At 73.3% G+C, this 182,566-nt stretch carries 176 protein-coding genes, 2 tRNA genes, 4 pseudogenes and 2 riboswitches (1 of these 184 running past the window's edge); of the genes and pseudogenes, 99 read left to right on the forward strand and 83 right to left on the reverse strand.

Translation table 11 applies throughout. The features are described 5' to 3' along the window. The 4 genes from chrA to PATMI_RS28355 all read right to left on the reverse strand — a co-directional run. A protein-coding gene (chrA, locus tag PATMI_RS0107995; protein WP_026910516.1) for a chromate efflux transporter crosses the window boundary here: on the reverse strand, positions 1–144 show its start. The gene continues 1,083 nt to the left of window position 1, outside the view; only the first 144 of its 1,227 coding nucleotides appear in the window; the start codon lies at positions 142–144; its stop codon lies beyond the left edge, outside the window. A 57-nt stretch (positions 145–201) separates the two neighbouring features. After that, on the reverse strand, positions 202–1,146 hold the full coding sequence (locus PATMI_RS28350) for an alpha/beta fold hydrolase (RefSeq protein ID WP_051471200.1): 945 nt from the start codon (positions 1,144–1,146) through the stop codon (positions 202–204). A 97-nt stretch (positions 1,147–1,243) separates the two neighbouring features. Beyond that, positions 1,244–2,752 carry an MFS transporter gene (locus PATMI_RS0108005; protein ID WP_026910517.1) on the reverse strand — a complete coding sequence of 503 codons (1,509 nt, stop codon included), beginning with the start codon at positions 2,750–2,752 and terminating at the stop codon, positions 1,244–1,246. A gap of 304 nt (positions 2,753–3,056) precedes the next feature. Beyond that, complete coding sequence (locus tag PATMI_RS28355) at positions 3,057–4,142, reverse strand: phosphotransferase (protein WP_051471201.1); 1,086 nt, start codon at positions 4,140–4,142, stop codon at positions 3,057–3,059. 269 nt (positions 4,143–4,411) lie between these two features. Between PATMI_RS28355 and PATMI_RS0108015 the strand changes: the two genes are divergently transcribed. Further along, on the forward strand, positions 4,412–5,407 hold the full coding sequence (locus PATMI_RS0108015; RefSeq protein ID WP_026910518.1) for a hypothetical protein: 996 nt from the start codon (positions 4,412–4,414) through the stop codon (positions 5,405–5,407). A 106-nt stretch (positions 5,408–5,513) separates the two neighbouring features. On the opposite strand, the gene PATMI_RS28360 is transcribed toward PATMI_RS0108015, so the two are convergent. From PATMI_RS28360 to PATMI_RS38175, 4 genes are all read right to left on the reverse strand, one after another. Further along, positions 5,514–6,974, reverse strand: coding sequence for an NAD(P)/FAD-dependent oxidoreductase (locus PATMI_RS28360; protein WP_084269782.1), 1,461 nt, complete (start codon positions 6,972–6,974; stop codon positions 5,514–5,516). A gap of 105 nt (positions 6,975–7,079) precedes the next feature. Beyond that, positions 7,080–7,517: an ester cyclase gene (locus PATMI_RS0108025; RefSeq protein WP_026910519.1), complete on the reverse strand. Its 438-nt coding sequence runs from the start codon at positions 7,515–7,517 to the stop codon at positions 7,080–7,082. Between the two features lie 93 nt (positions 7,518–7,610). Beyond that, positions 7,611–8,414, reverse strand: coding sequence for a helix-turn-helix transcriptional regulator (locus PATMI_RS0108030; RefSeq protein ID WP_026910520.1), 804 nt, complete (start codon positions 8,412–8,414; stop codon positions 7,611–7,613). Continuing rightward, on the reverse strand, positions 8,411–9,562 hold the full coding sequence (locus tag PATMI_RS38175) for a response regulator transcription factor (protein ID WP_051471202.1): 1,152 nt from the start codon (positions 9,560–9,562) through the stop codon (positions 8,411–8,413). Before PATMI_RS38175 ends, PATMI_RS0108030 begins: the two co-directional genes overlap by 4 nt. A 166-nt stretch (positions 9,563–9,728) precedes the next feature. Between PATMI_RS38175 and PATMI_RS0108040 the strand changes: the two genes are divergently transcribed. The 3 genes from PATMI_RS0108040 (at position 9,729) to PATMI_RS34125 (ending at position 11,113) form a co-directional block, all read left to right on the forward strand. Further along, positions 9,729–9,986, forward strand: coding sequence for a hypothetical protein (locus tag PATMI_RS0108040; protein WP_026910521.1), 258 nt, complete (start codon positions 9,729–9,731; stop codon positions 9,984–9,986). A 196-nt stretch (positions 9,987–10,182) separates the two neighbouring features. After that, positions 10,183–10,506: a hypothetical protein gene (locus PATMI_RS0108045; protein ID WP_157260670.1), complete on the forward strand. Its 324-nt coding sequence runs from the start codon at positions 10,183–10,185 to the stop codon at positions 10,504–10,506. A gap of 142 nt (positions 10,507–10,648) precedes the next feature. Beyond that, positions 10,649–11,113: a PPOX class F420-dependent oxidoreductase gene (locus PATMI_RS34125; protein ID WP_051471203.1), complete on the forward strand. Its 465-nt coding sequence runs from the start codon at positions 10,649–10,651 to the stop codon at positions 11,111–11,113. An 88-nt stretch (positions 11,114–11,201) separates the two neighbouring features. Here the strand turns inward: PATMI_RS34125 and PATMI_RS0108055 are convergent, their stop codons facing one another. The 3 genes and pseudogenes from PATMI_RS0108055 to PATMI_RS0108065 all read right to left on the reverse strand — a co-directional run. Beyond that, positions 11,202–12,137, reverse strand: a complete 936-nt coding sequence (locus tag PATMI_RS0108055) for a glutathione S-transferase family protein (protein ID WP_051471204.1) — start codon at positions 12,135–12,137, stop codon at positions 11,202–11,204. A gap of 94 nt (positions 12,138–12,231) precedes the next feature. Continuing rightward, positions 12,232–12,504 (reverse strand): (4Fe-4S)-binding protein, encoded by a 273-nt coding sequence (locus tag PATMI_RS0108060; RefSeq protein WP_211241712.1) that lies wholly within the window; start codon positions 12,502–12,504, stop codon positions 12,232–12,234. Further along, positions 12,501–12,812 (reverse strand): annotated as a pseudogene (locus PATMI_RS0108065) (GNAT family N-acetyltransferase); the annotation flags it as partial. The gene PATMI_RS0108060 and the pseudogene PATMI_RS0108065, both read right to left, overlap by 4 nt. Positions 12,813–12,874: 62 nt before the next feature. Here PATMI_RS0108065 and PATMI_RS0108070 point away from each other — a divergent pair. After that, positions 12,875–13,369, forward strand: a complete 495-nt coding sequence (locus PATMI_RS0108070) for a MarR family winged helix-turn-helix transcriptional regulator (RefSeq protein ID WP_026910526.1) — start codon at positions 12,875–12,877, stop codon at positions 13,367–13,369. Between the two features lie 108 nt (positions 13,370–13,477). Beyond that, complete coding sequence (locus PATMI_RS0108075) at positions 13,478–14,524, forward strand: LLM class flavin-dependent oxidoreductase (RefSeq protein WP_026910527.1); 1,047 nt, start codon at positions 13,478–13,480, stop codon at positions 14,522–14,524. Between the two features lie 31 nt (positions 14,525–14,555). Here the strand turns inward: PATMI_RS0108075 and PATMI_RS0108080 are convergent, their stop codons facing one another. Both PATMI_RS0108080 and PATMI_RS37315 read right to left on the reverse strand, forming a co-directional pair. Next, positions 14,556–15,071 carry a nucleoside deaminase gene (locus tag PATMI_RS0108080; RefSeq protein WP_157260671.1) on the reverse strand — a complete coding sequence of 172 codons (516 nt, stop codon included), beginning with the start codon at positions 15,069–15,071 and terminating at the stop codon, positions 14,556–14,558. Then, positions 15,068–15,847, reverse strand: coding sequence for a DUF1295 domain-containing protein (locus PATMI_RS37315; protein WP_051471205.1), 780 nt, complete (start codon positions 15,845–15,847; stop codon positions 15,068–15,070). The genes PATMI_RS0108080 and PATMI_RS37315 overlap by 4 nt, the downstream gene beginning before the upstream one ends. A 129-nt stretch (positions 15,848–15,976) precedes the next feature. Between PATMI_RS37315 and PATMI_RS37320 the strand changes: the two genes are divergently transcribed. Then, the gene (locus PATMI_RS37320; protein ID WP_026910529.1) at positions 15,977–16,474 is read left to right on the forward strand and encodes a hypothetical protein; all 498 of its coding nucleotides are present in this window, start codon (positions 15,977–15,979) and stop codon (positions 16,472–16,474) included. 55 nt (positions 16,475–16,529) lie between these two features. Here the strand turns inward: PATMI_RS37320 and PATMI_RS38500 are convergent, their stop codons facing one another. After that, on the reverse strand, positions 16,530–16,655 hold the full coding sequence (locus PATMI_RS38500) for a hypothetical protein (protein WP_281171301.1): 126 nt from the start codon (positions 16,653–16,655) through the stop codon (positions 16,530–16,532). Here PATMI_RS38500 and PATMI_RS0108100 point away from each other — a divergent pair. Further along, positions 16,654–16,872 (forward strand): hypervirulence associated TUDOR domain-containing protein, encoded by a 219-nt coding sequence (locus tag PATMI_RS0108100; RefSeq protein ID WP_026910530.1) that lies wholly within the window; start codon positions 16,654–16,656, stop codon positions 16,870–16,872. The genes PATMI_RS38500 and PATMI_RS0108100 overlap by 2 nt on opposite strands. Positions 16,873–16,927: 55 nt before the next feature. On the opposite strand, the gene PATMI_RS28380 is transcribed toward PATMI_RS0108100, so the two are convergent. Genes PATMI_RS28380 through PATMI_RS28390 form a run of 3 tightly spaced genes read right to left on the reverse strand, consistent with a single transcriptional unit; the run spans position 16,928 to position 20,003 of the window. Continuing rightward, entirely contained in the window at positions 16,928–18,100 is a 1,173-nt protein-coding gene (locus PATMI_RS28380; RefSeq protein ID WP_051471206.1) for a glycosyltransferase, read from the reverse strand. Continuing rightward, positions 18,097–19,089, reverse strand: coding sequence for a glycosyltransferase family protein (locus PATMI_RS28385; protein WP_051471207.1), 993 nt, complete (start codon positions 19,087–19,089; stop codon positions 18,097–18,099). The genes PATMI_RS28380 and PATMI_RS28385 overlap by 4 nt, the downstream gene beginning before the upstream one ends. Continuing rightward, entirely contained in the window at positions 19,086–20,003 is a 918-nt protein-coding gene (locus tag PATMI_RS28390) for a WcbI family polysaccharide biosynthesis putative acetyltransferase (protein WP_051471208.1), read from the reverse strand. The genes PATMI_RS28385 and PATMI_RS28390 overlap by 4 nt, the downstream gene beginning before the upstream one ends. Positions 20,004–20,058: 55 nt before the next feature. Between PATMI_RS28390 and PATMI_RS28395 the strand changes: the two genes are divergently transcribed. Further along, positions 20,059–21,147, forward strand: coding sequence for a glycosyltransferase family 4 protein (locus PATMI_RS28395; RefSeq protein WP_036725486.1), 1,089 nt, complete (start codon positions 20,059–20,061; stop codon positions 21,145–21,147). A gap of 25 nt (positions 21,148–21,172) precedes the next feature. On the opposite strand, the gene PATMI_RS0108125 is transcribed toward PATMI_RS28395, so the two are convergent. Continuing rightward, on the reverse strand, positions 21,173–21,997 hold the full coding sequence (locus PATMI_RS0108125) for a hypothetical protein (RefSeq protein ID WP_026910531.1): 825 nt from the start codon (positions 21,995–21,997) through the stop codon (positions 21,173–21,175). Between the two features lie 291 nt (positions 21,998–22,288). On the opposite strand from PATMI_RS0108125, the gene PATMI_RS0108130 reads away from it, so the two are divergent. Continuing rightward, positions 22,289–23,335: an enolase-like domain-containing protein gene (locus PATMI_RS0108130; RefSeq protein WP_026910532.1), complete on the forward strand. Its 1,047-nt coding sequence runs from the start codon at positions 22,289–22,291 to the stop codon at positions 23,333–23,335. A 93-nt stretch (positions 23,336–23,428) separates the two neighbouring features. Here PATMI_RS0108130 and PATMI_RS0108135 read toward each other — a convergent pair whose 3' ends face one another. Further along, the gene (locus PATMI_RS0108135; RefSeq protein WP_026910533.1) at positions 23,429–24,100 is read right to left on the reverse strand and encodes a hypothetical protein; all 672 of its coding nucleotides are present in this window, start codon (positions 24,098–24,100) and stop codon (positions 23,429–23,431) included. 201 nt (positions 24,101–24,301) lie between these two features. Between PATMI_RS0108135 and PATMI_RS0108140 the strand changes: the two genes are divergently transcribed. The 6 genes from PATMI_RS0108140 (at position 24,302) to PATMI_RS0108165 (ending at position 29,207) form a co-directional block, all read left to right on the forward strand. Further along, positions 24,302–24,604 (forward strand): urease subunit gamma, encoded by a 303-nt coding sequence (locus tag PATMI_RS0108140; RefSeq protein WP_026910534.1) that lies wholly within the window; start codon positions 24,302–24,304, stop codon positions 24,602–24,604. Between the two features lie 9 nt (positions 24,605–24,613). Beyond that, complete coding sequence (locus PATMI_RS28400) at positions 24,614–25,027, forward strand: urease subunit beta (RefSeq protein WP_051471209.1); 414 nt, start codon at positions 24,614–24,616, stop codon at positions 25,025–25,027. Continuing rightward, positions 25,024–26,733, forward strand: coding sequence for an urease subunit alpha (ureC, locus tag PATMI_RS0108150; protein WP_026910535.1), 1,710 nt, complete (start codon positions 25,024–25,026; stop codon positions 26,731–26,733). Before PATMI_RS28400 ends, ureC begins: the two co-directional genes overlap by 4 nt. Before the next feature lie 32 nt (positions 26,734–26,765). Further along, positions 26,766–27,446, forward strand: coding sequence for an urease accessory protein UreF (locus tag PATMI_RS0108155; protein WP_026910536.1), 681 nt, complete (start codon positions 26,766–26,768; stop codon positions 27,444–27,446). Positions 27,447–27,463: 17 nt separating this feature from the next. Further along, positions 27,464–28,261 (forward strand): urease accessory protein UreG, encoded by a 798-nt coding sequence (gene ureG / locus PATMI_RS28405; RefSeq protein WP_084269785.1) that lies wholly within the window; start codon positions 27,464–27,466, stop codon positions 28,259–28,261. Between the two features lie 148 nt (positions 28,262–28,409). Beyond that, on the forward strand, positions 28,410–29,207 hold the full coding sequence (locus PATMI_RS0108165) for an urease accessory protein UreD (protein WP_026910537.1): 798 nt from the start codon (positions 28,410–28,412) through the stop codon (positions 29,205–29,207). A gap of 16 nt (positions 29,208–29,223) precedes the next feature. On the opposite strand, the gene PATMI_RS0108170 is transcribed toward PATMI_RS0108165, so the two are convergent. The 3 genes from PATMI_RS0108170 to PATMI_RS0108180 are packed head-to-tail and all read right to left on the reverse strand — an operon-like array spanning position 29,224 to position 31,910. Beyond that, positions 29,224–29,430 (reverse strand): hypothetical protein, encoded by a 207-nt coding sequence (locus PATMI_RS0108170; RefSeq protein ID WP_157260674.1) that lies wholly within the window; start codon positions 29,428–29,430, stop codon positions 29,224–29,226. A 47-nt stretch (positions 29,431–29,477) separates the two neighbouring features. Then, on the reverse strand, positions 29,478–30,863 hold the full coding sequence (locus PATMI_RS0108175) for an FAD-dependent oxidoreductase (RefSeq protein WP_026910539.1): 1,386 nt from the start codon (positions 30,861–30,863) through the stop codon (positions 29,478–29,480). A 57-nt stretch (positions 30,864–30,920) separates the two neighbouring features. Continuing rightward, positions 30,921–31,910: an NAD(P)H-dependent flavin oxidoreductase gene (locus PATMI_RS0108180; protein ID WP_026910540.1), complete on the reverse strand. Its 990-nt coding sequence runs from the start codon at positions 31,908–31,910 to the stop codon at positions 30,921–30,923. A gap of 240 nt (positions 31,911–32,150) precedes the next feature. On the opposite strand from PATMI_RS0108180, the gene PATMI_RS28410 reads away from it, so the two are divergent. The 9 genes from PATMI_RS28410 (at position 32,151) to PATMI_RS0108225 (ending at position 44,462) form a co-directional block, all read left to right on the forward strand. Next, entirely contained in the window at positions 32,151–34,382 is a 2,232-nt protein-coding gene (locus PATMI_RS28410; protein ID WP_084269786.1) for a molybdopterin-containing oxidoreductase family protein, read from the forward strand. Between the two features lie 141 nt (positions 34,383–34,523). Next, positions 34,524–35,381: an MlaE family ABC transporter permease gene (locus tag PATMI_RS28415; protein WP_084269787.1), complete on the forward strand. Its 858-nt coding sequence runs from the start codon at positions 34,524–34,526 to the stop codon at positions 35,379–35,381. A 10-nt stretch (positions 35,382–35,391) separates the two neighbouring features. Next, positions 35,392–36,273: an MlaE family ABC transporter permease gene (locus tag PATMI_RS0108195; RefSeq protein ID WP_084269788.1), complete on the forward strand. Its 882-nt coding sequence runs from the start codon at positions 35,392–35,394 to the stop codon at positions 36,271–36,273. A gap of 5 nt (positions 36,274–36,278) precedes the next feature. Continuing rightward, on the forward strand, positions 36,279–37,607 hold the full coding sequence (locus PATMI_RS28420) for an MlaD family protein (RefSeq protein WP_036725491.1): 1,329 nt from the start codon (positions 36,279–36,281) through the stop codon (positions 37,605–37,607). After that, on the forward strand, positions 37,604–39,073 hold the full coding sequence (locus tag PATMI_RS0108205) for an MlaD family protein (protein WP_026910542.1): 1,470 nt from the start codon (positions 37,604–37,606) through the stop codon (positions 39,071–39,073). The genes PATMI_RS28420 and PATMI_RS0108205 overlap by 4 nt, the downstream gene beginning before the upstream one ends. Continuing rightward, on the forward strand, positions 39,070–40,419 hold the full coding sequence (locus PATMI_RS0108210) for an MlaD family protein (RefSeq protein ID WP_084269789.1): 1,350 nt from the start codon (positions 39,070–39,072) through the stop codon (positions 40,417–40,419). Before PATMI_RS0108205 ends, PATMI_RS0108210 begins: the two co-directional genes overlap by 4 nt. Next, on the forward strand, positions 40,419–41,768 hold the full coding sequence (locus PATMI_RS0108215) for an MlaD family protein (RefSeq protein WP_026910544.1): 1,350 nt from the start codon (positions 40,419–40,421) through the stop codon (positions 41,766–41,768). Before PATMI_RS0108210 ends, PATMI_RS0108215 begins: the two co-directional genes overlap by 1 nt. Beyond that, entirely contained in the window at positions 41,765–43,078 is a 1,314-nt protein-coding gene (locus PATMI_RS0108220; protein WP_026910545.1) for an MlaD family protein, read from the forward strand. Before PATMI_RS0108215 ends, PATMI_RS0108220 begins: the two co-directional genes overlap by 4 nt. A 7-nt stretch (positions 43,079–43,085) precedes the next feature. Further along, positions 43,086–44,462, forward strand: a complete 1,377-nt coding sequence (locus PATMI_RS0108225) for an MlaD family protein (protein ID WP_026910546.1) — start codon at positions 43,086–43,088, stop codon at positions 44,460–44,462. Positions 44,463–44,573: 111 nt separating this feature from the next. Here PATMI_RS0108225 and PATMI_RS34130 read toward each other — a convergent pair whose 3' ends face one another. Further along, complete coding sequence (locus PATMI_RS34130; RefSeq protein WP_051471212.1) at positions 44,574–45,728, reverse strand: ABC transporter ATP-binding protein; 1,155 nt, start codon at positions 45,726–45,728, stop codon at positions 44,574–44,576. Positions 45,729–46,063: 335 nt separating this feature from the next. Between PATMI_RS34130 and PATMI_RS28430 the strand changes: the two are divergent. The 6 genes and pseudogenes from PATMI_RS28430 (at position 46,064) to PATMI_RS28440 (ending at position 52,360) form a co-directional block, all read left to right on the forward strand. Then, positions 46,064–47,715, forward strand: a pseudogene (locus PATMI_RS28430) (FAD-dependent oxidoreductase). Next, positions 47,712–48,851, forward strand: a complete 1,140-nt coding sequence (locus PATMI_RS0108240; RefSeq protein ID WP_245604134.1) for a CaiB/BaiF CoA transferase family protein — start codon at positions 47,712–47,714, stop codon at positions 48,849–48,851. Before PATMI_RS28430 ends, PATMI_RS0108240 begins: the two are co-directional and overlap by 4 nt. A 164-nt stretch (positions 48,852–49,015) precedes the next feature. Beyond that, a complete protein-coding gene (locus PATMI_RS34135; RefSeq protein ID WP_157260675.1) occupies positions 49,016–49,762 on the forward strand; it encodes a hypothetical protein in 747 nt (248 codons plus the stop codon). Between the two features lie 38 nt (positions 49,763–49,800). Next, positions 49,801–50,415: a cytochrome c oxidase subunit 3 gene (locus PATMI_RS0108250; RefSeq protein WP_051471213.1), complete on the forward strand. Its 615-nt coding sequence runs from the start codon at positions 49,801–49,803 to the stop codon at positions 50,413–50,415. Beyond that, a complete protein-coding gene (locus PATMI_RS0108255; protein WP_036725509.1) occupies positions 50,415–50,708 on the forward strand; it encodes a cytochrome C oxidase subunit IV family protein in 294 nt (97 codons plus the stop codon). Before PATMI_RS0108250 ends, PATMI_RS0108255 begins: the two co-directional genes overlap by 1 nt. 77 nt (positions 50,709–50,785) lie before the next feature. After that, positions 50,786–52,360: an MFS transporter gene (locus PATMI_RS28440; protein ID WP_084269790.1), complete on the forward strand. Its 1,575-nt coding sequence runs from the start codon at positions 50,786–50,788 to the stop codon at positions 52,358–52,360. A 58-nt stretch (positions 52,361–52,418) separates the two neighbouring features. Here the strand turns inward: PATMI_RS28440 and PATMI_RS0108265 are convergent, their stop codons facing one another. Further along, positions 52,419–52,892, reverse strand: coding sequence for a PaaI family thioesterase (locus PATMI_RS0108265; RefSeq protein ID WP_026910551.1), 474 nt, complete (start codon positions 52,890–52,892; stop codon positions 52,419–52,421). A gap of 255 nt (positions 52,893–53,147) precedes the next feature. On the opposite strand from PATMI_RS0108265, the gene PATMI_RS0108270 reads away from it, so the two are divergent. The 3 genes from PATMI_RS0108270 to PATMI_RS0108280 are packed head-to-tail and all read left to right on the forward strand — an operon-like array spanning position 53,148 to position 58,029. Then, a complete protein-coding gene (locus PATMI_RS0108270; RefSeq protein WP_026910552.1) occupies positions 53,148–54,713 on the forward strand; it encodes an aldehyde dehydrogenase family protein in 1,566 nt (521 codons plus the stop codon). Continuing rightward, complete coding sequence (locus PATMI_RS0108275) at positions 54,710–56,227, forward strand: CoA transferase (RefSeq protein ID WP_036725512.1); 1,518 nt, start codon at positions 54,710–54,712, stop codon at positions 56,225–56,227. The genes PATMI_RS0108270 and PATMI_RS0108275 overlap by 4 nt, the downstream gene beginning before the upstream one ends. Then, positions 56,224–58,029: an acyclic terpene utilization AtuA family protein gene (locus tag PATMI_RS0108280; protein WP_026910554.1), complete on the forward strand. Its 1,806-nt coding sequence runs from the start codon at positions 56,224–56,226 to the stop codon at positions 58,027–58,029. Before PATMI_RS0108275 ends, PATMI_RS0108280 begins: the two co-directional genes overlap by 4 nt. Before the next feature lie 31 nt (positions 58,030–58,060). Here PATMI_RS0108280 and PATMI_RS28445 read toward each other — a convergent pair whose 3' ends face one another. Continuing rightward, positions 58,061–59,401 (reverse strand): FAD/NAD(P)-binding protein, encoded by a 1,341-nt coding sequence (locus PATMI_RS28445; RefSeq protein WP_245604135.1) that lies wholly within the window; start codon positions 59,399–59,401, stop codon positions 58,061–58,063. 213 nt (positions 59,402–59,614) lie between these two features. Here PATMI_RS28445 and PATMI_RS35810 point away from each other — a divergent pair, with 213 nt between their 5' ends. Then, positions 59,615–59,950 (forward strand): ferredoxin family protein, encoded by a 336-nt coding sequence (locus PATMI_RS35810; RefSeq protein ID WP_026910555.1) that lies wholly within the window; start codon positions 59,615–59,617, stop codon positions 59,948–59,950. Here PATMI_RS35810 and PATMI_RS0108295 read toward each other — a convergent pair. Then, positions 59,863–60,453, reverse strand: coding sequence for a TetR/AcrR family transcriptional regulator (locus PATMI_RS0108295; RefSeq protein ID WP_026910556.1), 591 nt, complete (start codon positions 60,451–60,453; stop codon positions 59,863–59,865). The two genes, PATMI_RS35810 and PATMI_RS0108295, sit on opposite strands and share 88 nt — an antisense overlap. A gap of 191 nt (positions 60,454–60,644) precedes the next feature. Here PATMI_RS0108295 and PATMI_RS28450 point away from each other — a divergent pair, with 191 nt between their 5' ends. The 3 genes from PATMI_RS28450 (at position 60,645) to PATMI_RS0108310 (ending at position 62,007) form a co-directional block, all read left to right on the forward strand. Then, the gene (locus PATMI_RS28450) at positions 60,645–61,421 is read left to right on the forward strand and encodes an enoyl-CoA hydratase/isomerase family protein (protein ID WP_157260676.1); all 777 of its coding nucleotides are present in this window, start codon (positions 60,645–60,647) and stop codon (positions 61,419–61,421) included. A gap of 123 nt (positions 61,422–61,544) precedes the next feature. After that, entirely contained in the window at positions 61,545–61,826 is a 282-nt protein-coding gene (locus PATMI_RS0108305; RefSeq protein ID WP_245604319.1) for a phosphotransferase, read from the forward strand. Continuing rightward, positions 61,789–62,007, forward strand: a complete 219-nt coding sequence (locus PATMI_RS0108310; protein ID WP_026910558.1) for a hypothetical protein — start codon at positions 61,789–61,791, stop codon at positions 62,005–62,007. Before PATMI_RS0108305 ends, PATMI_RS0108310 begins: the two co-directional genes overlap by 38 nt. Before the next feature lie 19 nt (positions 62,008–62,026). On the opposite strand, the gene PATMI_RS0108315 is transcribed toward PATMI_RS0108310, so the two are convergent. The 4 genes from PATMI_RS0108315 to PATMI_RS0108330 form a co-directional block, all read right to left on the reverse strand. After that, positions 62,027–62,785: an SDR family NAD(P)-dependent oxidoreductase gene (locus PATMI_RS0108315; protein ID WP_026910559.1), complete on the reverse strand. Its 759-nt coding sequence runs from the start codon at positions 62,783–62,785 to the stop codon at positions 62,027–62,029. Beyond that, positions 62,782–63,990 (reverse strand): acyl-CoA dehydrogenase family protein, encoded by a 1,209-nt coding sequence (locus PATMI_RS0108320; RefSeq protein WP_026910560.1) that lies wholly within the window; start codon positions 63,988–63,990, stop codon positions 62,782–62,784. The genes PATMI_RS0108315 and PATMI_RS0108320 overlap by 4 nt, the downstream gene beginning before the upstream one ends. Before the next feature lie 109 nt (positions 63,991–64,099). Next, complete coding sequence (locus PATMI_RS0108325) at positions 64,100–65,029, reverse strand: helix-turn-helix transcriptional regulator (protein ID WP_026910561.1); 930 nt, start codon at positions 65,027–65,029, stop codon at positions 64,100–64,102. Between the two features lie 8 nt (positions 65,030–65,037). Next, positions 65,038–66,216 (reverse strand): cytochrome P450, encoded by a 1,179-nt coding sequence (locus tag PATMI_RS0108330; protein WP_026910562.1) that lies wholly within the window; start codon positions 66,214–66,216, stop codon positions 65,038–65,040. Between the two features lie 115 nt (positions 66,217–66,331). Between PATMI_RS0108330 and PATMI_RS28455 the strand changes: the two genes are divergently transcribed. The 5 genes from PATMI_RS28455 to PATMI_RS28470 all read left to right on the forward strand — a co-directional run bounded on the left by PATMI_RS28455 (position 66,332) and on the right by PATMI_RS28470 (position 71,608). After that, positions 66,332–67,120, forward strand: a complete 789-nt coding sequence (locus PATMI_RS28455; RefSeq protein ID WP_051471217.1) for an enoyl-CoA hydratase/isomerase family protein — start codon at positions 66,332–66,334, stop codon at positions 67,118–67,120. A gap of 33 nt (positions 67,121–67,153) precedes the next feature. Next, a complete protein-coding gene (locus PATMI_RS28460) occupies positions 67,154–68,386 on the forward strand; it encodes an aromatic ring-hydroxylating oxygenase subunit alpha (protein WP_051471218.1) in 1,233 nt (410 codons plus the stop codon). Positions 68,387–68,414: 28 nt separating this feature from the next. After that, complete coding sequence (locus tag PATMI_RS0108345; protein ID WP_026910563.1) at positions 68,415–69,923, forward strand: class I adenylate-forming enzyme family protein; 1,509 nt, start codon at positions 68,415–68,417, stop codon at positions 69,921–69,923. Next, positions 69,898–70,563: a TetR/AcrR family transcriptional regulator gene (locus PATMI_RS0108350; protein ID WP_051471219.1), complete on the forward strand. Its 666-nt coding sequence runs from the start codon at positions 69,898–69,900 to the stop codon at positions 70,561–70,563. The genes PATMI_RS0108345 and PATMI_RS0108350 overlap by 26 nt, the downstream gene beginning before the upstream one ends. Before the next feature lie 148 nt (positions 70,564–70,711). After that, positions 70,712–71,608 carry an alpha/beta fold hydrolase gene (locus tag PATMI_RS28470; RefSeq protein ID WP_169738339.1) on the forward strand — a complete coding sequence of 299 codons (897 nt, stop codon included), beginning with the start codon at positions 70,712–70,714 and terminating at the stop codon, positions 71,606–71,608. On the opposite strand, the gene PATMI_RS38180 is transcribed toward PATMI_RS28470, so the two are convergent. Then, the gene (locus PATMI_RS38180; RefSeq protein ID WP_051471220.1) at positions 71,571–71,861 is read right to left on the reverse strand and encodes a hypothetical protein; all 291 of its coding nucleotides are present in this window, start codon (positions 71,859–71,861) and stop codon (positions 71,571–71,573) included. The genes PATMI_RS28470 and PATMI_RS38180 overlap by 38 nt on opposite strands. Between PATMI_RS38180 and PATMI_RS38770 the strand changes: the two are divergent. The 9 genes and pseudogenes from PATMI_RS38770 to PATMI_RS0108395 all read left to right on the forward strand — a co-directional run. Further along, positions 71,797–71,931 (forward strand): annotated as a pseudogene (locus tag PATMI_RS38770) (wax ester/triacylglycerol synthase domain-containing protein); the annotation flags it as partial. The gene PATMI_RS38180 and the pseudogene PATMI_RS38770 overlap by 65 nt on opposite strands. 22 nt (positions 71,932–71,953) lie before the next feature. Then, positions 71,954–73,000: a wax ester/triacylglycerol synthase domain-containing protein gene (locus PATMI_RS28475; protein ID WP_051471221.1), complete on the forward strand. Its 1,047-nt coding sequence runs from the start codon at positions 71,954–71,956 to the stop codon at positions 72,998–73,000. A gap of 37 nt (positions 73,001–73,037) precedes the next feature. Beyond that, the gene (locus tag PATMI_RS0108365) at positions 73,038–74,189 is read left to right on the forward strand and encodes an acyl-CoA dehydrogenase family protein (RefSeq protein WP_026910566.1); all 1,152 of its coding nucleotides are present in this window, start codon (positions 73,038–73,040) and stop codon (positions 74,187–74,189) included. 29 nt (positions 74,190–74,218) lie between these two features. After that, positions 74,219–75,388 carry a thiolase family protein gene (locus tag PATMI_RS0108370; protein ID WP_026910567.1) on the forward strand — a complete coding sequence of 390 codons (1,170 nt, stop codon included), beginning with the start codon at positions 74,219–74,221 and terminating at the stop codon, positions 75,386–75,388. Between the two features lie 26 nt (positions 75,389–75,414). Next, positions 75,415–76,836, forward strand: coding sequence for an aldehyde dehydrogenase family protein (locus PATMI_RS0108375; protein WP_026910568.1), 1,422 nt, complete (start codon positions 75,415–75,417; stop codon positions 76,834–76,836). Positions 76,837–77,077: 241 nt separating this feature from the next. Then, positions 77,078–77,335 carry a 4Fe-4S dicluster domain-containing protein gene (locus PATMI_RS0108380; RefSeq protein WP_026910569.1) on the forward strand — a complete coding sequence of 86 codons (258 nt, stop codon included), beginning with the start codon at positions 77,078–77,080 and terminating at the stop codon, positions 77,333–77,335. 32 nt (positions 77,336–77,367) lie between these two features. Further along, positions 77,368–78,522 carry an ABC transporter ATP-binding protein gene (locus tag PATMI_RS0108385; protein WP_084269793.1) on the forward strand — a complete coding sequence of 385 codons (1,155 nt, stop codon included), beginning with the start codon at positions 77,368–77,370 and terminating at the stop codon, positions 78,520–78,522. After that, positions 78,408–79,823 (forward strand): molybdopterin molybdotransferase MoeA, encoded by a 1,416-nt coding sequence (locus tag PATMI_RS28480; RefSeq protein ID WP_281171302.1) that lies wholly within the window; start codon positions 78,408–78,410, stop codon positions 79,821–79,823. Before PATMI_RS0108385 ends, PATMI_RS28480 begins: the two co-directional genes overlap by 115 nt. 97 nt (positions 79,824–79,920) lie before the next feature. Then, positions 79,921–80,691 (forward strand): SDR family NAD(P)-dependent oxidoreductase, encoded by a 771-nt coding sequence (locus PATMI_RS0108395; protein ID WP_026910571.1) that lies wholly within the window; start codon positions 79,921–79,923, stop codon positions 80,689–80,691. A 95-nt stretch (positions 80,692–80,786) separates the two neighbouring features. On the opposite strand, the gene PATMI_RS0108400 is transcribed toward PATMI_RS0108395, so the two are convergent. After that, on the reverse strand, positions 80,787–82,427 hold the full coding sequence (locus PATMI_RS0108400; protein ID WP_169738340.1) for a GMC family oxidoreductase: 1,641 nt from the start codon (positions 82,425–82,427) through the stop codon (positions 80,787–80,789). A 374-nt stretch (positions 82,428–82,801) separates the two neighbouring features. Here PATMI_RS0108400 and PATMI_RS0108410 point away from each other — a divergent pair, with 374 nt between their 5' ends. Next, positions 82,802–83,272 (forward strand): hypothetical protein, encoded by a 471-nt coding sequence (locus tag PATMI_RS0108410; RefSeq protein ID WP_026910574.1) that lies wholly within the window; start codon positions 82,802–82,804, stop codon positions 83,270–83,272. 633 nt (positions 83,273–83,905) lie between these two features. On the opposite strand, the gene PATMI_RS0108415 is transcribed toward PATMI_RS0108410, so the two are convergent. The 6 genes from PATMI_RS0108415 to PATMI_RS0108445 all read right to left on the reverse strand — a co-directional run bounded on the left by PATMI_RS0108415 (position 83,906) and on the right by PATMI_RS0108445 (position 91,548). Next, entirely contained in the window at positions 83,906–85,303 is a 1,398-nt protein-coding gene (locus PATMI_RS0108415; RefSeq protein WP_026910575.1) for a wax ester/triacylglycerol synthase domain-containing protein, read from the reverse strand. A gap of 279 nt (positions 85,304–85,582) precedes the next feature. Next, on the reverse strand, positions 85,583–86,065 hold the full coding sequence (locus PATMI_RS0108420) for a MaoC family dehydratase (protein ID WP_036725529.1): 483 nt from the start codon (positions 86,063–86,065) through the stop codon (positions 85,583–85,585). 355 nt (positions 86,066–86,420) lie between these two features. After that, positions 86,421–87,245 (reverse strand): AMP-binding protein, encoded by an 825-nt coding sequence (locus tag PATMI_RS0108430; RefSeq protein ID WP_026910577.1) that lies wholly within the window; start codon positions 87,243–87,245, stop codon positions 86,421–86,423. 174 nt (positions 87,246–87,419) lie between these two features. Then, positions 87,420–88,946, reverse strand: a complete 1,527-nt coding sequence (locus PATMI_RS0108435; RefSeq protein ID WP_036725532.1) for a long-chain-fatty-acid--CoA ligase — start codon at positions 88,944–88,946, stop codon at positions 87,420–87,422. A gap of 111 nt (positions 88,947–89,057) precedes the next feature. Continuing rightward, positions 89,058–90,830 carry an FAD-dependent oxidoreductase gene (locus tag PATMI_RS28485; protein WP_051471223.1) on the reverse strand — a complete coding sequence of 591 codons (1,773 nt, stop codon included), beginning with the start codon at positions 90,828–90,830 and terminating at the stop codon, positions 89,058–89,060. Between the two features lie 118 nt (positions 90,831–90,948). Further along, on the reverse strand, positions 90,949–91,548 hold the full coding sequence (locus PATMI_RS0108445) for a TetR/AcrR family transcriptional regulator (protein WP_026910579.1): 600 nt from the start codon (positions 91,546–91,548) through the stop codon (positions 90,949–90,951). A 308-nt stretch (positions 91,549–91,856) separates the two neighbouring features. Here PATMI_RS0108445 and PATMI_RS0108450 point away from each other — a divergent pair, with 308 nt between their 5' ends. Further along, on the forward strand, positions 91,857–93,068 hold the full coding sequence (locus PATMI_RS0108450) for a PucR family transcriptional regulator (RefSeq protein ID WP_157260677.1): 1,212 nt from the start codon (positions 91,857–91,859) through the stop codon (positions 93,066–93,068). A gap of 51 nt (positions 93,069–93,119) precedes the next feature. On the opposite strand, the gene PATMI_RS0108455 is transcribed toward PATMI_RS0108450, so the two are convergent. Further along, entirely contained in the window at positions 93,120–93,704 is a 585-nt protein-coding gene (locus PATMI_RS0108455; RefSeq protein ID WP_026910581.1) for a TetR/AcrR family transcriptional regulator, read from the reverse strand. Between the two features lie 136 nt (positions 93,705–93,840). Between PATMI_RS0108455 and PATMI_RS0108460 the strand changes: the two genes are divergently transcribed. The 4 genes from PATMI_RS0108460 (at position 93,841) to PATMI_RS0108475 (ending at position 98,049) form a co-directional block, all read left to right on the forward strand. After that, complete coding sequence (locus PATMI_RS0108460; protein ID WP_026910582.1) at positions 93,841–94,161, forward strand: 2Fe-2S iron-sulfur cluster-binding protein; 321 nt, start codon at positions 93,841–93,843, stop codon at positions 94,159–94,161. Positions 94,162–94,222: 61 nt separating this feature from the next. After that, the gene (locus PATMI_RS0108465) at positions 94,223–95,608 is read left to right on the forward strand and encodes a cytochrome P450 (protein ID WP_036727372.1); all 1,386 of its coding nucleotides are present in this window, start codon (positions 94,223–94,225) and stop codon (positions 95,606–95,608) included. 31 nt (positions 95,609–95,639) lie between these two features. Beyond that, positions 95,640–96,881: an NAD(P)/FAD-dependent oxidoreductase gene (locus tag PATMI_RS0108470; protein ID WP_026910584.1), complete on the forward strand. Its 1,242-nt coding sequence runs from the start codon at positions 95,640–95,642 to the stop codon at positions 96,879–96,881. Positions 96,882–97,038: 157 nt separating this feature from the next. After that, positions 97,039–98,049: an NAD(P)H-dependent glycerol-3-phosphate dehydrogenase gene (locus PATMI_RS0108475; protein WP_026910585.1), complete on the forward strand. Its 1,011-nt coding sequence runs from the start codon at positions 97,039–97,041 to the stop codon at positions 98,047–98,049. A 431-nt stretch (positions 98,050–98,480) separates the two neighbouring features. Here the strand turns inward: PATMI_RS0108475 and PATMI_RS0108480 are convergent. Then, positions 98,481–98,553, reverse strand: a tRNA-Ala gene (locus tag PATMI_RS0108480). 166 nt (positions 98,554–98,719) lie between these two features. Between PATMI_RS0108480 and PATMI_RS34145 the strand changes: the two genes are divergently transcribed. From PATMI_RS34145 to PATMI_RS0108510, 6 genes are all read left to right on the forward strand, one after another. Further along, positions 98,720–100,594 carry a GGDEF domain-containing protein gene (locus tag PATMI_RS34145; protein WP_051471224.1) on the forward strand — a complete coding sequence of 625 codons (1,875 nt, stop codon included), beginning with the start codon at positions 98,720–98,722 and terminating at the stop codon, positions 100,592–100,594. A gap of 10 nt (positions 100,595–100,604) precedes the next feature. After that, positions 100,605–101,498 (forward strand): hypothetical protein, encoded by an 894-nt coding sequence (locus PATMI_RS38505; RefSeq protein ID WP_051471225.1) that lies wholly within the window; start codon positions 100,605–100,607, stop codon positions 101,496–101,498. Positions 101,499–101,632: 134 nt separating this feature from the next. Beyond that, entirely contained in the window at positions 101,633–103,009 is a 1,377-nt protein-coding gene (locus PATMI_RS28500) for a patatin-like phospholipase family protein (protein WP_245604137.1), read from the forward strand. Positions 103,010–103,156: 147 nt separating this feature from the next. After that, positions 103,157–103,990, forward strand: coding sequence for a hypothetical protein (locus tag PATMI_RS37325; protein ID WP_026910586.1), 834 nt, complete (start codon positions 103,157–103,159; stop codon positions 103,988–103,990). A 137-nt stretch (positions 103,991–104,127) separates the two neighbouring features. Next, positions 104,128–104,625: an RNA polymerase sigma factor gene (locus PATMI_RS37330; protein ID WP_026910587.1), complete on the forward strand. Its 498-nt coding sequence runs from the start codon at positions 104,128–104,130 to the stop codon at positions 104,623–104,625. Positions 104,626–104,674: 49 nt separating this feature from the next. Next, complete coding sequence (locus PATMI_RS0108510) at positions 104,675–105,346, forward strand: methylated-DNA--[protein]-cysteine S-methyltransferase (RefSeq protein WP_084269799.1); 672 nt, start codon at positions 104,675–104,677, stop codon at positions 105,344–105,346. Between the two features lie 25 nt (positions 105,347–105,371). Here the strand turns inward: PATMI_RS0108510 and PATMI_RS34155 are convergent, their stop codons facing one another. Continuing rightward, positions 105,372–106,358: a TIGR03557 family F420-dependent LLM class oxidoreductase gene (locus PATMI_RS34155; RefSeq protein WP_051471227.1), complete on the reverse strand. Its 987-nt coding sequence runs from the start codon at positions 106,356–106,358 to the stop codon at positions 105,372–105,374. Between the two features lie 115 nt (positions 106,359–106,473). Further along, complete coding sequence (locus PATMI_RS0108520) at positions 106,474–107,649, reverse strand: alpha-hydroxy-acid oxidizing protein (RefSeq protein ID WP_026910589.1); 1,176 nt, start codon at positions 107,647–107,649, stop codon at positions 106,474–106,476. Between the two features lie 80 nt (positions 107,650–107,729). On the opposite strand from PATMI_RS0108520, the gene PATMI_RS28510 reads away from it, so the two are divergent. The 3 genes from PATMI_RS28510 to PATMI_RS34160 all read left to right on the forward strand — a co-directional run bounded on the left by PATMI_RS28510 (position 107,730) and on the right by PATMI_RS34160 (position 110,486). Then, positions 107,730–108,848: an SAM-dependent methyltransferase gene (locus tag PATMI_RS28510; RefSeq protein WP_051471228.1), complete on the forward strand. Its 1,119-nt coding sequence runs from the start codon at positions 107,730–107,732 to the stop codon at positions 108,846–108,848. A 118-nt stretch (positions 108,849–108,966) separates the two neighbouring features. Then, on the forward strand, positions 108,967–109,248 hold the full coding sequence (locus PATMI_RS0108530) for a hypothetical protein (protein ID WP_026910590.1): 282 nt from the start codon (positions 108,967–108,969) through the stop codon (positions 109,246–109,248). Between the two features lie 110 nt (positions 109,249–109,358). Then, the gene (locus tag PATMI_RS34160; RefSeq protein ID WP_051471229.1) at positions 109,359–110,486 is read left to right on the forward strand and encodes a L,D-transpeptidase family protein; all 1,128 of its coding nucleotides are present in this window, start codon (positions 109,359–109,361) and stop codon (positions 110,484–110,486) included. A gap of 1 nt (position 110,487) precedes the next feature. Here PATMI_RS34160 and PATMI_RS0108540 read toward each other — a convergent pair whose 3' ends face one another. The 4 genes from PATMI_RS0108540 to PATMI_RS0108555 form a co-directional block, all read right to left on the reverse strand. Next, a complete protein-coding gene (locus PATMI_RS0108540; RefSeq protein WP_026910591.1) occupies positions 110,488–110,781 on the reverse strand; it encodes a putative quinol monooxygenase in 294 nt (97 codons plus the stop codon). A 130-nt stretch (positions 110,782–110,911) separates the two neighbouring features. Next, a complete protein-coding gene (locus tag PATMI_RS0108545) occupies positions 110,912–111,301 on the reverse strand; it encodes a nuclear transport factor 2 family protein (protein WP_026910592.1) in 390 nt (129 codons plus the stop codon). 38 nt (positions 111,302–111,339) lie between these two features. Then, positions 111,340–113,307, reverse strand: a complete 1,968-nt coding sequence (locus PATMI_RS37905; protein ID WP_211241717.1) for a PKD domain-containing protein — start codon at positions 113,305–113,307, stop codon at positions 111,340–111,342. A 180-nt stretch (positions 113,308–113,487) separates the two neighbouring features. After that, the gene (locus PATMI_RS0108555; protein ID WP_026910594.1) at positions 113,488–116,238 is read right to left on the reverse strand and encodes a phosphoenolpyruvate carboxylase; all 2,751 of its coding nucleotides are present in this window, start codon (positions 116,236–116,238) and stop codon (positions 113,488–113,490) included. Between the two features lie 227 nt (positions 116,239–116,465). Here PATMI_RS0108555 and PATMI_RS0108560 point away from each other — a divergent pair, with 227 nt between their 5' ends. After that, the gene (locus PATMI_RS0108560) at positions 116,466–116,885 is read left to right on the forward strand and encodes a nitroreductase/quinone reductase family protein (RefSeq protein ID WP_026910595.1); all 420 of its coding nucleotides are present in this window, start codon (positions 116,466–116,468) and stop codon (positions 116,883–116,885) included. A gap of 131 nt (positions 116,886–117,016) precedes the next feature. Here the strand turns inward: PATMI_RS0108560 and PATMI_RS28520 are convergent, their stop codons facing one another. After that, complete coding sequence (locus PATMI_RS28520; RefSeq protein ID WP_051471230.1) at positions 117,017–117,541, reverse strand: hypothetical protein; 525 nt, start codon at positions 117,539–117,541, stop codon at positions 117,017–117,019. Between the two features lie 179 nt (positions 117,542–117,720). Here PATMI_RS28520 and PATMI_RS34165 point away from each other — a divergent pair, with 179 nt between their 5' ends. The 3 genes from PATMI_RS34165 to PATMI_RS0108580 are packed head-to-tail and all read left to right on the forward strand — an operon-like array spanning position 117,721 to position 120,323. Then, complete coding sequence (locus tag PATMI_RS34165; protein WP_051471231.1) at positions 117,721–119,037, forward strand: sensor histidine kinase; 1,317 nt, start codon at positions 117,721–117,723, stop codon at positions 119,035–119,037. Next, on the forward strand, positions 119,034–119,705 hold the full coding sequence (locus tag PATMI_RS0108575; protein WP_026910596.1) for a response regulator transcription factor: 672 nt from the start codon (positions 119,034–119,036) through the stop codon (positions 119,703–119,705). The genes PATMI_RS34165 and PATMI_RS0108575 overlap by 4 nt, the downstream gene beginning before the upstream one ends. A gap of 30 nt (positions 119,706–119,735) precedes the next feature. Then, a complete protein-coding gene (locus PATMI_RS0108580; RefSeq protein ID WP_051471232.1) occupies positions 119,736–120,323 on the forward strand; it encodes a CGNR zinc finger domain-containing protein in 588 nt (195 codons plus the stop codon). A gap of 8 nt (positions 120,324–120,331) precedes the next feature. Here PATMI_RS0108580 and PATMI_RS0108585 read toward each other — a convergent pair whose 3' ends face one another. The 4 genes from PATMI_RS0108585 to PATMI_RS37335 form a co-directional block, all read right to left on the reverse strand. After that, positions 120,332–121,231 carry a pyridoxamine 5'-phosphate oxidase family protein gene (locus PATMI_RS0108585; protein ID WP_026910598.1) on the reverse strand — a complete coding sequence of 300 codons (900 nt, stop codon included), beginning with the start codon at positions 121,229–121,231 and terminating at the stop codon, positions 120,332–120,334. A 4-nt stretch (positions 121,232–121,235) separates the two neighbouring features. Next, the gene (locus tag PATMI_RS0108590; RefSeq protein ID WP_026910599.1) at positions 121,236–121,706 is read right to left on the reverse strand and encodes a VOC family protein; all 471 of its coding nucleotides are present in this window, start codon (positions 121,704–121,706) and stop codon (positions 121,236–121,238) included. Positions 121,707–121,874: 168 nt separating this feature from the next. Next, entirely contained in the window at positions 121,875–122,441 is a 567-nt protein-coding gene (locus PATMI_RS0108595) for a hypothetical protein (protein WP_026910600.1), read from the reverse strand. Between the two features lie 154 nt (positions 122,442–122,595). Beyond that, on the reverse strand, positions 122,596–123,339 hold the full coding sequence (locus PATMI_RS37335; protein WP_051471233.1) for a class I SAM-dependent methyltransferase: 744 nt from the start codon (positions 123,337–123,339) through the stop codon (positions 122,596–122,598). Positions 123,340–123,503: 164 nt separating this feature from the next. Between PATMI_RS37335 and PATMI_RS28535 the strand changes: the two genes are divergently transcribed. Together PATMI_RS28535 and PATMI_RS0108615 are read left to right on the forward strand one after the other, a co-directional pair. After that, complete coding sequence (locus tag PATMI_RS28535; protein ID WP_051471234.1) at positions 123,504–124,703, forward strand: glycoside hydrolase family 3 N-terminal domain-containing protein; 1,200 nt, start codon at positions 123,504–123,506, stop codon at positions 124,701–124,703. 7 nt (positions 124,704–124,710) lie between these two features. Next, complete coding sequence (locus PATMI_RS0108615) at positions 124,711–125,823, forward strand: DNA alkylation repair protein (protein ID WP_026910601.1); 1,113 nt, start codon at positions 124,711–124,713, stop codon at positions 125,821–125,823. A 234-nt stretch (positions 125,824–126,057) separates the two neighbouring features. Here PATMI_RS0108615 and PATMI_RS0108620 read toward each other — a convergent pair whose 3' ends face one another. Together PATMI_RS0108620 and PATMI_RS36570 are read right to left on the reverse strand one after the other, a co-directional pair. Continuing rightward, positions 126,058–126,369 carry an AzlD domain-containing protein gene (locus PATMI_RS0108620; RefSeq protein ID WP_026910602.1) on the reverse strand — a complete coding sequence of 104 codons (312 nt, stop codon included), beginning with the start codon at positions 126,367–126,369 and terminating at the stop codon, positions 126,058–126,060. Next, a complete protein-coding gene (locus PATMI_RS36570) occupies positions 126,366–127,154 on the reverse strand; it encodes an AzlC family ABC transporter permease (RefSeq protein WP_211241718.1) in 789 nt (262 codons plus the stop codon). The genes PATMI_RS0108620 and PATMI_RS36570 overlap by 4 nt, the downstream gene beginning before the upstream one ends. A gap of 129 nt (positions 127,155–127,283) precedes the next feature. Between PATMI_RS36570 and PATMI_RS36575 the strand changes: the two genes are divergently transcribed. From PATMI_RS36575 to PATMI_RS0108645, 4 genes are all read left to right on the forward strand, one after another. Next, positions 127,284–128,030, forward strand: a complete 747-nt coding sequence (locus PATMI_RS36575; RefSeq protein WP_026910604.1) for a hypothetical protein — start codon at positions 127,284–127,286, stop codon at positions 128,028–128,030. A 141-nt stretch (positions 128,031–128,171) separates the two neighbouring features. Continuing rightward, entirely contained in the window at positions 128,172–129,068 is an 897-nt protein-coding gene (locus tag PATMI_RS28540; RefSeq protein ID WP_245604138.1) for a L,D-transpeptidase, read from the forward strand. A 102-nt stretch (positions 129,069–129,170) separates the two neighbouring features. Continuing rightward, the gene (locus PATMI_RS0108640; RefSeq protein ID WP_026910605.1) at positions 129,171–130,076 is read left to right on the forward strand and encodes a DUF2804 family protein; all 906 of its coding nucleotides are present in this window, start codon (positions 129,171–129,173) and stop codon (positions 130,074–130,076) included. Between the two features lie 31 nt (positions 130,077–130,107). After that, positions 130,108–130,974, forward strand: a complete 867-nt coding sequence (locus PATMI_RS0108645; protein WP_026910606.1) for an NmrA family NAD(P)-binding protein — start codon at positions 130,108–130,110, stop codon at positions 130,972–130,974. 45 nt (positions 130,975–131,019) lie between these two features. Here PATMI_RS0108645 and PATMI_RS0108650 read toward each other — a convergent pair whose 3' ends face one another. From PATMI_RS0108650 to PATMI_RS0108680, 6 genes are all read right to left on the reverse strand, one after another. Continuing rightward, the gene (locus PATMI_RS0108650; protein WP_026910607.1) at positions 131,020–131,316 is read right to left on the reverse strand and encodes a hypothetical protein; all 297 of its coding nucleotides are present in this window, start codon (positions 131,314–131,316) and stop codon (positions 131,020–131,022) included. 34 nt (positions 131,317–131,350) lie between these two features. Further along, positions 131,351–131,689: a hypothetical protein gene (locus PATMI_RS0108655; RefSeq protein WP_026910608.1), complete on the reverse strand. Its 339-nt coding sequence runs from the start codon at positions 131,687–131,689 to the stop codon at positions 131,351–131,353. A gap of 138 nt (positions 131,690–131,827) precedes the next feature. Then, positions 131,828–132,631, reverse strand: coding sequence for an alpha/beta hydrolase (locus PATMI_RS0108660; RefSeq protein WP_026910609.1), 804 nt, complete (start codon positions 132,629–132,631; stop codon positions 131,828–131,830). Further along, complete coding sequence (locus PATMI_RS28545; RefSeq protein ID WP_051471235.1) at positions 132,628–133,461, reverse strand: alpha/beta fold hydrolase; 834 nt, start codon at positions 133,459–133,461, stop codon at positions 132,628–132,630. Before PATMI_RS28545 ends, PATMI_RS0108660 begins: the two co-directional genes overlap by 4 nt. Next, positions 133,458–134,867, reverse strand: a complete 1,410-nt coding sequence (locus PATMI_RS0108670; RefSeq protein ID WP_026910610.1) for a wax ester/triacylglycerol synthase domain-containing protein — start codon at positions 134,865–134,867, stop codon at positions 133,458–133,460. Before PATMI_RS0108670 ends, PATMI_RS28545 begins: the two co-directional genes overlap by 4 nt. 118 nt (positions 134,868–134,985) lie before the next feature. Beyond that, the gene (locus tag PATMI_RS0108680) at positions 134,986–136,461 is read right to left on the reverse strand and encodes an HAD-IB family hydrolase (protein ID WP_026910611.1); all 1,476 of its coding nucleotides are present in this window, start codon (positions 136,459–136,461) and stop codon (positions 134,986–134,988) included. 423 nt (positions 136,462–136,884) lie between these two features. Between PATMI_RS0108680 and PATMI_RS0108685 the strand changes: the two genes are divergently transcribed. After that, positions 136,885–137,778, forward strand: a complete 894-nt coding sequence (locus PATMI_RS0108685; RefSeq protein WP_051471236.1) for a hydroxymethylglutaryl-CoA lyase — start codon at positions 136,885–136,887, stop codon at positions 137,776–137,778. A 49-nt stretch (positions 137,779–137,827) separates the two neighbouring features. Here the strand turns inward: PATMI_RS0108685 and PATMI_RS0108690 are convergent, their stop codons facing one another. The 3 genes from PATMI_RS0108690 to PATMI_RS0108700 all read right to left on the reverse strand — a co-directional run bounded on the left by PATMI_RS0108690 (position 137,828) and on the right by PATMI_RS0108700 (position 139,875). Then, positions 137,828–138,772, reverse strand: coding sequence for a hypothetical protein (locus tag PATMI_RS0108690; RefSeq protein ID WP_157260679.1), 945 nt, complete (start codon positions 138,770–138,772; stop codon positions 137,828–137,830). Further along, entirely contained in the window at positions 138,769–139,326 is a 558-nt protein-coding gene (locus tag PATMI_RS34170) for an RNA polymerase sigma factor (RefSeq protein WP_051471237.1), read from the reverse strand. Before PATMI_RS34170 ends, PATMI_RS0108690 begins: the two co-directional genes overlap by 4 nt. A gap of 201 nt (positions 139,327–139,527) precedes the next feature. Continuing rightward, on the reverse strand, positions 139,528–139,875 hold the full coding sequence (locus tag PATMI_RS0108700) for a hypothetical protein (RefSeq protein ID WP_026910614.1): 348 nt from the start codon (positions 139,873–139,875) through the stop codon (positions 139,528–139,530). Positions 139,876–140,041: 166 nt separating this feature from the next. Here PATMI_RS0108700 and PATMI_RS0108705 point away from each other — a divergent pair, with 166 nt between their 5' ends. From PATMI_RS0108705 to PATMI_RS34175, 5 genes are all read left to right on the forward strand, one after another. Then, on the forward strand, positions 140,042–141,376 hold the full coding sequence (locus PATMI_RS0108705; RefSeq protein WP_026910615.1) for a sensor histidine kinase: 1,335 nt from the start codon (positions 140,042–140,044) through the stop codon (positions 141,374–141,376). Continuing rightward, entirely contained in the window at positions 141,373–142,011 is a 639-nt protein-coding gene (locus PATMI_RS0108710; protein ID WP_026910616.1) for a response regulator, read from the forward strand. The genes PATMI_RS0108705 and PATMI_RS0108710 overlap by 4 nt, the downstream gene beginning before the upstream one ends. Positions 142,012–142,070: 59 nt before the next feature. Further along, a complete protein-coding gene (locus tag PATMI_RS0108715) occupies positions 142,071–142,511 on the forward strand; it encodes a hypothetical protein (protein ID WP_026910617.1) in 441 nt (146 codons plus the stop codon). A gap of 148 nt (positions 142,512–142,659) precedes the next feature. Next, entirely contained in the window at positions 142,660–144,087 is a 1,428-nt protein-coding gene (locus PATMI_RS0108720; RefSeq protein ID WP_026910618.1) for a cation diffusion facilitator family transporter, read from the forward strand. Between the two features lie 401 nt (positions 144,088–144,488). Then, positions 144,489–145,019 (forward strand): plastocyanin/azurin family copper-binding protein, encoded by a 531-nt coding sequence (locus tag PATMI_RS34175; protein WP_051471238.1) that lies wholly within the window; start codon positions 144,489–144,491, stop codon positions 145,017–145,019. Between the two features lie 52 nt (positions 145,020–145,071). Here the strand turns inward: PATMI_RS34175 and PATMI_RS0108730 are convergent, their stop codons facing one another. From PATMI_RS0108730 to PATMI_RS0108745, 4 genes are all read right to left on the reverse strand, one after another. Further along, positions 145,072–145,905, reverse strand: coding sequence for a hypothetical protein (locus PATMI_RS0108730; protein WP_026910619.1), 834 nt, complete (start codon positions 145,903–145,905; stop codon positions 145,072–145,074). Positions 145,906–146,086: 181 nt separating this feature from the next. Continuing rightward, complete coding sequence (locus tag PATMI_RS0108735; RefSeq protein WP_026910620.1) at positions 146,087–146,890, reverse strand: SDR family oxidoreductase; 804 nt, start codon at positions 146,888–146,890, stop codon at positions 146,087–146,089. 14 nt (positions 146,891–146,904) lie between these two features. Beyond that, a complete protein-coding gene (locus tag PATMI_RS28560; RefSeq protein ID WP_036725543.1) occupies positions 146,905–147,993 on the reverse strand; it encodes an alkene reductase in 1,089 nt (362 codons plus the stop codon). 182 nt (positions 147,994–148,175) lie between these two features. Further along, entirely contained in the window at positions 148,176–148,739 is a 564-nt protein-coding gene (locus PATMI_RS0108745) for a TetR/AcrR family transcriptional regulator (RefSeq protein ID WP_026910621.1), read from the reverse strand. A 137-nt stretch (positions 148,740–148,876) separates the two neighbouring features. Between PATMI_RS0108745 and PATMI_RS28565 the strand changes: the two genes are divergently transcribed. Then, on the forward strand, positions 148,877–150,346 hold the full coding sequence (locus tag PATMI_RS28565) for an MFS transporter (protein WP_036725546.1): 1,470 nt from the start codon (positions 148,877–148,879) through the stop codon (positions 150,344–150,346). Between the two features lie 114 nt (positions 150,347–150,460). Here the strand turns inward: PATMI_RS28565 and PATMI_RS38685 are convergent. Further along, positions 150,461–150,759 (reverse strand): annotated as a pseudogene (locus tag PATMI_RS38685) (Lrp/AsnC family transcriptional regulator). A gap of 148 nt (positions 150,760–150,907) precedes the next feature. Between PATMI_RS38685 and PATMI_RS37910 the strand changes: the two are divergent. After that, positions 150,908–151,207, forward strand: coding sequence for a hypothetical protein (locus tag PATMI_RS37910; protein ID WP_211241719.1), 300 nt, complete (start codon positions 150,908–150,910; stop codon positions 151,205–151,207). A 61-nt stretch (positions 151,208–151,268) separates the two neighbouring features. Then, positions 151,269–151,391, forward strand: a riboswitch (SAM riboswitch). 30 nt (positions 151,392–151,421) lie between these two features. Beyond that, a complete protein-coding gene (locus tag PATMI_RS28575; RefSeq protein WP_084269806.1) occupies positions 151,422–152,852 on the forward strand; it encodes an aminotransferase class V-fold PLP-dependent enzyme in 1,431 nt (476 codons plus the stop codon). Here PATMI_RS28575 and PATMI_RS0108780 read toward each other — a convergent pair. Both PATMI_RS0108780 and PATMI_RS34180 read right to left on the reverse strand, forming a co-directional pair. Next, positions 152,849–153,307: a hypothetical protein gene (locus PATMI_RS0108780; RefSeq protein ID WP_026910623.1), complete on the reverse strand. Its 459-nt coding sequence runs from the start codon at positions 153,305–153,307 to the stop codon at positions 152,849–152,851. The genes PATMI_RS28575 and PATMI_RS0108780 overlap by 4 nt on opposite strands. Before the next feature lie 396 nt (positions 153,308–153,703). Continuing rightward, positions 153,704–156,082 carry a PhoX family protein gene (locus PATMI_RS34180; protein ID WP_051471239.1) on the reverse strand — a complete coding sequence of 793 codons (2,379 nt, stop codon included), beginning with the start codon at positions 156,080–156,082 and terminating at the stop codon, positions 153,704–153,706. 156 nt (positions 156,083–156,238) lie between these two features. Between PATMI_RS34180 and mftG the strand changes: the two genes are divergently transcribed. Continuing rightward, entirely contained in the window at positions 156,239–157,786 is a 1,548-nt protein-coding gene (gene mftG / locus PATMI_RS0108790; protein ID WP_026910624.1) for a mycofactocin dehydrogenase MftG, read from the forward strand. A gap of 12 nt (positions 157,787–157,798) precedes the next feature. Here mftG and PATMI_RS0108795 read toward each other — a convergent pair whose 3' ends face one another. Beyond that, positions 157,799–158,086 (reverse strand): hypothetical protein, encoded by a 288-nt coding sequence (locus PATMI_RS0108795; RefSeq protein WP_026910625.1) that lies wholly within the window; start codon positions 158,084–158,086, stop codon positions 157,799–157,801. 205 nt (positions 158,087–158,291) lie between these two features. Next, complete coding sequence (locus PATMI_RS0108800) at positions 158,292–159,776, reverse strand: calcium-binding protein (RefSeq protein WP_026910626.1); 1,485 nt, start codon at positions 159,774–159,776, stop codon at positions 158,292–158,294. 321 nt (positions 159,777–160,097) lie between these two features. Between PATMI_RS0108800 and PATMI_RS0108805 the strand changes: the two genes are divergently transcribed. Next, entirely contained in the window at positions 160,098–161,660 is a 1,563-nt protein-coding gene (locus tag PATMI_RS0108805) for a hypothetical protein (protein WP_026910627.1), read from the forward strand. A gap of 70 nt (positions 161,661–161,730) precedes the next feature. Here PATMI_RS0108805 and PATMI_RS0108810 read toward each other — a convergent pair whose 3' ends face one another. The 3 genes from PATMI_RS0108810 to PATMI_RS0108820 all read right to left on the reverse strand — a co-directional run bounded on the left by PATMI_RS0108810 (position 161,731) and on the right by PATMI_RS0108820 (position 165,780). Beyond that, positions 161,731–164,553 (reverse strand): helix-turn-helix transcriptional regulator, encoded by a 2,823-nt coding sequence (locus PATMI_RS0108810; protein ID WP_026910628.1) that lies wholly within the window; start codon positions 164,551–164,553, stop codon positions 161,731–161,733. Between the two features lie 12 nt (positions 164,554–164,565). Next, complete coding sequence (locus PATMI_RS28585; RefSeq protein ID WP_036725550.1) at positions 164,566–164,982, reverse strand: AraC-like ligand-binding domain-containing protein; 417 nt, start codon at positions 164,980–164,982, stop codon at positions 164,566–164,568. Positions 164,983–165,129: 147 nt separating this feature from the next. Next, complete coding sequence (locus PATMI_RS0108820; RefSeq protein WP_245604139.1) at positions 165,130–165,780, reverse strand: MBL fold metallo-hydrolase; 651 nt, start codon at positions 165,778–165,780, stop codon at positions 165,130–165,132. Between the two features lie 106 nt (positions 165,781–165,886). Between PATMI_RS0108820 and PATMI_RS0108825 the strand changes: the two genes are divergently transcribed. Continuing rightward, positions 165,887–166,444, forward strand: a complete 558-nt coding sequence (locus tag PATMI_RS0108825) for a TetR/AcrR family transcriptional regulator (protein ID WP_026910630.1) — start codon at positions 165,887–165,889, stop codon at positions 166,442–166,444. A 24-nt stretch (positions 166,445–166,468) separates the two neighbouring features. On the opposite strand, the gene PATMI_RS0108830 is transcribed toward PATMI_RS0108825, so the two are convergent. Further along, positions 166,469–166,876, reverse strand: a complete 408-nt coding sequence (locus PATMI_RS0108830; protein WP_026910631.1) for a hypothetical protein — start codon at positions 166,874–166,876, stop codon at positions 166,469–166,471. A 236-nt stretch (positions 166,877–167,112) separates the two neighbouring features. Here PATMI_RS0108830 and PATMI_RS34185 point away from each other — a divergent pair, with 236 nt between their 5' ends. Continuing rightward, on the forward strand, positions 167,113–168,360 hold the full coding sequence (locus PATMI_RS34185; RefSeq protein WP_051471240.1) for a DUF892 family protein: 1,248 nt from the start codon (positions 167,113–167,115) through the stop codon (positions 168,358–168,360). A gap of 54 nt (positions 168,361–168,414) precedes the next feature. Here the strand turns inward: PATMI_RS34185 and PATMI_RS0108840 are convergent, their stop codons facing one another. Beyond that, the gene (locus PATMI_RS0108840) at positions 168,415–169,143 is read right to left on the reverse strand and encodes a SigB/SigF/SigG family RNA polymerase sigma factor (RefSeq protein ID WP_051471241.1); all 729 of its coding nucleotides are present in this window, start codon (positions 169,141–169,143) and stop codon (positions 168,415–168,417) included. A 403-nt stretch (positions 169,144–169,546) separates the two neighbouring features. Continuing rightward, the gene (locus tag PATMI_RS0108845; RefSeq protein ID WP_157260681.1) at positions 169,547–170,272 is read right to left on the reverse strand and encodes a hypothetical protein; all 726 of its coding nucleotides are present in this window, start codon (positions 170,270–170,272) and stop codon (positions 169,547–169,549) included. Positions 170,273–170,365: 93 nt separating this feature from the next. On the opposite strand from PATMI_RS0108845, the gene PATMI_RS0108850 reads away from it, so the two are divergent. From PATMI_RS0108850 to PATMI_RS0108870, 5 genes are all read left to right on the forward strand, one after another. Beyond that, positions 170,366–170,438: transfer RNA gene (locus PATMI_RS0108850), tRNA-Ala, on the forward strand. A gap of 445 nt (positions 170,439–170,883) precedes the next feature. Beyond that, positions 170,884–171,531, forward strand: a complete 648-nt coding sequence (locus PATMI_RS0108855) for a DUF5343 domain-containing protein (RefSeq protein ID WP_026910634.1) — start codon at positions 170,884–170,886, stop codon at positions 171,529–171,531. After that, positions 171,528–172,106, forward strand: coding sequence for a Swt1 family HEPN domain-containing protein (locus tag PATMI_RS0108860; protein ID WP_026910635.1), 579 nt, complete (start codon positions 171,528–171,530; stop codon positions 172,104–172,106). Before PATMI_RS0108855 ends, PATMI_RS0108860 begins: the two co-directional genes overlap by 4 nt. A gap of 151 nt (positions 172,107–172,257) precedes the next feature. Beyond that, positions 172,258–173,388: a hypothetical protein gene (locus tag PATMI_RS0108865; RefSeq protein ID WP_169738341.1), complete on the forward strand. Its 1,131-nt coding sequence runs from the start codon at positions 172,258–172,260 to the stop codon at positions 173,386–173,388. Further along, on the forward strand, positions 173,372–174,202 hold the full coding sequence (locus tag PATMI_RS0108870; protein WP_026910637.1) for a GSU2403 family nucleotidyltransferase fold protein: 831 nt from the start codon (positions 173,372–173,374) through the stop codon (positions 174,200–174,202). Before PATMI_RS0108865 ends, PATMI_RS0108870 begins: the two co-directional genes overlap by 17 nt. Before the next feature lie 187 nt (positions 174,203–174,389). Here the strand turns inward: PATMI_RS0108870 and PATMI_RS28600 are convergent, their stop codons facing one another. Then, positions 174,390–174,986 (reverse strand): TetR/AcrR family transcriptional regulator, encoded by a 597-nt coding sequence (locus PATMI_RS28600; RefSeq protein ID WP_036725553.1) that lies wholly within the window; start codon positions 174,984–174,986, stop codon positions 174,390–174,392. Between the two features lie 131 nt (positions 174,987–175,117). Between PATMI_RS28600 and PATMI_RS28605 the strand changes: the two genes are divergently transcribed. Further along, positions 175,118–175,945, forward strand: a complete 828-nt coding sequence (locus PATMI_RS28605) for an SDR family oxidoreductase (protein WP_036725554.1) — start codon at positions 175,118–175,120, stop codon at positions 175,943–175,945. 25 nt (positions 175,946–175,970) lie between these two features. On the opposite strand, the gene PATMI_RS28610 is transcribed toward PATMI_RS28605, so the two are convergent. Continuing rightward, positions 175,971–177,395: an MFS transporter gene (locus PATMI_RS28610; RefSeq protein ID WP_036725555.1), complete on the reverse strand. Its 1,425-nt coding sequence runs from the start codon at positions 177,393–177,395 to the stop codon at positions 175,971–175,973. A 96-nt stretch (positions 177,396–177,491) separates the two neighbouring features. Between PATMI_RS28610 and PATMI_RS28615 the strand changes: the two genes are divergently transcribed. The 3 genes from PATMI_RS28615 (at position 177,492) to PATMI_RS0108905 (ending at position 179,048) form a co-directional block, all read left to right on the forward strand. Continuing rightward, positions 177,492–178,088, forward strand: a complete 597-nt coding sequence (locus PATMI_RS28615; protein WP_051471243.1) for a TetR/AcrR family transcriptional regulator — start codon at positions 177,492–177,494, stop codon at positions 178,086–178,088. Beyond that, the gene (locus PATMI_RS0108900) at positions 178,085–178,486 is read left to right on the forward strand and encodes a helix-turn-helix domain-containing protein (protein ID WP_026910638.1); all 402 of its coding nucleotides are present in this window, start codon (positions 178,085–178,087) and stop codon (positions 178,484–178,486) included. Before PATMI_RS28615 ends, PATMI_RS0108900 begins: the two co-directional genes overlap by 4 nt. 133 nt (positions 178,487–178,619) lie before the next feature. Continuing rightward, positions 178,620–179,048, forward strand: coding sequence for a VOC family protein (locus PATMI_RS0108905; RefSeq protein WP_026910639.1), 429 nt, complete (start codon positions 178,620–178,622; stop codon positions 179,046–179,048). Between the two features lie 55 nt (positions 179,049–179,103). Here PATMI_RS0108905 and PATMI_RS0108910 read toward each other — a convergent pair whose 3' ends face one another. From PATMI_RS0108910 to PATMI_RS0108925, 4 genes are all read right to left on the reverse strand, one after another. Continuing rightward, complete coding sequence (locus tag PATMI_RS0108910) at positions 179,104–180,111, reverse strand: LLM class flavin-dependent oxidoreductase (protein WP_026910640.1); 1,008 nt, start codon at positions 180,109–180,111, stop codon at positions 179,104–179,106. Positions 180,112–180,290: 179 nt separating this feature from the next. After that, the gene (locus PATMI_RS0108915; RefSeq protein ID WP_026910641.1) at positions 180,291–180,656 is read right to left on the reverse strand and encodes a DUF1330 domain-containing protein; all 366 of its coding nucleotides are present in this window, start codon (positions 180,654–180,656) and stop codon (positions 180,291–180,293) included. Positions 180,657–180,754: 98 nt separating this feature from the next. Then, the gene (locus tag PATMI_RS34190) at positions 180,755–181,615 is read right to left on the reverse strand and encodes a M23 family metallopeptidase (RefSeq protein ID WP_157260682.1); all 861 of its coding nucleotides are present in this window, start codon (positions 181,613–181,615) and stop codon (positions 180,755–180,757) included. 2 nt (positions 181,616–181,617) lie between these two features. Beyond that, positions 181,618–181,743: riboswitch (cyclic di-AMP (ydaO/yuaA leader) on the reverse strand. A 211-nt stretch (positions 181,744–181,954) separates the two neighbouring features. Next, a partial coding sequence (locus tag PATMI_RS0108925; RefSeq protein WP_026910642.1) for a hypothetical protein occupies positions 181,955–182,566 on the reverse strand: 612 nt, incomplete at its 5' end.

Below are 182,566 nucleotides of genomic sequence, written 5' to 3' on the forward strand. Positions count from 1 at the left end.
GTCCTCGATCCAGCCCTCGCGCTCCACGCAGAGCTCGCGCAGCATCGCGACGTGGACCGGCGGGCCCCCGAACCCGAGGCACCCGATCCGGCCCCACGAGCGCAGGACGGTCCGGAGCGGGACGGGGTGGTCGGGGGGCGGCACGAGCCGGAGAGCGTACGGACCCGGGCGCACCGGGATGTGTTCCTCGTGCTGTGACGCTCAGCCGGGCAACGCGAATCGTGCCCCGAGGAAGCCGCTGATCGTGCGCGCGAGGAGCTCCGGGCGCTCCCACTGCAGGAAGTGCCCGGCGCGCGGGATGACGTACGGGCCGGTGAGGTCGGAGAACGCGACCTCGCAGCGCTCCGGGAAGTCCTGCCAGATCACGTGGTCGTCGGGTCCGTGGAGGGCGACCGTCGGCACGGCGCTGACGGCCGGCGGCAGCGGGGGCTCCGATGGCTCGCGGGTCCCCGTCGCGACCTCGTAGAGCCCGAAGCTCGCGCGCAGCCGCGCGGCGTCGCCGAACGGTTCGACGACGAACGCGACCTCCTCCGGCGTGAAGCCGCCGGGCGTGCCCCAGTGGCGGTGGCCGTACATCTCCGCGACGTACCGGCGGCGGCGCTCGGGGGTGTCGAGCTCCGCCATCAGGCCGTCCGCATCGGTGCCCTGACGGAGGAAGTAGTCCGACGACGCCCGGGCCCGCGGGGACCGACCGGACCGCAGCCCGGCCGCGTCGTACTCCGCGCGCAGGTGCGGCAGCACCGTGTTGAAGAGGCACTGCGCGGCGACGAAGCCGGGGAACCGCTGTCCGAGCTCCTGCACGACGACCCCGCCGAAGTCGCTGCCGACGGCGAAGCAGGCCGCGTGGCCGAGCTCGCCGTGGACGAGGTCGTGGAGGTCGCGGGCGTTCGCCGTCGCGTCGTAGTGTCCGTCCGGCGCGACCGGGTCGGTGCCGAAGCCCCGGAGGTCGGGGACGATCACCTCGAAGCCGGCGGCGGCGAGCGGCGCGATCGTGCGCCACCAGATCCGTGAGGTCTCCGGCCAGCCGTGCACGAGCAGGAGCGGGATCCCGCCCCGCCCCTCGTGCACGTACGAGATCCGCGCGCCGGCGGACGACGTCGCGTGGCGGAGCTCGTGGAGGCCGGGGTCCGGGGCGGTGCGCGTCATCGCCCCGGACGGTACTTCCCGGCGCTCCGCCCGCGAAGAGGGCGGAGCGCCGTCGTCCGCCGACACCGGGAGTCCCGGCGCCGGCGGACCCCCGGGGTCAGCCGACCTCGGAGTAGACCGGCAGGTCTTCGGTCGACGCGGGCTGCGTCGGGGCCTCGTCGCCGTGCCCGACGGCCGCGGCGTCGCCCGCCGGGGCGCGCTCGTCCTTCAGGACCAGCACGGCGGCGGCGATCGCGGCGACCACGAACCCGGCGGCGATCAGGTACGCCACGTGGAAGCCGGAGTTCAGGGCCTCCATCTGGTTCACGCCATCGGCGACCTTGCCGCTCGTGCGCTCCGCGGCGAACGTCGCCAGCACCGACAGCGCGATGGCGCCGCCGACCTGCATGGAGGTGTTCACCAGGCCGGACGCGATGCCGGAGTCCTGCGGCGTCGCCCCCGACATCGCCAGGCCCATGATCGACGTGAAGCTCAGGCCGGCACCGAGGCCGAGCAGGAGCATCGACGGCAGGACGTTGACGAAGTAGTTCCCGTCGACCGGCGTCTGCGTGAACAGCAGGACCGCGGCGGTGATCGACGTCAGACCGGCGATCAGGACGTTCTTCGGGCCGAACCGCTCGGTCACCGGCTGCGACACCTTCGTCGACACGAAGCCGATCAGCAGCGTCAGCGGCAGGAACGCGAAGCCGATCTGGACCGGGCTGTAGCCCAGGATCTCGCCGGCGTAGCGGGCGCCGAAGAAGAACACCGAGAACATGCCGGACAGGACGCCCAGCAGGACGAGGTTCGCCCCGGTGACGTTGCGCGAGCGGAAGATGCGCAGCGGCAGCAGCGGGTGGTCGATGCGGGCCTGCCGGACGACGAAGCCGACGAGCAGGACGAGCGAGACGGCGAAGAGGATCAGCGTCTGCGCGGAGCCCCAGCCCTCCTTCTCGACGCCGACGACCGCGTAGACGCCGACCATCAGGCCGATCGTCAGGAGCAGGGCGCCGAGGACGTCGACCTTGTGCTCCTTGAGGCCGAGGCCGGGGCGGTGCGGGACCAGGCGGGTCGCGAGGACGACCGTCGCGATGCCGATCGGCAGGTTGACGAAGAAGATCCAGTGCCAGCTGAGGATGTCGGTCAGCACGCCGCCGAGGAGGAGGCCGACCGAGCCGCCCGCCGAGGCGACGAACGAGTAGATGCCGATGGCCTCGCCCTGTGCCCGGGGCTCCTGGAACATCGTGATGATCATCCCGAGGATCACGGAGGACCCGAGGGCACCGCCGACCCCCTGGAGGAAGCGGGCCCCGATCAGGACCTCCTGGCTCTCGGCCAGGCCGCAGAGCAGGGACGCGAAGGTGAACAGCGACATGCCCCAGAGGAACATGCGTCGCTGACCGATCAGGTCGCCGATGCGGCCGGACAGCATCAGCAGGCCGCCGAACGGGATCAGGTACGCGTTCAGCACCCAGGTCAGGTTGCCGTCCGAGAAGTCGAGGCTGTCCTTGAGCACCGGCAGGGCGGTGTTCACGATCGTGCCGTCGAGCACGATCATCAACATGCCGAGGCAGAGGACGTAGAGGGCGATCATGTCGCGCCTGTGGGTGGTTGGGGCGGTACTCATGCGGCGTCTCCTGCGGGAGGTCGGGATGCGCCGGTTGGGGGGCCGGCGCGGGTGGTCGTCAGAACCCCGCGTTAAACGGAGCGGACGATCCGGTTGAGACCGTAGCACGACCGGATCGTGTGCTCCGTTTCTCGGGGGCGTGGGCCGGACGCCCGCCGGTTCGACTCCCTGTACCCCGTGAGGAGGGTTCGGGGTCGATCCCGCGGACGAGCAGGACACACCACGAGGACCGCCGGGCGGCCCGGGACTCATCGGGCGCCTTCCGGAGATCGCGCACACAGGCCCGGCAGGGCCGCGTCCCGCCTCAGCGCGCGGCGAGCAGCGCGAAGCTGTCGAGGTCCCGCGTCTGGTGCGCGGTGCGGTCGATCCAGTTCTGCCACATGCGGTCGCCGCGCTCGCTGCGCTTCACGGCACCGAGGCCGAAGACGCCCGTCTGGAGCGGGTGGATCGCGTGCACGCGGTAGTCGTCCCACGCCTCCTCGGCGCTGTAGTCGGACACGCCGTTCGCGACCAGGGCCTCGTGGTACAGGCGGAGCAGGTCCCGCTCGCTGGCCCGGCGGACCTCCGTCGTGAGGCTCGTCCCGAGGAAGTACGCGACGTCGATCGTGCCCTGGCCGTAGCCGACGCCCTGCCAGTCGAGCAGGGCGACGGGGATCTTCCCGTCGTCGGCGTCGAAGAGGAGGTTGTCGCCCCGCAGGTCGCTGTGCCACAGGCAGCGGGGCTCGGAGAACGCGCGCTTCCACGCGTCGAGGTGGTCGTTGAGCTTCGCGGCCTCCGCGAGATCCCCGGTCGGGATGAGGTCGCCGTAGGTCTCGGGGAAGGACGCGATCAGCTGCGGGAAGGCATCGGTCACCTGCGTGAACGAGCCGACGGTGCCCTTCAGCCAGTCGACCTTCGCGAGCTCCGCGCTGCGCCACGACCCGGCGTGCAGCGCCGCGGCCTGCTCGATCACCGCGGCGGCCTCGTCGGCGGAGCAGCCGTCGAGCTGGTCGACGATGCGGGCCGGCGACATGTCCTCCATCAGCAGGACGAAGTCGGTCTCGTTCTCGGCGAGCGCCGCGTGGACCGGCGTCGGGATCGCGATCGACAGGGTCGACGCGACCTCCTCGTAGAAGCGGATCTCGCTGCGGTAGTAGCCGGAGGCCTTGCCGAACTCGCGGCTGGTGGCGTCCTCCGACGCGAACTTCCCCACCAGCGTCTCGGGGCCCGCACCGGCCGGCTCGTAGGTCAGCGTGAAGCGGTAGGAGTCGGCGAGCTGGCCGGTGCCGCAGGGCCCGTGCTCCACGCCGACGACGGTGGCGTCCTTCAGCACGCCCGCGGCGGACAGCGTCGCGCTCAGCCAGTCGGCGTCGATCGCGCCGAGCGGGACGACGGGGTCGACGGCGGTCATCGCCCGGATCCGTCCGGGACCGGGGCGGAGCGCGGGGCGCTCTCGGGGGGCGTGCGGTGCGGGTGCGTCATGCGGGTGCTCTCTCCATGGCCTGCGTCGGAACCTCGGGACATGCTCGCCGCAGCGCCCTTCTGTGCGCAAGCTCCACAACGGGGGATGTCCGTGCGTCGCGGGGGTCCACCGGCGCCGGGTCAGCCGGTTCATCGGGGCTTCATGCGGGGGTCGCGAAGGTGTCCGCATCACCCCACCCCATCCGAAGGACGCCCCTCATGCCCACCACCTCCCGCACCTCACGCCTCGCCCTCCTCGCCCTCGCCGCGACCGCCGTCGGCGTCGCCGTCCCGACCGCCGCCTCGGCCGCGCCGGACGACATCAAGCCCACGACCGTCGCGCCCGTGACCGTCACCGAGGGCCAGGCGGTCCAGCTCCGCATCAAGCTCGCCTGCGAGCGCGGCGTCGGCATCGCGCCCTGCACCTACCGCATCGACCCGGTCGTGCTGACCGCGAAGCCGAAGCTCGACTTCACCGCGCTCACCTCGCCCGCCCGGACGAAGCTCAAGGTCAAGCGCGCCGGTCGCTCGATGATCGCGACGGTCACGATCAAGGCCGTCGACGACGCGGTCTGCGAGGGCACGGAGACCGGCCGCATCCGCGTCCAGAAGCGCACGCGCCGCCAGGGCGCGCGCCGCGACTACGGCACCGTCACGATCCGCGACAACGACTGCGACACGCCCGCGACGCCGCAACCCGCGCCACAGCCGGCCCCCGCACCGGCGCCGACGCCCGATCCCACGACGCCCGCACCGGCCCCGACCTTCCCGGCCGACTCGGGGACGCCGACCGTCACCACCACGGCGATCTCGAACGGCAGCGTCGTCGACTGCACCACGCCGCAGTGGATCGGCACCTCCGGCGCGGCCGGGGCGGACGGCTCTTTCAACCAGGGCTGCGCCGTCAAGGTGACCTGCCCGCCGGAGGCCCGGGTCTGCCGGGTGTCCGCCGAGGGGCGCCACACGCTCGAGCGGTCGATCGACGGCGAGCGCGTGTCCCTGAACTCGCGCATCACCGCGTTCAGCGCGGGGGACGTCGCCTTCTTCCACCGCGACCAGTCCTCCTCGGGCGCGGGCTTCACGCGCACCGAGGACGTGGTGATGCTCCGCGGCGGCGAGTCCGCCCGCAACGAGTGCAACGGCGTCCGGATCACGCCGACCGCGCCGAACCGCTCGAAGGTCGGCTGCACGCTGACGATCGAGAAGCAGTCCTGACGACCGTCCGACCTGCAGCACCACGAGCAGCGCCGCCGGCGGGTCGCCGGCGGCGCTGCTGCGTGTCAGGTGAGGACGGCGGCCCGGGCCCCGCGGGGCCCGGCGGTCAGTCCGCCGCGACCGGGGCGGAGCGCGCGTCCTCCGCGCCGACCGGGTCGGCGGCCGGCCGGAACGTCGGCGGCTTCGGGGTCGGTCCGACGTCCCAGCCCTCCCGCTCGGTGCCGGCGGACCGCGTCGAACGGAACCCGTCGAGCAGGCGGTGCCGGCGGGCGCCGATCTCCGCGGGCAGCTCGCCCCAGACCTCGCGCAGGATCGCCCGGCGGTCCGCCCCCGGGGCGCGGAGGGCGCGGACGAGGCCCTTGACCATCCGGCCGGGCGTGATGATCGCCTCGATCGGCCGGGCCCGGTTGAAGGTGTCCGACAGGTTCGGCGTCTCGTTGCCGGAGAACGTCCGGAGGACCTCGCGGACCAGCGGCGAGGACGGACCGGGCCGCGACTCGCGGTTGCCCCAGTGGTACGTCGAGATCGTGTCCGCGTCGCGCGCGGCCTCCCAGTCGCGCAGCGCCCCGTCGAGCTCGGCCGGGTCGTGCAGCGTGACGGCGGCGGCCTCGCCCAGCAGGCGCCCGAACTTCAGGGCGTCGCGCATGCCGTTGCCGGTGACCGGGTCCTTGAAGTGGCCCGCGTCGCCCGCCAGCGCCCAGCCGGGACCGGAGGACCGGCGGTAGTACGCCGAGAGGTCGTCGGTGCTGCGGACGCTCGACATGTTCGTCGCCCCGCCGATCCGCTCCTGCAGCACCGGGTCGAGGTCGAGCATCTCCTGCCAGCCCGCCTCCGGGTCCGCGCGGATCCCGGGGATCTTCGCGGCGTCGGTCATGTTCACCACGAGCGTGCGGCCGGCCGGGCACGCCGGGAGCACGAGCACCTGGTTGCCGTGGGCCCGGAAGATCTGGAACGCGCTCGGCGCGTCCTCGCCCTTCGGGTCGTCGACGTAGCGGAACGCGAAGCCGCGGCCGTTCTTCGACGCGCGGTACGGCGTCCAGGCGTCGACCTCCGCGGCCACGCGGGACCGGCGGCCGTCGGCGCCGATCACGAGCTTCGCCTGGATCTCGTACTCGTCGTCCCGGGTCTTCACGCGCACGCCCGCGGCGCGGCCGTCCCGCCACACGACCTCGGTCATCGCGACGCGCTCGCGGACGTCGGCGCCCGCGTCCCGCGCGGCCTCGACCAGGAGGACGTCCTGCTGGTCCCGCGGGATGCAGAGCCCGTAGTCGATCCCGGAGAACGGCTTGAACCGCTCCTGGACCTCGAGCCCGTCGTCGTCGTGCAGCGTCAGATACCGGGTCTTCGCGGGGTTCAGCGCGAGGATCTTCTGCAGCGCGCCCATGAACTGCAGCTCCTGCACCCCGTTGGGGACGAGGACGTGCGTCGACATCGTGTCCGCGGGGAACCGCGTCTTGTCGACGACGACCACCTTGTGGCCGGCGCGGGCCAGCGGCACCGCGGCGGCGGTGCCGGCGCAGCGCGCGCCGACGATGACGACGTCTGCCTGCTCGATGGTGGTGCTCATGGTGCGATTCGTCCTCGGGATCGGGGGTCGTCGGCGGGTGCCCGGCCGTACGGGGCGGGCCCGGCCCCGACGGGGCCGGTGGTCGGGGAGGTGCGGTGCGCGCCCCTACGCGAGGCCGATGGCCTTCAGCAGCGTCAGGGTGTCGTAGTGGGCGTGGACCGACGTGGCGCGGCCGTCGGCGTCGACCTCCCACGTGTCGCTGCCCGGGACGCGGAAGCTGTTGCCGCTGACGGGGGCGCCGGGAGGGAACTCGCCGGTGTGCGTGCCGGTCATGACCCACTCGGCCGACACGCGACCGTTCGCCTCGTCGACCAGCGGCTCGCCGACGAGCTCGAACGCCATGTCCGGGAAGCCCAGGCGGGCGCCCTGGAAGAAGCCGGTGGCACCCTCGTGGCCGACGAACGGCTCCGGGAGCAACGGGTCCTCCCACCGGACCTCGGGGCTGATGACGTCCAGGAAGGTGGCGAGATCGTCCTGGCTCCAGGCGGCGCAGTAGCGGGCGGGGAAGGCGGTGAGGACGTCGACGGACGTGGCGGTGGTCATGCGGGCGGCTCCGAACGTGGCGGTGTGACTCCGGGCACTCTCGCAAGCGCCGCGACCAAGCGCCTCCGTCCTTCTGGGTATCTGGTGCGCCAATCAGTCGGAGGTGGGGCGCGTCTCGACGTACCGCTTCACCGCCTCGGCGCGGTTCAGCGCCCCCGCGGCGCGCAGGACGGCCCCGACGTGGCTCTTGACGGTCGGGACGCCGACGAGGAGCCGGTCGGCGATCTCGCCGTTCGAGAGCCCGAGCGCCATCAGGTCGAGGGTCTGGCGCTGCCTCGGGGTCAGCGTGGCGAACGGGTCGGCGCCGGCGGCCGTGGCGGACGTCGCGCCCGGGACGCCGCGGTCCCCCGGCTCGGCGGTCGGCAGCTCGTCCGCCGCACCGTCCGTCGTCGTGCCCGGGGGCGCGAGCGCCTCGCGGAGCCGCGCGACCGTCCGCTCCTGGGCGCGCAGCCGGGCGCGCTCGGCGAGGCCCGCGAACGCCCGGCCGACCGCGCCTGCCAGGCGGGCCACGACCTCGATCGTCCCGTCGTCGACGTCGCCCTCGTCGAACTGCGCCTCGAGCAGCCCGACGACCGCCGCGTCCACGCGGACCGGGGCGACGACGACGACCTCGGCGTCGTCCGCGAGGTCGCCCAGCCACGGGGTCCGCACGCCGTCCCGGACCCGCGAGAGCGCCACGTGCCGGGCCCCGCAGGCCGACCGGAGGCTCCGCGGGGCGCGGTCGACGAGCTCCCGGGTGGTGGCGCACGCCCGGAGCTCGTCGAGTGCCGCCTCCACGGCCTGCTGGCGCCGCTCGGTCGTGGTCCGACGTGCCTGGCGGAGCCGCTGCTCCCGCGCCTCCGCGGCGAGCGCGACCCGCGCGGCCTCCCGCAGCGCCGGCGACCCGGCGTCGGTCATCGTGCACCGCCCGTGAACCGCCGGTACCGCGCGACGGCGGCGCCGCGGCTCGTCACGTGGAGCTTGCGCCGGATCGAGCGCACGTGCGCCTTCACCGTCTCCTCGGAGAGCGTGAGCCGTTGCGCGATCGCCCAGTTCGTGGCGCCGTCGGCGACGAGCTCGAGGACCTCGCGCTCCCGGGCGGTCAGCAGCGCGTCGCGGCGGGTGGGGACGTCGGCCACGACCTCGTCGTCGTCGCTCCGGTCCTCGCCGAGCACCGGGGCGGGGGCGGGCGCCCCGGCCCGGTCGAGCGCCTCGCGGGCGCGGTCGATCGCGCGGCCGACGTCCCCGCGCCGACGCTCGACCGACTGCCGGGCGGCCGCGCTGTCGAGGAGCCAGCCGAGCCCGTCGGCGAACGTCCCGAGCGCCACGCGGTCGTCCTCGGTGATCGGCTGATCCTGCCCCACGCGGTCGACGTGGAGGAACCCGAGCGTGCGCACGCCGGCGACGATCGGTGCCGCGGCGTACCCGGGGGACCCGGACTCGATGATGATCGTCTTGAACGTCCGCCGGTCGTTCAAGGGGTCGGTGAAGCGGATCGCGGTGCGCCGCCGGGCGATCTCGGTCTCGCCGAGCATGTTCGCGAGCGGGATCTCCATGTGCTCCGAAACGAACGCGCGGAACGTCTCGGCCTTCGGGTCGACGTCGTCGCGGGTGTGGACGACGAGCGGCACCCACCGCGTGCCGCGGACGGCGGAGGCCAGCGACCGGGTGAACCCGCACGCGTCGCACGCGGACACGACCGCGCGGGTCATGAGCTCCCACGGGGTCGAGCACGTCGCGAGGTCCCCGAGCGCGTCCTCGATGCTCGCGTCGACCCGGCGGCGGACGGCGGTGTCGTGCCGGTCGATCGCCTCGCGCTCCGCGACGAGCAGGCCGAACGCCTCGAGGTCCGCGGAGGAGACGTCCTCGGAGCGGAGCCGGGAGCGGAGCACGTCGAGCGCGGCGACGAGCTCGTCGTCCCCGGAGCCGGCGATCGTCCGGCGGTGCACGGCGGTCCGCTCCCGCAGCGCGCGGGCGCGGGCGAGCACGTCGTCGACCGGCGCCACGGCGGAGGCGGTCTCCGCCCGTGCCCCCGCGCCGTCGTCGTGGGTCGCGCCGTCCGCCATCCCCGCATGTTCTCCCACGGCGACGACGGGGGCCGGACCGCGTCCCCGCGACGAAACGGAGCGCGCGCTCCGGTGTGGTACACCTTCTGTAGTTCCAAATCTTTGGAAGTTCCCCACGGGCGTGCCGTCGCCCGCGTGGCCCGTCACCGCAGAAGCAGAGATCCGCATGTTCCCCGACTCCCACACCACCGCCGCCCCGCGCTCCGGGGCCGACCGCAGCACCTCCTCCCGCAGCACCCCGACCCCCGGCACGGGCTCGGCCCGCGTCAGCCGCACCGCCGACGTCGTCCTCGCCCGCCTGATCGCCGACGAGGCGTCCTTCGCCCGCCGCGTCCACCGGTCGCGCGAGGGCGGCGACGGTCATCGCGCCGCGCGGACCTCGTTCCTCGGAAAGGCCGACGCCGGGCCCGACGCCTTGGTCTAGACGCGACCGGCCGGGGCCGGGCTGGCGTCGCGCCGGCCCCGGGCCCGCGGCGCGTGCAGGCGGGACCGTCGGCCTGCCGATCGCTTCGGTCGGCCGGCGCCGTCGGCCGGGTCCGAGTGTGTCCGACGACCGCCTCCGACGCGCGGGCCGGCGCTACCGTCCGAGACGGAACGTCAGTCCGACGAAGGGTGGCAGCGTGTCCGGTACCGAGCCCGTCGAGATCCCCGTGCCGGCCGCGGTCGCCGACCTGCGGCTGCTGTCCCGCGTCGGCTACGACGACGCCTTCGCCGTCGACACCGCGAGCGACCACGGGCCGGAGTGGTGGATGCGCACGTTCATCGAGGGCGCTCCCCGTTGGTTCCAGCTCCCGTGGCTCGGCATGGGCAAGGCGGTCCTCGGGGTGCGGATCGGGCCGCTCGCCGGCTCGCCCGACCACGTCCTCGGCTGGAAGGTGCTGGACGCCGGCCCGACGCGTTCGCGATCGGGCTCGACTCCTCCCGCGGACTCTCCGCGCGCCTGATCGCCCTCACACCCCCGGGCCGGGCGATCATCGCGACCCAGATCGGGCTCGACTCCCGGTACGCCCGGACCGTGTGGCCGGCGGTGCGGCGGGGGCACCGGTTCTTCGCGCCCTACCTGCTGGGTCGCGCGGCGGCGCGCGCGTGACCCGGCTCCGCCGCCTGGAGAACCGGGTCTACCGCGCCGTCCGCGACCCGAGGTCCGCCGATCCGGCAGGGGAGGAGCCCCGGGCGTGGGACGTCGCGCTGCTCGACGGCGCGGGCTTCTGCCTGCTGACGAGCTTCCGCACCGACGGCCGGTCGGTCGCCACGCCGATGTGGTTCGGGGTCGCGGATGGGCGCGTCCACCTGCGGAGCGAGGCGCGCGACGCCAAGGTCCGTCGGATCCTCCGCGACCCGCGGGTGCTGCTCTGCACGTGTGGCGTGCGGGGGCGGCCCACCGGTCCCGTGATGGCCGGCCGGGCGGCCGTCCTTCGCGACGCCGGCGCGGTCCGGGCCGCGGAGGAGTCGCTCCGCGGCGGCAACGGCGCCGCGCGGCGGGTCTACGGGATGACCAGGGCCCTGATCCTCGACCCGGCCTACATCGAGGTCCGGGCGCCGGACGCCTGAACCGGCGGTCGGCCACGGGCGTCGCCGGGAGCGCGACGCCGAGCCCCCGCGTGCCCCCGGAGGGCTCCGGCGTGCGGCCGGAGCCCGGTCACCCCCGCCCGTGCGGGGCGGCCAGGTCGACCGTGGCCGGCAGGGCGGCGACGAGGCCGCCGGGGTTGATCGAGGGGTGGGTCAGGTAGTAGTGGTCGCGGATCTCGTCGAGCCTGACGGTGTCCTCGATGCCGTACCCCTGGTAGAGGTCGCGGACGTAGCCCCAGAGGTTCGGGAGGTCGGTGATCCGCTTCCGCGAGCACTTGAAGTGGATCGCGTAGACCGGGTCGAACCGCACCAGGGTGACGAACAGCCGCCAGTCGGTCTCGACGGGGGCGTCCCCGAAGAGGTACCGCGAGTCGGCGAGTCGGGCGTCCAGCTCGTCGAGCAGCGCGAACATCGTGTCGATCGTCCGGTCGTAGTCGGCCTGGTCGTGCGAGAGCCCGGCCCGGTAGACCGCGTTGTTGAGCTCCTCGTAGATCCGGGTGTTCAGCGCGTCGATCTCGGCGACGCGGTCGGCCGGGACCAGGTCGTGGGCGTCGGACGCGAGATCGCCGAACCCGGTGCTCATCATGCGGAGGATGTCGGCGGACTCGTTGTTGACGATCCGGCCGTCCTGCGTGTCCCAGAGGACGGGGACGCTGAGGCGCCCGTCGTAGCCCGGGTCGGTGGCCAGGTACGCCTGGCTGAGGAACTCCCAGCCGTGCAGCGGGTCGGGGTAGCGCTCGTTGAACGCCCAGCTGCGCTCGTCGCGCACCGGGTCCACGACCGTGAGGCCGATGACGTCCTGAAGGCCCTTCAACGTCCGACCGATCGCGGTCCGGTGCGCCCAGGGGCAGGCCCACGAGACGTACAGGTGGTACCGGCCCGCCTCGGCCGGGAAGGCGGTCGACCCGTCGCTCGAGATCCACTCGCGCAGCGTCGACCGCGGCCGCTCGAACGCGTCCCCGGTCCCGAAGGTGGTCAGCAGGGCGTCGATCTTGTGGTCGGGCATGGGGGCTCTCGTGGTGGCTGGTCGGGTGCGCGGACCGTGGCCGGCGGGCGGTGCGCCGCGCGGGTGCTGCGCGCGCAACCGTCCGCCGGCGACGTCAGGTCCGGTCGCCGCCGGCGGTCTCGCCGTGCTCGGCAGGGTCGAAGATGAGCGCCAGCGACGGGCACAGGCCGACGACCCGCTCGACGTCGGACGCGGGCGCGTGCTCCGGCTGGATCCACGGCCGCTTCCCGGTGTCGAAGACCTCCGGCAGCCCGCGGACGCACTCGCCCGCGTGGCGGCACCGCGCGGCCTCCCACACGACCGCGCCCTGGTCGCCCTCGGGCAGCGGGTAGCGCCGGACTCCCGGGGTCCCGCCGTCGGCGCTCACTCGAACGCCTTCCGGATCCGCTCGTCGAGGAACGGCACGAACTCGGTGTGCTTGTGGACGTACTTCGCGACGAACGGGCAGATCGGGACGATCAGCTGCTCGCGGTCGCGGGCGTCCTCCAGCGCCGCCCCGATCAGCGCCGAGCCGAGCCCCTTGCCCTCGAAGGCCGGGTCGATCTCGGTGTGGGTGAAGACGATGCGGTCCCCACGGACCTCCATGTACTCGGCGAAGCCGGCGACGACGCCGTCCTCGACGATCTCGTAGCGGTGGGCCTCGGCGGCGTTGCGGACTTCGGACATCGGGCTCTCGTTCTGTGGCGTCGGAACCGGGGGAGGGAGTACGGTAGGTGACGTGTCACGGACGCTACACGATGGGTGAACGCACCCCGGAGGGCCGGGGACGTCGCCCGACCGCGGCGGAGCTCGAGGTCTGGCGCGGGTTCATCGAGACCTCGATCGCGGTGAAGGCGCGGATCGACCGCGCGATCCAGGCGGACTCGGGCGTGTCCGCGGGCGACTACGCGGTCCTGCTCGCGCTCGCCGAGGCCGACGGTCGCCGGATGCGCACGACGGACCTCGCGGACGCGATCTCCTGGGAGCGCAGCCGACTCTCGCACCAGATCACCCGCATGGCCGACCGCGCGCTCGTCCGGCGCGAGCGGTCGGACGTCGACCAGCGCGGGACCGAGGTCCACCTGACACCTGAGGGCCTGGACGCGCTGCGCGAGGCCTCCGGGCCGCACCTCCGGACGGTCCGGCGGGTCTTCGTCGACGCGCTCGACGAGGACCAGCAGGCGGCCGTCGCGTCGGCGATGACCGCGCTCGCCGCGCACCTCGAGGCGCTCGACATCGAGGACGCGGGCTGACCCCGGACCGACGCCCCGCGGGCTCCGTGAAGAGCGTGACGTGTCACGCAAAACGTCGGAATCGACCGTCCCCGCTGGTCGGCCGCCGTCGGTGTCTACGGTCCAGGTATGCAGATCGGCATCGACAGCTTCGTCTCGACGGTCACGGATCCGGCCACCGGGATCACCGGCTCACCGACGGAGCGGGTCGCCCAGCTCCTCGAGGAGATCGTCCACGCCGACCGGTCGGGCGTCGACACGTTCGGCATCGGCGAGCACCACCGCCGCGACTTCCTCGACTCGGCGCCCTCGATGCTCCTGGCGGCCGCCGCGGCGCGGACGGAGCGGATCCGGCTGAACAGCGCCGTCACGGTCCTCAGCGCGTCGGACCCCGTGCGGGTGTTCCAGCAGTTCGCGACGCTCGACCTGATCAGCGGGGGGCGCGCGGAGCTCGTCGTCGGCCGCGGGTCGTTCACGGAGTCGTTCCCGCTCTTCGGGCTGGCGCTCGAGGACTACGACGAGCTCTTCGAGGAGAACCTCGACCTCCTCCTGAAGCTGCGCGAGAGCGAGACCGTCGAGTGGAGCGGCCGCCACCGCCCGCCGCTGACCGGGCAGGGCGTGTTCCCGCGACCGGTGCAGGACCCGTTCCCGGTCTGGGTCGGGGTCGGCGGGAGCCCGCAGTCGTTCGTCCGCGCCGGCGCGCTCGGCCTGCCGCTGATGGTCGCGATCATCGGCGGCGAGCCGCACCGCTTCCGGCCGCTGGTCGACCTCTACCGCGAGGCCGCCCGTCGCGCCGGTCACGCGCAGGAGGACCTGAAGGTCTCCGTCCACGTCCCCGGGATGGTGGCGGAGACGACGAAGGAGGCAGCCGACCTGTTCTACCCCGGGTTCGCCCAGATGTTCGGACGGATCGGGCGTGAGCGCGGCTTCCCGGCGCCGACGCGCCAGAGCTACGACGCCCAGCGCGGGCCGACCGGCGCGCTCTTCCTGGGCGACCCCGACACGATCGCGACGAAGATCCTCGCGATGTCCGAGGCGCTCGGCGGCATCGACCGCGTGACGCTGCAGATGACGAACGAGCGGCTCTCCCACGAGCATCTGCTCGCGTCGATCGGGCTGCTGGGCACCGAGGTGGGGCCGCTGGTCGCGGAGCGGGTGGCGACGACCGCCGGCTGACGCGGAGGGTGGTGCTCCGCGGAGCGGGCCCTCAACGTCCGTCCCGTGCGCCGTGCTCGCGGAACGGGCGCGTCGCGTCGGGGGGTTCGACGTGTTCTGCGCGGAGGGCACGATCCTCGGGCGCCTTGGCGAACTCGTCGTAGAACGTCGCGAGCCGGAACAGGCGGTTGCCGTCCTCGTAGTGCTCGTCCTCCTGCGCACGCGTGGCGCCGAAGACGAGCCGTCGTGGCGCGGCGTAGTAGAGGGCCCCGAGGCACATGGGGCACGGGTAGGCGGTCACGTAGACGTCGCAGTCCTCGAGGGTGTCGCGTCCCTCGGCGGCGAGCTCGCGGATGGCCACGATCTCGGCGTGCGCGCTCTTGTCGCCCGTCTGCACGACCTGGTTGCGCGCCTCGGCGAGGACCTCCCGGCTCTCCGCCTGCACGACCACGCAGCCGAACGGTCGCCCGCCCTCGGCGACGTTCTCCATCGCGAGCTCCCAGGCCCGTTGGACGTGACGGGTGTCGTCGCGGACGGGCCCGTTCGACGGCTGCTCGTCGCGGGTCACGCCGCGCGCGGGGGCAGGAGGACGAAGCGCGAGGTCCGGCGCTCGTAGCGCTCCCGGGCGGGCGACCCGTCGGAGTCGTCGCCGCTCGCCGTCCCGCGGACCAGGACGATGGTCATCAGCAGCGGTCCGACGGCGGTCCACCACGCACCGTCGACGGTCGCCGCGACGAGCCAGATCCCCCACCACGCGCAGCAGTCGCCGAACTTGTTGGGATGGCGGCTGTACCGCCAGAGCCCGGTGTCGAGCACGTCGTCGTCGGAGGACTTCGAGAAGCGGCGCTGCTGCTCGTCGGCCACGCCCTCGACGACGACGCCGAAGGCCCAGACCAGGAGGCCCGCGACCACGGAGGCGTCGATCGCGTCCCGGGACACCGCGACGACCTGGATCGGCAGCGACACGACGAGCACCGCGAGCGCCTGGGTCCCGAAGATGGCGACCAGGCTGAAGACGGCGAAGTGCTCGTCGTGGCGCTCGCGGATCTCCTGGTAGCGCGGGTCCTCGTCGTCGTGTCGGAGGAACCGGGCGAGCAGGAACCCACCCAGCCGGAGGCCCCAGACCGCGGTCATGCCGAGGAGCACCCAGCGAAGGGCGGAGTCCCCCGACGCCGAGAGCGCGACGGTCGCGGCGACGAGGACGAACGCCGGACCCCAGAAGGCGTCGACGATCGAGACGTCACCCGCACGCGTGCCGACCGCCCAGACCACCACGAAGAGGAGCACGACGACGCCGGCGGCCCACGCCGTCGGCCATCCGGGGGCGAGGAACGCGGCGAGCACGTCTGCTCCATGCCCGTGCGGGAGCACCGGCACACCCGGGTCGCGGATGCGCAGGGCGCGCGCCGACCGGATGCACCGCGCTCGCGCGGGTCGGTGGGTGGTGCGGGCCGGGGCGGGTAGCGACGATGCATGCAACGTCGTGCCGCATCGGAGCCCCACCCCGGCGACGAGGACGGGTCCGGGGGGCCGCTGCTCGACGCGGCGACCGCCGCGGGTGCGGCGCTCGATCTCGCGCAGCTCGCCAGCGACGCCGTCGCGCGCCGGGTGGTGGAGGTGGTCGCGGCCGGCAACGACGGGCGATCGCTGTCCGACCGTCGACGGATCCGCCGTGCGGCCCGGCGGAGCGACCGGATCGCCCGGAAGGTCTCGAAGGCCACACGGCGGTACGAGACGATCCGCCGCACGCACCTGGATCTCGCCGGCGTCCTCGCGTCGGCATCGGACAGGAGCGCCGCCGAGGACCTGGCGGACGTCGAGCGGAGCAGCGGCCGCCTCGAGCAGGAGGCCGCGATGCTGCTGCTGGCCATCGACGCGGCGTTCCCGGCCGGAGCGGACGTCACCGCCGGGGCGCCGCGCGCCCCGACGACCACGACCGTGACCCTGCGACCGCCCGCGGACGGGACCTAGCCCGAGCGTCGGCGCCGCGCGGCGAGGGCAGGGCCCCGACCGCGCGGAGGCCGCCTCAGCCGGCCTCGGGGACGTCGGCGTCCCCCGAGTCGGTGCCGTCCGTGCCCCTCAGGCGGTCCGCCGGGGAGTCCGCGACCGGCCGCGCGCGTGCGACGGCGTCCGGCGGGTACGACACCTCCATGTCGAAGAAGATCAAGAAGGGCGACGAGGTCTCGTGGAAGTTCGGTGGGAACACCACGAAGGGCAAGGTCGTCGAGCGCTTCACCGAGAAGGTGACGCGCAAGATCAAGGGCAAGAAGATCACGCGCAAGGCGTCGAAGGAGAAGCCCGCCTACCTCGTGAAGTCCACCGACGGGAAGAAGGCCCTGAAGTCGAAGAAGCAGCTGAAGAAGCGCTGACGCGCCGGCGACCCGGCCGCGCGGGACGGCACGCGCCGCAGCCGCGGCGCGCGCGTCACCGCGCGAACCACGCCTCGAGCTGGAGGCCGTCGGGGAGCGTCGGCACCGGCGGGAGCTCGCTGGTCGGGCGACCGAGGGCCACGTCGCGGGGCGACCGGGCCTCGAGCTGCGCGTTGCCGGTGGGTGCGGCGTCCTGGAGCGCGGCGATGCGGTCGGCGTCGACGGCGACCGGGGCGAGCACGTCGATCACGAGCTCGCACCGCCCGAGGGTCCCCGCGCCCGGCAGCCCGCTGCGGACCCGCGGGTCGGACAGCCCGGGAGCCGACGCTCCCCCGATCCACACCCCGACGTCGCCCCCGGCGAGGAATCCGCTCGCGCACGCCACGAGCTCCGCGGCGGAGCACGCGCCGTCGCGGATCCGCACGACGACCCGCGGGTGGGGCCAGACGAGGCCGCGGCCGCGGAGCTGAGGGTCGGTCAGCAGCGGAGCGATGAGCACCGTCTCGGCGTTCTTCACGGTCAGTTGGTCCCCCTCACGGAGCGCGAGGTCGGGACCGTCGTGCCACGCGACGGCGTCGGGTGCGTGGCGCAGGTCGGCGCCGGCCAGCCAGCAACGCCGCGCGAACTCCCAGTCCTCCCCGCCGTAGCCCACGACCTCCTCCGCGAACCCACCGGTCCGGAGCACCAGCTCGCGCGGACAGGCGAGGGTCGCGCCGATCACGAACCGGTACGACCGGAGGTCCGCGTCCGCGAGGTCCCGGCTCTCGCGGTAGCCCCGGGCGAGCCATTCGGGCTCGGGCAGGACGGGAGGCCCGCCGGCCCCGCTCCGGAACCACGGAGCGAGGGCGTCGGGGGCCGTCCCCGAGAGGTCCGCGTGCCGTCGCCGGCCGACGACGAGGTGCCGTCCGTCGCAGGAGCGCTCCATCGCGGCGAGATACCCGGGCTCCGGAACCATGTCGCCGTCGAGGAACGCGAGCATCGCGCCGTTCGTCGCACGGACCCCGAGGTTCCGCGCCGCCGCGGGCCGGACGCCCAGGTCTGCCTGACGCACCACCCGGACCGCGTACGGATGCCGGCCGACGTCGGGAGGCGTCGACGAGCCGTCGTCGGCGATCACGACCTCGAACGCCGCAGGTCCCACGGTCTGCAGCTCGAGGGCCTCGAGCAGGAGGTCGAGTCGACGCTGGTGCTCGAAGTACGGCACGACGACGGAGATCCGGACGGTCATGCCTCCACCACCGCGGCGAGGGCCCACGCGGCGAGCACGTCGTGCTGGGCCTGCGCCGCCCGGTCCGTCGACGGGCCGACCACGAGGCCTGGCGGCAGGAGCGTCGCCGCCGGGTCGTGCAGGGCGCGTCCGACCGGTGCGCGCAGATCCTCGACGACCTCCAGTGCTCCGGGCAGCCGGGCGGCGAGCTCCCGTTGGTACCCCCCGTCCACCACGATCGGGCGGCGGCCGGCCGACATCCACGATCCGATCGACCCCGACGCGGACACGTGCCGGTGCGGACACACGGGCACCCGGACGCGCGCCGCCTCGCGGAGGAGCGCGTCGTCGTCGAGGTAGCCCGTCACCCGGAGCCCGACGCCCAGGACGTCGCACCCGCGTACGAGGGCGGCCGCGTGGTCCTCGTGTCCCGGTGCGACCCCGCCGATCGCGACGATGGTGATCGGCGTCCGGAGGGCGGCCAGGGTCACGGCGAGCCGGGCGAGGCCCTTGCCCGGGTGGATCCAGCCGAGCACCCCGACGGTGGGTTCGTCGCTCGGACGGGGACGGACGCGACGCCCGTCGATCGGCAGCGGCAGGACGTGGTCGACGCCGACCTCGAGCGCCTCGAGCCCCGCTCGTTCGTGCTCGCTGGAGACCACGACGAGGTCCGCGAGGGACGCGAGCGCCGCGTAGACCGCAGATCGCCGCTGCCATCGGGCGTGGCCCTCGGCGCGTTGCGGGACGTCGTGGAGCGTGACCGCCGCCCGCCGCCCGTCGGTGATGGCGCGGAACGCGTCGATCGGGTCGGGGCCGAGCAGCCCGTCGGTGAGGTGGAGGTGGAGGACGGGCGCCGCATCGCGGGCGGGCAGCGCTTCGGCCGCCTCCGCGGCGTCGGCGACGGTCCGGGGTGCCGCGACGAGGGTGCTCGATCGGCCGCGGGTCAGCTGCAACGCGAGGCGGGAGACGCCGTGCGACTCGTCGCCCACGACGAGGTGATGGACGATCACAGGCCGAGCGCCTCGATCTCGCGGGCGTTCCGTGCGATCGCGGCATCGACTACGGGTCCGCGCCCGGCGTACCACCCGAGCTGCGCCGCGACGATCTCGTCGTCCCCGAGGCGGCGGTCGTCGAGCGCCCAGGTCTCCCGCGTCGGCCCGTCGCCGAGGCCGAGCGCGTCGAGCACCTCGGGGAGGACCGGCGCCCGCACCGACGGGAGCAGCGTGCGCCCGGGGTCGCGGGGCGGTGAGGCGATCCCGCAGGCCTCGGTGACCCGGCCCGCGAGCGGGACCAGCACGGCGTTTCCCGGGTGGTTCGGGGTGAGCGTGGCGCGGGCCCCGGCGTCCTCGACCAGATCGCTCGCGCGCAGGGTCCCGTGCGCCGTCTCGCGTCCGCGGAGGCCGTCGAGCGAGAGGCGGGCGACGGCGCGGTAGCCGTCCGGGCGCCGGTGGCCGACGGGCCGCACCGCGCCGCGGGCGACGGTGAGGATCGTGCGGAGGTCGTGGTACGGGACGACGGGTGGGTCCCCCATCCACGGGGTCCGCACGAGGACCGTCCACGGGTGCAGCCCGGTGTAGCGGACGACGGGGATGCGCACGAGCTGCGCGCGCGGGGCCCGGGCGGCGACCTGGTCCGTGCCGAGCGGCAGGCCGTGGAAGTCGTCGCGGACGGGCTGGGCGACGAGGACGTCCGCGCGCGCGAGCAGCCGGAGGAGCGGCGGGACGTCGTCCGCGGTCAGTTCGTGGACCGGCGGGACGCGCACGGCGCGGACCTCGTCGGTCGTCGCCTCGATGACGACGCGCAGCGCCTCCGCCTGGCAGATGCCGTGGACGACGAGGACGGGTCGCGCATCGTCGGCGAGCGGTTCCGGGTCGTAGAGTCCGGCGTAGTGGCGACGGCGGGCGGCATCGGCGGGCGGGGACACGGGCTCGCGAATCTACGCACACGGGTCCGCGGACTCGGTCCCACGGGCGTCCCGGGTGGGTGAGCCCGTCGTACGGATCGCCGCGGTCCCCGCGGCCCATCCGTACGTCCGCGCCGTCCGGCCCCCCGAGCACGTCGTCCTCCCGGACCCTCCGGTCGCGGGCGCGCCACCGGGTCAGTGGTGGCCTCCGGCGGTGCTGACCGCGGCGTGGCTGCGCCGCAACGCCGCGTCGTTCGACCTCGTCCACGTGCACTTCGGGACCGAGAACACGCCCGTGCAGGAGCTGCGGGACGTCGTCCTGGCCCTCCGCGAGCTCGGCCGACCGCTGGTCCACACGGTCCACGACCTCGAGCTGCCGCACGCCGCGGACCCCGGGCTCCACCGCGCCCGGACCGCGCTTCTGGTCGACGCGGCGGACGAGCTCCTCACCCTGACCGAGCGCGCCGCCGACGCGGTGCACCGTCGTCACGGCCGGCGCCCCGTCGTCGTCCCGCACCCGCAGCTCGCGGCGGACGCCCAGGTCGTGGCCGCCGACCGCGAGCGGGTGCTGCGGCGTCGCCCGGACGGCCCGCGGGTGGGCGTCCACGTCCGCAGCCTGCGGGCGAACGTCCGGGCCGCCGCGTGGCTCGGCGCGCTCGCGGAGGCGGTGCGCACCCGCGGGGGCACCACGGTGGTGTTCGTCAACGACGACGTGCGCCCCGGGACCGCGGGCGGCGAGGAGCTCGCGGCCCTGACGGCGATCGCGCGACGGTGCCCCGTCGATCTGGTGCAGCGCCGACGTCCCGACGACGACGCGCTCGTGGCGGAGCTCTCGTCGCTCGACGTGTCGGTGCTGCCGTACACCCACGGCACCCACTCCGGGTGGCTCGAGCTGTGCTGGGACCTCGGGATCGGGACGCTGGTGCCCCCGTGCGGAGCCTTCGGCGACCAGCATCCGGGCTCCCCGACGGTGCAGCCGTTCGACCCGGCGCGGCCGAGGACGCTCGGGGACGCGCTGGACCGGCTGCGCGACGCCGGCCCGCCCCTCGATGCCGACCGGCGGCTCGCCGCGCGCCGGGCGGTCCGCGACGAGAACCACGCCGCCCACCGGGCTGCGTACCGTCGCGCGCTCGCGAGGTCTGCCGGCCGGGGCTCCGGCGCGTAGCGCTCCGGCCGGGACGTCGAGGCGGTCAGCGCGACGCCGCGGACCCGCGGAACGGCACGGCGACCGACAGGGGGCCGCGCGGCGAGCCGGTCGTCCGGACCGTCATGCGCAGGGTCCCGCCGCGCGACGCCAGGCGGCGCGACACCGCGGACGTCAGGCGCGGGGTGATCGCCGTCGTGCGCCCGCGGGCGATCGTCGCGCGGACGGGCGCCCCGGCCCGACGGCCGCCGAGCGTCGTGGTCACCGTGACCCGGCAGGCGGTGTCCGAGACGACGGGGCACGACACGCTCAGGCGGGCGCTCCGTCCGTCGCGGGCCGGCGTCGCGTCGGCGATCCGCGCGCGCATGACGGTCACCGGGTCGGGCGCGGGCGCGGTCGCGAGGGGCTTCGGCGGGTCGGCGAGCAGGTTCTGGGTCTGCGTCGGGATCTGGACGCCGCGGTCGACGAGGACGTTGGTGATCGTGCGCAGGACCGTCTGGACGGTGACGCCCAGCGGTGCGGGCAGCCCGTCCTTCAGCACCTGCCCGAGCGCGTCGGACAGCTGCGTGAGCTGCGGCGTGGCGATCGTCGTCACGGCCACCAGCAGGCGGTGGACGGCCGTCCCGTCGACGAGGTCGCCGACCTGGATGCCGGTCAGGCCGGTCAGCAGCTGGCCGAGCGGCCCGGACTGCAGGGTCGCGATCAGCGGGTCGAGGTCGACGAGCACGATCGACGCGGGCACCGCCGCCGGTGACGGCGCGGCGGCGGAGGCCACGGCGGCGGCCGGACCCGCGGCCGCGACGGCGCCCGCGGAGAGGACGGAGACGGCGAGGAGCCCACGGCGGTGGGTCCGGTGACGACGGGGGGACATCGGTGCTCCCGGGGGTTGGAGTGCGCGGACGCGGCGGGGCGGTGGGAGCGCGTTCCCGCGCCCCGGACTCCGACGGGCCGCTGGACGGTATCCGACGCCGGACGTGGGGACCGCGTACACGGACGAATTTCCGACCCGCGGTAGCAACGGGGTGGGTTCGGCCGTCCCGGAGCGCGGAGGTCCGGTCGTCGCAGGCGGGGCGCGGGATCTTCACCGGCGGATGGCACGCCCACGCGGTCCGGAGCGCATAGGCTCGGTCGGGCCTCGTCACCGACCCCGCAGGACGACCCGATGACCGACCTCTGGACCGCCGTCAAGGACCTGCCGCTCATGATCGAGTCGTCGGCGTACGAGGCCCTCGTCCCGCTCGGGCCGGTCGACATGGACGACCTGTCGACCACCCAGCTGTGCCTGCGTGGCCGCGGCGAGGAGGGGGTCGGGGAGCAGGTCGGCATGCCGGAGGCACAGGAGGAGCTGCGCACCAGCGCCTTCCCGCTGACCGGCGAGTGGGGGAGCCTCGAGGCGTTCCTCGACCACCTCGACACGATCGAGATGTGGGCGGAGGAGCCCGAGTTCGCGCTCGCCCGCAACTGGCGCCGGTGGACGTTCGAGTCCGCCGCGCTCGACCTCGCGCTGCGGCAGGCCGCCACGACCTTGGCGGAGGTCCTCGGACGCACGCCGCGGCCGGCCACGTTCGTGACCTCGTTCGGGCTCGGCGACCCACCGGACATCGACAAGGTCGCCGCACGTCGTGCGCGGCACCCGACGGTCGGGTTCAAGCTCGACGTCGCACCGTCGTGGACGCAGGAGATCATGGACCGCGTCGCCGACGTGGAGGGTGTCGCGACGATCGACTTCAAGGGCCAGTACGGCATCGAGGTCGAGGACGAGACGGCGCTGGTGGCGATGTACGAGCGCACGCTCGCGACGTTCCCCGACGCCGTCCTCGAGGACCCCCACGACCTCCCGGCGGTGCTGGAGCTGCTCCGCGGGTCCGAGGGCCGCGTCTCCTACGACGCGCCGATCACGAGCGTGGAGTCGATCGCCGCGACCGCGATCACCCCCCGGATCGTCAACGTCAAGCCGTGCCGCGTCGGGCGCCTGCCGGAGCTGAGCCGGCTGTACGCCCACTGCGAGGCGGAGGGCGTCCGGATGTACAACGGCGGCATGGGCGAGCTCGGCGTCGGACGCGGTCAGGCCCAGCTCCTCGCGGCCCTCTTCCACCCGGACGAGTGGAACGACATCGCGCCGTCGGACTACAACCTCTCCGACCCGCCGGCCGGGCTGCCGGCGAGCCCGCTGGACCCCGCACCGGGGCCAGGGTTCCGGCGGGGGTGATCAGCGGGCACCCGGTCCCGGGATCCCGACGGGGCGGACGTCGTCGTTCGCGCCGGACGGCGCGAGGAGCGGCGGGACGTGTCGTCGCCGCGATCACACCGAGGCGGTCGCGTACAGCACCCCGAAGACCAGCGCCGCCACCGACACCGTCGGGACGACCAGCGCCCCGTGCAGGCGGGCGAGCACCGGCCGGCCGAGCACCCAGGTCCAGCCGAGGGTGAGGAGGGCCATCGAGACCATCGTCGCCGGCGCGAACAGGAGGAGCGCCGCCAACGCCTCGCCGCGCGACGGGAGCAGCGCCAGGAGCAGCAGCGCGACGCCGCCGGTGCCGGCCAGGCCGTGGACGACCCCGACGCCGAAGGCCGTGCGGGGGCGGCGGACGCGACCGCCGTCGTCGTGGGTGCCGTGGGCGGCGGCCCGCCGCGCCGACGCCCACCGCACGAGCGCGAGGACCGCGAGCACGACGATCATCACCCCGACCGCCCGTTCGAGCAGGCCGCCGACGCCCTCGGGGACGTCCGCGCGGAGCAGGATCAGCGGGACCCCGGCGAGCAGGAGGACCGACGCGTGCCCCGCGCCCCAGGCGAGACCGAGGCCGGCGGCGCGGCGGCGGTCGGCCGGGTCCCCCGTCGCCAGCGGCGCCACGGCCGCGAGGTGGTCCGGGTCGGACGCGTGGCGCAGGCCGAGGAGGAGCGCGACGAGGAGGACGACGGGGAACGCGGCGCCGTCGGCGGCGTCGGTGAGCAGGCGATCGAGAGACTCCACGGGCGGTCCTCTGTCGGGTGGGCGCGGGCCGCAGGATCGTACGTCCGGTCCCGCGCCCCGCGTGGTCCCGGACTGTCCAGAACGGACGGCCGATGCCTGTACATCGCGCCACGGCCGCGGCCCGGGCGGCCGTTAGGGTGAGCCCCGGTCCGGTGTTCCGCCGACCACCCCCCGACTCCCGACCTCCTGCCCTCCGCGCCCATGCGTCTCAGCCCCCGTGAGCAGGAGAAGCTGCTCGTCCACGTCGCCGCCGACGTCGCCCGACGACGCAGGGAGCGCGGCCTGCGCCTGAACCACCCGGAGGCGATCGCGCTGATCACCGCCGAGCTCCTCGAGGGCGCCCGCGACGGCCGCACGGTGTCCGAGCTGATGACGCTCGGCAAGCAAGTCCTGACCGCCGCGGAGGTCATGGACGGGGTGCCGGAGATGATCCACGAGGTCCAGGTCGAGGCGACCTTCCCCGACGGCACGAAGCTCGTCACCGTCCACGACCCGATCGTCTGAGGTGCAGCCGTGACCGACCTCGTCCCCGGCGAGATCCTGACCGCGGAGGGCGACGTCCCGCTCCTCCCCGACCGTCCACGGACGACCGTCCGCGTCGTCTCGACGGGCGACCGGCCGATCCAGGTCGGCAGCCACTTCCACCTCTTCGAGGCCAACCCGGCCCTGCGCTTCGACCGCGGCGCCACGTACGGGACACGCCTCGCGATCCCGGCCGGCACCGCCGTCCGCTTCGAGCCGGGCGAGGTCCGCGAGGTCGAGGTCGTCCCGTTCGGCGGGGCCCGGGTGGTGCACGGCTTCCACGGGCTCGTCGAGGGGCCGCTCGACGCACCGGGTGCGCGCGAGGCGGCGCTCGGGCGCCTGGCGGCCGCGGGCTTCCTGGACGACGGGCCCGCCGGCACCACGACCGGGGACCCCGTCGCATGACCGGCCTGTCGCGCCGCCGCTACGCGCGGATGTACGGGCCGACCGTCGGCGACCGCGTGCGGCTCGCCGACACGGCGCTGACGATCCGCGTCGAGGAGGACCTGACGCTCGCGGGCGAGGAGGCCGTCTTCGGTGGCGGCAAGTCGCTGCGCGACGGGATGGGCCAGGGCACGGCGACGTCGGCGTCGGGCGCGTTGGACACGGTGATCACGAACGTCGTGATCGTCGACCACTGGGGGATCGTCAAGGCCGACGTCGGCCTGAAGGACGGCCGGATCCACGGGATCGGCAAGGCCGGCAACCCCGACACCATGGACGGGGTGACGCTGCCCGTCGGGGGCGCGACCGAGGTGATCGCGGGAGAGGGTCGGATCCTCACCGCCGGGGGGATCGACTCCCACATCCACTGGATCTCGCCGCAGCAGGCCGACGAGGCGATCGCGTCGGGGATCACGACGATGATCGGCGGCGGCACCGGCCCGGCGTCGGGGACGAAGGCCACGACCTGCACGCCGGGCGTCTGGCACGTCCATCAGATGCTGCTGCAGACGATGGACCTGCCGGTCAACGTCGGGCTGCTGGGCAAGGGCAACGTCTCCGCGCCGGGGCCGATCGAGGAGCAGGTCCGCGCCGGCGTCTGCGGGCTGAAGCTCCACGAGGACTGGGGGACGACGCCGCAGGCGATCCGCACGTGCCTGACCGTCGCCGACCGGATGGACGTCCAGGTCGCGATCCACACCGACACGCTGAACGAGGCCGGCTTCGTCGAGGACACGCTCGCCGCGATCGACGGCCGCGCGATCCACACGTTCCACACCGAGGGCGCCGGCGGCGGCCACGCGCCCGACATCGTCCGCCTGGCGGGCGAGGCGCACGTGATGCCCTCGTCGACGAACCCGACGCGGCCCTACACGAGGAACACGCTCGAGGAGCACCTCGACATGCTCATGGTCTGCCACCACCTGAGCCGCGAGATCCCCGAGGACGTCGCGTTCGCCGAGTCGCGGATCCGGGGCGAGACGATCGGCGCCGAGGACGTCCTGCACGACCTCGGCGTGCTCTCGATGATGAGCTCCGACTCGCAGGCGATGGGGCGCGTCGGCGAGGTCTGGACCCGCAACTGGCAGACCGCCCACAAGATGCGCGTGCAGCGCGGGCCGCTCGGCGAGGACACGGACGGGGGCGGCGACAACGAGCGCGTCAAGCGCTACGTCGCGAAGGTCACGATCAACCCCGCGATCACGCACGGGATGGCCTCCGAGATCGGCTCGGTCGAGGCGGGCAAGCTCGCCGACCTCGTCCTGTGGGAGCCCGCGTTCTTCGGCGTCAAGCCCGAGCTCGTGCTCAAGGGCGGCTCGATCTCGTGGGCGCAGATGGGCGACCCGAACGCGTCGATCCCGACGCCGGAGCCGGTGATGATGCGCCCGATGTTCGGCGCGCTCGGCCGCGGCCCGCGCGAGACCGGCGTGACGTTCCTGTCGCAGGCCGCGATCGACGAGGGCGTGCCCGCGGCGATCGGCCTGGACCGCCGCGTCGTCGCCGTCTCGGGCACCCGGACCGTCGGGAAGAAGGACATGATCCACAACGGCGAGACGCCGGACATCCGGGTCGACCCGGAGACCTACGTGGTGACCGTCGACGGCGAGCGTGCGTACAGCGAGCCGGCCGAGTCGCTGCCGATGACGCAGCGCTACTTCCTCTTCTAGATGGACGGTCCCACGATCCCGGCGACGCGCCAGTGACCGCGCAGACCCGTCTCCTGCAGCTCGCCGACAGCGCGTTCCCGACGGGGGCGTTCGCGCACTCGCTGGGCCTCGAGGCCGAGCACGCCGCCGGGGGCCTGCGGGACGAGCACGACCTCGAGCGACTGCTCGTGCGCCAGCTCGGCGGCCTCGCGACCGGCGACCTCGTGGCCGTGCGGGCGGCGCACGGCCACGCCGCCGTCCCCGACCTCGGCGCGCTGGTCCTGCTCGACCACGAGGTGGACGCCACGCGCCCGACGCGGGAGACCCGGGAGGCGTCGCGCGCAACCGGCGAGCGGTTCCTCCTCGCCGCGGCCGGCCTGCTGGACGACGCGGTCCTCTCCGCGCTCGCCGCGGCGGTCCGCGCCCGCGAGTCGCCGGGCACCCTGCCGGTCGCGTGGGGCGTCGCATGCGCCGGCCTGCTCCTCGACGCCCCGGACGCGGTGCGGTCGCACGCCTTCACCGCGCTCTCGGCGCTCGCCGCCGCCGGCCAGCGGCTCGTGCCGCTCGGGGGCGTCGCCACGCAGCGCGCCCTCTGGAGCGCCGCCGCCGCGATCGACGACGCCGTCCGCACGAGCGGCACGGTCGACCCGTCCGAGCTCTGCTCGTTCGTCCCCGAGCTCGACGTCCGCTCCGCCCAGCACGAGCGCCAACGCGTCCGCCTCTTCATCTCCTGACCCGACCGAGGATCGCCATGCACGACCCGAGCCAGATGCAGTTCGCCGCCTATCCCGTCCGCCGCAACGGGACGACGATGCGGATCGGCGTGGGCGGTCCCGTCGGCTCCGGCAAGACCGCGCTGGTCACCGAGCTCTGCCGCCGGCTCGCCGGACGCTTCCCGATCTGCGTCGTCACGAACGACATCTACACGCGGGAGGACGCCGAGGCGCTGCTGCGCGCCGAGGTGCTCGAGGCCGAGCGGATCGTCGGCGTCGAGACCGGCGGCTGTCCGCACACCGCGATCCGCGACGACATCTCGATGAACGCCCGCGCGATCGAGGACCTCGAGGACCGCTTCCCCGACACGAAGCTCGTGCTGGTGGAGTCCGGCGGCGACAACCTGGCCGCGAACTTCAGTCCCGAGCTCGTCGACTGCGCGATCTACGTCATCGACGTGGCCGGCGGGGACGACGTCCCCCGCAAGGGCGGGCCCGGGCTGACGCGGTCGGAGCTCCTCGTGATCAACAAGGTCGACCTGGCGCCGCTGGTCGGCTCCGACGTCCCGATGATGGTCCGCGACGCCGACGCCCTGCGCGCGGGCGCCCCGACGCTCGCGGTCTCGGTGATGCACGGGGACGGGTTCGACGACGTCGTCGACTGGGTGATCGGCGTCGCCGAGCGCGGCGAGTGGACGGCGGCGACGTCGACCGCGCGCGAGGACCACCACCACCGGGCGCCGGACGACGGGCCGGCCCCGGCCGCCCACCGCGCGGCCCGGTCCGCGGACCACGCGCACGACCACGGACACGGTCATTCGCACGATCACGCCTGACGACCGGCCCGTCGCCGGGCCGGTCGACGGTGCGGTCACGGAGCGGCGACGATCGGCGGGGCCGGCGTCGCCGACCCACCGCCATGGTCGCCTCGCGATCGCGCTGGCCCGGCGCGGCGACCGCACGGTCGTCGCGGACCAGGACGTCGTGTTCCCGTCCGGGACGGTGCGGATCACCGACGTCGACGGCCACGGGGTGGGCGAGCTGCAGCTCACGAACCCGTCGGGCGGGCTCCTCGCCGGGGACCGCATGGAGACCGTGCTCGACGCCGGCCCGGGCGTCCGGGCGTCGGTCGTCACCCAGGGCGCGAACCGCGTCTGCGGCACCGCCCCGGGGCTCGCGCCCGAGACGACCGTCCTCGACGGCGCGCTGACCGTGCGCGAGGGGGCCGCGGTCGAGTGGGCGCCCCACCACCTCGTCCCGTACGCCCGGGCCGACGTCCACCAGCGGACGACGGTCGACGTCGCGCCCGACGCCGGCCTGCTGCTCTGGGAGGGCCTCGCCTGCGGGCGCAGCGGCCGCGGCGAGCGCTTCGCGTGGGCGCGGGTCGACACCCGCCTGCGGATCGTCCGCGACGGCCGGCCGCTGCTGCTCGACGGTGCGGTCCTCGGACCCGGTGGCGAGCCGTTCGACGGCGCCGACCTCGTGGCCACGCTGGTCGTCGTGCTGCCGGAGGGCGGCGTCGCCACGATCGCACCGCAGCGCACCTGCACGTCCGCTCCGGCACCCGCCACCACGACCGCCCCGGCGCTCGCGGGTGCGGCCCACGCGGCGCTGCAGCGCGTCCCGGGGGCCCTGGCCGGCGCCTCCGCGCCCGACGACCACCTCCTCGTCGCCCGGGTCCTGGCCCGCGACGCGGTCGCGCTCTACGCGGCGCTCGACGCCGTCCGGCGGATCGCCCGCCCCGCGATCGGCCTGGGCCCCGCGGGTCGGGTCGTCACCTGACCGGCGCGCCGGACGCTCACCCGACCCTTCGGCCGCAGTTCGGCCGCAGGAGGACGCTGATGCGCTCGGAGAATCGACCCGGCTCCTCGCGCCGGGTCAGCAGCTCGCCCGCCAGGGCCCGCGCATCGAGACGCGCCTTCCGCGCCGCCGGGAGATCGCCGTGCATCGCGCAACGACGCGCCTTCGCGCGCATCGCCCTGCAGCGCGCCTCGTGCACCGGCACGACCCTGGTCCTCGGAGGTGCCAACAGCCCCATCATCGCGCCGGTCCTCAGCTCGTGGCGTCGGCGGTCTGGTGGGCGATCTTGGTCATCTCGTCGGTGTCGACGAGCTTGACGCGGGGCCGGCCCTGGGGTTCGCCAAGGGCCCGTTCGTGGGCGTCGATGCGCTGCCAGCCCGGGTAGTCGACGTGGTCGGGGACCCGCTCGGCGATCAGGTCGGCGATGTCGCTCTGGTCGGTGGGGGTCGGGAGCTTGCCGGCCTGGTGGTCGGCGGCGAGTTCGGCGATCGTGTCGTTGGCGCACTTCTTGTTCGTGCCGATGATCCCGGAGGGGCCGCGTTTGATCCAGCCGGCGGTGTAGAGGCCGGGGATCGGGTCGCCGGTCTGCAGGTCGATGACGCGGCCGTCGAGGTTGTTGATCGTGGCGCGCTGCTCGTCGAACGGCACCCCGGGGAGGGGCCGGCCGCGGTAGCCGATGGAGCGCAGGACGAGGCCGGTCTGGATCGTCTCGGTCTCGGTGGTGGGGCGGGCGGAGAGCCAGCCGTCGTCGTCGGCGACGAGTTCGTTCTTGACCAGCTCGATGCCCTCCACGCGGTCGGTGCCGATGAGCTTCACGGGGGAGGCGAGGAAGCGGAGGATCACACGGCGCTTCTTGCCCGTGGGGGTGCGGGTGGAGTATTCGGTGGCGATGTCGACGTTCTTCTGCTCGCGGGCGTCGGCGCCGTCGCGGTTCAGCCAGTTCTTGGAGCCCTCGTCGAGGTCGACGTCCTCCGGGGACACGATGATGTCGGCGTCCTCGAGCTCGCCGAGCTCGCGGAGCTCGGGGTTGGTGAACGCTGCTTGCGCGAGACCACGGCGACCGATCACGACGATCTCCTCGATCTCGGATTCCGCGAGTGCCTGGATGGCGTGGTCGGCGGTGTCGGTCACGGCCAGCTCGCCGGGGGTGAGGGCGAGCATGCGGGCGACGTCGACGGCGACGTTGCCGTTGCCGATCACGACCGCGCGCTTCGAACTGAGGTCGAAGGTGAGGTCCTTGGCGTCGGGGTGGCCGTTGTACCAGGCGACGAAGTCGGTGGCCGCGACCGATCCGGGGAGGTCCTCGCCGGGGATCCCGAGACGTCGGTCGTGCGACGCGCCGGTGGTGTAGATCACGGCGTCGTAGCGGGCAGTGAGCTCGTCGTGCTGGACGTCCTGGCCGATCTCGACACCACCGAAGTAGCGGAAGCCGTCCTTGGCCGCGACCTTGTCGTAGACCTTGATGACGGACTTGATCTTCGGGTGGTCCGGCGCGACGCCGAACCGCACGAGGCCGTAGGGGGTCGGGAGGCGGTCGAAGAGGTCGACCCGGACCTCACCCTCGATCGCCTTGCCCGACAACAGCTGCGCGGCGGCGTAGAACCCCGCCGGACCGGCACCGATCACGGCGAACTTCAAAGGACGGGCGCCCGATCCGTCGGTGCCCCGGTCGACCGAACCCTCCTGGGGCACGACTCAGCCCGCCAGCGGCGTCGACGCGGTCAGCAGTCCGGTGAGTCGTCCGCGGATGAGTTCGTCGGCTTCGGCGATCATGCGTTCGACGAGTTCGGCGCAGGTGGGGATGTCGTTGATGATGCCTTGGACGAGGCCGACGGACCAGACGCCGCGCTCGGGGTCGCCCTGTTCGTAGACCTCGCGGCCCCTGCTGCCGGCGACGAGGGCCTGGACGTCCTTGAACTCGCCGCCCTTGTTGAGGATGTCGACGACCTCGCGCGACACGGTGTTGGACGCGACGCGGGCGGTGTTCTTGAGCGGCCGGAACATCAGTTCGGTGTCGCGTTCGGTGTTCTGGACGATCTGCTGTTTGACGTTGTCGTGGATCGGCGCCTCGACGGTCGCGAGGAACCGGGAGCCCATGTTCACGGCGTCGGCGCCGAGGGCGAGGGCGGCGACGAGGCCGCGGGCGTCGCCGATGCCGCCGGAGGCGATCATCGGGATCGTCAGCTGGTCCGCGGCGGCGGGGAGGAGGACGAGGTTGGGGACGTCGTCCTCGCCGGGGTGTCCGGCGCATTCGAACCCGTCGACGGAGACGGCGTCGACGCCGAGCTGCTCGGCCTTGACGGCGTGGCGGACGGAGGTGGCTTTGTGGATGACCTTGATGCCGTGGGGCTGGAAGTCCTCGAGGTGTTCCTTGGGGTTGGAGCCGGCGGTCTCGACGATCGTGATGCCGGCCTCGATGATCGCCCGGCGGTACTCCGCATAGGGGGGCGGCGTGATCGCGGGGAGGATCGTGAGGTTGACCCCGAACGGCTTGTCGGTCAGCTCGCGGGTCCGCGCGATCTCCTTCGTCAGCTCCTCGGGGGTCGGCTGCGTGAGCGCGGTGAGCATCCCGAGGGCGCCGGCGTTGGCGACCGCGGCGACGAGGGGTGCGCGGCCGACCCACTGCATGCCGCCCTGCACGATCGGGTGCTCGATCCCGAACGTCTCCGTGAACCTGGTCCTCATGAGTGTGCCACCGCGTGTCGGAGGTCGACGAACGATCGACATGATCGTTCACTAGATCGCGCCACGCTAGCGCACCGATAGCGCCCCATCCAGCAATGCCCGAGACCGAGAAATGCCCACCCGGTGCTCCCTCGTAGCTAACGTACGGTTCGTAGCGTCGCGCGCCCGCGGGTGTGATGGCGTTCCCCGATCCGCGGCGAGCCGGCCCGGATCGACGAACCCGCGTCGAGGACGATCGCCATGACGAAGACCGTCAACACCTACTGCCGCATCTGCGTCGCGACCTGTGGCCTGAACGTCACCGTCGACGAGGAGACCAACGCGGTCCTCGACATCGAACCCGATCGCGAGAACCCGTACACGTGGCGGGACTTCTGCCGGAAGGGCAAGACCGCGAACGAGGTCGCCACGCATCCGCAGCGGATCACGACCCCGATGCGCCGCGTCGGGGACCGCTACGTGCCGGCCACCTACGAGGAGGCGACGGCGGACATCGCCGCGCGGCTCAACGCGATCATCGAACGCGACGGTCCGGACGCGGTCGGGAGCTACAACGGCAACCCGATGGGGTTCACGTTCTCCATCACCGCCTGGTGGACGGGGCTGCTCGACGCGATCGGCACCGGCAACCGGTTCTGGGTCGGTTCGATCGACCAGAACAACGCGCACGTCGTGGCCGAGCACCTCTACGGCAACGAGCTGGTCTCGCTGGTGCCGGACATCGACCACTGCGGGTTCTTCCTCTTCGTCGGGATGGACCCGGCGACCAGCAAGTTCAACTGGATGGAGAACAACCCGTCCGGCTGGAACCGCGTGCTCGAGAAGCAGCGCGCCGGCGCGACCGTCGTGGTCGTCGACCCCCGACGCTCCGTGAGCGCCGAGACCGCGGACCAGCACCTCGCGGTCCTCCCCGGCGGCGACTGGGCGCTGCTGCTCTCACTCGTGAAGGTGATCCTCGAGGAGCGGCTCGAGCGCCCGGCCGACAACCTCCCGCTCACGGGCCTGGAGGACGCGCGGCGCTTCGTCGGGGAGTTCGACGGCGAGCAGCTCGCGACGCTGGCCGGCGTCGAGCGCGAGGTGCTCGCGGACCTCGCTCGCCGGTTCGCCGCCGCGCCCACCGCGATGTGCGTGACCCACACGGGCGTCTCGATGAACGAGCACGGCACGATCGGCGAATGGCTCAGCCACACGCTGAACCTCATCACCGGCCGGATCGACAACCCCGGCGGCCGCCGCTTCGAGCGTGGCTTCGTCGACATCGCCCTCGTGATGAAGATGTTCGCCCCTGCGGCCGAGCACCACACCCGCCTGCGAGGCAACCCGACGATCGCGGGCTTCCACTCGATCGCCGAGCTGCCCGACGAGATCACGACCGCCGGCAAGGGCCAGATCCGCGGGTTCCTGATGGCCTTCGGCAACCCCGTCGTCTCGGGGCCCGACGGCCAGGCGCTCGACGACGCGCTCCAGGACCTCGACCTCCTGGTCGCGATCGACCTCGTCCAGCGGGAGAGCCACCGGCACGCCGACTGGCTGATCCCCGGGACCCACTGGCTCGAGCGCGAGGACCTGCACCCGCTCTTCGCGAACCTGCAGGAACGCCCGTACGTCAACTACGCCGAGAAGGCGATCGACCCGCCCGCCGGGGTCAAGGAGGAGTGGGAGTTCTTCGCGGACCTCGCGTTGGCGATGGACCGCAACCTCTTCGGCAAGCCCGGCGTCAACCGCATCATCCGGGCGTCCCGCCGACTCGCGAAGCTCACCGGCCGCCCGAAGCTCGCGATGAACCCCGAGTGGGTCCAGCGCCTCATGGTCCGGATCGGCCGCCGCATCCGCTGGAAGGACATCAAGGCCCACCCGCACGGCTGGATCTTCGGGGAGCCCGAGTACGGCGACCTCGCCGGCATCCTGGCGACCGACGACAAGCGCGTGCAGCTGGCGCCCCGCGCGTTCCTCGACGCGACCCGGGAGGCCGTCGCCGCACCGCCGGTGACCGGCGACGAGTTCCCGTTGCTCCTCACCACCAAGCGGATCCGCGAGGCGATGAACTCGTGGCTCAACGAGTCCGACGGGCTCTTCCGGCCGGAGCGCACCAACGTCCTCGAGATGAACGGTTCGGACGCGGCGGCGCTGGGCGTCCGCGACGGCGATCTGGTCCGGGTGCGGTCCGCGACCGGGAAGATCGAGCTCCGGGCCAGGCTCAGCGACGTCATGCGCCCTGGGACGGTCTGCGCACCACACGGATGGGGCAGCCGCATCTTCGATCCCGCGGGCACCGCCCCGCCGCGGAGCTACGGGACGAACCGGAACCTGCTGGTCTCCAACACGCGGCTCGACCGGTTCTCGCAGACCCCGGCGCTCAACTCGACCGCCGTCTCCGTCGAGCTCGCCACGGATCGCCTCCCCGACCGTCAGGTCGAGGTCGAGGGTCGGTCGGACGACATCCGATCGTCCGTGAGATCCGTGAACGCTTAGTCCGTAAGCGATCGAAATCGCCCTTTTGAGCGAGGTTTCGGTCGGCAGAGACGTTGATAACGGCGGGTCACACCCGGTCGGGGGTCGCGTACCCCCAGCCAGGGGTGGCGCGCAACTCCTCTGGCCGGATAGACCAGTGGTATGGCACGAACAGCGCTCCCACCGAGGGAGGAACGGGAGCCAGCTCCCCGCCTCACCGACCAGTTCGTCGGCACGGGGACCTACGAGCGGCTCGAGTCCGCCGGGCAGATGGGCGCGCTGGGTCTGCGCGTGATCTCCCTCGCCGTCCGCCCGCCGTTCACCTGGTGGCGCGAGGCGGTGCTGCAGGCGTCGATCGCCGTCCGGCGCTCGATCGTCCCGCTGACGCTGTCGCACATGGCGTTCCTGTTCGGGTTCCTGATCATCCTCTTCGGGGAGATCCTCTCGATCATCGGCGTCTCCGAACGCGAGGCGACCGCCACCTTCCTCTTCTGGAGCCGCGAGATCGGCACCTGGATCACGTCGATGATCTTCGCCGGCATCGTCGGCGCCGCGATCACCGCCGACCTCGGCGCCCGCCGCATCCGCGAGGAGCTGGACGCCCTGGCCGTCCTCGGCGTCGACCAGGTCCGCTCGCTGGTCGTGCCGCGGGTCATCGCGTGCACGGTCATGACCCCGGTCCTCGTGCTCGTCTCGATCACGATGGTCAACGCCGTCAACTACATCGCCTACCCGCCGATGGTCGGCCCGTCGCCCGGCGTGGTCAAGGACGTCGTCGCGCAGGCCGTCCTGCCGCTGGACCTGCTGTTCCCCGTCCTCGTCAAGAACCTGCTCATCGGCTTCGTGATGGGCGTCGTCGCCTGCCACAAGGGCCTCACCTGCAAGCTCGGCACCGAAGGGGTCGGCCGCGCGGTCAACCAGACGGTCCTGATCTCGTTCTTCGCCTGCTGGATGATCAACAGCTTCTTCAACCTGACCTACCTGAGCCTCTACCCCGACGCCGCCGCGGTGCGCGGCTAGGAGCCCGGTCATGGCTGTCGGAACAACACCCACAGGCCGCGGGCTCGCGGATCGTCAGGGCCCGCAGCCCGGCGAGGACACGCCGCAGGTGGCGCCGCCCTCCGCGCGGAACGACGGCGCCTTCGTCGGCGGGATCCGTGAGCTCGGCGAGCTCATGATCATGATCGGCCAGGCGCTCCGCGCCCTCGTCTTCACCCCGCGGTACCTGTCCGAGATCCTGCGCTCGGCCTCGTCGATCATCCGCCGGACGTCGCTGCTCATGTTCGTCATGAACGGCTTCCTCGGGATGAGCATCGTCAACGCGGCGTACTTCTTCCTCCGCGGTATCGGCGCCAGCGACTTCCTCGGCACCATCAGCGGCTACGCCGTGCCGCGCATCCTCGCGGTCCTCATGTTCGGCTACGTCTTCACCGCGGCCGTCTGCTGCGCGATCGCGGCCGAGATCGGCGCGATGAAGATCAACCAGGAGGTCGACGCCTACGAGTCCACCGGCGTCGATCCGCTGCGCTACCTCGTCGGCACGCGGTTCATCGGCGTCCTGATCTTCCTGCCGCTCGGCGCGCTGCTCGCGCTGCTCGGCGAGCTCGCCGGCACCTACCTCAACTCGGTGATCGTGCTGAAGGGCATCGGTGGCGCGCAGCTCCTGGACCTCCACTGGAGCGTCCAGACGGTGAGCGACCAGCTCTACGCCTTCTTCACGATGGCGGCGATCGCGACCACGACCACGTTCGTCGCGTGCTTCTACGGACTCCGCACGCGCGGCGGCCCGGCAGCGGTCGGCGAGGCGGTCGCGCGCTCGCTCCTCGTGAACCTCGTGATCGTCCACGTCGTCGCCGCCGCGTTCGCCGTCCTCTACTACAGCGGCAATCTCGCCCTGCCGATCGGAGGCTGACCTCGATGTCACCCCGCATTCGACGTCGCCTGACCGGCGGCCTGGTCCTCCTCGTCCTGGTGGCCCTCGTCCTCGTGACCCGCTCGGGCGATTCCGACGGCCAGAAGGACAACGTCCTGGTCGCCACCGTCAAGGACGCCACGAACGTCGTGCCCGGCCAGTACATCCGCGCCGCCGGCCAGATCGTCGGCGAGGTCGGGACGATCACCCCGACCGAGAAGGGCCGCTCCGTCAAGGTCGAGCTCCGGTTCAAGAACGAGGTCTGGCCCGTCCGGCGCGGCGCCAAGCTCCAGCTCCGCTGGGGCGGCACCGTCTCCTACAACAACCGCTACCTGGCCTACACGCCGGGACCCGCAGGCGGCGCGGAGCTCCAGGCCGACGCGGGCTTCCCCGCGAAGGACATCACCGTCCCGGTCGAGTTCGACCAGCTCCTGGCGACCTTCGACAAGAAGACCCGCAAGAACGTCACGACCTTCGTGACGAACGCCGGCGGCGCGCTCAAGCCCGCGAGCGAGCCACTCCACGAGGCGCTGGAGGACACGCCGGCCGCGCTCGAGCAGACGAGCGCGCTGCTCCGCGACGTCGAGGGCAACCGTGCGCAGCTCGCGCAGCTGATCGACTCGGCCGACCGCGTCGTGGGCGCCGCCCGCGAGGCCAACCCCGACCTCCGCGCCCTCGTCACCGGCGGCGCACAGACCGTGAACCTGATCCGCGGCGACGCGAAGCAGGTCCAGGCGACCCTCGACAAGGTCCCGGGCACGCTCGACAAGATCCGCACGACGCTGCCGAAGGCGGACACGACGCTCGCCAAGGCCGACGACGTGACGCGCCGCCTGGATCCCGGCATCACCGAGCTCCGCGGGATCGCCAAGCCCCTGGACCGCACCCTCGGCACGCTCGCGGACGTCGCCCCGAAGGCCCGGCGCACGCTCGCGACGGTGGCCAAGGCGACCCCGGACGTCAACACGCTGCTCGCCAAGGCCACGTCCCTGGCCCCGACCATCACCGGCATCGGGCGGCAGGGCAACCCGCAGCTGAACTGCATCCGCCCCTACACGCCGGAGATCGTGTCCTTCCCATCGAACTGGGCGGACGTCTTCTCCTGGACGGACCACAAGGACAAGTACATCCGGGCCAACGTCCAGAACATCTTCCCGGCGGCGATCAACGCGTCGTCCTCGAGCTCGGGTGACCTGACGAAGCTGTTCCCGGGCCTGAAGTACGCCTTCCCGTTCCCGCCCGGCTACCTGGCCGACCAGCCCTGGTACCTGCCGGAGTGCCACATCACGAAGGACTCCTTCGACGCGTCCAAGGATCCGGAGGCAGGCCGATGAGGTCCACCAACACGCTCCGCTACGGCCTGATGGCGATCGCCGTCTGCGCCGTCGGCATGTTCCTCGTCACCCGCGGCGGCGACGACTCCTACGACCTGAAGATCAAGCTGGCCGACGCCAACGGCCTCCGGAACGGATCGCAGGTCGCGATCGGCGGCCTCGAGGCCGGCAAGGTCGAGCTCTCGGTCACCAAGGACCGCAAGAACGTCATCGCCGACGTCAAGCTCGACAGGAAGTACGGGCCGGTCGGCAAGGACGTCCGCGCGTCGATCGCCTCCGTCAACCTGCTCGGCCAGAAGCGCGTCGAACTCGACGTGGGCAACCGCAACGACCCGGCGCCCGACGGCTACGAGATCCCCGCCGGTCGCACCGAGGTCGCCACCGATCTCGACCAGGTCCTCGGGGTGCTCGACCCCGACACGCGCACCCGGCTGAAGGTCCTGATCAACGAGACCGGCGCCGCGTTCGCGGGCCGGAAGGCCGACGTCGACAACTTCGTCTTCGAGCTGCCCGAGTCGTTCGCCGCCGGCCGCAAGCTCGTCACCGCCCTCGCGAACGACAACCACACGCTCGCAGACCTCATCAAGAACTCCGACGGGTTCGTCGGCGAACTCGCCACCCAGCGCGAGAAGCTCGGCGACCTCGTCGACACCGCCGGCAAGACGGGCACCACGCTCGTGTCGCGGCGGGCACAACTGCGAGCGGGCCTCGCCAAGACGCCGGGAACGCTCGCGGAGCTGCGGACGTTCCTGGCGCGACTGGAGACCACCAGCGGGACCCTCGCGCCGGCCGCGAGGAAGATCACGGCGACCGCGCCGTCGCTCGTCGACACCCTCGGCCAGATCGAGCCCTTCCGCAAGGCCGCCCAGCCGACGTTCGCCCGCGCCGAGAAGGCCTCGCCGCCCCTGACGAAGCTCGCCACCCAGGTCACCCCGGTCGTCCGCCAGGCCACCCCGGTGCTCGGCCAGCTCTCGACCACGGCGACCGCGCTGAAGCCCGTCACCCGCACGCTGGACAAGAGCGCCAGCAACATCATCGGCACCGTCTACAACTGGGCGCACGCCGTCCAGTTCGGGGACGCCGCGTCGAAGATCTTCCGCGGCGAAGCGGCGATCTCGCCGGACATCCTCAACACGATCATCCGCCGCGCCGAGGGCACGGGTCCGAACGTGTCGGATCCGAACGACAACACCCCGCGGGCGCGCAGCAAGACCACGCCCACCAACCGGAGAGCCGCTCCGACGACCGCCCCGAGCGGTGGCGGCCGCGGCACGTCCGGGGGCGCCGGATCCGCGTCGCCGTCCACGCCGACGACGCCCGCGCCCCAGGATGGGCTGCTCGGCGGGCTCGTCGGCGGCCTGAACGGACTCCTCGGCGGGTCGCCCGCCGGGGGCAGGTCGCCCGACCCCGCGGACAAGGGCACCGTGCCCGGACTCCTCAACTCCCTGCTCGGAGGTCCCCGATGACGCGTCGATCCCTCGGTCGCCCGACACGTCGGCGCCGTCGTCGGCGCGAGCGCATCAGCCCGCAGCGCGCGATGCTGCAGGCGGGCCTCGTCCTCGGCCTGATCGCGCTCGTGATCGCCTTCGCCGTCACGGCCTACAACGGCGTGCCCGGCAAGACGTACCGGACCGCGTACGCGATCGTCCCGGCCACCGGCAACCTGATCAAGCACGACCAGGTGCGCATCGCCGGCGTCCGCGTCGGGCAGGTGACCGCGTCGACCATCGACCCCGACGGCCGCGCCCGTCTGAAGCTCCAGCTGAGCGGCGACACGAAGCTGCCCGAGGGCACCTCCGTCCTGGTCCGCGCCAACGGCCTGCTCGGTGCGCGCTTCGTCCAGCTCAACCCGGGCCGATCCAGCCGGATGCTGCCCGACGGCGCCGAGATCAAGGGCTCCGCGAACGCCCTCACCTACGGCGTGCCCGAGGCCATCGACACCTTCGACAAGCAGACGCGTGGCGCCATGGGGACGTCCGTCCGTGAGCTCGGCGCCGGGATGGTCGGCAACGGCAAGCGGCTGAACGAGACGATCGAGCGAGCCTCGGACATCAGCCAGCCGTTCCAGACGCTGGTGGCGACCGTCCTCGCTCCGCCCGGGGCGGCCGAGCGTCTCGTCCCCGCCCTCAACCGGCTGATGATCCCGTTCAACGCGTCCCGCGAGGGCTACACCGCGATGGTGCCCCCGGCGGACAAGACGCTCCAACCGTTCGTCGACCAACGCGCTGCCGTCCACGCGACGCTCGACGGCACCGCGCCCACGCTGGACGCCGTCAAGCAGGCGTCCTCCACGGGCCAGCGGCTCCTCGCATCGGTCGACCGCCTGTCGGGCGCCGCCAACCGCACGCTGCCCCGCGCACCGGGCGCGCTCCGCGCCACCACCGCGTTCTTCGAGGAGGCCCCGACGCCGCTGAACAAGACGTCGGACCTCCTCGAGCGGGTGCCCTCCGCGGTACCGGCCACCACGAAGATCACCGACAGCGTCAGGACCCTGCTCGACCCCCTCGACGAGGGCCTGAAGACCCTCGTCCCGATCTCGAACACGCTCGGCGACTACGGGTGCGACATCGAGAACTTCGGCGTCACGCTGCGCAGCATGACCGGGTACGGCGGAGACTCGATCGCCGTCGGAAAGGGCGAGCTCGGTGAGCCGGCCGGCGCGTTCCGGGTCCACGTCGTCGTGCCGTCCCCGACCGAGCTGCTGCAGATCAAGAACAACGAACCGGTCGGTCGTCGCGACGGCTACCCCGCGCCGTGCAAGTACGTCAGCACCGAATACCCCACGTTCCTCCCGCAGGACGGTACCCCCTGATGCGCAAGCTCCTCGAGCGGTACGACAAGCCCTTCATCGTCGGCGCGGTGACGCTCATCGCCGTCCTCCTGATCATCGGCGTCGCCTTCAGCGGGGCGCACAAGAAGCTGTTCCGTGCCAGCGGCCACGAGATCACCGCGATCTTCGAGAACGCGCAGCAGCTCCGCGCCGGCGATCCGGTGCGGGTCAACGGCGTCGACTCGGGAGAGGTCGCGCACATCAAGCTCCGCGACGACGCGCGCAGCGCCGTCGTCACGATGCGCGTGGAGGACAAGGCCGGCGAGGTCTACGCCAACGCTCGCGCGGACATCCAGTTCCGCTCCCTGCTCGGCGGATCCATGTACGTCTCCCTGAACCGCGGCACGGCGGACGCCGGCGAACTCGGCGCGAAGAGCATCGACCTCAAGCGCACGACGGCCCAGGTCGAGCTCGATGACGTCAGCACGATCGTGAAGGGCAGGACCAAGCGTGGACTCCGGAGCCTTCCGACGGAGCTCGGCAAGGCCTTCTCGGACCCGCGGGATCCGGCCCGCGGGATCCAGGAGCTCGCGAAGGTCGCTCCCGACGTCCGGCGGGGCGCACGCGCCCTCCGCGGCGTGGCCGAGGGCACGGACCTCCAGCGCCTGATCCGCAACACCGCCCGGACCGTCCGGGCGCTGGACACGAAGGACCAGGGCGTGCAGAACCTGATCTCGGGCACCGCAGCGACGCTGCAGACGATCGGGAACCGCAGCGCGGACCTCCGAGCGCTGTTCCGCGACACGCCGGCCGTCGCAGCGCGCGTCGATCAGACCATGGACCGCATCGTGCCGACGCTCGCGGGCGCCGACACCCTGCTCGACAAGCTCCACGACCCTGCGGTCGATGTCGCTCCGACGGTCCAGCACCTCCGACCCGCGGTGGTCAGTGCCGACACGACGCTGAACGCCGCCCGCCCCCTGCTGCGGTCCCTCCCGAGGGCGACCACCGCGCTCGCCGCCGCTGCGAAGGACGGCAAGCCGCTGCTGGACGAGCTCACGCCCAGCCTCGAGAGGCTCGACCAGAAGATCCTCCCCAACTTCGACAAGAAGGATCCGCAGACCGGCTACACGGTCGCCGAGATGTTCGGCGCCGGCGCCGGAGGACTCGCCGGAACCACGGCGCAACGCGACGCCAACGGGCACTTCATCCGCTTCGCCGCGTCGGTCGGCAGCAATCCGCTCTACGGACCCTGCCAGCTGTACTTCGGCGAACCGGAGCACAAGAGCGAGCTGCTGCAGTGCCAGGACCTGAGCAAGACCGTCAGCGACGTGCTCGGCCCCCTCGGGCTGACCGGCCCGAAGTCCGCGGCGAAGGGCAGGAACCGATGATCAATCCGCGCGAGCACCGCTCCGAACGCGTCAACCTCGCCCGCTTCAAGCTCGAGGCCAAGCGCGGGATCGGCCCGGGCATCACGGTCCTGATCGCCCTGCTGGCGACCGTCCTCATGGGCGCGTTCGTCATCTCCAAGGTCTCACGGACCCTCTTCAAGCCGACGCAGGAGATCCGGTTCGAGGTCAAGGACGCCACCGCCCTCGTTCCCGGCATCCACGAGGTCCGCTTCCGTGGGATCCCGGCCGGCACGGTGACGAAGGTCGAGAACGGCAAGACCCCGATCATCACGGTCAAGCTCCAGAAGAAGTACGGCGAGGTGTACCGCGACGCCAAGGCCGAGCTCCGGCCGATCACCGCGCTGCAGGACCTCAACCTGGACATCGTCGACCCCGGCCGGCCGGCCGCGGGCAAGGCGACGTACGACGAGCCGCTGCCGACCTCGCAGACCTCGACCGCAGTCCGCGTCGACCAGGTCCTGAACGCCTTCCGGCCCGACACGCGTGCGCAGCTGCGAAGCCTGATCGACAACCTCGGCAACGGGCTGGCCGACAACGGCACCCGCCTGCAGGAGGCCTTCGTCGAGCTCGCGCCGCTCCTCCGCGTCGCCGGCAACGCGACGGAGCAGTTGAGCCGCCGCGAAGACCTCACCAAGGGTCTCGTCCGCAACACCGCGCTGGTCACCGACGAGCTCGGCCGCCGCGACGGTCAACTGCGCACCCTGGTCAAGGACCTCGGGAGCACGGTCGCCTCGCTCCGCGACGGATCGGGCGACCTCGACGCCACGCTGCGCAGCCTGCCGCCGACGGTCACCTCCGTCGACTCGAGCTTCGCCGCCCTCCGCGCCGCGCTCGACGACGTCGACGGCGCCGTGAAGAGCCTGAACCCGGTCGCGGACGAGCTGCCCTCGTCGCTCTCCGACCTCAAGCGGGTGAGCGACTCCGCGCGCCCGGCCCTCGACGCCCTGAAGACCCCGGTGAGGAAGCTCGTACCGCTGACCGGCGTCCTGCCGAAGGCCAGCACGGACCTGCAGACCGCGGTGTCGCTGCTGCGCCCGCAGCTGCCGCCGGTCCTCGACAAGATCACGACCGACCTCGTCAACTGCGAGAAGGGCATCAACGGCTTCTTCCAGTGGGACGCGTCGATGACGAAGTTCGGCGACATCCACGGCCTGAGTCCCCGAGGCAACCTCTCGGTCGGCGCCTCCTCCAGCGGCCTGATCAAGGGCCCCGGGTACGGCCCGAACCCGAGCTGCGTGCCCGGCGGCCCCATCGGCGGTCGTCCCGTCCGCGAATCCGACAAGCGGTGAGCTGACCATGAAGAGCAACGCGAAGTACCCCGTCCAGCTCATGATCGTGCTCGCCGCGATCGTGGTCGCCGTCGGCGGCTCCGTCGGCTTCCTCTCGCTCGGCGGGGCGCTGCACACCGGCAAGAGCCAGACGATCCGAGCCCTCGTCCCGAGCGCCGCACTGCTCGCCCCCGGCGCGCGCGTCACGATGGCCGGCGCCGAGGTCGGCTCCGTGAAGGCCGTGGAGCGTCGGGGTTCCGCGGCGCTGGTCACGATGAACGTGACCGACGACCGGGTGCTCCCGGTCGCCGAGGACGCCCAGGTCGCGGTGCGCCAGCGCACTCCGATCGGCGAGAACTACATGGACCTCGTCCCCGGCCGGTCGCGCACGACGCTGAAGTCCAGTGCGGTGCTCCCGGTCGCCAGCGCCTCCGAGTACGTCGATGCCGACCAGGTCCTCTCGATGCTCCAGGGCAAGGCCAAGGAGCGCACGAGGAAGCTGTTCCAGGGCGTCGGCAGCGCCGTCGACGGCCGGGGCAAGCAGCTCAACGAGACGGTCTCGGGCGTGAGCGACACCTTCATCCCGACCACCAAGGTCGTCAAGACGCTCTACGACCAGCGCGCGACGCTCGCACGTCTCGTCGACCGACTCGGCTCCCTCAGCTCGCTGACCGCAGAGCGCGGCGCGAGCATCGAGCAGCTCGGCCGCGACGGCGCCGCCGCCTTCCAGGCCGTCGCGGACCGGGACGACCGGATCCGCGAGCTCGTGCAGACGTTGCCCGGGACCCTCGCCGCTGCGAAGCGGACCAGCGGCATCCTCGACACGACCAGCGAGAACGCGACCCCGCGGGTGAACAACCTCGCCGCGGCGGTCGACGAGGTCCGGCCGGCCGTCGATGCCCTGCGTCCGGCGACGCAGAACGGGCGGAGCCTGCTGCGTGAGCTGACGCCGACCGCACCGAAGCTCTCGCAGACGCTCGACCAGGTCAAGGCCGCCTCGACCCCGGTGACCGACGCGATCCCGGGCGTGCGGAAGCTCGTCTGTCAGATCAATCCGATGTTGAAGTACACGCAGCCGTACACGAAGGACTTCGCCGCGTTCATCATCGGGTTCGGCTCGTCGACCAACAGCTACGACAACGTCGCCCACGCGATCCGTCTGGCGCCGGTCTTCAGCGAGAACACGCTCGTGGGGCTCCCGCGAGAGACCGTCGAGTCGTTCCACAAGCTGCTGCGCTCGGGCGTGCTCAGCCAGACCGTCGGACCGATCGACTTCGACCCGTTCCCGAAGCCCAACCAGGTCGGCGCGAACACCTCGTACGACCGGGGCCAGAACACGATCCTCGGCCCGAAGGAGCTCCGCGAGAGCGGCTTCAAGTACCCGCGGATCACGCCGAGCTGCTGAGGGACCCGCGCCGGGGCCGGCGCCCGGTCGAGGACGAGCGGACGACGAGGGCCCGGTCGATGACCGGGCCCTCGTCGTTCCTGCGCACGTGCCGGCCTCTCGGGCTCCGGTTCAGTCCATCCCGAGCGGACCCTCGGGCGCGCCGGAGAGGAACTGCTTGAGGAACGGCTTGTCGGACGCGTAGATCTGGTCTGCCGGGCCGGACTCGAGGATCGTGCCGTCGTAGAGCACCGAGATGTGCTCGCTGACCTCCTTGATGAGCGGGAGGTTGTGCGTGATGACGACCATCGTCCCGCCGGTCAGCGCGTGCTGCTCGACGAGCAGCTCGGCCAGCAGCTTCGTGCGCACCGGGTCGAGGCCGGAGTCGGGCTCGTCGCAGAGGATGATCCGCGGATCGAGCACCATCGCGCGAGCCAGGCCGGCGCGCTTGCGCATGCCGCCCGAGAGCTCGTTCGGGTACCGCTTCGACGCGCTCTCGAGGCCGACGCTCTGCAGCCGGTCCATGACCAGCTCCTTGATCTGCGACTCGCTGAGGTCGGTGTGCTGCCGGAGCGGGAACGCGACGTTGTTGTAGACGTCCATGATGCTGAAGAGCGCACCGTCCTGGAACATCACGCCGATGTCCGTGCGCAGCGCGAGGAGCTCGGAGCGGCTCATGTTGCGCAGCGGCTTGCCGTGGATCACGACCTCGCCGGCGTCGGGGGCCAGGAGCCCGATGATGTGCTGGAGCAGCACGCTCTTGCCGGTGCCGGAGGGACCGAGGACCGTCGCGATGACGCCCTCGGGGATCTGGAGGTCGACCCCGCGGAGGATCGACGCGCGGCCGAAGGACTTGTGGACCCCCCGCGCCTCGATCGCCGCGATGTCGTTGTCGATCGCCGCGATCGAACGGCCGTCCGTCGTGGTCGATGCCCGCGGGGCACCCGACTGGTCGGTGAGCAGGCGCCGAAGCACCGGGTCGACCTCGAGGTACTGGCGGATCGGCCCGGAGAACGTCGCGAGGCCGGCCGAGAGGATCGTCGGCATGTGGAGCTCGCCGCGGGCGAACAGGCGCCCCTGCTCGGGGGTCAGCCCGATCTCGATGTCAGCGGGTCGACCGCCGTCACCGATCGAAGGATCGCCGTCGAGGTCGAGGAAGACGCGACCGTCCTCCCCGGCGACCCGGATCTCGACCGTCGCCCGGGCGTACCCGAGCCGGGGCACGACGGGCGAACCCGAGTCCATGACGCCACGGAGCGCCCGCTCGATGGTGGGGATGGCGGTCACGTCGATCTCTTCTGGCGCATGCCTGACGTCCACGGGTGGCGACTCCTCGCTCGCTGGACACGACTCGGGCGGCCCACCGGCCCGCGCCACGTCTCGTCCCGATCCGTGGCGTCGGTCACAGTGACCGCACAGTGGTCGCAGACTACACCATTCATAAAACCGAGCGTTAACTAATGGATGGGAGTCGTCGTGGGCCCTCTTCGCAGGCGTTGGCCGGTTTCCAGCAACGCGAGTCTCCACGGTCGGAACATTTTGCGAACGTGCGTTTCTTAGGTGCTAGGTTCGATCAGGAGTTCGCGCCCGCGCGCGGGCGTCGTCCCCGAGCACGGAACCGCATGAGCTACGTCATCACCCAGTCCTGCTGCAACGACGCGATCTGCGTCGCCGTCTGCCCGGTGGACTGCATCCACCCGACCCCCGACGAGCCGGGGTACGCGACGACCGACCAGCTCTACATCGACCCCACCCTCTGCGTCGACTGCAACGCCTGCGCCGAGGTCTGTCCCGTCTCCGCGATCCGACGCGAGCAGGAGCTCCCCGACGCGCTGCGGCCGTACGCCGGCATCAACGCCGGGTACTTCGCGGCGGCCCGGGCGTGAGCGCCGCGCTCCGGGTGGCCGTGGTCGGGGCGGGCCCCGCCGGCGCCTACGCCGCCGAGCGACTGGTCGAACGTCCGGGCGTCGAGGTCGAGCTGTTCGAACGGCTCCCCACACCCTGGGGGCTCGTCCGCGCGGGCGTCGCACCGGACCATCCCGAGACGAAGGACGTGACGCAGGCCTTCCAGTGGACCGCGTCGGACCGCGCCGTGCGCATGCACCTGAACGTCGAGGTCGGCCGGGACGTCTCCGCGGAGGACCTCGCCGCCCACCATCACGCGGTGATCTACACGGTCGGCGCGCCCACCGATCGCCGGCTCGGCATCCCGGGCGAGGACCTCCCGGGCAGCCACGCGTCGACGGCGCTGGTCGCCTGGTACAACGGCCACCCGGGGGCGCGCGACCTGGGCATCGACCTCTCGGGAACGCGCGCGGTCGTCGTCGGCAACGGCAACGTGGCGCTCGACGTCGCGCGGATCCTCACGCTCCCCGTCGAGGTCCTGCGCCGCACCGACATCGCCGACCACGCCCTCGACGTCCTCGGCGACAGCGCGGTCGAGGAGGTCGTCGTGCTCGGCCGTCGCGGGGCGGCGCAGGCCGCCTTCACCACCCCCGAGCTCCTGGCGCTGAGCCACCTGCCCGGCGTCGACGTCCGGGTCGACGCCGAACCCTCGGAGCTCGACGACGGGTCGCGGGCCACGACGCCCGGGCGGCCGCCGGACTACGCGGTGGGGCTGAAGCTCGACCTCCTCCGGGCGCTGTCGGTCCGCGAGCCCACCGGCGCGCCGCGGCGGATCGTGCTCCGGTTCCTGGCGTCCCCGGTCGAACTCGTCGGCGACACCGCCGTCGAGCGGCTCCGGATCGCGCGCAACGAGCTCGTGCAGGACGAGGACGGACGGGTCGGCGCGCAGCCCACGGACCGGATCGACGAGCTCGAGGCCGGCCTGGTGCTGCGCTCCATCGGCTACCGAGGCGAGGCCCTGCCGGGCGTCCCGTTCGATCCCACCGCCGGCCGGATCCCGAACGACCGCGGTGCCGTCGTCGACCCGGCGACCGGCAAGACGGTCCCGGGGCTCTTCACCGCGGGGTGGATCAAGCGCGGGCCGACCGGCGTCATCGGCACGAACAAGGTCTGCGCGCGGGAGACCGTCGATCGCCTGCTGGCGGACCACGCGGCCGGTCGACTGCCGGCTCCGCGCGGGGGCCGGCGGGAGCTCGACGAGCTGCTGCGCCGCCAGGTGCCCGAGGCCCTCGGACTGGACCACTGGCGCCGCCTCGACGAGCACGAGCGGCGGACCGGCGCACCGCAGGGCCGCCCGCGGGTGAAGGTCACCGAGGTCGACGAGATGCTCCGCGTGGCGCACGCCCCCGAGTCGGCGGCGTCCCGGTGAGCACCGCCACGCCGCCCATCGGCGACGCCGTCGGCGGGCCGCTCCACGGCGTTCGGATCCTGGAGGTCGGCGGGATCGGCCCGAACCCCTTCGCGGGCATGATGTTCGCCGACATGGGTGCCGACGTCCTGCGGCTGGACCGCCCGGGCGCGGAGGGTGCCCCCGGGCGCCGTTTCGACGTCCCGACGCGGGGGAGGGCCACCGTCGGCATCGACCTGCGCGATCCGGAGGGGCAGGACACTGTCCTCGGGTTGGCGGCGGAGGCCGACGCCCTGATCGAGGGATTCCGGCCGGGGGTCATGGAGCGGCTCGGTCTCGGCCCCGACGCGGTCCGGGAACGCAACCCCCGTCTGGTCTACGGCCGGATGACGGGCTACGGGCAGGACGGTCCACTCGCCCGCACGGCGGGACACGACATCAACTACATCTCGCTGACCGGGGCGCTCGGCTCCTTCGCACGCGAGGGCGAGCGACCCCTCGCGCCGATGAACGTCGTCGGCGACTACGGGGGCGGGGCGATGATGCTCGCGTTCGGTGTCGTCTGCGGCATCCTCGAGGCCCGCACGTCGGGCCACGGGCAGGTCGTCGACGCCGCGATGGTCGACGGCTCCGCGCTCCTGACCGCGATGATGCACGGCTTCCGCGCCGACGGCTCGTGGCACGACCGCGCCGGGACGAACCTCCTGGACTCCGGTGCGCACTTCTACGAGACCTACGAGACCGCGGACGGCCGCCACGTCGCCGTCGGCCCGCTCGAGCCGCAGTTCTACGTCCGGCTGCTCGAGGTCCTGGGCATCGACCCCGCCGACGCACCCCAGGACGACCGCTCCCGGTGGCCCGAGCTGAAGGCGCGCTTCGCCGCGGTCTTCCGCACGAGGACCCGGGACGAGTGGGTCGCACTGCTCGAGGGCGAGGACGCCTGCGCGACGGGCGTCCTGACGATGGCCGAAGCGCCGGGGCACCCACACCTGGAGTCCCGAGGAGTGTTCGTCGAGGTCGACGGCGTCCTGCAGCCCCAGGCCGCGCCCCGCTTCAGCCGGACGCCGGGGGCGGCCCGCCCCCGCCCACGAGACCTCGGTGCCGCACTCGCGGCCTGGGGCTCGGCGGGTGAACGGCTCCGTCGACCGCGGAGCTGAACCCCCGCGGAAGCGGATCGAGCGCTCCGCGACATAACGAACCGGTCGGTCACTAAAAGTCCTCCGATCGGCCCATATCTGATCTACTGTGGGCACGAGGGCGCTGTCGATCGTCGACGGCGAAGGCGGAACGACCGCTCACTTTGGTGGACAGGAGACGCGCGATGAACGTGACGATGCAACGACTTGCGGCCTGGTGTGGGCCGGTCGCGATGATCGGGTTCCTCATCGGCTGGGGAGCCCTCTGCGGCTTCATCCCGATGCCCTCCTCGAGCGAGTCCGCGCTCGAGGTCCAGCGGATGTACCTCGATCGCCAGACGCTGATCCAGGTCGGGCTGGTCGTGACGATGCTCGCCTCGGCCCTGATCGCCCCGCTGATCGCCGGCGTGTTCGTCCACCTGCGCCGCATCGAGGGCCAGAACGCGGTCCTCGCCTACACGCAGCTCGGGCTCGGCATGCTGCTGCCGATCCTCTTCATCATCCCGTGCTTCCTCCTGCAGGTCGCAGCGTTCCGCCCGGAGCGCGACGCGGACCTCGTGCAGGCGTTCAACGATGCGGGGATGCTCCCGTTCGTCGGCGGGTTCTACGCCACGCTGCTCCAGGTGATCGTCGTGGGCATCGCGATCCTGCGCGACCGCGAGCAGCAGATCTTCCCCCGGTGGGTCGGCTGGTTCAACCTCTGGGTCGCGCTGGCGATGATGCCCGACGTCCTCATCTTCTTCTTCAAGACGGGGCCGTTCTCGTGGCGCGGGATCGCGCCCTTCTACATCATCGTCGTGGCCTTCTGCGCCTGGTTCTTCATCATGGGCTGGGCCGTCCATCGCGCTGCCACCCGGCAGGCCGAAGAGGCCGCTCGCGCGGTCGCCCCGGACCGCGAGCACCAGCCCGAGCCCGAGCCCGTCCTCGCGTGAGCGCCCCTCCCGCTCGAGCCTCCAGAAAGCCTGATCGCATGTCGACGACGATCGATGAACGCCCCGCGGCCACCGCGCCCCCGGTGGTGCCCGACGCCCGCACCCACGTCCCCGGCGAGATCGGGATCTGGGTCTTCATCCTGCTCGACCTGGCGACGTTCGCCGCGCTCTTCGCGGCGTTCCTCCACGATCGCGGGGGTGACGCCGAGCTGTACGCGGCGTCGCAGGCGAAGCTCTCCCAGGACTTCGGCGCACTGAACACCCTGATCCTGCTGACGAGCTCCCTGCTCGTCGTCGCCGGCGTGCGGGGGATCAGGGCCGGTCGGCTGCGGGAGGCCCGGCTCGCGCTCTACGGCGCCGTCGCGTGCGCGCTGGCGTTCTGCGTCGTCAAGGTCTTCGAGTGGGGCGGCAAGTTCGCCGACGACATCACCCCCACGACGAACGGGTTCTGGGAGTACTACTTCGGACTCACCGGGATCCACCTCTTCCACCTGTTGATCGGCCTCGGCGTGCTCACGTTCATGCTGCGCCGGACCCGGAAGGCGCAGCTCACCGGAGCCGACGTCGCGAACGTCGAGACCGGGGCGTCGTTCTGGCACATGGTCGATCTGATCTGGATCGTCATCTTCCCCCTCCTCTACCTGGCGCACTGATGCACAGCTCCGACACGAAGCTCCTCACCCCGCGGATCCTGGTGGTCTGGGGCGTCCTCGTCCTGGCCACCGTGGTCTCCTGGTACCTCGGCACCGACCACGGGTTCTCCTCCAAGGACGGCCAGTCCGTCGCCACGAGCATCGTGCTCGTCGTCGCCTTCGTGAAGATCCGCTTCATCGGATCGGACTTCATGGAGCTCCGGCACGCACCGGCAGGCCTGCGCCGGGCGTTCGACGCGTGGGTCGTCGTCGTCTGCCTCACGCTCGTCGGCTTCTACCTCGGCGGGCAGTAGCTCGACCGCCGCGGTCGCCTCGCCGAGGTCGACCGCGCCGGTGCGCGCCCCATCCGGTCGCGCGCACCCCGACACCCATGACCACGAAGCACGCGCCCGAACAGGGGGCTCCTCCACGCGCGGGAACGGCCACGCTGCCGCGGTACCCGCGCGCGATGGTCGCGACCTCCTGCGCCCTGATCGGCATGATCATGGGCCTCACCGCCGGCGCGATCGCGCTCGTCCCGGACCTCGGCCGGGACCTCCGGGCGAGCCAGAGCGACGTCCAGTGGGTCACCGACGCCTTCCCGCTCCTCGTCGCCGCGCTGCTGCTGCCCGCCGGCGCGTTCCTCGACCGCCACGGGCGCCGGCGCGGCATGGTCATCGGCCTCGTGGTCCTGATCGTCGCGCTCGCGGGGACGAGCGTCGCGACCTCGGTCGACGGCGTGATCGCGTGCCGGGCGCTCGCGGGCGTCGGAGGCGCGCTGATCTTCCCCGGGACCCTCGCGACGATCACCGTCGCGCTCCCACCGGAACGGCGCACCACGGCCATCGGGTTCTGGGCCGCGAGCACGGTCGTCGGCGGCACGGTCGGCCTCGTCGTCTGCGCCGTCGGGGTCGAGCTCGTCTCGTGGCGCGCGCCGTTCGCGGTCTTCTGCGGCATCGCGATCCTGCTGCTCCTGCTGACGCTCGCGACGGTCCCCGAGTCCCGGGCGGACGAGGACGTACCGGCCGACCGGGTCGGGGCGTGGACGTCGATCGTCGCGGTCGGCGGGCTCGTCCTGGCGGTCACCGAGGGCCCGGTGCACGGCTGGCTCTCGGCGACCACGGTCGTCCCGGCCCTGATCGGCGCGACGATGCTCGTCGTCTTCGTGGCGTGGGAGCTCCGGGTCTCCCACCCGCTGCTGGACGTCCGGTTGTTCGCCGAGGGGCGCTTCGGGGCGGCGACCACCGCCCTGTTCGTCCTGTTCTTCGCGCACTTCGCGCTGTTCTTCCTGGCGTTCCAGTACCAGGGGTACGTCCTGGGCCGCTCGACGCTCGAGTGCACCCTCGGAGCGCTTCCGCCGCTGGGGGCCTTCGCCTTCACCCCGCTGGGGCCGGTCCTCGCCGCCCGCTTCGGGCGACGACGGCTGGTGACCGGTGCGATGGCGATCAGCGTCGCCGGCGCGGTCCTCGCCGCGGGCATGGGTGCCGCGGGCACCGCGACCTACTGGACGTTCGCCGCCGGAGCGGCGCTCGTCTGGCTCGGCATGGCCCTGGCGATGTCGACGCCCACCGAGATGATCATCGAGGCGGTGCCGCCGGAGAAGCACGGCGTGGCCAGCGCGGTCAACGACCTGGCTCGCGAACTCGCCGCAGCGGTCGGCATCGCGGTCGCGGGCTCGGCCTTCAACACCGGCTACCGCAGCTCCGTCGACGACCATGTGGCAGAGGTCCCCGGGGGCCTCGGGCGGACGGTCCTCGAGTCGCCGGCCGCCGCGCTGGCGGCCCTCGAGCGGCGTCCCGACGGCGCGGCCTCCGTCGCGGTGGTCCACGACGGCGTGCTCGCGGGCTGGACGTGGTCGCTGGTGATCATGGCCGGCGTGCTCTTGGTCGGTGTCGTGGTGGTCCGGGCCCGGTGCCCGGCGGGCGGCACGACGGCGCTTCCGCGGGACCTGGTCGACGCCCGATGAACGCGATGCGTCGGCGAACGGGGTCCACCCGGTCGCCCTCGGGAGCGAGGCACGCAGGTCAGCGCTGCGCCCGAGATCCGTGGGCGACCGAGCGGGACGAGCCGTCGGTCGACCAGGTGCCCGAGCACCGGGCGCAGACACGTCCGTCGGCGCTCAGGATCTCCGCCTCGATGAACGCCAGCTGGCGGCCGCGCCTGGAGACCTCGGCCGAGCAGCGCAACGGCGGGAACGCCGGGCGGTGGTAGTTGATCGTGAGCGTGGCGGTCGCGGGCAGGGCATCCGGCGTCGAGCTCGACATCGCGGTCAGCCCCATGACGTGATCGGCGATCGCCCCGACCAGCCCACCGTGCAGCGCCCCGTTCGGGTTCGTCGCCCACGGCGAGCGCTCCATCACGAGTTCGACCCGGCCGGGCAGGAACGAGGTGCATCGGGCGTGCAGCGCGTGGGACGTCGTCAGCGCGTTCGCCCACTCCAACCACTCCTCCTCGCTCCCGCCGAACGGTGCTGCGGCCTGCGGTGTGCGATCCGTCATCTGGGCTCCTGGGGCATCGGGGGGTGGGCGCCGCCCCGCGGCGTGCCCGTAGGAATAGCAAACGTCCGTTCACGAACGTGAGTCCGGCTTCACCGGCGCGGCCGTGACACGGCGGCTGTTCCTCGCTTCGGTAGGGGGAAGTGGGAGACTGCTGCTCGGTGGTCACACGGTGCCGGTGCGCGACGCTATTGTGAACGTACGGTTCTTCCGTGCGGGGCGGTGTGCCTTTCGCGGGAGCGGTCACGAGGAGCGAGCATGGCGACGACGGCGAAGACGACGACGGGTCCTGGGGGCGACGCGGAGGACCGCATCGTGGTGCGCTGTCCCGCCGACGGCCACCTCGTCGGCGAGGTCCCCGTGCAGACGACCGACGAGGTCCGTGCGATCGCCGACCGGCTGCGCGCCGCGCAGCCCGCGTGGGAGGCCCTCGGGTTCGCGGGCCGGGCTCGCTGGCTCGGGCTGTGGCGCGACTGGTTCCTCGACAACGGCGAGCGCCTTGCGGGGATCGTGCAGGAGGAGACCGGCAAGTCGTGGAACGACGCGGGCGTCGAGGCTCCTACGGCGGTCGAGGTCATCAACTACTACGCCGAGCACGGCGAGGCGTTCCTGCGCACCGAGCACCCGAAGCCGCACACGAAGGCGATGGCGATCAAGCAGCTGTCGCTCGAGTACAGCCCGCACCGCCTCGTCGGGGTGATCTCCCCGTGGAACGCCCCCGTGGGCGTCCCGGCGTTCGACGTCCCCGGCGCGCTGATGGCCGGGTCCGCCGTGCTCACGAAGTCGTCCGAGTGGACGCCCCTCGCCTGGGAGGAGGTCGTCCGCGGGTGGAACGAGGACCTCGGCGCACCGGCGGTCCTCGGCTCGGTGACCGGCGCCGGGGAGACCGGCGCGGCGGTCGTGGACGTCGTGGACTTCCTCCAGTTCACCGGCTCGGCCCACACCGGCCGCCGGATCGCGGCGCGGTGCGGCGAGCGCCTGATCCCCTGCAGCCTGGAGCTCGGCGGCAAGGACGCGATGATCGTCCTCGCCGACGCGGACCTCGAGCGCGCCGCCAGCGGTGCGGTCTGGGGAGGCTTCTTCAACGCCGGCCAGATCTGCGTGTCGGTCGAGCGCCTCTACGTCGAGGACGCCGTGCACGACGCGTTCGTCGCCCTCGTGACCGAGAAGGTCGCCGCCCTGCGCGTCGGCATGGAGACGGGGCAGGACATCGCGTACGACTACGGGGCGATGGCCAACGAGGCGCAGATCGACATCGTCGACCGGCACGTCGCCGACGCGCGGGACAAGGGCGCCCGCGTCCTCGCCGGTGGAGCGCGACGTCCCGGCCAGGGGCTCTTCTACGAGCCGACGGTGCTCGTCGACGTCGACCACGGGATGGACTGCATGCGCGAGGAGACGTTCGGGCCGACGCTGCCGATCATGCGCGTCGCCGACGAGGCCGAGGCGATCGCCCGGGCCAACGACTCGGAGTACGGCCTCTCGGCGTCGGTGTGGACGACGGACCGCGCACGCGGCGAACGCGTCGCCTCCGCACTGAACGCCGGCGGGGTCAACATCAACGACATGTACATCAACATGTTCCAGATGCCTCTCCCGCAGGGCGGCTGGGGCGCCTCGGGCATCGGGGGCCGACTCGGTGGTGCGGCGGGGATCCGCAAGTTCTGCCGCGAGCGCGCCGTCGTCCGCGCCCGCGTCGCACCGAAGACCGAGATCCAGTGGTACCCCGCCTCGAACCGCAGCGCCGGGATCCAAGGTCGCGCGACCCGCTTCCTCGGCGCCCGGGACTGGCGCCGGAAGCTCGGCCTGAAGCCGCGCCCGTGAGCGTCACCGAGAGCACGCTCGCGCGGACGATCCGCGACCGTGTCGCGACCCCGCTGCAGGACGACCGATCGATCGACCTGCACGCCGAGCTCGACCGCGTCCTCGCGGACGTCGGGTTCGCCGCCGCGGACGCCGGCGGAGCGGTCGAGTTCACCGGCCGCGACCCGATCGCCGCCAGCCGGCTCGCCCTGGCGTCGGCCGCCGGGCTGGGCCTCGTCGCGAAGTCCGTCGCGGTCGCCCGGCTGTGGCGCACGCGCGGCGGCGACGGGCAGGACCTCGCGATCGACCTGCGCTCCGCGCCCCGCAGGCTCTGCCCCTTCTACGAGGGCAGGTGGGAACGGATGAACGGCTACCCGGCCGGCTCCGACTTCGACCTCGCCACCGCGCTGCACTTCACCTCGCTCTATCGCTGCGCCGACGGCGGATGGGTCCTGCCGCAGGCGCAGTACCCGAAGCTCCGCCGCCGCGCGCTGAAGCTCCTCGGCGTCCCCGACGACCGCGACGCCGTCGCCGGCGCGATCGGGCGCTGGAACGCCGCCGACCTCGAGCGGGCCGGGGCAGAGGCGGGCGTCGTCATGCCGCTCGTCCGCAGTCCCGAGGCGTTCCTCGCGGAGGAGCAGTTCACCGGCCACCTCGCCGACCTGCCGTTGATCGAGCTGGAGCGCACCGGCGACGCCGACCCGGTCCCCCTGCCGTCCGGCCCCGAGCAGCCGTTCTCGGGGATCCGGGCGCTCGGCATGGGCCACGTGATCGCCGGCGGCGGCATCGGCCGGACGCTCGCGCTGCACGGCGCCGACGTGCTGAACGTCTGGCGCCCGCTGGAGTACGAGAGCCCCGGCGCGTACCACTCGGCCCAGTTCGGGGTGCGGTCGACGACGCTCTCCACGAAGCACGACACGGGCCGCGACGCCCTGGAGCGCCTCGCGTCGCGCGCCGACGTCTTCTACGCCAACCGTCGACCCGCGATGCTCGAGAAGGTCGGGTTCACCGCCGAGCAGCTCGCGGAGCGGCACCCCGGGATCGTCCACGCGAGCGTCAGCGTCCACGGGCGCACGGGCCCATGGGCCGACCGCCCGGGGTTCGACCAGACCGCCGGGGCCGTCTCCGGCATCTTCGACGTCGAGGGCCGGGACGGCGTCCCCGCGATCCCGCTGATCACGGTCGTCAACGACTGGATCGTGCCGTGGTTGGCGACGGTGGGCATCGTCTCCGCGCTCGAGCGCCGCGCCGTCGAGGGAGGGTCGTGGCGGGTCCACGTCTCGCTCACGCGCGTCGCGCTCTGGATCCTCGGCCTGGGCGTCTTCGACCGCGACTACGTGGCCGAGACCGCCGGCGTCGGCGACGAGCACGCCTACCTCCCACCCGAGCTCCTGCACCACGACGGGCCGATGGGCCGGTACCAGGGCGTGACCGACCAGGTCCGCATGTCCCGCACCCCCGGCCACCACCGCCACGGCCTGCTGCCGATGGGCTCGGCCCCGCCGCGCTGGCTCGACGACCCGGAGTCCCCATGAGCACCCGCCCGATCATCATCGCCAACTGCTCCGGCTACTCCGGCGACCGGCGCTCCGCCCTCCGCGAGGCACTCGACGGCGGTCCCGTCGACGTCATCGTCGGCGACTACCTCGCGGAGATCACGCTCGCGGGGATGGCGGCGCGTCGCGTGCGCGGCCGCGGCGAGGGGTACAGCACGGAGCTGCTCGAGCAGCTGACCGGGTGCCTCGACGAGCTCGTCGAGCGCGGGGTCAAGCTCGTCGTCAACGCGGGCGGCTTCGACCCGGCAGGGCTGGCCGAACGACTGCGCGAGCTCCATTCGGGCGCCCGCCCGCTGCGGGTCGCGCACCTCGAGGGCGACGACCTCACCGGCCGGCTCGACGACCTGCAGGCCCGCGGTCACGAGCTGCCGAGCATGGACACGGGGCGGCCGTTCTCGTCCTGGGGCCACGACGCCCTGAGCGCCAACGCGTACCTCGGTGCGTGGGGGATAGCCGACGCACTGGCCGGCGGCGCGGACGTCGTGATCTGCCCGCGGGTGACCGACGCGTCCCTGGTCGCCGGGCCCGCCGCCTGGTGGCACGACTGGGCGACGGAGGACTGGGATCGCCTCGCGGGAGCGATCGTGGCCGGCCACGTCATCGAGTGCGGGCCGCAGGCCTGCGGCGGCAACTTCTCCGGGTTCACGCACGTCCCGGGGATGGTCCACCCGGGGTTCCCGATCGCCGAGATCGAGGCCGACGGCACCGCGGTCATCACGAAGCACCCGGGCACCGGCGGCGCGGTGACCACCGACACCGTGAGCGCACAGCTGCTCTACGAGATCCAGGGCCCGATCTACCTGAACCCCGACGTCACGGTCGACCTCCGCGACGTCGAGCTGACGACGGTCGGCGCCGACCGCGTCCGCGTCGCGGGGGCGCGGGGCACGCCGCCGCCGGCGACCACGAAGGTCGCGATCACGGCGATCATCGGCTGGGAGAACGCGTTCTCCGGCTACCTCTGCGGCCTCGACATCGACGCGAAGGCGGCGCTCGTCGAGGCCCAGGCCCGCGACGTCCTGGCCGGCAGCCCGGTCGAGCTCGCGCGGGTCGACCGGATCGGCTCGGCGGAGGAGGATCCGTCGTCGATCGAGGCCGCGACCGTCGGCCTGCGCTTCGTCGGCCGCGCCGCGACCGCCGATCCGCTCAAGCCAGGAGCGTTCTTCCACCGGGTCCACGGCACGATCCTGTCGAGCATCCCCGGCTTCCACGCCGACGGCTCGTCAGGCCGGGCGACCAGGCCGAGCCCGCTGATCGAGTACTGGCCGGCGCTCGTCCCGGTCGCCGAGCTCGAGCCCGTCGTGGTCCACGACGGCGGGGAGCGCATGCCGGTGCGGACCGTCCCGACCGCGACGCCCCCGGTCGTCGCCGACGACGAGGGGCCTGCCGCCGACGCGGCCGATCCGGGACCGCTGACGCGCGTACCGCTCGGCGCGCTCGTGCACGCCCGGGCGGGGGACAAGGGCGGCAACTCGAACCTCGGCTTCTGGACCGGCCCCGAGGCGTGGGAGTGGCTGCGCGGTTTCCTCACCGCGGACCGACTCCGCGAGCTCTACCCCGAGGCCGCCGGCCTGCTGCTGACCCGCCACGAGCTCCCGCACCTGCGCGCGGTGCACTTCGTCGTCCACGGGAACCTCGGGACGGGGTGCTCCAGCAACGGCCGCCTCGACGCCCTCGGGAAGTCCGTGGCGGAGTACGTGCGAGCCCGGCACGTCGACGCGCCGGAGGCCCTGATCGGCTCGCACCTCCGCGGAGCCGAGGTCGCGGGCCCGGCGATCTGACGGCGGTCGGGCCGGGACGGACCGGGGCCGCTCAGGCCCCGGCGGCCGCGAGCAGCTCGTCGCGGTCGGTGAGCTTCCGGCGCGGTCGACCCTCGTCCGCGCCCGCCCGGGTCTCCGCGGCGTCGATCGCGCGCCAGCCGCCGGTGTCGACGATCCGTGCACCCCCCTGCTCGAGCCGCTCGCGGACCGCGTCGGCGTCGAGCACACCCTCGTGGTCGAGCTGCCCGGCGAGCGCATCCTCGATCACGAGCGTCGCCGTGTCGTAGGCGCAGAGCTTGTTCGTGCCGATCACCCCACTCGGCCCGCGCTTGATCCAGCCGCTGACGTACGTGCGGGCTGCGGCCTCCGGATCCCCGGTCACGCGCCCGGCCATGTTCGGGATCAGCGAGCGTCGCTCGTCGAACGGCACGCCCGGCACGGGACGTCCGCGGAAGCCGATCGCGCTCATCACCAGCGAGGCGTCGAGCTCCTCCGTCGCGTCCGTCGGTCGGGCGAGGATCGCCCGGTGCTTCCCGCGGTGGAGCTCGTTCCGCGCCAGGCGCAGCCCGCGGACACGACCGTCCTCGCCGAGGATCTCCACGGGGGAGACGAGGAAGCGCAGCACGATCCGCCGCTCGGCCTCGGTCGGCGCCGCGCGGGCCACGCCGCGAAGCACCTTCATGTTGCGCACGGCGCGATGCCCTGGCTGCGTCGTGTTGAACGATGGGTCGATCGCGAGCTCGTCCCGCGGCATCGTCACCCCGAAGCGGCTCGTGAGCGCCTTGAGCTCCGGAGTCGTGAAGGCGGCGTGCTCCGCGCCCCGCCGGCCGAGCACCACGACCTCGCGGATCCGGCTCTCCGACAGCGCCTCGAGGGCGTGGTCGGCGATGTCGGTGCCGGAGAGCTCGTCGGGCGGCAGGAGCAGCATCCGCGCGCAGTCGAGCGCGACGTTGCCGTTGCCGACGATCACGGCGCGATCCCCCGAGAGGTCGAAGGTGCGGTCGCGGAACGCGGGGTCGCCGTTGTACCAGGAGACGAAGTCGGTGGCCGGGTGGCAGCCGGCGAGATTCTCGCCGGGGAGGCCGAGGCTGCGAGCGTCGGGGCATCCGGTGGCGTAGACCACGGCGTGGTACCAGCGCTGGAGGTCGGCGTGCTCGACGTCGCGGCCGACCTCGACGCCCCCGAGGAACCGGCAGCGCCCGGAATCCAGCACCGCCTCGAACCGCCGCGCGACGGTCTTGATCCGCGGGTGGTCCGGTGCGACGCCGCCGCGGACGAGACCCCACGGCGTCGCCTGGCGGTCGATGAGGTCGACGTCGAACGACGCGGCCTCCTCGTCCAGGAGCCGTGCGGCGAGGAAGGCGCCGGAAGGGCCGGAGCCCACGATTGCCACGCGACGTCGTCCCGCATCCATGCGTGCAGTCTACATCGACGAACCGATCGGTAACTATTTTGCCGTGATGAGGAGCGATGTCGCCGTCAATTGCCTGTTTTGAAAGGAGAACGTCCTGACACGGCGGGCCGTCATGGCGATACTCTGAAGTGAACGATCGTGAAGCAAGAGTGTGCTTCCGGCCCGCATCACGACCCCGGAGGAGCCCGCGGCATGTCCTACGTCATCACCGCACCGTGCATCAACACGCGCGACGCGTCGTGTGTCGAGGTGTGTCCCGTCGACTGCATCCATCCGGCTCCGGGTGAGCCGGGACACGAGACCGCCGAGCAGCTCTTCATCGATCCGGAGGAGTGCATCGGCTGCGACGCGTGCGTCGAGGTCTGTCCCGTCGGGGCGCCGTGGCCGATCGAGGACGTCCCGGCCGAGCACCGGGACTTCGTGGGGATCGCCGAGGCGTACTACGCCGCCGCCGCAGCGGACGGCGGTGCGGGAGTCTCCGCGGCGGGGGTGGCGGCGAGTCCCGCCAGCACGAAGCGGGCGACGTAGTCGGGCAGGTCCTGCACGCCGACGGACTCCCGCGGCCAGTGCGCGAACGAGTTCAGCAGACCGAGTGCCGCGTGGGCCGCTGCGCGATGCTCGGCGCCGCCACACGTCGGCAGGACGTCGGCGATGGCCCGGGTCCAGCGCTCGAGGTACGCCTCCGTGCGCCGGAGGATGCGCCGGCGGGTGTCCGGATCGAGCGAGTGGTCCTCGCGGGTCCAGATGCTGGTGAGCTCCCGCTCGGCGAGCACGAACGTCGCGTGGGCGCGGACCATCCCGGCGAGTCGCGACTGGGCGTCGGGGCCCGATGTGACGGTCGCTGCGAGCAGGCCGTCCAGTGCCTCGTCGAACAGTGTGGCGAGGATCTCGTCCTTGCCCGCGAAGTGCCGGTAGATCGCGGGGCCGGTCACGCCCGCCCGTGTTCCGATGTCGTCCACGCGCACCGTGGAGAAGCCACGGGCATGGAAGAGCTCGGCGGCGGCCCGGAGGATTGCGCGGTCGGTCTCCACGACGCCGATCCTACTCGCTCCGGCGACGTCGTCGGGACGATCGTTCACTATTCGTTGCCTTGATTTTGCTCCTGCCGAAAGCATCTTCCGCGTCGAAGCAGACCGATCGTTCACTCTTGATAGGTTCGCGGCACCTGCCGGGCGTACCCGGCCGACCAGCGCCGTCCCGGCGCGACGACGGAGGAGTGGCGATGAGGACGAAGCGGGTGGTCGTGGAGCGGCCGGCGGACGGGGTCGCGTCGGTGGTCCTCGACCGCCCCGACCGCCTGAACGCGTTGGACCAGGACGGGTTCGACGACCTGACCGAGGCGTTCGCGACCGTCGGTGCGGATCCGTCCGTGCGCGCGGTCGTGGTGACCGGTACGGGCCGCGCGTTCTGCGCCGGCGCGGACATCTCGGGTGCCGGGGGACTCGCCGACGAGGACGCCGCCCGGCGATGGATGGAGCGCACGCACCGTGGACCGTTGGCGTTGCACCACCTGCCGCAACCGACGATCGCCGCGGTGGTCGGCCCCGCCGCCGGCGCCGGCCTCGGCCTGGCGCTCCTGTGCGACATCCGCCTCGGAGACCCCACCGCGTCGTTCTCGGCGCCGTTCGGTCGGATGGGCCTCGTTCCGGACTTCGGCGTCTCGACGACGCTGCCCGCCGTCGTCGGCTCGTCCCTGGCGACCGAGGCGCTGCTCACCGGCAGGAAGATCGGCGCCGAGGAGGCCGTCGCGGCCGGGATCCTCTCGCGGATCACCGACGACGTCCGCGCGGAGGCCGAGACCATCGCGGCCAGGATCGCCGCGCTCCCGGGCGACACCGCCGCGGTCACCAAGCGGCACCTCCGCGACTGCGCCGCCCACCCCGTCGACCACGTCCTGCGCCGGCTGGAGCCCGACGCGCAGGCGCGCGCCCTCGCGCACCCCGAGTTCGCCGCACGGGCCAGGGCCTGGTTCGCGGCGAAGGGCGGGGCGAAGCGGTGACCGCCCTCGAGGACGAGCGCCGGACGGGGAGCCCGTCGGCCGCTCCGCCCGGCGGACGTCGTCGCGACGGACGTCGCCGGAGCGGCGCTGGCGCCGGACGTCCGGTGTCGTGTCGGGACGTCGATCGCCGAGACCCTCGCGGCCCTGCACGCCGTCGACGTCGACGCGGTGGGTCTCGGGGAGCTCGGGCGCCGCGACGGGTACGCCACCCGGCAGCTTCGCCGCTGGCAGCGTCAGTGGGAGGACTCGCGGACGCGGGAGGTCCCCGCCCTGGACCGCACCCACGACCGTCTGGTGCGGCACACGCCGGAGCAGCGCTCCGTGGCGATCGTCCACGGCGACTACAAGCTCGAGAACGTGCTGCTCGATGCCACCGGCGGCATCACCGCGGGCCTCGGGCCGTGACCTCGACGACCTGCCGTTCTTCCGGGCGCTCTCGGCGTGGAAGCTGGCGGTCATCTACGCCGGGGTCGTGGCCCGGTTCCGGGCGGGGCCGGAGGACGCCAACGCCGACCCCGACCTCTTCGAGCCCGTGATCGACGCGCTGGCGGCCGAGGCCGACGAGCTCTCCGCGTCGCTCGCATGACCGCCGGGAGCAGCGCCCGTCAGCGGACGGTGAGCCCGCCGTCGACCACGAGCGTCGCGCCGGTGACGTAGGAGGCGGCGTCGCTCGCGAGGAACACGACTGCACCCGCGAGCTCGTCGGGATCGCCGAGCCGGCCCGCGAGCGAGCGGTCCGCCTGGGCCTGCAGGTACGCGCTCGGCAGACCGTCGGTCATCTCGGTGAGGAAGTAGCCCGGCGCGATCGTGTTGACGCGGATCCCGCGCCGCGGCGTCCACTGCTGGGCCAGGTCGCGGGTGAGTCCCGTCAGCGCGGACTTGCTCGCCGTGTACGCGGCCTGGGGGAGGCCGGCGGTCGTCAGCGCCAGGACGCTCGCGACGTTGATGATGCTGGAGCCCGGCTCCATCGACGCCGCGGCCGCCTGCGCCGCGAAGAACGCCCCGTCGACGTTGACGGACATCACCCTGCGGAACTCCTCGGGTCGTTCTCGGAGGGCGGGGACGGCCGAGCCGATCCCCGCGTTGTTCACGAGCACGTCGACGCGTCCGAGACCCTGGACGGCCCGGTCGACCATGCGGTCGCACGCATCGGGGTCGGTGACGTCCGTCTCGACCGCGAGCACGCGACGTCCGCGTCGCTCGATGTCCGCGCGGACGCCGTCGAGGAGGGCGACGCGCCGGGCGGCCAGGACGACGTCCGCACCGGCTCCCGCCAGCGCGTGGGCGATGGCGACCCCGAGCCCGGAGGAGGCCCCGGTGACGATGGCGACCTTGCCGGCGAGGGAGAAGCGCTCGGTGCTCATGCCGGGGACGCCGCGCGGCGGCGGGTCTCGGTCGCCTCGCGCTCGCGCTGCCGCGCGCGGACGGCGCGCCGGGCGATCGACCAGCGGTGGGTCTCGTTGCTCCCGTCGTAGATCCGGAAGGGCCGGACCTCGTCGATGAGGCGTCCCAGCGGATCGACGAGAATCCCTTCGCTGCCACTGAGCTGGACCGCGGAGTCGACGATGCGGTTCACGGCCTCGGAGACGTGGACCTTCGCGACCGACGACGCGCGCTGCCCGTCTCGGTCGCCGGCGTCCAGGATCGCGGCGGTCCGAGCGATCGTCGCCCGGCTCGTCTCGATGTCGATCACGGCGTCGGCGATCAGGCGCTGTGCGAGCCCCAGATCGGCGAGCCGGCTGCCGAAGACCTCCCGGGTCTCGGCGCGGTCCAGGGCGATCTCGAGCGCGCGGCGTGCGCACCCGAGCCACCGCATGCAGTGCGTGAGCCGGGCCGGCGCCAGCCGGACCTGTGCGTACTTGAACCCCTCGTGCGGCGCACCGAGCACCTGGTCGGCCGGGACGTGCACGCCATCGAGGCGGATCCGGGCGTGGCCGCCCGGCGAGATCCGGTCGATCGTGTCGAGGGCCCCGACCGTCTCGTAGCCGGGGGTGTCGGCGTCGACGAGGAACATCGTCGCGCCGTGGGTCGTCTTCGCCATCACGATCGCGAACGCCGCGCCGGCGCCGCCCGTGATGAACCACTTCTCGCCGTCGATCCGCCAGCCGTCGCCGTCGGGCTCCGCGACCGTCGTGAGCATCGACGGATCGGACCCGGCGCCGGGAGCGCGCTCGGTCATCGCGAAGCACGATCGGACGTCCCCGGCCGCGAGCGGGGCGAGGAACCGGTCGGCCTGCTCCGGCGTGGCGATCCGCTCGAGCATCGCCATGTTGCCCTCGTCGGGGGCGGCGCAGTTCATCGCGAGCGGCCCGAGCAGGCTGCGCCCCGCCTCCTCGAGAACGACGGACTGGCCACGGACGTCGAGCCCGAGACCACCGAACTCCTCGGCGACGTGCGGGGCGAAGAGGCCCGCGGCGCGCGCCGCGTCCTGCAGGTCGGCGCGCAGGCCGTCGTCCGGCCCGTGGCCGCGCACCCGGTCGCGGGCCTCCATCGGGATGACGACGTCGTCGATGAACGCGCGAGTGCGGTCGCGGAGGTCGAGGAGCTGATCGGAGAGCGTGAAGTCCATGGGGCGATCGGGGTCGGGGACGGAGAGTGGGTGACGCAGCACGCGGTGCGTCCCGCGGGGAGCGCCGGGTGACGACCGGCGTCCGGGCGTCCGGGCGTCCGGTGTCGCGTCAGGCGACGTCGCGGTACATCGCGACGAAGCGCGCGACGGCCTCGACGCGGTTGCTCGCGCCGAGCTTCCGCACGAGACGACCGACGTGGTCCTTCACCGTGTCGGTCGACATGAACAGCTCCTGCCCGATCTCGGGGTTGGAGCGTCCGGCGGACATCAGGATCGCGATCTCGCGCTCGCGGTCGGTCAGGAAGTCGGTGGCCGAGCGCGATGCGTCACCGTGGCCGACGTCGACGAAGAGGGCGACGCGTCCCGGGGTGCTGAGGGCCGTGATCGGTGCGCCGGTGGCCTCGTGCATGAGGGCGTTGGCCGATGCAGTCAGGTGCTGGAGCTCGCGCGAGAGGTCGGAGAGCCGCGTCCGCAGCACGATGTGCTCGAGCGCGCTGGTCAGGACATGGGTGAACAGCGCGATCGTCGCCCGCTCGTCCTCTCCGACCTCTCCCTCGGCCCGGTCGACGACGAGGAGGGCCACGACCCGGGACTCCGGGAGGATCGGCATGACGACGAACTCGTCGAGCAGCAGGAGTCGTCGCAGATCGCTGCCCTTCGACTGCCGGACCGCCCGGTCGGCCTCGGCCGCGCGGATCAGCTCGGCCTCGGCGCTCTCGGGGCCGAGGCGGATCTGCCGGTCGGTCGCCGGACCCATGAGGTCACGCGCCGTCGCGTCGACGAGCCGCAGCACGGCGGGGTCGACCGACAGCAGCCCACGTTCGACGCAGAGCACGGCCGCACGGTCGAAGCCACACGAGGACGCGGCCTCCTGGACGGCCAGGGCGAAGAGCTCCGGCACGGTCCGCACGGAGTGCAGGCGCCGGCGGAGGGCCCGGAGCTCCCGCTCGTCCCAGGTGGGTGCCGAGCGGCCGCGTGCGGCCGACGGCGTGCCGACCGCGACGGCGGCCAGCGGGACGACGGGTTCGGATCCGGGCATCGTCGGCCTCAGGCCAGCTTCAGGGGGAGGTTGCGCAGACCGCGCGCCTCGCCCCCCAGCCACTTGAGCTGCGTCTCGTCGGCGAGCTCGAACGACGGGATGCGGGCCAGGAACTCCTCGATCGTGACCTTCAGCATGAGCTTGCCGAAGTGCACGCCGACGCACCTGTGGGGACCCATGCCGAAGCCGAGGTGCTTGTTCGGCTTGCGCTCGAGGTCCACGTCGTCCGGGGCCGAGAACTGCGCGTCGTCGCGGTTTCCCGACGCCCAGTGCAGGAGCACGCGGTCGCCCTTGCTGAGCGGGCACCCGCCGAGCTCGGTGTCCTGCGTGACGGTGCGGCCGAGACCCTGCAGGGGGCTGCTCCAGCGGATGAGCTCCTCCAGGGCGAGGTTCGGGACCTCGCCGGCCTTCCGGAGCTGCTCCTGGTCCTCGGGGTGCGTCGCGAGGTAGTAGAGGGCCCCGTTGATCGCGCTCGCGGTGGTGTCGACAGCACCGAACAGGAGCACCATGAGGTTCATGACGATCTCCTGGTCGGCGAGCTTCCGGCCCTGGAACTCGCCCTCGATCAGGAGCCGCAGCAGGTCGTCCTCGTCGGAGGAGTCGGAGGCCTGCTCGCGGCGGGCCATCACGAGCTTCGTGGCGGTCTGGAACATCTCCATGCCCGCTTCCGCCACGCGCGGCGTCTCGGTCCCGCGGAGCCTCGTGACGTCGTCGGTCGCCTTGATCATCAGCTCGTGGTCCTCCTCCGGGAAGCCCACGAAGCTCAGGGTGGCCTTCGGCGCCATGACCGTGGCCACGGTCGACGAGACCTCGAACTCCTGCTGGCCGACGAGCGGGTCGATCAGCTCGACCGCGAGGGCACGGATGCGGTCCTCGTGCTTCCGGGCGGCGTTGACGGTGAGCGCCGGGTTGATGATCGCCCGGTAGTCGCGGTGCGCGGGAGGGTCGATGTCGATCGGGATCATGCCCACCATCGGGAGCGGCGGGATGCCGTCCCCGTCGGCCGACGAGAAGCGCTCCGTGTCCTGGGCCGCCTCGACGATGTCCGCGTACCGGGAGACGACGTGGAAACCGCCGTACTTGTCGCTCCTGGCGACGGGCTCCTCCTCGCGCAGCCGCTTCCAGAACGCGTACGGATCGTCCACGTACTCGGCCGCGAAGTGGTCGTAATCCTTGGCAAGACCCATGGCCTTCTCCTCCTGTCGACTGATCGGGGCGAGTCTAAGCAGCGGACGAACCGCTTGGCAAGAAACTTTGAACCGAACGTTCACTAAGACCCCGCGACGATGGTAGCTTGTCCGCGTGGGACAGACGACGAACGACCTGCTGCTGGATCGCCTCGACGACGGGGTCGTTCTCTTGACGCTCAACAGGCCCGACAGCCTGAACGCGATCACGATGGCGATGCAGTCGGATCTCGACGAGGCGATCGGTGAGCTCGAGACGGAGGACGACGTCCGTGCCGTCGTCATCACGGGCGCCGGTGAGCGGGCGTTCAGCGCGGGGTACGACCTCCACGAGATGGCGGACTGGTCGGCCGACGAGCTGCTCCTGTGCCTGATCAAGCGCGAGCGCTGGCTCTGGCACCTCGTCGAGACGCGCCTGCCGATCGTGGCGGCCCTCAACGGCCTCTCGTTCGGCGCCGGGGCGATCATCTCGGCCGGCGTCGACCTCCGTGTCGGGTGCCCGGAGACGAAGGTGCGGTTCACTGCCGCCTCCTACGGCGGGGCGAACGCGACGTGGTGCCTGCCGCCGCTGGTCGGGAGCGGTCGGGCCGCGGAGCTCCTGCTCACCGCCCGGGTCCTCGAGGCCGTGGAGGCCGAGCAGATCGGGTTCCTGAACGCCCTCGTCGCGCAGAAGGACGTCGTGTCGTGCGCCGTGCGGATGGCCAGTGCCGTAGCGGCGAATCCGCCCGAGGGCACCCAGGCGATCAAGCGCCTCATGCGGGAGCACCGGGGGCGCGACACGCAGGATCGCTTCGAGGCGGAGAACCTCGTCATGCGCACCGATCTGCGCCCGCGGCCGATCTCCGAGGTGTACGAGAGCAACGCCTCGTCTCCGTTCCGTCCGCGGAACGGCAAGAGAAGTTAACGATCGGTTCGTAAGGCTGTTAGGGTTCGGTTCATGCAGCGACACGTCCAGACCGAGTTGGCGGCGCGGTTCCTCGAATACATCAACGGCCACACGACGGACTACGCCGAGGCCGAGATGGAGATCCCGGCGAAGACGTACTTCGACCGCGAGTACAACGACGCCGAGCGCGAGAAGGTCTTCCGCACCCGCCCGATCGTCATCGCGCACAGCTCGGAGCTCCCGAACGCGGACGACTTCATCACCCGCGACCTCATCGGCACGAGCGTGCTGCTCGTCCGGCAGCGCGACGGCCGGCTCAAGGCGTTCTCGAACGTCTGCCGCCACCGCGGCGCGAAGCTCGCGCTCGAGGAGAAGGGCTGCGCCCATCGCTTCAAGTGCCCGTACCACGCGTGGTCCTACAACGCCGACGGCACGCTGCGGTCGATCCCGTTCGGCGAGGGCTTCGGCGGCATCGACCGCTCCGAGTACGGACTGATCGAGCTCCCGGTCGACGAGCGCCACGGGATGATCTGGGTCGTCCTCACGCCCGGCGCGCCGCTGGACATCGCCGACCAGATCGGTGAGGACATGGACGCCGAGCTTGCGTCGTTCGAGCTCGACCAGTACACGCTGGTCCGCGAGGCGACCTACGACGAGCCGATGAACTGGAAGGTCGTGGCCGACGGGTTCATGGACCCGTACCACCTCCAGTTCGTGCACCCCAAGACCGTCGGACCGTTCTTCAACACGAACGTCTACGCGCTCGACGTGCTCGGGCCCAACGCGGCCCGCCTCGTCGTCTCCCGCCGCAGCATGCACACGATCAAGGGGGAGGACCCCGCGACCGTCGACCTGATGCCCCACATCATCAGCAACTACATCCTGCTGCCGAACACGTTCGTCGCGGTCGAGCCGAACCACTTCGAGATCTGGACGATCTCGCCGCACGCCACCGACCCGGCCCGCTCGACGACGACGCTGCGCTTCCTGCTCCGCGAGCCGCCGAAGGACGAGAAGGAGGAGCAGTACCTGGAGAAGAACTGGAAGCTGCTCGTCCACACGGTGGTCGACGAGGACTGGGGCGTCGGACGTGCGCTGCAGCAGGGCCTGCCGCTGAGCAACATCGAGAAGACGCTCAGCGGTCGCAACGAGGCGCCGATCCAGTTCCTGCACGGCAAGCTGGCGGCGCTCGTCAGCGACGACGGCGACCTGGAGATGGCGCCGCCGGAAACGCCGTACCCCCGTCGCTACGGGAACCTCGTCGGCTCCGGCACCGAGGGATGACGACCATGACCACGAGTGGAGAGCACGGATGAACGTCGCCGAACGGTGTGACTACTGGGCCCGCTGGATCCCGGAGCACGTCGCGATCCGCGAAGGATCCGAGGACCTGACCTGGGCCGCCATGGGCGACCGCGTCGCCCGCGTCGCCGGCGGGCTCGAGGCCCGGGGCGTCGAGCCCGGTGACCGCGTCGGCATCCTGGCCTCCAACAGCACCGCGTGGTGCGTGCTGGCCATCGCCGTCATGCATCGCGGCGGCGTCGTGGTGCCGCTGAACATCCGCCTCGCACCGCCCGAGCTGCGCATGATCCTCGAGCACTCGGGATGCAGCGTCGTCGCGTACGACGAGACGTTCGCCGGTCTCTACGAGGCCGCGAACGGGGACGACACGCACCGGACCACGGTCTCGCTCGACGACCGCGCCCCCGCCGGCGTCACGGTCTCGGAGCTCGCGACCGCCGACCCGTCACTGGCCGTCGACCGCGACCGCGACGACGCCGCCGTCCTCGGGTACACCTCCGGCACGACGGGACTGCCCAAGGGCGTCGTCCTCACGCACGCCAACATCGTGGCGTGCGCGCTGCAGACCGCCCACGCGGAGAGCTCGATGTTCGAGCGACGCACCCTGCTCTGCATCCCGCTCGCCTTCACGGGCGGCATCGTCAACAACTTCCTGTCCACGTACGTCGTCGGCGGGCTCCTGGTCCTCGAGCCGACGTTCGTCCCCGACCGCGTCGTCGAGCTGATCGCCTCCGAGCGGATCACCACCTGGTTCGCCGTCCCGGTCATGTGGCAGGCCCTCGTCGGGACCGAGGCCTTCGCGGACGCCGATCTCTCGAGCCTGACCACCGCGATCTGCGGCGGGGCGCCCGTCCCGGGCGCGCTGCTCGAGGCGTTCCACGCCAAGGGCGTCTCCGTACGACAGGCCTACGGGATCACCGAGGCCACCGGCAGCGCCTGCCTGCTGCCGGCCGCGTTCGCGCACCGCACCGCAGCTGCCGGCTTCCCGAACATCGACACCCAGATCCGGCTGCTCGACGACGAAGGCGTCGAGGTCCCGACCGGCGACGTCGGCGAGATCGTCATCAAGGGCCCGCAGGTCATGCGCGAGTACTGGAACGACCCGGCCGCCACGGAGGCCGCGCTGCCCGACGGCTGGCTCCGCACCGGAGACCTCGCGCGGTTCGACGAGGAGGGTCTCGTCTACGTCGTGGACCGCAAGAAGAGCATGTTCATCTCCGGCGGACTCAACGTCTATCCCGCGGAGATCGAGCGGATCGTCGACAATCTCCCCGACGTGGCGGAGTGTGCGGCATTCGGACTGCAGCACGAGCGATGGGGCGAGGCCTGCGCCATCGTCGTGCGCGGCGCGTCCGGGGCGGTCGACGAGGACGCGCTGCTCGCCCACTGTCGCGAGCAGCTCGCGGACTACAAGGTCCCGCGGACCGTCTTCCACACCGACGCCCCGCTCCCGCGTGGCATGTCCGGAAAGATCCTGAGGAACGAGATCCAAGATGCCTACGGCGAAGTCTCCGTCTGACACCACGACGGGCGACGCGCCCGCGGAGGAGAAGTCCGAGGCCCGCCCGGCGACCCGGCGGACGCGCGATCCCCAGCGCGGCCCGCGGATCCTGCAGGCCGCCACCGAGCTCTTCTACGAGCGCGGCTACCACGCCGTGTCGGTCGACGAGATCGGTGAGGCCGCCGGCGCCACCGGCGCCGCGATCTACCGCCACTTCTCGGGCAAGGACGAGATCCTGGCGACGTTGTTCGACGACGCGCAGGATCGCTACCTGATCGCCGTCCCGGACCCGACCGAGGACCCGTTCACGGACCTCGCGGTGCTGATCTCCCGCAGCCTCGAGCTGACGCTCGCGCAGCGGGAGCTCGCGAGCATCTGGGCCCATGAGCACCGGGCGCTCTCGGCGCCGCAGCAGCGCCGGCTCTGGCGCCGCTCGCGGCAGTACCTCGAGCGCTGGGTCGTGATCCTGCGGCGGTGCTTCCCGGAGCGCAGCGACAAGGACCTGATCGCCGCCGCGCGATCGGCCCTCGGGATCCTGACGTCCCTGGCGTCGATCCCGGGCCGGACGGTCAGCGAGGGCGAGGCGAAGATCGCGCAGCAGATGGCCATGGCCGGCCTCAGGAGCCTCGGCGAGCCCGAGGCACCGCCGCAGCAGTGAGGTCGCGGCCCGCGGGCCGCGACCGACCAGCACCCAAGAGGAGGATTCGACATGGCAGAGCCGTGCGAAGGACCGTGCCCGAGGCGCGGAGACACCCCACGCCGTCGTCCGGCCCGGGGCTGACGTGGCCGCCCGCGAGCAGCGGACGGTGCCGACCGGACCGTCGGACCACGACGGCGTCGAGCACTGGACGACCATCGACTGGTCCCGCCACACGCGGGACACCGTCATCGACGGCCGCCGGATCCGGTACGTCGACTACGGCTCCGGCACGCCGATCGTCCTGATCCACGGGCTCGGCGGCTCGTGGCAGACGTGGCTGGAGAACCTGCCCGCACTCGGCCGCGAGCACCGCGTCGTCGCCGTCGACCTCGGCGGTTTCGGGCTCTCGGAGCCGCTGCCTGCCCCGGCCGCGATGGCGACGCAGTCCGAGCGCATCGTCACCCTCATGCGCCAGCTCGACCTCGGGCCGGCGACGATCGTCGGGCACTCGATGGGCGGCATCGTGGCCCTCGGGATCGTCGCCGCAGAGCCGGACGTCGTCGGCCGGCTGGTGCTCGCGAACGCCGGCGGGATCCCGTTGTCCCCCGGCCGCGTGAGGATCATCGTCACGGGCTTCAAGCTCTTCAACCTCGTCTTCGGCCGTCCCGGCGTCATGCGCGCCGTCGCCCGGCGCTCGCGCCTGCGCAACGCGCTGTTCGCCGGCTTCATCGGCGATCCGCGCACGATGACCGCCGCGCTGGCCGCGCACGTCGTGCCGGCGATCGCCGCCCCCGGCTTCGTCGCCGCGGTGATCGCGGCGTCCGAGGTCGTCCGCACGCTCAACGCCGAGGAGGTCGAGTGCCCGATCCTGCTGATCTGGGGGGCCGCCGACCGCATCCTCCCGCTGGCCGGGGCCGAGCTGCTCGTCACGCAGCTGCACGACGGCGAGCTCGTCGTGCTCGACGGCGTCGGGCACTGCCCGATGTTCGAGGCGCCCGAGCGCTTCAACCGCGCGCTCCTGGACTTCACCCGGACGCCCGACACCGCAGGAGCATCGACATGAACACCGGGGACGCCGCGGAGTTCTTCCGCACCTGGGGATCCGCGACGGAGATGAACGAGCTCGAGTCGGCGATGTGGCGCGGCGAGCGCCACCCGGCGAACTCGTCGAGCGGCGTCTTCGTCGAGATCCTCAGCAGCACGCCGGACCGCGAGCGCGTGATCGGCGCGCACGAGAAGATCGTCGGACTGCTGCCGCGGTTCGGGCAGCGCGTCGTCGACCCGCCCTTCTCGTCCCGACCGCCCCGCTGGGTCACGGACGACCAGTTCGACCTGGGCTACCACCTCCGCCACGTGCGCCTGCCGGCCCCGGGGGATCTGAAGACCCTGATGGAGTTCGCGCAGGCGCGTGGCGTCACGCCGTTCGACCGGACACGCCCGCCGTGGGTCGCTCGACCTCGTCGAGGGACTCGAGGACGGGAAGGCCGCGTACGTCCTCGTCGTGCACCACTGCCTGATGGACGGCGGCGCCGCGCAGCAGCTGCTCGCGTTCGTCCAGAACCGCGACCCCGACGTGCGGCTGCCCTGGCCGGACGCCGGCGCACGACCCGGCGCGGACCCGCCGCGGCCGCTCCCTGGCGTGTTCTCGGGCGCGGTGGCGACGGCCGGCCTCGCGCGACGCTCGGTGTCCCTCGCGACGAAGGCCGCACGGGTGCGGCCGCGCGCGGCGCTCGGCTACGCGGCGTCGATGGCCCGCGTGCTGGCGCCGCCGCCCGCCACGCCGTCGCCGCTGATGAATCGCGGCCGGCGTGTCGCGTGGCGGTTCGGGACGGCCGAGTGCGAGCTCGCCGATCTCAAGGCCGCCGGCAAGGCCGCGGGCGGGACGATCAACGACGCCTACGTCGCCGGGATCCTCGGCGGCATCCGGCGCTACCACCTCCGCGCCGACGCACCACTGGGCGACATCCCGATGTCGATGCCGGTCTCCATGCGCATCGAAGGCGACCAGTCCGGCGGCAACCGCTTCGCTGCCGCGTTCTTCGCCGGACCCACGAGCGTCGACGACCCGGTGAAACGCATCCAGCTGCTGCGGAAGACCGTCTCGCGGATGCAGACCGAGCCCGCCCTGGACTTCTTCAGCGTCCTGCTCCCCGTCGCCAACCGCGTCCCGCAGGCGTTGACCGCCGGAGCGTTCATCGCGATGCAGGCCCGCGCCGACCTGACCGTCAGCAACGTCCCGGGCGTGCCGTGGGGGATCCACATGGCCGGCAGCCGCGTCGAGCGGATGCTCTGCTTCGGCGCCCTCCCCGGCTCGGCGCTGACGACCGTCCTCTGCTCCTACGACGGCCACTGCTCGATCGGCATCAACTGCGACGGCGGCTCCTTCGCCGAGCCGGACCTCCTGTTCTCCGACCTCCAGGAGGGCCTCGACGAGGTCCTCGCCCTGGGGTCGTGACGCCCGCATCCCCGTCCCTCCACGAGGTCACCCAACCATGAAGCGCACCGTCTTCGACGACGAGCACCTGATGTACCGCGACACCGTCCGGCGGTTCATCGACGCCGAGATCGCCCCGAACCACGAACGGTGGGAGACCGACGGCGCCGTCGACCGCGACCTCTTCCGCCGGGCCGCCGAGCAAGGGCTGCTGGGGCTTCAGGTCCCGGAGGAGTTCGGCGGTCCGGGGATCGACGACTTCCGGTTCAACCAGATCATCAACGAGGAGGTCGGGTACGCCGCCGTCATCGGGAGCGGCACCGGCCTGACGCTCCACAACGACGTCGCACTCCCGTACTTCCTCGACCTCTGCAACGACGAGCAGCGCGCCCGCTGGCTCCCCGGCATCGCCGACGGCACGCTGATCGCCGCGCTCGCGCTGACCGAGCCCGGCATGGGGTCCGACCTCGCCTCGATGTCGACCTCCGCGGCGAAGACGGACCACGGCTACGTCGTCAACGGCTCGAAGACGTTCATCACCAACGGCATCAACGCCGACCTCGTCGTCACGGCCGTGAAGACCGATCCGTCGCAGAAGCACCGCGGTATCTCGCTCGTCGTCCTCGAGCGCGGGATGGACGGCTTCGAGCGTGGCCGCAACCTCGAGAAGCTCGGCATGCACGCGCAGGACACCGCCGAGCTGTTCTTCCGCGACGTCGAGGTGCCGGCCGAGAACCTGCTCGGCGAGGAGGGCCGCGGGTTCACGTACATGACCGCGAACCTCGCGCAGGAGCGGATCGGCATCGCGCTGGCGGCGATCGGCGTCGCGCGCGGTGCGCTGGACCGGACGCTCGAGTACGTCCGCGAACGCCAGGCGTTCGGCCAGTCGATCGGGCAGTTCCAGGCCTCGCGCTTCACGCTCGCCGAGCTCGCCACCGACGTCGAGCTGGGCACGGTCTTCTGCGACCGGGCGGTCCTCGCACTGAACGACGGCGACCTGACGCCCGAGGACGCCGCCATGGCCAAGTGGTGGTGCACCGAGATGCAAGGCCGTGTCGTCGACCGCTGCCTGCAGCTGCACGGCGGGTACGGCTACATGCTCGAGTACCCGATCGCCCGCTGGTACGCGGACTCCCGCATCTCCCGGATCTACGGAGGGACGACCGAGATCATGAAGGAGATCATCGGTCGCTCCGTCGTGGGTCGCTGAGCCCGTCCTCCCGAAGAAGCGAGAACACGATGAGTCAGAACGGACGCGACGTCGTCGTCGTCGAGGCGACACGCACCGCGATCGGCCGCGGGCACCGCGAGAAGGGCGTCTTCCGGGACGTCCATCCCGCGGACCTCCTGAGCACGGTCTATCGCGGCGTGATCGAGCGCTCCGGCGTTCCCGCCGAGCGGGTGGAGAACGTCATCGCCGGCTGCGTCCAGCAGTTCGGCGAGCAGGGCGTGAACATCGCCCGTACGGCGTGGCTCCAGGAGGGCCTGCCGATCGGCGCGTCGGCGCAGACGATCGACCTGCAGTGCGGATCGGCGCAGCAGGCCGTCGGCTTCGCCGCCAGCCAGATCGCCGGCGGCGTGCACGACGTCGTGATCGCGGCGGGCGTCGAGCACATGGGACGGATCACGTTCGCCGACACGGCGGCGACGCAGGAGCGCTTCGGACGGGCGTTCACCGAGCGGCTGCTGGACCGGCACCAGATCGTGAACCAGGGCCTGGCCGCCGAGATGATCACGGAGCGGTGGGGGTTCTCCCGGACCGACCTCGACGACCTCGCCGTCCGTTCCCACGCGCTTGCGCACGCGGCCACCGAGTCCGGCGCGTTCCAGCGCGAGATCGTCGCGGTCGAGACACCCGACGGGCCCGTGCGCCGCGACCAGGGCATCCGGCCGGGCACCAGCCTCGAGACGCTGGGTGCGCTGAAGCCGGCCTTCAAGGACGGCGGCGCGATCACCGCCGGGAACGCGTCGCAGATCTCCGACGGGGCGGCGGCGGTGCTCCTGATGGCCCGCGAGACGGCCGACGAGCTGGGCCTCCGGCCGCGCGCGCTGATCGTGGACCAGACCTCGGTCGGCTGCGATCCCGTGACCATGCTCGAGGGCCCGATCCCCGCGACCGCCGCGATGCTGCGCCGGGGCGGGATCGCGATCGAGGACATCGACCGGTTCGAGGTCAACGAGGCGTTCGCACCCGTCGTCGCGGCCTGGGCGCACGAGCACCGCCCGGACATGGACCGCGTGAACGTGCGCGGCGGCGCGATGGCACTCGGTCACCCGCTCGGCTCCAGCGGTGCGCGCCTGATCACGACCCTGCTGCACGTCCTCGAGGACGAGGACCGCGAGCTCGGCCTCGTGACCATGTGCTGCGCCGGCGGCCTGGGCACGGCGACGCTGCTCCAGCGGCTCTAGACGACGAGACGGACGAAGGACGACCGATGAGCACCACCGACCTCACCACCCCGGACCTCCTGATCGACGGCGCGGCCGTCGGCACCGACGACCGACTCGACGTCCTCAACCCGGCGACCGGCGCGGTCGTCGGGACGTCCCCCGTCTGCACGCGCGGGCAGCTCGACGACGCCTTCGCCGCAGCCGAACGAGCCGCGCCGCCCTGGCGCGGGTCGCTCGACGAACGCCGCGCCGCACTGGGGGCGGCCGCCGCCGCGCTCGCCGGCGCGGTCGACGAGATCGCGCCGCTGCTCGTCGCCGAGCAGGGCAAGCCGATGCGTGAGGCCCGCCTCGAGGTCAAGGCCGCCGCCTACTGGCTCGGGTACTACGCCGGGACGGACCTGGCTCGCGAGACCCTCCGCGACGACGCGAAGGCGTTCGTCGAGGTCCGTCGCCGGCCCGCCGGCGTCGTCGCGGCGATCACGCCGTGGAACTTCCCGCTGCTCCTGGCCTGCTGGAAGATCGGCCCCGCGCTGGCCGCGGGATGCACGATGGTGCTGAAGCCGTCGCCCTACACGCCGCTCTCGACGCTGCGCATGGGCGAGGTCCTCGACGGGGTGCTCCCGGACGGCGTGCTCAACGTCGTCGCCGGGCGCGACGAGCTCGGTGCCTGGATGACCGGGCACCCTGCCGTCCGGAAGATCACGTTCACGGGCTCGGTGGCGACCGGGAAGCGCGTGATGTCGGCCGCGGCCGACGACCTCAAGCGCGTCACCCTCGAGCTGGGCGGCAACGACGCGGCGATCCTCCTCGACGACGTGGACCCGGGTGCCATCGCGAAGCAGCTGTTCTGGTCGGCGTTCCTGAACGCCGGGCAGCTCTGCTGCGCCGTCAAGCGCGTGTACGTCCCGTCGGGGCTGCGCGGCGAGCTGGTCGACGCCCTGACGGCGGAGGCCGAGCGCGTCGTCGTCGGGGACGGCGCCGTGCGCGAGACCACCATGGGGCCGCTGAACAACCGGCCCCAGCTCGACCACGTCCGTGCGGTCGTCGACGAGGCGGTGCGTGCCGGCGCGCGCTCCACGAACGCCGGCGCGGCGCTTCCCGACGGCGGTCACTTCTTCGCCCCGACGATCCTCGACGGCGCCGACGACGCGATGCGCGTCGTCGCGGACGAGCAGTTCGGGCCCGCGCTGCCCGTGATCGCCTACGACGACGTCGAGGACGCACTGGCCCGCGCGAACGCCGGGACGTTCGGCCTGAGCGGCTCGGTCTGGGGCCAGGACGAGGACCGCGCGGCCGACCTCGCCGAGCGCCTCGAATGCGGCACCGCCTGGGTCAACACGCACTACGCCAACGACCCCGGGCAGCCGTTCGGTGGCCTGAAGTGGAGTGGCGTCGGCGTGGAGAACGGCCGATGGGGCGTCGAGACCTTCACCGATCTCCAGGTCGTGCATCGGGCGCGCGGCTGACCCGACCCCCGGCGCCGCCCTGGGGCCGGCATCGGAGAGCGGCGGAAGCGCGAGACTCATCGATCTCGAGCCGCGTGTCATACGTGAACGATCACTCCTTAATTCCAGCCGGCTTGGACACTAGGGTCCGGCTAGGACGGTCCCGATGTCGATGACGGGCCCAGATCACGGCATTGAGATAAGAACCGATCGGTAACTAAAAGCTTGATTCGGTGCTCCGGCGTTGGTACGTTCGGACGTGATGGCCTACGTGATCACCGCGCCGTGCATCGGCACCAAGGACGCCAGCTGCACCGAGGTCTGTCCCGTCGACTGCATCCACCCGACGCCGGACGAGCCCGGGTACGAGGAGGCCGAGCAGCTGTTCATCGATCCCGACGAGTGCATCGACTGCGACGCCTGCGTCGAGGCCTGCCCGGTCGACGCCGTGTTCGGTGAGGACCAGGTCCCCGACGAGGCGACGGCGTTCGTCGCGAAGAACGCGGCGTTCTTCGCCTGACGGCGAGCACCGCCCCGAGAGACGAGCCCGAGATGCCTTCGATCCCCCGCCGCGACGACGCCCGGCCCACCCGGGAAGCGGTGCCCGACGACACCGGGCTCTTCGTCGATCCCGCGGACACCGTCGCCCGGCGCGACGACGCCGACGCCACCGGAGGCGCCGAGCGCGACGGGGTCGAGCACGTCGTCGGCGCTCCGCGTGCCGGCGCCGCCGATCTCGTGCCGTCGGTCCCCGATTCCCAGCCCGACGGCCCCCCGACGGAGACCGACGACTGGGACTTCGAGGACGAGCCCCGCGGTCAGGCGGCCGGCGCGGGCGTCGTCGAGGTCGTGGGCGAGCGCGCCGAGGACCAGGACGACGAGTACCGATGGCACACCGGGATCCGCCGGGAGACCGGCCAGATCGACGCCGTCGAGTTCGTCGACACGCACAAGGCGTTCGGCCGGAGCAAGATCCTCCGGGGTCTCAACATGGGCCTGCCGGAGGGCATGATCTCGATGATCCTCGGCCCGTCGGGCACCGGGAAGTCGGTCTGCATCAAGCACATGGTCGGACTGCTCTACCCGGACGACGGCGATGTCCTGGTGCACGGCGAATCGGTGCCGTACATGGGCCTCGACGAGCTGCTGCAGATGCGCCAGAAGTTCGGCGTGCTGTTCCAGGACGGAGCGCTCTTCGGCTCCATGGACATCTACGACAACACGGCGTTCCCGCTGCGCCAGCACACCGACAAGTCCGAGGACGAGATCCGGGGCATCGTCGACCGTCGGCTCGAGGAGGTCGGCCTCGGCGCCGCCCGCGGGAAGTTCCCGAACGAGCTCTCCGGCGGCATGCGCAAGCGCGCCGGGTTCGCGCGGGCCCTCGTGCTGGACCCCACGATCGTCCTCTTCGACGAGCCGGACTCCGGCCTCGACCCCGTCCGCACCGCCCTCCTCGGCGAGCTGATCAAGCAGATCCACGAGGAGACGATGGAGGACGCCGAGGACCAGGGCTGGGAGCACAAGCCCGCGTTCACCCTGATCACCCACGACATCATGACCGCGCGTCGCGTCTCGCAGTTCATCAACGTCGTGTGGAAGGGGCGCATCGTCGAGTCCGGTCCGGCGGAGGAGCTGTTCGAGTCGGAGAACGCGTTCGTCAACCAGTTCCTGGCCGGTGCGTCCCGCGGACCCCTGGGGATGAACTGAGCACCGTCGGCCTCCCGCGGCGCGACGCGGCCTCCGACCGCCGGGCCACGGGCCGGCTCAGCGACCCCCTCGCGGCGCGGGCCCTGGCGGTCCGCCTCGGTGACTGCGCGCCCGTCGCGAGCGTCCGGGTCCCGCTCGAGGAGGCCATGGGCCGCGTCGTCGCGACCGACGTCGTCGCCCCGGGCGCCCTCCCGGCCTTCTCGACGTCGGCGATGGACGGGTACGCGGTCCGGGCCGTCGACACCGCGGGCGCCACGGCCGAGTTCCCGGTCGTGCTGAACCTCGTCGGTGAGGCACGCGCCGGGCGTGCGGCGATCCGCCGGCTCCACCGCGGTGACGCCCACCGGATCAGCACCGGGGCCCGGCTCCCGACGGGCGCCGACGCCGTCGTCCGCGTCGAGGACACCGAGGAGGACGGCCGCACCGTCGCGGTCGCCGCAGAGGTGACGGTGCGCCGCGACGTCCGGCTCGCCGGAGAGGACGTCCGGACCGACGACCTCGTGCTGCCCGCCGGGACGGTCGTGCACGCGGGCGCCATCGCGCTCCTGGCGGGCCTCGGGATCTCCACCGTGGCGGTCCGGGCGGCGCCCACCGTCTCGCTCGTGGTCACCGGGGACGAGGTCGTCCGGCACGGTGCCCGCCGACCGTCGGCCGACGCGATCCACGACGTGCACGGCGTCGCGATCCCGGCGCTCGTCCGCGCCGCGGGCGGGGAGGTCGTCGAGGTCAAGCACGTCGGCGACGACCGTGCCTGGATCGCGGCGGCGCTGGCGCAGGCGCGCGGTGATGTCGTCGTGACCACCGGCGGGATCTCCGTCGGGCGGCACGACCACGTCCGGAGCGCGCTCCGCGACGTCGGCGCCGTCGAACGGGCGTCCGGCGTCGCGATGCGGCCCGGCGGACCGACGTGGTTCGGGTCGCTCGCCCGCCACGACGACGGCGGTCCCGCCCGGCCGGTGTTCGGACTGCCCGGGAACCCCGCGGCGGCCATGATCGGCGCCGCGATGTTCGTCGTTCCCGCGATCCGGGCGATGACGGGGCGGCCGCCGGGAGCGCCCCGGAGCGCGAGGCTGACCACCAGCACCATCCGACACCCGCGCCTCCACGGGGTGCTCTGGGGCCGCCTGTCGTACGGCCAGGACGGGCTCCCCGCGCTGACCCCCGCCCCGACGCAGGGCTCCCACCGTCTCCGATGCCTGGCCGGCAGCGACGTCCTGATGGTCGTGCCGCACGGGCCGGAGCCCGTCTCCGCCGGCGACACGGCGTGGTTCCTGCCGCTGCCGGGCGCCGGCGACGCCTGAACGGACACCGCGCGGAGCCTCCCGCCCCCGCGGGAGCCGGACGGAAGCGTCTTCCACCACCACGATCGAGCTGGCACGCCCAGCCGGAAAGCAGCAGATGACCCAGATCCAGGACAAGGCCGCCCTCGTCACCGGCGGGGCCTCGGGCCTCGGCGCCGCGACCGTCCGCCGGTTCCACGACGCGGGAGCGTTCGTGACGATCGCCGACGTGCAGGAGGACAAGGGGGAGGCCCTGGCCTCCGAGCTCGGTTCGCGCGTCCGCTTCGTCCGCACCGACGTGACCGACGAGGCGTCGGTCGAGGCCGCGGTCGCCGCCGCCCGCCAAGAGGTCCCGCTCGTCGCGACGGTCTCGTGCGCGGGCACCGGGCACCCGCAGCAGACGTACCACCACAAGAAGGGCGTCCACCCGATCGACCCCTTCGAGCGCGTGATGCGGATCAACCTCTTCGGGACGTTCAACGCCCTGCGATTCTCGGCCGCCGCGATGGCCGAGAACGAGCCCGACGAGGACGGTGGGCGCGGCGTGCTCATCAACACGGCGTCCGTCGCCGCGTTCGAGGGCCAGATCGGCCAGGTCTCCTACTCGGCGTCGAAGGGCGCGATCGTCGGGATGACGCTTCCCGTCGCCCGGGACCTCGCCCGCTACGGGATCCGCTGCGTGACGATCGCCCCCGGCCTCTTCGACACCCCGCTCCTGGCCAGCCTCCCGGAGGAGGCCCGCACCTCGCTCGGTGGGCAGGTGCCGTTCCCGTCGCGCCTGGGCAAGCCCGCGGAGTACGCGCAGCTCGCCCAGCAGATCGTCGAGAACCCGGTGCTCAACGGCGAGACGATCCGGCTCGACGGCGCCATCCGCATGGGGCCCAGCTGAGCGCTGCGCATCTGGTCGCCGGACGGACCTGACGCGGCCGGCGGCCCGGGCCGGCGGCGGCGCACGTCGCCGGCCGCAGGCCCCGGGGGCGTCGCTCAGGCGGCGGCCCGGATCAGGTCGACGCCCTTCTCGGCGACGGCGACCGTCGGGATGTACGTGTTCGAGCTGGGGACGACCGGCATCACCGAGGCGTCGATGACCCGCAGACGCTGCGCGCCGATGACGCGCAGGCTCGGGTCGACGACGGCCTGCGGATCCTTCGCATCGCCCATCCGACACGTGCCGCAGTGGTGGTACGCGACGTTCGTGGCCGAGCGGACGTACTCCTCCCAGCCCTCGTCCGACGTCGGATCCACCGGGGGGTTGAAGTTCGCGTCGACCGTCCGCGCCATGTTCGGGTTCTGGAAGATCCCCGTCAGGAGCTTGCAGGCCTCGACGAGGGTCCGGACGTCGCGCTCGTCCCCGAGCAACTGGTGGTCGATCGTCGGGCGGGACAGCGGATCGGCGTCGGTGATCCGGATCTGCCCGCGCGACTGCGGCTTGCAGAGCGTCGCCTGCAGCGCGACGGCCGCGCGGTTGGGCAGCTCGGCGGTGAGCGCCGATCGCGAGTCCGGGAGCAGCCGGTAGGCGAACGGCAGGAAGTGCAGCTGGAGGTCCGGCCGGCTCAGCGCCGGGTCGGTCTTCGCGAACGCCATCGCCTGGACGACCGGCGATGCGAGCGGCCCCCGGCGCTGGGCGAGGAGCTGGAAGACCGCCTTCAGGCCCTTCGCCGGCCGGCGGGTCGTGTTGAGCGACCAGCCCTCCATGATGAAGCGGCTGACGCTGAGGCCGGTGTGCTCCTGGAGGTTCTTCCCGAGCGCCTCGACCGCGACCTGCACGGGGACGCCGGCCGCCCGGAGGACGTCGGCGGGCCCGACCCCCGACTTCAAGAGCAGGTTCGTCGAGCCGACGGTCCCGGCCGACACGATCACCTCGCGCCCGGCACGGACGGTCACGGTGCGGTCGCCGGCGCCGAGCTCGACACCCGTGGCGATGCCGTCCTCGAGCAGGACGCGGTGGACCCGCGTCTTCGTGAGGACCATGAGGTTCGGGCGGCCCACGTGGGGCCTGATGTACCCGTCGTAGGCGTTGAAGCGCCGGCCGTCCTTCTGCGTGGCCTGGGTGAAGCCGAACCCGGACGGGTGCTCGCCGTTGAGGTCGGTGCGCGGGTAGCCGAGGTCCTCGCCGGCGCGGACGAACGCCTCAGCCATCGGGTGCAGGTCCTTGATGTCGGAGACCGCCAGCGGCCCGCTGTTCCCCCGGTACGCGGAGTCGGCGCTCTCGTAGTTCTCGCAGCGGACGAACCGCGGGAGCAGGTCCGCGTAGGACCACTCGTCGCCGTGCCCGACGATGTCGGCCCACTCGTCGTAGTCCGACGGCAGGCCGCGGATGTTGACCTGTCCGTGGATCGAGCTGCCGCCGCCGAGACACTTGCCCGCCGACCACGTGAACTGCCGACCGCCGAGGGACGGGTCGGGGCCGGTCTCCCACTTCCAGTCCCAGGTGTCGTTGCCGACGAGCAGCGCGACGCCGGCGGGCATCCGGACCTTCGGGCTGTCGGAGTCCCGCCCCGCCTCGACCAGGAGGACCTTGACCGTCGGGTCCTCGCTCAACCGTCCTGCGACCACGCACCCGGCGGGACCGCCCCCCACGACCACGTAGTCGGGGTTCATGCGCACTGCGTCATCGAGCCTCATCGGCCACTCCTGTCGACCCGTCCTGCGACCCGGGTCTGGGATCTTACGAAACGATCGGTTACAGTCACTCGGGGGACATTCATAGCACCCAGACGACGAAAACGGGCCATCTGTGGAATCACCGTTTTTCTTTCTCGCGCTCCGGACGGTGGAGTCCCCGACGTCATGCACGCCACCCGAGGGCCATGTGACGACCAGAGCGGACCAGCACCAGGGCGGTGAGCACGGGCGGGTCATCGCCGTCCACGGGGCGCGGTTCGCGGCCGCGCTGCTCGCCGGGCACGCGCCGGCGCGCGAGGGCCATTGACGAGCGGCCCGGTGGGAGCCACGCCCGGTTTGCCGGGATCGGGCGCGCGGGCCTCTACAGTGTCCTCATGCCGTCGCTGCTGCTCCAGGCGGTGCTGACGGTCGCCGGCTCCGGCGTCGTCGTGTGTCTTCTGGCCACCGGGTGCGCCGCGCCCTGGCGGTCGCGTCTCCTCGTCCTCGGCGGCCTCGTGGTCGCCGTCCCGGTGCTCGCGGGTGCGCTGTACGTCGCCTTCGGTGAGGCCGTGCACGTCTGGGACGCTCACCCTGACGCCGCGCGCTCCACGATGATCGTGCTCCTCGTCATCCTCGCGGTCGCGTCGATCGGTGCGCACGCCGTCCGCGACGGTGCGGCGCGTGACCATCTGGCCGACGAGGGGCCGGACGATGCGGGCGGTGACGGCGGTGGCGGGCAGCGTCCTTCGGATCCGGACCTGCCGCAGCGGCCCCCATCCGCCGGGCCGCGCGTCCCGGACGCCCCGTGGGGCGAGTTCGACGACCTGCGTCGCCAGTGGGAACGGACGCCGGTCGGGCGTCGCTGAGCCGGGGCACTCCTTGGACGGAAAGCCGGAACGCAGCGCGACGCCGGAGCCCGGGGGACGAGGTCGCACGCTGAACGCCGCGCATCGCGGCCGGTTCGTCCGGTCGACGAGACAGCGAGGGCCCCGCGGTGGCGGGGCCCTCGTCCTAGGTGGAGCTCGTCGGGCTCGAACCGACGACCTCCTGGGTGCGATCATGTGGTCACGGGTTGGCTACCCGGTGTACGCGCGATAAGACTCGAAACGACGACCCGGCAGCCCAGCTCGCAGTCGGTTCGTAGGGTCGGCATGCCTGTGACGAGTTCGGTGTCAGAACCCAACGGCGGCTCTGACGGTCGCCTGGATGCTCCGAGCCCGCCACCGTTGCAAAGGGCGAAGCGTCGCTACGCCACAGGGCCGGTGTCTCCGGTTGAAAGCGCGGGGGGAGCGTCCGAGCACTCAGGCACGAAGGCCCGGACAGGTACCTGGGCTTCGACTGTCGCATTCCTCGCGAGAGATGGAGAGGCGCGGTTCCGTCGCATTCCTTGCGGAAGATGAAGAGGCGCGGTTCCATCGACACCTCACGAATGGGCCGACCCCCTCGTGCGATGAGCCCTGGATTCAAGATCCGCTGGGCATCGTTGTCCGTCTGGCCGCTTACTCGCGCAGCGTGGCCCGGCTCCCGGTCGGGGCGAGGGCCAGGATCTCGTCGAACGCCTCGACGAGGCAGCGGCGGAACGTCTCCGGCTCGGCGATCGCGGCCGCGTCGTGGTTGATCGTCACGCAGCACGTCGAGCCGTGGCTCATGAGGACGATCATCGCCGCGACGCCGGGGAGCGGCCCGAAGCCGTAGAGCCGGAGCACCTGGGCTCCGGCGACGAAGACCTCGGCGTCGCGGATCCCGGGGATGTTGCTGGCCTGGACGTCGCTGGTGGACGTCATCTGCCGGACGGCGCGCGAGAGGACCGGGGTCGGCAGGCGGGCGAGCGCGGGGGAGAGCCCGTCGAGGGCCTCGATCGCGGGCTCCTTGCGGATCGCCCGGACGACCGACCGGATCGCGAGCATCCGCTCCGTGGGGTCGGCGATGCCGGTCGGGGCGCTCAGGCGCGCGGCCGCGAAGCGGTTGCCGCCCGACGTCTCCTCCGGTCGGCGGATGGAGATCGGGATCGAGAGGGGAAGTTCGTCGACGGGGCGCCCGAGCGCCTCGTGGTACCGGGCGAAGGCGCCGGAGACCGCGGCGAGGTAGGCGTCGTTCAGCGATGCGCCGGCCTGCTTGGCGGCCGCGGAGAGCCCGGGGAGCGGGACGTCGAGGGCGATGAACCGCCACGTGCCGCTGCGCTCGGCCAGCTCGGGCGACGGGGTCGCCGAGACGGGCCCGAGGACGCGCCGGAGCGACGCCACGTAGCCGACCGTCCGGGCGGGGTGCAGCGCCGCCCGGCCGGTGCCGCGGAGCAGACCGACCCCGCGGCCGACCAGGGCGAGCTCGCGGCGCACCGCCGACCGGAGCACGTTCGGGCGCCGCGGCTCCGGCGGGGCGGGCTGGGGCTTGCCCGCGTTGTGCTCGCGCTGCCGGGAGTGCAGGCCGGCGAACAGCTGCACGCCCGCCGCACCGTCGAGCGTGGCGTGGTGCATCTTCAGGAGGTACGCCGCCCGGCCGCCGCGGAGCCCGGTCAGGAGCAGGGCCTCCCAGGGCGGGCGCGCCGGCTCGAAGGCGGTCTGCGCGACGGTCGCGGCGCGGTCGAGGACGTCCTGCCACGTGCCGTCCGGCATCTCCGCGCGGAAGACGTGGTGGCGTAGGTCGAAGTCCCGGTCGTCGACCCAGGCCGGGTAGCCGAGCGGCCCGTCGACGACCCGCTGCCGGAACCGCGGCACCATCCGGCTGCCCCAGTCGTGGGCGGCCGAGAAGCGCTCCCACTCCGGGGCGCGGTCGAGCTCCTCGACGGCCATGATCGTGGAGCTGAGCGCGGGGTCGGCCTCGGCCTTCCACATCACCGCCTCGATGGCGTTGAACCCCGGGCTGCCCCAGTCCATCGGCGTGTCGGTGCGATCGGTCATGCGGGTCGGGCTCCCTCTAGTGAGGTTCGTCGTTCGGATCGCGAGCGTGTGGCTGTTCCGAACGGCGGGGTCCACGCGGGGCAGCTCGTCGAGCGCGATCGCCCTTCGACGAACATGGGACGGTTGACGCGTCCCACGTCGGTCTGCCGTCGCCTCGTGATCGGTGTCTCCGACGCAGTCGACGCCCGCAGCGTCGAGGGGTCCCCGGGGGAAGGGAGCACCGTGTCCGGCGCGCTGGCTTGATCGTTGCGCGCCGGTAGCGCGTCAGACGGCACGTGCTCAGTGTCCATCCGATCCTTCGATCAGGTGGTAGAGAGCGGTCGCGACGCACGCTGGTTTCCGGGTGCCTTGAATCTCGAAGGTCAGCGCGAGACGGATCTGACCGACGTTGTCCTTGATCTGCGCGTCGCTGACGACGACGTGCAACCGAATACGGCTGTTCACCGGGACTGGGGCAAGGAACCTGAGTCGGTCGATTCCGGAGTTCTGTGCCTTCTCGTAGCCCGAGAGGTCCAAGATGTCCGCGAGCATGGCGGGCGCGAGTGCGAGCGTCAGAAAGCCGTGCGCGATCGGGCCTTCGAACGCCGTCGACGCGGCTCGCTCGTCAATCCGTTGCCGGGTTCCGGTCGCTTCTGCGAATGCGTCGACCTTGGCCTGGGTGACCGACACCCATCGGCTTACACCGAGCTCCTTCCCGGTGTAGTCGATCAGCTCTCCGATGGAGAGCTGAGCCGGAACGGCGTGGTCGTTGGTTGTCGTCATATCGTGGGCCTCTTGGCGGGGGAGGGCTGGCGGATGGCCGGGTCTCGGGTGTTCCGGGCCACTCCCGTGTGGAAGGGCGAGCGGGGCTTGTGGCGCGCAGCGGTGAGCCCTGGGCCTGCGGCGTGTTCTTGGGGCTCGCTGCCTGCGACGCGGAAGAGCGCGGACCACCAGAGCCCGCCGGCCGGGTGCGGTTCTCGAACGGGAACGCGTGTCCGCCACGCTCCGGGGGGCGACGTACGCGCCGTGGTCATCTAGACGTACGTCAGCATCGAGTAGCCGAAATACCCGATGCCGCCCACCATCGCGACCATCATCATCACCAACGAGCCGTAGCTCTCCCGTTCACGCACGCCGCTCAGCCCCGCAGCTCGGTCGGGCCCGAGGGAGCATCTGCGGGGCGGAGTCTGATCCGTCCGATCTCGGCCGGCGAAATGTTCTCCCCGAGGAGCCGAAGGACGAGTGCGTGAACGATCTGCGCGTTTGCGCGGACGAGGGGAAGAAGCAGCCCGTAGCGGTCTCCCTGGCCGAGTGACATGACCTTGGCGACCAGAGCGGTGGTCAGGCACTCGTGGTGCCTGAGCGTCGAGCCCTCGGAATTGATGGTTGCCCACGAGGTGCCGGCCGGCGCTCGGAGTGATTGGGGAGCCACGCGTGCTGGATGGGGTTCGGCGCTCAGGCGCAATGCGTCGAAGCCCAGTATTGGTCCGTCGTCATCGGCCGGGACGTCGAAGCCGATGAGGTGAAGGTCAGCTGCGAATGACGAGCGATGTTCCAACAACACGCTCAGGTCGCTCGTGTCAGCGATGACCGTCGCAGCACCGGCGTCGGCGATGACGTCGACGAGCTCCTGGCTCGACAGACCCGGGTTGACGGGGCGGAAGATCGCACCGAGCTCGACGATTGCGTGCCACGCCTCGAGGACTTGCGGCCGCACGCCGGACACGACCATCACGACGTCACCACGCCGGACCCCGAACGCCTGCAGGCCGAGGGCGAGGGACCGGGCGCGACGTCGCAGCTCGGCGCAGGGCCACGCCACGCCACGCGCTCCACGGCCCGCGTCGACATGGGGAGCGCCGCCGGCGAGCGACCGCAGGTGCTCGGGAAGCATGTCGGCGTCGACCAGCGAGAAGGCGACCGGGAGTGACCGTCCCGCCGCGTGCAGGAACGACGTGGTCACGTCGTTTCGGCCCGGCGAGATGGGAGGCAGATCGAGGTGCTCGACGTTCCAACCGCGACGCTGCCGTCGAGAGGGGTGGCGGGTGTTCCAGCGGCATTCCGCGCCGTCGGACGTGTGGGGCCGCGCTGCTTCAGCGTCGCACGGGCGGTTACAGCGCATGAGTAGTCCTGCTCCTCACGCGGAGGTCGGCTGTCGCGGAACAACGATCTCGCGCTTGAGGATCTTGCCCGTCGGCCCCTTCGGGAGCGCGTCGACGATCCACACGTGGCGCGGGTACTTGTACGCGGCGACCTGGCCCTTGACGTACTCCTGCAGCTCGTCGGGCGTCACCGACTGGCCGTCCTTCAGCCCGACGGCGGCGGCGATCTCCTCGCCGAGCTCCTCGTGCGGTACGCCGATCACGGCGGCCTCGGCGACGGCGGGATGCTCGTAGAGGACCTCCTCGATCTCGCGCGGGTAGACGTTGTAGCCGCCGCGGATGATGAGGTCCTTCTTGCGGTCGACGATGAAGTAGAAGTCGTCCTCGTCGACCTTCGCCATGTCGCCCGTGGAGAACCAGCCGTCCTCGGAGATCGCCTTCGCCGTGGCCTCCGGGTTCTTCCAGTAGCCCTTCATGACGTTCGGGCCCTTGACCTGGAGCTCGCCGACCTCGCCGACGCCGACGACCTCGCCGTCGTCGTTCACGAGCCGCAGCTGCACGTCGTCGACCGCGACGCCGATCGAGCCCGGCTTCAGCGGCAGGTCGACCCGGCTGAACGACGCGACCGGCGAGGTCTCCGACAGGCCATAGCCCTCGAGGATCGGGGCGTCGAACGCTTTCTCGATGCCGCGCAGCACCTCGATGGGCAATGCCGAGCCGCCGGACACGAACAGCCGCAGTGAACTGGTGTCGAACTTGGTGCGTCCTGGGTGGTTCAGAACGGCACCGTGCATCGTCGGGACGCCCATGAAGATCGAGACGCTGTCGCGCTCGATGATGTCCAGGGCCATCGTCGGGTCAAACCTGGGCAGCAGCGTGATCTCCGAGCCTGAGGCGACCGAGACGTTCAGCGTGCAGGTCTGACCAAAGACGTGGAAGAACGGGAGGCCACCGAAGAACACGTCCTCTTTGGTGGGCTGAAACAGCCCGATCGAGGCGTCGACGTTGGAACCGATCGATCCGTGGGTGAGCTCCGCGCCCTTCGGCTGGCCGGTCGTCCCCGACGTGTAGAGCACCACCGCGGTGTCGTCCCTGTCCTTGTGCGCGACGCCCTCCACTGGCGTCGCCGCCGCGGTCCGCTTCGCGATGTCCTCCGGCTCGACGAGCAGCACCTGCGCGTCGATCTCCGCCTGCTCGGCCCCGCCCTCGGCGGACTCGGCGAAGCCGTGCCAGGCCAGGAGCAGCTTCGCGCCCGAGTCGTCCAGGTAGTAGGCGACCTCGCGCTTCGAGAGCAGCGGGTTCATCGGCACGACGACCGCCCCGAGCCGCAGCGCGCCGTAGTACGCGAGCGGGAAGTGCGGCGTGTTGGGCAGCATGATCCCGACGCGGTCGCCGGGCTCCACGCCGAGGTCCTTCAGGAGGCCGGCGACCCGCTGGCTGCCGGCGTCCAGCGCGCCGTACGGGACGGCGGCGTCGTCGAGGCGGATCGCGATGCGCTCGAAGAACTTCGCGGCGGAGGTGGTCAGGAGCGTCGCGAGATTCGCGTTCGAGACAGCGGTCATCGAGTTCTCAATCGTTGAGGGAGGGAACGAAACGGCTCTCGCGCGAGAGCGCGAGGCGCACGCGGGGGAGAGGGCGACCAGACGTGCCGACGCTCTCCCGGGGGCCGCGGGCTACTGGGCCGCGGTGGACTTCGAGCGCCTGCGGGCGGCGGCCGCATCGGGCGCGGCCTGCTCCTCGACAGCACCCTCGAGGGTGAGCGAGATCGGCAGCGGCTCAGGTTCACCGCTCGCCGTCTTCCCGGAGAACGCCGTGCGGCCGCGGTGATGGACCTTCGCCGCGGGGTCCTTCGCCGGCACGTGGTCGATCGCACGCTCAGTCATCGCGGTGATCGTCAGCGACGGGTTGACGCCCACGTTGGCGGGAATCGCCGCCCCGTCGCAGACCAGGAGGTTCTCGTAGCCAAAGACGCGGTGCTGCTCGTCGATCACGCCGTACGCGGGGGTCGAGCCGATCGGGGCGCCGCCGAGAATGTGCGCGGTCGTCGGGATCGACAGCAACGCCTCGGGCACCGCGGAACCCGGCGCCCCACCGGTCTTGCGCGCCAGCCACTCGGTGAAGGCGTTGGCGGCAGGGATGAACGTCGGGTTGGGGTTGTCGGGATCCTGACGGGTCTGCAGCTTCACCCGGCCGTTGCGGCGCCTGCGGGCCGTCAACTGCATCGAGTTGTCCAAGGACTGCATGACGAGCACGACGATCGACCGCTCACCCCACCGCGGCTTCAACAGCAGCTCTGCGACCCACCCGGGGTGGCGCACCAGCTGGCCCAGCCACTTCAACGGGCGGGTGACGCGGTTGCCTCCTCCGGTCAGGACGGTGAAGAGGTTGCGGATCGCACCGCCGCCGGCCCCGTAGGTGACGGTCTCGATGTGCGTATGAGGGTCCGGGTAGATCGACGAGGTGATCGCGACGCGCTTGGCCAACGCCTCGGCGCGGCCTTCGGGGACCGTCACGACGAGGATCGCTTCGCTGTTGGTCCGCACCAAGTGGCCGAGGCGGTCAGAGACCTTCGGCAGGTCACCCTGCAACTTGCAGCGCGCGAGCAACTCATTGGTGCCCAGCGCGCCACCGGAAACCACGACGCCGCGGGCTCGCGTGGTCTGCCGGTCCCGACGGAGCCGGCTGCCGGTGCGCTCGTGCACGACATCCCAGCCGTCAGCACCATCGGTGCCGTTGACCGCCCGCAACGACACGACCTCACGGCCGGCTCGCACCGTCGCTCCGTCGCGCTGTGCGAACCACAGGTAGTTCTTGTCGAGGCTGTTCTTCGAGCCCTGCGGGCACCCGAGCATGCAGCGCCCGATCCTCGAGCACCCCATCCGGGCAGGCCCTTCACCGCCGAAGTAGGGGTCGGCGACCTCTTCGCCGGGGGTGTCGAGATACGTACCGACGCGGGCCTTGCGATAGGTGTCCTCGACGCCGATCTCGCCGGCGTACTCCTTCAGCAGCTGGTCGGCCGGGTCGTCGTCGATGACGTCGGTGACGCCGAGCATTCGCTGCGCGGTCTCGTAGTGCGGGGCGAGCTCCGCCTGCCAGTCGGCGATCGTGGACCACTGGCGGTCCTCGAAGAACGCGCGCGGCGGTACGTAGAGCGTCATCGCGTAGACGAGCGAGCCGCCGCCGACGCCGGCGCCGGACATCACGAAGACGTCCTTGAAGAACGTCAGCTTGAACAGCCCGCGCAGCCCTGCGCGGGGCATGTACAGCCACTTCTTCAGGTCCCACGACGAGGTCGGCATCTCGTCCTCGTTGCGGAAGTGCTCGCCGCGCTCGAGGACCGTGACGTCGTGGCCCTTCTCGGCCAGGCGCATCGCCGAGACGCTGCCCCCGAACCCGGAGCCGATGACCAGCCAGTCGGTGTCGTAGGAGGTGTCGACGGTCGTCATGGGAATCCTGGTGTCCGCGATCGACTGAACGCGCTGCGACCGGTCAGGACCCGCCGGGACGTGCTCAGGGGCGCCGAATGGCTCCCGCAAGCAACCTACCCATGAGCTTTACATCACGTCAAGTGGATATGTCGGACGTTGAGGTCGTCCAGACCCAAGCGAGCTGTCGGAGCAGCGCGGACTCCGTGACGGTCGGGCGTGCCGTGTGTTCCGACAGGACGCGCTCCGTCATCCAGACGAGCGAGTAGGCGCGGGCGTGTGCCTGGTCGTCGGGGATGTCCGGGACGGAAGCGAGGATGCGCTGCTCGACGCGAGGGAGGAATCCGTCGTGCAGGACCCGCCAAAACGCCGCGACCTCCTCGTCATACGTGGCGGCCTCCATCAGCGCCCGGACCGTCGACGCGTACCGCTGGTAGGTGCGCAGCAGCGCCGCGAGCGAGTGCTCGACGTCGTCGTCGACGAGGTCCAGCCATGGGTCCGCGCTCTGGATCAATGCCTGCCGGACGCCCTCGCCGAGCTCGAGGATCAGCGCGCGCTTGTCGCGGAAGTACGAGTAAAAGGTTGGCCGCGACACGCCGGCGCCACGGACGATCTGCTCAATGCTGATCTCGGCGAACGCCCGGCCCTCCTCGAGGAGGGCGACGGTCGCGTCGAGCAGGGCCTGCTCGGTCGCCCTCCGTGCGTCAGCGGTGGCGGAGCGGCGCGACAGGACGGACACCGACTGATCGTATTTGACATGCAAACCTGTTTCGACTTGACAGGATGGAAAGCGCTAGCGTACGTTCGAGGAGCTGGCGTTCGAGGCACGACTGCCGCCGGAACACGAGCCTCGCGTCCGTCGCCTTCGTGGCGCCCCGCCGGCCGAAGAGACGCCCTCTGATGATCCAGCCCCTCCAGACACGTAGCCCGTCGCTGCACGGTCCTCGTCACGGCCAACGCTCCACCCGTCCGGGTCCGCCCCCGCCGGGTGGACGAGCCGAGGGAGCGCCGTCGGGTCCGGTCAAGATCCCGACCGAGGCGTTGGTCGTGCTCCAGTCCATTGCAAGGCGCGACGGAGGCTGCGCCGAGGCGATGGCGATGCATCTACACCACCGCCTCCCCGAGCTGGAACGCCGGTCGGTCGCGGGCAGTGCCTTCGGTGAGACGCGCGCGTGCTGTCAGGCGCACCTCGAAGTCGTGGCCCGCATCGTCTGCGAAGGCGCGTCGACCACCGAGATCGCGGTCCCCGGCCCGGCCATCGAGCACGCGCGGTCCCTGATCCGGCGAGGCGTGTCCCTTGACGTCCTGCTGCGGACGTATCACCTCGGGCAGGCGTTCCTGTCCGCGCGGGCCGCCGCGCTCTTTGAACAGCAGGCCTTCGACGACGCACTTCGCCTCCGGGCCACCGTCGCAGTCGACGCGTTCCTCTTCGACTACATCGACCGTGTCAGTGAGGCGATAGCCGCCATCTACGGCGACGAGCGCAACAGCTGGCACCGGAGCCCCGAAGCAGTCCGCAGCGAGGCGCTGCAGGCGATCATGGAACGTCGCGGCGTCGACGAACGACGTCTCGGCCGGCACCTCGGCTATGACCTCACCGGTCACCACGGGGCCTTCGTCCTGGCCGCGGACGCCCAGGACTGCGGTTTTGAGACCTTGCGCGACGAGGCCCTACGGATCGTCGCGGCCGTCGGCGCGAACGCCTCGCTCGTCGTCCCGGGCGAGGGAACAACGGCCTGGGCATGGTTCCGCACCGTCGACGACGTCAACGACCTCGCCGCCCGTCTGCACGCCGAATGGCGGCCCGCGGAACACGTGCGCATCGCGTTCGCCGACCCGGCACCCGGGATCGACGGCTTCCGGACCTCGCACCTCGAGGCCCTCGAGACGCTCGAGTTCGTCGGCCGCTTCCCGGGAATGCTCTCCGAGCGGGGCACCACGTCGTACCGATCTGTCGAGCTGGTCTCGCTGCTCACCCAGGACCTCGAACGCGCGACGCGGTTCATGCGCTCACGCCTCGGCCCGCTCTCAGGCCCGGACCCCCGGCTCTCTGACCTGCGCAGGACAGCCCTTAACTTCCTGCGACACAACCGAAGCCACGCACGAGCGGGAGAAGCGCTCTTCCTCCACAAGAACACGGTCTTCACTCGTGTCAAGCACACAGAAAAAGTGCTCGGGATCCGCTCAGACGCCTGGGGCATCGAGCTCGAGACCGCGCTCGTGCTCGCCTCGATCCTTGAGGCTGAACCCACCGACTGATCCGCGCGAGGTCTACCCGGAGGTAGTGGCCCCCGCCACGGGCGCCGGGACTCAGGTCGCGGCCTGCCAGAGCCAGGTGACCTGATCGATGAGGGCCTGCTCGTCGAGCGTCGGCCGGGCGACGTGCTCGGTGAACGCGCGCTCGGTCATGTACACGAGGGCGTAGGCACGAGCGGCGACGCCCGCAGCAGGGAGGTCCGGATCGCCGGCAACGATGCGGCGCTCCGCACCGGGACGGAAGCGGTCATGGAAGGCCTGCCAGAACGCGGCGACTTCCGGGTCGTAGGTGGCGGCCTCGGTGATCGCCCCAACGCTCACACGATGTCGGGTGAACACGGCCAGCACCCCTGTGAGCGTGTCGCGGAGCGGAACGTCGGCGAAGCTCAGCCACGGCTCGGCGGCGTCGGAGAGATCTGCCTCCAGTGCAGCGCCGAGCTTGAGGACCAGAGCGCGCTTGTCGTTGAAGTAGGTGTAGAAGGTCGGCCGCGTGAACCCGGCCCGGCGCACGATCTGCTCGATCGAGATGTCCGCGTAGGCCGTGCCCTCCTCGAGCAGCGAGACGGCCGCGCGGAGCAGTTCCGCTTCGGTGGCCTTGCGGGTCTCGGCAGTGCGAGCCCGCCGGGAGAGAGTCGCCATGACCCCAGTCTAGACATTACGATCAGGCTTGACATTGCGTAAAGTCGTGTGGGATGGTCGGTCCTCCGACAGACCCCGTCCGCGGCTCGGTTCGAGTCGCGGCGGACACCACCCTCACGGAAGAACAGGAACACGCATGGGAACGATCACGTTCGTGGAGCACGACGGAACTTCGCACGACGTGGACCTCGTCGACGGGGAGTCGCTCATGGAGCTGGCCACCAGCAACGGCGTGCCCGGTATCGACGGCGACTGCGGGGGCGAGGCGGCGTGCGGCACCTGCCACGTCATCGTCGACGACGCGTGGATCGCCACGACCGGGACGCGCTCGGATGAGGAGACGCAGATGATCGAGATGTCCCCGGAGTGCGCCCCGAACTCGCGCCTCTCCTGCCAGCTGAAAGCACGTTCCGAACTCGACGGACTCCGGGTACACCTCCCCGAGTTCCAGATGTAGTGCCGACTTCCCCCGCGATCGACGACAGGCAAGAGGAACAGCGATGACACCCACCGAGAGCATGCTGGACAGGGCCAGGACCAGAGTGGTCGACAAGGTGCAATCGACCGTTCCTGCCGACCGACAGGTGCGAGCAGCGCACCTCGTCGAGAAGGCGAAGCGCCTGGCCGGCATGAGCACGCCGCTGGTCTTCACCGAGGAGCCGATCCCGGACCCGGTCGACGTTCCGCTGACCGACATCGACGTCAGCAACCCCTTCATGAACCGGCAGGGGAAGTGGAACTCGTACTTCGAGCGGCTGCGCGAAGAGGCCCCGGTCCACTACCTCGCCGACAGCCCGTTCGGTCCGTTCTGGTCCATCACGCGCTACGCGGACATCCAGGCCGTCGACTCGAACCCCGAGGTCTTCTCGGCGGAGCCCCACATCGTCCTCGGGCCCCCGCCGCTGGACATCGAGATGTTCATCGCGATGGACCCGCCCAAGCACGACGTCCAACGCAAAGCCGTGCAGGGCGTCGTCGCGCCCCGGAACCTCAAAGAGATGGAAGGGCTCATCCGCGAGCGCGTCCGGGAGGTGCTCGACGGCCTGCCGACCGACGAGCCGTTCGACTGGGTGCAGAAGGTCTCCATCGAGATCACGGGCCGGATGCTGGCAACGCTGCTGGACTTCCCGTACGAGCAGCGACGCAAGCTCACCTACTGGTCCGACACGATCAGCTCGACCGCTGAGGGGACTGGCGGCACGACGCACCAGGACGACTTCTACGCCGCCACCGAGGAGCTGGCGAAGGGCTTCGTGGCGCTCTGGCACGACAAGGCCGCGCGGCGAGCCGCCGGTGAGGCGGACGGGTTCGACCTGATCACGCTGATGCAGACCTCCGAGGACACGAAGGACCTGATCAAGCGGCCGCTCGAGTTCCTCGGCAACCTGACGCTGCTCATCGTCGGCGGCAACGACACCACCCGCAATTCGATGTCCGGGGGCGTCCTTGCCCTCAACAAGTACCCGGACGAGTTCGAGAAGCTGAAGGCCGACCCGAAGCTGATCCCGAACATGGTCTCCGAGATCATCCGGTGGCAGACCCCGCTGGCGTACATGCGCCGGGTCGCCAAGAAGGACGTCCACTTCGGCGGACAGTTCATCCGCAAGGGCGACGTGGTCGTCATGTGGTACGCGTCGGGGAACCGCGACGAGAGCAAGTTCGAGAACGCCGACGCGCTCATCATCGACCGCAAGAACGCGCGCAACCACATCGCGTTCGGCTTCGGCGTGCACCGCTGCATGGGCAACCGTCTCGCCGAGATGCAGCTGCGCATCCTGTGGGAGGAGCTGCTCGCCCGGTTCGACCGGATCGACGTCGTTGGCGAGCCCGAATACGTGCAATCCAACTTCGTCAAGGGCTACGAGAAGATGATGGTCCAGCTGACACCCAAAACGGCCAGCTGACCTCGGGCGACGACGGGGATCGGGGAGAGCTATGGGGACCCAGCGGGTGGTCATCGTCGGAGCCAGCCACGCAAGTGCGCAGCTGTGCGTCAGCCTGCGCCGTGACGGCTGGGACGGCGAGATTCTGTTGATCGGCGACGAGCCGTCGCTGCCCTATCACCGGCCGCCGCTGTCGAAGACGTTCCTCGCGGGAACGACGACGATCGAGGACCTCCACATCCGCAAGCCGGAGTTCTACGAGAAGGAGCAGGTGGCGTTCCGTCACGCCCGGGTCACCCGGATCAGCCGAGAAGCCAGGACCGTCACGCTGGACGACGGCGAAGAACTGGGCTACGACAAGCTCGTCCTCTGCCTGGGAGCCCGACCGCGTCCGCTGAGCATTCCCGGGATGGAGCTCGCCGGCGTTCACTACCTGCGGGACGCGGCCGACATCACGGCCATTCGCGACAGCCTCGCGGGGGCCAGCCGCGCGGTCATCGTCGGCGCCGGCTACATCGGCCTGGAGGCGGCGGCGTCGTTGCGGAAGCTGGGCGTCGAGGTCACCGTGCTCGAGGTCGCTGAACGCGTCCTGCAGCGCGTCACCGCCCCAGCGGTCTCGGCCTTCTACGACCGCGTCCACCGGGAAGAAGGGGTCGACCTCCGACTTGGCGTCGGCGTCTTGGCGCTCGAGGGCGAAGATCAGGTCACCAGCGTCCGGCTCACCGACGACGACCACATCGCGGCCGACCTCGTCATCGTCGGTGTCGGAGTCCTCCCCAACGTCGAGCTGGCGCAGGACGCTGGGCTGGCTGTCGACAACGGCATCGTCGTCGACGCGCACGGCCGCACCGACGATCCGGACATCTTCGCCGCCGGGGACTGCGCCAACCACTACGACGCCCGCTACGACCGCCGCCTGCGGTTGGAGTGCGTGTCCAACGCGGTCGAGCACGCGAAGAGCGTCGCCGGAGCGATCTGCGGCAAGGACAAGCCGATCTCCGCACTCCCGTGGTTCTGGTCCGACCAGTACGACCTGAAGCTCCAGATCGCCGGCCTCAGCACGGGCTACGACACCGTCGTGCTGCGCGGAGACCCCGCCGCCGGTCGTGCCTTCGCGTGCTTCTACTTCGCGGACGGGCGATTGGTCGCCGCCGACTGCGTCAACAACGCGAAGGAGTTCATGTTCAGCAAGCGCGCCATCGCCGAGGGTCTGTCGCCGGATCGTTCGATGCTGGCCGACCCAGGAACGCCGCTGGCGTCGCTGCTTCAAGCGTCCACGAGCCCTACGGGCTGATCGGGTCACGACGGACCCGCGAGCGCGCCAGCGGAGCTCACGGTAGACGGCGAGCCTGCCGGAGCGGCTCACCGCAATCGCCGACGCCCCCGAGGGCGCTGCCTTCTTCGACCTCTGCGGGACCAGCCCGATGCTCAAGAACGACCTGACGTGACTCATGACCACACCGATCAACGTGGTCGTCCTGGGCGGAGGCTCTTGGGCGACCGCAGTCGCCTCTCTCGCCGCGACGAACACGCCGACCACACTTTGGGCGCGGGACGCTGACGTCGCCCGCGACATCGACCACAACCACCGCAACACGCGGTTCCTCGAAGACCGACCGCTCACCGAAAACCTGCGGGCGACCGACGACCTCGCGGCCGCGGTCTCGGATGCCGACGTTCTCGTCATGGGCGTCCCGTCGCAGGCGCTCCGCGAGGTCGCCGGGCTCGCAGCCCCGCATGTGCGCCCATGGGTGCCGGTGCTGTCGCTCTCGAAGGGCATCGAGGTCGGCACCCGCCTGCGCCCGACCCAGATCATCGGCTCCGTCCTCCCGGGACACCCGGTAGGGGTGCTCGCCGGCCCGAACCTCGCCCGAGAAATCCTCGACGGCAAGGCCGCCGCGTCCGTCGTCGCGACGCCCGACACCGAGGTTGCCAAGGCGTTGCAACCGTTGTTCTCCACGCCGCTGTTCCGGGTCTACCGCAATGCCGACGTCGTCGGGAGCGAGCTCGGTGGCGCGTTGAAGAACGTCATCGCGATCGCCAGCGGCATGGCCGACGGCCTGAGCGTCGGAGACAACACCCGAGCCATGGTGGTGACCCGTGGCCTGGCGGAGCTCACGCGGCTCGGTGTGGCACTTGGCGGCGACCCCCTGACGTTCACGGGTCTGACGGGTCTCGGCGACCTTCTCGCGACGTGCTCCAGCCAACTCTCCCGCAACCGGCGGGTCGGCGAAGAGCTCGGTCGCGGCAAGACGATCGAGGAGATCCTCGAGGGAATGAATCAGGTCGCTGAGGGCGTGAAGAGCGTGCGCACCGTCCTCGAGTTGGCCGCGATCCACGACGTCTCGATGCCGATCGCGGAGGAGGTCGACGCCGTGGTCAACGAAGGACGGACGGCGCGGGATGCCTACCGCGGACTCCGCGCCGAGGTGGCGCAGAGCGAACGGCATGAGGTCGCCTAGTATCGAACGTCGCCAGATCGAGAACGCCGATGGCACCGACCCGAGTGCTGCTTTCGCGGAGTCCGGTGCTCGGCGCGGAGTGTTCGGGCTGCGGCGACCATCTGGCGCTGAGCGCCGGCCCCGGCTGTTGCGCGGGATGCGAGAGAACCGGGCATCGGCCGTCTGCGGCTGAGGTCCCCATGCCGACTACGGCGGAGGGTCGACTCCAGCGTAGAGCGCGTCGCGAACGATCTGACGGGGTCGGCGATCGAACTACCAAACGCCTGTGCGAGGGTCGCTGACGAAAGGTGCGGGGTCCTTCGAAACGTCCGATTGCGACGATGAGTGCTACGCCATCGCGCTACGCCGCCCGGGGTGTCGTGCCCGTTCGTGATGGGCGTCACCTGGCCGGGAATGCGAGAACCCGCCTGGTGGCGGGTTCTCGTCCTAGGTGGAGCTAGTCGGGCTCGAACCGACGACCTCCTGGGTGCGATCCAGGCACTCTTCCAGCTGAGCTATAGCCCCAGGACGCTGGATTCTAGCCCGGGGCGCGCCGGGCGTGTCGTGCGGTCCTCCGGGCCCGCGTCGCCGGGACAGACGGACGGACGGTGTCCAGCGTTCTGGCCGATCGCTCGATGTCGCACGGTGCCGCCCGGAATTGTTGGCCCCGGGGGGCTACGCTCGGCGGCGCGTGAGCTTCCGGACGCGACTCAACCTCTTCTTCGTCCTCCTGGTCGTCGCCCCGCTGTTCGCCGTCGGCGTCGTGCTGCTGCGGACGATCGACGGGGCGGCCCAGGGCAAGGTCGAATCGGCGCTCGCCTCGCAGGGGCGGGCGGTCGCGCGCGTGTCCGACATCTACCGGGACCAGGCGGCGGCGCTCAACGGCCGGATCGCCCGGGACCGCGAGCTCGCCGCGGCGCTCGAGTCCGGCTCCTTCGCGCGCGTGGAGAAGCGGGCCGGGCAGCTGCTCTCCCCGAACACCGACGCCCGGCGGATGCGGATCACGATCGCGCGGACCGGGAAGGTCGTCGACGTCGGCAGCCCGTCGGCGGTCCTGCCGCAGCGCAACGACCTCGTCGGATCGGGCTCGGCGCGGGAGAGGCTCGGCACGATCGAGACGTCGGTCATCGGGCCCAAGTCGCTCGCGTCGCGGCTCGAGGGGCTCACCGGCCGGATGATCCAGGTGCGGTCGGGGCGCACCGGGCGCGTCATCGCGGGCGCGACGGACGGGCCGAGCGAGCTGCCGCCGCAGGACCGCGTGAAGACCGTCGACGGCGGCGACTGGACGGCGGTGATGCTCCGCGAGGCCGGGTTCGGCGGGCCGCAGGACGGCGTCGTGATCTTCAACCGCGGCGACGACAGCCGCGCGTCGACCGGCGAGCGGATCGCCCTGATCGGCACGCTCGTGCTCTTCCTGGTGCTCGCCGGCATCGGTGCCCTGGCCGTGTCCCGCTCGCTGCAGCGGCAGGTCGGGATCCTCCTCGAGGGCTCCAAGCGGCTCGGTGAGGGCGACTTCCAGCACGAGATCCCGCGCGGCAACGGCGACGACGAGTTCGCGCTGCTGGCCGACGGCTTCAACGCGATGAGCCGGCAGCTGCGGCGCCGGCTCGACGAGCTGGAGGACGAGCGCGCCCGCCTGCGCTCAGCGATCCGCCGGATCGGCGAGACGTTCGCCGCCAACCTCGACCGCGAGGGCCTGCTGGAGATCGTCGCCCGCGCCGCCGCCGACGGGGTCCGCGCCGACGCCGCGCGCGCCCGGGTGGTCGTGGACGGTCGCGAGGAGGTCGCCGAGACCGGGGGCACCACGCGGTTCGACGCGCTCCTGCGCCGGGCCGCCGACCGCGCAGGGGAGGGCCGCGAGGTCCTCCTGTCCGACGGGAGCCAGCACGCCCTGGCCGTCGTGATGCACGCCGCCGACCTCGTCGGGACGGTCGTGGTCGCCCGCGACGACGTGCCGTTCACGAAGGCGGACGCCGAGATGGTCGGGTACCTCTCCGGTCAGGCCGCGGTGTCGCTCGAGAACGTCGGCCGGCACGAGGAGGCCGAGCGCGAGGCCCACACCGACCCGCTCACCGGCCTCGCGAACCGCCGGCGCTTCGACGACCTCCTCGCGTCCGCGGTCGATGCGGCCGAGCGCGAGGGCCGCCCGCTGTCGCTCCTGGCGCTCGACCTCGACCACTTCAAGTCCGTCAACGACCAGTACGGGCACGGGGTCGGCGACGAGGTGCTGAAGGCCACGGCCCAGGCGCTGCGCGAGGCGGTCCGCGGTGGGGACGTCGCGGCGCGGCTCGGCGGCGAGGAGTTCGCGGTGGTCCTGCCGCACGCCGACGTCGAGGGCGCGCGGATCCTCGCGGAGCGGCTCCGGATCGCCGTCGGTGGCCTCGTCGTGCCGGCAGGCGACGGTCGCGAGGTCCGCTTCACGACCTCGGTCGGGACCGCCACGGTGTCCGGGCCGACGATCGACGTGCCGCGTCTCGTCGCCTCCGCGGACGAGGCGCTGTACGCCGCCAAGCGCGGCGGGCGCAACAGAACGGTCAGTGCTGACGACTCGGCACAGCCCGGGTAGGATCAGGGCGATGGGTGTGCTTGATGACGCGATCCGCGAGCACCTCGAGCTGAAGCGCCGCCACGGGTCCGATCCCGTGGAGGTCTCCAGGCTCGAGCGTGAGGCGCTGGGCCCGGTCACCGCGGCGGAGCTCGAGGCCGAGGGCGAGCCCGACTGGGACGACGAGTCGTCGGCCGCCGTCTTCGACGACGAGTCCGCCGACGTGTCCGGGGCCTACGACGCCGCCGCCCTCGGTGGCGCGCCCGAGCCGCCGCCGACCGAGGCGTTCTCGATCCCGCAGGAGCAGGGACCGGTCGTCCCGCCGCCTCCCGCGAGCTTCGCGCAGGCCCCCGAGGCCGCGTCCGCCCCGCCGCCCCCGCCGCCGAGCTACGCCTCAGGCGTCGACGACACGTTCGACTTCACCGAGGGCGTCCAGGACGGCCAGGCCGCCGCACCCGCGGCCAGCGTCCCGCCGCCCCCACCCGCCGGCGCCGTCCCGCCGCCCCCGCCCCCCGCGAGCTTCGCGCCGGCCGACGTGCCCGCGCCCCCCGCCACCGCGTCCGTGCCGCCGCCCCCGCCGGCCGCGGCCGCGGTGCCATCGCCCCCGCCCGTCTCGTCGGAGCCCGCCGCTCCGCCGGCACCGCCCGCCCCGCCGGCAGCGGCCCCGCCCGCTCCGCCGGTCGTCGTCGCGCCCCCGGCGCCGCCCGCTCCGCCGGCACCCCCGGCGCCGCCCGCACCTCCCGCCGCGGGCACGCCCACCCAGGGCGTCCCGGCCGTGCCGCGCCGGCGCGTCGGCGGTGGCGACACCACGCAGGGCGAGCCCACGAACGATCCGCTGTCGGAGACGCCGGAGTTCCTCGAGGAGACGCCGGATCACGACCGGCTCTGGTTCGAGCAGAAGCCGCCGCGCGACTTCGACTTCTAAGACCCGGTGGCGCCGGCGCGCCCGAGCGCCGGTCCGCCCGCCGGCCCGGGCCGCCGTACACGCGTCCGGCCGCGGGCGGCGCGGGCGGACGAGCGCCGTTCCGGGGGCCCGACCGCGCCATACTCCCTGCAGCGATGAGTCCCGTGGACCGATCGGCCGGGGACGCCCCCGACAAGCGCGTGGCACTGGTGCTCCCGGGCGGCGGGGCCCGCGGCGCCTACGAGGTCGGTGCGCTCTCGGTGCTCCTGCCCGAGCTCGAACGCCGCGGCGAGCAGCCCACGATCTTCTGCGGCACGTCGGTCGGGGCGATCAACGCGGCCTACCTCGGGTCGGTCGCGCACCTGCCCGCGGAGGAGCAGGTCCGCCAGGGCCTCGAGCACTGGCACGCGATCAGCAAGAAGGACATCATCCGCAGCGTCGTCGGGCCCGGCCTGCCGCGCACGCTGTTCCGGCTGATCGGCGACATGCTCGAGGTCCCCGGGGTCCGTCTCGCCGGCCTGATGGACCCGACGCCGCTGCGCGCGACGCTCGACAAGATCGTCGACTGGGACGACCTCGCGAAGAACGGGCGCGACGGGGCCTACGACGCGGTCTGCCTCGTCGCCACGTCGCTGGCGCGGAGCGGGCCGGTCGCCTGGGTCCAGGGCCGGGCCGAGGTCCCCGAGACGAAGCGCAGCGCCGACCTCCGGTACGTCCGGGTCGACGAGCTCGACGCCCAGCACGTCCGGGCGTCCGCGGCGATCCCGCTGCTGTTCGCCCCGGTGCGCGTCGACCACCCCGACGAGCCCTCCGAGTACTACGTCGACGGCGCCACCCGCCTGAACACGCCGATCGCGCCGGCGCTGGCGCTCGGCGCGGACCGCGTCGTCGTCATCGGCTTCGAACCCCTCGGCGACCGCACCCCGCGCAGCGCGAAGAAGCCGCTCGTCCCGCGGATCGCGGACGTCATCTCGAACATCGTCGACGGCCTGCTGGTCGACCAGGTCAACGACGACCTGCACCAGATGGTCACCCTGAACGAGATGATCGCGGCACCCGGCAGCCCCGCCGCGCGGGCGTCCCGGAAGTTCCGCAGCGAGCGCGGGAAGCCCGCCTACCGGAAGATCGAGTACGCGCTCGTGTCGCCCCGGCACCGCGGCGAGCTGGGCGAGCTGGCCGACGAGGTCTTCGACCGCCGCTACCGCGGGTGGCGCGGCCTGCTGAACCCGGACCTGCCGCTGTTCTCGCGCCTGCTGGGAGGCGGCCGGACGCCGGCCCGCGGCGAGCTCCTGTCGTTCCTGCTGTTCGACGACCTGTACTTCGACCTCCTGATCGAGGCCGGCAAGCGCGACGCGAACGACTGGCTCGACCGGCACCCCGACTTCTGGTGCTCCGAGGCCGGGCACGACTTCGACTTCGACACCGGCCGGATCCCGCCGGAGGACACGACGAACCGTCGCCGGCGGAAGAGCGACCGCGAGGGCGACGGGGCGCAGGACGGCGGCCGCGGCGGCGCGACGGTCGCCGCCTGACGGACACCCGTCCGGTCGCGAAGGATCGCGACCGAACTGATACGCGGCGCTCACGACGTTGGCACCGGGCGCGCCGATCATGGGCGCACGGCTGCCTCCCCGGCGGCCCCGACACCGGCCCGACCCCCAGCGGCCCCGGGAGCACCCATGGTGAACCGCCCTCGCTGGACGACCCTCAACCTCGCCGCCCTCAGTGCCGCGACCGCCGCCGCGCGGGTCCCGCGCACCGCGGACCTCGTCGGACGTGCCGCGGCCCACGACGGGCTGCTGCACGCGCTCGTCCTGCGCTTCCCGCTGCACGGACCGGCGGAGCGCCGGCTGCTCGACCGCGCCGTCGTGCTCGAGCGCGTCGGGGGTGCGTCGTGGCCCGAGGTCGCCGCCACCCTGCGCACCAGCGCCCGGGCCGCCGAGCTGCGGTACGGCCGGGCGGAGCGCGCGTTCCTGATGGAGGAGGCGTTCCCGCTCCGGCGGACCCCGTCCGGCGGGCTGCGGCGCCCCGAGTTCGAGGTCCTCGACGGCCCGGACGCGCACCTGCGGACGCTCGACGGCCTGGCCCCCGTGTGGGCCCCGTCGCCGTCGGCGCTGCTCGAGATCGACGACGCGACGTGGCTGGCGGGGGAGCGGACGGCCCTCCTGCGCATGCGCACCGCGCTCGACGACCGCGACCTGCCGCCCGGTGCCGACCGCCTGGACGCCCGGCTCGCCTACGAGAGCCGTCGCCTGGCGTGCCTCTCCTGGGAGCTGCGCACGGCGGACGCGCACGGAACGCCCGACGTGGCGCTCGTGGACGAGATCGCCGAGGCCACGGCCGAGTGCGTGATGCTGGTGGCGGTCATGGCCGGCGACCGGGACCGCCGCCCCGTCCCCGCGGACGCACCCGCGGCGCCGGGCCCGCGGATCGCGGAGCTCGCCTCCCGCGCGGTGCAGGCCCTCGAGGTCGTCGACGACGCCGAGCGGGTCGCTGGCACCTCGCTCCGCTGACCCGCGCCGCGGCGACGGCCGGCCCCGACCGCGCGCACCCCGGGATCTCACGTTCGGGCGGTCCCGGCCGTCCCACGGGTGACGTGCCGCACGACGACCGCCCGAACGACCGCTCCGTCCGCGAAGGTGGGGGACGCGTGCGCGCCTCCCCGCCCCCTGATCCGCCCGCGCCGCCCCCGTTCGACGTCGTCGTCGAGCGGCACGGCCCCGGCGTCCTGCGGTTCTGCGTCGCCCGTCTTGGTCCCGACCGCGGCGAGGAGTGCTTCCAGGAGACGCTGCTCGCGGCGCTGCGCGCGTACGACGGGCTCCGCGACCCGGGCGCCGCCGGCGGCTGGCTGTTCCAGATCGCGCAGCGCAAGATCGTCGACGCCGCGCGGAGCGTCGCGCGGGCGCCCACGCCGGCCGGCGACGCGCTCGAGGCCCACGCGGACCCGTGGCACGACCCCGAGCCCGGCAGCGGGATCTGGGCGACGGTCGCACGACTGCCGCCGAAGCAGCGCGAGGCGGTCGGGCTGCGGTACCTCGCGGACCTCTCGCACGCCGACGTCGCCGCGGTCATGGGCACGTCGGTCGATGCCGCCCGCCGCAACGTCTTCGAGGGCCTCAGGCGCCTGCGCGACGAGGTCGGGCGATGACCACGCCGTCACGCTCTCACGAACCGCCCACCCCGACCGTCCTACGAGCATGAGCACCGACGACTCCCGCACCACCCACGGCCCCGACGACCCCCGTGCTGCACCCGGCCCCGACGACCGGCTCGAGGACGCGTTGCGCGGCACGCCCGCGGCGGACGACGCGTTCCGGGAGGCCCGGGAGCGGTTCGCGGCGCGAGCGGTCGACGAGGGCGCGGTCGGCGTCGCGTACGAGGACCACGACACCCCCGTCGGCGTCGTCCGGATCGGGGCGACGCCGGAGGGCGTCGTCCGACTCGTCCTGCCCGCGGAGGACGCCGACGACGCGCTCGCCCGCCTGGCCGCGTCCGTGTCGCCGCGGATCCTCCGCGCGCGGACCCCGGTCCTCGCCGGGGCCCGACGCGAGCTCGACGAGTACTTCGCCGGCCGGCGGCGCGGGTTCGACGTCGCCCTGGACTGGCGGCTCGTCACGGCGTTCCGGCGCGAGGTGCTGCGCGCGACGGCCCTGATCCCGTTCGGTGAGACGTCCAGCTACCGGGGCGTCGCGACCGCCGCCGGCAGCCCGAACGCCGTCCGCGCCGCGGGCACCGCGCTGGCGACCAACCCGCTGCCGATCATCGTCCCGTGCCACCGGGTCGTCCGGTCCGACGGCGCGCTCGGCAACTACCTGGGCGGCGTCGAGATGAAGGCCCGCCTGCTCGAGCTGGAGGGCGCGGCGGCCTGAGGAGCGCGGGCCGGGGCCCGCGGCGTCAGTCGCAGAGCGCCGGCAGCACGGTCGACCCGTAGGCGGCGATCGTGCCCATCGGGTCGGCGCTGCCGATCAGCTGCAGGCAGACGGCGTCCGCGCCCAGCTCCTCGATCTCGCGGATCCGCTCCGCGTGCTCGTCGAGGTCGGCGGAGGCGATGAACCCCTCGTGGGCGAACTCCTCGTCGGTCATCACGGCGTCGGCGCGCCGCTGCATCTCGTGCTGGTCGGAGATGTCGTCGACGTAGAGCTCGGGCAGCTGGGTGGGCTTCCACTTCCGCGCGCCCTCGATCACGGCGTCCTGCGACGACGCCCACGCGATCCCGGACTGGAGGACGATCGTCCCGGGCTCCTTGCCGAGGTCGGAGCACGCCGCCCGGTAGGCGTCGATCACCGCGGGCGCCTCGTCCGGGTCGCCGAGGGTCCAGAGCCCGTCGCCGCGCTCGGCGGCGATCCGGGCGGCCTTCGGACCGAAGGCGGAGACGATCATCCGGGGCCGCTGCTCGGGCAGCGTGAAGAGCTTGGCCTCGTGCAGGCGGAACCAGCCGCCGTCCATCGTCACGGTCTCGCCGTCCCACAGCCGGTTGATCGCCTCGAGGCCCGCGTCGAAGCGGGCCTGCTGGACCTCCAGCGACGGCCAGTCCAGTCCGAACGGCGACTCGTTGACGGACTCGCCGGAGCCCACCCCGAGGGTGACGCGTCCCGGGTACAGCGCCTCGAGCGCGGCGAACGCCTGCGCGACCACACCCGGGTGGTAGTGGTGCTGTACCGGCGTCACACCGGTGGCCAGAGGGAGCGTCGTCGCCGCGCCGATCGCCGCGAGCGTCACCCACGCCTGCGAGCCCTGGCCGCCCGGGAACCACGGACCGAAGTGGTCGGAGAGCCCCAGCGCGTCGAAGCCCACGTCCTCGGCGGCCTGCGCCTGCGCGACCAGCTCCGGAGGCGTGAACTCCTCGGTCGATCCGGCGAACCAGTACTCGGTGCTCGACATGCAGCAATGCTCCAGGGGTCGGGGATGGGACGGGACCACACTGGTGGGTACCCCGACGTACGGATCCGTACCGGCCCGGTGTTGCGCGAATTCGCAGAGGGACGGGTGCGGGCGGTCAGGGCCGCGGCACGACCGCGTCGGGCCCGACCTCCGCGACATTCGACAGGCCGCACATCGCCAGCGACAGGTCGAGGTCGGCGAGCAGCGAGCGGACGACCTGCTCGACGCCCGCCTGGCCCTCGAGCGCCAGGCCCCAGACCCACGGCCGGGCGACGAGGACCGCCCTCGCACCGAGGGCCAGCGCCTTCAGGACGTCAGAGCCCGTGCGGACGCCGGAGTCGACGAGCACCGGCACGGTCTCCGGGACCGCGGCGACGACCGCCGGCAGCTGGTCGAGCGCGGCGACGGAGCCGTCGACCTGGCGGCCGCCGTGGTTGGAGACGACGATCCCGTCGATCCCGAGCTCGACCGCGCGGCGGGCGTCGTCGGGGTGGAGGATGCCCTTCACGAGCAGCGGCAGCGACGTCTCGGACCGCAGGGCGGCGAGGTCGTCCCAGCTCATCCCGGGGTTCGGGAACGTCATCGCCCACATGCCGATCGCGGCCTGCGGGTCCTCCTCGGGCGTCTTCTCGAGCTTCGCCCGGAACGCCGGATCCGAGGTGTAGTTCGCGATCCCCTCGCCGAGCAGGAACGGCAGGTACGCGTTCTGCAGGTCCCGGGGCCGCCAGGGCATCGTCAGCGTGTCCAGCGTGACGACGATCGCCTCGTTGCCGGCCGCCTCCGCCCGGGCGACGAGGCTGCGGCGGACCTCGGGGTCGTTCGGCGGGTAGAGCTGGAACCACCGCGGGGCGTCGGGCGTGGCGCCTGCGACGTCCTCGATCGTGGTCGACGCCGCGTTGCTGAGCACGTGGGTCACGCCGGTCGCGTTCGCGGCGCGGGCGACCGCGAGCTCGCCGTCGGGGTGGACGATCGACAGCACCCCGACCGGGCCGAGGAGGACCGGGGCGTTGAGCGTCGTGCCGAGGACGGTCGTCGAGAGGTCGCGCGTCCCGACCTCGCCGAGCATCCGCGGGACGAGCCGCACGCGGTCGAACGCGGCCCGGTTGGCGGCCATCGTCCGCTCCTCGCCCGCACCGCCGGCGACGTACCCGTAGGCGGCGTCGGAGAGCTCGGCCTCCGCCCGCGCCTGCATCCCGTCGAACGACGTCGGCACGACCGGCTTCTCGCCCCCGAGCCCCTTCCCGTAGATCTCGAACTGGTAGACGCTGAGCGGCAGGCCGGGGGTCGACATGGCGCCAGCGTAGTGCGCGCGGGCGGGAGCATCCGGGACGGCCCCGCTAGCGTTCCCTCCTCCATGGAGGCCACCGCCCGATGACCCGCACCACCCGCCGCCGGTACGCGGCCCTCGACCTGCTGCTCGAGAAGGGCCTCCTGCCCGACCCGGTGCTCCGGATCGGCACGCGGTTCGGCACCGCCAAGCGCCTGCGCCGGGAGGAGCGGGACGGCGTCGCCGCGCAGGACCGCCGGCTCGCGGAGATCGTCGAGCGCATGTCGACGGGCAACGTCGCCGAGCTGCCCGAGAAGGCCAACGAGCAGCACTACGAGCTGCCCGCCGCGTTCCTCGGGCTGTTCCTCGGGTCGCGCCGCAAGTACTCCGGCTGCCTGTGGGCCGACGGGGTGCAGACGCTCGACCAGGCCGAGGAGGCGATGCTCGACCTGACCGTGACGCGCGCCGGCATCGAGGACGGCATGGACGTCCTCGACCTCGGCTGCGGCTGGGGCTCGGTGTCGCTGTACGTCGCGCAGCGGTTCCCGAACGTCACCGTCACGTCGGTGTCGAACTCGCACGCGCAGCGCGAGTACATCGAGGCGAAGGCCCGTGAGCTCGGGGTCGCCGACCGCGTGCACGTGCAGACGACCGACGTCAACGTGCTCGAGCTGCCGGAGAACGCGTTCGACCGCGTGATCTCCGTCGAGATGTTCGAGCACCTGCGCAACTGGAAGGAGCTCCTGCGGCGGATCTCCGGATGGCTGCGCCCCGAGGGCCGGCTGTTCGTGCACGTGTTCTCGCACCGCCGCCTGGCGTACCGCTTCACCGACACGTGGGCGTCGGAGCGCTTCTTCACCGAGGGCACGATGCCGTCGCACGACCTGCTCGAGCGCTTCCAGGACGACATGGCGCTGCAGGACCGCTGGGCCGTGTCGGGCACCCACTACGCCCGGACGCTGCAGGAGTGGCTGAAGCGCCTGGACGCCAACCGCGACGAGGCGCTGGCGCTGCTGGAGCCCGACCACGGCCGCCGCGGCGCGCGCCGCCTGTTCGGCACCTGGCGCCTGTTCCTGCTCTCGACCGACGAGGTCTGGGGCCATCAGCGCGGCAACGAGTGGATCGTCTCCCACTACCTGCTGGCGCCCCGCGTGTCGCAGGACGGGTGGTCGGCGGAGGACGACGCCGCGCGGGCGAAGGACGCCGCGACCGCCGGGGCGTGACCGGGCCCCGGTCGCGGCGGGCCGCCCGGCGCGTGACGGTGCGGCCCCGGGCGCCCCGGATCGCCCGCGGCGCGCTCCACCCCGCGACGCCGCGGGACCGATCGACTAGGGTCGGCTGATGGTCGCGATCGTCCTCGTCGTGGTGATCGTCGCGGTGTCCGTGTTCGCGACCGTCCGGGCCGTGCAGTGGATGACCAAGTCCGGCCCGTACAACACCTACGGCCTCGCGACCGGTCGGCTGGAGCAGGACCGCGAGAACCTCCGGCAGGAGATCGAGGACGAGCGCCGGCGCACGGCCGCGGAGTCCGAGGCGGAGTCCGCGGCGGCCGACCTCGACGAGCGGTGGATGTCGGGCGACGCGTTCGGTCCCCCCGACGACGGGCCGGGCAGGCGCCGCTGAGCCCGGCTTCCGTGGCGTCCCCGGGGTGGGACGAGCGCGGGTCCGCCAGGTTCTGTGGATTCGGCCGTTCCGCCGAAGGAATCGACCCGCGGAGGGCCTAGCCTGCACGCGTGTCCATCCCGCCGGTCCGCCTGATCGTCCCGCTCGCCGCCGCCGGTGCGCTCGCCGTCTCGGGCTGCGGCGCGGACCGATCACCGGCCGGCCCGGGCGCCGGCGCGACCGACGTGGCCGCGACCACGACGACGACCGGGAGCCCCGGCACGCCCGGCGGCAGGACCCGCATCACCCGCTGGCCCGCGCGCGAGCACCGGTCGGGCGCCACCGACGTCACGGTCCAGCTGTCCGCCGCGCCCGTCCCGGGGTCGCCGCGGCCGACGCTGAGCCCGAGGGTCGCCGGCACCTGGTCGACGCACGGGACGACCGAGGTCTTCACGCCGAAGGGCACGCTGACGCCGTGCTCGCGGTACGTCCTCCGCGTCCCGGCGTCCACCACCGGGGCCGGGCAGACCCCGCTCGGCCGGACCTCGACCGCGCACCTCGCGATCGCCTGCCCGACGATCCGCGGCGTCGAGCACGCGCTCGCGCACCTCCACTACCTGCCGGTCCGCGTCGTCGGCGGGGGCGTCACGCGCCTGCACCCCGGGAAGGTCACCCGCCACGAGGCCGCGCTGCAGCTCTTCCGGCCGACCGGTCGCCTCGCCCGCCGGTGGTCGTCGGCGCCGCGGCTCGGCGACACCACCGCGGACCCTGTCCTGCGCGGCGCCATCATGGCGTTCCAGCACCGCCGCGGCCTGACGCCGGACGGGCAGAGCTCGCAGGCGCTGTGGCGCGCGCTGCTGCTCGCCGAGAGCCAGGGGCAGACCGCGACGCCCTACACCTGGGTGACGGTCCACGAGACCGGCAGCGAGTCGCTGACGGTCCACCGCGCCGGGCACGTCGTCCTGCGCACCCCCGCCAACACGGGCGCGCCCGGGGCGGAGACCGCGCCCGGGACGTTCCCGATCTTCGAGCACGTCGCCGCGTCGGACATGCGCGGCACGAACCCGGACGGCTCGCACTACGACGACCCGGGCGTGCCGTGGGTGAACTACTTCAACGGCGGCGACGCCGTCCACGGGTTCGCCCGCGCGACCTACGGCAGCCGGCAGTCCGCCGGGTGCGTCGAGCTGCCGATCCCGACGGCCGAGAAGGTCTTCGGGATGCTCGACATCGGCGACCTCGTGACCGTCGAGAGCTGACTCAGATCGACAGGTGCTCCCCGACCGTGAGCCGCGGGGCCCCGGCCAGGAGCGGCGCGAGCTCCTTCGGCTGCCCGTCGCCGGCCCGCCACTCGCGGTAGGCGGCGTCGGCCTCGAGGGACTCCCAGACCTCGACCGCGGCGACGCGCGTCGGGTCGGTGCGGTCCTGGATCACGACGACGGACTCGTTGCCCGCGAAGGCGCGGGTGTCGACGAGGACGCGGCCGAGGGCCTCGATCCCCTCCTCGACGACGTCGGGACGGAACTGGACTTCGAGGATCGCGGTGATCGACATGGGGCCTCTCTCGGGGTCGGTGGTGCTCGGCGCGACTCTCGCACGTCGGGACCGACCGCCCGTCGCAGGGGGCGATGCCGACGTCCCGTCGCCACCGCGTCGTGCGCGCACCGGGACGCCCCGGGCCGGGCTACCCGCCGAGCTCCTGCTTGATCAGCTCGAACTGCTCGTTCATCGCGACCGACACCGCCTGCGCCGCCTTCTGCGGGCGGACCATCACGGTGAACTCGTCGATCAGGCCGTCGTCGTCGAGGTGCAGGAAGTCGCAGCCGTGGATCTCGCGCTCGCCGATCCGGGCGCGGAAGACGAGGGCGACCTCCCGGCCGTCCGCGCCGTGGAGCTCCTGCTCGTAGCGGAAGTCCTCGAACACCCGGAACGCCCCGCGCAGGATGGCGGCGACGAGCTCGCGGCCCTCGTAGGGCTGGAACACGACGGGACTCCGGAACGTGACGCCGGGCGCGAGCAGCGCCGGGAACGCGTCCGGGTCGTGGGCTTCGACGGCTGCGCGGAAGGAGGTCATGTGAGGCCTGACGGCAATCTAGCCGCCGGACCCGGTGCTCAGCGTCGGACGCGGATGTTCACCCCGAGGCGCTGCACCTCGCGGGGGCTGCCGGCGTCGGCGCGCACCCGGACGCGGAACCGCTGACCACCGCGCAGGGAGGGCACGCGGGCGACGACCCGGCCGGCCCCCTGCGTCCGGACGCGCACGACGGGTCCGGGGGTGAGGAGCGGCCTGCGGGCCGACCCGCCGCGGTGCTGGATGGTCACGAGGAGATCGGCCTTCCCGGTGCTCCGCAACGCGAGCCGGCCGCGCGAGAGCGCGATGCCGGAGACGCGCACCGGGCCACGGGCGACGGGCGCCGCAGCCTTCGCGGTGGCGGAGCCGGTCGCGACCCGGACCGTGGTGGACGTCGCTGTGGCGTTCCCCCACCGGTCCGTGACCGTGGCCGACACCGTCCGCTTCCCGGTGGTCCTGAACGCGTGCTTGACGGTCGCCCCGGTGCCGATCGTGCCGTCGCCGAAGTCCCAGCGCACGGTCCCGAGCGCGGAGAACTGATCCGTCGCCTTCAGGACGAACGTCCCCGTTGCACCGGGCTTCAGCGTCTTCGGCGCCGAGACACCGGTGATGTCGGGGCCGCTGAAGTCGTCGACGACGATGCTCTTCCGGTCGGTCGCGTCCCGTACGCCGAACACGGAGTCGGCGCGGTCGTCGATCGCCAGCGAGTCGAGCTTCGCGGCGTCCGGAACGGTGAAGACCTGGGAGAACGAGTCGTCCCAGGGGTACCAGTCGATGGCCTGCACGCGGTTGTCGACGCCCGTCTGGTCGTCCCAGCTCGGGATGGTCTGGAACCCGATGGTGACGACGCCCTGACCGCGGTTGGCGGCGGTGACCACCTGCACGACCGAGCGGTCCGGCGGCGTGATCGCCCGGGGGGCGGTCCACGACCGACCGTCGGCCGACGTCCGGACCTCGATGGTGGAGTTCGTTCGGTAGTCGCCGGGAACGACCCTCCCCGGCCGGTGTGCCAAGAGGTGCCCGTCGCCGAGGGACGCGATGGCGTACTGCCGGTTGATCGGGGTGTCGAGCGACGTCTCGTCGCCCAGCTCCTCGGTGTTCGGCGGCAGGACCCGGACCTTCGTGCCGCCTGCGCCGTCGCTGGTGCCGTCGGCGCGCCACCCGTACGCGACGACGTTTCCGTCGTCTTCGAGGAGGAGCGTCGCCCCCTCGTCGCCGGCGACGGGCTGGATCCGGCCCCATCGACCGGTGGGGTCCATCCGCCGGAACTCCAGGCGCCCCGATCCGACGATCCTCGTGCCGCCGCGGATGAAGGTGGAGACCGCCTGCGTCTCGAACTCCAGGAGGACGTGGCCGTCGGCGCTGAGCTGCGGGCGGAAGACGCGCGCACCGTTCTGGTTGACGCCGTCGGCGTTCTCGAATCCGCCGGTGTTGATGGTGGCGAGCGACGTCGGCGCCGACCACGCGCCCCCGGACAGCGGTCGCGAGGACGTCAGCAGCTGCACGTCGCTCTGGCCCGGGATCCGCTCGCGCCAGAACGCCACGAGGCGGTCCTGATGATCGATGAGGAGCTGCGTGGAGGCCTGCGGGGCGTCGGCGTCGGGGCCGACCGGGGCCCACGCCGTCCACCTCCCGCCGGCGGTGCGGGTGCTGACGCGGGTGGTGCCCGACTCGTCCTGGTTCCACGCCGCGGCGGAGCCGCTGCGGCCGTGGACGACCGAGGTCGTCGCCAGGCGCACAGGAGCGAACGGCGTGCGGGTCGCGTCCCACGCGCCGCCCCGGCGCTCGACGACCCCCGCGGGAGCCCGCCGACCGTCCAGTCCCGGAGGGTTGACCCTCGCGCCGTACGAGCCGAGGTCGTAGCCGAAGCCGTACGCGTAGGACAACGTCCCCGATGGGCTGACGCTGAGTGCGCCGCCGGGAGCGCTGGCCTCGTTGTCGGCGATCGGCTGCCACGCCGCGCCGGAGACCGCCGGGACGGCGAGGGTGAGGACGCCGACGGTGAACACGGCGAGCGAGGCACGGCGAGCGCGCCGGACGGGACGGGACGGGGACTGCTGCACGGGACGACTCCGGGTGGGGTGCTCGAGGGCATCCTGGCTCCCCCGCCTGTCAGGACTGCCGCACGACCGGATCATTCGGGTATCGACCCGGCCGGAGCGCCGTGCCGCACGGGCGTCCTTCCTGCCTCACCCCGTGTTGCGCATCCCCGCCGCGATGCCGCCGATCGTTGAGAGCAGCGGGCCGTGCGCGTCCTCGTCGCCCTCGCGGGAGCGCCGCAGGAGCGCGACCTGGATGTGGGAGAGCGGATCGATCCACGGGTTGCGGTGGGCGAGCCGGCGCTGCAGGGCGGGCGTCGCGTCGAGGAGGTTCTCCGTGCCGCGGATCTCGAGGACGACCCGCTGGACGCGGTCGTGCTCCTCGCGGATCGGCGCCCAGAGCTCGCGGACGTCCTCGTCGACGAGCTCGAGGTAGCGCTCCGCCACGCCGAGGTCGCTCTTGAACAGCGACATCTCGAGCATCGAGACGATCGTGCGGAAGAACGGCCACCGCTGCACCATCTCGCGCTGCAGCTCCCGGTCGCCCTGCTCCAAGGCGGTCCCCGTGCCGTACCAGGCGGGCAGCAGGATCCGGTTCTGCATCCACGCGAAGACCCACGGGATCGCGCGCAGGCCGTCGACGCCGGGGGTGCCGCCGCGCTTGGCCGGGCGCGAGCCGATGTTCATCTCCGACAGCTCCGCCAGGGGCGCGGCCTGGTGCAGCAGGCGCGGGAAGCGCTCGTCCTCGAAGACCAGGGCGCGGTACGTCTCGCGGGAGATCCGGGTCAGCTCGTCGAGGTGCTCGCGGTACCCGGGCTCGGGCTCGGCGGGTGGAGTCAGGGTCGCCAGCACGACGGCCGAGACCGTCTGCTCGAGCGACCGCACCGCGAGCTCGGGGTGCGGGTAGCGCTGCGAGAGGACCTCGCCCTGCTCGGTGATCGCGATGCGACCGCGGACGGAGCCGGGCGGCTGCGACAGGATCGCGCGGTGGTGCGGACCGCCGCCGCGCGACGTGGAGCCGCCGCGACCGTGGAAGAACCGCACCGCGATGTCCTGACGGTCGGCCTGCGCGACCAGCCGCTCCTGGGCGCCGTAGAGCCCCCACTGCGACGCGATGAAGCCGCCGTCCTTCGCGGAGTCGGAGTACCCGAGCATGATCTCCTGCGCGCCGCCGCACGCCTGGACGTGGGCCGCGTAGGCGGCGGTCGCGTAGAGGTCGCCCATCGTGTCCTCGGCGCCCGCGAGGTCCTGCACCGTCTCGAACAGCGGCACGATCGGCACGGCCGGGGTGTCGTGGCCGTCCGCGGCGACGAGGCCGTCCGGGGCGGTGTGCCGGAGCAGGAACTGCGTGCACAGGACGTCGGAGGGCTGGCGGGCCATCGCGATGATCAGCCGGCCGATCGCGTGCGGGCCGTGCTCCTGCACCGCCCGGCCGACGGCGGCGATCCCGTCGATCGTCGCCTGCGCCTCCTCGTCGGCCGCGCCCGTGCCGCTCCCGCCGAGTCCCGGCGGTCCCTCGAGCGCCTCGATCAGCAGCCGCTGGCGCCCGATCTCGTCGGCGTCGCCGTACCCGTCGATCAGCGTGGCGGTGGCCTGCTGCAGCGGGCCCGCGGACTGGCGCACGTCGAGGGCGGCGAGCAGGAACCCGAACGTGCGGGCCTGCGCGAGCAGCCGGGCGATCCGGCCGTGCGCGACGAGCGTCGAGCTGCACGACGCGCGCAGCAGCTCGAGGTCGCGGATCAGGTCCTCGACGCCGTCGTAGCCGCCCTCCCCGCCGTGGGCCGCGCGGTCCAGCCGTGCCGCGACGAACGTCAGCTTCTTCCGGAACGGCTCGTTCGCGCTCGCGCCCTCGAACGTGACGCGCGGCAGCTCGCGCTCGTCCTTCTCGATCGACGTCTTCAGCTCGTGCGTGACGAAGACGCGGTCGTCGGCCTGCGAGAAGTGGACGGCGAGCCGGTCGACGCGCTCCCCGAGCAGGCGCAGCGCGGTCCGCCGGTGGCGCTGCAGCGACGCGGTGATCGTGTCGGGACCGACGTTGGGGTTGCCGTCCATGTCGCCGCCGGCCCAGCTGCCGAACCGGATCGGCGCGCGGCCGGACGTGACGACCCGCCGCGCGCCGACGGTGCCGTCCGGCGGGCCGACGACGGCGGTCGTCGCCCCGGCCTGCTGCGCGGCGTGGCCCCCACCATCGGGCGGCCACGCGACGCCGAGGGTGCGCGACAGCTCCTGCAGCAGATCCGGGACCGCGTCGTAGAGCACCGACTCGACGTGCAGCAGCGTGCGGCGGACCTCGTCGTCCGGCCGCGGGCGGCGCGCGCGGACGTCGTCGGTCTGCCACCACACGGTCAGCGTCTCGCGGAGCTCCTCCTCGAACGCCCGCCGGCGCGACGGCCCCAGGCGCGGGTCGTCCAGCGTCTCCATCAGGCCCCACACGCGCTGCTGGTGGTCGAAGACCGACCGGCGCGTCGCCTCGGTCGGGTGCGCGGTCATCACGAGCGCGACGTCGAGGTCGGCGAGCGCCCGGGCGCGGGTGTCCTTCGACAGGCCTGCGGTCGTCGCGGCGGCCGCGGCGAGCGACTCGCGCTGCGGGCCCTGGTCGTCGGCGTCGTGCTCGCGCCGGCGGCGCAGCCGCTCGAGCTCCTCGACGATGTTCGACAGCTGCAGCTGCATCGTGCACGCCCGGACGACCGGTCCGAGCTGCGAGGACGAGAGCCGCCGGATCGCGTCGACGAGCTCCTCGCCGTCCGTCGCCAGGGGGTCGGCGCGCAGGGCGGCGGCGCGGTCGCGGAGCCAGAAGACGCGCTCGCGGAACGCCCGCCCCTCCTGCTCGACGAGGACGCTCCCGAGCAGGCGCTCGAGCAGTGCGGTGTCGCGGTCCAGGGTGCTCACGGCGTCGGGCATGCTGCGTCGATCGTGGCACGGTGGTCCCGCCGCCCGGTTGGACCTACGGCGCGGACCCGCCGGACAGGTGTCGACGTTCGGCGGGACGCGGTCCGGGACCGGACGGCGACTCCTGCGCGCGGCGACGGACCCGTCGGGTCGCGGCCGGTCGTCCCGCGCCGGACCACGACGGTGTGCGATCCGCCCGCCGACTCTTGCCCGCGCAACCTCCTGGGTAGCGTCAGGACATGCTCTTCGGTGCCGAACACGTCAAGCGCTACCGCGAGACCGGTGGCAAGGAAGGCCACGACTGGGAGGGGACGACGACGCTCATCCTCACCACGACGGGGCGCAAGAGCGGCGAGGAGCGCCCCACGCCGCTGATCTACCGCGAGGCCGGCGAGGGCGTCTACGCGATCGTCGCCTCCAACGGCGGCGGCGAGGAGCCCGCGTGGTTCCTGAACATCGCCGAGAAGCCCGAGGTCACGGTCCAGGTCTGGGACGACGAGTTCGTCGCCCACGCCCGGGTCGCCGACGCCTCGGAGAAGCCGGGCCTCTGGAAGGCCCTGACGGAGACCTGGCCCGCGTACGACGAGTACCAGGCGAAGGCGACGCGGGAGATCCCGGTCGTCCTGCTCGAGCGGAACTTCGCGGGCACGAGCGACTGAGGGCACGGGGGGCGGGACGGGCGGCGCCGCACTCCGGCGCCCGCCCGATCCCGCCGCGGACGACGTCCGCCGCGGGCGAGACGCGCGGCGGACGGGCGGTCGGGCGGGCCGGCGATCGCCGGCCCGGGGGCTCAGCGGGCCAGCACCGCCGCGCGGGCCGCGGAGCCCTGCGAGAGCTGGATGCGCGCCAGGATCGACAGCGTGCGGGTGACGACCATCGCCAGCGCCATCAGGACGAGCGCGTCGGTGAGGGCGTCGGCGGTGACCTGGTGCGCCATCATCCACGTGCCCAGGCCGTCGTGGAACCAGTGGTCGGCGCCGTAGGAGAAGGCGATGCGTGCCCCGACGACCGTGATCCAGAGGGCGGCGTAGCCGGCGCCCGCGACCGTGCCCGGGGTGCCGTCGGCACGCTGCTCGACGCGGAGCAGGCCGCCGGCCAGGGCACCGAGCGCGACGCCCGCGGCGACGCCGGCGACGACGAGCGTCAGGCCGTCGCCGTGACCCGGCACCGCGTGGAGCGTGGTCGCCCCGACGCCGCCCGCGACCAGCAGCGGGCGGAGCAGCCGGCGGCGGCTGAACTCGCGGCGACCGAGGTCGCTGAGCAGCACCATCGCGAGGACGCCGACGTTGATGAGGAGGATGGTGGAGAAGGACATGGTGGGCTCCGAGGGAGGGGGTCGTTCGGTGCGATCCAAGGTATGTCCGGGCGCCGGATCTGCCATCGGCCTCCGGGTTGAACCGCGGGTGGAACCGGCCGGGCCCCGGAGCGCGTCTCCACCCGGATCTCCACCCCCGGGTGGAGGCGGTCGGCCGCCCCGGGTTCTACGGTGGGCGCGTGTCCTCGCCGTCCGATCCGCCGCCCGCTCCGCACCGTGCCGGCGAGGAGGCGGACGCGACCCTCGACGGTCCGGGTGCGGCCGCCGACCGTCGCGGCCCGTGGTGGGGACGGTCGGCGGACACCCGGCCCTCGGACCAGCAGCTCGTCCCCAGGTCGGTGCAGCGGATCGGGGCGATCGTGGTCGCGGTCTTCGTCGCCCGCGCCGACCCGGCCCCGGGGTTCGACGGCCGCGGGCCGGTCGTCCTGTTCGCGCTCGTCCTCGGGGTCGCCGCGTTCCTCGCGCTGCCGCGTACGCGTGCCGACGGTCCCCCGTGGCTCGAGCCGGTCGCCCTGTGGACGACCGCGGTGGCCGGCGCCGTGCTCTGCTGGGCGTCGCCCGACTCCCCCGGGAGCGCCCTGGCGTTCGCCGCGATGCTCGCCACCGGCACGCGGTGGCCGGCGGGCCGGGCGGTCCCGCTGGTGGCGGTCGCCGTCGCGGTCTCGGCGCTCGCGGCGGTCGTCTACGAGGGGTCCACCGAGGGTGCGGCGGCGTACGGCGCGGGCTTCGTCGCCACCTGGCTGGGCGGCCTGAACCGCCGCCAGTTCCTGCGCCGCGTGGAGGAGACCGAGCTCCTGCTCGCGCAGACGCAGCGCTCGCGGGAGGAGCAGGTCCGCGCCGCCGCGCTGGCCGAGCGGACGCGGATCGCCCGCGACGTCCACGACGTCCTCGCGCACTCGATGGCCGGCCTGACGATCCAGCTCGACGCCGCGAGGCTCCTGCTCGAGCGCGCCGACCCCGAGGGCCGGCCGCTCCAGCACGTGGCCCGCGCGCACGGCCTGGCACGCGACGGGCTGCGCGAGGCGCGGGAGGCCGTCGGCGCGCTGCGCGGCGACGCGGTCCCGCTCCGCGACGGGCTCGACGAGCTCGTCGCCGACCGCCTGCGGACGGGGACGCCGGCGACGCTGGAGGTCGAGGGCGACGTCGCCGCGCTGGCCCCCGACGCCGCCTGGGCGCTCCTGCGGATCGCCCGCGAGGCCGCGACGAACGCCACGAAGCACGCGGCCGGGCACGCGCTCGTGGTGCGGCTGGTCGTCGACGCGGGGGACGCGACGCTGGAGGTCACGGACCATCCGGCGCCGACCGCGACGGGGACGACCGGGGCGTCGCCGGGCGCGACGCCTCCGGGTGCGGGCGCGCTGTCGGCGACCGGCGGGGGCTACGGTCTGCGCGGGATGACGGAGCGCGCGGAGGCGATCGGCGGGACGGTGCAGGCGGGGCCGCACGGCGACGGCTGGCGCGTGCTGGCCAGGGTGCCGGCGGGGGCATCGGCGTGAGCCCCGCGGACGTCCGGGTCGTCGTCGCCGACGACCAGGCCGTCGTCCGCGAGGGCCTGGCGACGATCCTCGACCTGCTCGACGGGATCACCGTCGTCGGGGTCGCCGCCGACGGCGCCGCGGCCGTCGAGCTCGCGGCCACCGCGACCCCCGACGTCGTCCTCATGGACCTCCGCATGCCCGTGCTCGACGGCGTCGAGGGGACCCGGGCGATCCGCGCGGCGCATCCCGGCGTCGAGGTCGTCGTGCTCACGACCTACGCGGACGACGACTCGATCTTCGGCGCACTGCGCGCCGGCGCCCGGGGCTACCTGACGAAGGACGCCGGCAGCGCCGAGATCGCCCGCGCCGTCCACGCGGCGGCGGCCGGGCAGGCGTTGCTCGACCCCGCGGTGCAGGCGCGGGTGCTCGGCGCGGCGGGCGGGGCGGACCCCGCACCGGGCGCGGGCACGCCGCCACTCCCCGACGACCTGACCGCCCGCGAGGGGGAGGTGCTGCGCCTGATCGCGCGCGGGCTCACCAACCGGGAGATCGCGGCGGAGCTCGTCGTCAGCGAGGCGACGGTGAAGACGCACGTCAACCACGTCTTCGCGAAAACGGGGGCCCGTGACCGTGCCCAGGCCGTGCACTACGCCTACGAGCGCGGTCTGGCGGGCGGCCCGACCTAACGGATCGTCCGGCCGCGTACCATGAGAGGGGTGACGATCGCCTACAGCGGGCCGCTCCGCGACGAGCGCCTCGCCATCGAGCTGCACAACACGGTCTACGCGGCGGGAGGCGCGGGTGTCGACGCGCTCGACGACCCGGCGCAGACCGGCGCATGGCTCGCCGCGATCGCTGCCCGCGAGGAGCTCGCCGAGCTGCCCGACGGGCCGGAGCCGTCGGTCGGGGAGCTCCGCGGGCTCCGCACCGCCGTCCGCTCGCTCGTCGCGTCGGTGGCGGACGGCGCGGCCATCGACGCGGAGGCCGCGGCGGTCGTCAACGCCACCTGCGCCGCCGCGCCCGGCGTGCTCCGGCTCGAGCTCGGTCCCGACCGCCGGCCGGTGCGCGGCACGGCGTTCGGCGGGGCGACGCGCTCCGACGTCCTCCTCGCCGCGATCGCCGCGGACGCCGTGGACCTCCTCACCGGGCCGCTCCGGGACGAGGTGCGGGTCTGCGGCGCGCCGGGCTGCGTCCTCGCGTTCGTGAAGACCCACCCGCGTCGGTCGTGGTGCTCCAACGGCTGCGGCAACCGCGCCCGGCAGGCCCGCCACTACCACCGGGTCCGGGGCGAGCAGGAGACCTGACGGCCCGTCTACGGGTTGAAGCGGGAGAGCTCTCGCGGGCCCCACCGCAGCGGGCTTGCGCCCGGTGCGTGCGTCACGCGCGTGAGGGCGACGTCGACCACGCGGCGTGCGCCGGGGATCGTCGCCGCGCGCTCGGGCGACCAGTCGATCGTGGCCGTGCCCTGCAGCTGCAGGAGGTCGCCGGTGGCCCAGTCGACGACGAGCAGCCCGACGCGCGGGTCGACGGTCAGGTTGCCGAGCGTCATGAACATCGAGTTGCCCTGGTAGTCCGGGAAGGACAGCGAGGTAGGGCCGGTCACGGTGACGAACCCGGGGTTCCCGCCGCGGTGGGAAACGTCGACGCCGGCGTCGACGTTCGTGCTGGCGAGGAAGAGCGCGTCGGTGCCCTCGAGCAGCCGGCGGTCCTCGTCGGTCAGGACGTCGGTGTCCCGGCGCGGGCCCGGGGGTGTCGCGAGGTCCGCGTGATCGGGCTCGCGGGTCGAGATGTACTTCGGGCAGTTCGAGAAGACCTGTCCCGTGGTGACGAGGACGCGGTCGCTCTCGCGGCGGGCGGCGCCGTTGATCCGGACGCGGCGGCGGGTCGCGGGCTCGATCGCGATCAGGCCGACCTCGGCCGACGGGCGCCCGAGCGCCGCGGTGACCGGGTCGCCGGCAGGCGGCAGGCGGTCGAGGACGAGCGTCCGGTCGCCCGCGACCCGCACCACCCCGGGCGGGCCGCTCAGGAGCGACGCGACGGGGTGGCCGGTGTCGTCGGTCGTCGCGATCACCACGAACGGCTGGGCCTCGAGGAACGCCGCCGCGACGTCGGGGACGTCCTCGCGGATGCTCCGCGCGACGCGGGCGGCGACCTCGTCCTCGCCCGCCCGTCGCTGCACCTCGAGCTCGCCGGGGTGGAACGCGAAGGTCATGGGCTCAGAAGAAGCCGCAGGTGGGGACGGCGGCGTCGGGGGCCTGCGCCTCGGCGTCGGCGCCGCGCGGGGCGTAGATCTCGAGCCGGGTGCCGTCGGGGTCCTCGAAGAAGATGCCGCCGGAGGACACGCCCTCGCCGTGGGGGACGATCCCGTCGTGGTGGAGCTTCGCGCCGGCCGCGCGGACCCGCGCCTCGGCCGCGCGGACCCGCGCCTCGGCCTCGCGCACCTGCTCGATGTCCTGCACCTCGAACGACAGGTGGTGCAGCCCCGGGCCGTCGGCGGCGAACGTGCCGGTGCTCTGCTGCCACAGCGTCAGCGCCAGGCGGCCGTCGTCCGCGAGGAACGCGAAGCGCCGCTCCGGGTCGGACGACTCCTGCGCGACCTCGAAGCCGAAGACGTCGACGTAGAAGTCGCGGGAGCGGTCGAGGTCGGTGACGTTCAGGCCGACGTGGCCGGTGGGGAAGCTGCTCATGGGCAGGACGGTAGTCCCGCTGACCTAACGTGTCAAGCGTCTTTTATCCGTTAGGTGGAGCTCCGCGTTCCGGGCTCCAGCAGGCGGCGGCAGAACGACGACGGCCCGGGGGAGCCCGGGCCGTCGATCACACCTGCGTGGGGAGCGGCGTGCGCGCCGCCCCGGGGGTTACTCGTCGTCGTCCGCGTCGGACGCCGACTCGAGCCAGCGCTCGAGCGCGTGGCCGCCGGCGGACGTGAGCTGCCCGTCCTGATCGACCCAGTCGCGGACGTGGAGCGCGAGCCCGAGGGCGTGCGCGTTGCGCGGCTGGGGGCCCATGCCCGTCTGGGTGGCGAGGGCGACCTCGCCCGGCTCGACCGTCCAGCGGCCGGAGTCCAGTGCGGCGAGCGCCTGGCCCTGCTCGGCGGTCGGCACGTCGAGCGGGGACGGGACGCCGTCGGCGATCGGGGCGTCCGTGACGTCGTCGGGCTGCAGGTCCGCGGCCATCGGGCCCGGCGCCGGGTCGTCGGCGCCGGTCGTCTCACCCGGCATGCCGCCGGCGAACGTGCGGCGGAGCCACTCCCCGGCCTCGTCGGCCATCCCGCGGGCGCGGTCCGGGTCGAGCCCGTTCTGCCGAGCGAGGCGCTCGAGCTCGCCGAAGTCCGTCTGCGACAACCGCTCGGCGGACTTCGTGACCTCGGCCGCGATCGAGCGCAGCGTCTCCTCGAAGGACTTCGGACGGTCGTCGTCGCTCATGGGTGGATGATGGCACCCCGACGTGTGGGCGGGATCAACTCGGCCCGTTTGCAGGCCGTTCTGCGGAGGACGTGCGGCCGCCCCGTCGACCGGCCGGTCCGCGGCCCAGGACGCCGTCCACCCGGAGCGGTCCGAACGACGTCGATCCGGAGGCTCAGGCCGGCTTGCGGCCCACGATGACGTCGTAGTCCACCGAGCCGCCGTCCATCAGCAGGCGGTGGCGGAAGGTCTCGGTGTGGACGACCTCGGTCGGGGCGTCCTCGCCGGACACGGCGTTCAGCGCGATCTGCGCGCCGCCCCACTCGGCCACGAGCGCGGTGGTGGCGGTCAGCGCGATGAACGAGCCCGGGGGCAGGAGGCCCCAGACGCCGATCAGGCGCTCGATCGGGATGTGCCCCGGGCCGAGCGCGGCGGCGCAGGTCAGCGCGTTCAGCTCGTGGCGGCGGATCGCGGCGCCGATCTGGTCGAACGCATCGGGCGTGCCGTCATCGATGACGTACTCGGCGTACAGACCGGGGCGGTCGCGCTCGGCGGCGGTGCGGGCCTCCACCAGCGCGTCGCTGGCGACCGGGACGCGGAAGCCTGCGTCGCGCAGCCCCTCGCCGATCACGCCGTTGCCGGCGCCGACGTCGAGGACGCGGACGTCGCCCGTCTCGATCCCGGCCTTCCCGACGGCGTCGGCCAGGCGCGAGACGATGGTCGCAGGCGACGCGCACTCGAGCTGGCGCTGCACGACCTCCTCGTAGAGGCCGGGCACGTTGTAGACGAGGTCGTAGTCGTGCAGACGGATCCGCTGCTCGGTCCCGTCGGGCCGGCGCACGAGGAAGGTCTCCTCGTCCTGGTCGGCGCCCGCCGTCCGGTCGAGCTCGACGGTGTAGTCCAGCGCGGTCCTGGTCATGCGTCAAACCTCTCATCCTCGGCGATCCCGTGCGCCGCGGTCACAGCATCGGCGGGGTGACCGCACGCCGCGACCGCCCGATCCCACCGCCGATCCCGCGCGCCGGGACGGCCGGGGCACTAGCCTCCCAGGGCGTGTCGTCCGCACCCCCAGACGATCCGTTCGTGCGCCGCCGCATCCGCAGGCCACCCGGCGAGGAGCTCGCCGCACGGCGACGGCGCGCCGTGCTCTTCGGCGTCGTCGGCTTCGTGCTGTTCGTGATCGTCCTCCGCGCCGTGGCGTGCGGGGGCGACGACGAGAAGGCGGCGAAGAAGGCGCCGGAGACCGCGACGCAGCGCCTCACCCGATCACTGAGCTCCACGCAGCTCGTCGGCCAGACGATCGTCTCCCCGTTCCGGAACGCGGGTCCGGGCGAGATCCCGCCCGCCATCCGCTCCGCCATCCGGGCGGGTCGGATCGGTGGCGTGATCCTGTTCTCCGAGAACGCGTCCACGGTCGCCGACGTCCGGCGGTTGACGGACCGGCTGCAGCGGATCACCCGGCCGGGCGCGCTGAACGGCGTCCCGCTGCTCGTGATGACCGACCAGGAGGGCGGGCAGGTCCGGCGGATCACCGACGCGCCGCCCCGGACCTCCGCGCGGGCGCAGGGCGCCGCCGGCGTCGGCGTGATCCAGCAGCAGGCCCGCGCGAGCGCGACCGCCCTCTGCCGCGCGGGCGTCAACGTCACCCTCGGCCCGGTCGTCGACAGCGGCACCGGCGTGCTCGCCACGCAGGAGCGGCTGTTCGCCGCGGACGCCCCGACCGTCGCCCGGTCGTCCCGCGCGTTCATCAACGGTGCGCACGAGTCGGGCATCGCCGTCACGGCCAAGCACTTCCCGGGGCTCGGCCGGGCGCAGGCGGACACCGACGAGACGCGGGTCCGGGTCGACGCGTCGCTCGACGTCCTGCGGTCCCAGGACGAGGTGCCGTTCCGGACGGCGATCGGGGCCGGCACGGATCTCGTGATGCTCTCCAGCGCGATCTACCCGGCGCTGTCGCCCGCGCCGGCGGTGCTCTCGCCGCCGGTGGTGCAGAACGAGCTGCGCGGTCGGCTGGGGTTCAAGGGCGTGACGATCAGCGACGACCTCGAGGCCGGGGCGTTCGCGGGCGCGTCGTCGCCCGCCCAGGTCGCGCGGGCCGCGTCGCAGGCCGGCGTCGACCTGCTGCTCTACGGCACGACGACCGACGCGGCGCTCGCGGCGTCGCGCGCTCTCACCGCCGACCTGCGCGACGGTCGGCTGCAGCTGAACGCGCTGCGGACGTCGGTCGTCCGGTCGCTGGACCTGCGCGCGCGCCTCGCCCGCAGCTGCCGGCCGGCGGGCTGAGCCACCCGTGCCGACGGCGGACGAGCTCCTCGGCGCCGGCGTGGTCGACGACCTCGTGGGCTGCCTGGAGCGGGCGGCTCCCGGGGTGCGTGCCGACGCGGTGCGCCGCGCGGCGGGGGCCCTCGCGCCGCTCGCGTTCGGGCAGCGGGTGACGGCCGTCTCCGACGCCGTCCTGCAGGACCTCCCCGACGACGTCCCGGCGTTCGCGGCCGTGCTGCGCCGGGCGCTCGAGGACCCGTCGTTCTCCGGCTGGATGATCTGGGCGGTCGCCGACGCCGCGAGCCGCCGGGCGGTCGACGCGCACGAGGCGTCGGGCGGCGACGCCCTGACGACCGGCCTGGACCTGATGCGCGAGCTGACGCCGCGCCACTCCGCCGAGGCCGCGATCCGCCGGCTCCTCCAGGCGGACGCCGACCGCGCGCTGGCGCTCGTCACGGGCTGGACAGGCGATCCCGACGAGCACGTCCGCCGGCTGGCGAGCGAGGGGACGCGCCCGTTCCTGCCCTGGGCCCGTCGCGTGCCGGCGCTGCTCGGGCGTCCCGGCGCCACGGTCCCGATCCTCGACGCGCTGCACGACGATCCCTCCGCGTACGTGCGCCGGTCGGTCGCCAACCACCTCAACGACCTCAGCCGCGTCGATCCCGCGCTCGCCGTCGCGACCGCCACGCGCTGGCGGGACGCCGACCCGGACGGCACCGCGTGGGTCGTCCGCCACGCGATGCGGACCCTCGTGAAGGCCGGGGACCCGGGGGCGCTCACGCTGCACGGCTTCGCGGCGCCGGGCGACGAGCTCGTCGTCACCGGGCCGGACCCGGCGTCGGACGCGGTGCGGATGGGGGAGGACCTCGTCTTCGCGGTCCTGCTCGAGAACCGCGGAGACACCGAGCTGCGGCTGGCGATCGACTACGTGGTGCACCACCGCAAGGCGAACGGCGCGCTCGCCCCGAAGGTCTTCAAGCTGACGACCCGGACGCTCGCGCCCGGCGCGACGGAGACGCTCACCGGCCGCCGGCCGTTCCGCCCGATCACGACCCGCACGTACCACGCGGGCGAGCACGCGCTGGAGCTCCAGGTCAACGGCCGCCGCTACGGGCGGGTCCCGTTCGACCTCGTGCTCTGACGCGGGCGAGCTCCGCCGCCCGCTCCCCGGCTCGGGACGGGGAGCGGACGACGATGTCGAGCGCGGCGCCGGCCCCCGATGCACCGCGGAAGAGGAGATCGGGGGAGACCACCGTGGTGCGGGGCCGGAGCCGCTGCGATCGACGAAGGGCACCTACCCCGTACGTGCGCGCGCAATCATCGGCGGCGGGAATCCGTCCGCGTCGTGCGCGGTGCCGGCGCGGCGGGACGCCGGTCAGGTCACGGCCCGCAGCGCCGCGGTGACGGCGGCGGCGACCACGACGCACACGAGGATCGAGCTGCCCCGCAGCGCGACGACACCGCCCGCGGCGACGCCGACGGCCTCCACCCCGACGCCGAGGTGCCCGTCCTGCCCCGCCACGCCGGTGACGACGAGGGCCGCCAGCAGGGTGGGGGCGAGCAGGGCGATCACGCCGGTGGCCCGGTCCGGGAGCGCCCGCCCGCCGAGCGCCACGGGGCCGACGCCCTTGATGGCCGCGGTGACGACGGCGCAGAGGACGATCAGGAGCCAGGGGTCGACGCTCATCGGGGCGCGTCTCCGCGGGTCCGCAGGCCGATCAGCGCCGCGAGGCTCGCGGCCAGGACCGGGGCCCCGGGCGGGGTGATCGGGATCAGCGCCAGCGCGATCAGCGCGCCGCCGGCCGCGACGCCGCGCCCGCGACCGGAGCGCAGCTCGTGGATCAGCAGGACGAGGAAGAAGGTCGGGTAGACCGCGTCGAGGCCGAAGCGGTCGGTGTCGCCGAGCGCCCCGCCGGAGAGGGCGCCCAGCGCGGTGCCGAGCAACCACGCCACGTACTGGATCGCCGTGGAGCCGAACAGGAACGACCGGTCGAACGTCCCGTCGGGCCGCGCGGCCATCGCCCACGACGCGTCGACGACCGCCTGCCCCTCGAGCCCGCGCCGCACCGGGCCGCCCGCCAGCGACGGGCCGAGCGCGATCCCCATCGGCAGGAACCGGGAGTTCACGAGCACCGCCGCGACGACGGCGGACCCCAGCCCACCGCCGGCCGCCACGATCGACACCGCGGCGAACTGCGCCGACCCCGCGAAGACGATCGCGGACATCACGATCGCCGCGACCGCCGGGAACCCCGTGTCGACCGCGAGCGCCCCGAGCGACACGCTGAGGAGGAACGACGCGGCCGCGAACGGCGCTCCGGCCCGGAGCCCCGTCCGGAACGTGGCCCGGTCGATCGTCGTCGCCGGTCGGGCGTGCTCCGGTGGGTGGGTGTCCGTGTCCTGGTGGATCAGCCGATCATCCTCGCGGCGGCGAGCCGCGTCGCGGGCCGGATGCCACGCGCTGGACCGCACGGGATCGCTCGAGCCCGGGTGTCCGCTCAGGAACTCCCACGCGGATCTCAGGGAAACCCCAGGCTCGGCGCCGATGGTGGAAGCAGCCGCAGGGACGCCCCTGCGGCGGGAACGAGCACAGGAGCAACCATGACCCCGCGCATCCGCAAGGCCGCTGCCGTCGCCACGTCCGTCGCCGTCCTCGGCGCCGCCGGCATCGGCGTCGCCAACGCTGCCGACAGCTCGACGTCCACGACGTCGACGTCGACCACCACCGCCGGCGGACCCGGCCGCGACCACCGCGGCCCCGGCCCCCGCGCCGACGAGCTCGCGAAGGTCGCGAAGACCCTCGGCGTCACCGCCGCGAAGCTGCAGGCCGCCGACGAGGCCGCCCGTCCCGCCAAGGGCGACCGCCCGGCGAAGGGCACCGATCCGCGTGCCGCCGAGATCGCGAAGGCGCTCGGCGTCGACACCGCGAAGGTGCAGGCGATCCTCGACGCGAACCGGCCCACCCCGCCCAAGGCCGGCGACCGCCCGGCCGCGCCGAAGGCGGGCGACACGCCGCCCGCCCCGCAGGCCGGAGACACCCCGCCCGCGCCGAAGAGCGGCGACAAGCCCGACGGTGGACCGAAGAGCGGTCCGGGCCACGGCGGCCCCGGTGGTCCGGGCGGCGCCCGCCCCGACGACACGAAGCTCGTCGCGGCCCTCGCGAAGGGGCTCTCGATCGACGAGGCGAAGGTGAAGTCCGCCCTCGCCGACGTCGCCGCCGCCCACGAGAAGGACCGCGCCGCGAAGGACGCGGAGCGCTACGCGGCGATCGCCAAGACCCTGGGCCTCGACGCGAAGGACGTCCAGGCCGCGTACGAGGCCGCGCGCCCGGCGAAGCCGACGAAGTAGGACGCCGGTCCCGTCCGCCCCAGAGGCGCCGCGCCCGCCCGCCCGGACCGCACCGGGCGGGCGGCGTCGCGGCCCGCGCCGGCGACGGACCATCCGTCCCACCGGCCCACGCCGGGCGCCGGGGCGTCTACCCTGCCGTCGGTGCCGACCCTGCCTCCACCCGCGGACGTGACGCCGCCGGTCCCCGTCGTGCGCGCCGCCGCCCCGGCGGCGACGCCCGAGCTCGGCGCCCTCCGCCGCGCCGCCGTCGAGCGCGCCCGCCGAACCTCTCCGGCCGGGACCGCGCTGCCGGACTTCGGGCTCCCCGCCGTCCCGCGGGCCGTGACGCCCGCCGCCGCGGCACTCGCCGTCACCACGCCCGCCGACCCGCTCGACGACCCCGTGGACCCGCCGTTCCCGATCACGACGCCGTCGCGGGACACCGGGTCGACGACCGCCCTCGTGGTCTCGGCGACCGACGCGCTCGCGCACGCCGGGTCCGGCCGGAAGGTCTGGCGCGTGCCGGTCCAGACGACCTGGTCCGCGCAGCCGATGATCCTGATGGTCCTCGAGTCGGTGGTGCGCGACGGGCGCCGGTGGCTGCGGGTGCGGCTGCCGACCCGCCCCGCCGGGCAGTACGGCTGGATCCCGTACGACCACACGGTCGTCGGGCAGGCGCACTGGTGGATCAACGTCAACCGGGCGCGTCGCCTCGTCCGCGTCTACCACTACGGGCACCGGGTGCGGCGGTTCCGGGCGGTCGTCGGCGCGCCCAGGACCCCGACGCCCAAGGGTCTCGCGGCGATCTACGAGCGCAACCGCCAGCCCGACCCGAAGCAGTTCCTCGGACCCTGGGCGGTGGCGCTGACGCTGACGTCGAAGGTGCTCCAGGAGTTCGACGGCGGGCCCGGCCGCATCGGCATCCACGGGCGCGCCGGGGCGAGCCTCGCCGACCCGATCGGCACCGCGCGCTCCCACGGATGCGTCCGGGTGGACAACGACGACATCACCTGGGTCGCGAAGCGCCTCCCGCAGGGCACGCCCGTCCTCGTCCGCTGAGCGGCCGGGCGGCCCCCCGGGGCCGGGCGGCTGCGGGTCGGTCGCCGACGTGCGGCGGGCCCGCCCCTTCCGCCCGGCCGCCCCGTGGGACAGACTGCGGTGATGGCCCTCGACGCGCCCCACCGCGGACTCCTCGGCGACCCCGGCCGTCCGGCGGGGATCGCGCTGCCGCCCGACGCGCTGCCGCTCGTGCTCGGCGGGCGGGTGCGCAAGCGCTGGCGGTACGTGGGGGCGTACGGGCCGGGCCTGTCGGTCTGCGTCGGACTGGTCCACATCGGCCTCCTGACCCAGTCGTTCTGGGCGGTCTGGGACCGGTCCGAGGGCCGGCTCCGCGAGCGCACGCGACCACGCCGCGGAGGCGTCCGCCTGACACCGGGGGAGGTCCGGGTCCGCGACGGCGAGGTCTCGATCGACCTGCGCCTCGGCGAGGACGCCGTCGACGCGGTCGAGACCGTCACCCCGTACGGCCCGGCCCACGCGTGGACGCTGAAGCGCGCGGGAGTCCCCGTCGAGGGCGTCGTCCGGATCCGCGAGCGCGAGCTGACCTTCGACGGGCTCGGCGTGGTCGACGACTCCGCCGGCTTCCCTCCGCGGCACACCTCCTGGCGCTGGTCCGCCGGGGTCGGGACGGACAAGCGGGGCCGCGCCGTCGGCTGGAACCTCGTCGACGGCATCCACGACGACCCCGCCGCCAGCGAGCGCTCCGTCTGGGTCGACGGGCGCGCCGTGCACACCGGGCCGGTGCGGTTCGCCGACGACCTCTCGGGCGTCCGGTCGACGGACGCGACCGACGACGCGGCGCCGGCACCCGGGAGCGGCGCCCCCGGGGCGGAGGGTCGGGTCGACCTGGCGTTCCGCGGCGAGTCCACGCGGGCCCGGCGCGACAACCTCCTCGTGATCCGCTCGAGCTACGAGCAGCCGTTCGGGTCGTTCTCCGGCGTCCTCCCCGGCGGGGTGGAGCTGGTCGACGCCCACGGGGTGATGGAGCGCCACGACGCCGTGTGGTGACCGCGCCCGCCCGTCTGTCAGCGTCCCCGGCATGAGCCTCATCGCCGTGACCGGATCGACGGGCGCCCTCGGCGGGCGCGTGGCGCGCCGCCTGGCCGACCGCGGCGTGCCGCAGCGGCTCGTCGTCCGCGACGCCGCCCGGGCCCCGCGGCTGGACGGGGCCGAGGTCGCGGTGGCCGCCGGGTACCACGACCACGCCGGCATGACGACCGCGCTGCGGGGCGCGGAGACGCTCTTCCTCGTGTCGGGCCGGGAGGCCGCCGACCGCGTCGACGAGCACCGCAGCGCGATCGACGCCGCCGCCGAGGCAGGGGTGCGGCGGATCGTCTACACGTCGTTCCTCGGCGCCGCGGACGACGCGGTCTTCACGCTCGGCCGGCACCACGCACAGACCGAGGCGCTGGTGCGCGACCGCGGGCTCGCCTTCACGTTCCTGCGGGACTCGATGTATCTGGACTTCGTGCCGTTCTTCGCGTCGGCCGCCGGCGTGATCGCCGGGCCCGGCGGGGACGGGCGCGCCGCGTACGTCGCACGGGACGACGTCGCCGCGGTCGCCGCGGCGGTCCTCGCCGACCCCGACGCGCACGACGGGCGGACCTACGACGTCACCGGCGACGAGCGGCTCGGCCTCGCCGAGGCGGCCGCGGTCCTCACCGAGGTCACCGGCCGCGCGGTGCGCTACGAGGAGGAGACCGAGGCGGAGGCGTACGCCTCGCGCGCACCGTCGGGCGCCCCGGACTTCGAGATCGAGGGCTGGGTGACCTCCTACCAGGCGATGGCCGCCGGGGAGCTCGACGTCGTCACCGACGTGGTGGAGACGATCACCGGCCGTCCGCCGCTCCGGCTCCGCGCGTTCCTCGAGCAGGACCGGGAGAGCTGGGCCCACCTGCGCGGCTGACCGTCGGGCCGGACGCCGGGCCCGACCCCGTCCCGCGGACGGGCCTCAGCGGCGGCGCGACGGCCGCCCGTCGACGCGCCGGCGGAGCTCCTCGTTCTCCTGCCGGAGCGCGAGCGCCCCGCGTCGGAGGGACTGCAGGGCCTCGCCGAGACCGCGTGCGGTCGCCATGTCGCGCTGCCGCTGGATGCGCAGCGCGGTGACCTCGCGACGCAGCGACTCGACCTCCTGACGCAGGGCCTGCACGGACGTGGCCTGGGGTGCGATGTCGGCGCGGTCGGGGACGACCGCGAGCGGGACCTCGCGCCGGCCGACGTGCTCCGTGGTGTCGATCAGAGGGGACATGAGGCGGGCAGCATTCTCCCTCGCGCGGACGCTGTCAACCCTGATCGTCTCCGGCGTCCTCCGGGGCGTCGGTGCCGACCCCGAGCTCGTGCGCGCGATCCTGCGGCGACGCGACCCGGGTGGCCCCGGCGTCGTGCCCGCGGAGCACCGTCGCGATGTCGTGGAGGTTGCCGATGATGTCGAGCAGCTGGTCGGAGACGAACCCGACGTCCGCCCCGCCGGCGTCCATCGCCTGGACGAGGTCCTGGCGCGAGGCGTAGAGCTGCTGGATCACGTCCTCGGTGATCCAGTCCGCCAGGGTGTCCCGCGCCACGGCCGGCGCCGGGCCGCGTCGCGGACGGCTCTCGGGCTCTTCGTGCGCGGGGTCGGCCATCGACCCGAGTATGCCTGAGCGGTCGAACGCCGTAAGCCGGGGTGATCGGACGTCCAGTCGCGAGCGCGCGTTCCGTCCACCGGTCGGTCGTCCGCGACGGCGCGCGCCGCCGCGGACGACTGGAGCGGGGGTGGTCCGCTAGAGCGTCTTCCGCAGGTACGCCGAGACGTCGGCCAGGACCTCGTCCTGGTTCGTCTCGTTGAAGATCTCGTGGCGGGCGCCGGGGTACGACTTCTGCTCGAGGTTGCTCAGACCGAGGCCCTCCATCGCCGCCTTCGAGATCTCGTACGGCGCGAGGGGGTCCTCCTCGCCGTGCAGGTAGAGCGTCGGGACGTCGCCGATCGGGTCGGCGGCGGCGATGACCTCCACCGCGGTCTTCAGGGACAGCAGCGTCGGGCGGATCAGCGGACCGTGGTAGATCAGCGGATCGGCGGCGTAGGCCTCGCCGACGGCGTCGTCGCGCGAGAGCATGCCCGGATCGATCGGCACCTCGGGGATCGGGTCCATGTCGAGCAGCGCGAAGATGCCCGGGTTGCCGCCGACGACGGGGCCGGAGAGGACCCAGGCGTCGGCCGGCGTCAGCCCGCGCTGCATGGCGCGGGTCGTGATCAGCCCGCCCATCGAGTGGCCGAGCGCGACGACGGGCACGCCGGAGAACTCCTCGCGCGCCGCGGCGAAGACCGTCGCGTAGTCGTCGACGAGGACCTCGAGGTCCTCGATCAGCCCGGGCGTCCCGTCGGACAGGCCGTGTGCCTGGTGGTCCGGCGCGACGACGACGTAGCCGTCGCCGTTCAGGTGCTTGGCGACGTGGTCGTAGCGGGCGGCGTGCTCGCCGATGCCGTGGGCCAGCACCACGAGGCCCCGGACGTCGCCGTCCGGGGTCCAGCGGTGCACCACGATCTTCCCGTTGGTGCCGGTGGTGTCGGTCGTCTCGTACGTCATGTGGTGGCGGCCTTCCTCTTCTCGTCGACGCGGCGCGTCGTGGTCAGGATCGTGTGGGCGACGAGTGCGGGGTCGTCGAGCATCGGCACGTGCCCGCAGCCCGGCAGGCGCATGAGCTCGACGGGCCCGATGTTCTCGAGCAGCGGCCGGCCGTAGCGCCCGAAGGGCAGCACGCGGTCGCGGTCGGCCCAGCCGATGGTGATCGGGTAGTCGGCGTCGGTCTCGCGCGGCGGCAGCGGCCGGTCGTGCACGATCCAGTCGAGGAACCCGTCGACGATCGAGCAGGCGCGGGCGTCCTCGAGCAGGTCGCGCGCGTCCTCGTACGACACGCGGTCGCCGCGCTCCGCGACGGTGCGCAGGCCCATGCGACGGGCCCAGGCCTGCTTCAGCAGGCGGTCCGAGAGGCCCGGGGTGCGGTGGGCCATCGCCACCGACTGCCGCATCATCTTGACGACGCGGTCGAGCTCGCGGCGCCCGTTCCAGCCGCCGGCCGGGGAGACCGCGACGACCGAGAGCGCCCGGCCGCGCCGGCCCAGCTCGAGCGACAGCCAGCCGCCGAGGGAGTTGCCGGCGATGTGCGCCTTCTCGATGCCCTGCTCGTCGAACTGGCGCTCCATGTCGTCGGCGATGGAGTGGATCGAGATCTCGTCGTCCGGTCCTGGGTGGACGCCGCCGGCGTGCCCGAGGAGCGACGGCGCGAAGACGTCGTGCTCCTCCTCGAGGGACGGCAGCAGGTGCCGCCAGACCCGCCAGGATCCCGTGAACCCGTGCAGGATCACGAGCGGCGACCCCTCGCCGCCGCGGTGGAACGGGGGGATCCCGTCGCTCATCGGCGGACCTCGGCCCGGGCGTCGGTGCCGCCGAGGGCCAGGACCTCGTCGAACGCCTCCGCGAGACATCGGCGGAGGGTCTCGGGCTCGGCGATCGCGGCCTCGTCGTGGTTGACCGTGACGCAGCAGGTCTCCCAGTGGCTGACGAGCACGATCATCGCCGCGCACCCGGGCAACGGACCGAACGCGTAGAACCGCAGGGCCTTGGCCCCGGCGATGAAGACGTCCTCGTCCGGGATCCCGGGGATGTTGCTGACCTGGACGTCGCTGCCGGCGGCGACCTGGGCCACGAGGCGCGACAGGAGCGGGCCGGGCAGGCGGGCGAGCACGGGCGCGACGCTGTCGATCGCGTCCAGCGCGACCTCCTTGCGCAGCGCACCGACGACCGCGCCGACCGCGTGCATCCGCTCGGCCGGGTCCGCGATCGTCAGCGGCCCGGCGAGCCGGGCGCCCGCGAAACGCGACGCGGTGCTCGCATCGCCGGGCTTCGGGATCGCGATCGGCAGCGCGATCGGCAGCGACTCGATCGGCGTCCCCGTGGCCTCGTGGTACCGGTGGAAGCCGCCGAGGACGGCGGCGAGGTACGCGTCGTTCAGGGTGGCGTCGGCCGCCCGGGCGGCCGCCCGGAGTCCGGGAAGGGGCAGGTCGAGCGCGAAGAACCGCCAGTCGCCGCTGCGGTTGGCCAGGGCCGGCGACGGCGGGGCGGCGACCGGGCCGAGAACCCGCCGCAGGGACCGCACGTACCGGGCGCTCTCGAGGACGGTGCGGTCCGGGCGCAGCGCCTTGTGGCCCATGCCGGGGAGCCGCATGATCCCGCGCGTGAGGGTAGCGGTGTCGCGCCGGAACGCGGTCACCAGGGCGCTGGTGCGCGCCACGGGGAGCGGCAGCGGCTGCGGCTTGTCCCGGGTGGGCTCCCGCTTGCGCGAGTGCATCTTGCCGAACAGCTGCATCCCCGACCGGCCGTCGAGGATCGCGTGGTGCATCTTCAGGACGTACGCGGCGCGCCCGTCCTGCAGGCCCGTGATCAGGGTCGCCTCCCACGGCGCGCGGTCGCGGTCGAACGGGGCCTGGGCGATCGCCGCGACGCGGTCCATGACGTCCTGCCAGGTGCCCCCGTCGAGGTCGGAGCGGAACACGTGGTGGCGCAGCTCGAACCGGGCGTCGGTGACCCACGCCGGATAGCCGAGCCGCCCGACGTCCACCCGCTGGCGGAACCGCGGGACCATCCGGCTGCCCCACTCGTGCGTGGACACGAAGCGCGTCCACTCCGGGGCCACGTCGAGCTCCTCGACCGCGATCACGGTCGAGTGCAGCAGCGGATCGGCCTCGGCCCGCCAGAGCACGGCCTCCATCGCGTTGAAGTCCGAGAGCCCCCAGTCCGGTGGCGTGTCGTTCGTGGTGCTCATGCGACGGCGTGCCTCTCGCTCTCGGGGGCGCTGCGGCCGAGGCCGCGGCAGGGATCCGCGGAGCCGGTCGTGGTGCCCCGGGAGCCCGCCCCGAGGACGGCGACGCGCCCGATCCGGTTCACGCGCGGTCCCCGACCGGCAGGCTCACGTGCGCGGAGGCGGGCCAGTGGTCGAGGGCGTCCTGCATCAGGTCGCGGACCTCGTCGCGGTGGTCGCCGACGGTCTCGGGACGCCAGCCGGCGGTGTCGACGGGCGGGAGGACGATCGCCTCGACGATCCCGGGCCGGATGACCTGCGCACCGCGCCACTGCACCTGGTCGATGCCGCGGAAGACGATCGGGACGACCGGGACCTCGGCCTGCATCGCGATGTGGAACGGCCCCTTCTTGAACGGCGCCATCCGCGGCGTCGGGGTGCGCGTGCCCTCGGGGGAGACGACGACGGACGTCCCCTCCTTCAGCCGCTGCACCAGCGGCTGCATCTTCTTCTGCGCCGCCTCGCGGTCGTTGCGGTCGATCAACGCGATGCCGGCGAGCTGGAAGAGCTGGCCGAACATCGGGACGTTCTTGGCCTCGGCCTTCGCCACCCCGGTGAAGTCCTGGCGCAGCAGCTTGGCGACGACGATCGTGTCGATCTTGCTGCTGTGGTTGAAGACGAACAGGCACGGGCGCGAGTCCCACAGGTGCTCGGCGCCCTTCAGCACCCGCACGTCGACGCCGGCGGCGGCGAGGCTGACGTCGGCCCCGACCCCGAAGGCGATGTCGAGGAACGACCGCCTCGAGCGACGCGCGAGGCCGATGCCGCCGGCGACGCCCATCGCGCCGGCGAAGCTGCCGTAGAACGCGGCGGTCCGGACGGCGTCCTTGATCGTCGCGCGCGGCGTCGGGTCGACGCAGTCGAGGACCGGCCAGCCCTCGCGGGCGGCGGCGCGCCGGAGGTCGTCGTCCGGGGCGATCGCGGCGGACGTCGCGCACGCCAGGAGCATCGGGACGTCCTCGCCGCCGTTGGAGTAGCCGAAGGTGTCGTCCATGTCGCAGCCGAGCTGCTTGGCCAGCCCGACGATGCGCGCCGCCTTCTCGGGGCCCCACACCGGGTCGCCCTCGGTGCGGCCGGTCAGGAGCCCGTCCTCGCCGACCTGCACCGCGGTGCACAGCACGTGGTCGAACTCGAGCGCCTTGGCGATCGGGGTGGTCTGGAACGGCAGCGCCGACGACGCGAGGACGAGCGTGTGGCCCATCCGGCGGTGCGTCTCGAGGATCTCGTACGTCTCGCGGCGCAGGCGGCCCGCGGTCTCGTGCTTGAACAGCGACGCGCCGGTGGCGTAGAGCTCGGCCTCGGAGAGGCCCTCCCACCGAGCGAGCGACGAGTTCAGGAAGGCGATGAACGACTCGGCGTCCTTCAGGCCCTTGCGGGCGGCCTGGACGAGGGAGGCGATCTCGGCGGGCCCCATCTGCCGGTTCTTCAGGCGGTCGCGGTAGAAGTCCGCGGCGGAGAAGCCGTCGATCAGGGTGCCGTCGTAGTCGAAGACGGCCATGACGGAGGGCCCGCGCGGGGCGGCCTCGATGCGTTCGACGAGCTCAGCGGTGGTCGTCACGCGGCACCTTCTTGTGTCGGATCTTCGTCATCGGACGCTGCTCCCCGAGACCCTCGTCCGCCCGGTCCGTCCCTCCGCGAGGTCGGGGACGTCGGGCTCGATGGCGTCGGACACGGCGGTGCGGGTCCCCGACCGGGGGTCCCGGCACGGCCCCGTCGAGGTTAGGGCCTGGGCCGCGCGCGGCCATCCCCCTGCGGCGGCGATTCCATCCCCCGAAGGGGTCGGCAGCGTACGCCGGGGCTCGCGGGGCGCGTGCCGGAGATCCCCCGTCACCACTGAGGATCCGGCGTCCGAGGCACGTCGTTCACCGGACGATCACGGGTCCCGCGGGGCACGGCGGCGGCACCCCCGAACGGGTGGCCGACGCGGGCGGCGAACGGCCGCTGCGGGCGCAGGACGTCGCGCACGGGGTACGTTCCCGTCGTGAGCACCACGTTGCCCCCGTCCGTCGAACTCCGCGAGGTCGGGCCGCGTGACGGCCTGCAGGTCGAGGAGCCCAAGTCCGTCGAGGAGCGCATGGGTCTCGTGCGCGCCCTCGCCGCCGCCGGCTTCTCGGCGATCGAGGTCGGGTCGTTCGTGTCGCCCAAGGCCGTGCCGGCGATGGCGCAGAGCGCCGAGGTCGTCCAGGCGTGCAAGGAGCTCGGCGGCTTCCGGGTCGTCGGCGTCGCGCTGAACGGCCGCGGGGCGACCGACGCCGTCGCCGCCGGGGTCGACGAGATCACGGCCGGCGTCTCGGCGTCCGAGGGCTACAGCCAGAGCAACACGAACATGTCGATCGAGCAGGCGCTCGTGCACGTCGAGAAGATGTGCGAGGTCGGGCGCGACGGCGGCGTGGCGGTCGATCTGATGATCTCCTGCGCCTTCGGCTCGCCGTACGAGGGCGAGATCGCGCCGTCCGAGGTCGCGAAGGTCGTGCAGCTCGCCCGCGACGCCGGCGCCACCACGATCTCCCTCGCCGACACCACCGGCATGGCGACCCCGCGCGGGATCGGCGAGCTCCTCGAGGAGGTCGGCACCGACGTCGGGATGCACTTCCACGAGACCCGCGGCACGGGCCTGGCGAACGTCTACGCTTCGCTGCTCGGCGGCGTCACGCGCTTCGACGCCTCCGTCGGCGGTCTCGGCGGCTCGCCGTTCGCGAAGGGCGCGGCCGGCAACGTCGCCACGGAGGGCGTCGTCAACCTGCTCGACGACCTCGGCGTCGACACCGGCGTCGACCTCGTCAGGCTGCTCGACGCCGCGACGCTGCTGCACGACCTCGTCGGCCACGACCTGCCCAGCCCGGTCTTCAAGGCGGGACCGCGGATCGCGGCCTGATCCGGCCCGACCGCCCGGGGTCGTCCGCCGGGGCGGGACGACCGCCGGCCTACGGCGAGACCGTGACGCCCCGGGGCAGGCCGTCGTCGTCGGGGCTGGGCAGCGGGAACCCGGGCGGCGGGATCTGGCTGTAGTCGGGGGAGGACACGACCGGCGGCTCCGGCGGCGCGAAGGGGAGCGAGATCCCCGGGAGCTCGTTGCGGAGCGGGTTGACGCGCACCGGGGGCGAGTCGGGGCCGAGGGGCGTCGCCACCTGCACGACCTGCTGCTCGCCGTCCCGGTCGAAGAACGTGACCGTCGCCGGCGAGATCGTCGAGAGGACGACCACGCCGTCGGTCGAGGGCGTGAGCGGGCGGTCCACCTCGCCGCGGCGACTGACCACCGGATCGCGGACGCCCTGCGGCAGCGCCGCGATGATCGTCCCCTGGGTGTCCGTCCCCATCCCGAGGAAGATGCCGAACCGCAGGAACGCCGAGGTGCGGGTGCACGTCACGCCGCCGCCCTCCCGCGGGTCGGGGATGAGCGGGTCGGGGGCCCAGAGGCACTGTCCGGCGGCGTTGCCGTAGAGGTACGCGGTGCTGCCGTCGGGGAGCGGGACCGCGTGCCCGCGCGTGATCTTCGGGCCGTCGGGACCGAGGACGTCGCGGGCGAGCGTCTGCGACCGCGCGTAGTCCGGGAGGACGACGAGCGGCGTCCTCAGCGCGAGCGGCGCGCCGTACGCCCGGCCGGTCCCGGGGCCGCTCCCGCCGGCCACGAGCAGGGCGACGACGAGCACGGCCACCAGCGCGACCGACCCGAGGGCCGCGATCGGGCGACCGAGGCGGAGCGGGCGGCCCGCCGGGCGCGTGCGGGCCCGCTCGCGGGTGGGTTCCCGGACGCCGGCGGGCAGGGGCGACACCTCGAGACGGCCGGCCGCGGCCTCGGCGGCCGCGTGGCGCAGGTGCCGCTCCAGGGCGTCCGCGAAGTCGGGCATGGGGCGCTGTGTGGTGCTCATCGTTCCTGTCCCAGGAGGGAGCGGATGCGGGCGAGTCCGCGGCTGACCTGCTGCCGGGTCGCCTGCTCGGAGATGCCGAGGTCGCGCGCGATCTCGGCGTAGTCGCGGTCGTCCAGCACGCGCTGACGGATCGCGGCCTGCTGTGCCGGGGGGAGGTCGGAGAGGACGTCGAGCGCGGGCCCGTCGTCCGCGGTCAGGAGCGCGTAGGCGTCGCGGTCCCGGTCGGTGGGGCGCGGTGCGGTGGCCAGCAGCCGGTCGCGACGATGGCGGTCGCCGGCGGTCCGGCGGTGCCCGTCGATCAGCTTGCGCGACGCGATCTGCAGGAGCCAGAGCCGCGCGTCGGGGTACGTCGCGTCGTAGGACGCCCGGTGGCCGAGCGCCGCCAGGAACGTGTCGGACGCGACGTCCGCGGCGGTGTCGGCGTCCGCGCCCTTCTTCGCGCAGAACCGCAGGAGCGCGTCGACGTGGCGCCGGTAGAACGTCGCGAAGGACTCGACCGGGTCGAGCACGTCGTGGAGGAGCTCCGCGTCGCTCGGTGGGTCCGGGGGCGGCACGGATCAGGAACGGACGGGCGTCCCGGTTTGTGACGGGACGGGACGGTCGTCCGGGGCCGGTCGGCGGACGCCGGTCGCTCCCTGGGGTGCACGCTCCACCCCGTCGGGTTCGGCGCCGGGGGGCGGGGGCCTTCCGGCCGGCCGGTGTTCTGCGCGGGGCGGCCGGCGGCGGCCGGCCCCGCTCCGCGCGCCGGCGGGGCGTCAGTCGTCGGCGCCGTGCCCGCCGTGGCGGCGGCCGTGGTCGTCCGAGGCGCGCGAGCTCGAGCGGTCGTCGGACGAGCGGGAGCGCGAGCGGGACGAGCTGCGGTCGTCGGAGCCCGAGCGGTGGTGGCGGCCGTGGTGGCGGTGGCGCTTGCGGTGCTTCGCGGTCGTCGCGGTGGAGGGCGTCGTCGCCGTCGTCCCGGCGGTCGTGGTCGTGGTCGCCGTGGTGGTCGCGCCGCCGCGGTCGTCGCCTGCGGGGTCGTCGGCGCCGTGCTTGGCCATGGCCGCGGCCGGGACGGCGAGTGCGGCGACGGCGAGGGCGGTGGCGATCTTCGGGAAGTGGTGCATCAGGTGGCTCCTCGTGGTGGTGTCCGGTGACCGTCACTGTGCGCCCCCGGCGGTCCCGGTCTCAACGCGACGTTGGTCGCACCCGGACCGGGACCGCCGGCCGCGGCTGGGACCATCGTCCGAGTCCGCGGCCGTCCGGGGTGCGGGTCCGGCAGGATGGACGGTGGTGCCGCCCGCGTCCCGAGAGCCCCGCGCCCCGCGCCGACCGCCCGGCACCGCGTCGGCGGTGCTGCGGTTCATGGCGGGCAGCCTCGCCGCGGTCCTCGTGATCGTCGTCGGCGGGTTCTTCGCGCTGCGCACCGTCACGCTCGACGAGGCCAAGCGGGACACGAAGGAGCGCGTGATCGGCGAGGGCCGGCTCGTCCAGTTCGCCGGGCTCTCCGACGGCCTGCTCCGCGGCGACCCGAAGGCGATCGCGAAGCTCGACGACGTCGTCCAGTCGCAGATCCTCGGCCGGTCGATCGTCCGGGTGAAGGTCTGGACCCGGGACGCCCGCATCCTCTACTCCGACGAGCCACGGCTGATCGGCCGACGGTTCACGCTCGGCGACGAGGAGCAGGAGCTCTTCACGACCGGGGGCGCGGAGGCCGAGCTCAGCGACCTCTCCGAGCCCGAGAACGTCTACGAGCGGCCGCAGGGCGAGCTGCTCGAGGCGCACACCCGGGTGCGGCTCCCCGACGGCACCCCCGTCCTCTTCGAGATCTACCAGCGCTTCTCGTCGGTGACGGCGAGCGGCGAGCGGATCCTCGGGACGCTGGCCCCGCCCCTGATCGGCGGGCTCGTCGTCCTCCTGCTGTTCCAGGTGCCGCTCGCGTGGAGCCTCGCGCGCCGGCTGCGCCGCGGGCACGAGGAGCGCGAGGGCCTCCTGACCGCGGCGATCGACGCCTCCAGCCAGGAGCGCCGCCGGATCGCGGCCGACCTCCACGACGGTGCCGTCCAGGACCTGGCGGGCGTCGCGTTCGGGCTCGCCCCGCTCGCGGAGGAGGCCCGCCGCGCCGGCGACGCCGAGCGCGCGTCCGCGCTGGACGACAGCGTCGGCCGCCTGCGCCAGGGCGTCCGGGACCTCCGGACGCTGCTCGTCCAGATCCACCCGCCGACGGTCGCCGCGACCGGCCTGCACGCCGCGCTGACCGACCTGTTGAGCCCGCTCCACGCCGCCGGGATCGCGACCGAGCTCGAGGTCGACGACGCCGTCGCCGCCGGCACCCGCCACGACGAGCTGCTCTACCGCGCCGCCCGGGAGGCCGTCCGCAACGCGCGCGAGCACGCCTCGCCCTCGACGGTCCGCGTGCACGCCCGCACGACCGACGCCGGCGGCGTCTCGCTCGTGGTCGCCGACGACGGCAGCGGCTCGACCCCGGCCCAGCGTCAGGGCCGCCGCGCCGAGGGGCACCTCGGGCTGCAGCTGATCGACGACCTCGTCCGGCAGGCCGGCGGCACCTCGACGCTCGACTCCGTCCCGGGCCGCGGCACCACCCTCACCCTGGAGCTCCCCGCATGACCGTCACCGTCCTCGTCGCCGACGACCACGGGGTGATCCGGGACGGCCTCGGGCGCCTGATCTCCGGGCTCGACGGGCTGGAGCTCGTCGGCACCGCCGCCGACGGGCAGCAGGCCGTCGACCGCGTCGTCGAGCTCGGGCCCGACGTCGTCCTGATGGACCTCGACATGCCCGTGATGGACGGGATCGAGGCCACCCGGCGGATCGGCGTCGAGCGCCCCGGCACCGCGGTGCTGGTCCTGACCGCGTTCTCCGACCGCCGCCGGATCCTCGGGGCGCTCGAGGCCGGCGCGTGCGGCTACCTGCTGAAGGACGCGTCGTCCGACGAGGTCGGGGAGGGCATCCGCGCCGCGGCGCGCGGCGAGTCGCCGCTCGATCCGCGGGCCGCCCGGACCGTGCTCGCCGCCCGCAGCGAGCCCGACCCCCTGGAGAACCTGTCGCCCCGCGAGCGCGACGTCCTCGCCCTGCTCGTCGAGGGACTGCCGAACAAGCTGATCGCGCTGCGCCTGCAGATCAGCGAGAAGACGGTGAAGTCCCACCTGACCCGCGTCTTCCGCGAGATCGACGTCACCGACCGCACCCAGGCGGCGCTCTGGGCGGAGCGCCGCGGCTTCACGGGCGACCCCGACCGGTGAGGCGCCGCGCGACGAACGTCGCATTGCGGCCGGGACCGGTCGCGCGCCACCATCGACCGGTGCCGTCGATCCCGCGTCCCTCCCGTTCAGCCGCGACGGCGTCGCTCGTCGCGCTGGCCCTCGGGCTCGCGGCGCCGGCGGCGCACGCGAAGCACGGCGGCGACGACCGCGGCGGGAGCGGTCGCGGCGGAGGCGAGAGCCGCACGCGGTCCTCGGCCGGGTGCGGCCGCGCCGCGCGGGCCGATCTCGACCTCCGGGGCCGCGACGGGTCGATGCGGTTCCGGTACGAGCTGCAGCGCGGCCGGGCCGGCGAGTCGTGGCGGGTCGTCGTCGTCCAGGAGGGGCGCGTCGTCTGGCGCGGCACCCGCCGGATCAGCCGGTCGGGGCGGTTCGAGGTCCGCCTGACGCTGCGGGACCTCCAGGGCGCCGACCGCGTCGACGTCCGCGCCGGCGGCCCGCGCGGGACCTCGTGCGCCATCGGGGCGACGCTGCGGGACTGAGGGCGCCGGACGAGGACCCGGACGAGGGGTCCGCGGGCGCTCCGGATTCAGCCCACGGGGCACCCGGGTTGTGGGTCGCCCACAGCTCCCGGATGTGGCGTGCAGCAAGGCCCACAGGGCGTTTTCGTGTGCCTATAGTGGCGGCCGGATGGCGACGTCGGCACTCCCCCAGCACGACCGCGAGGCCCTCCGGGACACGGCCGAGGACGCCCGCCTGCAGCGCCGCACCGCGCTGTGGTCGCTGGCCGCCGCGGCGGTCCTCGTCGTCCTGAAGCTCGGCACCGGGCTCCTGACCGGCAGCCTCGCGCTCGTCTCCGCGGGGATCGAGTCGTCGGGGGACGTGATCGCCGCGTTCCTCACCCTGCTCGCGATCCGGATGGCGCTCCTGCCCGCCGACCGCGACCACAACTACGGGCACCGGCGCGCCGAGAACATCGCCGCGCTGGGCGAGGCCGCCATCGTCTTCGTCGGCGGCTCGATCATCGCGTTCGAGGCCGTCCGCCAGCTGATCGAGGGCGGGCACCACGTCGACGCCTCCTGGTACGTCTTCGTCGTCATCGGCCTGGCGCTGATGATCGACGTCAGCCGGATCGTCGTCTCGCTCCGGGCCGCGAAGCGCTGGGGCAGCGCGGCGTTCCGCGCCAACGCCTTCAACTTCGCCGGCGACCTGGCGGGCTCCGTCGCGGTGCTGATCGGCCTCGGGCTCGTCGCCGCGGGCTTCGAGCAGGGCGACGCGCTCGCCGCCCTCCTGGTCGCCTGCGTCATCTTCTTCGCCGTCGGCCGCCTCGCGTTCGAGAACGTCCGGGCGCTCATGGACTTCGCCCCCGAGGACTCGCGCCGGGCGATCGAGGACGCGATCGCCGAGGCCGCCCCCGACGCCGAGCTGCGCCGCCTGCGACTGCGCGAGGTCGGCGGCCAGGTCTTCGCCGACGTCACGCTCGGCGTCTCGCCTGCCACGACGGTCGCCGCCGACCACGAGACCGCCGACCGCGTCGAGGCGGCGGTCCGGGCCGTGGTGCCGTCCAGCGACGTCGTCGTGCATGCGGAGCCGCGGATGGCCGGCGCGGACCTCCGCGAGCAGGTGCTCGCCACCGCGCTGACCGACCCCGACGTCAAGGACGCCCACGACATCGCGATCTACACCGACCGCGGGGACGCGATCGTCGCGCTGCACCTGAAGCTCGACGCCGACAGCACGCTGAAGGCCGCGCACGACGCCGCCGAGCGGGTCGAGTCCGCGATCGCCGCGCTCCGGCCCGGGGTGCGGGCGGTCCACACGCACCTCGAGCCGATCGAGCACCCCGTCGCCCTGCTGCACGAGGGCAGCGAGCACGGGGCCGAGGCCGACGGGCTGCACGACACGGTCCGCCGCCTCCTGGGCACCGAGCCGCTCGAGTGCGACCTGCGGGAGACCGACGTCGGGCCGGTGCTGTTCCTGACGGTCGCCACCGACGCGACCGCCGGGCTGCTCGCCGCGCACGACCTGGCCAGCGAGCTGGAGCGCGACCTGCGGATCGCCCACCCGCGTCTTGCGGACGTCGTGGTGCACACGGAGCCGGGCGTCCCGGCGGGGTAGGCCGAGCGCGTCGCCGGGGGCCGAGGCCCCCGGCGACGCGCACGTGCGCTGGGACGGGACGTCACCGGTGATCGGTACGCGTCCGTAGAACGCACGGGCCCGCGGTGTTGTGACAGGTCACCGAAAAAGATCTTCGGCCGCCGACCGTGGGGATCCCAGGATCGGGTAGCGACCCGGTGGCCCCGGATCCGGTGCACGCCGGGTCCGGTACGTGTCCCCTGGACCGTCCGAGTCGGTGGGCCGCTCCTCCCCGGGGCGGCCCACTGCCGGGTGGGTCGCCGCGGCGCGCAACCACGCTCCTGGCACGTCGCCGTGCGGTTGCTGGCGCGCTGCCGCGCATCGCCCGGGACTTCCGTCGCAGCCGCGGATCCCGGCCGTCCGGCGGGGCTAGCGTCGCGGTCATGCGCACGCACCGAACCCTCGTCCCCGCCGTCCTGGTCGCCGGCGCGCTCGCCGTCGCCGGGTGCGGCAGCGACGACTCGTCGACCACCTCCACGTCGTCCGGGAGCGCAGGCACCACGCCGGCCCGGACGACCGACCACGCCGCCGCCGGCCACGACACGACCGCCGTCCCCGCCTCCGGCGGCACCCCCACGGCCGTGAAGGGCGGCAAGGTCACGATCGACGCGTCGGAGTTCAAGTTCGCGCCGACGTCGATGACGGCGAAGGCCGGGAAGCTCACGATCGAGATGAACAACATCGGCAAGGTCGAGCACGAGCTCGTCCTGCTGAAGACGACGCAGAAGGCCGACGGCCTGAAGGTCACCGGCGGCCGGGTCAGCGAGGACGACTCCGTCGGCGAGGTCTCGGAGACCGCGGGCGGCAAGGCGAAGTCGCACACCTTCACGCTGAAGCCCGGCACCTACGTCTACGTCTGCAACATCCCGGGCCACTACATGGACGGGATGCGCGGCACGCTCGTCGTCCAGTAGGCCCGACGCCGGCCCGGGCGCCCCGCGACGCCCAGGCCTTGACCTAGGAGAGTCAGCGGTGCGTCGTCGTCGACCGCTTCGTCCTCCGCGCCTTCTTCTTCTTCTTCGTGGGGGTCGCCTTCCGGTCGAAGGTGACCTTGCCCGTCCACGCGTAGGTCTGGGTGCAGGTCGTTCCGTCGCCGCTGCCGCAGTCGCCGGGCGGGGCCTCGTCGACGGGGAGCAGCACGGTCTTCGTGAACGACCGGCGCCGCAGCTCCGCGTCGGTGACCTTCGTGAAGCCGGTCAGCGGCTCGGCGGACTCCTCCGCCTGACCCACGCCCGCGCCGGAGAGGATCACGTCGTGCCAGAAGTCCTTCGGGTGGCACGCGGACGAGCCGTCGCCGCCGCCCGTCAGGGTGGAGAACCCGTTCGTCGCCTGCGCCAGGACCTGGACACCGCCGGCCTTCGTGCGCACCAGCCGCACGCCGCCGTCGGTGACCGTCCCGCCACCGCCGCCGGGGACGCCGAGACGGCCGAGCGAGCCGTCGCCCTCGCAGTCGTCGGTGCCGTCGGGCTGGTGCGACGTGATCTTCCAGTCGCCCGTGGCGCCGGAGCCCTTCGTCGTCGCGGGGAAGCCGACCGTCGAGCGGTTCGCCCTGGCCGGGATCAGCACGTTCCGGTAGACGGAGGTCCAGCGGAAGGTCGAGGTCGTGGTTCCCGACGCGCCGTCGGTCGTCGACTGGTTCCGGGCGTAGCTGCCCGACCCCTGGAAGGTCACGGTGTAGGTGGCTGCGGTGTCGAAGCCGGTACCGGACGTCCTCTGCGAGCCGGAGGCGGCTGACGCGGTGGAGGGGACGGCGGCGAGGGCGAGGGCGGCGACGAGCGTCGCGCTCCGGCGTGCGGGCACGGGTGGTCCTTGCGTACGGGGTGAGCGGGCAGCCTCCCAACGGCCCGCCGACGTGTCCACGACGCCGGGGAGGCCCGTGCGCCCGGTCGACGTCGACGCGCCAGAAGACGGCGGGCGCGCCGCGTCCTGCCGACGGAGGGCGGTCGGAGTGCACCGAACGGGCCAGCCCGGTGGGCCGTCGTCAGTCCCGGCGGGCCGCCGCCTGCACCCGTCGCATCCCCGCGATCCACCGGTCGTGGTCCCCGGTGCGGCGCTGCTCGAACGTCGCGACCTCGGGGTGGGGGAGGAGCAGGAAGCGCTCGTCGCGCAGGCCGGCGACGACGACCTCCGCGACGTCCCCCGGCGACAGCACGTCGCCCGCGCCACGCACCACCGACGCCGCGGTCGAGGGGCCGCCGGCGTCCGCGAACCCGTCGTTCAGCAGCGGGGTGTCGACGCCCATCGGGCAGAGGCAGCTCACCCGCAGCCCGCGGTCGCCGTAGGTCACGGAGAGCCACTCCGCGAACGCGACGGCGGCGTGCTTCGACACGCTGTAGGGCGCCGAGCCGACCTGGGTCAGCAGCCCGGCGGCCGACGCGGTGGAGAGGAAGTACCCGTGGCCGCGCTCCAGCCAGCCGGGGACGAGCAGCCGGGCGGCGAGGACGTGCGCCCGGACGTTCACGCCGAGCGCCAGGTCCCACACGTCGTCGGGGGACTGCTCGTCGGTCCCGACCGCCACGCCGGCGTTGGCGCAGAACAGGTCGACCGGTCCGTACGCGTCCTCGGCCGCGGCGATCGCGTCGGCGACGGCGGACTCGTCGGTCACGTCGCAGGCGACGCCGCGGGCGCGGTCGCCGAACGGCGCGGCGACCGCCCGGGCGCCCTCGCCGTCGAGGTCGGCGACGACCACCCCCCGCGCGCCGTCGGCGAGGAACCGCTCGGCCATCGCCCGGCCGATGCCCGAGGCGCCCCCGGTGACGACGACGACCCGGTCCGCGATCTCCATCGGCCGATCCTAGGTCAACGTGCCGCGACCTCCGCGAGCGTCGGGTAGTCCGTGTAGCCCTCGGGACCGCGCGAGTAGAACGTGTCCTCGTCCGGGGTGTTCAGCTCCGCCCCGGTGCGCAGGCGCTCGGGCAGGTCGGGGTTCGCGAGGAAGTCGCGGCCCACGGCGATCAGGTCGAGCGTGCCGTCGGCGACGAGCGCGTCCGCCTTCGCGTAGTCGTACGCCTCGCCGAACCCGTGGTTGCCGATCAGCGTGCCGCTCCAGCGCTCGCGGGCGAAGCGGGTCTTCGGCAGCGACTCGTCGGGCGCGGGCTCCAGGACGTGGAGGTACGCGAGGCCGATCTCGGCGAGGCCGGTGATCAGGAGGTCGTACGTCTCCTCCCAGCCCTCGTCCTGCATGTCGTTGAACGGGTGCTCGGGGGAGATCCGGATGCCGACCTTCTCCTTGCCGATCGCGTCGGCGGTCGCCCGGGCGACCTCGAGCACGAAGCGGACGCGGCCGGCGGCGTCGGTGCCGTAGCCGTCGGTGCGGGTGTTCGTGTTCGTGCCGAGGAACTGATGCAGGAGGTAGCCGTTGGCGGCGTGGAGCTCGACGCCGTCTCCGCCGGCGGCGGCGATCCGCTCCGCGGCCTGGACGTAGTCCTGCTTCAGGCCCTCGAGCTCGTCGGTCTCCAGCTCGCGCGGCTCGACGTACGGGACCATCCCCTCCGGCGTCCAGACCTCGCCGTTCGCGAGCACCTTCGACGGGGCGACGGGCGTGACGCCGTCGGTGTAGTGCGGGTGCGCGACGCGGCCGCAGTGCATGAGCTGGACCCAGAGCCGGCCGCCCTTCCCGTGGACGCGCTCGGCGACCTGTCGCCAGCCCTCCTGCTGGGCGTCGGTGTGGACCCCGGCGATGTCGAGGTAGCCGTGCCCGACCGCGGCGGGCGAGCTGCCCTCCGAGATCGTGATCGCCGCGGTCGCGCGCTGCCCGTAGTACTCGGCGTTGATCTCGGCCGGCACCGTGCCGACCGCGCGGTTGCGGGTCAGCGGCGCCAGGGCGATGCGGTGGGGCAGCTCCAGGCCGGGGGCGGAGTAGGGCGAGAAGAGGTGGTCGTACGGCATGCGGGGTCCTCGGAACGGGGGCGGGGGCGCGTCGCCCTCGGCTACCCGTCGAGCGGGCACCGACTCGTTGACGACGCAATCGTCCGCGGACCGTGGCACATCGCGCCCGGGACCCCGGCGGGATGGGGCGGGGGGCCGACCGCCGGGGCACGGCGCGGGTGGCGCCCGGCCGATCGCGCCGTTCAGCGCGTGCGCAGGCCGTCGAGCGCGAGCGAGAGGATCCGCTCGGTCTGCTCGGCGTCGGCGGTGCGGATGCCCGCGATCCCGCCGATCATCTTCGCGACGTCGATGAACGTCGCGTCGGGGCGAGCCTCGCCGGCCTCCTGGGCGCGCTGGAGCAGGGGCTCCCCGGAGTCGATCAGGACGCCCGCGCAGCGCTGGAAGACCTCGGAGTCGCGATCCATGTACTCGACGAGGGCGTCGCCGATGGCGCGCTTGGTGACCGCGTAGGCGGCGAACCGGCGCAGCCAGGTCTCGAGGGCGTCCCACGGGCCGAGCCCGTCGAGGCCCTCGGTGCGGGACATCGCCTCGACCTCCTCGAGGTACACGGTCTCGAGCAGGTGCTGGCGCGTCGGGAAGTTCCGGTGCAGCGTGGCGCTGCCGACGCCGGCCCGGCGGGCGACCTCCTCGAGCGATGCGGCGCCGTCCTCCGTGAACGCCTCACGGGCCGCCGCCACGAGCTTGTCGTAGTTGCGGCGGGCGTCCGCGCGCATCGGTCGCTGGGGAGTCTCGGCGGGGCTGCTCATGGTCGTGTGCGCACCAGCACTTGCTAAGTGGGGTGGTCCTCCGTATCTTAACTGGGGCGGCCCCCCAGTTCTGTTCCCGGCGGTACCGGGGTGCCACACCACTTTAGCGCTTCCCACGCGTCCAGAAGGACCAGTCCATGACTCCCCTCCGCAGTCGCGGCGACGGGGCGACCGGCAGCAACGCCGTCCTCGCCCTGATCGTCGTCTCCTACCTCATGATCATCCTCGACGCCTCGGTGGTGATCACGGCCCTGCCGGACATCCAGCGGGCGCTCGGGTTCTCCGACACCGGGCTCTCCTGGGTCCAGAACGCCTACACGCTCGCCTTCGGCGGGCTGCTCCTCCTCGGCGCCCGCGCGGGCGACATCCTCGGCCGCCGCCGCATGTTCATCTGGGGCATCGCGCTGTTCACCGCCGCGTCCTTCGTCGCGGGCCTGGCCGAGTCCTCGACCTGGCTCCTGATCGCCCGTGCGGTCCAGGGCGCCGGTGCCGCCGTCGCCGCACCGGCCACGCTGTCGCTCCTGATGGTGAGCTTCCGCGAGGGCACCGAGCGCGTCCGCGCGATGGCGGCCTACAGCGCCGCGGCCAGCGCCGGCGGCAGCCTCGGGCTCGTGCTCGGTGGCGTCCTGACGACCTGGGTCTCCTGGCGCTGGGGCCTCTTCATCAACGTGCCGATCGGCATCGCGATGGTCGTCCTGGCCCCGCGGCTCCTGCCCGAGACGCCGCGGAACCACGGCGTCTTCGACCTGACGGGCGCGATCACCTCGACCGCCGGCATGTCCTCGCTCGTCTACGGCTTCGTCCGCGCGGCCTCCGACGGCTGGGGCGACACCGGCACCCTGATCGCGTTCGCCGCGGGCGTCCTGCTGCTCGCCGCCTTCGTGCGGACCGAGCGCCGGGCCGTCCAGCCGATCACGCCGCTGCGCCTGTTCCGCGACCGCCGCCGGACGGGCGCGCTGGTCACCCGGATCTTCGTCGTCGGCGCGATGTTCTCGACGTTCTTCTTCATGACCCAGTACCTGCAGGGCGTGCTCGGCTACACCGCGCTCGACGCCGGCCTGGCGTTCCTCCCGATGACCCTCGTGATGTTCGGGATGATCCGGCTCGTCCCGCGCCTCGTGGCCCGCTTCGACGGCGCGCACCTCGTGATCGCGGGGCTCGCGACCGCGCTCCTCGGCCTCGCGTGGCTCAGCCGCATCGACGACGGCACGGGCTACCTGCCCGGCATCGCGGTCCCGCTCGTCCTGATGGGCACCGGCATGGGGATCGCCTTCGGGCCCCTGACGACCGCCGGGATCGCCGGCGTCGCGGAGGCCGACGCGGGCGCGGCCTCCGGGCTCGTGAACGTCGCGCACCAGCTCGGCGGCTCGCTCGGCATCGGGATCATGGTCACGATCTTCGCCTCCGCGAGCCGCGCGGCCGCCGAGCATCCGGTCGTGGGCGGTCCCGCGGCCGAGGCCCGGCACGAGCTCGCCCACGCGGTCGGCGTCGCGATGACCGGCGCGACGATCTCGATGGCGCTCGGGCTCCTGATCGCCGTGCTCGTGATGCGGCGGCCGGCGCCGGCCACCGCCCCCGTGGTCGGGTCGGCGTCGCCGGCGCGCTGAGGTCCGCGGGCCGGACCGGGAGGTCCGGGCCGACGGCACCTCGGGGCCGGCCGACATCGGCCGGCCCCGGCGGCCGTCGCGGGCGGCGGTGCTCCGCGGGGGCGTCCGCTCCCGTCAGTCGATCGCCGGCGGCGACCGCAGGTGCTCGTAGACGATCGTGGTCTCGACGTCCGAGATCTCCGGGCGCTCGGTCAGCCGGTCGATCACGAAGGCGTAGGGCCCGTCGGTGTCCGGGGCGGCCACGTGGAGCAGGAAGTCCCGCCCGCCGCTCGTCACGAACACGCCAGCGCGCGGACCCGCTCGAGCGACGTGGACGGCGCGACGTGCGTGGCGGCCGCCAGGTCGCGGTTCGTCCGGCGTGCATCGTTCGACAGCTCCCTCAGGAGGGCACGGTCGAGCGCATCACGTTCCATCCGAGCGACTCGAGGCGAACGACGTACGACGTTCGCCGTCCGAGCCGAATTCGTGCCTGTGTTGGCCTCCATGCGGCGAACGGCGAACTGCGACGGCGGGCCGGGCCCCGGCGGGTCCCCGGAGGCGCCGGGGCGGGGTCCCGTCGCCGTGCTCGCCGCCGCCGCCCTGTGGGGGACGGTCGGTCCGGCGCAGGCGCTCGCGGACCCGCGGATCGGCCCGGCCGCGGTCGGCGTCGGCGGGCTCGCGCTCGGCGTCCTGGCCGGCGGGTGCGACGGCGCCTACGCGGTCGCGGCCACGTGCCTCTCCCGGACCGCGGCGGACCAGGGCGGCGCGGTCGCCGTGACCCTCCTGCTCGGCGCGGCGACGCTCGGCGCGCTGCTCCTCCTCGCGGGGGTCGCGCTCGATGCGCTCCCGGGGCGTCGGCGTGCCGGTCCCGTCACCGCCTGACTCCGTCGTCCGTCCACGCTCTTCTTGCAATACCTGACGGGATTTGGGTATATTCCGTCGCGGTCAAGAGTGCCAGCGCGAAGCCCCGGCTCGCTGGCCGGCAACCCTCCACCGCGGTGGGGTGCCCCGGGTGAACGACCAGGCCGCGCAGGCCGACGGAGTCCTGCGCACGCAAGCGCGGACCCTCACGGGTCCCGGACCACACGGAGACCCCATGAGCACGATCGAGACCACCGCCCCGCACGCCGTCGACGCCCGCCGCGCCGAGGACCCGCGCGCCGACCGCACCCAGCCGTCCGCTGCCGACCTGCCGCTCCTGCCCGTCGTCGGCGGCGACCTGCGGGTCCCGCTGCTCGACGGCAGCACGGTCCGTTTCGCGAACCTCGACTACGCCGCGACCGCCCCGGCGCTCCAGACCGTCGCCGACCGCGTCGCGAAGGTCCTCCCGTTCAGCGGCAGCGTCCACCGCGGTGCCGGGCTGCCGTCGCAGGTCAGCTCTGCGCTCTACGAGGCCGCCCGCCGCCGCGTCGGGCAGGCGCTCGGTGCCCGCCCCGAGGACCACGTCGTGTTCACGCGCAACACGACCGAGGCGACGAACCTCCTCGCCTCCTGCGTCCCCGCCACGGGCGACGTCGTGACGCTCGACCTCGAGCACCACGCCAACCTCCTCCCGTGGCACCGCGCCGGCACCGGCCACCGGTACGTCGAGCACGCCGACACGATCGACGCGACCTTCGACCGCCTCGAGGCCGAGCTCCGCCGCCGCCCCGTCGCGCTCCTCGCGCTGACCGGCGCCTCGAACGTCACGGGCGAGCTCCTCCCGGTCGAGCGCGCCGCCGACCTGGCCCACGCCCACGGCGCGCGCCTCTTCGTCGACGCCGCCCAGCTCGCGCCGCACCGGGCCATCGCCCTGCGCGACCTCGGCGCCGACTACCTGGCGCTCTCCGGCCACAAGCTCTACGCCCCGTACGGCAGCGGCGTCCTCGTCGGCCGTGCGGACTGGCTCGACGCTGGGGAGCCGTACCTCGCCGGCGGCGGCGCCGTCCGCGAGGTCACGACCTCGTCCGTCGAGTGGGCGAGCGGCCCGGCCCGCCACGAGGCCGGCACCCCGAACCTCGTCGGCGCCGCCGCGATCGCCGCCGCGTTCGAGGCGCTCGGTGCCCTGGAGGACGACGCGCGCGAGTCCCACGAGGAGGCGCTCCGCCGTCGGGTGCTGGACGGCATCGCCGGGATCGACGGCGTCGAGGCGCTCCGGATCTGGGAGGGCGACGGCGAGGCGATCGGCGTCGTCGCGTTCGCCGTCGAGGGCTACGCGCCCGGCCACGTCGGCGCGTACCTCTCCGCCGAGCACGGCATCGGGGTCCGCGACGGCCGCTTCTGCGCGCACCCGCTGCTCGCCCGCTTCGGCCGCCCCGAGGGCGCGCTGCGCGCGAGCTTCGGCGTCGGCTCCCGCACCGAGGACGCCGACCGCCTCGTCGAGGCCCTCCGCCGCCTGGTCGACGAGGGCCCGCGGCACTTCTACTGCGAGACCGCCGGCGGCTGGGTCCCCGAGCGCGACACCCGCGACCTCGCCGCCTGGACCGGTCTGGACCTCGGCCTCGAGGGCGCGGCCCCGGCGACGCGCTCGCCCTGCGGCAACGGCTAGTACCGCTTCTTCAGCTTGACCGTCTTCGTGACGGTCGCGGTGTTGCCGGCCGTGTCCTTCAGGGACAGGGTCAGCGTGGCGGAGACCTTCGAGCCCTTCTTGATCTTGATGAGCTTCTTGACCGCGCTGTCGCTGCCGCGCGGGATGGTCTGCTCGACGAAGCCGCCGCCGGAGTTGTAGAGGTCGCCGGCGCGGATCGACTTCGCCGCGACGATCGACTTGCCCTTGCTCTTGACGACGAGCTTCGCCGTGTAGGTGAGGTCCTCGCTCGGGTCGGCGCTGAAGACGATGCCCTGGCCGAGCACCGAGTCGATCGTGTTCAGCGTCGTGTTGATCTTCAGCACGGCGCTCGGGGGCGTCGTGTCCGGGGTCGTGGGGGCTGGGTCCTGGGCGAGGGCGACCGCCGGGACGAGGAGGACGGCGCCGGCGGCGGCGAGGAGCGGGTTCTTGAGCACGGGCGGATCCTGCACGGCGTGGGCCCGCGGCACGACCGGGTGGGGACCCGGGTGTTTTGGCGGGCGCGCGCTGGCGTGGTCGGGTCCTCGGCGCAGATCGCCGACCGGCTGCGCGAGTATCTCGACGCGAGCCTCGACCACCTCGTGCTCCACGGCTCGTCCCCGAGCCGGCTGCGCCCGGTCGCCCGCGCCACCCCGCCGGCGCGGTGGACCTGGCGGCGCGGTGAGGCCCCGGGCAGGCCGATGCTGCGTTGTCGTCGCGGAGCGACGCGAACGCAGCATCGGTCGGCACCGGCAGCGACCGTCGCCCTGACCGCGACTCCGGCACCGATCCCGGCCGCGGCGCCCGCCCGATCGGGCGGGCGCCGCCTGCCGACGCGTCGGGCGCCCGCTCGCCTACCGGATCCGGAACGCGTCGCTGCGCCGGACGAGCTTCGGGGTGCCGTCGGACGGGCGGACCTCGAGGATCACCCGGGCGCGGAGCGTCTTCCCGCGCCGCGTCCGCAGCAGGGCGCGCGCGACGGCGCCCGGCCGCAGCCGGACCTCGTGGGCGCCGGCGCCCACGGTGCGCCGCGACGTCACGGCGGTGATCGTGCGGGCCCGCGAGCGGCCCGCGCGGGGGAGCGCGATCTCCAGGCGGACCTCGACCCGGGAGGCCTCGCGGACTCGGATGCTCGCGGTGACGCCCTTCGACGTCAGCGTCGCCGCGCGGACCGTCTCGGGCACGTCGACGGTCGTCCTCCCCGTCGGGCCGGGCGTCCCGCCACCACCCCCACCGGCGGGCGGGGGCGTCGTCGGCGGGATCGTCGTGCTGCCGCCCGGCGCGCTGCCGCCCGGGGTACCGCCGCCGCCCGTGTCGGGCTGCTGGACGCGCGTGATCGCGACCGTCGACGGACGCGGGAGCGCCGGGGCGGTGCCGCCGCCCTTGCTGCCGTCGGGCCACCAGCTCGTGTAGGTCGCGGGCTGCCCGTACGTCGCGTTGGCCGGGCCGGTCTCCTCGCCCGGGTGCTGGACGTTGACGAACAGCGTCGAGCCGTCGGTCGAGAAGTACGGGCCGGTGCCCTCGGCCTCGATCGGCATGTTCGCGAAGCGGTACGCGATGCCGGCGTTCGGGCCCGAGCGCGGGATCATGAACACGGCGTTGTTGCCGTGGTACGCGTAGTAGGCCTTCTGGCTGGAGCTGCCCTTCAGCGAGCTCGACGAGATGTCGGTGACGACCCAGAGGTTGTTGGAGTCGTCGAAGACGAGGTTGTCGCAGGACGAGAAGCCCTGCTCGCCGACGTCGTCACGGCCGGTCTGGCCGCCCTCGGCGTAGTCCTCCCACGTGAACGTCGCGGCGGTCGGGTCGTTGTTCTGCTCGCGCAGCTTGCGGACCGCGCCGTGCTGGTCGTTGACGGACGAGTTGTTCGTGAACGACACGTAGACGGTGCCGTCGACGTCGACCTCGACGTCCTCCGGGCGGTTCGTGGCGAAGTACTTGTCGTAGTCGGTGCCGAACCTCTTGCGGAGGTGCGCGGCGGTGTCGACGAGCTCCGACTCGGCCACGAGGACCCACTCGCCGGTGCCGGACGTGGCCGTCAGCAGGCCGGAGCCGTCGGCGTTCTTGAAGCGGCGGCGGCCCTCCGGGGACCACTTCGCGACGTAGAGCTGGCCTTCGGTGAGGATCTTCAGGTTCTCCTCGCGGCGGCCCGCGACGAACTTCCGGCTCGAGACGAACTTGTAGACGCCCTCGTTGGCCTTGTCGTCACCCATGTAGAGCACGAAGCGCTTGCCGGCGACGTGCCGGAACGCGGTGTTCTCGTGGCGGAACCGGCCCAGCGCGGTGTGCTTGCGCGGCGTCGAGGACGGGTCGTAGGGGTCGTGCTCGACGACCCAGCCGTAGTTCGCGTGCGTCGTCTGGAGGTAGGTCCCGCCCCAGCCGTAGGTGAAGCCGCCGGGCGCCGGCACGGGGCCGTAGTCCTGGTAGTTCTCCTCGCAGGACAGGGTGGTGCCCCACGGGGTCGTGCCGCCGGAGCAGTTGGCGATCGAGCCGTCGATCTGGTTCGGGCGGTCGGCGCTCTGGCCGACACGGACGAGGGTGCCGTCGGGCAGTGCGGCCGCGGCGGCGCCGCGCAGCGGGCCGGTGACGTCGCACGCGGGCGAGTCGCCGGAGATCCTGCGGTTGTACGGCGACGGCGAGACGACCTGCCACAGGCCGTCCGCGTCGCGACGGACGTGGACGATCGAGTTGCCGACCGACGCCTTCTCGAGCGCGATGTCCCCCGCCGTCTTCGTCGCGGCCGTGGTGTGGCCGTGCTGGAAGAACGGGCCCGGGTACTCGTGGTTGACGAACAGCAGGGCCTCCTCGGGCTTCCCGTCGATCGGCAGGAACGCGAGGAAGTCGTTGTTGAACCCGTAGCGGTACGTCGTGCCGTCGGTGTTCGCGAACTCGTCGTCCCACGAGATGACGATGTCGGCGCGGTAGCCCTCGGGGACCTCGAACCGGTCGGCCGAGGACGCGGCGATCGCCCGGAAGTCGGAGAACGGCGTGGGCGGGCCGGCGGCGACGGCGCTGTCGCCCATCAGCGAGGTGGCGCCCGTGGCGTCGAGCGCGGCGGCGGCCATGGTGCTGGCGCCGGCGATCGCGACCCCGCGGACGAACCCGCGGCGGGTGTGGGACGCCGGCGACGGCGCGTCGGAGGCGTCGGTCGTGTCGGTCGTGATCGGGGACCCGTGGAGGTCGCCGGTGAGGTCGTCGGCGTCGGTGCGTGCGGACGCGGCGTGCGGATCGGTCATGGGGCTCCTGCGTGAGGGGCGGGGCGCTGAGGGCGTCCCCGGACGACGGGAATGAGTCCCGTCCTGGCGCGTGAACGCTAAGCGGGCGCACGACCGGCGGTGTGAACGGACGGTGAGCGACGAGGAATCGGGTGGGCCGGACTACCGTGTCCGGCGATGGCCCGCGCGACGCCCACCCCCGAGCGCGCCGACGTCGTGGTCGTCGGCGCCGGGTCCGCCGGGTGCGTCGTCGCCGCCCGGCTGGCCGAGGAGTCCGACCGCTCGGTGCTGCTGCTCGAGGCCGGGCCCGTGTTCGCGGACGAGGCGACCTACCCCGCCGACCTCCGCGACGAGCGCACGTTCCCGCAGGACCACCTCTGGCACTACGACGGGTTCCACCACGAGGACCTGGACGGTGTCGCATCGCCGATCGCCCGCGGGCGCGTGCTCGGCGGGTCGGGCGCGGTCAACGGGATGATCTGGCAGCGCGGGCTGCCTGAGGACTACGACTCCTGGGGCGTTCCCGGGTGGGGCGCGGCCGACCTGGCGCCCGTGTTCGACCGCCTCGAACGCGACCTCGACCACGGGGACGCGACGGGGCGCGTGCCGGTGCGGCGGCTCGGCCGCGACCACTGGGCCCCGGCGCACGTGCGGTTCCACGACGCGCTGCGCGACCTCGGTGCTCCGGCGAACCCCGACCTGCTGCGGCCCGAGCACCAGGGGGTCGGGCCGTTCGCGCGCAACAGCGACGACGGACGGCGGATGGGGGCGGCGCTCGCGTACCTCCTGCCCGCGGCCGGCAGGCCGAACCTCGAGGTCCGGGGCGACGTCCAGGTCGTGCGGGTCGTCGTCCGGCACGGGCGGGCCGTCGGCGTCGACGTCCGGGAGGACGGGCGCGAGCGGCGGATCGCGGCCGGGCAGGTCGTGCTGTCCGCCGGCGCCGTGGAGACGCCCCAGCTGCTCGTGCACTCGGGCATCGGCGACGCGAGCGAGGTCCGGGCGCTCGGGATCGACGTCGCCGTCGACCTGCCGGGCGTCGGGCGCGGACTGCACGACCACCCGTCGGTCGTGTCCACCGTGCGGCTGCGGAAGGAGGTCCGCGCGTGGGACCTGCGGTGCCTCGTCGGGCACGTCCACACGTCCGCGCGCGCCGCGGCCGAGGGGCGTCGCAGCGATCTGCAGACGCTCGTGATGTCCGGGCCGTACGTCGGCAACAACGGCGGGGCGCTGCCCCACGCGGCCGACCCGGAGATCGTGGACGTGGTCCAGAACCCGATCCTCTACGCGCCCGAGAGCCGCGGGCGGATCGAGGTCGTGGGCGCCGACCCGGACGTCCGGCCCCGGATCCGCTACCGCTACCTCGAGGCGGAGATCGACCGGGAGCGCCTGCGCGAGGCGGTGCGCCGGACCGCCGACGTGTGGGCGTCCCCGGCGTTCGCGGAGCTGATCGCCGACGACGCGGGGGCGGCACCGCCGGACGTGCTGGACGACGACGCCCGCCTCGACGCATGGGTCCGCGCGAACCTGCAGAGCACGCTCCACGGCTGCGGGACCTGCCGCATGGGGCCGGACGACGATCCGGGCGCCGTCGTCGACCCCGGCTGCCGGGTCCGCGGCGTCGACGGGCTCTGGATCGCCGACCTCTCGGTGATCCCGCGGGCCCCGTGCGCAGCGACGAACGCGACCGCGATGGCGGTGGGGGAGCAGGTGGCGGACCGCCTCTGAGCGGTCCGGTGATCAGGCCCTGCGGCGCCCCGCGCCGCCTGCTCCTACACAGGCATCGTCCTCCTGCTGCTGGTCCTCCGCCACGGCGTAGCGCGTCGCGGGCCCGGTCCCGGTCCGCACCACGCGGCCGGTGTCCACCGCCTCGCCCAGGAACCGCGTCAGCTGCGCGGGCAGGCACCACGGGTCCAGGCGGAGCGCGGTGCGCAGGCGTCGCGCCCCGAGCGGCACGCCGGCGCTCTGCAGGCACGCGACGAGGTCGTCGACCGTGACGTCCTCGAGCTGCCGGTGCGGCTCAGGCACGACGACCCCTCCCGGGCGTGGCGGTCCGGCGGTCGCCCGGGGCCGGGACGCCCCTGGGTCGCATGGCTGTCTGGTGCCTCATGACCCCTAGTCGGGGCGGGCGGCGGTGTTCCCCCCTGCGGATCGCGGGGGCGGGGTCAGCCTGCGCCGGCCTCGCTCTCCCGGCATACGACCGGGATCGCGCGGGACAGCTCCTCCGGCCGCGCTACCGCACGCTGCGCGTCGTCGACGTCGCCGCCGTCGTCCGCGTCGCCGCGATCGTCGTCGTCAGCCTCAGACCGCGCTTGCCGCGCGTCCTGAGCTTCGCGGTGAAGCGCCCGCCCTTGCCGACCTTCGCGGTGGCGGCGCTGACCTTCTTGCCCTTCGCGGTCAGACGCAGCGAGACCTTCGCGCCCTTGAGCTTCGCGGCGACGCTGCCCGAGACGACGACGCGGCCGCCGGAGCGCCGGGCGTCGACCTTCAGCGCCGCCTTCGGCTTCTTCGTGCCGTTGCCGGAGCCGGGCTTCGTCGTCCCGCCGCCGGGGCCGGAGGAGGCCGCGGTCCGCTCGACCGTCTCGCAGTTCGGGGAGACGACGTCCCCGGCGTCGGCGAGGACCTTGTCGGTGCCGACGCCGCAGTCGATCGTGTCGGCCTCGCCGTCGCGGGCGTCGATCGTGTCGTTGCCCTGCGGCAGCGAGCACGACTCGAAGAGGCCGCAGTCGGGCGTGGCCTTGTCGGCGTAGACGACGTCCCGGCCGGGGCCCGGGGTGATCGTGTCGTTGCCGTAGCCGCCGTCGATGCGGTCGTCGCCGGCGCCCGCGTCGATCGTCTCGTCGCCGTTGCCGCCGGTCACCTCGTCGTTGCCGCCGAGGGTCGCGATCGTCGACGGGCCGAGGTCGACGTTCGCGTAGATCTCGACCTGGTCGTCGGCGTCGGAGTAGCGGAACGAGCCGGAGACGTTCGACGTCTGGCGCTCGACGTTCCGGACGTCGTCGCCCTCGCCGGGCCGTCCGTCGTTGGCCTGGCCGTCGAGCGAGATCGCGATCGGGACGTTCCTGTCGCGCTGCGCGCTGGTCCATCCGGCGACGCGGTCGACGCCGGCACCGCCGTCGATGAGGTCGGCGAACGGGCCCTTGTTGCCCTCGTCGCCGTCCAGCGTGTCGTTGCCGTCGTCGCCGTAGAGGAGGTCGGTGCCGGCGTTCCCGTTCAGGACGTCGTCGCCGGCGCCGCCGTGGAGCTCGTCGGCGTCGTCGCCGCCCCGGAGCGTGTCGTTCCCCTCGTCGCCGAAGAGCACGCCGACGCCGGTGCCCTTGACCGGGGCCTTCAGCGTGTCGTCGCCCGCGCCGCCGTGGACCTCGACGCGGTTGGCGATCGTGTCGCCGCTGGGCTGGCTCGCGGTGTCGTTGCCGTCCCCCAGGTCGATCCGGATCGTGCCGATGACGCCGGTGCAGACGTAGGTCTCGTTGCCGGGCGTGCAGCGCGGGTCGTTCGCGAGGACGGTGTTGCCGTAGTCCCCGATGACGATGCCCTCGGTGCCGTACTCGCGGGAGTAGAAGACGCCGTTCTGCTCTCCCGGCGCGGCGGTGTAGGTGAGGTTCGGGCCGTCGAGCGTGACGGTGCCGGCGGATGCGGTCGCGGGGACGGCGAGCGCGGCGAGGCCGAGGACGACGGGGGCGGTGCGGCGCAGGGCGCGTGGTGCGGGGCGGGTCACGGTGGTGCTCCTTCAGCGGGGTCGGTTGATGCACCGCAATCTGCTCGCCGGTCCCACCCCGCGCACCGGGACGGCACCCCGGAAACGACCCGGGTCCCGGCCGCCGGGGGGACCCCGGGAGGGAAAGGACGGGCACCGGGGCGGCCCGCGGACCCGTGTCGGTGGCGCGCCGGACGCCGGCCGGCGATCGGCCGGGGTGGAGCTCCCACCCCGGATCCGGGCGGGGCCGGGCCCCTCCCCGGGATCGTCCGCCCGGCTCCGGGGCGACTTCCGGGGTGGGCACCCGGTGTGGGGGACGACCCGCGAGCCGAGCATGGCGGCATGACATCCACCACGCCATCCACCACCTCCTCCGGCCGGTCCCGTCGCTCGACCCGCGACGGCGCCGGCCGCGCGCCTCGACGTGCACGCCCGACCGCTCCCGCCGGCCGTCGCCTGGCCCGCGGCACCGCGCTCCTCACCGTCGCCGTCGCCGGGTTCGCGCTGCCCTCGGCCGCCTCAGCGGCGGCCCCGAACGCCGTCGCCACCGTGGCCGCCAACGGCGACGTCGTCCTCACGGGCACCGGCGACCGCGACTTCGTGAAGGTCTCGAGCTACCGCAACGACCGCGTCCTGCTCGTCTACTACTTCGGCATCGAGGCCGGCGCCGGCTGCCGTCCGTACAACGCCGGGAACGACCAGGGCGCCGACTGCCCGCTGAGCGCCGAGGGCCGGCTGCGGATGGACATGGGCGCCGGCGACGACTGGATCGAGATGCGTGGCGCGCCCTCCGGCCTCGAACGCGTCGAGGCGACCCTGGGGGCGGGGCAGGACCTGTACTCCGGCTACTTCGACCGCACCGCGGTCGTCGACGGCGGGGCGGACGACGACACGCTCTCCGGCAGCTGGGGCACCGACGTCTTCCACGGCGGCGAGGGCTCCGACCTCCTGAAGGGCGTGGAGGGCGCCGACCGGCTCTACGGCGACGACGGCGACGACGCGATCATCGCCGACGGCCGCACCGACGACCGCTACGACGACGTCGTCGACGGTGGCGCCGGGCACGACGAGCTCGACGACTACCTGCGCCCGAAGTACTCCGGCATCACCGGCCCGGCGTCCGTGTCGCTCGACGGCGTGGCGAACGACGGCTTCGCGGGCGAGCGCGACGACCTCAACGGCATCGAGGAGGTCAACGCCTACGCGCCGATGGATTTCGTCGGCAGCGCCGGCGACGACGAGGCCGGGTGGGCGGAGACGAACGACGTCGACGCGGTCGGCCCGAGCTCGTTCCGCGGTCTGGCCGGCAACGACGTCCTCACCGGCAGCCCGTACGCCGACACGTTCGACGGCGGCGAGGGCGACGACCGCATCACCTCGCGCGACGCGGTCGCCGACACGGTGACCTGCGGGCCGGGCGACGACACCGTCGTGGCCGACGCGCTGGACGTCGTCGCCGCGGACTGCGAGCACGTCGACCGGCCGGCGACGACGCCGCCCCCGGGCGGGACGACGCCTCCCGGCGGCACGACGCCTCCGGGCGGCACGGTCCCCGGCGCTCCGAAGCCCGGCGACAAGCGCACCGGCACGCCGCCGCCGAAGGACTTCCGGGCCCCCGGCGCCGGGCCGCGGATGACGGTCGTCGGCACCCCGAAGCTCGCCGCTGCGCTGCGCTCCGGCCTGACGGTGAAGGTCCCCGCGAAGGCCGGCACGAGGCTCCGGGTGCGGGCGACCAGCGGCGGCCGGGTCGTCGCGACCGGGAACGCGAAGGCGTCCAGGGCCGGTGTCACGAGCGTCAAGCTGCGCTTCACCGCGAAGGCGAAGAAGCGGCTGCGCTCGGCGAAGAAGGTGCGGCTGACGATCCGCTCCGGCGCGCAGTCGGTGACGGTCGTCCTCGCACGGTGAGGACCATGGGCCGGCGCGGAGCCCGGTCGGCCCACCTCGGCCGGCCCGCGGGTTCCCAGGGGCCCGGCCCTCACTCCGGGGTCGGCCCGCCTCCCAGCACCCCGGCGAGCTGGGTCCGCGAGCGGATGTCGAGCTTCTGGAACACCTGGCCGAGCGTCGACTCGACGGTCTTGCGGGTGACGAAGAGCGTCTCGGCGATCTGCCGGTTCGTGAGACCGGCCGCCGCGTGGTCGGCCATCCGCCGTTCGCTCGGGGTCAGCGCGTCGACGCCCGTGAGCGCCGTGCGACGCGGCCGGCCGCCGGCGAGCACGAGCTCCTCCGTCGCGCGCTCCAGCAGCCCGAGGTTGCCGGTGCGGTGCGCGTCGTCGCGGGCGACCGACAGCACCTCCCGGGCGTCGACCCGGCGGCCGGCCCGGCGCAGCGCCGCACCGAGCTCGACCCCGGCGAGCGCCCCGACGTACGGTGCCGCGGAGCGATCGGCCGCGTCGAGCGCCTCGCGCAGCAGTTCGAGGCCCTCGTCCCCGCCGCTCGCCAGCCCGAGCGCGACGAGGCCCTCGGCCTCCAGGAGCGCGGCGCCCCGTCGCCGGGCGTCGGCGACCGCGTCCGTCGCGAGCACCCGCGCCTCCTCGGTCCGCCCGCAGGCGGCGAGCGCCCGGGCGAGCTGCGCGTCGACCGGGGCCAGCGGGTACCGCCGCCAGCCGAGCCGCGTGGACAGCTCGCGCACGAGCTCCAGCTCGGCGACGGCCTCCTGCGGCCGGTGCTGCGTGAGCCGCAGTTCCCCGCGGGCGGCCGCGGACGTCAGGCGCGTGAAGCGGTTCCGCAGGTCGGGGACGGCGTCGAGCTCCGCGTCGGCCTCGTCGAGTCGGCCGAGTCGGACCAGCGTCCGTGCGAGCGCGATCCGCGACGGCAGCGCCGCGTCGTCGAGCCCGGCGGCCAGCCACAGGTCGACGGCCTCTCGGGCCGACGCCTCGGCGTCGACAGCGGACCCGAACACCATCGCCCACTCCGATCGCGCGAAGGCGACCGTGGCGCCGCCGACCCGGGTCGCCCCGCCGCGGACGGACAGCTCGGCGTCGCGGATCGCGCGATCGGCGAGGTCCGCACCGTCGAGCGTGACGGTCGCCATCACGGCCCAGAACGGGGTCGAGGTCTCGACGCCGGCGACGCGGGCCAGGGGCCGGTCGGCCAGCGCGCGCTCCGCGAGCTCCAGGGCCTCCGCCGCTGTGGCGTCGCCCGCCGCGGCCTCGAACGCGAGGACGGGCAGCGTCTGCTCGTCCGGCTCGCGCGCCATCGTCGCGATCAGGGGCGCACGCCGGTCGGCGAGCCGCGTGTCGACGGTCATCGCGCCGTAGAGCTGCGCCCGGAGTCCGGAGCGCAGCTCGGCGTGCTCGGGGGCGTCCAGGCGCTCGATCGTCGCCTGCAGCCGGTCGACCGTCTCCGCCATCCCCGCACCGTGGGCGTGGACGACGACCTGGAGCGCGAGCGCCGGGCCGGCGATCTCCGGACGCGACGATGCGGCGGCCGCGGCGAGGTGGAGCCGCGCGTCGACGTCCCCGGCGGAGACGGTCGCGCGGGCGAGCTGGAGCAGCAGCGCGTCGCGGTCCTCGGCGTCGGCCGGCAGCTCCTCCAGCGCGCGGCGCAGGCGCCGGACGGCGGCGTCGGGGGCGCCGTCGGCGAGGGCGTGCCGGGCGGAGCGGCGGAGCACCGGGACGACCCAGCGCTCCCGGGCCGGTGGCGCGGCGAGGAGGTGCAGGACGAGCTCCTCCTCGGCGCCGGGCCGGCCGTGGAGCAACGCGGCAGCGGTCCGGTGCATCTGGATCCGCTCGTCCGCGCCGACGGACTCCGCGACCGCGGCGCGCAGCAGCGGGTGCGCGAACCGCGGGCCGTCGGGCGCGGCCAGGCCGACGGCCCGGAGGACGTCGAGCGCCCGGTCCGCATCGGCGGGATCGAGGCCCGCCACCGCGGCGACGAGATCCGTCCCGCGCGTGTCGCCGAGCACCGCGAGCGCGTGGGCGACGAGGCGCGCGTGGTCGTCGAGCTGCCGCAGCCGCCGCTCGACCGACCGCGTGACCGACGACGGCACGGCCTCGCGTACGGCGTCGGCGCTCGGCGCGCGGCCGGACTCCGCGAGCGTGCGGACGAGCTCGCGCAGCAGCAGCGGGTTGCCGCCCGTCGCCTCCGCCGCGCCGGTCACGACGTCGTCCGGCGCGGGGGTCCCGAGCCCGGCGTCGACGAGGACGCGCGTGCCCTCCGGGCTCAGCGCCCGCGGTCGCACGACGGTGACGTGCGGTCCCTCGGCCAGGCCCGTCAGCAGGTCGTGCTCGGCACCCGGCTCGTTCGGTCGGGTCGCGAGTGCCAGCAGCACCGGGAGCTCGTCGATCCGCCGCGAGAGGAAGTCGAGGAACCGCAGCGACGGGGCGTCGGCCCAGTGCGCGTCGTCGACGACGAGGACGAGCGGCCGCTCGTCGGCGAGGGCCGCGACGAGCCAGTAGAGGCCGTGGAGCGTCGCGAACGCCGCGTCCGCCCCGGCGTTCTCCGGGTCCGGCGCTGCCCCGACGATCGGGCCGGCGAGCGCGGCCGCGCCGGAGAGCAGCGCCGCGCGCCTGTCGGGGTCGGCACCGAGGACGACGGGCTCGAGCAGCTGCCGGACGAGACCGAACGGGAACTCGCGCTCGAGCTCGCCGCCCAGCGCGGACAGCCCGAGCACCGAGGCGTCCGCCGCGACGTCCGCGCGGAGCGCCCGCAGGAGCGCCGTCTTGCCGACCCCTGCGACGCCCTCGACGAGCACCACGCCGCCCGTCCCCCGGAGCGCGTGGTCCAGGCCGGTGCGCAGCGCGGCGGTCTCGCGGTCGCGCTCGAGCAGCTCCTCGGACCGGCGGCCTCCGTCTTCCACGGTCGCCGGATCCTACGCCGCCGCGCCCCACGCGGAGGGGAGGAGGGCGACCCCGGAGGCGGCGAGCAGCGCCGCGACGTCGTCGGGGTCCGGGGCGGTCGTGGCGCCGGCCAGGCCGGTCAGCGCCTCGAGCCCGGCGGGGACCGTCAGGACCAGCAGCCGCACGTCGGCCTGCGCCTCGAGCCGGCAGGGCTCCGACGGTTCGATCCGGGCGACGTCCCCGGGGTCCAGCGCGGTCCACCCGGCGTCGTGCAGGACCCGCAGCCGGCCCTCGAGCAGCAGCAGCGTGCTGACGCGGTCCTGGTGGCGATGGGGCGGGATCGCGGTGCCGGCGGGCGCGCGGACGTCGAACAGCGCGTACGCGCCGCCGGTCGACTCGCGGCCGGCGACGACCTCGACGCGCGGGCCAGGGAGAGGGCGGTGGGTCATACCGGGATCCTCCGCCGACCACCCCCGCGCGCGCGACGGGGGCCACCCCGGAATCTCCCCGGGATTTTGGGGGCGGACGGCCCGCCGGTCGCACGAAGCCCGTCGGGCGACCTGGCCCGTCGCCCGTTGACGGGGTCGCGGCCCGTCTCAGACCAGCCCGTCCGCGAACCGCGCGAGGCCCTCGGGGTCCTCGTACGCCGGGCCGTGGCCGGGCAGGACGACGGCCGGGCGCAGGTCGGCGAGCCGCCGGATCGCGTCGCGGTTCTGCGCCGAGTCCGTGTTGAAGACACCGGGCGGCTCCGCGAGCCGGGCGCGGCCGGTCAGGTAGCTGACGTTCCGCACGACGTCGCCGCAGATCGCCACCCGGTCGCGCTCCCGGAACAGCACGATCTCGCCGGGCGAGTGGCCCGGCGCGTGGAGGACCGTGAAGCCCGCGACCTCGTCGCCCTCCCGCAGCACCCGGTCCACGGTCCGCGGCGGGCCGCTCCACGCCCGGGTGACGAACCGGGCGGGCAGGCTGGTGCCCGAGGTCAGCCGGCGCCGGCCCTCCATCGCGTCGACGTCGTCCGCGTGGCACGCGAGCGGCACGCCCCGTGCCGTGCAGATCGCGTCGGCGGCGCCCTGGTGGTCGGGGTGCGCGTGGGTCAGCGCGACGAGCGACAGGTCCCGCCCCTCGAGCTGGCGCAGGAACGGCCGCGCGTCCTGCCGTCGCGCCGCGTCGACGAGCACGTCGCCCACCAGGTACGCGTTGATCGTGGGCCCGACCCTTCGGGAGAGCCGCTCCACCCCGTCCGCCATCCGCTCCATCGTCCGTCTCCTCCGTCGCCGTCCATACGCTTGCGTATCAATACGGTAGCGCATGAATACGCAAGCGTATGAATACGTGCCCGTATGATCGGTTCCGATGGCGCCCGGGAAGAGCCGACTGACGCGGGACGCATGGATCGCGGCGGCGCTCGACGCGATCGCCGAGCGTGGCCTCGGGGCGGTCGCGGTCGAGCCCCTGGCGGCCGAGCTGGGCGTGACGAAGGGCAGCTTCTACGCCCACTTCCGCACCCGCGACGCGCTCGTCGAGGCGGCGCTCGACGCCTGGGCGGCCAAGCACGGCGCGCCCGGCTTCGCGGACTTCGACGGGATCGACGACCCGGCCGACCGCCTGCGCGCGGTCCTCGAGAGCGCGGTCGCGTTCAGTCGCAGCGACCGGCCCTCGGTGCACGTCCAGCTCCTGCGCGAGACCCACGATCCGCGGGTCCGCGACGCCGTCGCGCGGGCCGACGAGGCGCGGATCGCCTGGCTGTCGGCGGTCTACCGCGAGCTGGGCCTCGACGCGAAGCGGTCCCACGCCCGCGCGGCGATCGCCTACGCAGCGTTCCTCGGCCTCGTCCAGCGCCGCGGCGACGGCGGGCCCCCGTCCCGCGACCTCGTCGCGGAGCTCCACCGGACGCTGGTCGACGCGGCCTGACGCGACCTCGGTCGTCCCGGCCGCTCAGTGCACCCCGTCGAGGAACGGCTCCGGATCGAGGACGTCGAGGATCCCGGCGAGGAACGCACGTGCCGCCGGGGTCCGTGCATCCTCGGCGGCCGACGCCGTCAGCGCGCGCAGCGCCGTCCGGTCACCGAGCCGCGGCGAGGCGGTGTGGATCGCGTCCGCGATCCGCAGGATCCCGGGATCGTCGTCGCTGTCGTCGGCCGCGGCCTGGAGTCGCCCGCGCCAGCCGGTGCGGCCGTCGGCGTCGCCCGGGTCGCCCTCGAGCAAGGCGCGGGCGACGGCCTCGCCGTGCCGTTCGAGGTCCTCGTCGAGGTCCTCGACCGCATCACTGCGGGCCTCGAGGTCCTCGTCGCGTCCGACGAAGGCCTCGTCGTCGGCGTCCTCGCGGAGATCCTCACCGGTCACGCCGCGGATTCTGGTGGCCCGACCGGCGGCCCGCGTGCGGGACGTGCACCCCAGGGCCCGTCGGTCCCGTCCCCGCGGCCCCGCGCGCAGCTGCTCCCGCCGTCGGGCCGCTCGTCGCGCACCGTCACCCGGAGTGCGTCCGCGCACGCCCGTGTGCACGACCCGCCGCGCCGGGTAGCGGCCATGCAGCGGTCGCCCCCTGGCGGCGGTCGTCCCCGATCGAACGAGGAACACCCATGGCCCGGTCCGAGCAGAAGGTCGTCCAGTACCTGGGCGAGGCCCACGCGAGCGAGGTCGCGCTGACGCGCGTGCTCCAGTCCCAGATCGCGGTGACCCCGAGGGGCACCGTGCGCTCCGGCCTGGAGGCGCACCTGGTGGAGACGAAGGACCACGCCTCCCGGCTCCGCGAGCGGATCAAGGAGCTCGACGCCGGGCGCAACCCGCTGCAGGCGGTCGTCGGCCTGACGGAGACCGTGATCGGGCAGACGCTCGCGCTGTCGAAGACGCCGCTCGACCTCGTCCGCGGCGTCGGCGGGGAGGAGAAGATCCTCAAGAACGTGAAGGACGCCTGCGCCACGGAGGCCCTGGAGATCGCGACGTACGACGCGCTCGAGGCGCTCGCGAAGGCCGTCGGCGACGAGCGCACCGCGACGCTCGCCGCGTCGATCCGGGCCGACGAGCGCGCGATGCTCGACCGCCTGCTCGGGGAGATCCCGGCCCTCGCGAAGGCGGTCGTCCGCGCCGAGGTCGAGGGTGACCCGTCGTTCGACCCGACGACGACCGGTGCAGCAGACGCGGTGAAGGAGGTTCGCGACGCCGTCACGGGCGCGGCCGACGAGGCGAGCACCGCGGTGAAGGGCCGGGCCACGAAGGCGCGGACGACCGCGAAGCGGACGACGACGAAGGCCAAGGCCGACGCGAAGCGCACGGCGTCGAGGGCCACGAGCACGGCGAAGGCGAAGACCTCCAGGGCGACGACGACCGCAAAGGAGACGACCGCGAAGGCGACGAGCACCGCGAAGGAGACGACGTCCAAGGCGCGGGCCGGCGCGACCTCGGCGGCGAAGAAGACGACCGCGAGCGCGGCGAAGCAGGCACGGAAGGTCCCCGGTGCGGCGTCCGCGGAAGGCACGGTCAAGGGCACGGTGGCGTCCGCGACCGACCTGCCGATCGCCGGCTACGACGACAAGACCGTGGAGGAGATCGACGCGCGGCTGCCCGACCTCTCGCAGGTCGACCTCGCGAAGGTCGCCGCGTACGAGCGCCGCCACCAGGACCGCAGCACGCTGCTCGACCGCGTCGACGTCCTGCGCGTCGACGAGCCGTGGTCGGGCTACGACGAGCAGACGGCGGCCGAGATCACGAAGGCGCTGAAGGCCGCGACGGACGCGACGGTCCGCGACGTGCAGGCCTATGAGCGCGCGCACAAGGCGCGCACTGGGCTGACGAAGGCGATCGAGCGGCGCCTCGGACCCGTGACCTGAGCGCCCTCCGGGGCCGGGCGGCGGCCGGCCGGCCGCCGCGTGCCCGGCCGGGGCTCAGGCCGCGACGGCGGCCGACGGCGGGGCGACGTGGTCCGCCATCTTCTCGATCGCGCCGCTGATGATCCGCGACACCTGCATCTGCGAGACGCCGATGCGGGTCGCGATCTCGCGCTGCAGCAGCTCGTCGTCGTAGCGCATGTCCAGCACGTCGCGCTCGCGGTCGGTCAGCGCGGTCCGGGCGTCGGCGAGCGTCGCGACGTGCTCGACGTGGCGGTACCCGGGGTCGGTCGTGCCGTGGGTGTCCGCGACGTCGCGGGCCTCACCGGCGGGGGCGTCCAGCGACATCGCCCGGTACGCGCGCCCGGCACTGCGGGCCTCGCGGATCTCGGCGACGGGCACCGAGAGGATCTCGGCGAGGTCGTCGTCGGTCGGCTCGCGGCCGCTGTCGGCGATCGCCGCGCTGCGGGCCGACTGGACCTTCGCGTCGAGCTCCTGCATCGAGCGCGGGACGTGGACGTCCCACGTGTGGTCGCGGAAGTGGCGCCGGATCTCCCCCGTGATGTTCGGCGCGGCGAACGACACGAACCGTCGCCCTGCCTCGAGATCGAAGCGGTCGATGGCCTTGACGAGGCCGACGGTGCCGGCCTGGACGAGATCCTCGAACTCCTCGCCGCGGCCCTGGTAGCGGCGGGCGAGCGAGCGGACGAGCGGGAGGCAGCGCTCCGCGAGCTCCTCGCGGGCCCGCATGTCGTCGTGCTCGTGGTAGCGGCGCAGCAGTGCCATGTCGACCTGTTCGCGCCTGGTTGCCTCTTGCAGCATGAATGCGTCCCGGATTCGGGGTGTTCATTCCGGAGGGCCGACGAGCGACGAGTCGGGACTCGAAGTGCGGGGAACCGTCCTGCTGTATCTGCGGTGCGGAGGCAGCTGGGCCGAGCCCGTGCGACGTCGGAGAACGCGGTCCCGGGGGAGAGGGAGGGCGTTCCGGCGACGTCGCGGTGCACCTCCGCGTCGCATCCCTCCTCAACCCCGATCCTCCGGCGGGCAAACATCGGATGTCGCGAGTTCATCGCGGGAGGGACCTCCGACCGCCGCGATCCCCGTCGGCGCGGGGGGATCGCCCGCCGACCCCGGTGTCGTGTGCCTTGCGCACACCGAGGTCGCGGGTCGCGAGGTGCGGCGCCGGGCGCTACCCGGTGATGCAGGTCCGGATCTCGGCGGTGGCCTGCTCCCGGGGCGCCAGCGACGCCACGATCGTGCCGACGCGCAAGGTCTTCCCGAACTTCTTCGACGCGGTCTCGACGGCCTTCGCGACCCCCTCGTTGACCTCGAAGTCGATCGTCGTCATGAGGCCGCCCGGGTGGGCGATCACGACGCGGTCCACTTGGCCGGCCTCCTTGTCGCGCACGGCGACGCCCGCGGCCTTCAGGCACTGACGGACGGTCTCCGCCGTCGGCTGGTCGGCGGCGACGCGGCCGTTCCCGCCGGCGGCCGGCGCCTTCCCCGCCATGCACCTGCGGATGAGGGCCTCGTCCTCCAGGGTGCCTGCGTCGAGGGCCGTCGTGACGAGGCCCTCGCGCACGACCTTGCCGTACTGCTCCGACACGGACGCACGCAGCTCGGCCTGCTCCGCCGTCTTCGCGAACGAGATGACGGTCCGGCCGCTGCTCGTGTCGATGCCGATCGTCTGGTCGTCGTCCTCCAGGCCGCTCTGCCGCGTGGCCGGCACGCCGGACGCGTTCAGGCAGCGCAGCACGCCGTCGCGGGTCGGTGCGGCGGCGGTCGGCGTCGATCCGTCCGTGCCGGACCCGGCGTCCTTCTCGTCATCACCCCCTCCGCATCCGGCGAGGGCCGCGCAGCAGGCGACCACCGCGAGCATCGATGAACGTTGACGGTGTACGAGAAATCGGGGCATGACGGCACCCTAATGGCGCCTCCGCGCTCCATTCGACCGGGTCCGCACCCCGAACATGGCGAACCCGGCGCGACCGCTACCCTTGTCGCCCGAGGGGCCTTAGCTCAGTTGGTAGAGCACCTGCTTTGCAAGCAGGGGGTCGGGGGTTCGAATCCCCCAGGCTCCACTGGAGAACGACGGTTCACGGATCATCGGGTAGCACGGCCGGGTAGCAAACCCGCCCGACCGATGGGGTGCGGAATCGCCCTGAGCCGCGCGATCTCGCCGGCCCGAGCCATGGGGCGCCCTGAGCGCTAGGACCCGGCGCAGCAGGCTGATCAGGCACAGCTGGGGCGGGCGGGTCGGGCACTGGGCGAAGCTGATGGCAAGCCGGTCGTCAAGGCATCGCGTGGCAAGGTCGGGCGCGATCTTCGTTGTGGGTGCCGCCGCGCCCAGAGCGATCAAGATCTCAGCTGCTCTAAGGTGCGCGGGTGCGAAGTCCGTTCTCGGCGTCGGTCAACGAACTTGTGCACATGCGGTCGGCCTTGGCTATGAGCGCCCGACAGTGATACCCGCACCCGTGATGTTTGCGGCGTATGGGCTCCGTCCGTATCCAGCCTTAGGTTGAGTTGGTGGCCCTTCCCACGGCGTACCTCACGAGCACCAAGAACCTCGATGGCATCTTGTCGGCCATCCAGACGGCACAGGCTCCGTCGCGCTTTACGTTGAGCTTCTTGGAGAACCTCGGATACAAAAGCAGCTCAGACCGCCTGATCATCAACGTCCTGAAGGCGGTCGGTTTTCTGAACGGTGATGGCGTCCCGACCGATCGGTATTACCGCTTCCTCGACCAAACGGAAGCTCCAGTAGTCCTCGCGGAAGGACTCAAGGATGCCTACGCCGATCTGTTTCAGCTCAACCGCAACGCAAATGAGCTCGGGCGGTCTGAACTCAAGAACAAGTTGAAGACGCTTACTCAGGGGCAACACAGCGATTCGGTCTTGTCCAAGATGGCAGGCACCTTCACGGAACTTGCGAAGCGTGGAGACTTCAGTGTTACTCCTGCGACGAACTCCTCAGACGCGTCGGCCAATGGCTTCGACGAGGAGACGCCGGTGTCGGATCGCGTGCACGGCGCACCGCAGACCGCCGCGGCACCGCCCGCCGAACTGTCGCTTGGCGGCCTGGTCTACAGCATCCAGATCCATCTGCCCGAGTCGCGCGATCAAGCCGTCTACGACGCTTTGTTTCGCAGCTTGAAAACGCACCTTCTCCAGTGAGCTCAGTCGGCGACGCCTACCAGTTTGTGTTCCGAGGTCTGTTGACCGAGGAGGCCTTGGATCGAGCTGGACGACGAGCGCGTGATGTCACCGGGAGGCTCGACAGCGAGTACGCCGAGAAGCTCTCGCTGGACTTGCTGGACGAAGAGCTCGTCGCCGCCGCTCGCCGTATGGCAACGGTGTACACCGCCATAGCCGCCTTCGAGAACTCGGCGCGTGACCTCGTGGTCAGCACAATGATCGAGTCCAAAGGCGAGCACTGGTGGGGCAGCGTGAAGGCTGACGTTCGCAACCGAGCGGAGGCCCGCATGGAAAACGAGGCCAAGCACAAGTTTCACGCTCAACGCGGGGACGCCCCGCTGAACTACACGGATCTCAAGGATCTCCTCAACATCATCCGCGCGAACTGGGACGCATTCGAGGCGTTCCTCCCCAGCCCCGACTGGACGTCGAGTGTCTTCGATGCGGTGGAACGTTCGCGCAACGTCATCATGCACAGCGGTCAACTCGGCCCGCGCGACGTCGAACGTGTGGGCATTCACCTTCGCGACTGGGTTACGCAGGTCGGGGCGTAACGCGGACCGGCCGTGGCCGAGCGGTATCGGCGGTTGTGTCGGCTGGGAGCGCCGTCGCATCCAGGCTGACACGAGCGGCGCTCGGCGCTGGAGCGCGCGTCATCGAGACCGGAAATAGGCAAAGCGCCGGACCGCTGGTAGTTTCGTGTAAATGCCGTCTTCCGCTCCAGGCAGAACGGGAGTGTTTCGCGAAACATCGAAACCGACCGACCCGGCCGAGATTCTTCGCATGGGGATCGATGCCCTGAAGGAGCGACTCCCTCCGGGCTGGGCGCTCTCGGTTCGCCAACGGGGTTCGAGGCGTGGCGATGTCAGCGTCGACGACGTGCTCGATCTCGATGGACCGGGTGGTGCTCGCGCGACGTTCGCGGTCCAGGTGAAGGGCCTCGCGACCACGCGAGACGTCCTCGGCGTGCTCGATCAGCTGCGGCGATCGATGCAAGTTGGTGACTTTACGACGGAGTCGCTCTCGCCCTTGATCATCGCCCGCTACCTCGCCCCGGAGACCCGCGAGCGCATCATCGCCGAGGGGGCCGGGTACGCCGACGCGACGGGGAACGTCTACCTGGCGCTAGAGCGGCCGGCGATCTTCCTGCGGGATCGCGGTGCTGATGCTGATCCGTGGCGTGGTCCGGGGCGGCCGCGGGGGACGCTCAAGGGGCAGCCGGCGGCGCGGGTCGTGCGCGCGCTGGCGGACTTCGCTCCCCCGTACTCGGTGCCGGACTTGGCGGACCGCGCCGGCGCCTCGCGGGGGGCGACGTACCGCGTGGTCGAGTTCTTGGAGGGCGAAGCGCTCCTCGATCGTGAGCGGTACGGGCCGATCTCCGCGGTCCGGTGGCGGGCGGTGCTGGAACGCTGGAGCCAGGACTACGGTGTCGCGGCCACCAACGCGGTCCGGACGTTCCTCGAGCCCCGCGGTCTGTCGGCGCTGACCGAGAAGCTGAGGGCGAACCCCGAGCTCGCCTACGTCCTGACCGGCACCCTCGCCGCGGAGCGCCTGGCGTCCTACGCGCCGGCGCGACTCGCCACGCTCTACGTCCGCGACACCGCGGAGGTGGCCGACGCGCTCGGGCTGCGCGAGGTCGAGGGTGGCGGGAACGTCGCGCTGGCGTCCGCTGCCTTCGATGTCGTGTTCGATCGCGCGGAGAACGTCGACGGGCTCCGGATGGCGGCAGCGAGTCAGGTCGCGGTCGACCTGCTCACCGGTCCGGGTCGGAACCCGGGCGAGGCGGTCGCGCTGCTCGACTGGATGGAGGGCAACGAGGATGCCTGGCGGCGCTGACCTGCTCGTCGCCGCGCGGACGGTGCTCCTCGACGCACTGGAGGCGCTGGCGGACCATCGGGAGGCGCTCGTGCTCGTCGGCGCGCAGGCGGTCTACCTCCACACCGGCGACGCACCGGTCGCGCTCGCCGAGGCGACGAAGGACAGCGACCTCGCGATCGATCCCCGCATCCTGGACGACGAGCCGCTGCTCGACCGCGTCATGCGCAGCGCCGGGTTCCATCTCGACGTCAGCCGTCCGCAGCCGGGCAGCTGGCTCTCGCGCTCGGGGGTCCCGGTGGACCTGATGGTCCCGGAGGCCCTCGCCGGCCCCGGGAAGCGCGGTCGGCGTGGCGCGCGGATCCCGCCGCACGACAACGCCGCGACGCGCCGTACGCCGGGACTCGAGGCGGCGGTCGTCGACCATGCACCCATGACCGTGACGGCGCTCGACCCGTCCGACGTCCGGTCGATCGAGGTCGCGGTCGCGGGCCCGGCGGCACTCCTGGTCTCCAAGCTGCACAAGCTCGCCGAGCGCGTCGACGACCCGGGTCGGCTCGTGGACAAGGACGCGCACGACGTCTATCGGCTGCTGGTCGCGACGGATACCGCGAGTCTCGCTGTCACGCTCGCGAATCTGATCGCGGACGAACTCGCCGGGTCCGTTACGTCCGCCGCCGTCGAGCACCTCGCCGAATTCTTCGGTCGGCCCGACGCGCTCGGCGCGACGATGGCCGGCCGGGCTGAGGAACTCGTCGGCGATCCAGCGGTCGTCGCCGCGGCGGTTGCGCTCCTCGCGGACGACGTCCTCGCCGCACTTGAGCGGTCGAGATAGCGAGCTCAACTCGTCGGAAACCGGCAAACCACCTGTTTGCAAGCAGGGGGTCGGGGGTTCGAATCCCCCAGGCTCCACTGGAAGTTTGTCGTTCAGGAACGGCGCGGGCGCCACTCCCGGGCGCAGAGGTCCCGGTCCTCGAGGCCGTCGGTCCCGAAGCGCTCCGGGGGCGTCTCGCCCGCGCGGGTCAGCCGACCCGAGTGCCGTCGGGTGCGGTGCCGCGGAGCACGCCGTCCGACGAGACGAAGGCGTCCTGGACGGCGTCGAGGAACGCGTCGGACTCGGGCGTGCCCTGCAACGCGCGACTGATCAGGATCGCACCGACCATGGCGCTCACCCGCACCATCGCCAGGTCGCGGCTCGTGTCGTCGAGGGTGGCGAGGCCGGCGACGTACGCCTCGACCTGCGCCCGGTAGGCGTCGCGGGCCCGGGTGTCGGCGTGCGTGACCTCCGCGCTGAGTGCCGGCAGGCCGCAGCCGCCGCCAACGTCGTCGCGGTGCTCCGCCGAGACGTAGGCCCGCGCGACCGCGGCGAGCGGGTCGTCGGTGCCGTCCACGACGCCCTCCATGCGCGTCCTGGTCTCGGCCATGACGCGCTCGACGGCCTCGCCCATCAGCTCGTCGCGGGAGCCGAACTGCTTGTAGAAGCCGCCGTGCGTCAGGCCGACCTCCCGCATCAGCTCCGCGATCGCGGGCCGCTCCAGGCCCTGCTCCCGGATCCGCCGCGCGGTCGCGGCGACGATCCGCTCCCGGTTCTCGGCCTTCTGCGCCTGCGTGTGGCCCATGGTTCTGGATGATACACGCCATCCTCCGTGTTAGGATGTCGATCATCATCCACATCGCCGGGCGGTGCGATCGCCGGACGCGTACGACTGCGCGCCGGCGGCACGGCCCGGGAAGACCGAAGGAGCAGGCAATGCGCAAGAACGTCCTCGTCACGGGCGCCAGCAGCGGTATCGGCCGGGCGACGGCACTCCGGCTGGCGGCCGAGGGGCACACGGTCTTCGCGGCCGCCCGGCGGACCGACCGCCTCGAGGCGCTCGCCGCGGAGACGCCGGGGACGATCGTGCCCGTGCAGCTCGACGTGACCGATCCCGACGCCGTCCGCGGTGCCGTCGCGGCCGTCGCCGAACGCGCCCCGGCGGGGCTCGACGTCCTGGTCAACAACGCGGGCTACGCCCTCACGGGCCCCGTGGAGACGCTCGAGACCGACGCCGTCCGCGCGGTCTTCGAGACCAACGTGGTCGGGCTCTTCGACGTGACCCGCGCGTTCCTGCCGCAGATGCGGGCGAACCGCCGGGGACGGATCGTCAACGTCAGCTCGATGCTGGGGCGGATGACGGTGCCCGGCAGCGGCGTCTACGGCGGCACGAAGTACGCGGTCGAGGCGATGTCCGACGCCCTGCGGATGGAGGTCCGCTCGTTCGGGATCGACGTCGTCGTCGTCGAGCCGGGCTTCGTCGACACCGAGATCGACACGACCAGCGCGATGATCGCCCACGACGGCGCGATCGCCGACTACGCGGAGCTCGAGCGCGACATGACCGCCTACCTCGCCGCGCAGGTCAAGGCCGGCGCGACCGCGGAGGCCGTCGCCGCGACGCTGGTGCACGCCTCCACGGTGCGCAATCCGAAGCCCCGGTACGTCGCCCCGGCCAAGAACGCGATCGTGCTGAAGGTCCTGACGACGCTGCCGACCCGTCTGGCCGACCGGCTCAAGCTGCAGACGGTCCGCTCGAGCTGACCGACGTGGTGCCGGCACGCGTCTTTCACGCCGCGACGGCCGCGGCCTCCCGGGGCCCCGGGCGGCGCGCCAGGTGCAGGCCGATCAGGCTCGCGAGGATCGCGGCGGCGGCGCAGATGCCGAAGAGCACGCGGTAGGCGTCCAGCGACGGCAGCGCGTTCCCGGCGACGGTCATCGTCAGGCCGGTCAGCAGGGCGCCGCCGATGGCGCTGGCCAGGGTGCTGCCGAGGCTGCGCGCCAGGGTATTGATGCCGTTGGCGGCGGCGAGCTGCTCGCGCGGGGTGTGGCGGTCGATGAGCGACGGGAGGGCCGCGTAGCCGATGCCGGTGCCCGCGCCGATGATGGAGGCGCCGACGACGACCTGCCACAGGGCGTCGACCGCGACGATCCGGTAGACGAGGCCGACGGCGAGGATCGCGCCGGCGGCGGCGAGGACGTACGCCGGGCCGACGCGGGCGATGAGCTTCGCGGCGACCGGGGCGAGGGCGAGCATCAGCAGGCCGCTGGGCAGCAGGCAGAGGCCGGCGGTGAGGATCGTCGAGCCGAAGCCGTAGCCCGTCGACTCCGGCGCCTGGACGTAGGTCGCGGTGCCGGTGAAGCTCGCGAAGAGCGCGAAGCCGATGAACAGCGACGCGATGTTCGTCAGGGCGATCGGCGGGCGCTTGAACGCGGGCATGTCGATCAGCGGGTTGGCGACGCGGTCCTCGACCCGGGTGAGCACGGTGATCGCGACGATCGAGACGGCGAGGAGGCCGAGCACGGCGGGCGAGCCCCAGCCCCACGTGCCGCCCTGCGAGACGGCCAGGACGAGGGTCGCCAGGCCGGTGGTCAGGAGGCCGATGCCGGGCCAGTCGATGTGGTGCTGGCGCTCGAAGGGGGGTTCGCGCACGAGCGTGAGGACCGCGACGAAGCTGAGGATCGCGCCGATCGCGCCGATCGCGAAGAGCAGGTGGTAGTCGGCGTTGTCGCCGATCACGCCGGCGAGCGGCAGGCCGACCGCTCCGCCGATGCCGAGCATCGCGCTGACGAGCGCGGTCGCCGATCCCCGCCGCGCCTCGGGCAGCGTGACCGAGAGCAGGCTGATGCCGAGGGGGATCGCGGCGGCCGAGAAGCCGGCGATCACGCGGCCCGCGAGCATGACCTCGTAGTTCGACGTGAACGTGTCGATCAGGGAGCCGACCGCGAGCGCGCCGAGGGCGACGAGCAGCAGCAGCCGTCGCCCGAACATGTCGGCGAAGCGCCCCATCACCGGCACCGAGATGGCGGCGACGAGCAGGGTCGAGGTCAGGAGCCACTGGGCTCCGCCGGCGCTCGTCCCGAGGTCGTCGGTGAGCGTCGGGAGGACGGGGATGATCAGCGTCTGCGCGAGCGCCGCGGTGAGGGCGCCGACGGCGACGGCGGCGATCCGCAGGTTCGCGCGGCCGTCGGGAGCGTCGTTCTGGGTGGGCATGAGCTCGTTCCTGGTCAAGTAATCAAGTGATGACTTGGTGCACGATAGCTCGATCCGGCGCGTTGTCAACGCTTGATTACATGCGATGATCCTCGCGTGGTCGATCGTGAGCCTCCCGCCGAGCCCCGTCCCCGGGACGCCGACGCCACCCGCCGGGAGCTGCTGCTCGCGGCCCAGCGGCGCTTCGTGCTCCTCGGCTACGAGCGCACCACGACGCGCGACATCGCGGACGACGCCGGGGTGAACCTCGCGCTGATCAACCGCTACTTCGGCGGCAAGCGCGGCCTGCACCGGGCGGTGCTCCAGAACTCGGCGGAGCTCCTCGAGGCGGCCGCGACCCGCCACCGCGAGCCGCGCCGCGATGTCGTCTCGGAGTTCCTCGAGTCCCTGGACCCCGAGGCGTGGCCGCAGCTCGGCGGGCACCCGCTGCTCCTGCTGCTGCGCGACGACGAGGAGACCCGCCCGATGCGCGCCCAGGCCCTGGCCACCGCGGTCCGCAGGACCCTGGTCGCGACCGATCGGGCGGACTCCGGCGACCCCGAGGACGAGCTCCGCGCCGAGCTCGTCCTCGCCCTGTTCTGCGGCGTCGTCTCGCTCCGGTCCGCGGGCCTCGTCGAGCGGCTGCGGACGGCGGAGCCCGAGGCGCTGCGTGCCGGGCTCGAGGCCGCGTTCACGGGGATGATGGGGGAGTGAGCACCCCGGTCCATCCCCACCGGCACCTCGTGCGCGCCCGCGACCTCGCGGACCTGCGGTACGCCGAGCCGCTCGACGTGGCCCGGCTGGCGGCTGCGGCAGGACTGTCGCCGGCGCACTTCAGCCGCGAGTTCCGGAAGGCCTTCGGGGAGACGCCGCACCGCTACCTGCTGACGCGCCGGCTGGAGCGGGCGGCGACGCTGCTGCGCACCACCGACCGGTCGGTGGCCGAGATCTGTCTCGACGTCGGGCTGTCGAGCGTCGGGTCGTTCACCACGAGCTTCACCCGCGCGTACGGCCGGCCGCCGACCGCGTACCGGGCCGCCCACCCGCCGGCGGCGCAGCGCGTCCGGATCCCCGCGTGCATGCTGCGGGATCTCGAGCGACCCGCCCGCTGATCCCCGCCCGCGCGCCGCGCCGGCCCGAGCGGTCGGTCGAGGTCAGCACGTTTGGAGAAGACGGTCCCGGCGGTCGCGTCTACCTTCTCCCGCATCGGGCGGTCCCGCCCGGCAACCGACGGGAGGTCACCGCATGTTCCAGCTCAGCAGCGTCCAGGTCTGGGTCAACGATCAGGACGAGGCGCTCGCCTGGTGGACCGAGAAGATCGGCTTCGAGGTCCGCGCGGACGCCACCGTCGCCGAGCTCGGCGACTTCCGCTGGCTGACCGTCGGGCCTCCCGGCGACACCGGCCCGGAGATCGTGCTGATGGCGATCCCGCCGGAGCCGATGTTCACCGCCGAGACCCGCGGGCAGATCGAGTCGCTGATGAGCAAGGGCGCCAGCGGCGGCCTGTTCTTCACCACGGCGGACATCCAGGCCGACTACGCGCGCCTGACCGCCGCCGGCGTCGAGTTCACGCAGGAGCCGACCGAGGTCCCCTACGGCGTCGACTGCGGCTTCCGCGACCCGTCCGGCAACCACTTCCGGCTGGCGCAGATCCGCGAGGGCTGGGCCGGGTAGCCGCATCGGCCGCCCGGCCGCCCCGCCCGGCCGACCTACGGGCACCGGCGCGGAGTCAGTCGCCGGAGACGGCCTCGAGCGCTCCCTGGGGCAGCGCCTGGGCCAGCAGCTCGTAGGAGCGGATGCGGGCGGGGAGGTCGGCGACGTTCATCGCCACCATCACCTCGTCCGCGCCGGCCTGCTCCGCGAACGCGGTCACCTGCTCGCCGACCTGGTCGGCGTCGCCGATCGCCGAGTAGTGGAGCATCTGCAGCGCCTGCCGGCCGATCGGCGAGCGGAGGATCGCCTCGGTCTCGGCGCGGTCGCCGTCGATCGAGCGGCCGCTGAGCGCGCGCGCCATCTTCTCCAGGGCGGTGGCGTGCAGGAGCGTCGCCTCGTCCTCGGTGTCCGCGGCGAAGACGTTCATGCTGGCGATCATGTACGGCTCCTGCAGCTGCTCCGACGGCTGGAAGCGCTCGCGGTAGACCTGCGACGCGTTCAGCAGCTCGGCGGGGGCGAAGTGCGACGCGAACGCGTACGGCAGGCCGAACGCGGCGGCCAGGCTCGCGCCGAACAGCGACGAGCCGAGGATGTAGAGCGGCACCTCCGTGCCCTCGCCGGGGATCGCCCGGACGGCCTGGCCGGGGGTCGACGGACCCAGCAGCCGCTGGAGCTCGCGCACGTCCTGCGGGAACCGCTCGGAGGCCTCCGGGGAGCGGCGCATCGCCCGCACCGTCTCCAGGTCGGTGCCGGGCGCCCGGCCGAGGCCCAGGTCGATGCGGCCCGGGTAGAGCGTCTCGAGGGTGCCGTACTGCTCGGCGATGATCAGCGGCGAGTGGTTGGGCAGCATCACGCCGCCCGAGCCCACGCGGATCCGCTCGGTGTTCGCGGCGATGAACCCGGCCAGCACCGACGGCGTCGACGAGACGATGCTCCGCATGTTGTGGTGCTCCGAGAACCAGTAGCGGCCGTAGCCCCAGTCCTCGGCGTGCTTGGCGAGCTCCGCGCTGCCGAGCAGCGCGTCGCGCGGGGAGACGCCGCCTCCCGCCGTGGCCAGATCGAGGACCGACAACCGCACCGCCATCACGAGCTCCTTCCCTGCCCGGTCGCCCGGGCGCACGGGTCCGGGCGACTCCCGGGACCCTCGGTCAACCGTACTCCCGTGCGGTCCGGGGGCCTGCGGGACGGGGTCCGCGGTGGGGTGGCCGGTCGTGGGACGCGACGACCGGAAGGGCGGGGCGACGCCCGGGCCGCGCCGATCGGTCAGGCCGTCCAGGGGATCGTCGCCTGGAGGACGGCCTCGTCGAGCGCGCCCGTGCGCAGCGCGGTGATCTCCTGGTACTCGGGGTCGGCGACCATGGCGCTGAACGCCGCGCGCGTCGGGTAGCGCACGAGCAGCACGGCGTCCCAGTCCCACCCGTCGGGCGCGACGAGGCTCGTGTGGGTGTCGCCGACGTAGACGATCTCCGCGCCGACGCGCTCGAGGAACGGCGCGATCCGCGTCGCGTACTCGGTGTACGAGCCGGACCCGCCGGGGCGGTACCGCAGCAGGTTCAGCATCACCACCGGGCCGCCGGGGTCCTCCTCGAGGTAGCGCTTGAGGTCGCGTCCGGTGGGGTCGACGGGCATCGTCCGATCCTAGACCGCGCCCTCGGCCGTCCCGCGGGACGGCCGAGGGCGGGAGCGCGGTGCCGCCGGGGCCGCCCGCCTGCCCGGCGGGTCCGGGGTCAGGACGTGGCGGCGCCCGCGGGGTTGCCGGCCGCGGCCGCCCACGCGTCCAGGGTCGCCGTCGGGTCGTGCGTGTGGCCGCCGGCGTACCAGCCGGGCGCGGTCCACAGCTCGAAGTGCAGATGGCAGCCGTCGGCGTCGCCGGTGTCCCCGACGGTCCCGACCGGCGTGCCCGCCTGCACCGCGTCGCCGACCTTCAGCGGCGAGCGGGACTTCAGGTGCATGTAGACCTCGTCCTCGCCGCCCGGCGTCCCGGTGATCACGACGTAGTTCCCGGCGCGCGCCTCGTACTTGCGGGTCCTGACCTGGCCGGGCGATGCCGCCACGAGCGGGGTTCCGCAGGCCGCGAAGAGGTCGACCCCCTGGTGCGCGCCCCCGCGGGCGCGGAACGTCGTGGCGGCGCCGCCGTAGTGCCACGGGCCCTGGATCGGGAACGTGCCGTCGGGGCTGGGGGCGGCGGCCTTGCGGGCCATCCGCCCGGCGATCGTCTCGGCGAACTTCAGCTTCATCGCCCGCAGCGTCTGCAGGTTCGGGCGGCCCGTCCGCATGAGCTTCTTCTTCGACTGGTACCGGCGGATCGCGCTGCGCGTCCCCGTGCCGATCCGGCCGTCGGCGCGCACGTGGACGCGGCGCTGCACGCTCTTCGTCTGGGACCGGGTCAGCGACACCGCGGCGGTCACCTTGATCACGGTCGCGGGCGCCGACTGCGTGGTGACGGCCGGTGACGCGGGCGTGGCGGGGGCCGGCGCGGGCGTCGCCGCGAGCCCGCCCGTCCCGTCGGCCGCGGACGCCACGGAGGCGCCCGTCATCATCGTGCACAGCGCGACCGCGATCGCACCGGTTGTGCGGGAACCCCGCATCCGAACACTCCTTCTTCGGCCTACGGGGTTAGCTGACGGGCGAGCGCGGAAAGAGACGCGCCTCCACTGACGTGGATGAGCCCCAACGACCTGGGTCCCCCGTTCCCCGGGAACGGCCCCGGGAACTCGGCGTCGGCCAAGCTAGCAGAGGTCCGGTGGCGCGCTCGCCGGTTCCCCGGGAACGACGACGGCCGCGCCCCTTGCGGAGCGCGGCCGATGTCTCTCGAGCGGGTTGTCCCCCAACGCCCCGTTCGATGGATCCATCATGCACGCGGTCGGGAGCGACGCCGTCTCGGTCCGGTGTCGATCCGGTGTCGGCGGACACGGGCCGCCACCAGCTCAGCGCGTCCGCGGGAGCCGCGCCTGGAGCTCGGCGGTGACGCGGGTCCCGCGCGGGACGGCGACGCAGAGCTCCCGGGCCCCCGGGTTCGCCAGGAGCACGAGCCGCGAGGCGCTGCGACCGCGCTTGAACCGCAGCGTCGCCGGGCGCGGCCGCTGCTCCCCGCAGCGCGCGATCCGCAGGACCCCGGAGCGGCGCGGCGACCGGACGGTGAGGTGCAGCGCGACGCGGCGGTCGGTGGCGAGGACCCCGAGCTTGGTCCCGAGGGCGATCCGGAGGGACGAGCCGCGACGCGTCGCGGCGACGGGCTTCGGCCGCGGGCTGCGGGCGACCCAGCCGGTGGGCGCGACGTACCGCCGGACCGACGTGACCCGCGGCCGCCCGCCCGTCCGCGTCGAGGTGCAGACCTTCCCGCTCCCGCCCCGGACGAAGACCCGGGTGGAGGCGCGGCGTCCCTTCCCGACGACGAGCGCCGGCCGGGACGGTCGCGCCTGCCCGCAGCGCCACACGCGGACGTCGCCGGACCGCCTCGCGGCGCGGGTGGTGCGCACGGCGACGAGCTCGGCGGTGACGGCCGCCGGCGCGGCGGTGCCGCCGGCCGTGCCGCCCCC

The sequence above is a fragment of the Patulibacter minatonensis DSM 18081 genome (assembly GCF_000519325.1).
Classification (GTDB): Bacteria; Actinomycetota; Thermoleophilia; order Solirubrobacterales; family Solirubrobacteraceae; genus Patulibacter; species Patulibacter minatonensis.

Coding starts and splice junctions, on each gene's coding strand:
- PATMI_RS28350 (WP_051471200.1), bottom strand. CDS start 1,146: ATGACGCGCACCGCCCCGGACCCCGGCCTCCACGAGCTCCGCCACGCG.
- PATMI_RS0108005 (WP_026910517.1), bottom strand. CDS start 2,752: ATGAGTACCGCCCCAACCACCCACAGGCGCGACATGATCGCCCTCTAC.
- PATMI_RS28355 (WP_051471201.1), bottom strand. CDS start 4,142: ATGACCGCCGTCGACCCCGTCGTCCCGCTCGGCGCGATCGACGCCGAC.
- PATMI_RS0108015 (WP_026910518.1), top strand. CDS start 4,412: ATGCCCACCACCTCCCGCACCTCACGCCTCGCCCTCCTCGCCCTCGCC.
- PATMI_RS28360 (WP_084269782.1), bottom strand. CDS start 6,974: ATGAGCACCACCATCGAGCAGGCAGACGTCGTCATCGTCGGCGCGCGC.
- PATMI_RS0108025 (WP_026910519.1), bottom strand. CDS start 7,517: ATGACCACCGCCACGTCCGTCGACGTCCTCACCGCCTTCCCCGCCCGC.
- PATMI_RS0108030 (WP_026910520.1), bottom strand. CDS start 8,414: ATGACCGACGCCGGGTCGCCGGCGCTGCGGGAGGCCGCGCGGGTCGCG.
- PATMI_RS38175 (WP_051471202.1), bottom strand. CDS start 9,562: ATGGCGGACGGCGCGACCCACGACGACGGCGCGGGGGCACGGGCGGAG.
- PATMI_RS0108040 (WP_026910521.1), top strand. CDS start 9,729: ATGTTCCCCGACTCCCACACCACCGCCGCCCCGCGCTCCGGGGCCGAC.
- PATMI_RS0108055 (WP_051471204.1), bottom strand. CDS start 12,137: ATGCCCGACCACAAGATCGACGCCCTGCTGACCACCTTCGGGACCGGG.
- PATMI_RS0108070 (WP_026910526.1), top strand. CDS start 12,875: ATGGGTGAACGCACCCCGGAGGGCCGGGGACGTCGCCCGACCGCGGCG.
- PATMI_RS0108075 (WP_026910527.1), top strand. CDS start 13,478: ATGCAGATCGGCATCGACAGCTTCGTCTCGACGGTCACGGATCCGGCC.
- PATMI_RS37320 (WP_026910529.1), top strand. CDS start 15,977: ATGCAACGTCGTGCCGCATCGGAGCCCCACCCCGGCGACGAGGACGGG.
- PATMI_RS0108100 (WP_026910530.1), top strand. CDS start 16,654: ATGTCGAAGAAGATCAAGAAGGGCGACGAGGTCTCGTGGAAGTTCGGT.
- PATMI_RS38500 (WP_281171301.1), bottom strand. CDS start 16,655: ATGGAGGTGTCGTACCCGCCGGACGCCGTCGCACGCGCGCGGCCGGTC.
- PATMI_RS28380 (WP_051471206.1), bottom strand. CDS start 18,100: ATGACCGTCCGGATCTCCGTCGTCGTGCCGTACTTCGAGCACCAGCGT.
- PATMI_RS0108125 (WP_026910531.1), bottom strand. CDS start 21,997: ATGTCCCCCCGTCGTCACCGGACCCACCGCCGTGGGCTCCTCGCCGTC.
- PATMI_RS0108130 (WP_026910532.1), top strand. CDS start 22,289: ATGACCGACCTCTGGACCGCCGTCAAGGACCTGCCGCTCATGATCGAG.
- PATMI_RS0108140 (WP_026910534.1), top strand. CDS start 24,302: ATGCGTCTCAGCCCCCGTGAGCAGGAGAAGCTGCTCGTCCACGTCGCC.
- ureC (WP_026910535.1), top strand. CDS start 25,024: ATGACCGGCCTGTCGCGCCGCCGCTACGCGCGGATGTACGGGCCGACC.
- ureG (WP_084269785.1), top strand. CDS start 27,464: ATGCACGACCCGAGCCAGATGCAGTTCGCCGCCTATCCCGTCCGCCGC.
- PATMI_RS0108180 (WP_026910540.1), bottom strand. CDS start 31,910: ATGAGGACCAGGTTCACGGAGACGTTCGGGATCGAGCACCCGATCGTG.
- PATMI_RS28410 (WP_084269786.1), top strand. CDS start 32,151: ATGACGAAGACCGTCAACACCTACTGCCGCATCTGCGTCGCGACCTGT.
- PATMI_RS28415 (WP_084269787.1), top strand. CDS start 34,524: ATGGCACGAACAGCGCTCCCACCGAGGGAGGAACGGGAGCCAGCTCCC.
- PATMI_RS0108195 (WP_084269788.1), top strand. CDS start 35,392: ATGGCTGTCGGAACAACACCCACAGGCCGCGGGCTCGCGGATCGTCAG.
- PATMI_RS28420 (WP_036725491.1), top strand. CDS start 36,279: ATGTCACCCCGCATTCGACGTCGCCTGACCGGCGGCCTGGTCCTCCTC.
- PATMI_RS0108205 (WP_026910542.1), top strand. CDS start 37,604: ATGAGGTCCACCAACACGCTCCGCTACGGCCTGATGGCGATCGCCGTC.
- PATMI_RS0108210 (WP_084269789.1), top strand. CDS start 39,070: ATGACGCGTCGATCCCTCGGTCGCCCGACACGTCGGCGCCGTCGTCGG.
- PATMI_RS0108215 (WP_026910544.1), top strand. CDS start 40,419: ATGCGCAAGCTCCTCGAGCGGTACGACAAGCCCTTCATCGTCGGCGCG.
- PATMI_RS0108220 (WP_026910545.1), top strand. CDS start 41,765: ATGATCAATCCGCGCGAGCACCGCTCCGAACGCGTCAACCTCGCCCGC.
- PATMI_RS0108225 (WP_026910546.1), top strand. CDS start 43,086: ATGAAGAGCAACGCGAAGTACCCCGTCCAGCTCATGATCGTGCTCGCC.
- PATMI_RS34135 (WP_157260675.1), top strand. CDS start 49,016: ATGAACGTGACGATGCAACGACTTGCGGCCTGGTGTGGGCCGGTCGCG.
- PATMI_RS0108250 (WP_051471213.1), top strand. CDS start 49,801: ATGTCGACGACGATCGATGAACGCCCCGCGGCCACCGCGCCCCCGGTG.
- PATMI_RS0108255 (WP_036725509.1), top strand. CDS start 50,415: ATGCACAGCTCCGACACGAAGCTCCTCACCCCGCGGATCCTGGTGGTC.
- PATMI_RS28440 (WP_084269790.1), top strand. CDS start 50,786: ATGACCACGAAGCACGCGCCCGAACAGGGGGCTCCTCCACGCGCGGGA.
- PATMI_RS0108265 (WP_026910551.1), bottom strand. CDS start 52,892: ATGACGGATCGCACACCGCAGGCCGCAGCACCGTTCGGCGGGAGCGAG.
- PATMI_RS0108270 (WP_026910552.1), top strand. CDS start 53,148: ATGGCGACGACGGCGAAGACGACGACGGGTCCTGGGGGCGACGCGGAG.
- PATMI_RS0108280 (WP_026910554.1), top strand. CDS start 56,224: ATGAGCACCCGCCCGATCATCATCGCCAACTGCTCCGGCTACTCCGGC.
- PATMI_RS35810 (WP_026910555.1), top strand. CDS start 59,615: ATGTCCTACGTCATCACCGCACCGTGCATCAACACGCGCGACGCGTCG.
- PATMI_RS28450 (WP_157260676.1), top strand. CDS start 60,645: ATGAGGACGAAGCGGGTGGTCGTGGAGCGGCCGGCGGACGGGGTCGCG.
- PATMI_RS0108310 (WP_026910558.1), top strand. CDS start 61,789: ATGCCACCGGCGGCATCACCGCGGGCCTCGGGCCGTGACCTCGACGAC.
- PATMI_RS0108315 (WP_026910559.1), bottom strand. CDS start 62,785: ATGAGCACCGAGCGCTTCTCCCTCGCCGGCAAGGTCGCCATCGTCACC.
- PATMI_RS0108320 (WP_026910560.1), bottom strand. CDS start 63,990: ATGGACTTCACGCTCTCCGATCAGCTCCTCGACCTCCGCGACCGCACT.
- PATMI_RS0108325 (WP_026910561.1), bottom strand. CDS start 65,029: ATGCCCGGATCCGAACCCGTCGTCCCGCTGGCCGCCGTCGCGGTCGGC.
- PATMI_RS0108330 (WP_026910562.1), bottom strand. CDS start 66,216: ATGGGTCTTGCCAAGGATTACGACCACTTCGCGGCCGAGTACGTGGAC.
- PATMI_RS28460 (WP_051471218.1), top strand. CDS start 67,154: ATGCAGCGACACGTCCAGACCGAGTTGGCGGCGCGGTTCCTCGAATAC.
- PATMI_RS0108345 (WP_026910563.1), top strand. CDS start 68,415: ATGAACGTCGCCGAACGGTGTGACTACTGGGCCCGCTGGATCCCGGAG.
- PATMI_RS0108350 (WP_051471219.1), top strand. CDS start 69,898: ATGCCTACGGCGAAGTCTCCGTCTGACACCACGACGGGCGACGCGCCC.
- PATMI_RS0108365 (WP_026910566.1), top strand. CDS start 73,038: ATGAAGCGCACCGTCTTCGACGACGAGCACCTGATGTACCGCGACACC.
- PATMI_RS0108370 (WP_026910567.1), top strand. CDS start 74,219: ATGAGTCAGAACGGACGCGACGTCGTCGTCGTCGAGGCGACACGCACC.
- PATMI_RS0108375 (WP_026910568.1), top strand. CDS start 75,415: ATGAGCACCACCGACCTCACCACCCCGGACCTCCTGATCGACGGCGCG.
- PATMI_RS0108380 (WP_026910569.1), top strand. CDS start 77,078: ATGGCCTACGTGATCACCGCGCCGTGCATCGGCACCAAGGACGCCAGC.
- PATMI_RS0108385 (WP_084269793.1), top strand. CDS start 77,368: ATGCCTTCGATCCCCCGCCGCGACGACGCCCGGCCCACCCGGGAAGCG.
- PATMI_RS0108395 (WP_026910571.1), top strand. CDS start 79,921: ATGACCCAGATCCAGGACAAGGCCGCCCTCGTCACCGGCGGGGCCTCG.
- PATMI_RS0108400 (WP_169738340.1), bottom strand. CDS start 82,427: ATGAGGCTCGATGACGCAGTGCGCATGAACCCCGACTACGTGGTCGTG.
- PATMI_RS0108410 (WP_026910574.1), top strand. CDS start 82,802: ATGCCGTCGCTGCTGCTCCAGGCGGTGCTGACGGTCGCCGGCTCCGGC.
- PATMI_RS0108415 (WP_026910575.1), bottom strand. CDS start 85,303: ATGACCGATCGCACCGACACGCCGATGGACTGGGGCAGCCCGGGGTTC.
- PATMI_RS0108420 (WP_036725529.1), bottom strand. CDS start 86,065: ATGACGACAACCAACGACCACGCCGTTCCGGCTCAGCTCTCCATCGGA.
- PATMI_RS0108435 (WP_036725532.1), bottom strand. CDS start 88,946: ATGACCGCTGTCTCGAACGCGAATCTCGCGACGCTCCTGACCACCTCC.
- PATMI_RS28485 (WP_051471223.1), bottom strand. CDS start 90,830: ATGACGACCGTCGACACCTCCTACGACACCGACTGGCTGGTCATCGGC.
- PATMI_RS0108455 (WP_026910581.1), bottom strand. CDS start 93,704: ATGGCGACTCTCTCCCGGCGGGCTCGCACTGCCGAGACCCGCAAGGCC.
- PATMI_RS0108460 (WP_026910582.1), top strand. CDS start 93,841: ATGGGAACGATCACGTTCGTGGAGCACGACGGAACTTCGCACGACGTG.
- PATMI_RS0108465 (WP_036727372.1), top strand. CDS start 94,223: ATGCTGGACAGGGCCAGGACCAGAGTGGTCGACAAGGTGCAATCGACC.
- PATMI_RS0108470 (WP_026910584.1), top strand. CDS start 95,640: ATGGGGACCCAGCGGGTGGTCATCGTCGGAGCCAGCCACGCAAGTGCG.
- PATMI_RS0108475 (WP_026910585.1), top strand. CDS start 97,039: ATGACCACACCGATCAACGTGGTCGTCCTGGGCGGAGGCTCTTGGGCG.
- PATMI_RS38505 (WP_051471225.1), top strand. CDS start 100,605: ATGGGTGTGCTTGATGACGCGATCCGCGAGCACCTCGAGCTGAAGCGC.
- PATMI_RS28500 (WP_245604137.1), top strand. CDS start 101,633: ATGAGTCCCGTGGACCGATCGGCCGGGGACGCCCCCGACAAGCGCGTG.
- PATMI_RS37325 (WP_026910586.1), top strand. CDS start 103,157: ATGGTGAACCGCCCTCGCTGGACGACCCTCAACCTCGCCGCCCTCAGT.
- PATMI_RS0108510 (WP_084269799.1), top strand. CDS start 104,675: ATGAGCACCGACGACTCCCGCACCACCCACGGCCCCGACGACCCCCGT.
- PATMI_RS34155 (WP_051471227.1), bottom strand. CDS start 106,358: ATGTCGAGCACCGAGTACTGGTTCGCCGGATCGACCGAGGAGTTCACG.
- PATMI_RS0108520 (WP_026910589.1), bottom strand. CDS start 107,649: ATGTCGACCCCCGGCCTGCCGCTCAGCGTCTACCAGTTCGAGATCTAC.
- PATMI_RS28510 (WP_051471228.1), top strand. CDS start 107,730: ATGACCCGCACCACCCGCCGCCGGTACGCGGCCCTCGACCTGCTGCTC.
- PATMI_RS0108530 (WP_026910590.1), top strand. CDS start 108,967: ATGGTCGCGATCGTCCTCGTCGTGGTGATCGTCGCGGTGTCCGTGTTC.
- PATMI_RS0108540 (WP_026910591.1), bottom strand. CDS start 110,781: ATGTCGATCACCGCGATCCTCGAAGTCCAGTTCCGTCCCGACGTCGTC.
- PATMI_RS0108545 (WP_026910592.1), bottom strand. CDS start 111,301: ATGACCTCCTTCCGCGCAGCCGTCGAAGCCCACGACCCGGACGCGTTC.
- PATMI_RS0108555 (WP_026910594.1), bottom strand. CDS start 116,238: ATGCCCGACGCCGTGAGCACCCTGGACCGCGACACCGCACTGCTCGAG.
- PATMI_RS0108560 (WP_026910595.1), top strand. CDS start 116,466: ATGCTCTTCGGTGCCGAACACGTCAAGCGCTACCGCGAGACCGGTGGC.
- PATMI_RS28520 (WP_051471230.1), bottom strand. CDS start 117,541: ATGTCCTTCTCCACCATCCTCCTCATCAACGTCGGCGTCCTCGCGATG.
- PATMI_RS0108585 (WP_026910598.1), bottom strand. CDS start 121,231: ATGACCTTCGCGTTCCACCCCGGCGAGCTCGAGGTGCAGCGACGGGCG.
- PATMI_RS0108590 (WP_026910599.1), bottom strand. CDS start 121,706: ATGAGCAGCTTCCCCACCGGCCACGTCGGCCTGAACGTCACCGACCTC.
- PATMI_RS0108595 (WP_026910600.1), bottom strand. CDS start 122,441: ATGAGCGACGACGACCGTCCGAAGTCCTTCGAGGAGACGCTGCGCTCG.
- PATMI_RS37335 (WP_051471233.1), bottom strand. CDS start 123,339: ATGACCAGGACCGCGCTGGACTACACCGTCGAGCTCGACCGGACGGCG.
- PATMI_RS0108620 (WP_026910602.1), bottom strand. CDS start 126,369: ATGAGCGTCGACCCCTGGCTCCTGATCGTCCTCTGCGCCGTCGTCACC.
- PATMI_RS36575 (WP_026910604.1), top strand. CDS start 127,284: ATGACCCCGCGCATCCGCAAGGCCGCTGCCGTCGCCACGTCCGTCGCC.
- PATMI_RS0108640 (WP_026910605.1), top strand. CDS start 129,171: ATGGCCCTCGACGCGCCCCACCGCGGACTCCTCGGCGACCCCGGCCGT.
- PATMI_RS0108645 (WP_026910606.1), top strand. CDS start 130,108: ATGAGCCTCATCGCCGTGACCGGATCGACGGGCGCCCTCGGCGGGCGC.
- PATMI_RS0108650 (WP_026910607.1), bottom strand. CDS start 131,316: ATGTCCCCTCTGATCGACACCACGGAGCACGTCGGCCGGCGCGAGGTC.
- PATMI_RS0108655 (WP_026910608.1), bottom strand. CDS start 131,689: ATGGCCGACCCCGCGCACGAAGAGCCCGAGAGCCGTCCGCGACGCGGC.
- PATMI_RS0108660 (WP_026910609.1), bottom strand. CDS start 132,631: ATGACGTACGAGACGACCGACACCACCGGCACCAACGGGAAGATCGTG.
- PATMI_RS28545 (WP_051471235.1), bottom strand. CDS start 133,461: ATGAGCGACGGGATCCCCCCGTTCCACCGCGGCGGCGAGGGGTCGCCG.
- PATMI_RS0108670 (WP_026910610.1), bottom strand. CDS start 134,867: ATGAGCACCACGAACGACACGCCACCGGACTGGGGGCTCTCGGACTTC.
- PATMI_RS0108690 (WP_157260679.1), bottom strand. CDS start 138,772: ATGAGCACCACACAGCGCCCCATGCCCGACTTCGCGGACGCCCTGGAG.
- PATMI_RS0108700 (WP_026910614.1), bottom strand. CDS start 139,875: ATGCACCACTTCCCGAAGATCGCCACCGCCCTCGCCGTCGCCGCACTC.
- PATMI_RS0108710 (WP_026910616.1), top strand. CDS start 141,373: ATGACCGTCACCGTCCTCGTCGCCGACGACCACGGGGTGATCCGGGAC.
- PATMI_RS0108720 (WP_026910618.1), top strand. CDS start 142,660: ATGGCGACGTCGGCACTCCCCCAGCACGACCGCGAGGCCCTCCGGGAC.
- PATMI_RS34175 (WP_051471238.1), top strand. CDS start 144,489: ATGCGCACGCACCGAACCCTCGTCCCCGCCGTCCTGGTCGCCGGCGCG.
- PATMI_RS0108735 (WP_026910620.1), bottom strand. CDS start 146,890: ATGGAGATCGCGGACCGGGTCGTCGTCGTCACCGGGGGCGCCTCGGGC.
- PATMI_RS28560 (WP_036725543.1), bottom strand. CDS start 147,993: ATGCCGTACGACCACCTCTTCTCGCCCTACTCCGCCCCCGGCCTGGAG.
- PATMI_RS0108745 (WP_026910621.1), bottom strand. CDS start 148,739: ATGAGCAGCCCCGCCGAGACTCCCCAGCGACCGATGCGCGCGGACGCC.
- PATMI_RS28565 (WP_036725546.1), top strand. CDS start 148,877: ATGACTCCCCTCCGCAGTCGCGGCGACGGGGCGACCGGCAGCAACGCC.
- PATMI_RS28575 (WP_084269806.1), top strand. CDS start 151,422: ATGAGCACGATCGAGACCACCGCCCCGCACGCCGTCGACGCCCGCCGC.
- PATMI_RS34180 (WP_051471239.1), bottom strand. CDS start 156,082: ATGACCGATCCGCACGCCGCGTCCGCACGCACCGACGCCGACGACCTC.
- mftG (WP_026910624.1), top strand. CDS start 156,239: ATGGCCCGCGCGACGCCCACCCCCGAGCGCGCCGACGTCGTGGTCGTC.
- PATMI_RS0108805 (WP_026910627.1), top strand. CDS start 160,098: ATGACATCCACCACGCCATCCACCACCTCCTCCGGCCGGTCCCGTCGC.
- PATMI_RS28585 (WP_036725550.1), bottom strand. CDS start 164,982: ATGACCCACCGCCCTCTCCCTGGCCCGCGCGTCGAGGTCGTCGCCGGC.
- PATMI_RS0108820 (WP_245604139.1), bottom strand. CDS start 165,780: ATGGCGGACGGGGTGGAGCGGCTCTCCCGAAGGGTCGGGCCCACGATC.
- PATMI_RS0108825 (WP_026910630.1), top strand. CDS start 165,887: ATGGCGCCCGGGAAGAGCCGACTGACGCGGGACGCATGGATCGCGGCG.
- PATMI_RS34185 (WP_051471240.1), top strand. CDS start 167,113: ATGGCCCGGTCCGAGCAGAAGGTCGTCCAGTACCTGGGCGAGGCCCAC.
- PATMI_RS0108840 (WP_051471241.1), bottom strand. CDS start 169,143: ATGGCACTGCTGCGCCGCTACCACGAGCACGACGACATGCGGGCCCGC.
- PATMI_RS0108845 (WP_157260681.1), bottom strand. CDS start 170,272: ATGCCCCGATTTCTCGTACACCGTCAACGTTCATCGATGCTCGCGGTG.
- PATMI_RS0108865 (WP_169738341.1), top strand. CDS start 172,258: ATGCCGTCTTCCGCTCCAGGCAGAACGGGAGTGTTTCGCGAAACATCG.
- PATMI_RS0108870 (WP_026910637.1), top strand. CDS start 173,372: ATGCCTGGCGGCGCTGACCTGCTCGTCGCCGCGCGGACGGTGCTCCTC.
- PATMI_RS28600 (WP_036725553.1), bottom strand. CDS start 174,986: ATGGGCCACACGCAGGCGCAGAAGGCCGAGAACCGGGAGCGGATCGTC.
- PATMI_RS28605 (WP_036725554.1), top strand. CDS start 175,118: ATGCGCAAGAACGTCCTCGTCACGGGCGCCAGCAGCGGTATCGGCCGG.
- PATMI_RS28610 (WP_036725555.1), bottom strand. CDS start 177,395: ATGCCCACCCAGAACGACGCTCCCGACGGCCGCGCGAACCTGCGGATC.
- PATMI_RS0108905 (WP_026910639.1), top strand. CDS start 178,620: ATGTTCCAGCTCAGCAGCGTCCAGGTCTGGGTCAACGATCAGGACGAG.
- PATMI_RS0108910 (WP_026910640.1), bottom strand. CDS start 180,111: ATGGCGGTGCGGTTGTCGGTCCTCGATCTGGCCACGGCGGGAGGCGGC.
- PATMI_RS0108915 (WP_026910641.1), bottom strand. CDS start 180,656: ATGCCCGTCGACCCCACCGGACGCGACCTCAAGCGCTACCTCGAGGAG.
- PATMI_RS34190 (WP_157260682.1), bottom strand. CDS start 181,615: ATGCGGGGTTCCCGCACAACCGGTGCGATCGCGGTCGCGCTGTGCACG.